At 71.1% G+C, this 166,508-nt stretch carries 110 protein-coding genes, 9 pseudogenes and 2 riboswitches; of the genes and pseudogenes, 49 read left to right on the top strand and 70 right to left on the bottom strand.

Annotated elements, in window-relative coordinates:
• Positions 1-91: 91 nt before the first annotated feature.
• The 4 genes and pseudogenes from ABT123_RS20745 to ABT123_RS20730 form a co-directional block, all read right to left on the bottom strand.
• Positions 92-304, bottom strand: coding sequence for a hypothetical protein (locus ABT123_RS20745; protein ID WP_351316539.1), 213 nt, complete (start codon positions 302-304; stop codon positions 92-94).
• A gap of 84 nt (positions 305-388) precedes the next feature.
• Positions 389-769: pseudogene (locus ABT123_RS20740) on the bottom strand (MFS transporter); the annotation flags it as partial.
• A gap of 294 nt (positions 770-1,063) precedes the next feature.
• Positions 1,064-2,461, bottom strand: a complete 1,398-nt coding sequence (locus ABT123_RS20735; protein WP_351316536.1) for a phospholipase D-like domain-containing protein — start codon at positions 2,459-2,461, stop codon at positions 1,064-1,066.
• Positions 2,454-5,933 (bottom strand): AAA domain-containing protein, encoded by a 3,480-nt coding sequence (locus ABT123_RS20730; protein ID WP_351316533.1) that lies wholly within the window; start codon positions 5,931-5,933, stop codon positions 2,454-2,456. The genes ABT123_RS20735 and ABT123_RS20730 overlap by 8 nt, the downstream gene beginning before the upstream one ends.
• A gap of 319 nt (positions 5,934-6,252) precedes the next feature.
• On the opposite strand from ABT123_RS20730, the pseudogene ABT123_RS20725 reads away from it, so the two are divergent.
• Together ABT123_RS20725 and ABT123_RS20720 are read left to right on the top strand one after the other, a co-directional pair.
• Positions 6,253-6,741: pseudogene (locus tag ABT123_RS20725) on the top strand (GNAT family N-acetyltransferase).
• A gap of 50 nt (positions 6,742-6,791) precedes the next feature.
• Complete coding sequence (locus ABT123_RS20720) at positions 6,792-7,529, top strand: TIGR02391 family protein (protein ID WP_351316531.1); 738 nt, start codon at positions 6,792-6,794, stop codon at positions 7,527-7,529.
• A gap of 22 nt (positions 7,530-7,551) precedes the next feature.
• Here ABT123_RS20720 and ABT123_RS20715 read toward each other — a convergent pair.
• The 3 genes and pseudogenes from ABT123_RS20715 to ABT123_RS20705 form a co-directional block, all read right to left on the bottom strand.
• Positions 7,552-8,066, bottom strand: a pseudogene (locus ABT123_RS20715) (pyridine nucleotide-disulfide oxidoreductase); the annotation flags it as partial.
• Between the two features lie 15 nt (positions 8,067-8,081).
• Complete coding sequence (locus ABT123_RS20710) at positions 8,082-8,468, bottom strand: hypothetical protein (RefSeq protein ID WP_351316528.1); 387 nt, start codon at positions 8,466-8,468, stop codon at positions 8,082-8,084.
• 96 nt (positions 8,469-8,564) lie between these two features.
• Positions 8,565-9,362, bottom strand: a complete 798-nt coding sequence (locus ABT123_RS20705; protein WP_351316525.1) for a hypothetical protein — start codon at positions 9,360-9,362, stop codon at positions 8,565-8,567.
• A gap of 459 nt (positions 9,363-9,821) precedes the next feature.
• Here ABT123_RS20705 and ABT123_RS20700 point away from each other — a divergent pair, with 459 nt between their 5' ends.
• The gene (locus tag ABT123_RS20700; RefSeq protein WP_351316523.1) at positions 9,822-10,961 is read left to right on the top strand and encodes a competence protein CoiA family protein; all 1,140 of its coding nucleotides are present in this window, start codon (positions 9,822-9,824) and stop codon (positions 10,959-10,961) included.
• Between the two features lie 350 nt (positions 10,962-11,311).
• On the top strand, positions 11,312-12,121 hold the full coding sequence (locus tag ABT123_RS20695) for a TIGR02452 family protein (protein ID WP_351316520.1): 810 nt from the start codon (positions 11,312-11,314) through the stop codon (positions 12,119-12,121).
• A 126-nt stretch (positions 12,122-12,247) separates the two neighbouring features.
• Here ABT123_RS20695 and ABT123_RS20690 read toward each other — a convergent pair whose 3' ends face one another.
• A complete protein-coding gene (locus ABT123_RS20690; RefSeq protein ID WP_351316517.1) occupies positions 12,248-13,147 on the bottom strand; it encodes an HNH endonuclease in 900 nt (299 codons plus the stop codon).
• 1,056 nt (positions 13,148-14,203) lie between these two features.
• Here ABT123_RS20690 and ABT123_RS20685 point away from each other — a divergent pair.
• Both ABT123_RS20685 and ABT123_RS20680 read left to right on the top strand, forming a co-directional pair.
• Positions 14,204-15,253 (top strand): hypothetical protein, encoded by a 1,050-nt coding sequence (locus ABT123_RS20685; protein ID WP_351316514.1) that lies wholly within the window; start codon positions 14,204-14,206, stop codon positions 15,251-15,253.
• 23 nt (positions 15,254-15,276) lie between these two features.
• Positions 15,277-15,852: a hypothetical protein gene (locus tag ABT123_RS20680; protein WP_351316511.1), complete on the top strand. Its 576-nt coding sequence runs from the start codon at positions 15,277-15,279 to the stop codon at positions 15,850-15,852.
• Here the strand turns inward: ABT123_RS20680 and ABT123_RS20675 are convergent.
• From ABT123_RS20675 to ABT123_RS20650, 6 genes and pseudogenes are all read right to left on the bottom strand, one after another.
• Positions 15,782-16,624 (bottom strand): PE-PGRS family protein, encoded by an 843-nt coding sequence (locus tag ABT123_RS20675; protein ID WP_351316508.1) that lies wholly within the window; start codon positions 16,622-16,624, stop codon positions 15,782-15,784. The two genes, ABT123_RS20680 and ABT123_RS20675, sit on opposite strands and share 71 nt — an antisense overlap.
• Before the next feature lie 62 nt (positions 16,625-16,686).
• Positions 16,687-16,992 (bottom strand): restriction endonuclease, encoded by a 306-nt coding sequence (locus ABT123_RS20670; RefSeq protein ID WP_351316505.1) that lies wholly within the window; start codon positions 16,990-16,992, stop codon positions 16,687-16,689.
• 55 nt (positions 16,993-17,047) lie between these two features.
• A complete protein-coding gene (locus ABT123_RS20665; protein ID WP_351316502.1) occupies positions 17,048-17,848 on the bottom strand; it encodes a hypothetical protein in 801 nt (266 codons plus the stop codon).
• Positions 17,849-18,003: 155 nt separating this feature from the next.
• Complete coding sequence (locus ABT123_RS20660) at positions 18,004-18,267, bottom strand: hypothetical protein (RefSeq protein ID WP_351316499.1); 264 nt, start codon at positions 18,265-18,267, stop codon at positions 18,004-18,006.
• A gap of 643 nt (positions 18,268-18,910) precedes the next feature.
• Positions 18,911-24,148 (bottom strand): sacsin N-terminal ATP-binding-like domain-containing protein, encoded by a 5,238-nt coding sequence (locus tag ABT123_RS20655; RefSeq protein ID WP_351316496.1) that lies wholly within the window; start codon positions 24,146-24,148, stop codon positions 18,911-18,913.
• Between the two features lie 909 nt (positions 24,149-25,057).
• Positions 25,058-25,253: pseudogene (locus ABT123_RS20650) on the bottom strand (hypothetical protein); the annotation flags it as partial.
• A 103-nt stretch (positions 25,254-25,356) separates the two neighbouring features.
• Between ABT123_RS20650 and ABT123_RS20645 the strand changes: the two are divergent.
• The 3 genes from ABT123_RS20645 to ABT123_RS20635 all read left to right on the top strand — a co-directional run bounded on the left by ABT123_RS20645 (position 25,357) and on the right by ABT123_RS20635 (position 31,059).
• Positions 25,357-25,635: an FAD-dependent oxidoreductase gene (locus ABT123_RS20645; RefSeq protein ID WP_351316493.1), complete on the top strand. Its 279-nt coding sequence runs from the start codon at positions 25,357-25,359 to the stop codon at positions 25,633-25,635.
• Positions 25,636-25,747: 112 nt separating this feature from the next.
• Positions 25,748-30,394, top strand: coding sequence for a phage tail protein (locus tag ABT123_RS20640; protein ID WP_351316491.1), 4,647 nt, complete (start codon positions 25,748-25,750; stop codon positions 30,392-30,394).
• The gene (locus ABT123_RS20635; protein ID WP_351316488.1) at positions 30,391-31,059 is read left to right on the top strand and encodes a hypothetical protein; all 669 of its coding nucleotides are present in this window, start codon (positions 30,391-30,393) and stop codon (positions 31,057-31,059) included. Before ABT123_RS20640 ends, ABT123_RS20635 begins: the two co-directional genes overlap by 4 nt.
• On the opposite strand, the gene ABT123_RS20630 is transcribed toward ABT123_RS20635, so the two are convergent.
• The 21 genes from ABT123_RS20630 to ABT123_RS20530 form a co-directional block, all read right to left on the bottom strand.
• Complete coding sequence (locus ABT123_RS20630) at positions 31,047-31,313, bottom strand: hypothetical protein (protein WP_351316485.1); 267 nt, start codon at positions 31,311-31,313, stop codon at positions 31,047-31,049. The two genes, ABT123_RS20635 and ABT123_RS20630, sit on opposite strands and share 13 nt — an antisense overlap.
• A gap of 7 nt (positions 31,314-31,320) precedes the next feature.
• Positions 31,321-33,471 carry an ATP-binding protein gene (locus tag ABT123_RS20625; protein ID WP_351316547.1) on the bottom strand — a complete coding sequence of 717 codons (2,151 nt, stop codon included), beginning with the start codon at positions 33,469-33,471 and terminating at the stop codon, positions 31,321-31,323.
• 5 nt (positions 33,472-33,476) lie between these two features.
• On the bottom strand, positions 33,477-35,270 hold the full coding sequence (locus ABT123_RS20620; protein ID WP_351316482.1) for a hypothetical protein: 1,794 nt from the start codon (positions 35,268-35,270) through the stop codon (positions 33,477-33,479).
• Complete coding sequence (locus ABT123_RS20615; RefSeq protein ID WP_351316480.1) at positions 35,267-35,803, bottom strand: hypothetical protein; 537 nt, start codon at positions 35,801-35,803, stop codon at positions 35,267-35,269. Before ABT123_RS20615 ends, ABT123_RS20620 begins: the two co-directional genes overlap by 4 nt.
• A gap of 2 nt (positions 35,804-35,805) precedes the next feature.
• Positions 35,806-36,945 (bottom strand): hypothetical protein, encoded by a 1,140-nt coding sequence (locus tag ABT123_RS20610; RefSeq protein WP_351316478.1) that lies wholly within the window; start codon positions 36,943-36,945, stop codon positions 35,806-35,808.
• On the bottom strand, positions 36,942-38,993 hold the full coding sequence (locus ABT123_RS20605; protein WP_351316476.1) for a hypothetical protein: 2,052 nt from the start codon (positions 38,991-38,993) through the stop codon (positions 36,942-36,944). The genes ABT123_RS20610 and ABT123_RS20605 overlap by 4 nt, the downstream gene beginning before the upstream one ends.
• 2 nt (positions 38,994-38,995) lie before the next feature.
• The gene (locus tag ABT123_RS20600; protein WP_351316473.1) at positions 38,996-40,234 is read right to left on the bottom strand and encodes a hypothetical protein; all 1,239 of its coding nucleotides are present in this window, start codon (positions 40,232-40,234) and stop codon (positions 38,996-38,998) included.
• A gap of 12 nt (positions 40,235-40,246) precedes the next feature.
• Positions 40,247-42,262: a phage tail protein gene (locus ABT123_RS20595; RefSeq protein ID WP_351316471.1), complete on the bottom strand. Its 2,016-nt coding sequence runs from the start codon at positions 42,260-42,262 to the stop codon at positions 40,247-40,249.
• Entirely contained in the window at positions 42,259-44,298 is a 2,040-nt protein-coding gene (locus ABT123_RS20590; RefSeq protein WP_351316468.1) for a putative baseplate assembly protein, read from the bottom strand. The genes ABT123_RS20595 and ABT123_RS20590 overlap by 4 nt, the downstream gene beginning before the upstream one ends.
• On the bottom strand, positions 44,295-46,244 hold the full coding sequence (locus ABT123_RS20585) for a putative baseplate assembly protein (RefSeq protein ID WP_351316465.1): 1,950 nt from the start codon (positions 46,242-46,244) through the stop codon (positions 44,295-44,297). The genes ABT123_RS20590 and ABT123_RS20585 overlap by 4 nt, the downstream gene beginning before the upstream one ends.
• Entirely contained in the window at positions 46,241-46,663 is a 423-nt protein-coding gene (locus tag ABT123_RS20580) for a GPW/gp25 family protein (protein ID WP_351316462.1), read from the bottom strand. Before ABT123_RS20580 ends, ABT123_RS20585 begins: the two co-directional genes overlap by 4 nt.
• Positions 46,660-47,361, bottom strand: coding sequence for a phage baseplate assembly protein V (locus tag ABT123_RS20575; protein ID WP_351316459.1), 702 nt, complete (start codon positions 47,359-47,361; stop codon positions 46,660-46,662). The genes ABT123_RS20580 and ABT123_RS20575 overlap by 4 nt, the downstream gene beginning before the upstream one ends.
• Positions 47,358-48,539, bottom strand: a complete 1,182-nt coding sequence (locus tag ABT123_RS20570) for a phage late control D family protein (protein WP_351316456.1) — start codon at positions 48,537-48,539, stop codon at positions 47,358-47,360. The genes ABT123_RS20575 and ABT123_RS20570 overlap by 4 nt, the downstream gene beginning before the upstream one ends.
• 10 nt (positions 48,540-48,549) lie before the next feature.
• Complete coding sequence (locus ABT123_RS20565; RefSeq protein ID WP_351316453.1) at positions 48,550-49,221, bottom strand: CIS tube protein; 672 nt, start codon at positions 49,219-49,221, stop codon at positions 48,550-48,552.
• Between the two features lie 2 nt (positions 49,222-49,223).
• Positions 49,224-49,403, bottom strand: a complete 180-nt coding sequence (locus tag ABT123_RS20560; protein ID WP_351316450.1) for a putative phage tail protein — start codon at positions 49,401-49,403, stop codon at positions 49,224-49,226.
• A gap of 5 nt (positions 49,404-49,408) precedes the next feature.
• Positions 49,409-49,927, bottom strand: coding sequence for a phage tail protein (locus tag ABT123_RS20555; RefSeq protein WP_351316447.1), 519 nt, complete (start codon positions 49,925-49,927; stop codon positions 49,409-49,411).
• The gene (locus ABT123_RS20550; protein WP_351316444.1) at positions 49,924-51,447 is read right to left on the bottom strand and encodes a phage tail sheath subtilisin-like domain-containing protein; all 1,524 of its coding nucleotides are present in this window, start codon (positions 51,445-51,447) and stop codon (positions 49,924-49,926) included. Before ABT123_RS20550 ends, ABT123_RS20555 begins: the two co-directional genes overlap by 4 nt.
• 1 nt (position 51,448) lies before the next feature.
• A complete protein-coding gene (locus tag ABT123_RS20545; protein WP_351316441.1) occupies positions 51,449-51,904 on the bottom strand; it encodes a phage tail protein in 456 nt (151 codons plus the stop codon).
• A gap of 70 nt (positions 51,905-51,974) precedes the next feature.
• Positions 51,975-54,239 carry a phage tail sheath C-terminal domain-containing protein gene (locus ABT123_RS20540; protein ID WP_351316438.1) on the bottom strand — a complete coding sequence of 755 codons (2,265 nt, stop codon included), beginning with the start codon at positions 54,237-54,239 and terminating at the stop codon, positions 51,975-51,977.
• 11 nt (positions 54,240-54,250) lie between these two features.
• Positions 54,251-54,982 carry a carboxypeptidase-like regulatory domain-containing protein gene (locus ABT123_RS20535; protein ID WP_351316435.1) on the bottom strand — a complete coding sequence of 244 codons (732 nt, stop codon included), beginning with the start codon at positions 54,980-54,982 and terminating at the stop codon, positions 54,251-54,253.
• On the bottom strand, positions 54,979-55,557 hold the full coding sequence (locus ABT123_RS20530; RefSeq protein WP_351316432.1) for a Pvc16 family protein: 579 nt from the start codon (positions 55,555-55,557) through the stop codon (positions 54,979-54,981). Before ABT123_RS20530 ends, ABT123_RS20535 begins: the two co-directional genes overlap by 4 nt.
• A gap of 188 nt (positions 55,558-55,745) precedes the next feature.
• Between ABT123_RS20530 and ABT123_RS20525 the strand changes: the two genes are divergently transcribed.
• From ABT123_RS20525 to ABT123_RS20510, 4 genes are all read left to right on the top strand, one after another.
• Complete coding sequence (locus ABT123_RS20525) at positions 55,746-55,943, top strand: hypothetical protein (protein WP_351316429.1); 198 nt, start codon at positions 55,746-55,748, stop codon at positions 55,941-55,943.
• Positions 55,944-56,088: 145 nt separating this feature from the next.
• The gene (locus tag ABT123_RS20520; RefSeq protein ID WP_351316426.1) at positions 56,089-56,844 is read left to right on the top strand and encodes an AfsR/SARP family transcriptional regulator; all 756 of its coding nucleotides are present in this window, start codon (positions 56,089-56,091) and stop codon (positions 56,842-56,844) included.
• 105 nt (positions 56,845-56,949) lie between these two features.
• Positions 56,950-58,152, top strand: coding sequence for a peptidoglycan-binding protein LysM (locus ABT123_RS20515; protein ID WP_351316423.1), 1,203 nt, complete (start codon positions 56,950-56,952; stop codon positions 58,150-58,152).
• 210 nt (positions 58,153-58,362) lie between these two features.
• Positions 58,363-58,626, top strand: a complete 264-nt coding sequence (locus ABT123_RS20510; protein WP_351316420.1) for a hypothetical protein — start codon at positions 58,363-58,365, stop codon at positions 58,624-58,626.
• Between the two features lie 183 nt (positions 58,627-58,809).
• Here the strand turns inward: ABT123_RS20510 and ABT123_RS20505 are convergent.
• A pseudogene (locus tag ABT123_RS20505) lies at positions 58,810-59,133 on the bottom strand (MFS transporter); the annotation flags it as partial.
• A gap of 61 nt (positions 59,134-59,194) precedes the next feature.
• On the opposite strand from ABT123_RS20505, the pseudogene ABT123_RS20500 reads away from it, so the two are divergent.
• The 4 genes and pseudogenes from ABT123_RS20500 to ABT123_RS20485 all read left to right on the top strand — a co-directional run bounded on the left by ABT123_RS20500 (position 59,195) and on the right by ABT123_RS20485 (position 64,958).
• A pseudogene (locus ABT123_RS20500) lies at positions 59,195-60,209 on the top strand (winged helix-turn-helix domain-containing protein).
• A 428-nt stretch (positions 60,210-60,637) separates the two neighbouring features.
• Positions 60,638-61,114 (top strand): YybH family protein, encoded by a 477-nt coding sequence (locus ABT123_RS20495; RefSeq protein ID WP_351316418.1) that lies wholly within the window; start codon positions 60,638-60,640, stop codon positions 61,112-61,114.
• Positions 61,115-61,224: 110 nt separating this feature from the next.
• Positions 61,225-63,267 carry a hydantoinase/oxoprolinase family protein gene (locus ABT123_RS20490; RefSeq protein WP_351316415.1) on the top strand — a complete coding sequence of 681 codons (2,043 nt, stop codon included), beginning with the start codon at positions 61,225-61,227 and terminating at the stop codon, positions 63,265-63,267.
• Positions 63,264-64,958 carry a hydantoinase B/oxoprolinase family protein gene (locus ABT123_RS20485; RefSeq protein ID WP_351316412.1) on the top strand — a complete coding sequence of 565 codons (1,695 nt, stop codon included), beginning with the start codon at positions 63,264-63,266 and terminating at the stop codon, positions 64,956-64,958. Before ABT123_RS20490 ends, ABT123_RS20485 begins: the two co-directional genes overlap by 4 nt.
• A 105-nt stretch (positions 64,959-65,063) precedes the next feature.
• Here ABT123_RS20485 and ABT123_RS20480 read toward each other — a convergent pair whose 3' ends face one another.
• Genes ABT123_RS20480 through ABT123_RS20465 form a run of 4 tightly spaced genes read right to left on the bottom strand, consistent with a single transcriptional unit; the run spans position 65,064 to position 70,474 of the window.
• The gene (locus ABT123_RS20480) at positions 65,064-66,596 is read right to left on the bottom strand and encodes a PucR family transcriptional regulator (RefSeq protein ID WP_351316409.1); all 1,533 of its coding nucleotides are present in this window, start codon (positions 66,594-66,596) and stop codon (positions 65,064-65,066) included.
• Positions 66,593-67,735: a DUF917 domain-containing protein gene (locus ABT123_RS20475; protein WP_351316406.1), complete on the bottom strand. Its 1,143-nt coding sequence runs from the start codon at positions 67,733-67,735 to the stop codon at positions 66,593-66,595. Before ABT123_RS20475 ends, ABT123_RS20480 begins: the two co-directional genes overlap by 4 nt.
• A 16-nt stretch (positions 67,736-67,751) precedes the next feature.
• Entirely contained in the window at positions 67,752-69,086 is a 1,335-nt protein-coding gene (locus ABT123_RS20470; RefSeq protein ID WP_351316403.1) for a hydantoinase/oxoprolinase family protein, read from the bottom strand.
• A gap of 38 nt (positions 69,087-69,124) precedes the next feature.
• Positions 69,125-70,474 carry an MFS transporter gene (locus tag ABT123_RS20465; protein WP_351316400.1) on the bottom strand — a complete coding sequence of 450 codons (1,350 nt, stop codon included), beginning with the start codon at positions 70,472-70,474 and terminating at the stop codon, positions 69,125-69,127.
• A 401-nt stretch (positions 70,475-70,875) separates the two neighbouring features.
• On the opposite strand from ABT123_RS20465, the gene ABT123_RS20460 reads away from it, so the two are divergent.
• The 4 genes from ABT123_RS20460 to ABT123_RS20445 are packed head-to-tail and all read left to right on the top strand — an operon-like array spanning position 70,876 to position 90,124.
• Positions 70,876-74,061 carry a hypothetical protein gene (locus ABT123_RS20460; RefSeq protein WP_351316397.1) on the top strand — a complete coding sequence of 1,062 codons (3,186 nt, stop codon included), beginning with the start codon at positions 70,876-70,878 and terminating at the stop codon, positions 74,059-74,061.
• A complete protein-coding gene (locus ABT123_RS20455; protein WP_351316394.1) occupies positions 74,061-77,588 on the top strand; it encodes a hypothetical protein in 3,528 nt (1,175 codons plus the stop codon). The genes ABT123_RS20460 and ABT123_RS20455 overlap by 1 nt, the downstream gene beginning before the upstream one ends.
• 47 nt (positions 77,589-77,635) lie before the next feature.
• Complete coding sequence (locus tag ABT123_RS20450; RefSeq protein ID WP_351316391.1) at positions 77,636-78,772, top strand: MBL fold metallo-hydrolase; 1,137 nt, start codon at positions 77,636-77,638, stop codon at positions 78,770-78,772.
• Between the two features lie 9 nt (positions 78,773-78,781).
• Complete coding sequence (locus tag ABT123_RS20445) at positions 78,782-90,124, top strand: LysM peptidoglycan-binding domain-containing protein (protein ID WP_351316388.1); 11,343 nt, start codon at positions 78,782-78,784, stop codon at positions 90,122-90,124.
• A gap of 16 nt (positions 90,125-90,140) precedes the next feature.
• Here the strand turns inward: ABT123_RS20445 and ABT123_RS20440 are convergent, their stop codons facing one another.
• Together ABT123_RS20440 and ABT123_RS20435 are read right to left on the bottom strand one after the other, a co-directional pair.
• On the bottom strand, positions 90,141-91,109 hold the full coding sequence (locus ABT123_RS20440) for an MASE1 domain-containing protein (RefSeq protein ID WP_502971002.1): 969 nt from the start codon (positions 91,107-91,109) through the stop codon (positions 90,141-90,143).
• Between the two features lie 69 nt (positions 91,110-91,178).
• Positions 91,179-92,009: a PP2C family protein-serine/threonine phosphatase gene (locus ABT123_RS20435; RefSeq protein ID WP_351316382.1), complete on the bottom strand. Its 831-nt coding sequence runs from the start codon at positions 92,007-92,009 to the stop codon at positions 91,179-91,181.
• 252 nt (positions 92,010-92,261) lie between these two features.
• On the opposite strand from ABT123_RS20435, the gene ABT123_RS20430 reads away from it, so the two are divergent.
• Complete coding sequence (locus ABT123_RS20430) at positions 92,262-92,717, top strand: YbhB/YbcL family Raf kinase inhibitor-like protein (RefSeq protein ID WP_351316379.1); 456 nt, start codon at positions 92,262-92,264, stop codon at positions 92,715-92,717.
• Here ABT123_RS20430 and ABT123_RS20425 read toward each other — a convergent pair.
• Entirely contained in the window at positions 92,714-95,569 is a 2,856-nt protein-coding gene (locus ABT123_RS20425) for a peroxidase family protein (RefSeq protein ID WP_351316376.1), read from the bottom strand. The genes ABT123_RS20430 and ABT123_RS20425 overlap by 4 nt on opposite strands.
• 114 nt (positions 95,570-95,683) lie before the next feature.
• Here ABT123_RS20425 and ABT123_RS20420 point away from each other — a divergent pair, with 114 nt between their 5' ends.
• Positions 95,684-97,402 carry a thiamine pyrophosphate-binding protein gene (locus ABT123_RS20420; RefSeq protein ID WP_351316373.1) on the top strand — a complete coding sequence of 573 codons (1,719 nt, stop codon included), beginning with the start codon at positions 95,684-95,686 and terminating at the stop codon, positions 97,400-97,402.
• Positions 97,403-97,413: 11 nt separating this feature from the next.
• On the top strand, positions 97,414-98,814 hold the full coding sequence (locus tag ABT123_RS20415; RefSeq protein ID WP_351316370.1) for a hypothetical protein: 1,401 nt from the start codon (positions 97,414-97,416) through the stop codon (positions 98,812-98,814).
• Positions 98,815-98,822: 8 nt separating this feature from the next.
• Here ABT123_RS20415 and ABT123_RS20410 read toward each other — a convergent pair whose 3' ends face one another.
• Positions 98,823-99,641 carry a DUF5995 family protein gene (locus ABT123_RS20410; RefSeq protein WP_351316367.1) on the bottom strand — a complete coding sequence of 273 codons (819 nt, stop codon included), beginning with the start codon at positions 99,639-99,641 and terminating at the stop codon, positions 98,823-98,825.
• Positions 99,638-100,225: a hypothetical protein gene (locus ABT123_RS20405; RefSeq protein WP_351316364.1), complete on the bottom strand. Its 588-nt coding sequence runs from the start codon at positions 100,223-100,225 to the stop codon at positions 99,638-99,640. Before ABT123_RS20405 ends, ABT123_RS20410 begins: the two co-directional genes overlap by 4 nt.
• A gap of 110 nt (positions 100,226-100,335) precedes the next feature.
• Between ABT123_RS20405 and ABT123_RS20400 the strand changes: the two genes are divergently transcribed.
• The 9 genes and pseudogenes from ABT123_RS20400 to ABT123_RS20360 all read left to right on the top strand — a co-directional run bounded on the left by ABT123_RS20400 (position 100,336) and on the right by ABT123_RS20360 (position 112,156).
• Entirely contained in the window at positions 100,336-103,080 is a 2,745-nt protein-coding gene (locus tag ABT123_RS20400; RefSeq protein WP_351316361.1) for a SpoIIE family protein phosphatase, read from the top strand.
• Between the two features lie 243 nt (positions 103,081-103,323).
• A pseudogene (locus ABT123_RS20395) lies at positions 103,324-104,130 on the top strand (ABC transporter substrate-binding protein); the annotation flags it as partial.
• 309 nt (positions 104,131-104,439) lie between these two features.
• Positions 104,440-104,751 carry a DUF1876 domain-containing protein gene (locus ABT123_RS20390; protein WP_351316358.1) on the top strand — a complete coding sequence of 104 codons (312 nt, stop codon included), beginning with the start codon at positions 104,440-104,442 and terminating at the stop codon, positions 104,749-104,751.
• 111 nt (positions 104,752-104,862) lie between these two features.
• Complete coding sequence (locus ABT123_RS20385) at positions 104,863-106,107, top strand: hypothetical protein (protein WP_351316356.1); 1,245 nt, start codon at positions 104,863-104,865, stop codon at positions 106,105-106,107.
• On the top strand, positions 106,104-107,714 hold the full coding sequence (locus ABT123_RS20380; protein WP_351316353.1) for a substrate-binding domain-containing protein: 1,611 nt from the start codon (positions 106,104-106,106) through the stop codon (positions 107,712-107,714). The genes ABT123_RS20385 and ABT123_RS20380 overlap by 4 nt, the downstream gene beginning before the upstream one ends.
• A complete protein-coding gene (locus ABT123_RS20375; RefSeq protein ID WP_351316350.1) occupies positions 107,698-108,462 on the top strand; it encodes a hypothetical protein in 765 nt (254 codons plus the stop codon). Before ABT123_RS20380 ends, ABT123_RS20375 begins: the two co-directional genes overlap by 17 nt.
• A gap of 348 nt (positions 108,463-108,810) precedes the next feature.
• On the top strand, positions 108,811-109,062 hold the full coding sequence (locus ABT123_RS20370; protein ID WP_351316347.1) for a hypothetical protein: 252 nt from the start codon (positions 108,811-108,813) through the stop codon (positions 109,060-109,062).
• 71 nt (positions 109,063-109,133) lie between these two features.
• Positions 109,134-109,940: an HlyD family efflux transporter periplasmic adaptor subunit gene (locus ABT123_RS20365; RefSeq protein ID WP_351316344.1), complete on the top strand. Its 807-nt coding sequence runs from the start codon at positions 109,134-109,136 to the stop codon at positions 109,938-109,940.
• A gap of 98 nt (positions 109,941-110,038) precedes the next feature.
• A complete protein-coding gene (locus ABT123_RS20360; protein ID WP_502971001.1) occupies positions 110,039-112,156 on the top strand; it encodes an NHLP family bacteriocin export ABC transporter peptidase/permease/ATPase subunit in 2,118 nt (705 codons plus the stop codon).
• A 34-nt stretch (positions 112,157-112,190) separates the two neighbouring features.
• Here ABT123_RS20360 and ABT123_RS20355 read toward each other — a convergent pair whose 3' ends face one another.
• On the bottom strand, positions 112,191-113,417 hold the full coding sequence (locus ABT123_RS20355; RefSeq protein WP_351316338.1) for an RNA-guided endonuclease InsQ/TnpB family protein: 1,227 nt from the start codon (positions 113,415-113,417) through the stop codon (positions 112,191-112,193).
• A 143-nt stretch (positions 113,418-113,560) separates the two neighbouring features.
• On the opposite strand from ABT123_RS20355, the gene ABT123_RS20350 reads away from it, so the two are divergent.
• On the top strand, positions 113,561-116,446 hold the full coding sequence (locus ABT123_RS20350; RefSeq protein ID WP_351316335.1) for an NHLP bacteriocin export ABC transporter permease/ATPase subunit: 2,886 nt from the start codon (positions 113,561-113,563) through the stop codon (positions 116,444-116,446).
• Positions 116,447-116,519: 73 nt separating this feature from the next.
• On the opposite strand, the gene ABT123_RS20345 is transcribed toward ABT123_RS20350, so the two are convergent.
• Complete coding sequence (locus tag ABT123_RS20345) at positions 116,520-117,965, bottom strand: glyceraldehyde-3-phosphate dehydrogenase (protein WP_351316332.1); 1,446 nt, start codon at positions 117,963-117,965, stop codon at positions 116,520-116,522.
• Positions 117,966-118,245: 280 nt separating this feature from the next.
• On the opposite strand from ABT123_RS20345, the pseudogene ABT123_RS20340 reads away from it, so the two are divergent.
• Positions 118,246-118,535, top strand: a pseudogene (locus tag ABT123_RS20340) (DUF4430 domain-containing protein); the annotation flags it as partial.
• A 53-nt stretch (positions 118,536-118,588) separates the two neighbouring features.
• Here ABT123_RS20340 and metE read toward each other — a convergent pair.
• The 4 genes from metE to aceA form a co-directional block, all read right to left on the bottom strand.
• Complete coding sequence (gene metE / locus ABT123_RS20335) at positions 118,589-120,934, bottom strand: 5-methyltetrahydropteroyltriglutamate--homocysteine S-methyltransferase (RefSeq protein WP_351316330.1); 2,346 nt, start codon at positions 120,932-120,934, stop codon at positions 118,589-118,591.
• 149 nt (positions 120,935-121,083) lie between these two features.
• A riboswitch (cobalamin riboswitch) is annotated at positions 121,084-121,303 on the bottom strand.
• A 178-nt stretch (positions 121,304-121,481) separates the two neighbouring features.
• Positions 121,482-122,381: a 3-hydroxybutyryl-CoA dehydrogenase gene (locus tag ABT123_RS20330; RefSeq protein ID WP_351316327.1), complete on the bottom strand. Its 900-nt coding sequence runs from the start codon at positions 122,379-122,381 to the stop codon at positions 121,482-121,484.
• Positions 122,378-123,976, bottom strand: a complete 1,599-nt coding sequence (aceB, locus tag ABT123_RS20325) for a malate synthase A (RefSeq protein WP_351316324.1) — start codon at positions 123,974-123,976, stop codon at positions 122,378-122,380. Before aceB ends, ABT123_RS20330 begins: the two co-directional genes overlap by 4 nt.
• Before the next feature lie 75 nt (positions 123,977-124,051).
• Positions 124,052-125,341 (bottom strand): isocitrate lyase, encoded by a 1,290-nt coding sequence (gene aceA, locus ABT123_RS20320; protein ID WP_351316322.1) that lies wholly within the window; start codon positions 125,339-125,341, stop codon positions 124,052-124,054.
• Positions 125,342-125,725: 384 nt separating this feature from the next.
• Here aceA and ABT123_RS20315 point away from each other — a divergent pair, with 384 nt between their 5' ends.
• The 6 genes from ABT123_RS20315 (at position 125,726) to ABT123_RS20290 (ending at position 132,864) form a co-directional block, all read left to right on the top strand.
• A complete protein-coding gene (locus ABT123_RS20315) occupies positions 125,726-127,141 on the top strand; it encodes a short-chain fatty acyl-CoA regulator family protein (RefSeq protein ID WP_351316319.1) in 1,416 nt (471 codons plus the stop codon).
• Between the two features lie 38 nt (positions 127,142-127,179).
• Positions 127,180-127,292, top strand: a riboswitch (cobalamin riboswitch).
• A 188-nt stretch (positions 127,293-127,480) separates the two neighbouring features.
• Positions 127,481-128,980 (top strand): CoA-acylating methylmalonate-semialdehyde dehydrogenase, encoded by a 1,500-nt coding sequence (locus ABT123_RS20310; protein ID WP_351316316.1) that lies wholly within the window; start codon positions 127,481-127,483, stop codon positions 128,978-128,980.
• On the top strand, positions 128,977-130,131 hold the full coding sequence (locus tag ABT123_RS20305) for an acyl-CoA dehydrogenase family protein (RefSeq protein WP_351316313.1): 1,155 nt from the start codon (positions 128,977-128,979) through the stop codon (positions 130,129-130,131). The genes ABT123_RS20310 and ABT123_RS20305 overlap by 4 nt, the downstream gene beginning before the upstream one ends.
• Positions 130,128-131,195, top strand: coding sequence for an enoyl-CoA hydratase/isomerase family protein (locus ABT123_RS20300; protein ID WP_351316311.1), 1,068 nt, complete (start codon positions 130,128-130,130; stop codon positions 131,193-131,195). Before ABT123_RS20305 ends, ABT123_RS20300 begins: the two co-directional genes overlap by 4 nt.
• Positions 131,192-132,094: a 3-hydroxyisobutyrate dehydrogenase gene (gene mmsB / locus ABT123_RS20295; RefSeq protein WP_351316308.1), complete on the top strand. Its 903-nt coding sequence runs from the start codon at positions 131,192-131,194 to the stop codon at positions 132,092-132,094. Before ABT123_RS20300 ends, mmsB begins: the two co-directional genes overlap by 4 nt.
• Positions 132,091-132,864, top strand: a complete 774-nt coding sequence (locus ABT123_RS20290; RefSeq protein ID WP_351316305.1) for an enoyl-CoA hydratase — start codon at positions 132,091-132,093, stop codon at positions 132,862-132,864. Before mmsB ends, ABT123_RS20290 begins: the two co-directional genes overlap by 4 nt.
• 47 nt (positions 132,865-132,911) lie before the next feature.
• Here ABT123_RS20290 and ABT123_RS20285 read toward each other — a convergent pair whose 3' ends face one another.
• Genes ABT123_RS20285 through ABT123_RS20275 form a run of 3 tightly spaced genes read right to left on the bottom strand, consistent with a single transcriptional unit; the run spans position 132,912 to position 135,336 of the window.
• Positions 132,912-133,448 carry a hypothetical protein gene (locus ABT123_RS20285; RefSeq protein ID WP_351316302.1) on the bottom strand — a complete coding sequence of 179 codons (537 nt, stop codon included), beginning with the start codon at positions 133,446-133,448 and terminating at the stop codon, positions 132,912-132,914.
• 20 nt (positions 133,449-133,468) lie between these two features.
• Positions 133,469-134,587 carry a sensor histidine kinase gene (locus ABT123_RS20280; RefSeq protein WP_351316299.1) on the bottom strand — a complete coding sequence of 373 codons (1,119 nt, stop codon included), beginning with the start codon at positions 134,585-134,587 and terminating at the stop codon, positions 133,469-133,471.
• Positions 134,584-135,336 carry a response regulator transcription factor gene (locus ABT123_RS20275; RefSeq protein ID WP_351316298.1) on the bottom strand — a complete coding sequence of 251 codons (753 nt, stop codon included), beginning with the start codon at positions 135,334-135,336 and terminating at the stop codon, positions 134,584-134,586. The genes ABT123_RS20280 and ABT123_RS20275 overlap by 4 nt, the downstream gene beginning before the upstream one ends.
• Before the next feature lie 149 nt (positions 135,337-135,485).
• Here ABT123_RS20275 and ABT123_RS20270 point away from each other — a divergent pair, with 149 nt between their 5' ends.
• Entirely contained in the window at positions 135,486-137,999 is a 2,514-nt protein-coding gene (locus ABT123_RS20270) for a SpoIIE family protein phosphatase (RefSeq protein ID WP_351316296.1), read from the top strand.
• A gap of 7 nt (positions 138,000-138,006) precedes the next feature.
• On the opposite strand, the gene ABT123_RS20265 is transcribed toward ABT123_RS20270, so the two are convergent.
• Genes ABT123_RS20265 through ABT123_RS20255 form a run of 3 tightly spaced genes read right to left on the bottom strand, consistent with a single transcriptional unit; the run spans position 138,007 to position 140,935 of the window.
• Positions 138,007-139,194 (bottom strand): anhydro-N-acetylmuramic acid kinase, encoded by a 1,188-nt coding sequence (locus ABT123_RS20265; RefSeq protein ID WP_351316294.1) that lies wholly within the window; start codon positions 139,192-139,194, stop codon positions 138,007-138,009.
• Positions 139,191-140,492: an MFS transporter gene (locus ABT123_RS20260; protein ID WP_351316291.1), complete on the bottom strand. Its 1,302-nt coding sequence runs from the start codon at positions 140,490-140,492 to the stop codon at positions 139,191-139,193. Before ABT123_RS20260 ends, ABT123_RS20265 begins: the two co-directional genes overlap by 4 nt.
• Positions 140,489-140,935, bottom strand: a complete 447-nt coding sequence (locus ABT123_RS20255) for an SRPBCC family protein (RefSeq protein WP_351316288.1) — start codon at positions 140,933-140,935, stop codon at positions 140,489-140,491. Before ABT123_RS20255 ends, ABT123_RS20260 begins: the two co-directional genes overlap by 4 nt.
• 140 nt (positions 140,936-141,075) lie before the next feature.
• On the opposite strand from ABT123_RS20255, the gene ABT123_RS20250 reads away from it, so the two are divergent.
• A complete protein-coding gene (locus tag ABT123_RS20250; protein ID WP_351316285.1) occupies positions 141,076-142,536 on the top strand; it encodes a hypothetical protein in 1,461 nt (486 codons plus the stop codon).
• Between the two features lie 31 nt (positions 142,537-142,567).
• On the opposite strand, the gene ABT123_RS20245 is transcribed toward ABT123_RS20250, so the two are convergent.
• Positions 142,568-143,323: a ricin-type beta-trefoil lectin domain protein gene (locus ABT123_RS20245; protein WP_351316282.1), complete on the bottom strand. Its 756-nt coding sequence runs from the start codon at positions 143,321-143,323 to the stop codon at positions 142,568-142,570.
• A 178-nt stretch (positions 143,324-143,501) separates the two neighbouring features.
• Here ABT123_RS20245 and ABT123_RS20240 point away from each other — a divergent pair, with 178 nt between their 5' ends.
• Positions 143,502-145,343, top strand: coding sequence for a hypothetical protein (locus ABT123_RS20240; protein WP_351316280.1), 1,842 nt, complete (start codon positions 143,502-143,504; stop codon positions 145,341-145,343).
• 43 nt (positions 145,344-145,386) lie between these two features.
• Here ABT123_RS20240 and ABT123_RS20235 read toward each other — a convergent pair whose 3' ends face one another.
• A complete protein-coding gene (locus ABT123_RS20235) occupies positions 145,387-146,688 on the bottom strand; it encodes a cellulase family glycosylhydrolase (protein ID WP_502971000.1) in 1,302 nt (433 codons plus the stop codon).
• A 438-nt stretch (positions 146,689-147,126) separates the two neighbouring features.
• Here ABT123_RS20235 and ABT123_RS20230 point away from each other — a divergent pair, with 438 nt between their 5' ends.
• A complete protein-coding gene (locus ABT123_RS20230; RefSeq protein WP_351316275.1) occupies positions 147,127-148,386 on the top strand; it encodes a serine hydrolase domain-containing protein in 1,260 nt (419 codons plus the stop codon).
• 61 nt (positions 148,387-148,447) lie between these two features.
• Here the strand turns inward: ABT123_RS20230 and ABT123_RS20225 are convergent, their stop codons facing one another.
• A complete protein-coding gene (locus tag ABT123_RS20225) occupies positions 148,448-150,241 on the bottom strand; it encodes a VanW family protein (RefSeq protein ID WP_351316271.1) in 1,794 nt (597 codons plus the stop codon).
• A gap of 278 nt (positions 150,242-150,519) precedes the next feature.
• On the opposite strand from ABT123_RS20225, the gene ABT123_RS20220 reads away from it, so the two are divergent.
• From ABT123_RS20220 to ABT123_RS20205, 4 genes are all read left to right on the top strand, one after another.
• Positions 150,520-151,881 carry an FAD-dependent oxidoreductase gene (locus ABT123_RS20220; protein WP_351316268.1) on the top strand — a complete coding sequence of 454 codons (1,362 nt, stop codon included), beginning with the start codon at positions 150,520-150,522 and terminating at the stop codon, positions 151,879-151,881.
• 116 nt (positions 151,882-151,997) lie between these two features.
• A complete protein-coding gene (locus ABT123_RS20215) occupies positions 151,998-152,801 on the top strand; it encodes a hypothetical protein (RefSeq protein WP_351316265.1) in 804 nt (267 codons plus the stop codon).
• A 228-nt stretch (positions 152,802-153,029) separates the two neighbouring features.
• Positions 153,030-153,746, top strand: coding sequence for a cyclodityrosine synthase (locus ABT123_RS20210; RefSeq protein ID WP_351316262.1), 717 nt, complete (start codon positions 153,030-153,032; stop codon positions 153,744-153,746).
• A complete protein-coding gene (locus ABT123_RS20205) occupies positions 153,736-154,932 on the top strand; it encodes a cytochrome P450 (RefSeq protein WP_351316259.1) in 1,197 nt (398 codons plus the stop codon). Before ABT123_RS20210 ends, ABT123_RS20205 begins: the two co-directional genes overlap by 11 nt.
• 16 nt (positions 154,933-154,948) lie before the next feature.
• Here ABT123_RS20205 and ABT123_RS20200 read toward each other — a convergent pair whose 3' ends face one another.
• From ABT123_RS20200 to ABT123_RS20155, 10 genes and pseudogenes are all read right to left on the bottom strand, one after another.
• Positions 154,949-155,362: a PaaI family thioesterase gene (locus ABT123_RS20200; protein ID WP_351316256.1), complete on the bottom strand. Its 414-nt coding sequence runs from the start codon at positions 155,360-155,362 to the stop codon at positions 154,949-154,951.
• Between the two features lie 43 nt (positions 155,363-155,405).
• The gene (locus ABT123_RS20195) at positions 155,406-157,439 is read right to left on the bottom strand and encodes an FAD-dependent oxidoreductase (protein WP_351316253.1); all 2,034 of its coding nucleotides are present in this window, start codon (positions 157,437-157,439) and stop codon (positions 155,406-155,408) included.
• Between the two features lie 126 nt (positions 157,440-157,565).
• Positions 157,566-159,008, bottom strand: a complete 1,443-nt coding sequence (locus ABT123_RS20190; protein ID WP_351316250.1) for an outer membrane protein assembly factor BamB family protein — start codon at positions 159,006-159,008, stop codon at positions 157,566-157,568.
• Positions 159,005-159,670: a hypothetical protein gene (locus tag ABT123_RS20185; RefSeq protein ID WP_351316247.1), complete on the bottom strand. Its 666-nt coding sequence runs from the start codon at positions 159,668-159,670 to the stop codon at positions 159,005-159,007. Before ABT123_RS20185 ends, ABT123_RS20190 begins: the two co-directional genes overlap by 4 nt.
• A 78-nt stretch (positions 159,671-159,748) precedes the next feature.
• A complete protein-coding gene (locus ABT123_RS20180) occupies positions 159,749-162,769 on the bottom strand; it encodes an alpha-mannosidase (RefSeq protein ID WP_351316244.1) in 3,021 nt (1,006 codons plus the stop codon).
• Between the two features lie 34 nt (positions 162,770-162,803).
• Entirely contained in the window at positions 162,804-163,619 is an 816-nt protein-coding gene (locus ABT123_RS20175; protein WP_351316241.1) for a carbohydrate ABC transporter permease, read from the bottom strand.
• 8 nt (positions 163,620-163,627) lie between these two features.
• Positions 163,628-164,449, bottom strand: a complete 822-nt coding sequence (locus ABT123_RS20170; protein WP_351316542.1) for a carbohydrate ABC transporter permease — start codon at positions 164,447-164,449, stop codon at positions 163,628-163,630.
• Between the two features lie 68 nt (positions 164,450-164,517).
• A complete protein-coding gene (locus ABT123_RS20165) occupies positions 164,518-165,849 on the bottom strand; it encodes an ABC transporter substrate-binding protein (RefSeq protein WP_351316238.1) in 1,332 nt (443 codons plus the stop codon).
• A 110-nt stretch (positions 165,850-165,959) separates the two neighbouring features.
• The gene (locus tag ABT123_RS20160) at positions 165,960-166,325 is read right to left on the bottom strand and encodes a hypothetical protein (RefSeq protein WP_351316235.1); all 366 of its coding nucleotides are present in this window, start codon (positions 166,323-166,325) and stop codon (positions 165,960-165,962) included.
• 68 nt (positions 166,326-166,393) lie between these two features.
• Positions 166,394-166,508: pseudogene (locus tag ABT123_RS20155) on the bottom strand (uroporphyrinogen-III synthase); the annotation flags it as partial.

Genomic DNA, 166,508 nt, shown 5'->3' with positions numbered 1-166,508 from the left:
CTCACCCGACAGGATCAACTCGGCCTTCGGCCGCCCAGTACGCGCCACAGGCCAAGCCTACACATCTGAACGGAATTCCTGACTCAGAAGACTAGAGGCTATGCGGTGAGTTTGGCGGGCAGGACAGCTTCTTCGGTTTTTTCTCGGTCGAGTGGAGGCGGGCCTTAGCGAGGAGTACGCGGCCCATGTAGCGGCGGGCTTCGGTCCATGCGCCGTGCCGGGCGGACGCACCGGCCTGGCGGCGGGCGGTGTCGTGATTGACGCCCAGCAAGCGCACGGCCTGGCTCAAGGTGTAGTGCGGCATGTGCCGTTGTCCTTCGCTGTCCGCCGCGGACAAGAAGTCCCCCGTGTCGGGGGCACCCGCCTGTGGTGTCCCAGGGTGTCGATCTCAGCTCTTGCCGGCGCAGATTGTCACCCCGCCCTCGGGGTGGCGCGTGCGGGCTCCGAGGGCCGTGACGGCAGCGGTGACCGCCAGCGCGGCAAGCAGGGCGAACAGGGTGGGGTAGCCGCCGAGGGGGCCGGCCAGGAGGGCCCCGGTGAAGGGAGCGAGGGCGGCGGCTGCGTGGGCGGGTGCTCCGAGGAGGCCGGAGAACCGACCGTAGTGGGTGATGCCCCAGCGGTCGGTGACGGCGGTGGCCTGCAGCAGGGTGAGGTTCCCTCGGATCACCCCGGCGAGGACGGAGACGGCGACGGCGACGAGTAGGGCGTAGGGCCTGCCGCAGTCGAGAGCCGCGGTGGTGAGGGCGCCGAGGGCGATCAGGGTGACGGTGTTCTCTGGGCCAGGGAGACGGTCCGGCCGTCTCAGAACTGCACGATCCGGCTGATCGTGCTGAAGGACGACGGGTCAGCCACTGCCCGGCAGAGCGTGCTGAACATCTTCCACCGCCTCGGCACGACCGGCGAGGGGGTTGAGCAGTCCATATGGTGGCCCTGGATTTCCCGCCTGACCTGCCGCGGATCCGCGCGCTCTTGGAACACGGTGAAGCAAAGGAGTGGTGGCACTGGGATGGGGCTGTGTCACCGCCGCTTGGGAAGCCGCTGCTCAAGCCGGCACAACGCTCCCCTACTGACGTTGCTGTCCGATCAGATCGAGGTAGCGCTGGTACTTGGCGTCCGCGTGCTTCTTGTCGTGAATAAGGCTGCCCTCCTCCATACGATAGGTGCGGCTGCGGTCACCCTTGAAGGACAGCCAGTTGAAGCTCGTGGTCACCCACACGTCGTCGAAGACCATAACCTTGGCATGTGTGCTCTTGAGGCGCGCGAACTCGAACTTGTCGGGGTAACGTGCGGCAAGATTCTCGAGCCGACGAATGGCGATCGGATCCGACTTCGTGTCGTTCTCCTCGTAGCCGTAGGCGATGTTGACCTTGACCCCGCGGTTGAGACGGGTCTCGAGCTTACTGAGGAACTCCGTGGTGATAATCGCCTTCTTAATCCACGGCGAGATAATCAGGATCCGGGTCCGAGCCTGGGTTAGTGCCTCGTCGAGGATGTCAGGGTGCTCGAATACGCCGATCGCCCGGATCTTCGGCTCTACCAGTGAGGATTCAGAGATCGCATCGGGCAGCGTGCCCGATGCGCTGAGCTGCACCGCAGCTCGCTCAGCACGCTGCTGGGTGACTTCGGCGAGAGGGACACGAACCTGTTCGAGCTCGGGCTCGAGGATCTGCCGTTCGGGCGCGGGCTCCACGGTAATACCGAGTGCCTTTGCCCCGCCGGCCGCGATCAGTGCAAGCTCGTGCGCGTGACTGAGTTCGCCGTCGACGACGACGCCCAGTTCAATGTCGGTGCGGTCGGGGCTCGCGTAGACGAGGATCTTGGCCGGCAGCACCCTTCTGGCTTTGGCCTGTGTGATGCCTCTCACCTGGAGGACTTCACGATCACTGTTGCCGCGTTCCCTCAGCAGGGCATTGATGTCTGCAGCCGAGATGTCGCCCGCTTCGACCGGACCACTCTTAGCCGTGGGCAGGAGAAGCATCCCGTGTTCGTCGGCCTGCCCTCGGGGAACAACAGTGTGCCGGTCATACGGTCTGGCCTTCCATAGAAGCTGATCGTAAACAAGTGGTTGCTCAACGCGTACGGGGGTGATGGCGGCCAGTTCCCGAGCGGTCTGCTCTCCCCTCCCTGTCAGGCGCAAGTTCCTATTGGCGGGGTCCGCTCCCGGTCGGGGCAACGCGTAGGTGAGGTAGTCGTCCGAGAAGTGCTGAGCCACGGCCTGGGTGACCATGCGCTCGGGTACGCCCAGGAGACCGGTGATGACCTGCTCGGTGGTGACCTTGTTGTTGACCAGGCGCAGGACGAACTCGTCGAGCAAGGGCAGCTTCTTCCGGTCCTGCGCGAGAACATCAGCAGTGATGAGGGCGACGGGCAGGGCGGCGTCAACGATGGCTACGAGTTCTAGACCGGACCGGGCGTCGTTGAAGCGGACTGCGAGGAGGCTGTCGGGACTGAAGTCAGGCATCGCGGATCTCGCACTCCTCGGGATGGTTGCCCATGTAGTCAAGTACGTCGCGCAGAGCGCCGGGCGTACTGCGGCAGAACGCGGCGTCGCCGACGATGGTGAGCCCAAATCGGGCGCGGGATAGAGCCACGTTGATGCGCCGCCAGTATGGCTGGCCGAGGAAACCAAACTCGGAGCGGGCGTTGCTTCGGGTGACCGAGAAGACCGCGAGATCACATTCGCGGCCTTGAACAGCATCGACGGAAAGGACTTCAGCAGTGAGGTGTTTGAGCTTGGCCGAGGCCAGGCGACGGTTCAGGTCTTCGACCTGGCGGCCGTAGGGTGCGATGACCAGGACATCGAGTGTGCGGCCAGCGGGGACCTTGATGACGCCCTTGGCGATGGCATGGTCGATGACTTCCAGGCGGCGGATGGCCAGCTGGGCCTCCGTGCGGTTGGAGATGCTGGTCTGGGTGGCACTGCGCTCAGACTCACGGCGGTCGGCCAGCTTCGAGGTGTCAAGCCACATGACGGGCTTACCAATGACCTCGTAGCCAGCCAGAGTGTGGTCGTTGAGAGAGATGAGCTTCTTGTCGTAGAAGCAAGTGGAGATCATCTTCCCGATGGCCGGCGTCATGCGGTACTGCTCAAGCAGCATGTGCCTGACCGGGGCCTCGGTGTTGCGGATGAGGTACTCGAAGAGCGTGGTGGTGACCAGTTCGGGGATGAGCTGGTGGTCGGCCATGATCTTGGGATTACGCAGCAGGTCCTCATCGACTGGGGGAAGCTGTGCGGTGTCTCCGACCAATACCCATCGCTTGGCCTTGGCCAGGGGCACGAGGGCTTCGGTTGCAGTGGCCTTGGATGCTTCGTCGAAGATGCACAGGTCGAATTCCAAGTCGCGGGCGGCAGGGTGACCGAGGAAGCCCAGCGCGGTGCCAGCGACGACCTGGCGCGTGCGCAGGAATGCCGTGATCAGGTTCTGGTCGGTTCCGATGCGTTGGAGCCATTCGCCCTGGAGGCGGAGCAGCCGCATGAGTTCCTGGCCAGGGCCTGAGGTACCGAGAAGCGCTTCGACCGCGTCACGCGCGTCGGCGGTGCTGAGGTCTTCGCGCAGGGTCAGCTCTCCGGCGAGCATGCGCTGAGCTTCGGCAAAGAGCTCGTGGCGCTGTTCGATGAGCTGGTCACGACGGGCTCGTACGGTGACGACTTCCTCACCGAGTTCACGGGCGGAGGTGGTGCGGTCGGGGGCTGGCTGACTGGCGAGTTCTTCCAGCTTGCGGGTGACGTGGTCGAGGTTGGCAGCGACGGAGGCCAGTTCCTCCAGCATGAGTGCGGCTTTGAGGTGTCGTCCTTCCAGGCGGTTGCGAGACGCGATGCCGTCCAAGTAGCGCTCGGCCCGGGTACGGACCTGCTGGGTCCAGCGTTTGACTTGCCTGTCGAGGAGAAGTGGCTGCACGCTGGCGGCGACACGCGGGTCGTCGGGGCGGCCGAGGCGGACCAACCCTTCGATGCCTGCGTCTGCGATGCGGCGCAGGGCATTGTCGATGGCAATGTGGGTCTGGCTAACGATGAGGATGCGGGCGTGGTGATCACGCTTGAGGGTCTGTTCGACGATCTCCGCGATGACAGTCGTCTTTCCTGTTCCCGGAGGGCCTTCGACCAGGAGCATGTCCTGACTGCCCAGCGCATGGGCAACGACTTCACGCTTGCTCTTATCGAGGTCGGTACGGGACCAACGCGTAACCTCGGCAGGCGGCCGGACCTCAATGGTGGCGGGGTTGTCGATGATCTCACGCAAGGCCGGGTTCGCAGTCTGCCCTGCAGAGACGTTGGTCAGGGCCTCGCGCTGCCGGTTCAGGGCGCTCTGACTGGGGCCGAGGAAAGGCAACAGGACGCCTCGGCCGGGAAGGACGGTATCCGGGCGTCGGAAGCGGATAGCGAGAGTGTCATCGGTCTGGGCGGTAACCTCGCCGCGATCGAAAGGCCGGGTGTAGGAGTTGGGGGCGACCGACCATTCCTCGCCAACCAGGGTGGCGGTAGTGGGCATGGTCAGGTGGAAAACCCGAGTGCGGCCGCTGCTGGTGACGCGCTCGTAGTCGATGTTCTGTCGGCCATCTGCCGCGACTTCTTCGCGGGCTTCGAGCAGTCGGCGCCAGCCGTCGAATAGGTCGCCGAGGTGCTGGTCCCTGCTGGCCTTGGCGGCTTCCTCGCGATGGGCGAGATGTTCGTCGAGGCGGTCAAGGAGGAGGGTCAGACCGTCATAGGCGGGATCTTCGCCGGGGTCGTCGAATGTCCAGGTGAGGACCGGGCCGATCGGCACGGACCGCTCACGCCGCTTGGCCATCCATTCCTCCCCTCTGGCATCGGCCGCGACGATCACGCATCGGTCGCGCTGGTGCTCGTCCTCGACGAGCCGGAGGAACCAGGAACGCCCGAAGATGCGCAAGGTGGCCTTGTCGATCTCGTCTGTCTTCGGGTTGTGTCCGTAGTCGGCGTGGACGGCGCCGGCCAGATCGGCGAGAACCGCGGACTTGGCTAGGTCCCAGTCTGGATCCGTGCCGGCGGGAACCTCGCTAAGGAGCTCTGCCGCACGGCGGGTCAGTTTGAGCCATACGAAGTTGCTCTGGCGGGCCTGCTGGTTGCTGCAGGCCTGCTCAGCTTCGAGTAGGCGTTGTTCGAGTACGGCGGCGTTCGCGGGACGCCTCTTGGGGTCGAAGTCGATGCAGGACTGCAGGATCGAGCGGACCTCGGTGTCCAGATCCAGCTCAGCCAAGACCTCGGCAAGGTCCGGATAGTCGCCCGCCTTGCCACCGGATAGAACCTGGATGGCTAGGACACCGTATCCGTAGACGTCCCGGACGTAGGGGATCGCGTCTTCCTGCTCGGGCGGCGCATAAAGGTTCGAGCGAAACTCCGCCACCGTCTCGTCGGTTACAGCGGATGCCTTGGACCGGATCTTAGCGATACCGAAGTCGGCCAGCTTGGGCGTGCCATCCTCCGTCAGCAGGACGTTGCCTGGCTTGAGGTCCCGGTGCTCGATCTTCTGCGAGTGCGCATAGGCCAAAGCTGCCGCGAGAGGCTTGCCGATACGGGCGAAGAACGATGTCCAACCGATGGGCCTGCCGAGAGCCATGTCGTCCTTGAGGCTACGATCAACCCATTCCAGCGCGATGAAGTACCGGCCGAGGTCGGAATCCCAGCCCGAGTCGAGCATCCGGACAATGTTCGGATGCTTCAGCGCCTTCAGGGAGCTGGTCTCGCGCTCCAGGAAGATCTGAATGACCTCGTCATCACGCTGCTTAAGCAGCTTGACAGCAGCGTAGTCTCCAGAGGCGCCACTGGTGTCGACCGCCTTGCGGACCTCAGACAGACCGCCTGGTCGCGGATCCTGAGGGAGCAACAAAAAACGATGATTGATCATCTGCTGTGCCCCCACGCCCTGCTCCTTGCTCAGCACCGCTGCCGGTGCGTCCCACCCCAGACGGATCATCCTGCCAGCTGCTTCCCTTTTCACGCAGGGACTTGGGCAGAGAAGTGCTGGTCATTCTGAACACCCGCCCCGATGTCCCCGTCTCGCACGAGGCGCGGGCGCAGTGGCCACGGACTGAGCGGCTGGCGTCCTGCGGGAGGCATGTCGCCGCCTCTGCTGGAGGTGCTGCAGGGGCCTGGCGACAGCCGGCTCAAGCGGTGCAACCACACCATGCAAGACCCCTCTCCCGGCCGGAGTCCCCCGCCACTGCGGCGGCGCCTCCCTCGCCCACCTGGCGCTGGCGTTCGTCGGCCTCGAGTGGCAGCGCCGCGAAGGCGGTGTGATCAGCGTGCGGATCGAGTCGCTCCTGCCCGAGCACACCGAAGAAGTGCTGGGCATCTACCAGGCGGGGATCGACGAGGGCAACGCCACCTTCGAGACGCAGGCGCCGGAGTGGGCCGCGTTCGACAAGGCCCAGCTGCCCGGCCACCGCTTCGTCGCCCTCGACGACGCTGGCGTTGTGCTGGGGTGGGTCGCGGTCTCCGACCGGTGTGCGTACGCGGGCGTGGTCGAGCACTCCGTCTACGTCCACCCCGACGCCCACGGCCAGGCTGTCGCCCGCGCCCTCCTGGACGCGCTGATCAGCTCTACCGAGGAGGCCGGGATCTGAACGATCCAGTCCGGCACCTTCCCCGAGAACACCGCCAGCCTCGCCATCCACGAGCGGGTCGGCTTCCGGATCACCGGCACGCGGGAACGGATCGGTCGGCACCGCGGCGTCTGGCGCGATGTGATCCTTTTGGAGCGCCGCAGTTCAGTCGCGGGCTGACCGGCCCGCTCTCGGTTTCGGTGTCGGCGTGCGGGTGCACACTGCCCTGCATGAGTATCGACATCGCGTGGGCCCGCGCCGAGCTGGACCGCTTCCTAGAACTGACCGAGCTGCGCCCCCTGGACCACTCGCCCGGCGACATCATCGTCTTCTCGACGAGGAAGATCACCAGGGCCGCCGAGAAGGACATCGTCGCCAGCGCCCACGTGGTCGAACAGATCCTGGACCGGATGCTGCCCCGATGGCGGGACGAGGTGCCCCGCAACGACCGGGTCAACCGCTGGTACCAGCACCGGGAAGCCGCTCAGCGGGCCGTCGTCGTCCTGGACCGAGATGCCGAGATACGTCAGCGGCTCGGTGATGACGCCCCGCAGGTGAGTGCCGCCGCGCTGCACCCCTGGGTTTGGGAACGTGCGCGTCCCCTGTGGCAGGGCGGCCACTTCCGCGAAGCAGTCACAGCGGCAGCGCGGAAGGTCAACGCGGAAACGCAGAACAAGCTCGGCCGCAAGGACGTCAGCGAGACCAACCTGTTCAAGCAGGCCTTCTCCCAGGACCTTCCTAAGCCCGGCCAGCCACGGCTCCGGCTCAGAGAAGATGACGGCGGCGACACCTACCGCAACGTGCACCGCGGTGCGATGGCCTTCGCCGAGGGCTGCTACGCAGCCATCCGCAACCCCAACAGCCACGAGGACGAGCTGCCTGAACTGCCCGAGCAAGAGGCCTTGGAGCAACTGGCCGCCTTCAGCGTGCTGGCCCGCTGGGTCGACAACGCCACCGTGATCACTTGATCTTCGCCCGAGGCACGCCGCATCACGCGAGGAAGGAGGCGATCTCCCGGTCGGTATCTCGGGCTGGGCGGCCGACGCCGATGAGGGTGGCGGAGGCGGGGCCGGTCCAGTCGCCGTAGCCCAGCAGGTGCAGGCGTTCGTCGGCGGCGCGGCTGCCGTCCATCGCGATATGACCGCGGGTGCCGCGCAGCCGCAGGGTGGCAAACGGAGCGAGGGCGGGCCGAAAGCCAGTGCACCAGATGACCACGTCCGCTTCGGCGCGAGTGCCGTCGGCCCATTCGATCCGGTCGGCGTGAGGCGGGTGAACATGGGCGTAGGGGTGAGCAGTCCAGCGTCGCGGGCGGCGCGTACGGGGGGATGGCGACGATGTCGCCGAGGGAGGCGACGCCCCCTGTGTCGGCGCGGCCGACGTCCAGGGCGCGGCGGCGGGCGGTCGCCGCGTCGAAGAGGGCGCGGCCGTCGATGTCGTCGGCGAGGTAACGCGGCGGGCGCTGGGTCGCCGGCGTGGGCGAGGTCGGCGGCGATCTGGGCGCCGGACCCGAAGGCCTAGAATCAGGCGCCGTCGCCAGGCGCCGATGGACCACCTCGCGTGTTGAAGGACCGGAGGGCAGTCTGGACGTTGCGGAAATCGTCTCGCATGGCATGCATGACGTCGGGTGCGCCGTCAGGGAGTTCTCGCCCCAGCTCTCCGTAAACGGCCGCGGACTCGACCAGTCGCGAGCGATGGCGACGCAGATAGCGGGCGGAAATGCCGAAGGGAGTGCCGTAGCGGGCTTCCCACACAGCAACCGCATAGGTGATGGGGGCCTGAGCCTGTTCGGTCTTGCGGTTCCTGAGCCAGAGGCGTGCGGTGGCCCAGGCGACCGGCAGCCGGTATGAGGTGAAGATCACGAGGAGGACACTGGCCGTCTTGTACGGCTGCGTGTTGGTAGCGGGCACTGGGTTCTCCTGGCGAAGCCTAGAAGGGTGGCTGAACGGTACTCAGGGGCGGTGTGGGAGCAGCGGGCATCGCCCTCTCCGGGAGTGGCAGGCTCGTCACGACGAATTGATTGAGGAGTCGTCGCGGTCCATGAAGATGATCTGGCTCCGCTTGGAGGCATCAAGGACATTGGCCAGCCAGTTCCTTGCAGCCTTTGTGATCTCTCCGCCTGCCACGATGAAAGCGTGGTCGACCAGCACTCGCCGGTTGGTCTCGGGGTCGAAAATCTCGTGGGCGAGCATCATGAGGGCCTGTTGATGAATCTCGGCGATGTTGGCGTTGCCCGCGCGCGACTTGCCCATCGCGTCCAGCTTTCCGCGTTTTACCTGGATGCCGAAGTACAGGAAGTGCTGGGTCGGCAGGGTGTAGCGCATCCAGATGTCCTTGCCGTATTCCAGCGCCTTGTCCCGGTGGCCGGCCGCCGTGATGCGGTGGAACCCCAGTTGCCGGAACATCGGCAGCAGCACTTGTTCGATGAGTTCGTCCTCGCTACACGTATCCAGGAAGGCGGCGAGGGCCGAGCGTCGCTGCATCTCTGCGGTGCTGAGAGGCCGGTGCGGGTTCTTGGCTAGTACGGAGACGGTGTTCGTCCCGACGTGCCTCAGGTAGCAGTGCTTGTCCTCTCCGTAGAAGGCTTCGAAACCTTCCCGCATCAGAGCATCGTTCAGCTGCCGCAAGGCATTGGGCCTGTCGAGCCCTTCGTTCAACGCGTCCGCCGGGTTCATGAGGTGATCGATCACCTTGCAGAAGGACTCCGGCGGGTGCGCCGGCCCCTCGTGCGGCTCGGCCAGCAGTTGTTCCAGCACCTCGGCCACCCACCGGTGCCGTGTCGAACCGTCGTGCTGCCAGTCCATGTCCAACTCACCAAAGAACTCGGTGATGTACGAACTGGACCTGTACGGAAAGTACTTCGGCGGCTCGCCACCAGCGGGATCCGACGACCCGAGATTCCCGCAGATGAGATCTCCCAGCGACTCGAGCGTCCGCCTTCTGAACCTCACAGCACCCCTCCCACCCCATACAGGGCCCGTCCCGCAAGTGCGGCAGACCATCATTCTGCCCGCTGCCACCGACACCCCGGTGCTCGTCCTCGCACTCTGATCGTCACGTTTGCCCGCGGGGGTGGGCTGTCCGGTACCTCGACCGATGGGACGCGGTGACGCGGCCCACCCTGCCCTCGCCGCACTCAACCTCGCCCGTGCGCAGGGCCAGCTGGAGACAGGCCAGAGGCTCCTCGACTCGTCGGTTGTCAGTGGCCCCTGTCACGATCGAAGCGGCGGCCCATCGCGGCCGCGTGGCGAGCGGAGGTCAGCATGCCCAACCGGTACGTGCGACTCGCAGGGTTCGACCAACGACTGGATCTGACGAAACCAGACCTCGGAGTGGCCGGCGGCGCAGCCCTGCTCGAACAGCTACTCAGGGACCGTCGGTTGCCCGTACCGCTCCGCGGCCTCACGTGCGCGGAGGTATGCGAAGGGCGGGGCTTCGTCGAGCCGATGTCGGTGTACCGGCGGCTGGGCAAGGTCGTCGCTGCCCACATGCGAAGCGACGCCGAGGACCGGCACTACGGCGGCGGAGAGTCTGACGAGCACAAGGCGTACAAGGACCGGGCGGTCCGGGCCGCGGAGGAAGGCGGGCACACTGCCGTCCAGGAACGATCGAGCAAGGACGGCGCAGTCCGCAGCGACGTCCTGATCCGTGGGGCGGACGGGGTACTCCTCGGGTTCGAGTCACAACTGTCCCCGCGTAACCCGCGTGAGATTCAGGCACGGGACGTGGCGGCCCGACGGGTGGGCGTCATTGACGCATGGCAGACGGACAGCCAGGACATGGCGCGGGACACGACGGTTCCGTGGTTGCGTACGGACCGGGTTCCAATCGAACTGATCATGAAGCAGGACTCCCCCATCCCTTTCCGCGGTGGCATTCGACGCATCGAGCTCGCCAAGTGCGACGAGCGGTTTCCGGGGCCGTGCCCGAAGAAGCGGACAGGGAAGTGTGGAGGCTGGCATCCGACCACGCGACCTGCGGAACGCCCCTTCGACGAGTTCATTCGAGATGCCGCCTCGGGGCTTTACGTGCGAGCGGTCGTCAAGGTGAAGCGGACGGCGTTCGAGTTCTGGACCCCCACTGACGATCACACTACGTACCTCGACGCGACATCAGGCGAACCGCCCGCCGTCATGCCGAAGCAACGGCAGGTCCGGCTCCCCATGGAGGACGGCGACCCCACGTGCCGCGTCCGGCCCCCGGCCCCGCCGGCCCACGAGACCGCGCCGCTCCCCTACATCCCGGCACCCCGCTCGCCAGCGTCCGTCCCGAGCACGACGCCTGCGGTGACGGGGGCACTGCCGATCGCCTACCGGGGCAAGTGCGGGGCAGGAGTACAGCCATGCGGGGCGCCCGCGCGTTTCTATCCCGCCGGATGGCTTTGCGACAGCCACCGGCCGTAGCGGATGGGACGGGCCGCCCACGGAAGCGCCCCCTACTCCCAATCCCTCCCACGACTTCCCGCTCCTGGCCGACCCCTGCTGCCCGGGCCAGCGGGACCAAGAAGCTCGGGTTCCTCTAGAGAAGGAAGCCCCCTACAGGAAAGGGGCGTCGCCTTCCTCGGGCAACGCCCGCCACTGCCGCAGAAGGCGATCGACGGCAACGGTGGGTGTGCTTCGAGGACTTTGGGGGGCGCTCCTCCCGGACTCGTCATAGGCCAAGACGTGGACGCCTCGCCGTGATCTGCGAGGCCGCAATCTCACCTCGCAAAAATAGTCACCCTAACAATAATCCCTCGCTACCATCGCCCTCCATGAGCAACCGTCTGAGGAACCTCGCCACCGAGAACGAGCACGTTGCGACCACCGGCGTCTACACCACCTCCACCGGCGCCCGGGTCTCCATCGGCTCCGCTCTCGAAGCCGCCCGCTCCGGGACCGTCTCCTACTCCCCCGCCTTCACTCCTGCGCCCACCGGACCCTTCACCGGTGAGGTCGAGGTGACCGACGAGGACAGCATGCACGCCACCCGCCGCCTCACCGACGAGGGCGTCGAGCACCTCGCCGTCCTCAACTTCGCCTCGGCCCGCAACCCGGGTGGCGGGTACCTGCGCGGGGCCAAGGCCCAAGAGGAGGACCTCTGCCGCACCGCCCTCCTCTACCAGTGCCTACTTGAGGCCCCCGACTACTACGCAGCCCATCGGACGTCCGCCGACCTGAACTACAGCCACCGGGTGATCTTCTCTCCGCACGTACCGGTGATCCGCGATGGTTCCCGCGCTCTGCTCGACCAGCCGTACCAGGTCTCCTTCCTGACCTCCCCTGCGCCCAACGCCGGCCAGCTGGCGCTGCACTCGCCGGGTGAGGAGGTCAACGTCAAGGGCACCCTCACCGAACGCGCCCGCCGTGTCCTCGGCGTGGCCGCCAACCACGGGGTGCGCGAGCTCGTCCTCGGCGCGTGGGGCTGCGGCGTGTTCGGCAACGACCCGGCCGAGGTGGCGGACGCGTTCGCCGAAGCCCTCGACACCCACGGTGCCCCGTTCGTCCGCATCACCTTCGCTGTCTGGGACCGTTCGGCCGACTCCCCAAATCGCGCCGCCTTCCGAGCCAGGTTCGCCGGTTGACGACGTTCCGCGTCACCGGGATCGGAGAGCACGCCGGCCGGCGCACCGGCATCGCCCGTGGCGAGACGGGGCAGCCGGACATGGTGGCGGAGCCATCGTCAAGGTGCCTGCCATCGCACCTCCGTCTCAGTCCAAGAGAGCGCCGCCACGCTCATCGCCGGTCCAGCGCCGACGATGGTGGCGCACGAACTCGAGGTCGATGAAGTGCCATCGGTGGAGCCGGATCCGCTCCCCGAGCCGGCCCGTCACGGTGTCGACGACCCTGAGGTCGTCGGTCAGAATCCGTGCGCCCGCGTCGAAGAGGACATGACAGTTCGGACAGAGACACAGCAGGTTCTCGACCACGTCGGGGCCGTCGTCCTCCCGCGCCCGGATGTGGGCGGCTTCGCTGTACCGATGCCGAGGTGAGGGCAGTACCAACACAGCCGCGCACATCTGGCACTGATCCTGGTACCACTCCTTGAGCTTGCGCACGCTGCTGCTGCCGGTCGCCTGCTGCTGTCCGCGGCGGCCACTACCTCGTAGCCGCGAGGAACTGTGTTCAGGTTGGACCGGGCGGATCGGCGCCGCTCGCCCTTCCTCCGGCTCGATGTCGGAAAGCGTCTCGTCCAGGTCCTTGATGAACTGCTCCACCGCGCTGCGGTCCATCGCGGCGAGTTCTGCAGTGTCCAGGACGGCACGGCGGGTCAGCGACCAGGCGGACTCCACGTGGGCACTGTGGATGGCGGTGCGTTCGGTGGTGGCGAGAGTTCCCGCGATGCGGGAGACGTGATCGCCGATCCGGACGAAGAAGTCGGCGTGCCGCTCGGGAAGGTCTTCCCAATGATGTACGGCCGTGCGGATCATGTGCCACTGTCGGCGCGCACGGCGCGTGTAGGTCAGTTCGGGCCGGGTGTTGAAGGCCCAGCCGTATGCCGCTGCCAGCTCGTGGCGCCAGCTGCCCGGCTCCGGGTCCGTGCACCGGGCAGGCGCTGAGCGGCGGGAGAAGTGCAGGAGGCGCGAGTACGTGGCCGCGTCGGTCGCCAAGAAACCGCGCCACTCCCGCGCAGACACCTCCCACAGTGACCCGAACTGAGGTCCGGGTCTGCCCGACCGGTAGCGTCCAACTCCGCGGGTCGGCAGACTGTGCCGGCCGTCCCACGCCTGCCGTATGGGCCCTTCTAACGACATGCTGATACTGGAGCCCCCACGACGTGGTATGAACGGTGAACCCGTCAGGAGGAAGCTGGGAGCACCGACACCGGCCCTCTCGGCACGCCGGGTTGCGTGGCAGGCCGCACCCAGCAGTCTGCGGTTCGTCACATCGTGGTGGAATGCCAAAGGAGCCGACTCGCTGAGAAGCTGGCGAAGGAGACCATGCAGCGAATCGTCCTCGGTACCTTCCCGCCGCACCACAGACGCCCATACCGTCACCGGGGCGCTCGGCCAAGAAGCGATCGAGACCGCAGGGGCCACGGCCGCAGACCACCAGCTGACCGCCGCCATGTAGAGGTCTGCCGGATGGACTCCTACAGAGCCCGCTTCAGTCTGCGCCATATCCCCCAGCGGCCCCCCGGAAGAGGGTTTCGTTCTCCGTCACAGCCCCGCCCCCATCTCGGCTCCGCTCCGCGGCGCTTGTCGTACAGCTGCGGATTCTCCCTCACACCTCTGACACGGCCGGCAGCTGGTGTCAGCGAGAGAAGCGTCGTCGAGACCGCTCCCCTGCTGCCGAGGCGCAGCCCGAGTGCGCGCCCGCCAGACCAAGATCCGGACCATTTCCCGACCAGCTCCCACCCGAGAGCTGCATGAAGCGCCGTTCTCCCTGGTCAGTGCGGGTGTGACTGCTGTACCGCCAGCCGACCAAGAACCTGCTGCGGTCAGCAGTCCAAGATCCAGGTCTCATGCGCGGTGCGAAGATCGGCTTCTCCCACTGCCGTTGCCGAGGTCAGCAACGGCGGGACCTCATCCACGAAGACTCCTGCCAAAAGGCCGCCGCCGTCAGCGGGGTGGGGAGTCACGATGATGATGACCACCTTGCGGTGACTGGTATCTGGGCTGCCACACGACTTGAATCGGCATGAGGAGAGACGGTACGACGATCACATGCACCGTTGGACGCCGCTCAACGATCGCCAGCTTGCCCTCCTCACACGCATCGGAGAGGGCACTGAACCCGTCACCTCTGACTTCCCGGACCTCGCCCGCACCGCACGGGTCCTGAAAGAGCGGGGCCTCATCACCATGCCGCAGGAAGGTGGGCGGTGGAAGGCGGAGATCGTCGAGGCGGGGCGGTTCTACCTCCAGCATGGCCATCACCCAGACCGGCCCGAACCCACGCCACGGAGGACCCGTACAACGGCGGCCGCCACTGCACCCCAAGAGTCTGAGCCTCCGGATCCCGAGACTCCAGCGGAAAGGAAACCTCGTGCTCCGCGTGTGCCCAAGGCTCGGCAGCCCTCCTCTGCGGAGATCGGGGCGGCCTTGATCGCGGAGGTGCAGCAGGCCGGACACTTCCTGCGCATCCCAGATCCGGGTGAGGCGGAGCGGGCTCGGTACCGGCGGGCCTTCGATGCCGCAAGGCAGTGCCCTCCTGCCGGGTACCACCTGAAGTACACCGGGCGGGCCAAGGGCGACATCTGCTTCGGGCTGCTCCGGGTGAGCGGCGAGGATGACACCGAGTGGAACCGCATCCGGCTCGCGCGTAGCCGGACTCTGACCGACATCGACGATGTGATCGCCGCAGTCGAGAAGGACCACAGCGCCTTCGAGGTCTCGGAAGAGGTATTCCCCCGGATTCTGTCTCTGATCCGGTTGTTTGCCGAGCGCGCCTTCACCCTCCATGGCGATATCACTGTCTCCAGGAAGCGCAAGCAGCCAAGGCCGCTGCTCACCGTCCATGGCATCACGTACGAGATTAGCTTCCGTGAGCGGCAGCGGCAGGTCCGATACGTGCCCAAGCAGCCGGGCCAGCGTACGTATGACTGGCAACGGGTGACGCCCTCGCACCGGTTCGAGCCCTCAGGGGAGCTCGAGTTGCGCCTCGGCATCAAGACGGAGTGGGCCGACACCGAGGGGAAGCGGCTGGAAGACCAGATCGATGCGGTCTTCAAGGTGCTGAAGGCGCGTGCGCAGGAGCAGGAGCGGGCCAGCTGAAGTACGAGGCGGAACAGCGCCGCATGCGGGAGGAACGCGAAGCGGAGCAGCGTCGGCTGCAGCAGGAGCGGGCGAGGCAGGAAGCCGAGCGCCAACGGCTGGAAGCGGAGAAGCAGCGGCGGCGTCAGGAGAAGTGGGAGGCCGCGGTCAGCGTGGCTTCGATCAAGGCGGTGGACGCGACGCGGGCCGAGACGTTCGGGACGGCTCTGGACCAGTGGCGAGCCGCCGGTGAGATGCGGGCCTTCTGCGACGCGCTGGACGAGGCCGCTGACCAGGCGGATGACCCTGTCGAGGCAGAGAGCCTTCGGGAGTGGTCGGCCTGGGGGCGGTCAGAGGCAAACCGGCTCGATCCCGTCCTGGGCCGCAAAGGGCTCCGCGGGCGGAACTTCCACGCGGAGCCGACGGGTGACCAGCTTCGTCCGTTCCTCGACGGCTGGCACCCGCATCGTCCCGAGAAGGAGAAACCGCCGGCGAAGCCCGCCCCGGCCCAGCCGGAGGTACGGCCGGAGCCGGAGCGCTCGCGGGCGCTCAGCGACGAACGTCTGGACCAAGGCTGGAGATATGGACGCCCAGGTCGCGCTCAATGGTGGAGGCGATGACGCCGTGGCCCCGGTCGCGGAGCGCCTTCACGGCGCGCTCGACCAGTTCGCCGAGTCGTAGCACTTCCTCCCTCAGGGCCACCAGTTCGTCGTGGCGCTCGGCCTTCTCCTGTCCGCACCACTCTCGCACCGTGCGCAGGGCTTCCTTCTCCGCGTCCAGCTTTCGGTCGTCCCGGCGCTGGTAGCCGTACCAGGAAGCTCGGTCACGTTCCTCTTCCATGGCTCGTTGACGCTGGTCGACCTCCGGGAGGATCTCGTCGGCCATCCGCTGGGCGACCTGGCGTGCGATCCGCTCGGTGATCGGCCAGCCCGCCAGGGAGCAGCCGTGGCGGTCCTCGTGGAGCATCGGGTCGTCGCGCAGTCTGGCAGCGTCCATGCCAACGAGTGGCGCGGTCTCGTCGAGGCGCCCGAGCTCCAGGACACCCGCGTCGGCCACCGCCTTACGCAGGCGTAGCCGGCCCTTGGGTCGGACGAGGCCGAGGATCATCCGGGCCGCCTCGAATTCGGCGCTTCCCCGCGCTGCCCTCGATGCCTCGGCCAGGGCCAGCTCCGCCGCGTCGTCCGCCCGGAAGGAGTCCACGTCAGCCCAGAGGACGAGCAGACAGTTGGGGGTCACCCATTCCTGGAGGCCGGCTGCGTCACCCTCCAAGAAGCGCACATGGACGCTCCCGGATCTGCCGGCGCCGCCCACTCGGACGATCTCCACTCGGCGTAGTGCACCACCCAGTTCCTTCGGCCTTGCTCGATAGGCCCAGTGCTCACCGATCTCCATGGGTCCATTGAGCCAGTCCGACGACTCCTGGAGGCCGTCAACCGCAGAATCCGGGTCTCCGGCTATCCGTACGTGTTCTTCCGGCGGGCGCGATGCTGGCGGTCTCCCTGTCCGGAGCCGTTGACAGAGGCGAGAGCGGACCGTGCGACGCCGTTGTTCCACAGGCCGAGGTGGTCGCGATGGACGGCCAAGACGCCGTTCTGCACCGCGCAACGCTCAGCAAGATCGCTGAAGTACGTGGTGCTCACGAAGATCGCCACGTCGGCGCCGAAGTGCACTTGGGAGCCAAGGAGGTTGCGGACCTCGCTGTTGGAGATCTTCCGCTTCGGGCGGCCCCATTCCGCGTTCGTCAGATCCCCACGGCCCATGCCAACAGCCTGACCCCAACACCCCGCCCACGTCAGGAGATCCGAGAAACATCGCCTAGACCCGGTCGTACCTGAGAGTCGTCTCGCCGAGCCCGGGGGCCATGCTGCCTATGAGCTGACGAGCGAAGTCCTCCAGGATCGATGGGTTGGTAGCGAGGAACTCCATGACCCGCTCAGATCGCTGCTCAGGCGAAAGCTCTTTCAGTTCCTGCTGCCATGCCAGGGTGGCAGCACCGCCATCCTCGACCTCGGCATTCATGATGAGTCTCCAGAGCGCCTGCTGGGCGTCCTCACGAGCCAGCCAGGTCATGAACATCTGCTGGAACTGCCCGCTCGTCACAGTGGCCTTCGGGCCGCTGGGCGCGGTGGCCGCATCCTGGGAAAGCGCGTCAGCCGCAACCCCCTGAACAGCAACATGAGGTGACGTCGTGCCCCCGGCCCGCAAGGCCTTCTTCTGGGCTCTGCGGGCCTGCTGCTTCAGCACCAAGCCTTCGCGCTTCGCAACGAGGACCGGCACGGCCTGGGTGTGCCACCAATGCGCAACGAGAGGTTTCGCGACTTCTACGAGACCATCGATGACCTGGACCGCGATGTTAACTACGGCCTGTTGTCCGGGGGTGAGCTGAGGACGCTGATCCTCCACGTACTCGGTGACGTAGACGATCTCGGGCTTGTCTGTGAAACCTGACTCCTTGTCGGCCTTCAGGCGGATCTCGACGTGCTCCGGCCCCTTGTCGCTCGTCTTGGGAGTGAACCCACGACTCCAGCCTTCACTCTTCCGCGAGTCGGCGAGGCGCTCACCCCTGGGGATGCGAACAACTGCGTCGACCTCCTCGTACTCCTGGTCCTCGGCCATGCGTCCTCGGCATTGCTCGGGTGCTCCTCGGCGCTCGGTCGACGAGGAAGTCGCGATAGTAGAAACTTACCCATAACCGTAGCTGTAGCGTCCGACGATTCGACAGGTTCGGCGAGCATCACATCAGCCGCCACAGAGCCGCAGGTCCAAGGTCGTCACCAGTCCCCTTGCCGGATCCGCTCGTCGGACACGATCCCGTAGACGTACCGCCCAGAACGTTCGGGGCATCGTGGAATCTCCGACGGCCCCGCGATCGGCCATGCCTCCAGCGCTGACCTGATCTCGTGCCACTGCACGTTGCGCCGGCTCTCGACGATGACCAGGGTGTAGCGGTTGGTCCGGTAGATGAAGGGCTTGCCGGTCTTCGTGTAAAAGACATCGCCCTGGTGCTCCTCGATCCGAGGCCTCGCCGTATCCATGTTGGGACCAACCGGCACCGGCTCGGGCGGAGGTGTCGGCCGCACTGGATGCCCTGCCCACCGGAGCCGTTCCTCCGGCGTTGGCTCCCGGCTACTCCGATGCCAGGATGCACTCCCTCGCACGGTGGTCGAGGTCACGGCCAGCTCTGTTCCGTCCGGCAGCACCCCACGGCCAGGCTCTCGGTAAGGCTCCACAATCGTGATGTCACGCCGCTCATAGCCGAGCCTGCTGGCAACTGACTCCAGGGTCCCCATCTGAGTGTTCCCGACGTACGACCACTGGTCCTCGCTCGCATCGTCCGAGAACTCCACGACGCCAACAAGGTAGACCCCGTCCTCGTTCGGGTCGCCGAAGAGCTGCCGCAAGCGGTCGGGTCCAAAGTCACCCGTCATCTATCCGTCCACCCCTGCATCGGCGCTATCAGATTCTCCGTCGATCAACGCGATCACAGTCTCCTTGGCTTGCGGCTGAGTCGTGTGCTGTGCCATCCGTGACCCGATCACGGCCACCCTGCTGAGCACCTCGGCGGCTGCCTCGAGTGTGGTTGAGGGCCGCAGCACGAAGCGCGCCAACTCGACCTCACCGCTGAGCTTGGCCTGCCCCTCGCCATAGCCATTGCCGAGGAAGGCTGGAGCGCCGAGCCTACCCCTTCTCGAGAGGTGAGCACTGATAGCGCAATCCTCGGCTCACGATCTTGAACCGGTCGCGGCCCTGCGCGGAGAAGGGGTTCGGCAGCTCGAAGACCTTGCGGTTCTCGGGGGCGAGCGCGGAGGTGATCAACAGGATGCGGTAGCGGTTGCCGCGGGCGTGGTGGCGGGCCGCATCCACCTCGGACGGTGCGAGCTCGAACTCGACCCGGTCGGCGATCGGTTCGCTCAGCGCCTTCACCTCGTAGAACCGGGTGGTGTCGCGGCACTTCACCTCGAAGTCGTACCCCAGCGAATCGGACGCGTCGCGGTCTCCGTTGACGACAGCCGCGTATCCGGACCTCCAGTACACGTCCGCGTACCGACGTTGGAGCCATGCGCGCGCCGCTACTTCTCCGACCAGGCCGATGGCCGAACGCTGGTCCTCGTTGGTCTGATTCATCTTCGCCACGACGATGCGCTGCTTGGGCACGGCCGTTCCCGCACGTGGCCGGGGTACGTCTTGTACGGCGTCCAGGCGCACCCTGCCGCTCTGGGCGAGGAAGGATTCGCCGACCGTGCGCGCCGCGATGTCCGCGATGGCGGAGAGCTGGTCGCGTCCCACGCCGACTTCGGCGTCCCCGATGGTGATGGTGCGTGCCACGGGGCCGCCGGTACCGCTGGAGCCAGAGGACAGGCGCTTCGGCGTCCGCGCCAAGTCGTCAGAAGTCAGGCTGAGTTGTACGAGATCCGCAGTCCGCGGCATGCCGTCGGGCCACCCCACCGCGCGCTCCACCGCATCGATCAGCCGGCGCTGGCCCAACTCCACCAGATCGCTCAACCCGGACTTGTCAACGCAGTTCTTGGACTCCAGGAGGACAGCGCCGTGCCAGCCGCTCGGAGGTTCGACGCCCTGCTTGCGGCACCAGGCCTCCACCCGGGGAAGCAGGTCCTTCACCAGGCTGTCGATCGCGGAGGCGTTGCGTTCACGGAGCAAGTCGACGGGCGGGAGGGTTCCCGGCCGGTCGAGGTCGTCGTCGGCTCCGTGCTCGCGCAGCCACTCCCCCACCCTGGCGCGCATCGCCTCCGGGGGCGGGGTCATGAAGCGGGGCAGCCAGTCCGGGTCGGGCCGCAGGTCGTGCAGGCCCCGGGCCGCCGCGTACGTAGTGCAGTCGCCGCCCTCATCGGCAACGGCCGCGTAGCGCTCGCGGAGCCGGTCGAGGATCGCGTCGGCGTGAGCACGCGCGAAGTCGCCGAAGGCCTGCTCGTGGACGTCGGGGTAGGAGTACGGCGAGTATCCGGGGCCGAGCGTGACCAGTGCCGCGTTGAACTCCGTGAAGTCGAGACGCAGTTCGTCGCGCAGTTCGGCGGGCGTCGTGGAGGAGCGGGCGAGGGCCACCAGAGCCTCCGACGAGACGGGCAGGTCCGGTGCGCACCGGTCGATGACCGCCTGGAGTTCGGACTCGTTTACCGCACGGGCCAGGAGGTTCTCCGACTCCTCGTCCCAGTCGCCGGTGGTGGCGCAGGCCAGGACGGGACGGATCAGCCGTACGGCGTCCTGTACGTCGCCGGTGAGGTGGCGCCTGATCTCGGTGACCTTGGCCTCGGTCGTGTCCAGGGCCTGGGCCAGGGAACCGTCGTCGATGTGGCCGGGCATGTGGCCGCCGAAGAGCCGCTCCAGTTTCACCAGGACGAGTTCGAGCGCGTCCTGCAGCCATGGGCGGTTCAGGAGCTGTGCGATGGCCGGCGTCGCCGCCTGGAGTTCGTCCCAGCCTTCCTCACTCCTCCAGACCACCACGGTGGGGTGGTCGTCGTCGGGCAGTGGCAGGGCCCGGGTCGTCGACGGAGGTTCGGCCGGTGCGCCCGCGATGGCGATCTCCACCTCGGCGGCGTGCACGACGCGGATGGTGCGGAGCCGTTCGAGCGCGGCACGGACGCCGCGTTCACTGCGCCGGATGAACGCCCCGGACTTCAGCTCCATGGCGAGGGCGACGACGGTGACCAGCCATTCCCCGCGTTCGACGAGTGCGGTGGCCGCTCCGTCCGGCGTGATCGGGGAGCCGTCCCGGTGCCGGACCTGGACATGGGTGGCGGACGTGCGTTCCACCCGGAGCCCGTTCGCCTCGGCCAGTCGGACGATGGCCTCCCCGGAATCGGCCGGGGCGACCAGTACGGGGTGACCCGCCAGCTCGATGAGCGCTTCCTTGAGAGGGTCCTCCTGGTCGCGTACGTAGACGGTGGTTCCCCCGCCGGAGGCGGGCGCCGTCAGGGCGCCGAGCGTGTTGGCGCGGCTGACGGCCAGCCGGATCTCCTCTCCGGGCGCCCAGGGCCAGACTCCCGTCTGTGCGATCTGCGACCAGGCCCGCTCGTAGTGCCGTTTGAAGGAGACGCTGAGGTACTCGGGGACCTCCCCATTGTCCAGCGTGCCCCCGAGTTGCAGCACGACCGCCCCGGCGTGCTGCGGGTCGTCCCATCGGCGCAGACCCAGGTGGAGGAGGCGGTCGGCGACGGCCCTGTCGGCTAGCAGCCGCCGGATCGTCAGGGGCAGGGCGGGGACGAAGGCGGGCAGTTCGCCGTCGGTGCTGAACCACGCCTGGCCGGGCGTGACGAAGAAGGGTCCGTCTGCTTCCTCCACGGGGAGCCACGCCAGGCCCCGGAGGAAGGAGGCGAACGGCGTCGGCCAGACGTGTTCGTCCTTGAAGTTGTACGCGGGCCTGTGCACGGTGAAGGTGAGCACCTTGCCGTCCCAGGTGCGGAGCCCGTGGAGGAGCAGTTCTGCGAACTCACGCCGAGCCGTTCTGGGCAGTGCCGCGACCTCTTCCCCTCCCGCGAGGTGGGCCGGTGCTCGATTGAACTCGTATGGTGTCCAGGGGTGGGCGAACTTTGTCCACCCTCTCTGGACGTCCGCGGTCCAGGCGGCGGCCACCTGGTCCCCGAGTCCGAAGCGTACAGCGAGGCCGGCCGGATGCAGGTCGTTGCCGTAAGTGGGTTTCAGCCGGCCGCCGACGTGGGCCGGGCGCAGCCCGTCGCACACTCCCAGTGCCGAGAGGAACTCGACGTAGGCGGGCCTGTCGCGGACGGGTGTGGGCCAGTTGTCCGGTCCGCTGATCCAGCCATCTCGCTGAGCGGCGATCGCGGCGGGCACCCCTGCCCCGCCTTCGGCGAGGAACCGGTCCAGCCTCCGTGCCCCCTCGGTGCCCCAGGCGGGTGAGAAGGAGCATCGTGCCGCCCTGCCCCAGCCGTCGGTCGTCAGCGGCACGCGGAAGGGGATGCGGGGCAGGCGGCCCCGCTGGGTCCGGGTGAGGGTCGGGTACTGCCGGAAGGCGAAGACGAGGGCGTCGCGGCCGAGGGCCTCGGTGGGCCGGCCGGCGAGCAGCTCCTCCAGCGCGTCGAAGACCCGGTCGAGTTCGTACGCGCGCACGAGCCGGTGGCGCTGAAGGAAGTCGCGCCCCTGGGGGTCCCAGACGATCGCCGGGTGGGTGAAGGCGATGCGGCGGCGCAGCGCCTTGAGGTCACCGGGGACCCGGGTGACGGAGTCGGCGTCGGGGTCGGGGTGGAGGAAGACGGTTCCGTCGTTCTGCTGCGACCCGGCGGCGCCGCCGAGGGTTCTCCTCAGCCGCAGGCTCTGGTCGAGGATGATGCGGCGGCCGCGCAGCGCTTCCTGGTCCCTCGCGAACGCATGCGCGACATCACCGTAGAAGGCGCCCCACAGGGGGCCATCCGCGGTCTCGTCCTCGCGGGGCAGCGTGGCGGCCACACGTTCGACCCATTCGGCCGACAGTTGTGCCGGTGCGCGGAGCGAGGCGGTAAGGACGGCTCTGCACAGCTTGTCGAGTCGCGCGTGGCGGACGGAGCCGACGGACGAAGCGAGCAGCGGAGCTCCTGCGCGGGCGAGGGCGTCGGTGGTCAGTACCCGCCAGGGGCGTTTCCCTTCGGGCCACGCGTAGGAGTCCTGCAGTGAGCCCCAGGTCTCCGTGCCGTGCAGCGGGACGATCGGTTCGGTGCCGAGTCTGCCGTCGAGAGCGGCGTTCAGCCGGTTCGGTACGTCCCAGCTGACGAGGTCGGCAACGAGATCGGCGGCCACCGGGCGCGGTGATTCCGAGCGGATGCGCCGGCTCAGGTCCACGACCAGGTGTGCGACGTGGTCGAGGAGGTGATCGTTGAGGGCCACCGACTCGCTGATGTCGAGCCGCGCCAGTTTCGTGAAGAAGGGGGCGTGGACGTGCCCGGGGAAGGGAGACCGGGCAGCGGCGGCCATGGGGAGGAACGTGTACATACGGCCGTGCGCGAGCGGGGTGTCCAGCCTCAGGGCCACCGCCACCCATGCCTCGGAGTTCCAGTTCTCCCAGGCGGCATCGATCTCCCGGGCCCGTACGCTGCGTCGGATCGCCTCGCTCAGGGCGCCGGCCTCCACAGTGCGGCGCGCCAGCAGATAGCGGCCGGCGTCAGCGAGATCGACCTCCGTCACCCAGTCGCTCTCTCGGGCGAGGACGAGGTCGGAGGCATGCTCGGTACGGGACAGGACCCGCGTGAACCCGTCAGGGGATTCGCCGCGCACCTCCACGAGGAGTGCGGCCACCCGGTCGAGGAAGAGCAGGAGCGGCGCGTCACCGTTCGCCATCCCGCTCATCTGCGCCACGGCGAGTCCCCAGGCGTGAGGGTCCCGCAGCGGGAGCCGTACGACGGTGGAGAATCCGTCCTCGGCCAGTTCCTTGAGTACGGGGTCCGTGGCCTCGGCCGGCACGGGCAGCGCGAGGGGGGAGATGTCCCGGACTACGCGGGCCGCTAGCTCGGAATCCTCCACGAGGGCGTGTACGTCGTCGGGTCGCGCGAACCGGAAGCAGTAGCCGTCGAACACCGGGGAGTCGGCCGAGGTCTTGGAGTAGATCTCCGGCCAGTCAGTCAGCTGCAGCACGCTGCGGAAACCGAGCCCCTTGTTGCCGATGCCTTCGCCCGCCGCCTTGCTCGACAGAGCCACCTCGGTAATGGCGCGGAAGTTGTTCTCGTCGAAGGCCGCGCCCTCGTTGGCGACGTAGAGGACGCCGCCGCCCTCCTCGGGGACCGCGAGGACGGAGATGCGTCCCGGGTGGTCGCCGCCGAGTGCGTCGTGCCCGTTCTGGACGAGTTCGAGTACGGTGCGGCCCTCGTACTCCTGGGCGGTGTCCTCGCTGACGGACTTCAGGCTCTCCGCGAATCGCCATTCCTCACCGGCGTGCCGGTAGATCTCGATCCGCCGTCGGGTCAGGGCGGTCACGGTGTCCCGGAATGCGCTGCCGACGGTGTCGTACGTCGATGTGATGGCCGTTCCCCTCGTCCCACGAACGCTCGCCGCACGGCGCCTACCGGGCGGTGAGCCCTGTCGCGCCATCAAACCGGATCAGCGATCACATCGTCCGAGGATTCCGCATTCTGGCCCACGGGCCGGCAGGGGGCAGAGGGCAGAGGGCAGAGGGCAGAGGGCAGAGGGCAGAGGGCAGAGGGCAGAGGGCAGAGGGCAGAGGGCAGAGGGCAGAGCCAACGGTCGACTACCGAGTAGGACCCGCAAGGGCCCCTCCGTCCGGGGGTTCCTGCCTTGGATGCGTGAGCGAACGTTCCGGCCCAGTGCTGCCTGGATGCACGGATGACTGCACCCGTGTCGCTGGCGAGGACGGCCGGACTCGGCCTCAACGACGTGGGGTCCACGTGACAGAAGCCGCCACGGCATGCCGACCCGCTACCTGCGCCAGCAACATGCGCAACGGCCGGCGGCTGTGGTTCCGTGATCTGCCCCAGGGGCTGATGCTGACCGCTTGCTGACCAAAGCCCCGCTGCCGGGCCTCTGACCTGCGGAAACGTCCAGATGTCAGATGTGGGACTTGAACATGGTGCGAAGCACGGAGAAACTCCCGATCTGTCTGCTCCCTGCCTGCTCATTGCAGGTCAAGGGCGGAGTCCGCAGCGTACAGCGATTCGCATGTCCGGTCAGCTCTCCGCAGGTGTTGCAGCGCTCACGCTGACCAATCACTGAGTGCCGGACAGCCAGGCGTCGAGGGTGGCGGCGGTCTCGAACGCGAGGGACTCCGGGATGCTTCCGGAACCACCGCAGGAGGGAAATAGGTCGGTTTCTGTCCCGATCCGGGTTGTCGGCTGCGCCACAACCGGCCGATAAGTTACCTGTGAGTCGCTCGCGTACGAGCGGGTCCTGGCCGTCGGCGAGGCGGGCCTGGTCGGCCACGCCGACCGGGACCTCGCGGTCGCCCCGCCCAGGGGCGTCCACTCGGCGTCGGCGACCGAGGGCCCGTGGCGCGGGGCGAAGAGGCAGGGCGGGCGGCCTCCGGCAGGGGCTCGCCCTCCTGGCGGGCCACCAGCCGGTCCGTTGAACGAGGTGAAGGGGGGCCCAGCTCTTCGCCCGCCCCGGCACCAAGGTCACCGTGGTCGAGGCCTGGACCCGTTCGCTCCCTTCGAAGAGCCCGGATCTCCGCCGTGATCGAACTGGCGCTCCCGGACGAGGGCATCACCGTCCAGACCGGTGCCGCCCTCACCTCCGTACGCACGGAGAACCGCGCCAGGATCGCCGCCCTACGAAGCCACGTGGGCGAGGAGGTCGAGCTGCGCGCCTCCCACCTGCTGATCGCCACCGGCCGCCGCCCCGTCACTGCTGCTCTCGGCCTCGACACGGTCGGAGTGAAGACCGGGATACGCGGCGAGGTGGTCGTCGACGACTACCAACGCACCACAACCATGGCGTACGGCGACGCTTGAGGGGATATGGAGGTGACGAACTCGTCACGCCCTTGTTGGCACACTGCGTCGGGTGTCCCTAGGGCACCGAGCTCCTGTCACCACCGACATGCCGTGGGAGGGATTCCGTCCGATGCCTGCGCCGAAGGCTCTCGCGGTGCGGCCGACGGTGTCGACGGCGGTATCCGCGCCGACGAAGCAGCAGCCTGAGGCAACCAGTTCCTCGCACTACCCGACGGCCCCGTCCAACGCGGCGATGACGGCCGCCTTGGTGGGCGCAGGCGGCACGGTGACGGGTGCACCCTTCGTGGGCGGAACGTCGACGGGCCCGCCCTTCCCTGGGCGGCTCGCGCGCGCCGCCCAGGACATGGTCGGCAACGGCGCCATCGCGACGGCCGGCCGCGGCGAAGCGGGTGCCGCCCCGGCCGCACCCGCCGTCGCAGCGCCGGCGCAGGACGCGCCGGCGGTGAAGGCCCGGTCGGGCCCCGATGCGGATCCGAAGTTCGCCTCGCTGAAGAAGGACGTACGGCACAAGAAGCAGGCGTTGGCCGCCTCGCATCCGCCGCCGCGTACCGAGGCGGTGGCGGCGCAGGACGCTGCGCTGCCTCCCAAAGACGACGAGGTCGCGCAGGGCAAGACCGCGAACGCGGAGAAAATGAACGAGGCCAAGCCGAAGGAATTCGACAAGGACGCGTTCATCAGAGCGGTCGAGAAGGCGATCGCGGACAAGGCACCGAAGAACCTCGACGAGGCGGACAAATTCGCCGGCTCCGGCAAGGCGGACGAGGTCCGCGCGGAGGTGCACGGCAGGGTCGGCGAGGGAAAGTCGGATTCCGCCGAGCAGATCGCCACGACGACCGCCGCTGCGCCGGACACGTCGGCGGCCGTGCCCAAGAAGGTCGTGCCGATGAGCGCGGACCGGCCTCCCGGCACGCCGGGCGCGCCGAACCCCGCGCAGGCCGTACCGGACAAGCTTCCCCCGTCGGCCACCGATCTGTCCGCCGGGCCGGCCGAGGTCAACCAGCACATGGCCGACGCCCAGGTCACCGAACCGCAGCTGCAGAAGTCCAACGAGCCGACGTTCGCCAAGGCGCTGGGCGAGAAGAAGGCCGCCGAGCGGCACTCCGAGACCGCCCCGGGCGCGATGCGCAAGCACGAGGCGAGCGAACTGCGGGCCTCCACCGCGCAGGCCCGGCGCCTTGGGGTGGCGGCGATGGGTGCGATGGCCGCCCAGCGGGTGCGCACCGGGCAGCAGGTCGACACGGGCAAGACCGGTGCGAAGAGTCGGGACGAGGAGAAGCGGGCCCAGGTCACGGCGGTCCTCCAGGGCGTCTTCGACACGATGAAGAAGGACGTCGAGGCGGTCCTCGAAGGCCTCGACAAGCTCGTGGACGACCAGTTCAGCCGGGGTGAGAAGGCGGCCCGGGACGCGTTCACCGCCGAACACAAGCGGAAGATGGACGAGTACAAGGACCGCCGGTACTCGGGCGCGAGGGGCAGACTGCGCTGGGTGCGGGACAAGTTCGCCGGGCTGCCCGCCGAGGCCGACAAGATCTTCGAGGAGGCCCGCGACAACTATGTACGCCGGATGCGCCAGGTGATCTCCGAGGTCGCCGACACCATCGGCGCGGAGCTGAACCGGGCCAAACGCCGCATCGCACAAGGCCGGACCGAGCTCCAGGCCGCGGTGCGGAGGCTCCCGGCCGACCTGCGCGCCATCGGCCAGGAAGCCGCGGCCGGATTCAGCGACAAGTTCGACGAACTCACCCAGTCCGTCGACGACAAGGGCACCCAGCTCGTCGACACCCTCGCCACCAAGTACACCGAGGCGCTCAAGTCCGTCGACGACGAGATCGCCGCGGAGAAGGAGAAGAACAAGGGCCTGGTGGCCAAGGCCGTGGCCGCGGTCAAGGCCGTGATCAACACCATCCTGGAACTGAAGCGGCTGCTGCTGTCGGTCCTCGCCAAGGCCGCCTCGGCCGTGATGCTGATCCTTAAGGACCCGATCGGCTTCCTGCGCAACCTCGTCTCCGCCGTCGGCGCCGGCCTGCGGCAGTTCCTTCAGAACATCGGCCGCCACCTGCAACAGGGCATCATGTCCTGGCTGTTGGGCAAGACGGCCGAGGCGGGCATCGAGATCCCCGCGAAGTTCGACACCCAGGGCGTCGTGAAAATGCTCGCCGGCCTGCTGGGGCTGACCTGGCAGAACATCCGCGCCCGGATCACCCGCAAGGTGCCGAACATGGAACCGGCGGTCGCCGCTGCCGAGACCTCGGTGCCGCTGGTCTCCGAGGTCCGCAAGCGCGGCGTCCTCGGCATGTGGGAGGACCTCAAGACGCGCGTGGGCGACCTGCGCAAGGACCTGCTGGACAAGGTCATCGCCTACGTCACCCCCACGATCGTGACCGCCGGGATCATGTGGGTGATCTCGCTGCTCAACCCTGCGTCCGCGTTCGTCCGGGCGGTGAAGCTGATCATCGACATCGTGCGGTTCATCGTCACCCAGGCACGCCAGATCTTCGAGTTCGTCAACGCCGTGCTCGACGCGGTCATCGCGATCGCGCGGGGCGGCAGCGGCGGTGTACCGGGCCTGATCGAACGCGCCCTGGCCCGCTCCATCCCCGTCCTGCTCGGCTTCCTCGCCGCCCTCCTCGGCGTCGGGGGCATCGCCTCCCGTGTCAAGCAGATCGTCCAGGCGATGTCCAAGCCGGTCGACCGGGCGGTGGACTGGGTGATCGACAAGATCGTCGGCCTGGTGAAGAAGCTGTGGGCCAAGATCAAGTCGAAGTTCGACAAGAAGAAGCCCAAGCCGAAGCCGAAGCCACGCCCGGAGCGCGAGCAACCAGGCAGGCCGCGCAGGCGCCGCCCGGACCGGCGGCGACGCCCGGACCGGCGCAGGCCGCAGCGGAAGGACAGGCGCGACCGCAGGAAGAAGCGTCCCGACAAGCGGTCCGAGGCGGACAAGAGGCGCGCACTCGACGCCGCCGTGCGCGACGCGACGCGCCTGCTCCACGAGGAGTCGGCCACAGTCAAGTCCGTACGGCGCGGGCTCGCGGCCATCAAGCGGCGGCACCGTCTCACGCGGATCCAGCTCAAGAAGGTGGCCGAGGACAAGTACCGCATCAGGGTGTCCATCAACCCGGAGGCGGAGACCCCGGTCGAGGACCTGGGGGACAAGTTCCCCTACAAGATCGGCCCGGCCGAGGGGCACTTCAAGATGAGGAAGCACGGGAAGGTGGTAGACCAGCTCAACCCGATCAAGGCAATCCCCATGGCGGGGAGCGACCCCCGGACCGGCTTCGTCATCAACCTGGCGGCCATCCCGGGCGAGGTGAAGAAGAATCCGGGCATGGCCGCCCGGTATCTCCACGACGCGTGGAAGCACCCTGAGACCAAGCATTTCGGACCGGTGAGCACCGCCGTCGTGATAGGCGTCAACACGTTCGAGCACCTGGACCAGAAGAACGACAGCAGGGTCCTCAACGAGGCCATCGACACCGTCAAGCGGCCCGTCAAGCTCATCATGGCGGTGTTCGGCTTCATCTGGACGCCCAAGTGGCTCCACAACGACGGCCATGAGGTCCTCTTGGCGGAGGTGCGCAAGAAGTACCGGGACCTGACGGACGGCGAGAAGCGGATCGCCGAGAACCACGAGAAGGGCCTGCGCGACAAGGACGCCCTCCCCTACGGTCTCTTCCGCGAACAGGTGACGAACTCCTCGTACACCCGCGAGGCGGCGGCCATCCTGTCGCACGCAAACGACCAGGTCCACATCCTGGGCCAGGACGCCGACACCGGAGTCGCGGTCTCCCAGACAACGGGTGTCCTTGCCGCGTACAAGCAGATCCTGGACGCGATGGGGAGCCATCCGCAGATCACGATCGGCGGCTACCACTTCAAGGGCTTCGACTGGAGCCCGGAGGGCGACCAGCGCCCCAAGCAGCTCACGCTGCTCGCCAACGGGCTGGACCGGGCGATTCGGGTCGCCATCGCCAGGCGGTTCCCGCAGATGCTCTACCCGACCGAGCCGAACATGCTCGTCAAGGCGTGGGACCGCCACCGGCCGGACGGCCTCTTCCAGAACAGCCGTATCCACGCCCTGCGCCAGATCCAGGGCGGGCTCTACGGAATCGGCAGTGCGGAAGGACGCCAGCTGCGGATCCAGTTCATGGAGGTCTTCGGCGAGCAGTTGCCCGTCGCCTACGCCCCTGAGGCATCCACCACCACGAGCCCGGAGCCGGGCGACGAGGACCGTGGCCTGACCGTACGGCCTTCGGGCGTCCACCTGGCCGACCAAGGCCTCATGCGGGCCAAGGGCGGTGAGCTGAAGGCGATTCGCGTCGCGCACCGGATGTACGCGCTCATCATCCAGTCGCAGTCCTACGCCAGTGCCCGGACCCTGGCCCGGGAGTTCTTCTATGCCAATCCCGGGATGCTGCCCAATCTCCGGGGAAAACTGGAGAAGCGCGTCTTCGTCCATGTCGAGGACATCGCCATGCTCATGGCCGACAACCCCAGGCTGAGCGTGAGCAGCGACGCCGTCCAGGCGCATCTGCGGCGGCTCGAAGAAGCCATCGACCGGCTCGTCCGCGGCGCGGAGCAGCAGAACGACCAGCACACCGAGCGCACCAAGGAGGCCGTCCAGAGGGCTCACGCGGTGACGGAGAAGATCGTCAGGGCGCTGACCGCGCCCCAGATGCGCCAGTTCTGGGAAGGTATCCGTACTGCCTTGGACAAGGCGATGAGGGACGCACCGCGAAGCGGAGGAGAGTCGCAGTGAAACCGGAGACGGTAGACGGGCTGCGCGAGGAGGCGTCGCGCGGCGACTACGGGTCGATGGCACGACTGGCGCGCGCACTGTATGGGTGCGGGCTGGGGCCGCGCGAGGTGGTGCGCGAGTGCTACGGAGTCGACTTTCCCGAGGAGTTCTTCGCCCTCGTCGACGCCGGGCCGTGGGTGCGGTATCTCCTGGTGTACTTCACCAATCAGCCCTGGCAGCTGGCCGTACCGCCCGAACGGGGCGGCCCGGCCGAAGGTCCCGACGAGATGGCCGACACCGAACTGCTGATCCTGGCCCGCGACCCGGACCTGATGCCGCTGTTCCAGATCCCGGCGTACGCTCCCGGCGAGGACGACCGCGTCGTCTGCTACCGGCTTGCGGAGCTGCGGGCGGGCCGCCCCACGCTCTACTGCCTGGACGTGACGGACTACCCCGGCATCGAAGTCCGTGACACGGAGGCGGTGCGCTGCGGAGAGTCCATGCTCACAGTTCTGGAGGACGCGCACGCCGACGACCTCCGCCGGCTTGAAGAGGAAGCCCGGCTGCCGTCGAACCGGGGCGCCGGGTCGGTCGACCGCTCCGAGGTGGACCAGGCGAGCGAATCTCTCGAACTGGTGAGGGAGTTGGCTAGGAAGCTGGCCGGGCCTCAGGCTCAGGAGGGCTGAACAGCCCGCGGCTTCGGTGCCACTGCCATGGCCGTGGGCGGGATGGGACTCGCCTGAGCCGCCGCGCCCGCCACCGCCGCATTGCCCACCTGGTTCTGGCCCGCCACGAGGAGGCGCTCGAAGGCAGTCGGGGGTTTCGCCGGCGCCGTGGCCGGCCGGGTCTGGCGGGTCGCCGTCGCCGTCTCCTGGGCCCTCGCGGGTGGGACCGGGGCCACCAGGCGGTGGAGGGAGAGCGGGGGTTCGGTGGGCAGCATCGGTGTCTCACCCCTGGGATCCGGTGTCATCGAGCAGATGGTGATGGGGACCGAGTTCGCCCGGGCGGAGCAGCCGGGCCTCGCGTTGGAACTGGCGGGCCACGCCGCGGACGACGTGCCGCATGTCGATCGTAGCGCTGCCGCCGTCGGCCGCGGCGAGTGCGGCGGTGCGGGCTGCCGCGTTGATTGCGGCGCCCGTCATGTCCAGGCGGGCCAGGACGTCCAGGTCCACGTCGGCGGCGAGCGGGGCCTCCGGGGGGAAGGCCAGGCGCCAGAGTCTGCGCCGCTCCGCCGTGGTCGGGCGGGGGAAGTGGACGACGAAGTGGAAGCGCCGGGTGAACGCCGGGTCGATGTTGTCCTTGAGGTTGCTGGTCAGGATCACCAGGCCGTCGCTGGCCTCCAGGCGCTGGAGCAGATAGCCGACTTCGAGGTTGGCGTAGCGGTCGGTGCCGTGTTTGACCTCACCGCGCTTGCCGAACAACGAGTCGGCCTCGTCGAAGAGCAGTACCGCGTGGCTCTCCTCGGCCTGCCGGAACGCGGCCTCCAGGTTCTTCTCCGTCTCCCCCACCCATTTGGAGACGATCTGGGCGAGGTCCACCTTGAGCAGCTCCAGGCCGAGCATGCCGGTGACGATCTCGGCGGACATGGTCTTGCCGGTGCCGGGTTCGCCGGTGAAGAGCGCCTTGACTCCGCCGTGCGCCGAGCGGCGTGCGAAACCCCAGGTCTCGGCGATCCGGGGCCAGGCACGGGAGGCCGAGGCGATCTCCAGGATCTGGTTCAGCTGGACCTCGGGCAGGACCAGGTCGTCCACGGTGCGCCGGGGCACGATCGAGCGCACCGCGCTGCCGCCGCGTCCCCGGATGACGGTGGCGATGGCGGGCTCAACGTGGTCCGCGACCGGCTCCGGGTGCCCATTGCCCGCCAGGCGCGCCCCGGCCCCGGCCACCGACGCCACGGCGCGCAGTTCGCCGCCGCTCATCCGGTAACGGACGGCGAGGTCTTCGAGGAGCGTGCCGTTCAGGTCCGGAAGCGCGGCCGACCACATCGTCCGGCGATCGCCCAACCCCGGTGTGGGAAGCGTGAGTTCGGCGTAGCCGCGGGCGGCGAGCAGTCCCGCCGGCCGCCAGGGTTTCAGGCCGGTCAGGCACACCGGGGCCCGCGAGCGGAGCAGGGCGCCGGACAGCGCGTCGGCCTGCTGTCGGTGCGCCTCGCCGTACAGGTCGTCGGTGGGGACCCACAGCAACGCACCCAGTGCGGCGGCCGTCCGCAAGTCGGCTTCGGGATCGGCTGCCAGGCACCTCAGCGGTGTTCCCGCCGCGCGGGCGAGGGCTTGGACGGCATCGAGCTGGCCGTCGGGCGGAGTGCCCCACAGCCCGGCCAGGTCGATGTCTCCCGACCGCAGCGCGCGGCCCAGCCGGGTGAGCCGGTCCGAAGCCAGATACGGGGGCAGGACCCGTGGCTCCGGCTGTACAACCTCGCCGGGGTCGTGGCCGAGCAGCCCTACGTCCGTGCCCCAGCCCAGCAGGAAGTCCAGTACTCCGGGGCCCAGGACCAGTTCCTGGGCGAGCTCAAGGGCGGACTCTCCGTAGGTGCGCAGCAGGCCGTAGCGGCGCAGCGCCCCGGCCGGTCCGAGCGCGCGGCGCAGCGCGAGGCGGGCGGCCGCGCTTGGCTCCCCCGCCGTGCCCTGCGGCTCATCGGCGCGAACTCCGGCCAACGCCCCGACCGTTACCAGTAGTTCCACGCTCGGCAGCCGCCGGTTCAGGTTGTCCACGATGTACGCGTAGATCCGCTCGTAGCCGCGGTCCAGTTCGGGCGCGGCCACCAGGAGCAGGGCGTCCTGTTCGGCGCGGGTCAGGCCGAACCTGGTGGAGAGCGCGTCCAGCGGCAGGGTCTGGCCTTCGGCCGACGCGCCCCGCCTCAGATCCCGTTCGGCTTCCGGCTCGGGCCGCTGGAGTACGTACGGCCCAGCCATCGCGTCGGTGAAGGCGCGCACCTCGCCGAGCAGCACCTCGACCTGTTCGTCGGTCACACAGTACGGCGCGAGGTCCGGCCGGGTGAGCCGGGCCGCGATCCGCGCCTGCCGCTCGACGGCGGCGCGCAGCGCCCGGTGGACGTCCGTGAGGCGGATCCGCAGGTGTTCCAGCGCCGGTTCGCCCATGTGGCTCACCCTCCCGAGAATGTCAGGGTCCGCCCGCCGAGCCAGACCACGTCGCGCACGTCGGTGAGCAGCCCGCCGCGCAGCAGGTCCGCGTGGCGCCGTCCCATCGGGACCCGCACCCGGACGGCGGCGGGCTCGAACCGGACGGTGGCCTCCAGGTCGGCGAAGCGGCTCAGGGCCAGCAGCGGATCGGGGGGCTCCCGATCGCGCCAGAGCGTCCAGGCGATCGTGGACAGGCCCAGGGTGGCGGCCAGTGTGACGGTGCGCTCCAGCCGGCCGTCCTGTGCGAGCGGCACTGCCCGGCGCTCGGTCACCAGAGCGGTGACCAAGCCTGCGAACCGGTCGGCGTGGACGGGCAGTTCAGTGGCCAGGCGCGGGTCCGACCACGGGGACGCCGTGCCTGTCCACAGGGGCGTACGCCAGGGCAGCCGCACCACCGGATCGCCGCGCAGCGGCCGTACGCCGGTCAGGAACGGCACTCCCGCCGCGTCCAGTTCGCGCAGGGAGCCGGGGGGCAGGGGGCCGGCGCAGACCAGCACGGGTGGCTGCCCGCAGGCCTGCCAGTACGGCAGCAGCGCCGCGACGTCCGCCGCCCAGGCGATCGGGAACATGCCCTGGGCGTCGACGAGGAGGAGCGTGTCGTCGGCCCCGGTGAGCAGGAGCGGGTCGGCGGGGTCGTGGCCGCGGCACACCGAGAGCGCCAGGACGCCGTCGAGCACCGGGAGCGCGGGGCGTACGACGCGGGCGAACGCGGCCAGCCGCTCCTCGGGGACGGGTGGTTCGAGCCCGGCGAAGGCGGCAGCCGCCTCGCTGTCCTGTTCGCCGCGGCGCCAGCCGCGCGCGGTCACGCTCAGGACCTTGTACGCCAGGGCCGCGGCGAACAGCGGTGCCTCCTCGGCCAGTTCGACGCCGGCCAGGGCAGGGCCGACCGCATCGAGGTACCCGATGCGTGCCAGGGGTCCGGCGAGCAGGAACGGCAGCACGGAGGCCACGCGTACCTCTTCGGTGGCGCGGGCCGCGACGGCGCCGCCCGCCGGCGGAGCGGAGCGGACGGTGCCGGCTCCGGCCGCCTGCGGAGCCGGTTCCTCGACGGCCTGGTCGTGCCCGCCCGCCAGGGACCGCGCCAGCCGTGCCACCTCTTCGTAGTCCGCCGACGTCACGTACGCGGCGAGCAGCCCGGGCAGGGCCGCGGCGCCGGTGCCCGCCGGCTCGGTGCGCAGAGGCTCGGGCAGCAGCTCGGACAGCCTTCCGGGGCGGGCGCGCCGGGCGAGTTCCGTGAGCAGCCGGGCGGCTGCGTCGTCGTCGGCGCCGAGCAGGGCGAGCGCGTACACCTGGAGCGACTCGTCGGGCAACAGCGCGAGCAGTGCGTCGAGTTCGCCCCGCTCGGCGAGCTCGCCGAAGAGCGCGGCGGCCTCCGGCTCGTCCCACTCACTCGCCGTCGCGGCGAAGGAGTCCTCGAACGACACCGCGTCGCTGGGCGCGTCGCCGGGGACCTCCACCATCGAGACCGGCGCGAAGTGGACCTCGGTGGGCGCGGTGGCCCGGCCGGGCCACCCGGGCCCGCCCGGCCGGACGGTGACGGTCACCGGTTCGGTGATCTCCACATCCGGGCCGTCGCCCGTCAGCTGCTGCCCGAAGTGGTCCGCCAGCAACTCCGGCAGCGTGTCGATCACCTGCTGCACCAGGCCGCGCGGATCCGGTCCCCAGCTCCACCCACCGCGCCGGACCACCGTCACCGTGCACCGGCGCACCGTGACCTCCCCGGCCTCCCCGGCTGTCCGTGCGGTGGGCGTGGTCACGTCACCACCACCTTCTCCAGGCGGCCCGCCCAGCCGGCCACGAGCACCAGGACGCCGTGCGCGCTGCCCGCTTCGAGGGTCACCGGCAGTTTCACCTGGGTCTGCTGGGCGGGGATCTCCCCGGCAAGCACCCGGGTGTCCTGGTCGTCGGAGACCAGGGCGACCACCTTGGCGGGCCGGGCCGCCGCGACCTGCACGGTGACGGTGAGCCCGTCCGTCGCCAGCGCGATGCTGTCGCTGCCGGTCCACGTGGCCAGGCGCAGCAGCGTGGGTTTGGGCTTGCCCTCGGGGGTCAGCTCGACCCCGAACGCCAACGGGTCGGCGAGGGCGGCCGGTTCGTCGTCCACGGCCGCCACGGCGAGCTCCCTGGCCTTCAGCGGAAGGGTCGCGGTGCGGCCCCCGCCGAGCAGGACGCGCATCGGTAGCGCGCGTCCGACGAGCGCTGCCACATCGGGCGGGGCGCCGGCGCCGGTCAGCGCCAGCGCGCCCACGACATGGCCGGTGTCGGCCACGTACACCACGGAAAGAGCCATCGTCAGGTACCGCCGTTCGTTGCCGCGACCGTTGCCAGGATGAGGAAATCGACGGCCCCGGGCCGTTCGACGACCGCGGCCGGGCTGGCCAAGGGGTCGTACAGACGTGTCCGGCACCTGACCCGACGGTCGCCGTCGACGGCCGCCTCCACCGTGCTGACCAGCATGGAGTCCGTGGCGGGAGGCGGTGTGCGCGGTGTCAGCTGCACATGGATCACCACCTGGCCGTCGGCGACCTGTTCCGCGGTGATGCCGGAGGGCAGCGGCAGCAGCATCCCGTCGGTGGCGGTGCCGGACGTCACCAGGGTGCTGCCGGCCGGCATCCGGCCGCTGAAGCTTCCTTCGATGGCGAGATTGCCGTTGGCCGCGACGGTCATGAGCGGGGCGACCCTGCCGCTGCCCTGGTACAGGCCGAAGACCAGGCTCGGCTGGTCGCCGCCGGACAGCACGAGCGCGGGCTTGCCCTCCTGGACCGCCGGGCCCGTCCGCAGGGTCAGCGAGCCCGACCGGGCCGCGACGGTGTCCGCGCGCACCCCGGCGAAGCGCACCCCGACTCCGCGCGCCGCCGTCTCCACGCCGCTGAAGTGGCCGTCCGTCCATCGGACGTAGCCGAGCAGGACGAGCCAGCGGACGGGCGGATCGGCCGGCGGGGCGCCGGTCGCGGGCGGGCGCTGCTCCTCGACCAGCCGCTCGTCGCCGAGGCGCCCGAAGAGGATCTGGTACGCCTCCTCCACGCGCGTCCGGGTGGCGCCACCGGTGCACGAGACGGGCCCGGGTGCCTTGGCCGGTTCCCGGTCGGCCGCGGTGAGGAAAACCGGGTAGGGCTCGTCCGTCGGCTGGTCCGCGCCGTTGACCTCGTCGAAGTCGCTCTCGCGCAGCACGACCGGCTCAGTGAGGACCACCTCGCGGCCGGTGCCGTCGACGGCGATTCCCGGCGCCACGCTCACTCCGACGTGGCGGGCGTTGGTCAGCGGGTCGGTGCGGGGCTCGGTGACGAGGCCGAGCCCTTCGGCGATGCCCCACTCGTGCAGGTGCCGCGCGTGCCGGACGGCCAGGCCGCGTGCGTAGTCCACGGTGGCCGACAGGTCCGCGGCGGCCAGTACCTGGCCCTCGTGGAAAGTGGGGCGCAGGGGACCCGTCATGGCGTCTCCCCGGACTTCCGGCTACGGGAGGAGCGGGTGCGCGTGGCCGCGGGCTTGGCCGGCTCGTCCTGGTCGGACGGCTCACCCGACGCCTCACCCGGCACCTCGCCCGAGTCCCCGGCCCGTGCCTGGTCGTGCGCCTGGTCGTGCGCCTGGTCGGGTGCTCCTTCGAGCTCCGCGAGGCGGGAACCGAGCCGTTCGGGCACTTGCTCCCGCAGCCTGCCCACCTGGGTCTGGGCACTGCCCAGTTGGGTGCGCAGCCCCTCCAGCATGGCTGTCAGATCCGCGACTTGTGTCCGCAGGACCGCCAACTCGTGCATGCTGTCGGTCACTTCGCTCGGGGTCGTGTAGACCTGCTCGTGCAGCGCCTTGGGCGGTGTCTCGCCGGGTGCGGGGGTGAGGAGCAGTGACAGCATCTCCTCCAGGTCCCCCGTGCGCGGCCAGTCGCCGAGCAGCCCTTCGACGTACGGCCGTCCCACTTCGCCCTCCGGCGGGAGCGTCAGCTTCTGGTGCCGCGGCGGGGATCCGCAGCACACCCGCTCGGCCAGTTCCCGCAGCCGGTAGAGCTTGGGCAGCCACTCGCCGTACGCCGATCCGCCCGGCAGCACCTGCTCCCGGGTGGCCGAGCAGACCCGTACGACATCGCAGCCGTCCAGCTCCAGGTGCGCGAGCAGGACGTCGGTGTCGGTGGAGTCGCCGCAGGGCGGGTTGAGCGTGGCGCACGCCGCGTCGGTCAGGAAGCGCCGCAGCGCGACGGTCAGGGCCGCCGCCGCTTCGGCGATCTGCTGCACCTCGGCGATGGTCGCCTTCTCCACGCTGTCCGGGGGCGGGACCGGCAGCAGCGGCGGTACGTCGACGGCGGCGACCTCCGCCCGCAGCCGGCAGTCGCCGACTTCACCCACCTGGTCCAGGCGGCACAGCAGCCACTCCCGGATCAGGCTGAGGTCCGCCCGGAACTCCACCCGCAGCGCGTGGCTCAGCGGTGTGCCCTGGGCCACCATGCGCACCTCCAGTGGCGCGTCGGCGTCGCCCCGTTCCGGTAGGACCCGGGCCGCCGTCTCGGTGACAACCGCGCGGGCGAGTGTACGGCGCAGCGGGTCGGGCCACACCGCTTCCATGTCGGTGCCGCCGAGCCGGGCACAGGCCGTACCCAGGACGCCGCGGGCCTCCTGGACCGTGGCGAGGTCCGGGTACTCCCTCTTGAGCTGTTCCTGCCCGGCCGGGTCGTAGGTGTCGAACCGGGCCACGCCACTGGCAAGGGCGCGGACGTGCTCGGTCATCTCGCGGGCCGCCGGCGGTGGCGGCGGCCCCTCGCCGCCCGCGTTCTCGCGCAGCCAGGCCAGGGATGTGGCGTACCGCTTGGCGTCGGCGGCGTCGAACCGGAACGTCCGGCCCGTGCCGACCGCGGCGGTGAACAGGGCGTCGAGGTAGTAACCGAGCCGCCGGTCACGGGTGCGTGCCCGGTCGGCCCGTGCGAGGTCCCCGATGCTGGCGAGCAGCTGGGTGCCGGGGTTGTGGCGGTGGTCCTCGACGTCGTCGCACTTGACGACGAAGCGGAACCCCTCCTGTATCCGGGAGGGCACACAGCCCGGCGAGGGGCAGGGTTCCTCCGTGGCGTACGGCGCCACCGGCTCGACAGGGAGCTCCTGGTAGCGCACGTAGAGCCCGTAGCGGCGCCCGCCTTCGTCGTCGCAGTCCTCCTTGCAGTCCACACCGAGGGCGCTGATCCGCTGTTCCTGCACCAAGGCCCGTACGTCGACCTGTTCGGTGCAGGGCACCACGATGTCGTTGCCGGCGCAGTCGAGCGCGTGCCCGGGGTGCACCGCCACGGTTCCGCCGCCGCAGGGGGCGCAGGTGACGCCGAGGCCGCAGACGACACCCGGCCCGTACAGGGAGCGGTTGTGCAGTCTGCCCTTCGCGGTCGTGTAGTCGACCAGCAGGCTGAGGTCGTCCTCGGTCAGGAGCTGGCCCGCGAAGAAGCGCGGGCGGACGAAAGCGGAGGTCCTGGTGGCGTCGCCACCGCATCCGCATCCGCAGTCTGTTGACATGATCAGCGCTCCTTCACGAAGAACCAGCTCTCGAAGACGTCCCCGCCCGCACCGGTGCCGGACGTCCAGGGACCGATGCCCGACGGTGGGAGGTCGCACCCTCCGTGGGCCACGGACGAGCCCGTGTCGGCGTCGATGGTCGGTACGCGTCCGCCGACGTGAGTGCCGTCGACCGGGCGGCAGCAGCGGTCCAGGATGAACGCGGAGCGGACGGTGACCATGACGCGGTCGCCGTCCTGGAGCGTCTCGCGCGTGGTCTGGCGGTACCGGAACTGCTGCGTGAACTCCCCGCAGTCGGCGTCCGGTTCGGCGAACGTGCCGCCCATGTACCAGGTGGAGGCGTTGCGGCCGCTGCCGCCCTCGATCACCTGGAGCTCCACCACTCCGGGTTGCAGCGAGTCGGTGCGCACATCGGCGGAGAACCGCACTGCCAGCCCGGCGTCCTCGTCCTGGGTGCCGAGGAGCGCCTTGGCCTCGTCGATGGTGTAGGTGTGTCCGTGGATCCAGTTGATCCCGGTGATCACCGTGGGCACGTACCGGCCGAAGGGGCGGCGCACGTTCATGTGGATCTGGTCCCGGCGTACCGGCTCGTGCCAGTCCACGCAGTCGATCCGGGCCAGCCACAGCACCTTGTGCTCGCACGGGGAGCAGCAGGTGTCACAGCGCTCGTCCACCGGAGGTTCGCACCCGGTGACGCAGATCTGGTAGCACTCCTCCGTCCAGCCGAACTCGCAGTCGGAGGTGTCCGCGCAGGCGTCGTTGTACACGGCGCGGGTGGGCTCGACTGGCCGCTCGGCGTACCGGATGCCGACCCAGACCGTGTCGGTGTCCCGCTCGTCGGGGGGCAGCGCCTTCCACAGGTCGATCACGCAGCTGCCCCGCACCACGACCTCGTTGCCGTCACAGTCCACGGCGAGGCCTGGGCTGATCCTCACCTTGGCCCTGCGCCGGGTGTGCTCCGGTGCTGTGCTCTCCTCGGCCGGCGCGGACTCGTCGGTCGCCGTCGCGTGCGCGTCGCCGCCGGGCGGACAGTCGTCGTCCCTCGGCGCCGGCTCCACGAACAGACCGCACACCACGCCGTAGCCGAGCAGGCGGCGCATGCGCAGCTTCAACTTCTCGCGGTGGTATTCCTGTTCACGCTGGAAGTCCCTGGCACCCAGCATCTGGCCGTGGAAGTAGCGCAGCCTGCGCAGCGGCGGCGCGTCGAACTGCCCCGTGGTTGGTTTCCCTGTTTCCGTCATCGCCCCGTCCTCTCAAGAAACTTGTGTATGCACACCGACGGCGGAGACGACTCCCACGCCCACCCCTCGGCGCATTCCTCCGGGTCCCGGCCTGAGCACCCCGTCGCGGTTCAGCCGCAGCGGGCTGCCGCCCCCCAGCACGGGTGGGGGCAGCGGGACGAACGCCGTGTCCACGCCGACCGTGGACCGGGAGCCGACCACGAAGCCGGCACCGCCGGTCCGTACCGACCCCACCGTGTGCGCGGGCGCCTGCCGCTCCACCAGCCGCCGCAGCGCCTGTGTGTCCGCCGATCCGGCGGGCAGGAGCACCCGGAACCGGTGGGCGTGCGCGGTGAGCGGATCGCCGTCCGGATCTCCGAACGCGCGCAGCGGCGCCGCGCCCAAAGCCGAGCCGCCGACCCGGAAGCGACTCGCCGAGCGGCCGAACAGCCGTACGGCGCCCAGCCCCTGGCTCTGCCCGGGATCCGGTCCGGTCGCCGGTCCCAGCCCCGATCCCGGTGCGGGACCGGCGCAGCCGACCGCCCCGCGCAGCTGCGCCCAACGGCGGTCCGTCGCCAGCTCGTCGATGACCGGGGTCACCCCGAACACGATGCGCACCGCCTCCCGCAGCGCCCACGGCGTGCCCCGGCGCCGGTACAGTTCCGGGGCCGCGGCCAGCAGCGCGCGCCGGGTACGCGCGTCCCAGCCCGCCTCGAACGACAGGCCCAGCAGTCCGGCGAGCCATGGCAGCACACGATCGGGGACCCCGCCCGGGTCGAGGAGGGCCGGATACCGTTCGATGACCCGGTCGAGCTCGGCGAACGTGGCGTCGAACAGCGACAGGAAGCGCTCGGTGAAATCGTCGGCCACGGGGTCCTGGCGGAAGGCCGGCGGCAGCAGGTCGGCGCTGGTGGCCCGGGGGAAGTCCAGCCGGATCCGGTGCACGACCGGGGTGGCGGCGCCGTCGCCCGACAGCCGTAGTCTCAGCCGCAGGAAGCGGCCGGGCGGCTGGTCGACGAGGAAGTCCCCGACTCCCGGAGCGGCTGCCTGCCAGTCGCTCTCCTCGTAGCGGCCGTCCTCGGTCACTACGATCTCGGCGCGGACCGCCGTACCGGCCGGCAGGTCGGCGTCGATGCGCACGCGGTGCCAGCGGCAGCGCGAGATACCGCTGTCGATCACGGTGGTGAGGTACGAGCCGCCGGTCACGTACACGTCGGCCGGCCCCGGCTCGGTGTCCCGGGGCAGGCCCCGCCACGTGTAGGAGTGGGTCTCCGGCCCGTCCGCGCCCTTGTCGCACAAGGAGAAGCCGTCCTCGTCCACCGCGGCGAGCGCGGACGGCGGCAGGGCCTCGGCCAGTTCGTCCACGGTCGCGGCGCGGAAGGGGCGGCCGTGACCGCCCTTGTGGATCCTCAGCCGGGCCCCGTCGTCGGTGAGCAGCCATACCGTCCGCTCCGGTCCGGCGCGCAACCCGATGATCTCGCCCCGGACGCCGGTGCGCAGCACCCCACGGAAGCCGCCCGTCGAGTCGAACCGGCGCAGTTGAGTGCTGCCCTGACAGGCAATCAGGATTTCGTCGCCGGGAGCGAGCGCGGCCCACCGGGGCTGTCGCACCGGGATCACCCCGGTGAGCTGGGCGCCCTCGCAGCGCCACACGAGCACCCGGTCGGACTCCACCACGGCCAGCCGGTGGCCGCGCGCGGCGACCGAGACCGGCTCGCGCAGCGGGGCCGGGTCGCAGTCGGGCGGCCATACCGGCGTGAAGGCGCCGGTGCACACATCGCGGCGCAGCAGCCGCCGCTCCTGGGGAACGAGCAGGTACCAGGCGCACGGATCGCACCCCGGCGCGAGGCGCGGGTCGGGGAACCACGGCAGCAGTTGGGCCCTGGTGGGGCCTTCCGGCGCGGCGCCGCGGTAGGCGAGCCGGATCCCCGCCGGGTCGTCGAATCCCACGATGCCGCCCGTGCCCGGCTCGCTCCCGGCGCGGGTCTCGTCCCAGCCGACGTACGCGTCGAGAAGGCGGAAGGTGGCGGGGTGTGGTGTGCACGTCATGGCCGGACTCCTACCGGGATCAGCAGCGGTTGCTCCGGCCAGACCAGGTCGTGGGGCCCGATCGCATGGTCGGTGCAGGGCGGCAGCCGGACTCCGTCGACGGTGAGCGAGAGCCGGGACACGGCCTGGACCCCGTCGACCGCAAGGAGGCGCCGGACCAGTGAGGTGTGCCGCAGCGCGCCGCCGAACGGCCAGCCCGCGCCGTCCTCCCCGCCGCGCAGCGGGTCCAGATAGGTGCGCACCGCGTCGCCCGCCCTGGCCAGGACCACGGCGCGGTCGAGGTCCGGGTCGAAGGCGACCCATGACTCGACGGCGACGCGGCGGTACGGCGCGGGCGCCGCGACCACCGTGACCCCGGCGGGGGCCGCCTCGCGGGTCAGGAAGTCGGCGACAGCCCGCAGCGTCGCGGCGGTGGGGACCGGCGGCTCTCCGCTGTCGTCGCCCGGCGGCACGACGAGGACCCCCACAACGCCGGGGATCGGCGCTCCGGCGAAGTCCGGGTGATGGCCGGGCACGCCGCGGGCGCGGGCCACCGACGCGCCGGGCGCGCGGGTGGCCAGCAGGCCGTAGTCTGCCGGTGCCACGGCCCGCCCTCGGGCGCGCAGTTCGCCGACCCCCCGGCGCATCGCGTCGGCGTCCGGCTCGGCATCCGCACCTCCCGAGGCCGGGAAGGGGTTGTTGACGCCGATGACGTACGGCAGGGCGGTCACCACGGTGTTGACGGCGCCCGCGCGCACGGCTCCGGCGCTGCCGCCGCCGACGCGGTAGCGGACGGCGCGAACGTTGCGGAAGCCGGGTGGTACGGCCGCGCCGTGGACGCCGTCGCCGAAGGTCACCTCGCCGCTCTCGTGGTCGACGGTGAAGACCCGGTCGTCGGCGCCGTAGGCGGCCAGGCTCTCCACCTCCCGCCAGCGGGAGGCGGAACCGGCCGTGGTGCCGAACACGTCGGCGCCGGGATCGTCGTCGACCTCGATGACCGCGGATCCCGCGAGCACCGGCATCTGACTGAGCGTCAAGCGCCGTCGGCCGCCCGCTCCGGTGTCCTGGATCGGCTGCAGCGGCTCGTCCCTGATCGTGCGGGCCGCCGTGGCAGCGACCGTGTTCAGCCGCAGCCCGGACAGCACCGGAGCCGGTCCGTCGAAGGCGCCGTGCGCGATCCGCAGGCGCAGCCAGCGCAGCGGGGGCCTCGGCCGGGCGCCGGGCGGGCTGCCCGGCGCCCATGAGCGCGGGACCCGCAGCTCGACGGTGCCGCTCGCCCGGAACCCGGCCGTGGAGTCGCGCACCAGCTCGGCGGGAACGAGCCGGTTGCCGTCCAGTACGTCCCAGCGCAGCAGCGGCGCGGGGGGCAGCGGCATGGGCGACAGGCCGCCTGAGTCCGCGGGCGCGGGCGGGGCGGCGGCGACCACGAAGCCCAGCGAGAGCCGCGGGTAGGGGGCGGCGGTCCCGGTGAGCCCGATCCACAGGCCGTTGCCGGGCTCCGGGTCCCGGCCGAACGGCGCGAACGGAGCGCTGGGCCCCGCCGGTCCGGGCGGCAGGGTCTCCAGCGTCCCGCCCTCCTGTACGGCCAGGGCGGCGAGGGCGGCCGGGGTCGCGTACAGGTCCTGGTCCGTCTCGTACACCACCTGGCCCGCCGGGCCGGACGCCGCGCTCTGGAACCCGGCCGGTACGAGGACGGAGGCCCCGTCCGGCGGGTTCACGGTGAACTCCAGGAGGGCGGCCGCCGCCCCGGCGGGGCGCCGTCGCACCCCCGCCGTCGCCAGGTGTTCAGCCAGCACCTTCTCCGGCAGCCGGTTGACGCGCGTGAGCACGGGTTCGGCCTGGGTGCCGAAGAGGCGGACCAGCGCGACACCGGCGTCCTGGCGGTCGGGGTCGGTCCAGTCCGGGGTGTAGCCCGCGATCCGGCCGCGTACGCCGGCCCGGACCGCCTCCCGGGTCGCGTCGGTCAGCTCCGGCTGGGCGCCGGTCGGTCCCGGGCCCGGAACGACCCGTCCCTCCTCCTCGCGCGCGGCCTTCTCCCACCACACCTCGCCGGTCATGCCAGCCCCTCCCCCGGTTCGACGGCGGGCACGATCCGGGTGCGGACCGCCCGCAGGACGGGTAGTTCACCGGGCCCGAGCGGCACCTCCCGGCAGTCCTCGTCCGGGGCGGCCCCGTCGAGGCCGATCGCCACGGCGGACACGTCCGCGAGGTCCCCCAGCGCGCGCTGCGCGGCGCGCAGCAGCGCCGAGGGGCTCAGCCGCTGCCCGAACGGCCAGCCGTCCCCGTCGTCGCCTCCCACCAGCGGGTCGAGGAAGCGGCGCAGCGCCTCGGTGAGCACGGCGGACACCCGGGCGCGGTCGGCGGGGTCGCCCGACAGGTCGGCGCGCAGCGCCACGTCGCGGTAGCGGGGCGCGCGGACGAACACCTCGGAGGTGAGCAGCCGCGCCTGCTCCAGTCGGGCGGCGACCGCGCACAGCATGCCCGGGTCGGGGTGCGGCGCGGCGACGAAGTCCTCGCGGGCCAGGTCGTCCCGGGGCACCACCGGGACTATGTGCACGGTCACCGCGGCGGGTACCGGGGAGCACGGGAAGCCGGGGTGCTCGCCCAGGGAGGCGTGGGCGCGGCCGACGGAGACGCCCGGTGTCGTACGGGCGAGGGTCACGAAGTCGTCCGCGGTGACCGCCCGGGTCGCCTCGCCCAGGGAGGCCGCGGCGCGCTGCCGTGCCTCGGCCACGGTCTCCGGATCGGCGCCGCCCTCGGCGCGTACGAGGCTGGCGGCGGACACGGCCCCGTACCGCGCCGGAAGGGCCGCGGCGGGAAGCCAGTTCGCGGTCATGCCGCCGTTGCCGTCCCGGCCGCCGCCTACGGCGTAGTCGACGCTGGCGTCGCGGCCCGGCCGGGGGATGCGGCCGGTGAGTCCGTCGCCGAACACCAGCGCGCCCTCGGCCCGGTCGAGCACGAAGATCCGGTCGGCCGGCCCGCCGAAGGCGAAGTCCGGCACCGGCCGCCACTCCTCCCCCGCGAACCGCAGCCTCGCCTCCAGGAGCCGGTCCATGGCTGCCGGCAGCACGAGGTGCTGGCCGGGCAGCTTGAGCCAGGCGTCGATCTGCTCCTGGAGTTCGCCACCGCTCGCGGTGCGCCACTGACGGTGGTGCGCGGCGGACACGTTGACGGCGAGCTGGAGCAGGCGCGGCGGCGCGGCGTGGGTCGCGGCCGGAGTGGACACGAGGATCCCGCAGTCTTCGCTGGTCCAGCCGGCGGGCGGGTGCAGCCGGACGACTCCGGAGCGCCTGAGCCCGGCCGTGCCGTCCTCGACCTTCTCGAACGGGCCGCGGACGTCGGTGCCCGGCCGGAACCAGGACCAGGTCAGCTCGGCGGGGGGCGGCACGTCGGTGACCGCCCGGGGCAGCCATGACGGCGCGGACGCGGCGGGCGCGTCCAGCTCGAACAGCAGGCTGAGCGGGCCGGGCGCGGGGTGCGCTCCGGTGAGCGGCAGGGTGAACCGGGCCTGTGCGGGAGCCCCGTCGCCGGCCAGCAGCGGGACTCCCCGGCGGGCCGGCAGGTCGGCCGTACGGTCGCGGTCGGTCCATACGGTGACCTCCGCGCCCTCGGCGAGCGGGAAGACGGCCACGTCGTCGTCGAGGGTGAAGACGACCTGCCCCGCCGGGTCACGGGTGAGCACCGTCCCGGCAGGGATGACCGGGACGGCGGTGCCCGCCTGCCGGGCCGCGATGCGCAGCACGGTGGCCGCTGACCGGGCGGGGCCCGGGGGTTCGAGGCCGAGCAGCCGCAGCACGGCGACCACGAGCGCGTCCGGCACTTGGTCCAGCCAGTACAGCCGCTGTTCGAGGAGGTAGGCGAAGAGTTCGAGGAGGGTGACGCCGGGGTCGGCGGGCGCGTGCAGGGTCCAGATGCCGTCCGACTCGGCGGGTATCCGGCGGCGGATGGCCGCCATCATGTCGGCCCAGGTGAGGTCGTCCAGCTTGGGCGCGGGCAGGGTCATGAGATCCTCCGCGTGGGGCCGGAGAGCCCCGTGAGCCCGGCGTAGAACGGGAACACCAGGTTTGCCTTGGTGTTGCTGCGCCGGATGCGGTAGACCACCGAGACGGTGATCCGCGACTCGTCCGCCGGGTCGGCCTCCGCGCGGACCTCGTCGAGCTCCACCCTCGGCTCATGGGCGCGGACGGCGGCGGCGATCGAGTTCTCCAGGTCGCGCAGGTTCTGTACGCTGCCTGGCGCGAAGACCAACTCGTGGGCCCGCGTGCCGAATTCTGGACGCATGACCCGCTCGCCCGTGCCGGTGAGCAGCAGCGCCCGCAAACAGTGTTCGATGCTCTCCTCGCCGACGGCGTATCCCAGCCGCCCGGACGCGTCGGGCCGTATCGGGAACCGGAAGCCGGTGCCGAGGAACTCCTCGCTCATGCCGTCCTCGCCTTCTTGGCCAGTACGGCGGGGGTGAGCGGCGGGGTGGGCGGGCCGGTGGGCCCGGCGGCGGACGGGTGGGTGTGGGTGTTGAACGCCTGGAGCAGCGCGTTGCCGAGCACGAGGGGTTCAGTGGCGCCGCCGCCGAGGTCGATGGAGGGAGAATCGACGGTCACCTTCGGCGCCTTGAGTGTGATCTCCCCCTGCGCGGTCACGGTCACGCTGCCGCCCTCGGCGGCGGTGATCCGGATCGCCTTGCCCTGGTCGTCCAGCTCCACCACGTGTCCGGCGGCCGACTTGATCCGCACGGCGGCCGTGGACTGCGAGTCGTCGAGGAGCACCTCGTGCCCGTGCCTGGTCCGGATCGTCTTCTGGTCGCGGCCCTCTGTCCGGGCGGTCGGCGGCTTGTCCTTGCCGTTGTAGAGGCCGCCGAGCACGATCGGGAACCGCATGTCCCCGTGGACGAAGGCAACGAGCACCTCGTCGCCCTTCTCGGGTACGAACACGGTGCCGTAGCCGTGGCCGGCGTACAGCTGGCTGACGCGGATCCAGTCGGTCACCGTGACGTCGTCGAACCACGGGAACTTCAGCTTGACCCGGCCCTCGTCGTCGCCCTCGTTCTCCACAACGAGCGCTTCGACGACGCCGTAGTACCGCTTGTCTGTGCTGCGGGCCCGCGGTGTGGTCCTGGTGGTCACTGGTCCCCCTGGTGGATCCGCCGTCCGGTGAACTGGGTGAAGAACCCACCGGTGTTGAGCGTGTGCTCGACCCGTTTGACGAAGTACATGCCGGAGAACCGGCGCCCGAGGCCGTGGATCTCCAGGTTGTCGCCGGGTCGCAGCTCGGGCAGTCCCGCCACCTTGCCGGTGGCGGTGATGAACTCGTAGGCACGCTCCCGCAGCAGGCTGATCGCCAGTTCGCGGGCCTCCTGGTCACTGCCGACCGGCGCGTCCACCAGCACCTCCTGGCGGCCCTGCAATGTGGATTCGGCGACCTGCGGCCCGCTCTGCCCGTCGGCGGTGTTCTGCCCGGCCGGCAGGTTCTCCGCGGTCGCGGTGAAGGCGATGGCCTGTTTGGTCCGGGGGTCCCAGCCGCGCACGGTGACCTTGCTGACCTGCTGGGACACCGTCAGGGTCGGGGTGAACTCCATCAGGTTGGGGATCAGCCCCTCGGGCTGGGCGCTGGGGCCGGTGGACAGCCCCGGCGCGTACGCCAGCCGGTACACCCGGATGGGGCGGCCGTCGCGGCCGTCGGTCGGTTTGATGAAGTAGAGCGTTTCCTCGCCGGTCCTGGGGTCCGGCAGGATGTAGCAGTCGAAGTCCAGCCGCTTGGCCCGCTCCAGCAGGAAGGTCGCGTCGTCCTGGTTCTTCTGCACCACCCGCTCGTGCGTCGGCCCCTCCCGGGTGACCTCGACCCGGAGGTGGTTTCGCTGGGCGATCTGCTCGGCGATCCGCCAGTCGGGCAGATTGCGGTAGATCTTGGTCTCATTCTCGGTGGGCTTGCGGTCCTTGAGCCGCAACAGCCCGTCCACTCCGCTGACCTGGACGGTGGGGGACGCGCTCTCGCTGAACTTCGGGCTGAGCGTGGAGATGGTCCCGGTGGCGACGGTGAGCAGCTTGTCGGCGTAGCCGAGCCGTACCGACACCCGGCCGCCAAGCCGGAAGCTCGGCGAGTCGCTGTGCTTGAACCGCAGGTTGGCGTCGTCCCAGTTGTTGAGGGTCAGGTCGAAGCCGGACATCTCGTCGATGTCGCGGTTCACCTTGATGTCGATGATGTCGTTCTTGGTGGACGGGTCCATCTCCAGGCCCTCGATCCGTACTTCGAACTCGGGCGCGTACCGGTCGGGTGAGGCCACCTCGGGCGTGGGAGTGCTCATCGCGCCCTCCTCACGGCAGCCTGGGCACGGCCAGCACCCGGCCCGGCCGCAGGTCCCGTGGATCGGTGATGCCGTTGGCGCGCGCCAGTTCCCGCCAGGCGTCGGGCCGCCGGTACAGGGCGCTGGAGATGGAGCTGAGCGTGTCGCCGCGGCGCACCACATAGCTCTTCTCCACCGTGGGCGAGGAGCGCGGTGTCTCGGCGACCTGGAGTGCGGCCGGGCGGAACTCCTTGAGCGAGAGGTCCAGCATGGCCCGCAGCGGCACACCGTCGGGCCGGAACAGCTGGTAGTTGACGTCCAGCTTCTCCACGACACCGGTGAAGACCTCTTCGTCCCACACGAACCGCACGACCGGCGGCGCGTGTTCGCGGCCGTCGGGCCGCAGCAGGTTGCGCAGGGCGTTGACGTACGCCTTCCGTACGTTCTCCAGGGTGTCCGAGGTGTCGACGAGCGCCTGGACGGTGAGGGTCTCGGTGCCGCCGCGCACGTACTGCAGCGGCGGGGTCTCCAGGCCCGGGATGGTGATCTCGGCGAAGGTGTTCGACTTGCTCAGCTTGTAGTCGGTGGGGTTGAACCGCAGCGGGATCCGTCGCTGCCTCTCGTCGGCGATGACCGGGCGGACGATCTCCAGGCGGGCCTGAGCGGCGCCCTGCCGGGCGAAGGAGACGGGCGTCACGCTCACGATCAACCCTCCCCGTCGCCGAAGCGGCGCTCGGCCTCGGTGTGCTTGGCACGGGCGCACACGTCCTCGTACAGCTTCGACCAGGCCTGGATGTGCTGGTTGAACAGGCGGGTGAACACGGCACCGTCGTCGCCGTCCACCTGGAGCCGTACCTCCAGATGGTGAATGGTCACCTTCGGCACGTCGGTCACCTCCCTTGGTTCGGTCGCGGCAAGGCGCTCGCCGCGTTGTCCTGAAGGACTTTGGTCAGTCCCTCGTGGGCGATCTCCAGCGACTCGACGGCGATCGCGTTCTGCTCGGCGTGCAGGTCCGGGCCGGTCCACTTGGCGGCCAGCCCGCCGTGGAAGGCCCACGCCGCGCCGGGTGCCCCATCCGGGCCGAGCACGATCACCGCGCCGTCGCGTCGGGCGCCCAGCGAGTCGGCGAGCCCGGCCTGGTACCAGGCCCACAGGCCCGGTCCGCGCACCACGCCGGCCTTGAGGGTGATCCGGCTCCACGAGTGGCGCACCGGCAACTGGTGCACCGAGTCGTTGCGACCGCCCTCCGGATAACCGGTCACCTCCAGCTGCGCTCCGAGACCGGCGACTTCCTGGAACGCGCCGGATGCGACCAGCGGCAGCAGCAACGCCTGCGCGGATGGCAGATACGCGTCGCCGGGGTCAAGAGTGACCAGGAATCGGTACTTCGGCAGCGGATCCTGGTTCATGCCTCGATCACCTCCAGGCCTCGGTCCTGGCCGAGTACGAGACGCAGCCGGATGAACTCCATCGGGACGGCCGGGGCGACCTCGATCTCGCACACGAGCTGCCCCGGATCCTGCTCGGGCGGGTTGTTGGTGTCGTCGCACACCACCCGGAACGCCTGCTCGGCCCGCGCCCCGGCGAGCGCCCCGGCCCGGAAGGCGGAAAGCAGCACCGAGGTGATCGCCCTCACCAACGTCAGCCGCAGTTCTGATGAGTTGACGTCGAACACCAGCGGAGCCGCGACCCTCCGGATGGCTCGCACCAGGAGGTGCACCAGGCGGCGGTGCGCGATGTGGCGGGTGCGGGGTTCGGCGGAGAGGGTGCGCCCGCCCCACACGATCAGCCCCCGCCCGCGGGTGCACCGCACCAGGTCGACACCCGCCTCGAAGAGCCGCGCCTGCTGCGGTTCGGGGAACTCGTCCGCCAGGTCGACCGCCTCCAGGATCACGGCGTTGGCCGGCGTGTGGTGCGCTCCACGCTCGCCGTCGAGGCGGGCGATGACGCCCAGGACGTGCCCGGAGGCGGGGACGGTGCGCAGCCCGTGCCCGTCCGGGGTGCGCAGCGCCGGGTGGTAGACGGCAGCGCAGCCGAGGAGCCGGCTGTCGCCCGTCGCCGCGAGCGACCCCACCCAGTCGACCGCCTCGTCCGCCGAGGCCAGCCGGGGCGGCACGTCCAGGACGGCCAGCCGGTCGTGCGACGCATCGACGCTCCGCAGCAGTTCGAGCACCACGGCCGTGTGCGCGCTGCCTGCCAGGTCGGTGCCGAGGTCGGGCATCGCCACCAGCGCCGGTTCCGGGAGTTCGGCCTGAACGGCCACGGCGTCCTCGTACTCGCCGCGGGTGGGCACGGAGTCGGTGCCGCCCGCGAGCGTCAGGTTCCACGACAGCGAGATCGGGCCTGGCCGCCCGGGCGGCGGCGGGGGCCCGTCCGGGACCAGCCGGATGAGGCGGGACTCGGTCAGCCGCTCGACCAGCTCGGCGAGCGGCAGGCCGGGGAACGACTCGGGAACCTCGCCGGGCACGGTGACCTGAACGCTCACGGTGGGTGGCCCGGCGACCGTGCTGGCCTGGTAACGGATCGCGATGTGCCCGCCGTTGGCCCAGGTGCCCGGGCTGGTGGCGACCACCTGGTAGCGCGCCCGGGGAAATCCGCTGGTGTCTCCGACCGTCCACCGGGCCCGGGCGGTGGCGGCCGGCCCGGATACGCGGAGCACCCAGGCCGTGCGGCCGCCGTTCTCGAAGAAGCCCCGCAGGGCGTACGGGGTGGCGAAGGCGCCGTCCAGGGTGTCCCCCCTGCTCGAAGAGCTCGGGGGAGGCCCGAAGGCGCCCACGACGTCGTTCCAGCTCTCCACCCGCACCGGGGCACCGACCGGGCCCCGGCGGAGCCGGCCGAGGAACGCCGCCACGTCCGTGCGCAGCGGCTCCGCCTCGGAGCCGCGCGGTGCGAACGTCAGGGACACGCCGGGAAGCGCTTCACTGGTCATGTCAGGCGTCGATCTCCAGCTTCTCGACCGCGAGGACGAGGGTCTCCATGGCGATCTCGTTCTTGGTGGCGCTCAAGGTCGGGCCGGTGTACTTGGTCGGCCAGCCGCGGTCGAAGTTCCAGCGCATGGCCTCCTGGCGGTTCTCGTCGAGGAGCACGATCGAACCGGAGGTGCGCCGTACCTTGCCGTTGAGCGCCTCGACCACCCAGTTCCAGAAGCCGACATGGCCGGTGACGCCGCGCTTGAAGGTGAGGTTGGTGTACTTCTTGAGCCCCGGGATCTTGCGGACGGTGATGTCCTCACTCCCGTTGCGGTACTCGATCGGCGGGATCTCCAGCTCAAGGCCGCTGACCTCGGTGAAGGACCCGCTCACCGCGACACCGTCGTCGCTGACGTTGGTCACGATGATCTGGAAGTTATAGGACGCGTACGGATCGTCCCTGGTCACGGGCGGCATGGCGGCCCCTCCTCAGGCTCGGTGTTCCTCGGTGGTCCTCGGTGGTCCTTGGGGTTGCCCGGTCGGGTGCTCAGGCGAGCTGGGTCTCTCGGGTCTTCTGCTGGATCCGGAAGATCACGAACTCCGCGGGGAAGACCGGCGCGACGCCGATGACGCAGATGAGGCGGCCGTTGGCCAGGTCGTCCTCGGTCATCGTGGTGCGGTCGCAGGCCACGAAGAACGCCTCGTCGGCTGTCGTGCCGGCGAGCGCGCCGCTGCGCCAGACCGTGGTGAGGAAGTTGGTGACCGTCTGACGGACCAGGGCCCACAGCGACTCGTCGTTGGGCTCGAAGACCACCCACTGGGTGCCCTCGTCGATCGACTCTTCCAGGTAGAGGAAGAGCCTCCGGACATTGACGTACTTCCACGAGCTGTCCGAGGACAGCGTGCGCGCGCCCCACACCCGGTGGCCGAGGCCGGGGAAGAACCGCAGCGCGTTGATCCCCTTGGGGTTCAGCAGGTCTTGATGACGCTTGGTGATGTCCTGGGCGAACCCGTCGGTCTTCCGGATGCCCCGGACGACCACGTTGGCGGGTGCCTTGTGCACGCCCCGCTCCGCGTCCACCCGGGCGTAGATCCCGGCCATGTGGCCCGACGGCGGCACCTCGACATCGCGGTTGGTGGACGGGTCGCGGGTGACCAGCCACGGGTAGTACAGCGCCGCGTACTTGGTGTCGAACGGCTCGCGGAACGCCTGGATCCCCTCGATGTCGAGGCCGTCGCGGGGGTCGAGGATCGCGAACCGGTCCTTGAGCAGCTCGCAGTGGGTGATCAGGCTCGACTCGACCGTGCCCGACCACATGCCGGGCACCGCGCAGACGGCGACCTCGTCGATGTCCTCCAACGCGACGATGCCGGTGCGCCGCCCGCTGCCGCCGTCGGTGCCGACGAAGTCGGCCACGCTCAGGGACTCGTACGCGTCATCGCCGTCCGCCAGCGTCAGCCAGGAGCTGCTCGCCGGCACCGGGAACTTCGTGGGGTCGGTGGACAGTCCCGGCAACGCGGTGGCCCGTACCAGCTGCGACCGGTCGGCCAGGGCGGTCACCAGGTTCGACGGGGTGTCGCCGGAGAGCCGAAGACCCGGGAAGGTCTCCGTGACCGTGGTGCCGCCGGAGCCGGTGAACCGGGTGCTGACCTCGGCCTCGATCAGGTGGATCCGGTCGGTCTCGAAGAACGTCCCCGGTACGTCGCGGTCGAAGGTGACGGCGTCGCCGGCGACCGTCTCAACGTTGACGGCGGTCAGCGTGGTGCCGTCGTCGAGTTGGACGACCGCTCCCCCGTACAGCCTGCTCGCGCCGCCGACCCGGAGGGTCCGCCCCGCCGCGATGTTGCCCCGGCGCACCCGGCGCACCGTGAGTCCGGCCTCCCACTGCGGGTGGGTGGTGCCTGCCGGGAAGGTCAGGGTGACCTTCCCGTCCGCGGGCTGACTCGCCTGGACCTTGAACCGGCCGGAGCCGATCTGGGCCCAGACATCGGCCGGCAGTTCGTCGGGGTCGAGCCCGGACACCGCGGCCACCTCGACCGTCTCGCTGTCGGCGGCCGCGTCCGCGAGGAGCCGCGTGATGAACAGCGGGCCCTCCTGCGGGTCGGGCAGCACCGGCAGCGCGGCGCCGACCATCGGCTGGACCCGGACCTGGACACCGCCGCCCCACGCGCCGGGGCTGACGGCGGACAGCCGCAGCGTCTGCTCGGCGCCGCGCGCCCCGACCTGGACGTAGTCGCCCCGGGCGGTCCTGACCTCGGCGGGCAGGGCGCCGGCCAGCGTCACGCGACGCGTGGTCATGTCGTAGCCGGAGACCGCGGCAGTGTGGATGGCCTGCTGGTCGTCACCGCGGAAGATCTGGATCTGCTGTCCCACGCCGCTGAAGCCGATCAGGTGGCCCAGTTGCAGGGTGGTCGCGCCGCGCGCCGCGTCCGCGGTGATCCGGCTCACCAGACCCTGGCCGAGGACGCCCGAGGCGGGCTTCGCCTGTGCGCTGGCGACCCGCTTGATGTAGAGACGCTGGCCGCCGTTGTCGAAGAAGCCCTTGACTGCCAGCGGGAACAGCCACCAACGGCCGCCTTCGGAGTGGTTGTTCGCCCACGCGTCCCGCACGGACGCTTCCGGCTCGGGCAGGAAGCCGCCGAACGTGTTCTGGAACTCCAGGAAGTTCGTGACCAGTTTGGGCTTGCCGGTGTACGGACCGCGCGCGGTGACCCCGACCATCCCGGCGGTGCTGGTGCTCACCCCCGCGATCGGCCGCGGCCCCGCGTCGATCTCCTCGACATAGACCCCGGGGCTGAGATATTCGGCCATGAATGGGCTCCTCACTGCTCACGGATCTCGATGACGTGCTGACGCTCTGCGTCCTGGGGCAAGTGCACGAACAGCGACCCGGTCCGGCCCGGCCGCTCGGTGGCCTTCAGTCGGAATGTCTCCTCGACCGCGTGCTCGGCGGCCTTCTCCCCCTCCCACCGCAGGGAGAGCCGGAAGGCCCCCCGGGCGTCGGAGAGAGTGCGTTCGTGCCACGGTGTCCGGTCCTGGCTCGTCAGCCCCCCGGCCTCGATGAGCGCGTTCGCCACAGGCGCCCCGGTGGCGGCGTCGAGCACGACACCGTGGACCGTGCGCGTACCGGGCGGGTAGGGAAAAGCGACCCCCGGCAGCAGCCGGACCAGCCTCGGGGAGGCCAGGGCGGTGGGCGGGTGGGTGTCGTCGTACGGGTGGACCAGGAACTCGACGCCGACCAGGTCGGCCGAGAACGGCAGACCGTCGGCCGGGTACAGCGGCTGGTAGCCGACCGCTGCGAAACGGGCCCGGTGGCGCTCCGGCCGGGCCGCCCACGGCTCTGCCCGCCTGCCGAGTCCGGGAAAGGCGATGGACCCGCTGGGGGTGAGCACCGCCCTGTCGTCCGACGGCAGCCAGCCCCCGCTCGCCTCGTCGAACCGATCCAGGCGGACCTCCACGCCCGCGGCGCGCACCCGCCGTGCGTAGTCGTCGAACGGCACCAGCCAGACGGAGCTGTAGAGCGTCGACCGGGCCAGGGGCAGGAAGGCGCTCATGGCGTCGCCGTCCCCTCGATGGTCCGGCTCCGCACCGGCCGCACCGCCGTCTGCACGGCCGAGTCCAGGTTGACGACGCGGACCTCGTAGTTCAGCGAGAGCCGGTACGGCTTCTGGATCGCGTACCAGACCCAGGACTTCTGATCGAGGGTCAGCGGCGTCAAGGTGAGGTGCAGCGAATCGGTGCTGCCCGCCAGGCCGCCGGACAATCGTGCGCCATCCAGGATCGCGTCGTCGTAGAAGGTCTGCATAGCGCGCCCGAGCATCCGGTGCTGGGTCGCCTGGTCGCCGCCCCAGGGAGTGATCAGATACCGCAGCAGCAGGGCCATCGGCGGCTTGCGGGTGGTCAGGGGCTCGGGCGGCTGGGAGCGCACCGGAGGCCGGTTGCGCGACGTGGGATCCTCGGCGATCTCGTAGAGGAACACGGTGAGTTTGGGGGGCGGTGTCTGCACCGTCTCGGAGAGGTCGTTCAGTTCCGCAATCGGCGGTTCCACCTGGCTCAACCCGCGCAGGGCCTGCGTCAGAGTGCTCACGATGATCGACGAGACATCGGCGATCACACCGAAGTCACCCATTCCAAGCCCCTCCCCCGAACCGGCGCGTGCCGTCCACGTATGCCGAGAGCATGCAGACCCCCCTGTGATCCGTCCGCGACTCACCCGTCACATCGGCGTCACGGGTGCGTCCTCGCCTCGCGCCACGACGTCACGGGACACGGATTGACGACGCCGGGGTGACACCCGTCCGGGACACTTGCTCTCTCATGGAGACCCCCTCAACGCGGTCCGGCGTCCTCGTGCTCCGAGTGTGGCTGGAAGGCGGCAGGTCGGACGGCTTCCGCGCGCGCATCATCGCGACCGTCGACGGAGAGCAGAAACCCCCCGCGGCGGCGAGCAGGACGGTCGACGTCCTCCAGGCGGTGCGGACGTGGCTCGACGACCTGCTGGAACGGGACGGGTGACGTTTCGGTGACGTTCCATTGATTCCCCATCAACGCCCGTCGCGCTATTGGTCGATCCTGCAGACATAACTTGCGCGTAACATGGCTTCGGCAATTCACGATCCGAAATAAGATCACCCAGCCGACATCGGTACCGGGGGCGTCGATGAACGGACAAACACATCTCATTACTTTGAGGCTGCTGAAGGGCTTCACACTCGCGGTTGGCCACACGCGCCTTCCGGTTTCCTCTAGCACACAACGACTCCTCGCGTTCCTGGCTTTACAGGATGTGCCGCGATCCCGCACATATGTGGCGGGGGTCCTCTGGCCGGACGTCACAGCGTCACGCGCCAACGCGAACCTGAGGTCGGCCCTGTGGCGGGCGACCCGCCTGGGCCATCCCGTCATCGACGCGTCCACGCGCGAACTGGCCCTCTCCAGGAACATAGCCGTAGATCTGCACGACGCTGTTGCACACGCACACCGGCTCCTCGACAGCGCGCGCCCGTGCGACGACATCCTCACCATGCAGACGCTGGCGAACTTGTCGGCGGACCTCCTTCCGGAATGGCCGGAAAATGACTGGATGCTGATCGAGCAGGAGCAATACCATCAGCTGCGACTTTATGCCTTGGAAGCAATGACCGAGCGGCTGACACTAGCGCGTCGCTATGGTGAAGCCGTTGCCGCCGGACTCGCGGCCGTACGCACCGAGCCGTTGCGGGAAAGTGCCCATCGCGTGCTCGTGAAGGCACATTTGGCGGCCGGCAATAGGGCTGCGGCATTGTGCCAATACGAACAATGCCGCCGCATCCTGCGGGAAGAATTGGGACTGGAGCCCTCCTCCTCGCTGGGAGACCTCGTGCCACTGCGCGCCGAGCACAGCGGGCGGTCGCGGCTTCAGTCCACCCGCACCTAGAGCGGATGCGGACGCGGCAGCGACTGCCCCCAGCGCCTGTCCACCCACCCCGCGCCGCGCGGACAGATCGATGCACATCCAACCCCACTCCCGACCAGGAGCGCCATGACCACCTACCACGCTGCCGTCCTTCACCCCGACCGGTCCGTCACCTACTGCGGCGAGGTGAGCCAGGCGCACGTCGACGAGGCGCGCGCCATCGCCGCCGTCGAGACGACGCCCTGCTCGGCCGTCGAACACCCGCGCCGCCCCGGCTCGGTCTTCGTGCTGCGCGAAGACGGTGACCTGGACTTGTACGAGCCGGTGGACGCCAAGCCCTTCGTCATCCGCGACCCGGACACGGAGCCTCGTACCGGCGTCGGCGCACTCACCACCGACGAACCGGCCGTCGCCGACGTGCTGGCGAGCGGCGCTGGCGGCACCATATGGATCCCCGGCGTGATCCGGCTCGGCGACGGCGTCATCGGCGGGGCGATGGACACCCCCGGCAATCCGCCCCGGGTCGTCCACCACACCACCGAGTCCCCGGCCGGCGGCAGGTACCTGGAATCCATCGGGTCGTACCTGCTGAACGTGGCCGCCGAGCCGCAGCTCATCTACTGCCCGGTGACCGACCGAGTCGGCCAGTTCGGACCGCTGGACAAGAGCGGCCGGGCCCTGCGCAACGACGGCGCCCGGCGGACGAACCGCGAGGGCAGGGTCTGCATCCAGATCGAGGTCCTCGGCCGGGCCCATCAGCCCTGGACCACCGGCTGGGATCCGGCGCAGAAGCCGGGCTGGCAGAAGATCCTGGCCGCGGCCCGCTCCTGGGGCGTGCCGGACGAGTTCCCGGCCGGACCGCCGGCGCCTTACCCGGGGCCGGACAAGCCCCGCTCGCGGTCCGTCTGGCAGTCCAGGGGCGGCTACTTCGGGCACGTCGATGTCCCGGGCAACGACCACGGCGATCCGGGGGCGATCGACACCGCCAAGGTCCTGCACAAAGGCCACACCACCGATCCGAAGCCGACCAAGCCCAAGGTCAGCGTCGCCCATCTGGTCGCTGCCGCGAAGAAGGACGGGCCGGCCCCGGACGGACACACCACCTACCCGACCGAGGTCCGCATCGTCGAGAGCGCCCTTGTCGCCGAGGGTCTCCTCGAACGCCGGTACGCCGACGGTTCCTTCGGCACCAAGACGGTGTCCGCGTACGCAGCCTGGCAGCGCAGCAAGGCCGGCGGCTCCTACGTCGGCAACGCCGCCGACGGCATCCCCGGCATCGCCTCGCTGCGGCGTCTGGGCGCTCGGCACGGCTTCACCGCAACCGCCTGAGCAGGGTCTGGGACCGGCACGACGGCTGATGCTCCGTTTCCAGTCCCCGCCACGCCATGCCCCTGAAACAGCGAGAAGGCCACACGGCCGCCGACCGCTCGCGTGCGCGGGCAGCCAGCGGCCTGCGCGGTTACGGCGCCATCTCGCACGCCCTGGACAGCTCTTCGGCACGCTCCCGGTCAGGCAGGCCCGCTCCAGGATCAGCTGGCCGTGGACAACGAGCACAAGCAGCTGCCCGTCGGCGAGGAGGAGGTCGAGGTCGCGGCTCCGCTCCTCGCCGAAGACCGGGGAGACGGCGTACCCGCGGCGTTCGGTGGGAACCAGGCCGGCGGCCACCGCGGAAGCCGCCCCGAGGAACACGCCGTGGACGGTTCCGGTGAACGCCCGGGCTGCCAGAAGCATCCCGAAGGCGGTGGCCGCGAGCACGTTGCCGGCGATGCACGCGGCCAAGACCAGGCAGAGCAGTCGGCGTAGGCCCAGCCTGACGGTCGGCGCCGTCAGGACCGGGCCGCCGAAGGCGATGCCGAGCGCATGCGCGGTGACCAGCAGTCACGCTGTGCTGGGCAGCGGCGGGGGCGGTCAGCTCGTCGCGCGCCACGGCATCGCCCAGCTCGACCTGTGGGGCATCCACCTCGCCCGTACCCGCATGCTGAGCCCCAGCAGCACGACGAACAGCGCCCAGACCGGCAGCCCGGGGATCGCCTGCAGGGCCGTACCCGCACCGAAGAGCAGGCTGAGGACCGTCATCGCGGCGCGGGGCGGCAGCCGGTCCGCCCCGGACAGCACCGTGGCGGCCCCGACCATCTGGGCGAGTGCGGGGCCGAACATGGCAAGGGAGGACAGCAGCGCCGAGCCCGTCTGCCTGAACACCAGGATGCCCAGGGCCAGTCCGCTCATCGTCTGTGCCGCGGTCTGCCCGGCGGACGCGAGGAAGAGCGGGGTGAATTCCCTGGTGCGGAACGGTTCGCCATACGTACGCATGGCGGCGAGTCTCTCCGACGTGATCGACTGATCGTTAGACTTTCGCGGGCAGGCGAAACCAATGAGCTGGTGGCAGGTCGACGCGGACACCCTCGCCGGGGGTCGGTTCGTCACCTCTCCGCTGGCCGAGGCCCTCGCCCCCCCCTGAAGACCTGCACCACGGCAGCGCAGCCCACGCCGGCGAGCGCCAGTGGCTCGACGACCACATCTGCGGCTACCGGGAACGCCTGCGTGGCGACCCGGTCACGGCCGCCCTGGTCGGGGCCGCGCTGGGCCGACGATGGAACGCGACGTTCCTAACCCCGACGCCCCTGGGCGGCGGCGGCCGTATGTTCGCCGAGGAGTTGGAGCAGGTACGCAGCACTCCGCCCGCCGCCGTCCTCGCCGACCTGGCGGAGTCGTCGAACGGCCCGCTGCCGCCGCTGCTGCGCCGCGACGACCTGGCCCAGCGGGCCGCGGACCTGCTGGATTGGGTGTGGACCCAAGCCCTCCGGCCCTCCTGGCCGCGCCGCAGGCGGATCATCGAGGCCGACATCGTCGCCCGCACCGCCCGGCTCGGCCTGCACGGCTGGGCCACCGCCCTGAACGAGATGCGCCCGGGCATGCGCTGGCTCGGGGACGACCGCCTGCAGATCACCGCCTGCGACAGCCCTCCGATGCAACTCTCCGGGGTGGAGCTGATGTTCGTCCCGGTCACCCTGAACCAGAGCTGGGTCTGCTGGGACGTCCCGCCAGTCGAAAGCCGGCCCTCGCGCCTCGCCCGCCGCTACGCGGTCGTTTACCCGTGCTCGGGGGTGCTCGTCGACGACGACCGCCGCCTGGCGCCGAAGGCCCTGGCTGCTCTGTTGGGCCCCGCCCGGGCCGAACTCCTCACCCTGCTCAACACCCCGAAGAGCACCACCCAGCTGGTAGCCCTCACCGGCCTGCCCTTGGGCTCGGTGGGCCGGCACCTGCGCATCCTGCGCAAGGCCCACCTGGCCCAGCGCCGACGCGCCGGCCGTTCAGTCCTCTACTACCGCACTGCGGCAGACCCGGTCCTCGTGGGAGCACAGCACTCCGGACCCGGCGGCCTCTGACGGCCGGCGTCCGGATCGGCCGTCTCCGAGGTCTCTGCGGCACTGGACGCGACGCAGGCAGGGCCGCCGGATCAGCCGCCGGGCCGGAGGTCAGTACCGAACGGAACGGGGTCCGGTCTCATGCTGAGCGTTTGCTGACCTGGGCCCGGCCATCACGGCTCTGACCTGCACAGGTGCCCAAATGTCAGACTTTGGACTTGAACATGGTGCGAAGCATGAAGAAACTCCCGGATTGTCTGCTCCCTGCCTGCTTCACGCAGGTCAAGGGCGGTCTCCGGAGCCTACAACGATTCGCGCCCATCAACGCGCCCTGAAGGGCGCATGGGTGCGCACCATGAGCTCCTGGCCTGGGTGTGTAGGTTGGCTGCCCGCCGCTGCCCCGCTCCGAGGCGCGAGCTCTCTCCCGCGCAGCTCCAGGAGGCCCCGTCATGCCCGCATTCCCCTCGTCCCCCGTCGGAGCCCGCCCCGGCGTGGCCCCGGAGACAGCAGCCGCTGTGTGGCAGGTGATCACCACCATGTACGGGGCCTACTCGGCCGGGGACCGCGCGCGGATCGATGCCTGTCTGGACCCGGAGGCGACCGTGTGGGATTCCGGGACTGCCGGGCTGCTCTTCGGGAAGCCGGACCTGGACCGGGTGCGCGAGGAACGCCCGCCCGCTGGTGAGGGGCCGGTGGAGACCGGGCTGGAGCCGTACGGGCAGGTCGTGGACGTCTTCGGTGACATCGCGGTGCTGCGTTTCTGGCTGCGGGTGGACTTCGCACCCGACCCGTCGGCCGGTGAGCTGCGCCCCGAGCTGGTTCGCAACACCGCGGTCCTGCGGCAGGGTGCCGACGCGGGGTGGCGCATCGTCCACCTGCACGAGGACGTGCAGCAGCCGGGCGGTGTTCCCGTCGGCGATCACTGAACCAGGCGCGGCGCACTGTGGCGGCCCGCCACCCGTGCGCCGCGCACAGCCTTCCCCGGAAGCCTCGGGCTAGCGTCCTCGGCGATCCCCTGAGAAAGCCGGGAGGCGCAATGACATACCGGGTGGCCATGGACATCGGTGGAACCTTCACCGATGTCGTCGCCTATGACGAACACAGCGGTACCTACTTCGCGGCCAAGGCTCCCACCACCCCGGGCGACCTGGCCGAGGGAGTCTTCGCCTCGCTGGGCCGGGCGGTGGACTCGCCCGGCGACATCTCCTTCTTCGTTCACGGCACCACGCAGGGCCTCAACGCCCTGCTGGAGCGCAAGGGCGCCCGCGTCCTGCTGCTCACGTCGGCCGGGATGCGGGATGTCTACCACATCGCCCGCGGCAACCGGGACCGGATGTTCGACCTGCACTACCGCAAGCCGGAGCCGCTGGTAGAGCGCCGCGACACGATGGAGGCGGGCGGCCGTTTCGACTGGCGCGGCATCGAGCTCGAACCCCTCGACGAGGACGCCGTACGGGCTGCCGCCCGACGCGCGAAGGACGAGGGCTTCGACGCGGTCGCCGTCTCGTTCCTCTTCTCGTACCTCAATCCGGACCACGAGCTGCTGGCCGGGAAGATCCTGGAGCAGGAGCTCGGCGAGGATGTCGTCGTGGTGCTGTCGCACCAGGTGGCGGGCGAGTGGCGCGAGTACGAGCGGACGTCCTCGGCCGTCCTGGAGGCGTACACGGGCCCTGTGGTGCGCCGCTATCTGGGCCGGATCGAGGGGCGGTTCGCGGAGCACGGCCTGACCGTCCCGGTCCAGGTGATGCAGTCCTCGGGCGGCATCGTGAACGCCGCCTATGCCCGCCGCCACCCCTTGCAGACCCTGCTGTCCGGGCCGGTCGGCGGCACCATGGGCGGCGCGGCGGCTGCGGGCCTGCTGGGTCGGCGCAACGCGATCTGCGTGGACATGGGCGGCACCTCCTTCGATGTGTCGCTGGTCCTCGACGGCCGCCCCGACGTCTCCAACGAGGGCTCGGCGGACGGCTTCCCGGTCCTGATGCCGCTGGTCAACCTGCAGACCATCGGCGCCGGCGGCGGCTCCCTCGCCTATGCCGAAGCCGGGGGCCTGCGCGTGGGCCCGGAGTCCGCCGGAGCCGTCCCCGGCCCGGCCTGCTACGGGCGCGGCGGTACCCAAGCCACCGTGACCGACGCCAACGCGGTGCTCGGACGCGTCGACCCGGACTGGTTCGCCGGCGGCCACATGACGCTCGACGTGGCCGCGGCCCAGCAGGCCGTCGCCGCTCTCGCCGGTGAGCTCGGTCTGGAGCCGGTGGACCTGGCGAGCGGGATCTGCGATGTCGCCAACGCCAAGATGGCCCAGGCGATCCGTACGCTCACCGTCGAACACGGCCTGGAGCCCGGCGAGTTCGTCCTGCTGGCGTTCGGCGGCGCGGGCCCGATGCACGCCGTGGAGATCGCCCGCGAACTCGGCATCGGCGAGGTCGTCGTGCCGCGCTTCCCCGGCGCGTTCTCCGCCTGGGGCATGCTCGGCACCGAGGTCCGCCGCGACCTCACCCGCCAGTTCTTCACCCTGGCTGCCGACCTGGACGGCGCAGCCATGGCCCGGGCGCTGGCCGGCCAGGAGGCCGAAGCCCTGGCCGAACTCGCCCAGCAAGGCGTCCCCGTGGAACGGCAGCGGGTCGAACACGTCGTCGACATGCGGTACGAGGGCCAGGACTACACCCTCGCCGTGCCGCTGCTCGCCGCCACCGAACCGGCCGGCGAGGACTTCCTCGCCACCGCCGCCGAGCGCTTCGCCACCCTCCACGAACGCCGCTACGGGCACGCCACACCCGAGGCGCCCGTCGAATTCGTCACCCTGCGCAGCACCGCGCTCGGCGCGCTGCCCGAGGCCTCACCCGTGCCGTACGCCGCCGACGAGACCGCCTCCGACACCGTCCGGCAGCGGCCGGTCGTATTCGGCGGCCGGTCGCACGACACCACCGTTCTGCGCCGCGAGCGGCTCGCACCCGGGCAGCGCATCGACGGTCCCGCGGTCATCGTGGAGGCCACTTCCACCACCGTCGTCCCCCCGGACTCGTCGGTCACCGTCGACGAGAACGGCTTCCTCGTCATCAAGGTTGGAGCCACGGCATGACCGACACCGGCAGCCGGGTCGTCGACCCGGTCACCACCGAGATCATCCGCTGCGCGCTGCTGCAGGCCGCGGAGGACATGAACACCACCCTCATCCGGTCCTCCTACACGCCCACCATCTACGAGGCGAAGGACTGCGCGGTCGCCCTCCTCGACCGGGACCACAACGTGCTCGGCCAGTCCTCGGGCCTGCCGATCTTCCTGGGCAACCTGGAGGTGTGCACCCGGGCCACCGAGGAGACGTACGGCGCGGACGTCTGGAAGCCCGGCGACGTATGGGTCCTCAACGACTCCTACATCGGCGGCACCCACCTCAACGACGTCACCGTCTACGCGCCGATCTTCACCGAGGACGCCGCCGGCGGTGAGCTGATCGGCTTCGCCGCGTCCCGTGCGCACTGGATCGACATGGGCTCCAAGGACCCCGGCGGTTCGATGGACTCCACCTCGATCTACCAGGAGGGCCTGCGGATGGGCCCGCTGAAGATCTATGAGGGCGGCGAACCCTGCGAGCAGGCGCACTCGTTGATCGCCCGCAATGTCCGCTTCCCGCAACCCACCCTCGGGGACATGCGCGCCCAGGTGGCCTGCGCCCGTACCGGCGCGAGGCGGTTCGCCGAGATCGTCCGCCGCTGGGGCCTGCAGACTGTCCTCGCCGCGCGGGACGCCATCTTCGCGCAGACCGAGCGGCTGGAGCGGGAGCAGATCGCCGCCATTCCCGACGGTGTCTACGAGGCGACCGGCTACCTGGACAACGACGGCATCGACCTGCGCACCCCGCTCCACGTCACCGTACGCGTCGAGATCGACGGCGACCGGATGACCATGGACGTCACCGACTGCGCCGACCAGGCCGGCGGGCCCGTCAACTGCGGTGCGGCGCAGACCGTCGCCGCCTGCCGGGTCGGCTACAAACTGCTGGTCAGCGGCGATGTCCCGCTCAACGGCGGTTCCTTCCGGCCGCTGAAGGTGGTCACCCGGCCGGGCACGATGCTCGCCGCCGTCGAGCCGGCGGCGTGCCAGTACTACTACTCCCACCTCGGGCTGGTCATCGACCTCGTGGTCAAGGCGCTGGCGCCCGCGGTGCCCGCGCGAGCCGCCGCCGCCAGCTACGGCGACTCGATGATCGTGCAGTTCACCGGGACAGACCCGCGCAACGGCAGGCTCTTCGTCTCTCAGGAGGCGACGGTCGGCGGCTGGGGCGCCTGGCAGACCGATGACGGCGAGTCCTGCCTGATCAACAACGTCAACGGCTCCCTGCGGGACATGCCCGTCGAGGTGCTGGAGACGCTGTTCCCCGTACGAGTCACCGAGTACTCGATCCGTACCGACTCCGGTGGGGCGGGCCGCACCCGCGGCGGCAACGGCGTGGTGCGCCAGTACACCTTCGAGGCCGACCAGAACCTGTCGCTGTGGTGGGAGCGTTCCGTGACCCCCGCGTGGGGTGTCTTCGGCGGCGGCACCGGCGCGGCACCCCGCGTCGTCCTCAACCCTGGCCCGGACGGCGAGCGCGAACTGCTCAAGGTGAACGCGCTGGCAGTGCGCCGGGGCGATGTGCTGCGCTGCGAGAGCGGCGGGGGCGGCGGTTTCGGTCCCGTCGCGGAGCGCCCCGCCGAGGCGGTACGGGAAGACCTCCGGCAGGGCCTGCTGAGCCGTGGGCGGGCAGCGTCCGCCTACGGCGTGGAGGCCTGACGCCCCACCGCTCCGACTCCACCCTGAACCGGGCCCGGTTGCCGAATCCCCCACGCGGCGACCGGGCCCTCCCCACGTGGGGCTGCGTTCATCGCCGCTTCCCCCTCAGGACTCGGCCAGCAGGACGCGGCAGGCCAGGTGCAGAGGGAGGCGCTGGGCGGGGTCCTCGGGGTCGAAGCCGAGCGAGCGGATGCGCTCCAGGCGCGCCGCGACCGTGTTCCGGTGGACACCGAGGATCTCCGCCGCCGCCGATGGGGCGGCGCCCTGGTCCAGGACGACCGCCAGCGTACGGAGCAGCGTCCCGTCCCGGTCCGCGGCGAGCAGTGGGCCCAGCACGACCTCGGCGGGCCGCCGCAGTGCCTTCGTGGGCAACGCGGACAGCAGTTGGGCGGGCCCCATACGGTCGGCGCGGACCACCGACCCGGGTACCGCGGCGACCGCCGCAGCGGCCCTGGCGTCGGCGAGCGCCACGCCCAGCGTGCCGGTGCCGCCGGCCGGGCCGGCCACTCCCCCGGCGAGCGGCAGCTGGTCACCGATCGCCCGGAGGGCCGTACGCAGCTGTGCCTCGCCCTGCCGCAGCCACACCTCCGGGTCCGGGGCCGGGCTGCCGACTGCCGCGGAACGCCATGACACCCAGCAGTCCTCGTACGCGATGAGCGGTCCGCCGATGCCGTACCTGGCCCAGAGCGCACGCAGCGCGGGTCCCGGTGCGGGCCCGGTGCCGGCCTCCGCGACGACGGCCGGTCGCAGGGCGAACGCGATCAGGGGCCCGGCCAGCGGCCAGCCGAGCGCCGCGGCCTCGGCCCGGACGTGGGCACGGGCCTGTTCGTCCTCGTCCTCGGCCACGTCCACGTCCTCGGAGGGATGCGTCAGCTGGTGCAGCAGCAACTCGCTGCGGCGGTCCAGCTGTTCCTCCGCGAGGCGGCGGGTGGCGGCCCATGCAGTCAGCGGGGGTACCGCCAGCCGCAGCACTGCTTCGACGGTCGACGCCCAACCCGCCTCCTTCGACCGGGAGTCGGCTACGAGAACCGCGAGCGGGTGTCCGTCGGGCCCCGGCACGTCCAGCCGCACCGGGTGCGCGGAGTCGAGTGCGGCCCGCCGCCCGGCCAGCATCCCGCCCACCGGATCGGTGAGGGCCAGGGATGTCGAGGGCAGCGCCGCGTGCAGCGCGGCCAGTACGCGCTCGACGTGCGGGCCGGCGGCGGCGAGGCGCTGAGCGGCGTCGGCCAGCAGCGCGGTCCGGCCGGCATCCGGCCGGGACACCGCGGAGGCGATCCGTACGGCCCCCTCCAGCGCGTCGCCGCCGATCAGCAGCAGAGGAACGCCGAGGCGGTCCGCGAGTGCGCCCGGCGGATGGACGACCGCCGCCGTCTCGGGTACGACCACGCAGGCAGCCGCCTGCTCCCAGGCCTTGCGCAGGGCCATCTCCACGATCCATCCCGACCGGGCGAGCGCCTCGGTGAGGACGACCGCAGTATGCGGACGCAGGTCGTCGAGCGCTTCACGCCGGTCCACGATGCGCACGTCCAGGACCTGGGTGTCGCGTCCCGTGCTGCCGAGTATGCGTACGCCGGGCAACGGGCCGTACTGCACCAGCTCCGCGACGGTCATGGGTGCGGGCAGGTCAGGACGTCTCACCACCGGGTCTCCTCGGGTCGTTCCGCGTCCGGAGGTTTCGCCTGCCGCGCATCCGGGTCCTGGTCCGGGTTCGGGCTCAGCAGGATGAGCCCACCAGCAGCCGCCAGTCGGCAGCCCTGCGGGGTGTGCCAGGCGGGTGCGGCGGGGATCACGACGATCTCCACCTCGATGCCGGGCATGGCACGTTCAACGTCCAGCACCCGCTGGTCGGCTGCCGACAGCATCAGGATCTGGTCCGGCGCAGCCGCGGCCGGCGCGCCGTCGGCGAGGACCAGCAGTACCTCGTTGTGTGCCTCCAGGCGGAACCGTCTGTGCAAGCCCTCGGTCTCGGAGACGACCACGCTGGTCGGCCGGGACGGCAGCGCCGTGCCCCCGGCGGTGTCCGGTTCCGGCGTCGCGGTGTGCTCCACGGCGGTGATCCGCCCGATGCCCAGTCGACGGGGCCGCGGCTGCCACAGCGCGAAGGGGTCACCGTGCGTCGGCCGCCCCGCCGCCAGGGCCCGGCTCACGGTGCCGGGAACCACGGCCGCCGTCAGTCGTTCGCCGTCCATGGCGTAGCAGGCGGCGACCGCCCAGCCTCCGGCCGCGAGGACCAGCGGCCGTACGAGCCCCTCCACGCGGCTGCCGGCCGCCTCCACAACGACCACGTCCCCGGCCGGCGTGGCCAGGGCGACCGGGGCGACATCGATCCCGGCGATGGTGAACGTGGTCTGTTCCAGCAGTGGGAGCACTCGTCCGCAGCCGTCCCCGTCCACCAACGGCAGCCCGCAGGACGCCGCTGTGACGACTGCGAGCAGGGCGTTCTCGGCCGCGGTGTTGAGCGGCACGACGGCGTCCGCCGCCCTGCCCAGGCGGCGCTCCAGTGCCCGGACCGCCCGGCGCGGCTCCTCGCCCGTGGGCAGCTGCTCGGCGAGCGCGGCCGAAGAGCCGAGCAGGCTGACCGTGACGCACATCTGCCCGGAGCCCAGGTCGCCGGGGCGGACCAGCGGCACCGGCCCGTACGCTGCGATGGCTGCCCGTGCCCAGTCGAGGCTCGCCCGGTACGAGGAATGCTCGGCGCCCGCTGCGAGCACCAGCGCCCCCTTGGCGAGCTCCTCCAGCCGTGCGGCGTCCAGCGCGGTCTCCTCCCCGGGCGTCATGTGCGGCGGCCCCGGGTCATGACGGGATTCCCGAGGGGGATCCGACGGCGCGGACGCGGAGGCGGTGAACGCCCTCGGGCAGGTAGGACACGGGGGTGTGGGCGGCGAACGCGACGCGGGCGGTGGCCGGGGCGGCACCGGCGGCGACGACCCGGGCCAGGGCCTGGTCACGGGCGAGCCCGAGCAGCCGGTCGAGTTCGGCACGGCCCCCGGCCACGGCGACCTGATCGACTTCGGCGACGATGTCCGAGCGGGCGGCTCCGTAGGCCGCGGCGGCGATGGCAGCCGCCGGATCCTGGGCTCGGACGGGCACCAGCCCGCAGTCGCCGCCCGCCGCGAGGAGCACGCCGCCGGGGGTCCGTCGCCGGACCCTGGCCACCAGGTCGGCGACCTGCTCGGCGCCGCTCCGGACGAGGTCGGCGCGGGGCAGTGCGTCGGTGCGGATCCGGGCCAGGTCCAGGTCGACGCCGCCGAGCCCGGGGCCGGCGTCGGAGCGTTCCACTTCGCCGTCGGTGACGCTCGCGCACCGGAATTCCGCGGCCCCGGCGTCGACGACCACGGCGCGGTCCGCCCCGGCCGCGAGCGCGGCGCCCCGCACGGCGCTCGCCGTGGTGGAGGCGATGGCGAGGACCGGGTAGTGGCGGAAGTAGGCGGCGGATACCAGTCCGCCGGTGTTGCGGGCCAGGTGCAGCGGCGCCCGGACACCACCGGCGCGCAGCGCGCGTTCAGCCGTATCGCTCGCGCGTGCCGCCCACGGCCGCAGGGCGGCGTTGAGGACGGCGGTGTTTTCGCGTTCCCGCAGCCCCGACCGCCCGAGCTCGTGCGACAAGGTGATCTCCGCGCCGGGCACGGCTTCGGCGATGACCTCGGCGGCGGCAAGCTCCGGGTCGGGGCGGGTCAGCGCGCCGGCCGCCGCGACCGAGAAGGCTGTGACGCCGTCGTCGGCGGCCCGCTGCGCGAAGTCCGCGACGGCTGCCCGGTCGAGCGGGGCCAGTTGCCGCCCGGTGAGCGCGGATCCGCCCGGGACGACCGCGTGGAGCGGCCCTACCTCGCGGGCGGCCTGCGCAGGCCAGCCCGCGAGCGGCCCGAGGGACGGATGGCTGGGCGGGGCGATCCGCAATGCGGCTACCGGTCGCAGCCGCGGCGGACGGCGCTCCAGGTCTGTGGTGAGGCCGACGGCGTCCACCTCACCGGTCCGATCCCCGGGCAGCGCGGCGAGCACCGCGCGCAGACTCTCACCGAGGCCGGGAACGCTGTCCACCACCGCGCGCGCCACCGTCTGACCGCCCGGCCCGACCAGCACGGCGACGGTGGTGACGCGTCCCACGTCCACTCCCAGCCTCACCCGCATGATCCTGCCACCATCTGCCCCTATATATCACTTATGCATCACTCCAGATCGCGGCCCTCGGTCTCCGGCAGCGGCACGGCCACGACCAGCGCCACCACCAGGAACGCGGTGATGAACAGCACGGTGGAGGAGAACCCGGTGGCACGCGCCAGCAGGTACCCGACGGCCGACGGTGCGACCGAAGTGGAGATCAGCTGAGCCGCGGTGGCCCAGGAGTATCCGGTGGCGCGCAGTGCGGTCGGGTAGAACTCGCCGTTCCAGGTGTTCCAGACACCCCACGCGCCGAGGCTGAAGAACGACAGGGCGAAGTTGGCGGCGTACAGCTGGGTGAGGCTGCCGGAGTAGGCGAACAGCACGCCGCTGACCGCGGCGGCGGCCACGTACGGCAGGAAGACCTTCTTGCGACCGAAGCGCCCGGTCAGGTAGGAGGCCGAGACGTAGCCGGGGATCATGAAGAGGGCGCTCAGTGCCACGAAGCCGAGGCTGCTGGACATGCTCAGCCCCTTCTCCATGAGCAGCGTGGGCAGCCAGGTCTGCAGGCCCCAGTAGCCCCAGTTGAAGGCGAAGTTCACGATCAGCATGAGCACGGTGATGCGCAGCAGTCGGCCGCGCAGCAGGGCGAGCGGGTTGCCGGCCCGCTCGGGCTCGACCACGGCGAAGCGGGTGCCTTCGGGGACCTCGGCGCCGAGCTTCAGGAGAACCGCCCGGGCTTCGGCGTGCCGGCCGCGGGCGGCCAGCCAGTATGGCGACTCGGGCACCCAGGCCCGGATCGCGAACACCCACAGGGCCGCCAGCGCGCTGGCCACGGCCACGACGTGCCAGCCCATTCCGGACAGCGCCTGGGTCGCTCCCACGGCGGCGAGCACGCCGATGGGCCAGCCGATCGACAGGTAGACGGCGGCCCTGCCGCGCAGCCCGACCGGGAGCAGCTCGAGGAAGTAGGGGAAGGTGACGGTGTAAATGCCGGCCAGGGCCATCCCCGAGAGCACTCGGGTGACCATCAACGTGGTGAAGTTCGGCGAGAAGGCACTGGCCAGCGCCACGGCACCGTACGAACCGAGGCTCCACAAGCACACGGCCCGGCGTCCGATGCGATCGGCGACCGGCCCCCAGACGAGCGCGCCGGGGATCATGCCGAGCGCCACGGCCGACAGCACCCACCCGATCTGTCCGGTGTCGAGGGCGAACGCGTCGCCGAGGTCGGCGGAGACGTAGACAAGAGCGAGCTGCTCCCACGACTCGATGACGAAAGCCATGAACAACGCGAGGGCGATCAGCGCGTGGGCCCTCCCGAACGGCATGCGTTCGAAGTAGGCACCCACGGGCTGCGGACCGCCGGCCCCGTCCGGGACTCCGGCGGTTCCGGACTGTACTGAGACTGCGCTCATCGGCTGCCCTCCTGGCACTGGTACCGACACGCACACCATCGGGTTCGGTGTGAATGCGAGGCACCATAAACAGGCCACCACGGCCGGAACCATGCTGCGAGCACAGCCGACCCGGTGGCGAGTGTGCCCGGCGCACAGACATCAACCTGCCGCTGCTCCGGCTGAGCGGAGTGCGGAGCCAGTTGTACGACACGGCGTGCTCTCGCGGCGGTCTGAATTCGTCTGGCTGCTACAACGATCTCCGGGCCGGATCTCAGACGATGCCGCCAAGGGCGCTGTGCGGGTCGGGACTCCTGGTCGCGATCCGCAGCCGGTGAGTGCGTGCTGCCGGCATGGGCACACTCGTCGGCACGTGGAGGCGGTTCATGGGTGGACCAGGCGGCGCACAACCAGATCCGCCCGTGATCAGGCGGGTGCGGTACGACGGCGACGTCCTGACCGTCTCCTGGAGCGGGCCCGGACGGCCGAATCCCGTGCCGGCGTACGTGGTGCAGGTACTGAACGGCCCCCACACGGTCGCAGAGGCCTGGGCCGGGGCGGCGACCAATGCCGCACTGCCGCTCGCTGTGGCCCCTGGTCAGGCCTACCAGGCCCGAATCGGGATGTTCATCGGCAATTCGGGGCCGGAGCTCTCGCCGGAGGTCGCGATCGTCACCGACACCGTCGCGGTCGAGCGTGCCGAGGCGGACCCGGTGACCGGCGCCCTGACGCTGTCCTGGAAGGCCGCGGACAGCGAGGAGTTCCTGGTCCGGCTCGTGGTCAATGGTGCCACGCCGGTCCCGGACGTCCCGGTCGCCGGCGGATCCTTCGTCGTCAGGCAGCCGCCACCGGCGGGCTCCACCGTGGCGGCCACTCTCGCCCGGGTCCGGACCGGCGAGGACGTGGTGTCCATCGGCCCGCACGGCCCCGGGTTCGCGGCGCCGACCGAGCGGCCCGGACTTCTCGCCGTCGAGTTCGATGCCGGTCTGCTCTCGGTGGCCTGGGCCGCCGTCCCCACCGCGGACGCCTACTGGGTCAGCGTGCTCAACGACGACGGGGTGTTCCTCCCGGCCGCCGAGGTGCACGCGCCCGCGACGACGCTCGCGCTGGAGCCCGGCCTCGTCGACGGTGGCACGTATCGCGTCGTCGTCCAAGCCGTCGACAAGGCGGGCTCCGGGCCGCCGTCGGCACCCCTCCAGATCCGGCGCACGCCGCCGGGCGTCACGCGGGTGACATCGGACGCCGCGACGGTCTCGATCGATGTGGTGCCGCCGGACTTCGCACCCACCGCGTACGACGCCGTGCTGTTCCGCGACGGCGTGCCGGTCCGCCGGGAGACCGTGAGCCCCGCGCCGACCCTGTCGCTCGCCGTTCCCGGGCCGCTGCCGCGCGGCGCGGCGTACGCGGTGTCGGTGCGCGGGCGGGCCGGGCGGTCGATCGGCCCGACGGCGACGGCCCCGGCCGTGCCGGCCACGCCGGCCGTCGCGTCGGTGGTCTGCGACGCGGACCTCGTCGTGACCGCGACGGCCGGCGAGCTGCCCGAGGGTGTGCCGATCGAGGCGGTGCTGTACGTCGACGGAGTTCTGGGCACGCCTCAGCGGGTGGGCCCGGATGGCACCGCCGTGTTCACCGTGCCGGTCGGCGACGTCGTCGCCGTCGCCGTCCGCGGTGTCGACGGTGTGGCGACCGGTCCGTGGTCCGTGCCGCTCCCGGTGCCCACCAGGCCGGCTGATTTCACCCTCGTCCGCGCCGACGGCGACCGGGTCGCCCTGGCCTGGAGCGGGCCGGAGGACGGGACGTTCCGCGTCACCGTCGGCGCCACCACCCTCCTGACACGGGGCCAGTCCGCCGACCTGCCGCTCACCGCCGGCCTGGCCACGGTCGCCCGGGTCGCCGGCGTCGCGAGGGGACCGGTGGCGTCTGTCGACCTGGTCACAGCCGGTCCACAGCTCACCGGCGTGGCCGTCGGCGCCGGCCGGCGTGTGACGCTGGCGTGTACGCCACCGAAGTCGCCGCCGCTGACCGGCGTGCGGCCCGTGGCGCGCTGGGACGGCACCGAGATCGAGCTTGAGGACCAGCCGGTCACCGGCGATCCGATCGTCCTGACGCTGCCCGACGACATCCCCAACACCGCCACGCTCGCCCTGCGGGGACTGGCCGACGTCGCCGTCGGCCCACCCGGCGGTGCCGCCGCGCTGCTCACCGTCGCACCGACCGGCGTCAGGGTGGCATACGACGGCGCCGACCTGCGCGTGTCCTGGGAGGCGCTGCCCTCACCGCTCGTGGACGGGTACCGGGTCAGCACGGTCGTCGGCAAGACCCTGACCACGCTCGGCGACACGGCGACGGCCTCGGGCAGCTGGCCGGTGGAGATCGAGGACACCTCCACCACGGTCGTCGTACAGGCGCTCGCGTCGGTGGCGGTCGGGGCACCGTCGGAGCCCGTCCCGGTGTTCACCGAGGCACTGTTCGTCGGCCCTTCGTACATCGCGCCGCAGGTCGGTCCGGCGCTGACGGCGGCCGACATCACGCTCGGACTGCCAGAGCTGTTCCTGACCCGGCAGGTCGACGACATCGAGCTGCCGCTCGGCTTCGTCCTGACGCCGACCGACCCCGGGCCGTACCGGTACACCTTGCTGATCCCGGCGACCAGCCCCGTGTGGAACTTCACCGACCGCCCCGACGTGATCGCCAAGTGGGCCGCGCTGCTCGCCCAGCTGCAGCCGTTCGGCATCACCCCGTACGGGGTCGCGGCGCTCACCGAGGCGGTGTCCCGGTCGATGCCACAGACGTTCGACGAAACGCTGTACTTCGCCTACGGACTGCGGTTCGACCGCGGCTGCTTCGACCTGCGCCCGGGCATCGTGATGCGCGTCGAGTACGAGGGCTACCAGATCGCGCCGGGCGCCCAGGGCAACCCGTTGTCCGGGTTCGTCACGGCCGGCGTCGCCGACTACGAGGTGGCTTCCTACGACAACTCGGGCACCTGGACCAACGGCCTGGACGCCTTCCTCGCCGGGCTCGCTCGGCAGAACGGCGTCGACGTGCCGAATCCCTCGGGGCCGCCCACGGGGCAAGGGCAGCTGTACGGCAGCGCGGGCGTGTTCGACCTGTTCGCGAAGGCACTGCGGCTGCCGTACGCGCGGCTGGTCTACCCGAGGACGCTGCTGCCGACGACCACCCCGGGGTCGATGTGGCCCCAGCAGAACGCCGTCCTGCTGGCGGCCACCACGCTTGGTGCGCTGGACGCGGCCACCGAGAACGTCCGCCGGCAGGACCCGCCCGGTGGCGGCGTCGCCGCGGCCTACCTGCGCGGTCGCGCGACGGTCCGCGCGATGGTGCGGATCAGCGTGAACGGCGCATCCCGGCTGGTGCCGGTGGGGACGACGCTCGGCAACGTGCTCGCGAGCGGGGGCCGAAGGCCGTCGGCCGTCCCCGTGCCGCTGAGCGGTGTGACGATGCACCGGCCGCGTACGGCGGCGGCTCCGGCCGACGGGCCGGCCGGCGACTGGCTGGTCGTCCCGGGCTGGCAGCCGCGCGACCCGGCCGTGCTCGACCTGCCGCTGCTGCACGGTGACCGTCTCGATCTCGCCACGGGACTCGGCTGATGACCGAGCCCACGTTCACCCGTGCCGGGGACACCCCGCTCTACTGGGCGGATCCGGCGGACCGCGTGGCGGCCTTCCTCGCCTCCGACCCGGGAGCGCTCGGCGACCGGCCGACGCTGACCCGGACGTGGGCGGACAGCCGTGGTGCGTACGTCTTCCTCGGAATGCCGGCCACGGACTCGACGGTGTTCCTGGCGGACTTGCGGACCTGGCTCGACCACTACGCGCCCCAGGGCCCGCCGCGCTTCCTCTGGGTCGCGGACCCGGCGGCGGCGCCGACCGCGTGGGTGACGACCGCGCTGCCCGCCCGGGAAGGCCCGGACGGCACCTGGGTGGTGGACGGGGCAACCTTCCAGCTTGCGGACTACCGACTCGCGTTGGCCGGGGGCGGAGTGGTCGCTCCCGCGGACACGGCGGCGGGCTGGGGCTTCGCCGTCGCCGACGGGGCCGACTGGTCCGCCGTCACGCTGTACTCGCCGACGGCCCGGTTCCCCGCTCGGCGCACGACCACGCTGCTGTGCATGGCGGCGGGGCACACCGGTGCGTGGCGGTTCGTCATCCACGCACCGGCCGGCAGCGGGGACGCGTTCGCCGGGCTCGGGGCCGGGCTGCGCTTCTTCACCCCCGGGGATGAGGGCGTCGTCAAGAACATCCGGTTCGGCGTCGTACGCCAACCGGAGGACGAGGGCCTGGAGTTCCATACCCAGATCGATCCGCTGAGGCCGCTGGACGGTGAGCGCACCTCCCTGGGCTTCTTCGCGTGCGCGACGGGCGCGGGCGATCCGCCGGCGCTGCCTTCGGGGTACGCCACGGTACTCGGCCACGGCGTGGACCTCCGTCCACTCAAGGCCGGAACGAGCACGGCGAACCCGGCCCGGCTGGTGTTCGGCCTCGCGCCGTACCTCTCCGACGAGAAGGGGAACGTCGGCTACTACCTTGTCCCGGACGGGCCGTTCGCCGTCGAAGCCGCGACCGCGGGGTCTCGTGTCATCTGCGGCATGTCCGGTCTGGAATACCTCGGCCTGCCCGACGAGGGCTGCACGCTGGCGTTCCTGCCCGGGCAGCCGGCCTACGCACCGCTCGGCCCGGACCGGACCGGCGCCGACTCGCTCACTGCGCACGGGACGACGTCATGGGTGTCGGTCGGGCAGGCCGCGGACGCCGGCGTCGTCACGTACTACAGCCAGCCGGAGGACGCGCCGCTGTACACGGCCGGCGAGGCGGCCTCGGCGGGCGGGGTCGACCTGCTGGACTTCTGCGAGGTGCCGGCCGCGACCGCGCCCCGGACTCCTTTCCCCATGGCGCCGTTCCACGGGCTCGCCGACGACGCGGTTCCCGACGCGGCCTCCGTCGAGCAACTGGCGATCGCACCGACCCGCCGCGCGGTGCTGTTGCCCGGCGAAGACGGCGAGGACGGCAAAGGGGCGCCAGACGCCGAGCCGACCGTGGCCGTGACGCCGCAGGGGCTGGCCGTCGGACTGGCACCCGACTTCAGCTGGAGCTGGCTCGGCATCGGCCACGACGGCGGCGCGGCGGCGAAGCCGGACCTGCGTTTCACCACGGTCACCGGCCGGTTCCGGAAGGCGATGCAGACCAACAACCTCTTCCTGGTCCTCGGCAATCCGGAGGAGTTCAACGATTTCGGCTCGGTCGCGTACGAGCTCGCCACGGCGACGCTCGACGTCATCGCCACCATCCCCGTGGACCACGGCGGCGTGCCCACGAGTGTCCTCAGCGCGGTACGCGGCGCGATGCACGACACCGCGTACGACACCCGAACCGCGTTCATCGCCGCACTGGTTGACGCGTGTCCCGGGATCACCGAGGAGGAGCAGCTCGTTTTCCTGCGCTACGGCGGCCGACTGACGCCGGTCGCCGGGGGCTGGCCGTTCCGGCTCTCCCCGGACAGCTGGCGGGAGTCGACGTACCTCATCGTCAAGTTCGTTCTGGGACGCTGCATCGCCGACCTGGTGGCGGACGTGTCGACCTGGGCCTGGCCCGAGGCCGCTTCCCGTACCGGCCGGCCGGCGGACGCCCGGAAGGCGATCCGCGATGTCATCGAGGCGGCGCAGAACGCGCCGTCCGGGTCGCCCTACGCGTCGTTCCTGCAGGTCGTCCAGGACCCGAACTGGACGGGTGTGCTGGCCCTTTCGGCGGAGGTCCCGCTGGACGAGCTGCCGGACGAGCTCCAGGTGCTCGCGGCCGGGATCGACCCGGCGCAGTTCGCAGCACACCACTTCGGATTGTCGCTCACCCCGTACCGGCGCGCGGACGGGCAGCTGGTCTTCGAACGCTCGGCGATGTTCGGGCTGATCGACTACCAGAACCCCGAGGACCAGTACTTCAGCGAGAACGTCCACTACGCCTTCCGCGTCCTGCAGTTGACGGTCGGCGTGCGCAACTCCGTCGTCACGACGTTCACCAGCAAGGCCGAACTGCTCGTCAACCGCCTGTTCGGCGCGCCCGCCAGGCTGCTGCCGACCACGCACGGGAACAACATCATCCTGGACGGCGCGCTCCAGCGGCAGCAGCTGCCCGACGGCACGACGCACGACACGTACGTGTTCTCGATGGCCGGGCAGAACACCTTCCAGCTCGACGGACTCGTGCTGCAGAGTGCGGAGTTGCTGTCGACGCAGCTGGTCACGGCGAAGGCGTCGGACCCCGGGTCGGGCAAGGCGACCGTCGACGCCGTCTTCCGGCTGGCGGGCAACCTGCGGTTCCAGGAGCCGGAGAGGTTCGACCCGTTCTGCTGGGGCGTGGACTCGGCCGGAAAGGACGGCTACCTCCGCTTCGGCGGCCTGGCGATCGCCATGTCGTTCGACCTCGGCGATCCGGCCGGGACCACCAGGTTCACGCTGAAGGACGGCAACCTCTCGTTCGACCAGGCGAACAGCAGGGCGCGCGCGCAGTCGCTGGTCGCCCGCTTCCCCATCCGGCTGAACGGACTCATCGCCACACCCGATCCACAGCTCGCGGCGGGCGCCCCGCCACCGCCGCAGACACCTGCCGACATGGGCTATGTCGCGGTCACCGCGCCGCTCGACCAGTCGACGCTCACCCAGCCGTGGTACGGGCTGGACTACACCGTGGACCTCGGCTCGCTCGGCGCGCTCGCCGGGAGCAAGGCGTTCGCCGTCCAGGTGCTCGTCGCGTGGAGCCCGGGCACGGCCGACACCGAGCCTGGGATCTACCTGGGTGTGCGGCTGCCGGGGGCCGATGGGCTGCTCGGGGTCAACCTGCCGCTGCAGGGCGTGGTGACGATGGGCTTCAAGTCGGTGGAGTTCCTGGTCGCCGAGGAGCCGGAGCTGCCGCGGACGTACACGTTGCGGCTGCGGGACTTCGCACTGCGGCTGCTGGGGCTGGCGTTCCCGCCCGGGCACAACGACGTGATCCTGTTCGGCAACCCGGACCAGGGCGGCGCCTCGAAGGTGGGCTGGTACATGGCGTACGCGTCGGCCACCGACCCGAAGCGCCTGCCGCCACCGCCGGTCCGGGCAGTGCTGCGTTCCGGCAGAGGGGACTGATCGTGCCGAGTCTGACACTGGTGAAACTGCTGTGGTGCGGTCAGGGCATGACCACCCTCGTCGAGATCTACGACGACGGTGTCGAGAAGGATGCGGCCGACTATCTCGCGCTGATCGACTGTGGTGGCAGCCCGACCTACGGGAAGGATGCCATCAACCACATCAAGGACAAAGTCGCGAAGAGGACGACGACGCCCAATAAGATGCTCGATCTGGTCGTCATCTCGCACCAGGACGACGACCACAACGGTCTGCTCGGCGAATTGGGCAAAGAACTCAAGACGATCGACGCCCGCGTGGGTAGCGTGCACATCGGCGGGCTCTCCTGGATCAAAGGCAACCAGGATACGGTGACCAAATTCCTCACGGCCGTGAAGTACTCTGCGACTACAGTCACTTTCAGTGCTCCGGAACAGAGCAACTATCCTGGCGGGGGCGTCGCTCCCACACATTTCGCCGTGCACAAGGACGTGAAATTTCGTCTCCTGGTCTCGAATCTGGACGTCCCCGGCGCGACGCCCGACATTGTGAGGAACGGGTCGTCCGCGGTGGTGGTCGTGGACAACGGGATCAACACGGTCGTGCTTCCCGGCGACGCAACATTCCAGACGATGCACGCGATCAACACGAAACTGGGAGGGGCGCAGTTGACGCCCCAGGTCCTGGCGCTCGAGATCCCGCACCATGGCGCGCTGCGCACGGCGGTCGAGAACTATACCGCCAAGGGCAAGGCCAAGACGGACTTCACCTGGACGATCGTCGAGGATTTCGCCACCAAGGTGATGAAGCCGAAGAAAGTGGCGGCGAGCGCCGGCCCATGGAATACCGACAATCACCCGGTGAAGGAGGTGATCGACGTGTTCGTCGGGACGACTGAAGCCGCCTCCCCGCACACCTATGTGGCCTTCGTCTTCTTCCAGAAAAAGACCATGGTCCAGTGGGACACCTTCACGATCAGTCTCGCGGTGAATACCACCATCCAGAAGCTGAATGTAAAACAGAAGAAGAGAAAGCGCGATGCGCCGCTCCCGGCGGCGGGCACCGATTTCGTTGTCGGTGACATCGTGTACCGGCTCACGGGTGCTCTGGGCCTGCGGCCGGAGGAGATGGTGGAATTCCGCCCGGTCAGGACGTTCAGGATGCACGGGCCGGATGAGGACGTCGTCCAGGCTCCGGAACCCTAGGCAGGCCACATGTCACTCGACGGCATCTACGAGGCGTTTCGAAACGCCGCATCGTCCGGCCGGCTCCGCGGGGACGCGCCCGCCGGGCTCGCCGGTCTGCTGGGTTCGCTCGGCGCCGACCAGCTCGAGGTCCGTGGTGGCCAGGTGTCCATGGGGCCGGACAGTGTCCGGCTGACGGCCACCACGGAGTATCTCAACACTCCGTGGACCATGCGGCTCACCGGGACTCCGCAGTCCGGGACCGACGTGGCGGCCCTGAGGCTCGAGCTCGGCAGCACGACGGCGACCACGACATGGACGTTCGAGGGTGCGTTCGGCGAACTGCCAGGCAGCCGTCGGCCCGCCAAGGGCACCACCGGCGGACTGTCCCTCGGGGACAGCGTGCTCGGCCCGCTCGTCCTGGAGCAGCCCGCGGTCACGGCCACGAACCTACCGGCCGGCGCGCAACCGCGGCTGTCCGGCTCCCTGCTGATGCGCGGCAGTGTCTCGGTGCCCGGCAGCGACATCCTCGCCGGGTACGCCGCCTTCCTGGGCGACCGGCTCTACGTCGACGGTTCCGTGACGTTCCCGGCCGACGCGCCACCGGTCCTCGAACTGCGTGCCGTCGCACCGGGTGTGCGCCTCCAACTCGCCCAGCTGGACGTCTCCGCGGTCGGTCTGATGCTGACCACGGACTTCCCGGACCCGTACCCGCTGCCCGCTGCGGGGGCGCGCCGCTCGGCGGTCCTGTTGTTCGCCGACGTCACCTTGCCGACCGAGCCGGAGGAGATCGTCACCATCAGCGGTCCGCTGGTCTTCGGGGACTACGTCTGGCCGCTGTCCATCGATTTCGCCACCCCGCTCGGGCTGGAACAGGGAATCCAGGCGCTGATCGCGATGACCGGCGCGGAGGGCACGGACTTCACGCTGCCCAGTGGCATCGCGCCGATCGACGTGTTCGGCCTGAAGGGCCTCGGCTTCGGCATCGTGCCCGCTTCCGGCAACCCCGGCCCTGGCCCCGGTGCCGGCGCCGGTGCCGGCCTGTCGTCCACCACGGTTCGCATCGAGTCGAAGGAGCCGTGGGACCCACCGGTGCCCTTCCTGACCATCGAGCAGGTCGGCACCAGCTGGGTGTTCAGCTTCGATCCGGCCGGCCCGACGCTGGTCACCGGTGCGGTCTTCGGAACGATGCGGTTCGGCGAGAAGAACCGCTCCTCGCTGGGCGCCGCGGGGCCGTACGCCGTGGCGGCGGAACGTGGCAGCCTGACGGGAGCCGGCCTGGACGACATCGTGGTGGCCGTCCAACTGACGCTGCCCGAACTGGCGTTCACGGCGACCACCAAGGAGCCGTTCGACATCCCGATCTCGGAGGTGTTCCGCGCCTTCTTCGGCGGTGACGGACCGCCCGTGGGCGCCCCTCTGACCTGCGATTCACTGAACGTGTACGCCTCGCTGCTGCGCCACGAGTACTCCGCCGCGCTGGCCGTCAGTGGCGACTGGCCCATCACGGCCGGCAACGTCACCCTTGCGCTGATCGGGTTGCAGATGCAGGTCCAGGTGTCGCAGAACAGCGTCTCCGGCCTGATGGTCGGCAAGGGCGAGATCGCGGTTCCGGACGCTGCGCCGATCACGCTGCTGGCCCAGGCGGAGTACCCGGGCGACGGTGCCTGGGTCTTCAGTGCCATGATGGCCGGCGCCGTCGACCTCCCGCGTCTGGTCTACGGCCTGCTGGGCCAGGAGCCGCCCCCGTGGGTGAACGAGATCGCGATCGAACTCGCCGACCTCGGCGTCCGGTTCAGCACGGCACCCGGCTACCCGTACACCGCCTCCGGCACCCTTCGGGTGACGGTCGGCGAGACGCTGCTCGGCATGTCCTTGCGGCTGCTGCTGACTGCCGACATCGAGCGCAGCCTGCGCGCCACGCCCGCTGACGAGCACCTGGCGATCGCCCTTCGCGGCACCCCGCTGGTGGACCCGCTGACGGTGCTGACCGGAAGCCTGTCCGGATCCTTCGCTCTCAACAAGCTGGAGATCACCGCCTCGGTGTCGGTCACCGACGCGGGCAAGGACTACACCTTCCAAGTCGCGTACGGTGAGCTCTCCTTGAGCGCGGTGACGTCCTGGACCGGCGAGGGGACCGATCGACACCGGATCCTCACCCTCCGCCTCACCGGCACGCTCGGCGAGCTGGTCACGTCCCTCGTCTCGCTGGCCAACCCGAACGCGACGTTCCGGCTCGACCCGCCCTGGGACTTCCTGGGCAGCATCGACCTCACCGGTCTGCAGCTGACCATCGACCCGACCAAGCAGACGGTCGCCGTCAAGCACGACCTGAAGCTGGACCTCGGATTCGTCAAGATCCGTTCCGTCGGCCTGAGTTACGACCGATCGGCCGGAAGCCCCGCGGTGAACATCGCGCTCGACGCCCAACTGCTCGGGGACAGCGCCGCCAAGCCACTGACATGGGATCCGGTCACCCAGGCACCACCCCAACCCGCCGGCCAGGGACAGAAGCTGTTCTCGCTGCGCTACCTGGGCCTGGGGCAGCACGTCTCGCCGAAGAACCTCACCCGGTACACCAACATCTCCGCCGTGGTCGACGCGATGGTCGCGGCGATGCGACCGGTCAGTCCCGCAGCCGGCAAGCCGCCGATCAACCCGGCGACGATGGTGTTCGACGCATCCAGCCAGTGGCTGTTCGGCATCGATGCCACCTTCATGGACACGGTCGCGGTCAAGCTGGTGATGCACGACCCGGACCTGTACGGCATCCTGCTGGCGCTGAGCGGTCCGCGGGCCGGCTCGCTCGCCGGGCTGAGCTTCGAGCTGCTGTACAAGAAGGTCACCGACGACATCGGGGTCTTCCACGCCCGGCTCCAGATCCCCGATGCCTATCGGCAGTTGCAGTTCGGCGCGGTGTCCGTGACACTCGGTGTGATCACCGTGGACATCTTCACCAACGGCAACTTCCGGATCGACCTCGGATTCCCGGCAGACCGCGACTTCACCAACTCGTTCGCGATCGAGGCCGGCATCTTCAACGGCCGGGGCGGCATCTACTTCGGCGTGCTGAACGGCGCCACCTCCAGCCGGGTTCCGCGCATCACCAACGGGACGTTCAGCCCGGTCCTCGAACTCGGTGTCGGCCTGTCGATCGGCGTCGGACGCACCTTCCAACGCGGCCCGCTCCAGGCCGACATGTACGTCAACCTCGTAGTGATCTTCGAGGGCGTGCTGGCGTGGTTCCACCCGGACGAGGACGGCGGGAGCACCGAGCTCTACTACGCGTGCCGGGGCACCGTCGGCATCGTCGGCCGGCTGTACGCGACGGTCGATTTCAAGGTCGTCCGGCTCGACCTCAACCTGCAGATCTCCGCGATGGCGACCGTCGAACTGGCCGCGCACCGGGCGACCGTCGTGGCGCTGAAGCTCGCGGTGCGGGCCAGCGCCAGCGTGAAGATCCTGTTCATCACGGTCTCGTTCTCGTTCTCGCTGACTCTGGAGACCTCGTTCACGATCGGCTCCGACAGCACGCCGCCGTGGCGGCTCGCCCCCGGCGTCGCTCGCCGCGGCCTCACGGCCCGCAGAGCACGCGCCGCGTACGCGGCAGGGGAGCAGCCTCCGTACCGGCTGCACTTCGACCCCGACGTACACGTCTTCCCCGACGGCCGGCCGCGGACCGCGGACCTCACGCTCGTCCCCGCCTACACCATCGCCAACGTCCCGGTCGACTGGACCGGCCGGACGCCGCCGCCGAACGATGAGCCCGACTACCGCCTCGTCGTCATGCTGCTCGCCGACAACGCCGTCCCGGTGGACTCGGTCACCATCGCCCACACCGAGCGGCCCGACGTGTCGCGCAACCCGCGCGCGGACACCGCCGCCGACACGTCGTTCAACCGGCTCGCCGACGGCCTGCTGCGCTGGTCCCTCGACGCGCTCGGCGTCTCCTCGCCGACCGTCACGCTCGACGAACTGCTGGAACTGGTCGAGCAGTTGGCTCTGGTCGAGGCCGAGAACGACGGTTTCACCTGGACCAACATCCAGGGTTTCCTCACCCACAACATCCACCTCCGCATCAGCGGCACGCCGGCGGGTGACACGGCCGACGACGTCTCCGGGACGCCGTTCCCGATGATCCCGGTCCTGAAGTGGACCTCCACCGGCCTGCCCGACCCGGCCGACCGGGACCGCGACTTCGCGACCTACCGGCAGATCGACGCGACGTACGAGGCCGAGGCGATCGCGTACTTCGCCGAGCTCGACCCGGTCCCGCCGCGCGACCGCGCCCCCTCCCCCGACGTGGCGGACGAGCCCGGCGAGTCCATGGCGACGTTCGTGCTGCGCGACTACCTGCGCATGGTCGCCCGCGCCACCGCGCAGGCCGCCGTGAACCTGCTGACCGCGTTCCCCCACGAGGTGAAGAAAGAGGATTCGCTCCACTCCATCGCGGCGGGCTTCGGGACGGCCACCACGCCGTACGAGGTCGCCGCCCGGGACACCGCCGACCACCTCGCCTCGTCCCTCGGCGTCTCGGCGGCCGAGCTGCTGGCACTGAACCCCGGCCTGCCGGACCGGCTCACCGCCGCGCAGGCCGGCGACACGCTCACGGTCACGCTCGGCGTCACGGCGCAGTCGATCGCCGTCGCGAACCCCGACTGGCCCGTCGCCGCCGACGCCCCGGTCACCCTGGGCACGCTGCCGGTGCAGCTCGGCGCGGGCCAGACGCTCGGTCAGCTGGCCCACGCCTACCAGGCCGACCCGACCGCGCTGCTCGACCACCTGCGCGACGCCACCCCGCTGCTGCGCGCCGGCGCGACCGTGCCGCTGCCCGGGTTCGTACACGCCGGGCTGTCCGTCGACGACACCGCGGCGGTCTTCTACGTCCGGCTCGGGTTGACGCGGCCGAACGAGGTGCCGCTCGCCGACTGGTACCAGCAGGCCATCGACCGGCTGAACGGCGACCCGGCGCAGCCGCTGCCCCCGACCCTCAAGGTGCCCGCCGCCTACCAGAGCACCACCACCATCACCTGGACCACCCTGCCGGGCGACACCGTCCTCGATGTCGCCGCGTACGCCGCGCTGATCCAGAACCTCGTGCCCGGCACGCCGTTCGCCGACTGGCTGGAAGCGGTCCGCACGGCGAACGAGCCGGTGGACCCGGAGGGCGTCCGCCTTCCGGCCGACGCCGCGGCCGTGGTCCTGCCGGGCGACACGCTCCGCTCGCTCCAAGGCCGGCTCCTGCTGCCCACGGATCGGTTCGACACCTACGCCGCCGCCGCGGACGCGCTCGTACCGCTGGTCACCGTCGAGGTGCCGGGCGCGCTCGGCACGACGGCCTCCGGCCTCACCCTGCTGACACTGGCCCAGCGGTACGGGCTCGGGCTTGCCGACCTCGCCGAGCGGATGGCCTTCGACACGGGCGTGCTGGCAGCCCAGCCCAAGCGGCTGCTCACCGTGCCCGACGTACCCGTGATGGCCGTGGACGAGCTCATCGCCGCGATGCACGACGGCCCGGCCATGTCCACCGTGAGCGGCCAGGTCGCGCGGTTCGCGCTGGGCGGGTTGCGCCTGCCCGCGCCGGTCCGGGTCGACGGCGAGTACCACGCCACCGGGCCGATGACCGGTGGCCACGAGCTGATCGGCCAGCAGGTCACCGGCCCGCCGCCACCCCCGGCCGGGGCCGAGGACCCGGTCGTGACCATCACCGTCGACAAGGCTGTGCCCGCCGACTGGCTCACCTTCGCCGACTCGGCCGTACAGGACGGCGTGATCCGGATCGACGCTGCCGAGGCCGACAGCGCGGTCATCTCGATCACCGCCGCCGACCTGCGGGACAAGTACCCGGCGACCGGGCTGGTGCCCGTCGTCGAGAGCCCGCTCGCGGCCCTGCCGCTTGCGCACGAGATCGGTGCGCGCCACGCCGTCACGCAGGTGATCCCGTGGCAGACGACCACCACCGTCCGACTGCCCGCCGAGCCCTCCGGCCCGCCCTCGCTGTGGCGGCTGCCGAACGACCTGATCGCGTGCGCCGGGTCCGACCGCAGCGGCTCGGAGTTCCTGCTGGAGCAGACGACGCCACAGACCGGCGCGGACGCCCGCTACACGGAGCTCGGCTGCTACGCGTGGGCGACGCTGGTCTCGTTCACCGTCCGTCGCGTTCCAGGCCTCGCGGGGACGGTCGAGGTGCTCGGCGCGGACACCGCCGACCGGCAGCGGATCGCGCAGGTCCTGGAGTACCTGCGGAGCATCCCCGGGAAGCCGGCGACCGGTGCCTTCCCGCCGGCGCCGCCCGCCGAGCAGTTGCTGCTCACCCTGCTCTGGCAGCTGCCGCCGTCGCCCGGCCTCGGCCCGGGTCTGACCTCGGCACCGCTCGTTGCCGACCGGACCTTCATCGTCCAGACGAACCTGTCCACCGAGACGCACAGCGGTCCCACGGCCGAAAGCGCCACCTCAGGGCGGCATTTCGCGGCCATCGCCGATGGCGAGCGGTTCCTGACGCTGCTGTGGGAGTGCAGCGTCGTGGGCGGTGGCGGCTACTGGATGCAGTACCGCGGCGAGGTGCCCGACTCGATCTTCGACCAGGACGGGCTCGCCCAGTTGTCGCTGCTGGTCCAGCTCTCGTCGCAGTCCGGTGCCGCACCGGACCGGCACCTGTTCGCCTTCACCAACGTCGCGGTGGTCGGCGACGGGGTGGATCCGGCGTCGGTGGCGCTGGCCGCGCGTGCGGTGAACCCGCCCGAGCTGCGGCCCGTCGCCTCGGTCGATCCCGGTCAGGCCGGGTTCACCGCGCGGTTTGCCAACCCGCTGGCCGACGACACCCCACAGGGCCGGCTGCGCCGTCTGTACGGGCTGCTCGGTTTCCAGCTGGACCCGACGACGGACTTCCGCGGCAGCGGCGAGGGCCGGGCGGTGTCACCGAAGCCGGCGGACGGTACGGACGAACTTGGGTTCCTGGTGGCGAGCGAAGCCGCCGAAGAGGTCTGGGACCTGACCCGGATCGTCGACATCAGCCGGTTCGCCGTGCGGCACGCCCCGGCCGTGCCCACGGCACCGCCCCCCGAGGGCAACCCGTACGCCGGCATCACCGCGGGCGCGGAAAGCCAGGTCTCGGTGTGGTTCGAGGACGTGTTCGGCAACCGGTCGGGCAGTCCGGACAAGACCCCCGTGCCGGTCCGCTACACCGACCCGGTCATCGGCGTCGGCGCCTGGCCGTCGACCACACTCCGCTACACCGTCGAGCCGTCCGGCGTCCTGGCGGACCTCGCCGTCGACGTCGACCTCCAGGCCGTCGCCTACCAGCCGGGCGCGGCCGACCCTGGCAGCGCAGCCGCCGACACGGCGAGGCGCGACCGGGACCGCCTGGTGCCGGTCTACTACCAGGTCATCCAGCCCGACGTCCGGGCCGCGCTGCTCACCTCGCTCCAGCAGAAGCCCGGATCGGAGCCCACCCCGCTCCTGGTCGACGTCGCCGTGCTGACCCGGTACGTCATCGGTGCCCACGCACTGCTCGGCTCCCTCGCGGCGATCGCTTCCGCCCCCGCCGCCGACACCACGACCCTCGACGGCCTCTGCGCCACCTACGGCGTCGGCTTCGACGAGCTGGGCACGGCGAACGCGGACACGGCCATCGGCGCCATGCTCGACGCCGGTGAACTCGCGGTACCGGTGAGCGCGGCGTTCCGCAACCAGGACACGATCGCCGGGGTGTGCGCCACGGTCGACCCCTCGCTCGACCCGGTACAGGTGCTGCTCGACGAGGACAACACCGTGCTGCCGCTCAAGCCGTCCGTCGAGCTCGCCACCCCGCCGCGCGAGGCGGTGGTGCCGCCCGACTCGCCGCCGGCGAATGAGCTCGCGGCGGCGCTGCGCTGCACCCTCAGGACGCTCGTGACGGCCAATCAGGACAGCCCGGGACTGCTCACCCCGGGGTTCGTCTTCGACTGCAACGGTGTCAAGGTCCAGGTCTCGTTCGACCGGCCGGCCAGCGAGGCGACGCTGGCGGGCGTCGAGTCGGCGTTCCGGGACCTCGGTGTCCCGTTCGACGCCGCGCAGGTGGTGTCGCTGAACGGGGAGAACCCGGGCATGTTCCGTGCGGGCGCCTCCCTGGAGGTCACCGGATACCTCGTCGAGAGCGGCGACACCCTGCGCGACAACCGGGCAGGCCTCACACCCGGCCGGCTCGCGCCGCTGAACACCACGACCATCGACCTCTTCGCCCCGGGCACCCCGGTGTTCCTCACCACGACGCCGACGCCCGTGCCGACGGGCGACACGCTCGGACACTTCGCCGCCGTCAACGCCACCACACCCGGCGCGCTGTTCCGGCACAACGGCTCCGTCGCCCTCTCGGCCGGCTCTCCCCCGGTCGTGCCCGGGATGTGGGCGTGGCCTTCGGACCCCGACGCCCTGCGGGTGCCGTACACCGTGCGCCAGGGCGACTCGCTCGACGGCATCGCCGCACACTTCCCCGGTGCCGGCCTGGTCGAGGTCAACGCCGGGATGCCGGAAACCCTCGTGTCCGGCGTCACCATCACGGTCGGCGGCGAGTCGGTGACGACGGCGGCTCCCACCTCGTTCGCCGAGGTCTGCGCGCTGTTCAGCCCGCCGGTCGGCCTCGCCGCACTCGCTGCGGCGATCGGCGGGCGAACCGACGTGCTCGCGACCGGAGCGCTGCTGGTCTGTCCGCCCGGCGTGCTCCCCGCGCAGTCCGCAGCGGTCGGAGTGACACCGCAAGAAGCCGCGCAGCCGTTCGGCGTCACTGCGGTCGCACTGCTCGCCGCGAACGCCGGCACACCGGGCCTGCTGCTGCCAGGGCAGGTGCTGCGCGGACAGCAGCCGGGCACGGACGGCACCGCGCCCACCGAGACCACCGCGGCCTGCGACACGCTGACCGCCGTCGTCGCGAGGTTCCGTCGCCGCGGCGTGACGACCGGCATCGAGGCGATCGTCGCGGCGAACGCCGACACCGGATTCCTGCGACCCGGCGCGCGCGTGGTCGTCCCGCCGGCCACCGCCCGCCTCACCGGCCGGGTCGGCGAGTCGGCCCCGGACGGCGTCCAGTGGTCGTTCCCCGAGCCCGTCTTCCCGGTCACCGTGGCGCTGGACCTCTTCCGCGAACCCACACTGGTCGACCCGGCACTCGCCGCGACCGCGACGCGCGAGGCGACCGCCGTCCCCGCCGGCCGCAGCACCGACCCCGCCCAGAACGATGCGCTCACCCTGGCGGCCTTCGCCGAGCAGGTCCAGCGCGCGGTGCCGGCCCTGCGGCTGGCCACGGCGCCCGGCCGGACGTCCGGCACCGATGTCTGGGCAGTCGTCTTCGACACCGGTGGCATCGAGAGCGTCAGCATCGAGCCCCCGCTCGAGGTCGCCGGCACCAGGCAGCCGCGCACCTTCGCGATCCGCCCGCTCACCACCACCCTCATCGCACGGCAGCACGTGTACACCCCCGGGTTCGACGTCCGGACGGGGCTGCTGACCGAGGGGCAGACCCGCGACTACCAGGGCGTCGACCTCGAGGTCTGGGCGCAGGGGTTCCTCGCGGACGTGGAGCTGCTGCTGTCGGCCGCGTACGTCCAAGGTGCGTACGAGCTGGGCCGGGGCGCGCTCGACGACATCATCGGCGTCAAGAAGACACTCGCCGGGGCTGTCGCGGCGGGCCTGGACTACGTGCTAGCCGGGGAGGCGCCGGACGCCGGAACCGATCCCAAGCGCGCGGCGGCTGTCGAACGGCTGCGCCAGGAGCTGCTCGTCTCGCTGACCCGCGGCTACGCGACCTCGGCCGTGGTCCAGTACGACACCAGCGCGGCGTCCCCGTGGACCGAGCAGTACGCGCGGCTTTCCGGCAATCCGGTCGTCGACTACCGGAAGGTCCCCGCACACCTGCGGACCGCGACGGTGTCGAACGGCAAGGTCCCGCTCGCGGACGGCGACTCGCAGATCAATTTCCTGATCACCGTCCCCGACGTGGCCGCGCACGCCGCACTCGACCTCACCCTCGACTTCGGCGGCGTCGAGCTCGAGTTCGGGATCGCGCGGGAGGTCGAAGGGTACGACCGGTCCGACTGGCTCACCTTCATCGCGCCGCTCGCCTCCGGCTCACCGCCCGCCCTGGACTTCGACCTCGGGGCTCCGCGCGTGCCGATCCCGCTGCGCGCGTACCCGCCGATGCCGATCCTGCTCGACCAGCACGCCGACGTCCCCACCTCCGCCGCCGGGCTCAGCGACGCACTGTACTGGCAGTACCGGTGCTCGGTGCAGCATCAATCGGCCGAGCAGGACACCGTCGAGCTCCAGGTCACGTACAACCAGCCGCCCGGTACGCCCGCCGTCGCACCGGCAGACGAATTGTTCGGTGCCCTGGCGCAGTACAGCGCGGTCTCCGCTCCGCTGCTCGGCCTGCTCGCCGGGCTGCCCGACTGGGAGGCTGCCGACCCCGACAAGCGCACCGCCATGACGAACGCGCTGGGCACGTACCGGACGCTCGCCGACGCTGTCGCGCAGGCATGGACCGCGCGCTGGACAGATGATCCCGCGCCCGTACCGGTGGTCCCCCTCGCGGCCGGCGGGCCTGTTCCGGACGTCTATCGGTACGCGCTCGGTCTCGGCGCCGAGAACGGCTGGTACACAACGCTGCGGCTGACCCTCACCGTGGGATCCGGCCCTGGTGGGGCGGGCTGGCCGGAGAAGATCGTGTGCGTCACGGCGGCCGGTGAGCGCCACGAGCTCACGCCGTGCGATCCCGTGGCGTGCGGGTGCGCCGACGCCGGCCACTGCCGGTGCTACGCGTTTCCGCTGCAGGCGGTCGAGGCCTTCACACTGCTCACCTTCGAGCTCACCTTCCCGCGCGTCCACATCGCCGCGTACCAGAGTGCGTCGGCCAGTGCCCGGGTCACCCGCAACGCGCGACTTCTCGGCGAGGGCTGGCCGGACACCGCACCGTCCTTCGTCTACCGGACGCCGGAGGTCGGCCACCCCCAGCCGGTCGTGCCGTTCATCGACATCACCGGCGCCATCGCCATCGGCCCCTGGGATCCGCCCGACCACGATCCGCTCGCGCCGATGTTCGACGCCGTCTTCGACGGCGACCCGTCCGACCGGACGATCGCGATCGGCGCGCGGTACGCGTACACCCTCGTCGCCGGCGAGCCGCCGGTGTCGGCACTGCTGCCGGTCGTGCAGTCGACCGTGGGCGCGTACGACACGGCGACCGTCCCGACGCTCACACGGGCACTCGTCGAGTGGAGCGAGCGCGAGCAGCCCGCGACGGAGGGCGGGGCCTGGGCCTTCCGGGTCAGCCTCTACTCCTCCGTCGACCCGTCACTTCAACGGCCGGTGTTGCAGCTCAAGCACCTGTCGTCCGAGCTCTGAGTTCGCATGTTCGGGGTTATGGCGGTGGGTGCTTCTCTGGGGGGTACTCGTACGAGTCGGGCCGCGGCTCCATCTGGGACACCACCTCCGCAAGCCGCGCGCAGACCCGTTTGATCTCTTCATGCGTTCTGTCGCGCTCGGTGATGACGGCCGCGAGAAGGAGAGCCGTCAGCGCGGTCGTGCCGTTGAAGGCCTGGAGCGTGACCATGTTGGCAAAGACGTCCTCGCCGACGAACGGGCCTTGGTCGCCGGCGGCAGCCAGAATCGCCAGCGTCGACACGGCCAGGGCACACGGCGCTGCGCCGGCCAGCCGGAAGCGGAAGGCCGCCCACATCAAGAACGGCGAGACGAGGAAGAGCAGGTTCGATCCGGGCGTGCGGGTCGCCAAGAGCGTGGCGAGGACTGTGCCGAGCGCCAGCGCCACCGCCTCGATCCATCGGCCGGGCCCGGCCCGGGACGGCCACCGGGCCGTGCGCAGCACGAGCAGGAAGGGTGTGACGACAAGGATTCCCATCGCGTCACCGGTCCACCACACCGACCATGTCGGCCAGAAGTGGCTCGCATCCAGCGCTCCGGAGAGGACCAGGACACCGCTGCCGATGGTTGAACTGATCAACATTCCGGCGAGCGCGCCGAGGAAGACCAGCGCCAATACGTCCCGGAGGCGGTCCAGCTCGTTCCTGAACCCGGCTCTGCGCAGCATCAGACAGGCACAGACCGGCGCCAGCGTGTTGCCCACGGTGATGGCCAGTACGGCGATCAACGACGGCCCGAGGGACACATTGACCAGGAACGCGCCCAGTGCGATGCCCGGCCAGACACGCATCCCCATCATGAGCAGCGCGGCCAGCGCGACGCCGGTCGGCGGCCACAGGGGGGTGACCTGGTCACGCACCAGCTGCTGGGCAAGGCCGACCTGGGCGGCCCCGTAGTAGACGGCGGCGACGGCAAGGATGCGCAGAGAGGTGGACCCGAGACGACCCATCTCTGCGCTGCGCACGACAGCAGTCTGTACTCAGATCCCGCCACCGGCGACCCCAGCGACACCCGTCGGTCAGGCGGGCTCCTGCGGTCCGTCGTAGCGGACGACGAGAACCGCGGCATCATCGCGGTGTCCGGTCAGGTCGGCCACTTTGACGACGGCGGAGGCCAGCACGTCGGGATCGGCGTCGAACCCCGCGCGCACCAGTTTGACCACCTCGGCCAGACCGGACTCCATCGGGTAGTGCGGGCCCTCCACCACCCCGTCGGTGAGCAGCACGAGCACCCCTGCCTCGGTCAGACGCCGGTGGGTCACCGGATACCGCTCACCCGGCACGATGCCGAGCGGCGGCCCGCCGCGGTCGAGTGCGATGCCATGACGGCCTCCGGCCGTGGCCCAGACCATCGGGACATGGCCGGCCCTGGAGACCGTCAGATCGCGGCTGACCGGGTCGAAACGAAGGAAACAGCACGTCGCGAAGAGGCCACACCCCATGGCGATCAGCAGATTGTTGGCGCGGCCCAGTACCTCTCGGGGGTCACTCGTCGTCTGCGCGAGGGCGCGCAGGCTGGTACGCACCTGCCCCATGAAGGCAATGGCCTCCACATCGTGACCCTGCACATCGCCGACCGTGAGCCCCAGTGACCCGTCGTGCATGACGAAGGCGTCGTACCAGTCACCGCCCACCTCCAGACCGCCGCGCGACGGCGCGTACCTGGCGGCCAGATGCAGCCCGGGCAACTCCGGCAGCGCGGGTGGGAGCATATGCCGCTGCAAGGCCACGGCCAGCTCGGCCCGGGCCCGCTGGTACTCCATCCGTTCCAGGGCCTGATCGACGAGCTGCCCGAGAGCGACCAGAAGTTCCTGCACACTGTCGGGCGGCTCGGGACGGTGTCCGCGCATCACGGCTCCTGGCTCTCCCGCGGCCTCCTCACCTCACCCTAGCCGCTGCTGCCACGTGCCTCCACAGGGGTGAACCAGCTGGACCGCGGGCCGGGTGCGGTTGTGGGCGGGCCTGGGCCGCACACGCCCCTGCCGCGCGCGGCAGGGGCGACGACCCCACCTTCCGCGTGGCCGCGGACAGGGATCGGCCGGTCGGGTTGATCCGGGGAACGGGGCGGTACGGGGGCGGCAGGGGCGGGTAGGGCGGCGGCCATGAGCGGAATTCGGCTGACCAGCTCCGCCTTCGCCGACCACGCGGAGATCCCCCGCCGGTACAGCGGCGAGGGGGAGGATCTCTCGCCGCCCCTGACCTGGACGGCCGCACCCACAGGGACGGTGGAGCTGCTGATCCTGTGCGATGACCCGGACGCGCCCGGCGGCGCCTTCCTGCACTGGCTGGTCACGGGTATCGATCCGTGGACCGGCGGGGTGGAGGAGGGCCGGGAGCCGCACGGCGGGCGGTCCTGGCCGAACGGGTTCGGGCGGGTGGGCTGGGGCGGGCCGATGCCGCCGACCGGGCACGGGCCGCACCGCTATTTCTTCCGTCTGTACGCGCTGTCGCACCCCGCCCGGCTGAGCGACCGGCCCAGCGTGGAGGCGGTGCACAGCGCCGTGCAGGGCACGGTGCTCGCGACCGGCACCCTCATGGGCACCTACCAGCGGCTCTAGGAGCCTGCGGCTCCCTTCGCCGTGGCCAGTCGCCACGGTGCGAACGCGCTGCCCGTGCGGGGCAGGAGGCCCGCCAGCTCCGGGCAGTGCCGTGCCACCACACTGGTCATGCCGTTGCGTTCGATCCAGTCGAGCCCCAAGGGGGTGTACACCTCGGGCCTGTAATCGACCGTGAGGAAACGGTCGCTCTGCAGGCGGCGGGTCGCCATCAGGATGAAGATGCGGAAGGCGGTGTCGCTGAAGCCGAAGCCCTGGGGCGGGTTCTCGGCGAAGAGACCGACCATGGTGTCGATCTGATCGACATCGCGGTAGACCTCCTTCAGGCGTGCCACCGTCTCCGCATCGGAGGACACGTCCTCGAACCGCCGCACGCGCGGCTTGCGCAGACCGGCCCGGAAGTCGTTGTAGCGCGGTACCCCGCGGCGCCGGGTTCGCACCAGGTCGACCACGGACAGGTCGATGATCTCGCCGTCCCGCTCGAACGCCTGCAGGGCCCGGGGGTAGTTGTGCAGAGTGATCGCGCCTGGATGGGCGATGCCCAGTGAGTACAGCGAATTGGCCAGGCCGGTCTTACGCATGAGGGGTTCCGCAGCGGCGCCCTGGACGTCGTTGAAGCCGAGGGTGTGCAGGGGCCGGCCCAGCCGGTGGTCCACGATCTCGTAGTCGTCGGGGAGCAGCGGGTGCATGCGGTAGACGGTGACAAAGTCCTCGGTGAGCGAGTACGGGGCGGCATGGTGATCCGGCAGGGTCTGGGGGATGCCGGTCAGCGAGTGCGCCTCGAAGAGCCACAGGCCCAGCTGTTCGAGCCATTTCTTCGGCGGCCCCTGCCAGTTGGTCTTCAGCCCGATGTCGATCACTTCGGTGGCGAGGATCGCGGGAGTCCACTCCACGGTGTGGATCTTCGCGATCAGAGCCGAGACGATCAGTCGCGCCGTGTGGTGGACACGGTCCTCGTCCAGCCTCGGGTACTCCTGTCGCAACGCCTCGCACACGGTGTTGTGCTCGCGGACGAAGAGGGTCTGGATGGTGCTGAGGCCGTACCACCAGCTCTCCGCGAAGCCGGTGAGCGGGAGGCCGTCCGGCCCGATCGGCAGGTGGCCGTCCTCCAGGCGCAGTGCGGCACCGCCGCCCGGCTCGCGCAGCGACATCGCGGTGGCCTTGTCGCCGCCGTAGATTTCGGAGCCGTCCCACCAGTGGGAGGCCACGTTGCCGAAGAGGATCGGCGGACCCTTGCCGTCGGCCGGGGCCAGCCCCTCGTTCTCGGCGAAGCGCATGACCTTCTCGGGCCGTCCGCCCGGCGTGTTCTGCCATGTGACACCGGGAGGGAGGGGTACCTCGACGGTCTTCGTGCCGAAGGGGTAGCGCTTGTGGTTGACCCAGTCGTGCACCTGGAACTGGATCCAGGCGGCGGCCAGGATGTTGAGGGAGCGTGCCGGGATGAAGGCGTCGCGGTGCAGCAGTTCCCTGCTGACGGTGACCGGGTTGGGGACGTCGAACAGCTCTGGTTGGTAGACGGGCGCGAGGTTGCGGCCGAAGGCGGATCCGACGGCGCCCATCCTCGGTGCGGACAGGTCGTTGTAGGTGCCGTCGTAGCTTCGCGCGAGCAGCATGGTGTCGTCGATCGGCTCGGGTACGGGTTGGGCCCGGGGCGGGGCCTCGCGGACTTCGGTGTCGATCAGGTTGTTCTGGCGCAGCTTCTGCCGGAAGGCCATGAGGTTGAGCAGGCCGAGGCGGGTGGGCAGCCGGTGCCAGGGGACGATTCGGTTGAGGCCGTGGAAGGCGGCGCGCAGCGGCACGCCCAGTACGGCGTTGCGTCGGGGCTCGACGGTGGCGAACCGGTGGCCGAGGCGGTGGGCGCTGCTGGCCTCGTAGGCGACCTTGCGTGCGCGGTTGAGGTTTCCGAGGGGCCGGAACTCCTCCGTGGTGTTCCAGGGGTTGAAGGCGAGCAGATCGACCCGTGCGGCTGAGGCGCGGGCCTCGGCGGAGGTGATGTCCTGGCGCGGGATGGTCAGCGTCGCCACCTGTACGAGTGGGGTGTCCGCCTCCTTCCATTCGGCCGCGCCGTCCTCGACGGGTGTGCGGCGGGCATCCAGGTAGCGCTGGACGTACAGGTGGAAGACCACGTCCGCCGTCTTCAGGCGCTGTGCCAGCTCGTGGTTCAGGTAGTCGGGGTCGGTGCCGGAGGGGGCGGGGGCCGGCGGAGTGCCGTCGGCGGGGCCCAGCTGATAGCGCACCGGCCCTGCGTCACCCCACAGGATGGCGCCGCGGCTCCAGTACGTCTCCAGCGCCAGACTGTGCGCGGTGCGGCTGGTACCTGCGCGCACGTTGCGCCGCATGCGCGCGGCGGTGGACCATCCGACCGCGAGCGGCAGGGTGACGAACAGCGCGAGGGCTTTGCGCGGTGTGGAGTCGGCGCCTGCCATGGCCTTCGCGAATTCGACGAACTCGCGTGCGTTGCGCGCATGCGAGACCGGAAAGCTCGTCATGAGCAGGTCGTGCGTCTCGTCGGGCCCGGCCGCGATGCGCAGGGCCGCTCCGCGCAGATCGGGGGCGTGGTCGGACTGCCGGGAGCCGTTCGCATTGGAGAGCCGTACGGTGACGGGGTACTCGGCGCCGGGTTCGGCGAAGCCGGTCCGCAGGTCGGGTGGCAGGTCGTCGGCAAAGGTCAGCCGCGCGTTCTCGGCGCCGAGAACGGCCTTGGCGTGGAACGTCCGCGCGATGTCGGCGGCGCCACTGCGCTTTCTGGACTTGAGCTGGACCCGCATGAGCTCGGTGGCGAGCCGCTCGAAGATGAGCCGTTCCGCCTCCGGGGTGCCGCCCACGTAGCGCTCGTACTGCCTGGTCTCGACCATGTGAGCAACTCTGACTCGGTGATACGGCCGCGTCGCGCGGAACACAGCAGACGGGTGCAAACTGTTTCCGGAAGGCGTCATTCGCCCATACGGGGGGACGTCTGGGGAACGCCGATGAGGGTTTACGAAGCCATAGTCAAAGGGCTGGAAGGCCTCGGAGTACGGGCCGCCTTCGGTGGTGCCGGAGAAAACGCCGCCGGCCTGATGGTGGCGCTGAAGCATTCGCAGCAGATCCGGCCGGTCATGACGCGGAATGAGCAGGCCGCGTCCTTTATGGCGTGCGGTTATGCGATGTACACGAACCAATTGGGCTTCTGCTTCGCAACGGCCGGGCCCGGTGCCTTCAACCTGTTCTCCGGACTGGCCGTGGCGATGTCCGACTCCTACCCCGTGCTGGCGGTTTCGGGATACGCCTCACGGGAATGGCAGGGATGGGGTTCGCTCAACGAAACCTCGGGCATGAACCGCACCCCCGACTCCCGGGCCATGTTCGCGGCCACGACGAAGAAGTCCTTCCTGCTCACCGACGCCGCCGACACCTGCGATGTGCTCGAGGAGGCCGTCAACATCGCCTTCGAGGGCAGGCCGGGGCCGGTGCACATCCACGTGCCCGAGGACCTCACCCACCGCGGGGTCGAGGTGACGAACTTCCGGCCCCTCCGGCTGGACGTCAAACCGGTCGTCCCGGATCCGGCCCGCGTGGAGGAGATCGCGTCGATGCTGGCCGACGCCCTCACCCGGCGCAAGCGCATCGTGGCCCTCGTCGGATTCGGGGCGATCCGCAGCGGAGCGGGAGCGGAGGTCCGGCAATTCATCGAAAGGTTCCGGATTCCCCTGCTCACCACATTGGACGGCAAGGGCATCGTGTCCGAGGGCCACCCGCTCTCGGTGGGCGTCTTCGCGGACAGCGGACACTCCAGCGCGTGGAAGGCATTCCGTGAGGCCGACGTCGTGCTGTGCGTCGGCAACTCCCTGAATCAGCACGCCACGTTCAATTACCGCGAAGACCTCTTCGAGGACAAGGTGCTTGTCCATGTGAACATCTCCGAGGCCGAGTTCGGCAAGGCCTACCGGCCCGACCATGCGCTGCACTCGGATGCGCGCCTCGGGGTGGCTGCCCTCCACGAAGCACTGGAGAAGAGGATCGGCGAGGCCCCGGCGGTCGACGTGGCCGGCCGGGACTACGAGGCCCGGCCCATCACGCACCAGACAGGGAAGATCCATCCGGGGGAGCTGGCTCAGTCGATCGGCCGGATGCTGCCCCCGCAGGGTGTGCTGCTCGCCGACGCGGGCGCACATCTCGCCTGGCTCGGTTACTACGTCGAGCTGGAGGAGGGCCAGAACTTCCGCAAGGCCGGCTCGTTCGGACCGATGGCCGGCCACATCAACGGCGCCATCGGCCTGAAGGTCGCGCATCCGGAACGGACCGTCGTCGTCGGCTGCGGTGACGGGTGCTACTCGCTGTCCGGTTTCGAGCTGATGACCGCCGTCGAGAACGACATCCCGGTCATCTGGATCATCTTCGACGACCAGGAATTCAAGCTGATCAAACTCTTCCAGCTCGTCACCTACGGAGAGACCGCGCTTGTCGAGTTCCAGAACCCCGACTTCGCCGCGTACGCGCAGGCGTGCGGCGCCGATGGCTACCGCGTCGAGACGCTGGACGAGTTCGAGAAGGCGTTCCGCGAAGCGCTCGCCTCCGGCCGGCCCTCCCTCATTGACGCCAGGATCACGCGCTGGGCCGTCCCCCACTACAGCCCCTCCCCCGACGGTGTGATCGCCGGCCTCGTCGAGGCCATCGAGGCACGCTTGCGCAACGGACAGGGAGCGTGAAGGGACAGCAGATGAACGACGCGCGGAACAGCGACAGCCGTGCCGGGTTCGAGGCCCTGGTGAACCGTCCGCTGCTCACGTCGATCTGGCGTCGCCGCACCCACCGGGTCAGCCGCGGCAGCTCGGTCGAGGCCGGTTCCCTGAGCTGGGCCTCCACCGAACCGCGCGTCCCGCTGACCGAGCTCGAAGAGGCCATCCTGATCGCCATGACGGGCTGCTCCGGCCTCACCATGCCGGACCGCCCCTTCGCCGACCCACGCGACGGCAAGCCCATCATGGCCAAACCGAACCTCCACATGGCCGGCCGCACCGCGGGCAGTCCCGACAACGCCCAGGGCACGCACTTCTTCCTGATCAACGACACCGGCACCTATTTCCTGCGCAGACTGCCCCCTCCGCCCGAAGGCTCCGAGGGCGGGGCGGCGGCGTTCGACGCGGAGACCCTCTGCTCGCGTGCCGCCGAGGCGAAGGTGCAGCTGCTCGACCACCGCATCGACGTGCCGGAAGGCAAGCGGGACTTCCCCGCCTACCTCGACTCGAACCGGTTCCTGTCGAACCTCCCGGGCACCACCATCCTCTTGCCGGTGGTGGACCTGTCACGGCAGTACATCAACGGGCTGATGTACCTGCTGACTCAGCCCGAGGGGGCACGGCCGGCGATCGTCGACGACCGGAATCTCTACCGCTCGGCGGGCGTGGGCAAATGGGTCAAATCGGGATTCCTGAACAAGGACATCAAGCTGCCGCTGGGTTTCATCTGGGCCATGCGTACGCAGATCGAGGCCGATCTGTTGCTCCAGAACCTCATGCTCACCGCCGACGCCATGGGTCTCGGAGCCTGGATCCACGCCTCGATCGCCCCGTCGATCCTGCTGGGGGACCCGAAGTTCCGTCCCACCTACGGTCCCATGCTCGATTTCGACTGGACCACCCCGCGCTGGAGGCCGGCGGACCTCCTGCGTTGGCATGTGCCGCTCCCGCGCTACTCGACCCTGCGGGCGACCACGGTCGGCCTGCGGCACAACGGTGAGCACCTGATCAAGGCCATGTGTCCGCCCAACTACGGCAGCATGGCCGAGGCGGTCGACGCCGTCGTGGCGGGCAAGTTCGGGCCGGCAGGCATCTACGCCGACACAGGGCTGTTCGCGCGTATCTACCGGGGCGAGTTCGGCAGCCAGTACCTGCACCAGGCCAGCGACTATTCCGCCGACGTCATCGCCTGTACGCGGGACATCTGCACCTACATCTACAAGACCCACGGGCGGTTCCCCGCACACTGCGACACGATCCACGTACCGGGCGTGTGGCTGCAGGCCCATCACATCGAGAACGGCTACTACGAACGGTACTTCCGCGACGGGTTGACCGAGGCCCACCGGACGCACGACCAATACTGGCACGGAGCTGCCTAGCGTCCGGCTCAGCCGGGCCACCGCCGACGGGAAGGGACCAAGGCCCGCAGGACCCGGAAGGCGTACCGGCGTCTCCAGTCGTCCGGGGAGCGGAACTCGGCGATGAACGCGGCCGTGGACCTGCTGATGGAACCCATCGCCCCGGCACTCGCAGCCGGATCCAGCAGCCTGTCGCAGTTGAACCAGGCCAGACCCCGGGCGACCCGGATCCCGTAGTTGGTGAAGAGTTCGTCGTCACGGGTGAACCAGCGGTCCAGCGAACGGAGCCGACGGCAGTAGCGGGTGGCGATCTCGTCCTGGACCCCGTCGATGGAGCGGGCCAGAAGCTCGTTCATGCGGTGGAAGTCGGCGACGCGGTGGTGGACGTCCCCGTGCACGGCCAGGGCCCGCAGCGCCAGCGGCAGGTCGTAGGACATGTGCGCCATCATGGAGAAGAGCACCTCCTCCAAGACGTAGGAGTGCCGCACGGTCGAGGCGGCGTAGACGTCCCGCCACGGTTGCGGGACGGTCTCCGGAAGGTCGGCGGAGTGGATTTCGCCGCCGGGGCGGGCATCGGGGGCGGGGCCCTGCCAGGTGTCGATGGCGTCCATCGCCGTGAAGTAGGCCGCGGCGAGGGAGACGGACAGGTCGGCGACCCACTCGGGCGCCCTGAACGGCGGGTTGTTCGTACGCAGGCCCGCGGCGAGGTCGGAGGTGAGCCGGAAGTAGGCGTAGGCGAACACCGCGCGGTGGTCCCGCAGAGCGTCGTACCGGTGGACACGGGCGGCGAGCTCCTCGGCGACCCCGGCGACCTTCTCGGCGGCAACGGCAGCGGCGTCCCCCGTCATGAAACCCGACGGGCGGTCTCCGTGGCCTTCGCCCAGTCGCACACGAGTTCCCCCATCAGGCTCTGCCGGTCGGCTGCCACCTGGTATGTCGCCGTCCAGGGGCTGCCCAGCACCGGCAGGTGGTAGACGGACTCCATGCCGGAGGGCCGGATCTCCGCCGGGTAGGTGAACTTCCGCGCCAGGATGCGCGGCACGGGGGTGTACTGCTCGTTCGCCTCTACGGTGACGCCTCTGCCGTCGGGGGCGAGCACATAGCGCTCCTTCATCAGGTACAGGGTCACGCCGAACTTGGAGATCCTGACCACGTTGTCGGCCACACCGAAGGCGCCCGCGGACGGGTTGGCCACGATCGTCGACTCCAGCCGGGCCGCGCCGGTCAGCCGCTGGGTGAGGGCCATCGCGACGACGAGCGCCCGGTTCAGCAGCCCGATGCCGGCGGTGTTCCGGAAGCGGTCCCAGGAGGTCACCCGAAAGGTGAACTCCCCGTGCCAGGTCCCGGCCCCCACGTCGAAGTAGTAGATGTGACTGGGGGCATCCGAGCGGGACGGGGTACTGGACGGGGTGCTGCCGACATTGTTCGTCACCCTGCGTAGTCTACCCAGCGGGTGTGCGCACGGAACGTAACCGGCGGGCGTGTCCCTCCGCCACGGTCGCTCCCCGCTGCAGACGGCCCGGGGAGGTTGGAAGATGGAGTATGAGCGCTTTGCCCCCCAAGGGCTGGGCGGCGCGTCGGCCGCAGCGGTTGTCCTCTCTGCTGAGCGTGCGCAGCGTGGCCGGCGAGGTGTTCCTCCTCCAGCTGGCCGTCGTGGTGCTTCTCGTCGCCGCCGCGGTGGTGGCGCTCGTGGTGCAGGCCCGGAGCGCCGGCATGCTGGACGCCCGGAACCGTACGCTCGCCGCCGCCGGAACCTTCGCGAATTCTCCGGGAATCGACGCGGCCCTGCGCAGCCCCGATCCGAGCGCGGTGCTCCAGCCGAGCGCCGAGGCAGCCCGGAAGATCGCCGGGGTCGACGGCATCAATGTGTACTCCCTCGACGGGGTCACCCTCACCCACAGCAACCCGGAGCAGATCGGGAAGCACGTCGTCGGCCCCTTCTCCAAGGCGGCAGCGGGCAAATCCTTCACCGAGACCTTCGAAGGGTCCCTGGGGCGGTCCGTGGTCTCGGTGGTCCCGGTCAAGGCCGCCGACGGCTCGGTCATCGCCATCGTCTCTTCCCCGGTCACGGTCGAGAACGTCCAGAGCATGGTGAACCGGCAGCTGCCGGTCGTCCTCGGCACCGCAGCCGGGGTGCTCGCCCTGTCCGCGGGCGGGACGGCTCTGGTGAGCCGCCGGCTGCTGCGCCGGACCCATGGCCTGGGACCGGCCGAGATGACGCGGATGTACGAGCACCACGACGCGGTGCTGCACGCGGTGCGGGAGGGCGTACTGATCGTGGGCGCCGGCGGACGGCTGCTGCTGGCCAATGACGAGGCGCGGCGGCTGCTGGATCTGCCGGCGGACGCGGAAGGGCGCCCCGTCACGGATCTGGGGCTGGAGGAGGGGATCGCCGAGCCGATCGCATCGGGCCGTTCCGCGACCGACGAGCTGCACATGGCGGCGGACCGGCTGCTGGCGGTGAACATCCGGCCCACCGACCCCTACGGGCAGGCCGGGACCGTCGTCACCCTGCGGGACACCACCGAGCTGCGGGCACTCACCGGCCGGGCCGAGGTGGCCCGGGAGCGGCTGAAGCTGCTCTACGACGCGGGGGTGCACGTCGGAACGACGCTGGACGTGGAGCGCACCGCCGGGGAGCTGGCGGAGGTGGTGGTCCCGAGGTTCGCCGACATCGCCACGGTCGACCTGCTGGACCCGGTGCTGCGCGGCGAGGAGCCGCCCGAGCCGGGCACCGAAATGCGCCGCACCGCCGCCGTGGGCCTTCGGGGCGACCCCGGGCTCTACCCCGTCGGCGAGCTGATCCGGTTCGTGCCCACCAGTCCCATGGCGATCGGGGTGGCCGGCGGCCATGCGGTCCTGGAGACGGACCTCACCGCCACCCACGACTGGCGGGCCCAGGACCAGGCCCGCGCCCGGCTCATGCTGGACCACGGCCTCCACTCCTTCATCGCCGTCCCCCTGCGGGCCCGCGGCGTGCTGCTGGGGATGGTCGGATACTGGCGAGTACAGCCCTCCCCGCCCTTCGAGGACGAGGACGTGTCCTTCGCCGAGGAGCTGACCGCCCGGGCCGCGCTGTCCATCGACAATGCCCGCCGCTTCACCCGCGAGCACACCATGGCCGTCACCCTGCAGCGGAGCCTGCTGCCCCGCGGCGTGCCGGAGCAGTCCGCCGTCGAGGTGGCCCACCGCTATCTGCCCGCCCAGGCCGGGGTGGGCGGTGACTGGTTCGATGTCATCCCGCTGCCCGGCGCCCGGGTGGCCCTGGTGGTCGGCGATGTCGTCGGCCATGGTCTGCACGCTGCCGCCACCATGGGCCGGCTGCGCACCGCCGTGCACAACTTCTCCACCCTCGACCTGCCCCCGGACGAGCTCCTGAGCCATCTGGACGAGCTGGTCGCCCACATCGACACCGACGAGGGCACCGGCGACCAGGAGTGGCTGGGGATCACCGGCGCCACCTGCCTGTGCGCCGTCTACGACTCGGTCTCCGGGCAGGTGACCGCCGCCACCGCCGGCCATCCGGGCCCCGCGGTCGTCCACCCGGACGGCACGGTGTCCTTCCCCGAGCTGCCGGTCTCGCCACCGCTGGGCCTGGGCGCGGGCATGCCCATGGAGACCGCGACGCTGACCCTGCCCGAGGGCGCCCTGCTGGCGCTCTTCACCGACGGGCTGATCGAGAGCCGCGAGCGCGACCTGGACGCGGGCCTGGCGGTGCTGGGCGCCGCCCTGGCCGGGCCGGCCCGTACCCCGGAGGAAACCTGCGCCGCGGTGATCGACGCGATGCTGCCCACCGGGCACAACGACGACATCGCGCTGCTGGTGGCCCGCACCCGCCGGCTGGACCCCGCGCGGATCGCCGAGTGGGAGGTGCCCGCCGATCCGGCGGCGGTGTCCCCGGTGCGCAACGCCTGCGCCCGCCGGCTGGCGGACTGGGGCTTGGAGGACATCGGCTTCACCACGGAACTCATCCTCAGCGAACTGCTGACCAATGCGATCCGCTACGGAACCGAACCCATCGGGGTACGGCTCCTGTACGACCGCAGCCTGATCCTGGAGGTCTCCGACGGGTCCAGCACCTCCCCGCACCCGCGCCGGGCCGAGGCCACCGACGAGGGAGGCCGCGGTCTGTTCCTCGTCGCCCAGTTCGCCGAGCGCTGGGGCACCCGCTACACCGCCCGCGGAAAGATCATCTGGAGCGAGCAGGCCCTCCAGGCCAAGGCCGCCCCGGCCGGGGAGGACCTGGGGGCGGCGCTGCTCGCCGCCTGGGACGACGAGGCGTTCTGAGCACGCGCCGGGACCGTGCCGGGACTGCGCCGGCGAGGCTGCCGCACGTACGCTGGGCACGATCGGTAGATATCCGCCCGTTATGGAGCCTTTGTGGCCGCACCAGCCGCACCCCGTCTCCGGACAGCCGCCGTCGCCGCCCTCCTGGCCCTCACGGCGGTGCCCCTCGGTGCCTGCGGAGACCCGCCGGACGCCACGCCCAGGCCGCCCGCGGTGGCCACCTCCGCCACGGACGCGGGCGGCATGGCAGCCCTGACGGCGGCGGCGAAGAAGGAGGGCGCGCTCAACACGATCGCGCTCCCGAGGGACTGGGCCAACTACGGTGAGCTGATCGACGGCTTCGAGAAGAAGTACGGGATCAAGGTCGCGGTGGAGAACCCGGAGGGCACCAGCCAGGACGAGGTCAATGCCCTGAAGGAGCACCGGAAAGACGGCCGGGCCCCCGATGTGATCGACGTGGGGGGCTCGTTCGCGCAGTCCGCGGCACGGCAGGGCCTGCTCGCCCCGTACAAGGTCGCCGCGTACGACAAGATCCCCAAGCAGCAGAAGGACGGGCAGGCCCGCTGGTTCAACAACTACGGCGGCTACATCTCGATCGGCTGCGACGCCAAGCGCGTCAAGACCTGCCCCAAGACCTTCGCCGACCTGCGCAAGCCCGAGTACAAGGGCAAGGTCGCCCTCAACGGCAACCCCACCAACTCCGGCTCCGCCTTCGCCGGGGTGTATGCGGCGGCCCTGGCGAACGGGGGCTCCTTCGACGACATCCAGCCCGGTATCGACTTCTTCGCCGAGCTCAGCAAGAACGGCAACTTCATCCCGGTCGAGTCCACCCCGGCCACGATCGAGAAGGGGCAGACCCCGATCAGCATCGACTGGGACTTCCTCAACCTCGGATACGCCGACGAGTTCCGGAAGAAGGGCGCGGACGTGGACTGGCGCACCGCCATCCCCTTCGACGGCAGCTTCGCCCAGTACTACGCGCAGGGGGTGAACAAGGACGCCCCGCACCCCGCGGCGGCACGCCTGTGGCAGGAGTACCTCTTCAGCCCGGAGGGTCAGAACGCCCGGCTCGGCGCGTTCGCGCGCCCCGTCCTCATGGACGCCATGAGGAAGGACGGCACCCTCGACACGGCCGCCGCCGCGAAACTGCCGACGGTGGAGGGCACGCCGACGTTTCCGACGGAGGCGCAGATGGAGAGGGCGAAGGAGGCCGTCAACCGGGACTGGGCCGAGGCCGTCCCGGGCTGATCCCGGGCTGATCCCGGGCTGAGCGCCGGGGGCGGGCGGTGCGGGCTGCGCATGCCGCCGCACTGAGGGATCCTGGAGACAGCGCAGTACCGGGGTGTGAGGAGGCATGCCATGACACACGCCGAGGAGTGGAAGGTGGGCGTCTACCTGATCGAGGAGGGCGGTACGACCAAGGCCCGGGCAGTCCTCGACAACGGCAAGTCGATGATGGTCGGCCGCGGTACGGCGCACTGCAATCCGCAGGACGTGGAGGTCCCCGCGATCGGTGACGAGCTCGCCGCGAGCCGGGCGATGCGCGACCTCGCCGGCCAGCTGATGCGCGCCGCCGACCGGGATCTGGCCGCGGTGGGCGCCGCACCCCCCGCGCCGCGCACCGGTTACGGATGGCCGGAAGACTCCGCCCCGGGACCCAACTCTCCCTAGTTTCCCGGAAGTTGTTAACCCGGGATTTGCCGTTCCGGGTGTGAATGGTCAACCGGGCGGTGGATGCTGCCCCCTCAGGGGTGAAATCGCGCGGATTGCTGGGGGGCATGCGTGGTTGTCGGGGAGAGACCTGTCGTCGAGGAACCGCGCCTGGCCGTCCGGCGCCGGTCGTCCGGCTTGTGGTCGCGGCGGGGCCTGCTGCTGTTCTTCCTGCCCGCGCTGGCCACCGTACTGACGGGCCTCGCCACGCTGGCCGTGTCGGGCAATCTGCTGCTGCCCTTCGACAGCGTCGTCGTCCTCGAAGGCAAGATGGCTTCCAAGCGGGACTTCTTCGAGGACGAGAAGGTCCAGCGGATCCTGCTGAAGCACCGCATCAAGGTCCACATCACCAGCACGGGCTCGCGCGAGGTGGCCCTGCGGGACATCGCCGCCTTCGACTTCGTCTTCCCCTCCGGCCAGCCGGCCGGCGATCTGATCACCGGGATGCGCGCGGCGGCCGGCCAGTACGCCAAGGTCCACCGCCCGTTCGTGAGCCCCATCGTGCTCGCGACCTACCGGGAGTACGCCGAGACCCTGCACGAGGCCGGCATCGCCACCCCGCTGCCCTCCGGGGGCCCGGACCAGCCGCTCTACTACTCGCTGGACATGCAGCAGTTCCTCGGCAACATCGACAAGGGACGGCGCTGGAACGACCTCGGGATCCAGCGGCACGGGATCTCCAACGCCAACCGGATCGTCGCCCAGAGCCCTGACGTGTGCAGCTCCAACTCGGCCGGGACCTATCTGGCGCTGGTCTCCTTCACCTGGCGCGGCAGCGGTCCCGACGTGCCCTCCACCGCGCAGGGGGCGAGCAGCCGCGCGCAGTCCGTCAAGCACCTCATGGAGCAGGGGCTGCCCGCCGCCGACGTGTTCAGGACGTACATCTCGCCGGAGGGCAAGGGGATCGCCCCGGTGGTCGTGGCGTACGAGCACCAGTACCTCACCTATCAGGTCCGGTACCGCGCCGAGTCCGCGCGGCTCGATGCGGAGCGGGTCCTGCTGTACCCCTCCAGCCAGTTCGTGACCCAGCCCCAGTTCATCGCCCTGAACGGCAGGGGCGAGCGGCTCGGCGAACTCCTGACCACTGACCCCGAGTTGCGCCGGCGTGCGATGGAGCTGGGGTTCCGGATCCTGGACCCGGCCGGCGAGGTGGCCGGCGACCAGCTGTCGGAGTTCCTGACCGAGCGGAGGATCCCGGTGCCGGCCCTGCGGAGTGACAACACCCGCTCGCCCATGCCCCGGATCCGCTATCTGGAGCAGATGATCTCCACGGTCGGCGACTGCCCGCCCGCCCAGCTCCCGGACGGGGCGCCGTGACGGCGCGCAGGACCCCCGGCCGGCGCCGCCGCCGCGCTCTGGCCGCGCTCACCCTGGCCTGCCTGTGGGTGCTGGCGACGTTCACCGCCTGCTCCCCGGGCAGGGACGAGCCGGTGACCCTGCGGGTGCTCGCGGGCTCCGAACTCGCCGACATGGAGCCCCTCTTCGACGACCTGCGCCGCGAGACCGGCATCACGCTGACGATGGAGTACCGGGGCACCGTCGAGGCCGCCGCCTCCCTGGCCTCCGGCCGCTACCGGCACGACCTGGCCTGGCTCTCCTCCTCCCGCCCCTTCCAGCTCCTGCTGAAGGAGAGCGGACGCCTGGCGGACAGCCCGCTGTCGACAAGCACCATGCGCTCCCCCGTCGTCGTCGGCCTGAAGCCCGAGGCGGCGCAGCGGCTGCGGCGGGCGGCCCCCGACGGGCAGCTGTCCTGGGCGGACCTGGCGGACGCCGCGGCGGCCGGCACGCTGAAGTACGCCATGGCCGACCCCCGCAGGTCGAACAGCGGACTCGCCGCGCTGGTGGGCGTCGCGACGGCCGCCGCGGGCACCGGCGGCGCGCTGCGCCCGGAGGACGTCTCCTGCGACCGGCTGCGCGGCTTCTTCTCCGGGCACGCGCTGACCGAGGACTCCTCCGGCCGCCTGGCCGACGCGTACGCACGGGGCGAGGCCGGCCTCGACGCGCTGATCACGTACGAATCCGAGCTGCTCGCCCTCAACCGCGCGGGCACCCTGCGCACTCCCCTGGAGATCGTCTACCCGAAGGACGGCATCGTGCTGTCCGACTACCCGCTGATGCTGCTCGACCCGGCCAAACGGGACGCGTACGACCGGCTGACGTCCTGGCTCCGGAGCGAACCGGTACAGCAGAAGATCATGGAACGAACGCTGCGCCGGCCGGTCGACCCCGACATCACCCGCATACCCAGTCTGCGCGCCCCGCTCGGCAACGCCCTGTACTTCCCGGACAGCCAGGCGGTCGTCGACCGGCTGCTGGCCGACTACGGCAGCGCGCGGAGCGGCCGTCCGGCGCGGGTGATCTTCCTGCTCGACTTCTCCACCTCCATGCGCGGCGAGCGGATCGCGAACCTCCGCGCGACGATGGCCGGGCTCAGCGGCGCGGACGACTCCAGCTCCGGCAAGTTCACCCGGTTCCACCAGGGCGAGACCCTCACGGTGCTGCGCTTCGGCGGCCGGGTACTGGACGAGCGGAGCGTGACGTACACGGGAGCGCCCGATCTGGACCGGCTGCGCGGCTTCGTCGCCGAGGACGGCTTCGACCCGGGCACCGCCGTCTGGTCGGCCCTCGACCACGCCTACCGGACGGCGGCCGACGCCGTGGCGAAGGACTCCGGGCAACGCGTCTCCATCGTGCTCATGACGGACGGGGAGAACAACGCCGGGATCAGCCTCGACACCTTCCTCGCCCGGTACGCCGCCCTGCCGCCGGCCGCCCGCGCGGTCCGCACGTACACCGTCCGGTACGGCGAGGCCGACCCGCAGGAGCTCGACCGGGCCGCCCGGGCCACCGGCGGGCACATGGCCGATGCCACCGGGCAGTCCCTTCTCAAGGCCTTCAAGGAGATCCGTGGGTGTCACGAGTGAAGCGTGGTGGGCCGTCTGGTGGCCCTGGATGGTGCTGTGGGCGGCCACCGGGGTGGGCCTCGCGGCGCTCGGGACGGTGGCGCTGCTGCAACTGGTCCGCGCCCGGCGGGCCGCCGTCCAGGACATCACGGACGGCATCTGCTTCTACCTGCACGACAGCACGGTCATGGACCACTACCAGATGCGGCGCTACACGGCCGCCCTGCGCAAGGAGGTCGAACAGCGCACCAGTGACAGCAAGGACGGCACCGTCCGCGCGAAGGTCTTCGGGGTCGGCGCGGACGGCAGCCGCAGGGAGAACACCGAAATCGTCAGCCGCTATCTGGAGGTCGCGGAACCGATCTCGGTGATCGGCGTGATCATGAAGGTCCTGGAGGAGAAGCGGGTCATCGTCCATGTCGACCTCCCGAGCCAGACCGTCGCCCGCAGCACCGCGCTGCTGCGGACGGCCGCCGACGCGCAGGGCTCCGTCCGGCTGCGCGACATCGAGGGCTTCGTCCTGATCCGGGGCCGGTTCCGCACGACGGGCGACGGCCCGGCGGGGGACGGCTCCACCGTCTTCCTCGCCCCGTACGGAGACCCGGCCGACCCCTCCCGTGGCCCCCGCGTCCGGGTCACCTGCGCCACGGAGGGCCTGCGCAACCAGGTCCCCCAGGGCACCTTCTCGGCCCGCTGCCTGGGCAAGGTCGAGGAATGGAACCCGGAGGAAGGGGTCCTGGAGGTCGAGGCGATGGCGATCTTCCGCTGAGACACCGGCCGCGCCTGCCGGAAACCTCCACATCGTGCAGGTGACCGCGCCGCGCCCCCTTCCCGGCTCCTCGATTCCCTGACCGGCCCCCTCCGCTTGTGGAGGTTTTGTCCCGGTGGGTTCCGTCGGCACAGCAGGCTGCCCGTATCTGTTACTCGATCTTGCGGAGACGCTGTCGGCATTCGGTGAAATTGACTGCACGCCTGCCGTCCCGGTTACACAACCGCCCTTAATGCAGCGTCAATGCAATTGGCAGGGCCACCCGTTCGCGTGCTTTCATCGTGCCCGCTGCGGCAGCTTCCCCCCACATCCCCCCAACTCCCCCCCCATAAATGAAGGGTGCGCATCATGCGTGACAACCTCGAGACCCGTGAGATCGCCGACGCTGAGCTGGACGCCGTTTCCGGTGGTCTCGTGAGCATCTCCGGCGGCCTCGTCGGCGCCGTGACCAGCGACGTCACCGGCGTCCTGGGCACCGTCGGCTCGCTCCAGACCGTCCAGGGCGTGCAGGGCCTGGCCGGCTCCGTCCCCGGCCTGGCCTCGGGCATCACCGGTGTTTCGGTCAACACCGCCGCCATCACCGGTTTCGCCGGTCTCTAAGTGAAAAGACCGTGAGCCCCGGGACTTTCCCGTCCCGGGGTTCACGGCCCCTCTGCGCCGAGGAATGATCCGTGCAGTTCCGCCAAAAGGCTCTGTCCAAACTGGAGTCTCCCGAAGAACTCGATGTGCCCGTGCGCCTCGCGCGCCCGCAGGGCCGTCTCGTCCTCGCCGTCACCGCCGTGGTGATGGCAGCCGCGAGTTTCTGGGCCCTCACCGGCACGGTGTCCTCCACACTGAGCGTGCCCGGCATCCTCACCCGTGCCGAGGGCAGCTATCTGCTGCAGAGTCCGGTCGCCGGGCAGGTGACCGGCCTCCTCGTCGAGGAGGGCCGCCCGGTGTCCCCCGGTACGCCCGTCCTCACCGTCCGAACCGCCCAGGGCGACCAGCCCGTGCGCGCGGTGGCCGGCGGCCGGGTGACCACTCTCATCGCCCGGGTGGGCGCGGTCGTCACGGCCGGCGCGGACGTGGCGGTCGTGGAGCGCGTCACCGATCCCGACGAGCCGCTGGTGGCCGTGCTCTACGCGGCGGGCGGCAGCGCCTCGGTGATCCGGGTGGGCGCCTCCGTCGACCTGAGCCTCCCGTCCGTCCCCCGGCAGCAGTTCGGCGTACTGCGCGGCCGGGTCAAGGCCGTGGGCCGCGCGCCCCAGACGCAGGCGCAGATCGGCGGTTTCCTCGGCGACTCGGGGCTCGCCGCGCAGTTCTCCCGGCAGGGCAACCCGGTCGCGGTGCTCGTGCAGCTGGAGCCCTCCGCCGCCACCGAGTCCGGCTACGCCTGGTCCTCCGCGGACGGGCCCCCGTACGCCATCGAGTCCGGGACGCCGGTCGCCGGCGCCGTACGCCTCTCCGCACAGCGGCCCGTCGACTGGCTGCTGCCGTGACCGCGCGCCAGGCCGCCGGAGGCCGCCGCCGCGCAACCCGCCGGCCCGTCCCCGGGGGCCGGCGGCCCCGGACCGTACGCACGCCGACCGTGCTCCAGATGGAGGCGGTGGAGTGCGGCGCCGCGGCCCTGGCCATGGTGCTCGGCCACTACGCCCGCTTCGTCCCGCTGGAGGAGCTGCGCATCGCCTGCGGCGTCTCCCGGGACGGCTCCCGCGCCAGCAACCTCCTCAAGGCGGCACGCGGTTACGGCCTCCAGGCCAAGGGCATGCAGATGGACCTGGCCGCGCTCGCCGAGGTCAGCGCCCCGGCCATCCTGTTCTGGGAGTTCAACCACTACGTCGTCTACGACGGCATGGGCCGCCGCTTCGGCCGCCGGGGCGTGTACATCAACGACCCGGGCAAGGGCCGCCGGTTCGTGCCCATGGACGAGTTCGACACCAGTTTCACCGGCATCGTGCTCACCTTCGAGCCCGGCGCGGGCTTCCGCCGCAGCGGGCGCAAGCCGGGTGTCCTGGGCGGTATACCGGCCCGCCTGCGCGGCACTTCGGGCACCATGGCTGCCGCCGTGATCTCCAGCCTGCTGCTGGTGGTCGTCGGCGCGTCGGTGCCCGCGCTGAGCCGGACGTACATCGACATGTTCCTCATCGGGCAGCAGACGTCCCTGCTCGGCGTGGTCTTCGCGGCGATGGCGACCGCCCTGGTGCTCACCGCCACCCTCACCTGGCTGCAGCAGGCCAATCTGCTGCGCGGGCGCATCATCTCCTCCACCCTCGGCAGCGCCCGGTTCCTGCGGCACCTGCTCAGGCTGCCCGTCGGCTTCTACGCCCAGCGCAACCCGGCCGATCTGGTGCAGCGGCTGCGGTCGAACGACGCGGTCGCCGAGACCCTCGCCCGCGATCTGGCCGCCGCGGGCGTGGATGCCGTCGTGGTCGTGCTCTACGCCGTGCTGCTGTGGACGTACGACCCGCAGCTCACCGTCGTCGGCGTGGCGGTGGCCCTGCTCAATGTGGTGGCCATGCGGATCGCGATCCGGGTGCGGGCCACCGGCACCCGGAAGCTGCGCGCCGAGAGCGCCCGGCTGACGAACACCTCCTACAGCGGGCTGACCCTCATCGAGACCATGAAGGCGACCGGCGGGGAGAACGGTTTCTTCCGCCGCTGGGCCGGACAGCACGCGGTCACCCTGGATGTGCAGCAGCGGCTCGGGGTGCCCGGCGCCTGGCTGGCGATCGTCGCACCCACCCTGGCCGCGCTCAACAGTTCGCTGATCCTGATGATCGGCGGCCTGCGGGCGGTGGAGGGGCACCTGTCGGTGGGTCTCCTCGTCGCCTTCCAGGCCCTGGTGACCAGCTTCACCGCGCCGATCAGCCGGCTCAACGGCGTCGCCGGACGGATCCAGGACTTCGCGGCCGACGTCGCCCGGCTCAAGGACGTCGAGAACTTCCCCGTCGACCCGGTCCACGCGCGCCGCGAGCCCGCCGCCGGCGCCCGCCGCCTCACCGGCCATGTGGAGCTGGAGGGCATCACCTTCGGCTACAGCCCGCTGGACCCCCCGCTGCTCAAGGACTTCTCGCTCACGGTCGGCCCCGGGCAGCAGGTCGCGCTGGTCGGCGGTTCCGGCAGCGGCAAGTCCACCGTCTCCCGGCTGATCGCCGGGCTCTACACGCCCTGGGAGGGCACCGTCCGCATCGACGGAATGCGGTGGGCGGACATCCCGCGCGGGGCGCTGGCCGCCTCCGTCTCCTTCGTGGACCAGGACGTGTTCCTGTTCGAGGGCACCGTCCGCGACAACGTGGCGCTGTGGGACCCCTCCGTCCCGGACGAGGCAGTGCTCACGGCACTCGAGGACGCCGCCGTCCTCGATGTGGTCTCCCGCCGTCCCGGGGGCATCCACAGCCGCGTCGAGCAGGACGGCCGGAACTTCTCCGGCGGCCAGCGCCAGCGCCTGGAGATCGCCCGGGCGCTGGTGCGCCGCCCCAGCGTCATGGTGCTCGACGAGGTCACCAGCGCCCTGGACGCGGTGACCGAGCGGGTGGTCATCGACAACCTGCGACGCCGCGGCTGTGCCTGCGTGGTCATCGCCCACCGGCTCAGCACCGTGCGCGACAGCGACGAGATCCTCGTCCTGGACCGGGGCACGGTCGTGGAACGCGGTCCGCACGAGTACCTGGTGGCCGCGGGCGGCCGGTACGCCGAACTGGTCAGGGAGTACTGAGTTGAAACCTCCCCGTCCTAAAGGACGGGGATTCCTAGCTCACTTCGCCTGACCCCTGGCAGGGGGCGGGTCTTACAAGATCAGCACTAGCCGGGTTGAGACCAGCCCGGACGAGCATCACGCGGGCGGAGTTCTTGTCTCGTGGCGAGACGGCTCCACACGTAGTGCACGTATACGTACGTTCGGAAAGGGGGAGTGCGTGCTTGGTTCTCGCTCCGCAGTGCGCGCAGTCCATGGTGGTGTGCGCGGGGTGGACAAGGTGCACGGTCCGGCCGTGCTTTCGGGCCTGCTCGATCAGGGCCGTCTTGGTAGCGGTGATCGCGGCGTCGGCTGCCTTGCGGGCCATGGTGGACTTGGCGAGGAAACGCGGCCGGAAGTCCTCCACGGCGAGGTGGTCGAAGTCCCGGACGATGGTCTTGGCCCACTTGCGGCCGGTGTCCTGCCGCTGACGGGCGATCTTCTTCGACACCTTCGCCGCAGCCTTCCGAGCCTTGCGGTAGCCGGCAGTGTCAGGCCGGTTCCTGGGCGTCCGGCGCCGGGCCATCATCCGCTGATGGCGGGCCAGCTCCCAGGCTGCCGTCTTCCCGTGCCCGGCGTGCGGCAGGTCGTGCAGGTCGGAAGTGGTGGTGGCGGTCTCCTTCACGCCCCAGTCCACTCCGATCACACGGCCGGTCTGCGGCAGCGGCACGGTCTCAGTGACCGCAACGAACGACGCGTACCAGTGCCCGAGGCTGTCCCGGTACACACGCACGCTCGTCGGATCGGACGGCAGGTCTCTCGACCACACCATCGTCAGGACGATGCCGCCCGCCAGGTGCAGACGCCCGTCCTTGAGGGAGAACCCGCGCCGCGTGTAGTTCAGCGACGGCAGGGCTTCCCGCTTGCGCTTGATGCGGGGCATCCCGGCCCGCTGCCGCATCGGCAGCTTTGCCTTGATGTCCTTGATCGCCTTCGAACGGGACTTCGCGAAGTCCCGGATGATCTGCTGTTGAGGAACCGAAGCGCCCTCCCGCAGCCATCCCATCGACCGGCGTGCCTCGGTCAGCATCTTGTCGAGCTGCGCCGGACCGCACGTGATCTTCTGCTCGGCGCCCTGGTTGAGCTTGTGGACGTTGCGGGACATGGCCACGCACTCGTTCCACACCCAGCGACACCGCGCCCACTCGCCTTCGAGCTGTGCGAGAGCGGTGGACGACACACGCAGCCGGAAGGTGTACCGGGCATGCCCGGCCACGTCGTCGGCCAGCGGAGTCGTCGTCATGATCGCAACCTAACAGTCCCCACTGACAACGGAAGAGAGTGCAGGTCAGACCAGATGTGCTGGGAACTCCGCCGCTTCGCGGCTCCGGTCCAAGGACACACACCTCCCCGGCCTGAAGACCGGGGAGGAATGGGAGAAATCAGGTGAGCACGGTCGGCACGGCGGGCACCGGGGTGGTGTCCCCGGACCCGGTGGTCGCGGCCCTGGGCGGGCTGGGCGCTCCGGTCGACTGCACGGGCCTGCGCAGCATCTCCCTGGAGGGTCCCTCCGTACTGTGGCTCCTCGTCCAGGGCGAATTGGACCTGTTCGCCGTGGACGCGGCGCAGCTCGGGCAGTGGCACTTCCTGGGCCGGCTGGAGGCGGGCACGCTGCTGCTGGGCCCTGCCGAGGGGCCCGAGCACACCCTGGTGGGCCGGCCGTCGCGGGGGTGCCTGCTGCGCCGCATCGAGCTGCGGGAGTCGGCGGGCCCGTGGCACCCGGGGCAGTGGTACGCCGATCAGGGCGGGTACCCGGGCGCGGGTGACGGGTACCTGAGCCCCCTGGAGGCGGCCTTCGCGCGTGGTGTGGGCCGCGGCCTGCGGGTGCTGTACGAGGCGCCGCTCGGCGGCAGTCCCGGGCACGGGGCCGATGAAGACATCGTGTGGATGCAGATCGCCCCCGGCAGCGTGCAGTACGGCGCCGCCTACGAGGCGGCGATGGCCGGCGCCCTGCTCGTCGACCCGGCGATGTGGCAGGGCATGGTCGAGCAGCAGTACCGGCTGCGGTACGCCCTGGACCGCTGGATCGAGCAGCGCGAGCGCGCCCACGAGGACCGGACGGCGGCCGGTGTCGAGGCCGGCCGGGCCGCCCGTACCGAGGCGAACCGGGTGCTGGCGGCCTCCATCGGCCGCTCCGGCACACCTGCCGTGCACCGCGGCGCGAGCGCCGACGCGACCCTCGCCGTGTGCCGCCTGGTCGCCGCCGAAGCGGGCATCACCCTGTCCTCCGCATCGGCCGAGGCAGGTGCCGGCGCCGGCTCCGAGCGGACGGACCCCGTCGAACGCATCGCGCTCGCCTCACGGTTCCGGACCCGCCCGGTCGGTCTCGGCGGGCGCTGGTGGCGGGAGAACAGCGGGCCCCTGGTGGGCCGGCGCGCCTCGGACGGGTCGCCGGTCGCCCTGCTCTGGCGGCGCGGCGGCTATGTGGCGGTGGACCCGGCCACCGGCCGGCGCGAGCGGATCGGCGAGAGCGGCGGGGCCGGCAAGGCCGCCAAGGCCGGCAGGGCCGACGCGGCCGGCTTTGAACCGCGGGCCGTGATGTTCTACCGCCCGCTGCCCGAGGGTCCGCTGGGCCTGCTCCCGCTGCTGCGGTTCAGCGTGCGGGGCACCCGCACGGAGCTGCGCAGCCTGCTCCTGGGCGGGCTGGTGGCGGTGGTCCTGGGCGCGCTGGTGCCGGTGGCCACCGGCAAGGTGCTCGGTCAGTACGTACCGCAGGCCGAGACCGGCCTGATCGTGCAGACCGCGGTCGCGCTCCTCGCGACCGCGGTGGTCTCGGCGGTCTTCATGCTGTGGCAGAACGTCTCCCTCCTGCGTATGGAGGGCCGCATCGAGGCCACGCTGCAGCCCGCGGTGTGGGACCGGCTGCTGAGGCTGCCGACGACCTTTTTCACCGGCCGGTCGACGGGGCAGCTGGCCAATGCGGCCATGGGCATCAGCGCGATCCGCCGCATGCTGTCCGGCATCGGAGCGGTCTGCGTCCAGGCGGGCACGGTCGGCACCATGAACCTGGTCCTGCTGTTCGCCTACAACGCGCGGCTGGCGGTCGTGGCGGTCGTCATGCTGCTCGTCGTCGCGGCGCTCTTCCTGGGGCTGGGGCTGTGGCAGCTGCGCTACCAGCGCCGGCTGGTCAAGCTCGACAACCGGCTCGACAACCAGGCCTTCCAGACCCTGCGCGGGCTGCCGAAACTACGGGTCGCGGCGGCCGAGAGCTTCGCCTACGCCGCCTGGGCGCGGGAGTTCGCCCGGACCCGTACGCTGCACCAGCGCGCCGGCCGGATCCAGAACCTCCTCGCGGTGCTCAACGCGGTCTGCCTTCCGCTGTGCACGCTGGTGATGTTCATGCTGCTGGCCGGGCCGGCCCGCGGCACCATGTCCGCCGGTGCGTTCCTCACCTTCAGCACCGCCGTGACGCTCCTGCTGTCCTCGGTCACACAGGTGACGGGCGCGCTGCTGTCGGCGGCTGCCGTGCTGCCGGTGTTCGAGGAAGTCGCGCCGATCCTGCGGGCGGCGCCCGAGGTGCGCGGCGCCGCTGCCGCACCGGGTGTGCTGGGCGGGGCCGTCGAGGCGCGGCAGCTGTCGTACCGCTACACCGAGGACGGGCCGCTGGTCCTCGACGAGGTCGACTTCCGGGTGCGGCCCGGGGAGTTCGTCGCGATCGTGGGGGCCAGCGGCTGCGGGAAGTCGACCCTGCTGCGGCTGCTCATCGGCTTCGACAAGCCGTCCGCCGGCAGCGTGCTGTACGACGGCCAGGACCTGGCAGCCCTCGACCAGGCGGCCGTACGCCGCCAGTGCGGGGTCGTGCTGCAGCACGCCCGGCCCTTCACCGGCTCGATCCTGGACTGCATCCGCGGCGCCGAGTCCTTCTCGCTGGAGGAGGTGTGGGAGGCCGTCGCGATGGCGGGCCTGGCCGAGGACATCAAGGCCATGCCCATGGGCCTGCACACCATGCTGTCCGACGGCGGGGGCACCGTCTCGGGCGGTCAGCGCCAGCGGCTCATGATCGCCCAGGCGCTGGTGCGCAGGCCTCGGGTGCTGTTCTTCGACGAGGCCACCAGCGCGCTGGACAACGAGGCGCAGCGGGTGGTCATCGAATCCACCCGGGCCCTGCGGGCCACCCGCATCGTGATCGCCCACCGGCTGTCCACGATCATGGACGCGGACCGTGTGATCGCGATGGCGGACGGGCGGATCGTCCAGCAGGGCCCGCCCGCCGAGCTGCTCGCGGACGCCTCCGGCCTGTTCCACGGCCTGGTCCGCCGCCAGCTGCGCTGACCCGGACGTTGTCCGGAACGCCGAAGGGCGGCGGTGGGACGTGCCGTCCCACTGCCGCCCTGTCGGTACGGGATCAGACCGCCGGGACCGGGTAGGTCGGGTACTCCACCCCGGAGACGTGCTGGACGACCCGGATGACCTGGCACGAGTAGCCGAACTCGTTGTCGTACCAGAGGTAGAGGATCGCGTTGTCGCCGTCGACCTTGGTGGCGCCGGCGTCGACGATCGAGGCGTGGCGCGAGCCGACGAAGTCCATGGAGACGGCGTCGGGGGCGGTGGTGAAGTCGATCTGGCGCTTCAGCGGCGAGTGCAGCGAGACGTCGCGGAGGTAGTCGAGGACCTCTTCGCGGGTGGTCTCGCGGCCCAGGCGCAGGCTCAGGATCGCGATCGAGACGTCCGGGACGGGGACGCGGATCGAGCTGCCGGTGATCGGCGCCTTGAGCTCGGGCAGGGCCTTGGCGACGGCGGAGGCGGCACCGGTCTCGGTGATGACCATGTTCAGCGGCGCGGAGCGGCCACGGCGGTCGGCCTTGTGGTAGTTGTCCAGCAGGTTCTGGTCGTTGGTGAACGAGTGGACGGTCTCCACGTGACCGCGCAGCACGCCGTACTCGTCGTCCATCGCCTTCAGCGGCGGGACGATCGCGTTGGTGGTGCAGGAGGCGCAGGACAGGATGCGCTCGTCCGGCTTCACCGTGTCGTGGTTGACGCCGTGCACGATGTTCGGGACGTCGCCCTTGCCCGGGGCGGTCAGGACGACCTTGTCGATGCCGGGACGCAGGTGCTTCGAGAGCCCCTCGCGGTCGCGCCACTTGCCCGTGTTGTCGATGAGGATGGCGTCCTTGATGCCGTACGCCGTGTAGTCGACCTCGGAGGGGTCGTTGGCGTAGATCACCTTGATCGCGTTGCCGTTGGCGATGATCGTGCTGTTCGCCTCGTCCACGGTGATGGTGCCCTGGAACTGGCCGTGGATGGAGTCGCGGCGCAGCAGCGAGGCGCGCTTGACCAGGTCCTGCTCGCCGCCGCCGCGGACGACGATGGCGCGGAGGCGCAGACCGTTGCCGGAGCCGGCCTTCTCGATGAGCAGGCGGGCGACCAGGCGGCCGATGCGGCCGAAGCCGTAGAGGACGACATCGCGGCCCTCGCGGCACTCGATCTTGTTGGCACCCGTGGCGCCGGCGACGGCCTCGGCGGTGAACTGTTCGACGGAAAGACCGCGGTCATCGGTCTTGTACGTGGCGGCGAGCATGCCGATGTCGATCTGGGACGGGCCGAGGTCCAGCGCGGTGAGGGCCTGCAGGAACGGCAGGGTCTCGGTGACCGAGAGCTCCTCGCCGTCGATCTGGCGGGCGAACCGGTGGGTTTTGAGGATGCTCACCACGGATTTGTTCACCAGGGCGCGGCTGTGGAGGAGGACCGTGACGTCCCGCTCCCGGTGAAGCTTCCCGATGATCGGGATCATCGACTCCGCGATCTCCTCGCGGTTCTTCCAGTTGGTGAACGAGTCGTCATTGACAGTCACAGGTTTATCTTTCGAGCTAGGCGGCGCTCATATGCTAACCCCTCGCTCCTTTGATCATTCAAGCGGTACCTCTTGAGCGAGCAATCGTGACCTTCTGTGACGGTTTGAGCACCTTCCCCAGCCATCCTTCAGGTCATACGATTCATGCCACAACCGAATGGCTGCGTGACTGGGGGAAGCCGGTGGGAATCCGGCGCTGACCTGCAACCGTGGTATGCCCGGGGGCGGTCGGGGCGTCGGCGCACGACCCCGACTCCGCCTCCTGCCAGAAGGGCACCTCATGCGCCAGACCGTCGCCCGCCGAGCCGTTGTCACCGCCGCCGCTCTCGGGCTCGTCCTCGCCACCGCGCCGGCCGCCGCCCAGGCCACGAGGTCACCACCGCGACCGGCGGCACGCACAAGTGCGACGGCACCAACGGCGGCGCGAACCCGACTGCCGTTCCCACCCCGACCGCTGCCCTCGACGACGCCGCGCGCAGAAACTACTTCGACTGGGACGGCACCTGGTACGCGTCCTTCGACGACTTCTCCGTCGACACCATCAAGCAGGTCAGCGGCGGCGGCTCGGCCAGGAGCGGGATCGGGCCGGAACGGTCGCGGTGACCGTTCCGGCCCGGGCGGGATCAGGCGTTGCCGGCCGCCGTCTCCGCGCGCACCTGCACGGCCGCCGCGACGAGGTTCTCCAGGGAGGCCCGCGTCTCGGGCCAGCCGCGGGTCTTCAGCCCGCAGTCGGGGTTGACCCAGAGCCGTTCGGCGGGAATCGCCTCACGGCCCTTGCGCAGCAGGGCCGCGGCCTCCTCGGTGGACGGGATGCGCGGGGAGTGGATGTCCCAGACGCCGGGGCCGACCTCCCGCGGATAGCCGGCGCCGGCCAGTTCGTCGGCCACCTGCATATGGGAGCGGGCCGCCTCCAGGCTGATGACATCGGCGTCGAGGTCGTCGATGGCCTGCACGATGTCGCCGAACTCGGCGTAGCACATGTGGGTGTGGATCTGGGTGTCCGGCCGGATGCCGCTGGTGGTCAGCCGGAAGGACTCGGTGGCCCAGGCCAGGTAGTCCGCATGGCCGGCGGCCCGCAGCGGGAGGGTTTCCCTCAGGGCCGGCTCGTCCACCTGGATCACCGAAGTACCGGCCGCCTCCAGGTCGCCCACCTCGTCGCGCAGGGCGAGGGCGACCTGCCGGGCGGTCTCGCCGAGCGGCTGGTCGTCCCGTACGAAGGACCAGGCGAGCATGGTCACCGGACCGGTCAGCATGCCCTTGACCGGCTTGGCGGTCTGCGCCTGGGCATAGGTCGTCCAGCGCACCGTCATCGGCTCCGGGCGGGAGATGTCCCCGGCCAGGACGGGCGGGCGGACGTACCGGGTGCCGTAGGACTGGACCCAGCCGTGCTGGGTGGCGAGGTAGCCGGTCAGCTGCTCGGCGAAGTACTGGACCATGTCGTTGCGTTCGGGCTCGCCGTGCACCAGGACGTCGATGCCGGCCTTCTCCTGGAAGGCGAGGACCTCGCGGATCTCGGCCTCGATCCGCTGCTCGTACGCGGCGCCGTCGATCCGGCCGGCCCGCAGGTCGGCCCGGGCGGTGCGGAGTTCGGAGGTCTGCGGGAAGGAGCCGATGGTCGTGGTGGGCAGCAGCGGAAGCCGCAGGTGGGCGCGCTGGGCGGCGGCCCGCTCCGGGTACGGCTGGGAGCGGCGGCCGTCGGCGTCGGTGATGGCCGCGGTCCGGGCGCGGACGGCCGGGTCGCGGGTGAGGGAGGAGTGGGCGCGGGAGGCCAGGTCGGCCCGGTTGGCGGCCAGTTCGGCCGCGATGGCGCCGGTGCCCCGGGCCAGGCCGCGGGCCAGGGTGGTGATCTCGGCGGTCTTCTGGCGGGCGAAGGCGAGCCAGCGGCGGACCTGTGTGTCGAGGTCGCGCTCGGCCCCGGCGTCCAGCGGTACGTGCAGCAGGGAGCAGGAGGCGGCGACGTCGACCCGGTCCGCGAGGCCGAGGAGGGTGGCGAGGGTGGCGAGGGACTTCTCGTAGTCGTTGAGCCAGATGTTGCGGCCGTTGACCACACCGGCGACCAGCCGCTTGCCGGGGATGCCTCCGATGGCGGCGAGGTCGGCCAGGTTGCCGGCGGCGGCCTCGGTGAAGTCGAGGGCGAGGCCGTCGACGGGCGCCTTGGCCAGCACCGGCAGGGCCTCGCCCAGCCGGTCGAAGTACGAGGCCACCAGCAGCTTGGGCCGGTCGGTGAGCGCGCCGAGTTCGCGGTAGGCGCGGGCCACGGCGTTCAGTTCGGCCGGGGTGCGGTCCTGGACCAGGGCGGGCTCGTCGAGCTGGACCCACTCGGCGCCGGCGGCGCGGAGCTCGGCCAGCACCTGTGCGTAGACGGGCAGCAGCCGGTCCAGCAGGGTCAGCGGGACGAAGTCGTCGGCGACCCCGGGCGCGGGCTTGGCGAGCAGCAGGTAGGTGACGGGGCCGACCAGGACCGGCCGGGCGGTGTGCCCGAGCGCGAGGGCTTCCTTCAGCTCGGCGACCTGCTTGGCGGGGTCGGCGGTGAAGGCGGTGTCGGGGCCGAGTTCGGGGACCAGGTAGTGGTAGTTGGTGTCGAACCACTTGGTCATCTCCAGCGGCGCCACGTCCTGGGTGCCGCGGGCCATGGCGAAGTAGCCGTCGAGGGCGTCGGCCTCGACGGCGGCGCGGTGCCGTGCCGGGATGGCGCCGACCATGACGCTGGTGTCGAGGACGTGGTCGTAGTACGAGAAGTCGCCGGTGGGCAGCTCGTGCAGGCCGGCCTCGGCCAGCTGCTGCCAGGTGTCGCGGCGCAGGCCGGCCGCGGTCTCTCTGAGGGCCTCGGCGGTGACGCGGCCCTTCCAGTAGCCCTCGACGGCCTTCTTCAGCTCCCGGTTCTGGCCTTGGCGGGGGTAGCCGTACACGGTGGCCTGGGCTCCCGTGGCTGCGGACGTGGTGGTCACGGAACTCTCCTTCGCGAGCATGTCTCCATGGACCCGGCGACGGGTCGGGGGCGCGAAAGGGGTGACCGACCGGACGGAGCCACGGGCGCGTCCGGATGGGTACGCGCGGGTGTCCGCCTGATCTGCACGCCGACCCGCCCACGAGGTCACCGGGATTCCGCACACGGCTGGGCGTGTGCGGGCAACGGGCAGGTCTTCGGACTCGCGGGCACGTCTCGTCGTGGACGAGGCTCCTACTGGCCGTCGCTTCCCAGACCCGGCCGGGTCCAGTGCGTATGACGGCGGTCGTTCCCGCTCACCGCTGCGGGGCAGTCCCGGATTCCCACCGGGTTCCCTCTTACGACGCATCCCGCCTGGCGGACGGGGCGAACCAGCTGCACCGGCCAGCCTAGAGGCCGGTTCCGCCGAGGGGATAGCGCAGTTCACATTCCGGACGGTGATCTGAGACACGCGAACGCGTGAACGCGCGAACGCCCACGGCAGAACGCGGAGCGGCTCACCAGGCCGCTCCGCGTTCTGCTCCGCCGACCGGGACCCTCATGCCCGGGTCGGCGCCTGCCGGGGCCCCTCAGCCCTGGCGGTACTGGTGGAACCCGCGCCCGGTCTTCCGGCCCAGCAGCCCGGCCTGCACCATGCGGCTGAGCAGCGGCGGCGGGGCGTACAGCGGCTCCTTGAACTCCTCGTAGAGGGCTGCGGCGATGGCGGCGACGGTGTCCAGGCCGATCAGGTCGGCCAGTTTGAGCGGGCCCATGGGGTGGGCGCAGCCCTGTTCCATGCCGGCGTCGATGTCGGCGGCGGTGGCGAAGCCGGATTCCGCCATCCGGACGGCCGACAGGAGATAGGGGATCAGCAGGGAGTTGACGACGAACCCGGCGCGGTCCTGGGAGCGGATCGCGGTCTTGCCCAGGGTGTCGCGGGCGAAGGCCTCGACGGCCGCGGCGGTCTCCGCCGAGGTGTGCAGGGAGGTCACCACCTCCACCAGCGGCAGCACGGGCACGGGGTTGAAGAAGTGCAGGCCGACCACCCGGTCCGCGCGGAGGGTGGCCATGCCCAGCCGCATGACGGGAAGGGCGGAGGTGTTGGTGGCGAGGACGGCCGACGGATCCTCCACGATCTTGTCGAGGGCGGTGAACACCTCCGCCTTGGCCTCGGGGTTCTCGGTCACGGCCTCGATCACGAGCTGCCGGTCGGCGAGGTCCTCCAGGTCTCCGGTGAACACCAGCCGGGCCAGGGCGTCCTCGGCCGAGAGCCGGTCGAGCTTGCCGCGCTGGACGGCGCGTTCCAGGGATACGGCGACGCGTTCGCGGGCAGCCCGGGCCGCGGTGGCGTCGGCTTCGGCCACCACCGTGTCCAGGCCGGCCCGGGCGCAGACCTCGGCGATGCCGGCGCCCATCTGGCCCCCGCCGACGATCCCGATGCGCTGGAAGCGGGTGGTCCGGGTCCGGGTGGTCCCGCTGCGGGCGGTCATGACGGCACCGGCGCGGTGGCGCGGCGGACCAGGTGGCGGGTGTAGGCCTCGGGGGTGAAGAAGGCGGGCAGCTCCGGGGCGAGGGCGGTACGGACGAACACCTCTCGGGCCTCCGCGGCCAGGGCGGCGGGGTCCTCGGCGGCCAGGGCCGCGCACTCCGCGTCGAGCAGGCGGGTCACGGTGGCGTGGTCCACGCTGCCGTGGCGGAGCCACTGCCAGATCTGGACCCGGGCGATCTCCGCGGTGGCCGCGTCCTCCATCAGCCCGTACAAGGCAACCGCTCCGCTGCCGCGCAGCCACGCATCGAAGTAGCGCAGGGCGACGGCGACGTTGGCGCGGATGCCCTCGTCGGTCGGCGGGGCGACGGTCCGGCGGACCGAGAGCAGGTCGGCGGCCGTGACCTCGACATCGCCGCGGGTGCGGTCCAGCTGGTTCGGCCGGTCTCCCAGGACGCCGTCGAAGACCTCGCGGCAGAGCGGCACGAGTCCGGGGTGGGCGACCCAGGAGCCGTCGAAGCCGTCCTCGGCCTCGCGTTCCTTGTCGAGGCGGACCTTGGCGAGGGCTGCGGCGTTGGCCTCGGCGTCCCGGCTGGGCACATGGGCGGCCATGCCGCCGATGGCGTGGGCGCCGCGCTGGTGGCAGGTGCGGACCAGGAGTTCGGTGTAGGCCCGCATGAAGGGGGCGGTCATGGTGACCTTGGCCCGGTCGGGCAGCCGGAAGTCGGTGCGGTGGCCGAAGGTCTTGATGAGGCTGAAGAGGTAGTCCCAGCGGCCGGCGTTGAGGCCGGCGCTGTGCTCGCGCAGCTCGTGGAGGATCTCCTCCATTTCGAAGGCGGCGGTAATCGTCTCGATGAGGACGGTGGCCCGGATGGTGCCGCGGGGGATGCCGAGCAGCTCCTGGGCGAGCACGAACACGTCGTTCCACAGCCGGGCTTCGTACCGGTTCTCCAGCTTGGGGAGGTAGAAGTACGGGCCGGATCCGGCGTCGATCTGGCGCTGCGCGCAGTGGAAGAAGTACAGGCCGAAGTCGACGAGGGAGGCGGGCACGGGGCGCCCGTCGATCTCCAGGTGCTCTTCGGTGAGGTGCCAGCCGCGCGGGCGGACCGTGATGGTCGCCAGCTGCTCGCCGAGGCGGTATTCCTTGCCCTCGGGGGTGGTGAAGTCGATGCGCCGGTCGATGGCGTCGCTGAGGTTGAGCTGGCCGTCGATGACGTTGGCCCAGGTCGGGGCGGTGGCGTCCTCGAAGTCGGCCATCCAGACCTTGGCGCCGGAGTTGAGGGCGTTGACGGTCATCCGGCGTTCGGGGGGTCCGGTGATCTCCACGCGGCGGTCGGTGAGGCCGGGGGCCGGCGGGGCGACGCGCCAGTCGGGGTCCTCGCGGATCGCGCGGGTGGCGAGCGGGAAGCCGAGCGGGGTGCCGTGGGCGAGGTGGCCGGAACGGCGGCGGCGCTCCTTGAGGAGTTCCAGGCGGCGGTCCGCGAACGCGGCGTCGAGCCGGCCGATGAACTCCAGGGCCTGGGGCGTCAGGATCTCCTCGTGGCGCTCACCCGGTGCGCCGAGAACCCGGACGCTGCTGGTCAGGGGAGGGAGGGACATGCGGTTCTCCTCAGCGGGGGCGGGTGCCCGACGGGGACGTCCGTCGGGCACCGGGTAACCGGGTACCGGCGGGTTTTAGTGGAACTGCTCTTCCTCGGTGGAGCCGGAGAGCGCGGTGGTCGAGGAGGCCGGGTTGACGGCGGTGGAGACGAGGTCGAAGTAGCCGGTGCCGACCTCGCGCTGGTGCTTGACCGCGGTGAACCCCTGGGCCTGGGCGGCGAACTCGCGCTCCTGGAGGTCGACATAGGCGGTCATGCCCTGCTCGGCGTAGCCGCGGGCGAGGTCGAACATGCCGTGGTTGAGGGAGTGGAAGCCGGCCAGGGTGATGAACTGGAACTTGTAGCCCATCGCGCCGAGTTCGCGCTGGAACTTGGCGATCTGGTCGTCGTCCAGGGCCGCCTTCCAGTTGAAGGACGGGGAGCAGTTGTAGGCGAGCATCTGGTCCGGGTACTGCGCGTGCATCGCCTCGGCGAACTCGCGGGCCTGGGCGAGGTCCGGGGTGCCGGTCTCCACCCAGATCAGGTCGGCGTGCGGGGCGTAGGCGAGGCCGCGGGCGATGACCGGGGCCATGCCGTTCTGCACCCGGTAGAAGCCCTCGGCGGTGCGCTCGCCGGTGGTGAACTGCGCGTCGCGCTCGTCGACGTCGCTGGTGAGGAGGTTCGCGGCGAGGGCGTCGGTGCGGGCGATGATCAGGGTGGGGGTGTCCGCGATGTCGGCCGCGAGGCGGGCGGCGTTGAGGGTGCGGATGTGCTGCGAGGTGGGGACGAGGACCTTGCCGCCGAGGTGGCCGCACTTCTTCTCGGAGGCGAGCTGGTCCTCGTAGTGGATGCCGGCCGCACCCGCCGCGATCATGGCCTTGGTCAGCTCGAAGGCGTTGAGCGGGCCGCCGAAGCCGGCCTCGGCGTCGGCGACGATCGGCGCCAGCCAGTCCGTCGTGTCGGTGCCGCCCTCGGCGGTGGCGATCTGGTCGGCGCGCAGCAGGGCGTTGTTGATCCGGCGCACCACCTGCGGGACCGAGTTCACCGGGTACAGGCTCTGGTCGGGGTAGGTGTGGCCGGCCTGGTTGGCGTCGGCGGCCACCTGCCAGCCGGACAGGTAGATCGCCTGGAGTCCGGCCCGGACCTGCTGGACGGCCTGGCCGCCGGTCAGGGCGCCGAGGGCATGGATGTAGTCCTGCTCGTGCAGCTGGCGCCACAGGCGCTCGGCGCCGCGCCGGGCCAGGGTGTGCTCCTCGCGGACGCTGCCGGACAGCCGCACCACCTCCTCGGCGCCGTAGGTCCGCTCGATGCCGGCCCAGCGCGGGTCGGTCGCCCAGCGCTGCGCCAGCTCCGCTGCCGCCGCCTTCGTCGTCTCGGTCTGCGCCATGTCCGTCTCCCTGCGTGCTTGTCAACCGTGCGAATGCCATTGCGAAGGTGATGTCACTGAGTGACATCACCTGGGAGCGGCCTGCCCGACACCCGGCGAGGTGGAGCTGAGCAATGTGCCCGGAAGGGCCGGATGGCAGGAATGACGGGAATCGCCAGGGCGACGTCAGGGCGGATGTCGTCCTCTGTCCTGCGCTCCGGCCGTGTCCGGCGGGCCGCAGTACGACTCTGGCAGTGGCACCCAGTGCCATCAAGCATGGCGCCATGCCAAGTTCTGCGCATCTTGTGCCGCAGAATTGCCAATCTTGCGAAGGGTGCGCTCCGGGCGTCCGCCGCCTAGACTCACCCCCTACTCGCCCCGCCTACTCATCGGTAGGAGTCCAGCTTGAGCAAGACCTACGCGGGTGCCCGCCTGCGCCGGCTGCGCGAGGAGCGCGGGATCAGCCAGGCCCAGCTGGCCCGGATGCTGGAGATCTCCCCCAGCTACCTGAACCAGATGGAGCACGACTCCCGGCCGCTGACCGTGCCCGTGCTGCTGCGGCTCACCGAGACCTTCGGCGTGGACCCCGGCTTCTTCGCGCAGCGCGACAGCGCCCGGGCGGTGGCCGACCTGCGCGAGGCCCTGGCGGACGACATCACCGCCGGCCGGGTCTCCCCCGCCGACCTGGCCGAACTCGTCCAGCGGCTGCCCGCCGTCGCCGCCGTCCTGCTCGACCTGGGGCGGCGCAACCTCGCCCTGGCGGAGCGGTTCGCCGAGGCCGCGGAGGGGCGCGGCGGTCCGGCCGGGCCGGGCGCCGGGCCGCGCCCGCCGCACGAGGAGATCCGCGAGTTCTTCTACCGCCGGCAGAACTATCTGCACGAGACCGACCTGGCCGCCGGCCGGCTGGCGGCCGAGATCGGGGTCCGGCCCGGCGCGGTGCTCGCCGCCCTCTCGGCCCGGCTCACCGAACGCCACCGCGTCCACCTGTCGGCCGGCGCCGACAGCCTGCACCGCTACGATCCCGCGCGCCGCACCCTGCACCTGTCCGCCCGGCTCCGCCCCGGCCAGCAGGCCTTCCGGATGGCCACCCAGCTCGCCCTCCTGGAACACGGCGCCGCCCTGTCCGCGCTGGCCTCCGAGGACTTCGAGGAGGGGTCGGCCGCCTGGTCGCTGGCCCGGATCGGGATCGCCAACTACTTCGCCGCCGCACTGATCCTGCCGTACGAGCCCTTCCACGCCGCCGCCGAAGCGGCCCGGTACGACATCGAGCTGCTCACCGACCACTTCGGCCTCGGCTACGAGACCATCTGCCACCGGCTCAGCACCCTCCAGCGCCCTCGGCACCGCGGGGTGCCCTTCTCCTTCGTACGGGTCGACCGGGCGGGGAACATGTCCAAGCGGCAGTCCGCGACGGGCTTCCACTTCTCCCGCGCGGGCGGCACCTGCCCGCTCTGGAACGTCTACGAGGCGTTCGCCTCCCCCGGACGCATCCACGTCCAGGTCGCCGCCATGCCCGACGGGCAGCGCTTCCTGTGGACCGCCCGGACCGTCACCCGGCACCGCGGCGGCTGGAGCGAGCCCGGCAAGACCTTCGCCATCGGCCTCGGCTGCGAGATCCGGCACGCCGCCCGGCTGGTCTACTCCGACGGCCTCGACCTGGACAACACCGCGGCGGCCACCCCGATCGGCATGGGCTGCCGCATCTGCGAACGCCTGGAATGCCCGCAACGGGCCGCACCCCCGCTCGGCCGCCCCCTCGCCATCGACGAACACCGCAGCACCTTCGTGCCATACCCGGTGGCCGTGCCTCCGCCGCCGTGAAGCCGGGGGTGGACTTACTAGGACGTCCAACTATATGTTCGTGGCACAAGGTCCGCGGTGCAGGGAAGCCGGTGTGAATCCGGCACGGTCCCGCCACTGTGAACGGGGTGTCCCCCGGAAGTCAGATACCGGCCGCGGAATGTTCTGTGTTGTTGTCCACGAGGATGGAGCAGACACGCATGGCACCGGTCCGTATCCACGACCTCGGTGATCCGGCGGAGCGCGCGCACCCGTTCGCACGCTCGTAGTCCCACGGCCTTCCCCGCGGCGCGCCCCACCCGGCGCGACCGCCGGTCTGCCGCGCCATCCCCGGATCCAACCTGACGAGAGCAGGCACCCATGGTCCGTGAACTCACCCATTTCATCGGCGGCAAGCACACCACCGGAACCTCCGGGCTCTTCGCCGACGTGTTCGACCCCAACACCGGCGACGTCCAGGCCCGCGTCCCGCTCGCCGGGCGCGCCGACACCGAGGCCGCCATCGCCAACGCCGAGGAGGCGCAGGCGGATTGGGGCCAGTGGAACCCGCAGCGCCGCGCCCGGGTGCTGCTGCGCTTCCTCCAGCTGGTCGAGGGCGAGCGCGATGCGCTGGCCCGGCTGCTGTCCGCCGAGCACGGCAAGACCGTGGCCGACGCGCACGGCGACATCCAGCGCGGCCTGGAGGTGGTGGAGTTCGCCGCCGGTATCCCGCACCTGCTCAAGGGCGAGTTCACCGACAACGCCGGCACCGGGATCGACGTGCACTCGCTGCGCAGCCCGCTGGGCGTGGTCGCCGGGATCACCCCGTTCAACTTCCCGGCCATGATCCCGCTGTGGAAGGCCGCCCCGGCCCTGGCCTGCGGCAACGCCTTTATCCTCAAGCCCTCGGAGCGTGATCCCTCGGTGCCGCTGCGGCTCGCCGAGCTCTTCCTGGAGGCAGGTCTGCCGCCCGGTGTGCTCAATGTGGTCAACGGCGGCAAGGAAGCGGTCGACACCCTGCTGGAGGACCCGCGGGTGCAGGCCCTCGGCTTCGTCGGCTCCACCCCGATCGCCGCGCACATCTATGCCACCGCCGCCGCCCACGGCAAGCGCGCCCAGTGCTTCGGCGGCGCCAAGAACCACATGATCGTGATGCCGGACGCCGACCTCGACCAGGCCGTGGACGCGCTGATCGGCGCCGGATACGGCTCCGCCGGAGAGCGCTGCATGGCGATCTCGGTGGCCGTGCCGGTCGGCGAGGAAACCGCCGACGCCCTGGTGGCACGCCTGAAGGACCGTATCGCCACCCTGCGCATCGGCCGCTCCGACGACCCGGACGCCGACTTCGGCCCGCTGGTCGGCCGCGACGCGCTCGACCGGGTGAACCGGTACGTCGGCATCGGCGCCACCGAGGGCGCCGAACTCGTCGTGGACGGGCGCGGGTTCACCCTCCCCGGACACGAGAACGGCTACTTCGCCGGGGCCTCGCTCTTCGACCGCGTCTCCCCGCAGATGCGGATCTACCGCGAGGAGATCTTCGGCCCGGTGCTGTGCGTCGTACGGGCCGCCGACTACGAGGAGGCGCTGCGGCTGCCGAGCGAGCACCCGTACGGCAACGGCGTGTCGATCTTCACCCGGGACGGGGACACCGCCCGGGACTTCACACGCCGGGTCAACACCGGCATGGTCGGCGTCAACGTCCCGATCCCGGTCCCGGTGGCCTACCACACCTTCGGCGGCTGGAAGCGGTCCGGCTTCGGCGACCTGAACCAGCACGGGCCGGACGCGATCCGCTTCTACACCCGGACCAAGACCGTCACCTCGCGCTGGCCCTCCGGGGTCAAGGAGGGCGCGAGCTTCACCATCCCCACGATGGGATGAGCCCGGTGACCACGACCCTCACCCCCGACCAGCTCGCCCTGGCCGAGGCCACCCTGGACTTCGCGCAGGAGCAGCTCGCCCCGTACGCCCTCGACTGGGACCGGGACAAGCACTTCCCGCTGGACGTCATCCGCCGGGCGGCACAGCTCGGCCTCGGCGGGGTGTACGTCGGCGAGGAGCACGGCGGATCCGGCCTGGGCCGCGCCGACGGGGTCCTCGTCTTCGAGGCCCTCGCCACCGGCTGCCCCTCCATCGCCGGCTACCTCTCCATCCACAACATGGTCGGCTGGATGATCGACCGGTACGGGAACCCGGCCCAGCGGGCCCGCTGGCTGCCGGACCTGTGCACGGCACGATCCCTCGCCAGCTACTGCCTGACCGAGCCGGGCGCCGGCTCCGATGCCGCCGGCCTGCAGACCCGGGCCGAACGCACCGCCGACGGCTACCTCCTGACCGGGGTGAAGCAGTTCATCTCAGGTGCGGGCGCCTCGGATGTGTACGTGGTGATGGCGCGCACCGGGGCGGCGGGCCCCGGCGGGATCTCCGCGTTCATCGTCGAACGCGGCGACCCGGGAGTCTCCTTCGGCCCCAACGAGCGGAAGATGGGCTGGAACGCGCAGCCCACCCGGCAGGTGGTCCTCGACGGCGTGCACATCCCCGCCGACCGGCGGCTCGGCGCCGAGGGCGACGGTTTCCGCATCGCCATGAACGGCCTCAACGGCGGCCGGCTCGGTATCGCCGCCTGCTCCCTGGGCGGCGCACAGAGCGCGCTGGACCGCAGCCTGGCCTACCTGGCCGACCGGCAGGCCTTCGGGGGGCGGCTGCTCGACACGCAGGCGCTGCAGTTCCGGCTCGCGGACATGGCCACCGAGCTGGCCGCGGCCCGGGCGCTGGTCCGGCAGGCCGCGGACGCGCTGGACCGGGGCGACCCGCTGGCGCCGCATCTGTGCGCGATGGCCAAGCGGTTCGCCACCGACACCGGGTACGCGGTCGCCGACCGCGCCCTGCAACTGCACGGCGGCTACGGCTACCTCAGCGAGTACGGCATCGAGAAGATCGTCCGCGACCTGCGGGTGCATCAGATCCTGGAAGGAACCAACGAGATCATGCGCGTCATCGTCGCCCGCGGACTCACGGAGCCCCTGCGATGAGCCCCGACCACGTGCTCGTCCGCACCGAGGGACACGCCGGGTACCTGACCCTCAACCGGCCCAAAGCCCTCAACGCCCTGTCCCACGCCATGGTGCTCCGCATCGACGAGGCGCTCACCGCCTGGGAGCACGACCCGGCCGTCGAGACCGTCGTCATCTCCGGAGCCGGGGAGCGCGGCCTGTGCGCGGGCGGCGACATCCGCTCGATTTACGAGGACGCGCGCACCGGCGGCACCGCCTCGGCGGACTTCTGGCGCGACGAGTACCGGCTCAACGCCCGGATCGCCCGCTACCCGAAGCCGTACGTGGCGCTGATGGACGGCATCGTGATGGGCGGCGGGGTCGGGATCTCCGCCCACGGCACCGTGCGGATCGTCACCGACCGCTCCCGGATCGCCATGCCCGAGACCGGCATCGGCTTCGTCCCCGACGTGGGCGGCACCTACCTGCTGTCGCTCGCCCCCGGGGAACTGGGCACCCACCTCGCGCTGACCGGCACCGCCGTCGGGGCGGCGGACGCCCTGCTGTGCGGGCTCGCCGACCACCATGTGCCCGCGGCCCAGCTGCCCGAACTGGCCGCCGCCCTGGCCCACACCTCCGTACACGAGGCCCTCGCCCGGTACGTCCGGGAGCCCGCGCCGGGCGGGCTGGCCGACGCCCGGGAGTGGATCGACCCCTGTTACGCGGCGGACAGTGTGGAGGAGATCCTGCGCCGGCTCCTCGGCACCGGCATCCCGGCCGCCGAGGAGGCCGCCGCCACCCTGGCCGCCAAGTCGCCGACCGCGCTCAAGGTCACCCTGGCCGCGCTGCGCCGGGCCCGGCGGCTCGGCCCGCTGGAGCGGGTCCTGGAGCAGGAGTACCGCGTCTCCTGTGCGGCGCTGTCCTCCCCCGACCTGGTCGAGGGCATCCGCGCCCAGGTCATCGACAAGGACCGCAGCCCGAAGTGGTCCCCGTCCTCCCTCGCCGAGGTCGGCGAGGCCGAGGTGGACCGCTTCTTCGCCCCGCTCGGCGCGCGCGAACTGCGCCTCGCCGCAACCGACTTCCCCCAGGAGGTGCCCTGGTGAGTGCCACCGTCGCGTTCATCGGGCTCGGCCGCATGGGCGGCCCGATGGCCGCCAACCTCGTCAAGGCCGGGCACCGCGTCCTCGGCTTCGACCTCGTCCCCGCCCTGTCGGCCGCCGCAGCCGCCACCGGCGTGGAGCCCGCCGCATCGGCCTCCGCAGCCGCCGGCGCGGCGGACGTGGTGATCACCATGCTGCCGGCCGGCGCGCAGGTGCTCGCCCTCTACCGGGAGCAGGGGCTGCTCGCCGCCGCCCGGCCGGGCACCCTGTTCATCGACTGCTCCACCATCGACGTGGCCGACGCCCGTACGGCGCACGAGGCGGCCGTGGCCGCCGGGCACCGGGCACTGGACGCACCCGTGTCCGGCGGGGTGGTGGGCGCCGAGGCCGGCACGCTCACCTTCATGGCGGGCGGCGGGGCCGAGGAGTTCGCCGTGGCGCAGCCGTTGCTCGCCGCGATGGGCAAGAAGGTCGTGCACTGCGGGTCGGCGGGCGCCGGCCAGGCCGCGAAGATCTGCAACAACATGATCCTCGCGGTGTCGATGATCGGGGTCAGCGAAGCCTTCGTGCTCGCCGAGAGCCTCGGCCTGGACCACCAGGCGCTCTTCGACGTGGCCTCCACCGCCTCCGGGCAGTGCTGGGCGCTGACCGTCAACTGCCCGGTCCCCGGGCCGGTTCCGACGAGCCCCGCGAACCGCGACTACCGGCCCGGTTTCGCCGCGCCGCTCATGGCCAAGGACCTGGGTCTGGCCGCCGACGCGCTGCGAGCCGGCGGGGTCGAGGCTCCGCTCGGCCTCAAGGCCGCCGAAATGTACGCCGCATTCGCCGAAGGGGAGGGCGCCGGGCTGGACTTCTCCGCGATCGTCCGAACCCTGCGACCGCAGAACGGAACACCCGCATGACGTACGAGACCATCCTGCTGGAACGCAAGGGCCGGGTGGCGGTGCTCACCCTCAACCGGCCGCAGGCCCTCAACGCCCTCAACCTCCAGGTCATGACGGAGGTGGTGGCCGCCGCGGAGGAACTGGACCGGGATCCGGAGGTCGGCTGCATCGTGCTGACCGGCTCGGCCAAGGCCTTCGCCGCGGGCGCCGACATCAAGGAGATGCGGCCCCAGAGCTATATGGACATGTACCTCTCCGACTGGTTCACCGCCTGGGACCGCCTCGGGCAGGTCCGTACGCCCACCGTCGCCGCGGTCTCCGGGTACGCGCTCGGCGGCGGCTGCGAACTGGCCATGCTCTGCGACATCCTGCTCGCGGCCGACACCGCGAAGTTCGGGCAGCCCGAGATCAAGCTCGGGGTCATTCCCGGCATCGGCGGCTCCCAGCGGCTCACCCGCGCCGTCGGCAAGGCCAAGGCCATGGAACTGTGCCTGACCGGGCGCACCATGGGCGCCGAGGAGGCCGAGCGCGCCGGGCTGGTTTCCCGGATCGTCCCGGCCGAGGAGCTCCTCGCCGAGGCCCTGTCGGTGGCCGAGACCGTGGCCGGGATGTCGAAGCCGGTCGCGATGATGGCCAAGGAGTCCGTGAACCGGGCCTTCGAGACCACCCTGGCCGAGGGCGTCCGGTTCGAACGCCGGCTGTTCCATGCGGTGTTCGCCACCGCGGACCAGAAGGAGGGCATGTCCGCCTTCGTGGACAAGCGTCCCCCGCGGTTCGTCCACGGCTGAGGCCCGGCAGGGGCCCGCGGCACGCTGAAGGAGACCGAGCAGACCCGTCAGCCGATGGACGCTGCGAAGGCCGCCAGGGTGGTGAAGTCCTCGTTCCGCAGGCCGATCCGTGGATTGACGTGATGGAGCAGGGCGGATCCGCGGTGGCGGGCAGCCACATGTGTGTGATCGGCGTCGCCCTGCTCGTCGTCCACCCAGGCGAACGGCCGGCCGTCTGTGTACTCCAGCAACGGATCCGACTTCCAGTGGACGCCGTCGGGGCGCTCGTTGAGCAGGGCGCTGCCGAAGTCGACGAACGGCAGCTCGGGCAGACCGAGTACGGGTCCGATCCATGTGTTCGCGGTGTTCATCCAGGCCGTGGCCCAGCAGATCTCATACCCGAGAGACAGCAGCGCCCGCCCGTGATCGGGGTTGAGCCACACCCGCAGTGGCTGCGTCCGGTCCCGCAGTCCCCCGTGCTCCCACGCCGGGTCGCCCTCCCGTGGGACGCGGAGGGTGGTGTAGCCCTCGGGGCGCCGCTGGGCTTTCGCCGCATACGGATTGAGGGGTCCGTCGACGTCGAGGAACAGCAGCGGCCGGCTCATGGCACCGAAGCCTATCCGGGTCAGCCGGCCATGGCCGGCAAAGGCAGGGTCACCTCGAAGCGGCACCCGCCGGGGACGTTGTGGACCGCCGCGCGGCCCGCGTGGGCCTCGACGATGCCGCGGACGATGGCGAGGCCGAGGCCCGCGCCGGCCGGTGGGGTGCGGGCGGCGCTGCCGCGCCAGCCGGTGTCGAAGACCCGGGGCAGGTCCTCGTCCGGGATTCCGCCGCAGCCGTCCGTCACCGACAGCACCACCGCGTCGGCGCGGCATTCGGCGTCCACCGCGACCCTCCCGTCGGCGGGCGTGTGGCGGATCGCGTTGACCAGGAGGTTGGCCAGGACCCTCGTCATCTCCTTGGCGTCGACCTCCACCGGCACCGGCTCGATCGCCCCGCCGACCAGCCGTACGCCGTGTTCGTCGGCAAGCGGATGCGCCCCGCAGAGGGCGTCGTCCACCAGGTCGTGGACCGACATCCGGGCCGGGGTGAGGGTCAGGGCGCCGGCGTGGATGCGGGAGAGTTCGAAGAGGTCGCCGACCATGGTGTTCATGCGTTCGACCTCGGTGCGGATCTGCCGGTGGTAGCGGCCCGGGTCGTCGGACACGCCGTCCTCCAGCGCCTCCGACATGGCGCGCAGCCCGGCGAGCGGGGTGCGCAGATCGTGGGAGATCCACGCGACCAGCTCGCGGCGCGAGGTCTCCAGGGCCCGCTCCCGTTCCCGGGAGTCGGCGAGCCTGGCGCTGGTGGCGGCCAGTTCCCGGGTGAGGGCGGCCAGTTCGGCGGTGGCCGGCACGACCGGGGCCGCGAAGGCCCCGTCGTCGCCGAAGTCACGTGCCGCGCGGGTGAGTTCGCGACTGCGGGCCACCACCCAGCGGCCCAGCAGCAGCGCAGTGGCCAGGGAGACGACGGCGGCCATGGCCACCACGAGGGTGACGACGGTCAGGTCGTGGGAGGAGAGAAACATCGCCTCGGCCACCGCGAGGGTGCCGGCCATCATGGCCGTCACGGTCACGGCCGCCACCACGGCAAGGGCGACCGCGACCGAGCGGTGCCGCAGCAGGCGCAGCACCAGGGCGCCGAGCAGTCCGGCGGCGGCGGCCCCGCCCAGGGCGAACGCGGCGATCAGCAGCAGGTCGTTCATGCGGCATCCACCATCCCTGCGTCGAAGCGGTAGCCGACGCCCCACACGGTCTGGATGAGCTGCGGCTGTGCGGGATCGTCCTCGATCTTCGCCCGCAGTCTGCGGACGTGGACGGTGACGGTGGAGAGGTCGCCGAAGTCCCAGCCCCAGACCTCCTGCATCAGGTCCTCCCGGCGGTGGGCCCGGCCGGGGTGCGCGAGGAAGTGCGCGAGCAGGTCGAACTCGCGCAGGGTGAGGGCGAGTTCGCGGCCATTACGGGTGGCACGGCGGGTTGCCGGATCCACGATCAGGCCCGCTCCGCACAGCACCCGCGACGGCGACTCCACCGGCGCCGCGGCCGTCGCCTGCGCCGGCGATGCGGCCGGGCCGCCGTGGCTGCGGCGGAGTACGGACTCCACCCGCAGGACGAGCTCGCGCGGGCTGAACGGCTTGGTGACGTAGTCGTCCGCGCCCAGCTCCAGCCCGGCGATCCGGTCGTCCTCGTCGCCGCGCGCGGTCAGCATGACCACCGGCACCGGGGCAATGGCGCGCAGCCTCCGGCACACCTCCAGTCCGTCCAGTCCCGGCAGCATCAGGTCGAGCACCACCAGGTCGGGCCACCGGCGCTCGGCATGGCCGAGGGCGGTGGGGCCGTCGGGTGCGTGGTCCACGGCGAAGCCGGCGCGTTCCAGGTAGCCGGTGACGACCTCGGCGACGGTCGGATCGTCTTCGACGACCAGCACGTGCCGGGCGGGGATTTCCTTGCTCATGCGGCCCAGCTTCGCATCCGGGCCACCGGGTCGGTCAACGTCCCCCGGGCTGCGCGGGAGGTAGATCGAAGAGACAATTGCAGCGGGGCCCGGCGCGCCCGGAATCCTCCGTGCCGTGGCTGCCTCGGACGGAGAAGTAGGGCGGAGTGATGCGCGACCCCCTGTTCCTGGCCCCTTCCGGAGCCTTCACCGAACCCGGCGACGAAAGCTACGCGCTGCTGGACGTGCACGGTGTGGTCATCGGCCTCAGTCCCGGGGCGGAGATCCTGCTCGGCCGGGCGGCGGAGGAGGTCGAGGGGCAGCGGGCGGCCGATCTGCTGTACACGCGGTCGGACGCCGGCGGGCTGGTGGGGCGGTGCAGTGCGGATGCGGTGGTCGAGCTGGGGCACGCCGTCCTGCGGCACCGCAGCGGCGAGCCCGTCGAGGTCACCCTGCAGGTGCGGCCCCTGCTCAGCACGGGCGGCGACCGGCTGTGGCTGGTCCAGGCCATGGACGCGGCCGGCACCCGGCGCCGGGAGCTGGGCTACGCCCTACTCAGGGGGCTGTTCACGGAATCCCCGATGGTGATCGACGTCTTCGACACCCAGCTGCGGTTCCTGGCCCAGAACGAGGCGCAGCGCCGTACCGGCACGTTCGGGGACGTCCCTTTCGCGGGCCGCACCATGGCGGAGGTGGCCCCGCCCGGTCTGCTGGACCTGGCGGCGTTCGAGGCGCGCCAGCGGCAGGTCCTGGAGACCGGCGAGGCCCTGATCGCGACCGAGGTGCGCGGGCGTACCCCGGGTGATCAGGGGCGTGAGCGCGTCTGGTCGGAGTCGATCCTGCCGCTGCGCAGCCCGTCCGGGGAGCTGATCGCGCTGGCGCACGCGGTGGTCGATGCCACCGACCGGGTCCGGGCGCAGGACCGGCTGGCGCTGGTCAACGACGCGAGTACCCGCATCGGGACCACGCTGCACGTGCTGCGGACCGCGCAGGAGCTGGTGGATGTGGCGGTTCCGCAGTTCACCGACCATGCGTACGTCAACCTGCTCGACCCGGTGTTCGGCGGCGAGGAGCCCACCGCCGGCCCGGCGGCCGAATCCGTTGCGCTGCGCCGGGCGGCGAGTTCGGTCGCGGTGGCGGCCCGGAGCGAGGCGATGGTCCCCATGGGCGAGGTCGATGTGCTCGCCTCGGCCCCGGGATCGCCCTCCCGGATCGCGCTGGCGGGCGGTGAGCCGCGGCTGATGACGGGGGCGGAGCTGGTCACCGAGTTCGCGGCGGCGGACCCGGGCCGGGCCGCTCTGGTGGCGGAGTTCGGGGTGCACTCCTGGCTGCTGGTTCCCATGTTCGCGCGGGGGGCGGCGCTCGGCACGGCCGTGTTCGTCCGCACCGGCAGCTCGCACCCCTTCGAACCCGACGATGTCATGCTGGCCGAGGAGTTCGTGGCGCGGGCCGCCGTCTGCATCGACAACGCGAGCCGGTACACCCGCGAGCGCACCACCGCCCTGGCCCTCCAACGCAGCCTGCTGCCCCAGCAGTTGCCGACGCTCGGCGCAGTGGAGGCCGCGGCGCGCTATGCGCCCGCCAGCGGTCACGCCGTGCTGGGGGGCGCCTGGTACGACGTGATCCCGCTGTCGGGGGCCCGGGTGGCGCTGGTGGTGGGGGACGTGGTCGGGCACGGCCTGCACTCGGCGGTGACCATGGGCCGGCTGCGGACCGCCGTACGGACCCTCGCGGATCTCGACCTCGCACCCGAGGAATTGCTCAGCCGGCTGGACGACCAGGTCAACCGGTTCCACGACGAACACGGCCAGGGGCTCACGGGTGCGGGGGCGGCCGGTACGACCTGCCTGTACGCGGTCTTCGATCCGGTCACCCGGCACTGCGGGCTGGCCCGGGCCGGCCATCCGCCGCCCGCCCGGGTGTCGCCGGACGGGACGGTGGAACTGCTCGAACTGCCCGACGGGCCGGCCCTCGGACGGGCCGCACTGCCCTTCGAGAGCGGCGCGGCGACGCTGGCCGACGGGGATCTGCTCGTGCTGTACACCGAGGGTCTGGTGCAGGCGCAGGACCAGAGCAGCGAGACCGGGCGCGACCGGCTGTGTGCGGCACTGTCCGGGCTCCGGATCGGCCCGGCCGGCCTGGAGGCCGGCTGCGACCATCTGATGACCGGGCTGCTGCCGGCCCGTCAGCACGATGATGCGGCCCTGCTGATGGTGCGCGTCCACGGGTTGGATCCGGACCATCACGCCACCTGGGACCTGGAGTGCGTACCGGAGGAGGTGGCCCGGGCCCGGTCCCTCGCCACCCGCCAGCTGGCCGTCTGGGGCCTGGAGGCGCTGGAGTTCAACACGGAGCTGGTGGTGAGCGAGCTCGTCACCAACGCCGTCCGGTACGGCAGTCCACCGGTCCGGCTGCGGATGATCCGCGATCAGGAGCTGATCTGCGAGGTCTCGGACGGCAGCAGCACCTCCCCGCACGTCCGGCGCGCGCTGGAGACGGACGAGGGCGGGCGGGGCCTGTTCATGGTCGCCCAGCTCACCCAGCTGTGGGGCACCCGCTACCACGACCGGGGCAAGACGATCTGGGCCGAGCAGTCCTTCCCTGGTACGGGAGCGGGGCCGGAGGGGCAACCGGCCCCGCCGGTTCTGCCGAGCTTCGAGGAGCTGTGGAACGCCACCGACTGAGCCGGCGTCAGGCTGCGGGGCCGGGGCCCACCACGAGGGTGTCCGGCGGACCGGCCGCCGGGGGCTCGGGCAGGCGCAGGGCGGTGTGGCCGGGAGTGATCGAGCCGAGGATGCGCGGCCCGGCGGCACCGGTGCAGCCGGGTGCGCTGCCCGGGAGGCCGTGCAGGGTGAGGAAGCCCAGCACCGCGAAGGCGTAGGCCTCCTTGGCGGCGGCGGGCAGGCCCAGCGCGTCCGAGGTGTGCAGGGCGGTGGCGGGTCCGAGTTCCGTACGGAGCATGTCCATCAGGACGGGGTTGCGGGTGCCGCCGCCGGAGGCGATGACCTCGGTGGCGCGCAGCGGGCGCAGCGCGTCCGCGACCGTGCGGGCCGTGAGGAGGGTCAGGGTGGCGAGCAGGTCCGGTGCCGGGAGGGGGTCGAAGGGGGCGAGGGCGGTGTGCAGGTGGCGGTGGTGGAAGAGTTCCTTGCCGGTGGTCTTGGGTGCGGGCAGCGCGTAGTACGGCTCGGCGAGGAGGCGGGCCAGCAGGGGTTCGTGGACGGTGCCGGCGGCGGCGAGTGCGCCGTCGGCGTCGTGGTCGAGCCGCCCGTCGGTGAGCTCCCGTACGGCGGCGTCGAGCAGGGCGTTGCCCGGTCCGGTGTCGAAGGCCACCGGGTCGCCGGCCGGGGGCAGCACGGTGAGGTTGGCGATGCCGCCGATGTTGAGTGCGGCCGGGGTGCCGGGCCGGCCGCGCAGCCACATCCGGTCGATCAGGCTCACCAGGGGTGCGCCCTGGCCGCCGGCGGTGATGTCCCGGGGCCGGAAGCCGGCGACCACGGGCCGGCCGGTGGCCTCGGCGATCCAGGCGGGTTCGCCGATCTGGAGGGTGCCGTGGACCCGGCCGCGGTCGGCCCAGTGGTAGACGGTCTGGCCGTGCGAGGCGAACAGCCCGGCCCGGCCGCCGCAGAGTTCGCGGTCGGCGCGCAGCGCGACCCGGGCGAAGGCCTGGCCGATACGGGTGTCCAGGCGGCACACCTCCGCGAGGGTGGTCGCGGCCGGGGGGAGGGCCGCGACCAGGGCCGCGGTCAGCTCGGCGTCGTACGGTTCGCCGACCATGCCGAGCGGGGTGAGGTGCAGGGTGCGCCCCTCCACGGTCAGGTCGGCTGCGGCGGCGTCGATGGCGTCGCAGGAGGTTCCGGACATCAGGCCGACGACTCTCATTGCAGGGGCCTCCGGTGGTCGTCGGGGTGCAGGGTGAGCAGGGCGGGAATGCTCAGGGCGCAGGCGCAGGCGGCGTAGAGGGCGGGCACGTCGGGGTTGCCGGTGCGGCGGACGAGTTCGGTGACGAGGAGGCCTGCGCAGCCGGCGAACACGGCGTTGGAGAGGGCGTACGCGGTGGCCAGGCCGGAGCAGCGGACGGCGGTCGGGAACATCTCGGCGAGCATGGCCGGGCCGGGGCCGGCGAGCAGGCCGACGACCGCGCCGGCCAGCAGCAGGGCGGCGGCCTTGGCGGGGGTGCCGGCGGCCGGGTCCCGGAGCAGGTGCAGGAGCGGCAGGGCGAGCAGGACGACGAGGCCGGCACCGCAGAGCATGACCGCCCGGCGGCCGATCCGGTCGCTGAGCGCACCGGCGGGCAGGATCGTGGCGGCGAAGCCCAGGTTGGCGAGCACGGTGGCGATCAGGGCCTGCCGGAAGGAGGCGTGCAGGGTGACCTGAAGGTAGGAGGGCAGCACCACGAGAAAGGTGTACCCGGCGGCGGACCACCCCATGATCCTCCCGATCCCGAGGAGGAGGGTACGAACGGTGGTCCCCGGTACCGGGGCGGCGGTGGGCTTCGGCTGGTGGAACGCCGGGGTTTCCGGGAGGGTGAGGCGGAGGTGGAGGGCGGTCAGGCCGAGGGGGAGGGTCAGGAGGAACGGGATCCGCCATCCCCAGTCGTACAGGGCGGCCTCGGTGAGGACGGTGGCCGAAGCGGCGGCCACGGCGGCGCCCGCGAGCAGGCCGAGGGCGACGGTGAAGGACTGCCAGGCGCCGTACCGGCCCCGCCGGCCCGGGGGTGCGCATTCGGTCATCAGGCTGACGGCGCCGCCGAACTCCCCGCCCGCGGAGAGCCCCTGGAGGGCGCGCAGCGCGGTCAGCATCCATGGCGCCGCCGCCCCGGCCGTGGCGTAGGTGGGCAGCAGCCCGATCAGGGTGGTGGAGAGGGTCATGAGGCCGACGACGAGCAGGAGCACCGGCCGCCGCCCGACCCGGTCGCCCAGCCGGCCGAAGAGCACGGCGCCGACCGGCCGGAAGAAGAAGGCCACCGCGAACGCGGCGTACGTCCCGGCCAGCGCCTCGGCCCGACCGCCGCCGCCGCCGTCGGCCGGGGTGAAGAACAGGTCGGCGATGACGGTGGCGAAGTAGCCGTAGACCCCGAACTCGTACCACTCGACGAAGTTGCCGACCGATCCGGCGACCAGCGCCCGCCGGGGCGGCACGGAAGCCGGCGGCGCGGGGCGGAGCGCGGGCTGGGTCACGAGGCTTCGACGGCCGCCTTGATCCGGGCGCCGAACGCGGGGGCGTCCCTGCGGGCGGCGGCGAGTGCCAGGCCGACGAGGAGTTTGCCGATGCCGTGGCCTTCGAGCAGGTTGTGGATCCGGACCCGGGTCCGGTCGCCGGGGAGCGGCTCCAGGTCGTAGCCGCCCTCGGTGGCCGTCACCAGGTTCTTGGACACCTCGGCCCAGCGGATCAGCCGGGGCGGCTCGAGGGCGGTGATGCGGAACTCCCGGCGGGTCGTCATGCCGGCGTCCTTCACGGTGCTCCGGAAGACGGTGCCGACCGCCGTCGGGCCGGCCGGGGTCTTCTCGATCCGCTGCACCCGCGGGCTGAACTCGGGGTCGTTGCGGCCGTCGGCCAGGTACTCGAACACCTCCTCGACCGGCCGGTCGATCTCGACGGTCGCCTCGAACTGCCCTGCCATGCCCGCTCCTCGCTGCCGGGGCAGTGCCCTGCCCGGGTGCAGGATGCCAGACCCCGGCGTCCGGGCCCGGGAGGGTCTGCTAGTCTCGCGCGCCGCCCGGCCTGGGCGGTACGGAGCTCGGGAACACGGGGATGGTACGGATGGACGGGGTGGGGGCCCTGGATTCGCTCGGGGCGGTCGCGGAGGAGGCCGCGGAGCTGCTCGGTAGCGGCGGTCACAGTGTGGTGGCGTACGAGGGGATGCTCGAGGCACTGGTCCGGTGGTGCGGCCGGGACCGGGCGGGGCTCGGCGCGGCGCTGCGGCCGGTCATGGAGCCGTACGGCCACTTCCGGCCCCGGTCGCAGGCGGGGCGGCGGCTGCTCACCGTGATGCGCAGTGCCACGGAACTCGTCGTGCCGGAGCCGCCCGCGGGGGACGGCCGCGGGCGGTGGCTGGAGACCTGCCAGCACGAGGCGGTGAGGCTGGTCCTGAACAGCCGGGTCGAAGAGCTGTGCGAGCGGCTGCGGCACGGGGGCGCGCCGCCGATGCTGCTGGCCACGGCAAGCCGGGAGAGCGGGGCGCTGGACCCGTACGACCTGGTCATGCGCCTGACCGAGTACGAGCAGGCCGGGGTCCGGCCGGGGCCCGCCGATCTGGGGCAGGCGCTGCTGCGCTGCGGCGGCGGTCCGGCCGATCCCGATGTGGTGCGTGCGGCGGAGCAGTTGACCCTGCCGGAGGGGGCCCGGGTGGCCGCGTGGCTGCGGGCGGGCGGGCTGCCACAGCCGGGGTGGTCCCGGGAGCAGGAGCCCGGGGCACCGGAACGGCCGAGCCGGCGGCGCGGGGCCCGGGTGGGGCGGCGGGTGCTGGTGGGTACCGGAGCGCTGGAGGGTCGCGGTGAGTTCCCCCGGACGTTCTGGCCGTTGTTCCGCCCGTTCGAACCGCTGATCGGCTGCAACCACCTGCTGCTCGACCACCGGGAGCGGCATGCGGCGGCTGCGCTGCCCTGGCATCCGGAGATCGTGGCGGCGCGGCTGCTGACCGAGGTCGCGGCAGCCGCCGACCAGGGCGGCGAGGGCGGGCCGGAGTTCCTGCCCGCCCTCGCCGGCAGCGCGGGCCCGCCCGGGCCGGCCGTCCACCTGGCGCTGGCCTACGGCCTGGCCTCGGCCCACGCCGGTGACCGGGAGGCGGCGGTACGGGCGGTGCTGCACCTGGCGGCCCGCGGCCGGCTGGACGGGGAACTGCTGGGCCGGGAGATGGCCCAACTGGCGCTGCTCGGCACCGTCAAGGTGCCGGTGGTGACCGCTTCGCTGGCCGCGGCGGCCGGCCCGCCCGGAGCCCCGGACGGCTCGGGCGGCCCCGGCGCCCCGGGCGGCCTCGGCGCAGGCGGGGCCGCGGCCGTGTGGCCGGTACTGGCCGCGGCCCTGCCGCCGCTGCTGGCGGCGCTGCGGACGGGCACCCTCGGCCGGGTCCCGCCGGCCCTGCTGGACCTGGCCGCGGACTGCGCCCGGCACAGCGCGGCCCGCGGCCCGATCGCCGAGGTCACCGCCCTTGCGCAGCGCCCCGGTTCGGCGCAGTCGGTACGCGCGGCCCGCCGCCTGCGGGACCAGCTGGCCGGAGGCTGACGGCGGCGGGCCGAGCACAGTGCGGTCTGGGTCAGGTGCCCAGAGCCGAGCCGATCCACTGCTGGTTGGTGTGGGTGGGGGTGCAGTCCCAGATGCCGACGCGGGCGCCGTTGCCGGTGGCCCAGCCCAGCGCGTCCAGGCACTTGCCGGAGTGGACGCTGCGCAGCAGGCCGCCGGGGAGCTGCTCCCACTTCTGGTTCAGGCCCTGGTGGCAGGAGTTCAGGCCGATGTGCGAGCCGTTCTCGGTCTTGCCGTACTGCACGTCCATGCACCGGCCGAGGGCGCGGACCGTGCCGTCGCTCTCGAGCTTCCAGGCCTGCGCGTCGCTGCCGTTGCAGCTGTAGATCTGGATGGGCGTGCCGTCGGTCCGCCCAGCGCCCTTGACGTCGAGACACTTGCCGGAGTGGACGCCGACGATCTGTCCGGAGCCGGCGGGCGGCGCCGGCACGCAGTAGATCTCCACGGCCACCTGGTAGTAGCCGTTTCCGCCGATGGGCATCGCGTGCGGGCCGGCGGAGCGCGCGCACCGGGAGGTCTGGTAGCCCTCCGCGATGGCCTGGCTGTAGGCGCTGTCCCAGGAGCCCTGGGTGGCGATGTTGAGGGGGCCGTAGCCGTGGCCGACGAAGTACTTGGCGGCGGTGGGCTCGGCGGTGGCCGCGGCCGGGGCCGTGACCGCCGTGACCGCCGCGGGCGCGGCTGCGGGGGCGGCCGTGGCCTGGCCGGCGAAGAGGGTGGCGGCGGCGAGGAGGGTGGCGGCTGCCGTCGGCAGCCATCGGGCCAGCTTCACGAGGGGTCCTCTCAGGGAGTCACAGGAACGGGAAGGGTGGAACCGCCGGGCCCGCGGTGTGTCCGACCCTAGCCACGGAACCCGCCCGCGAAGTCTCACCGGAGTATCAACTCAAGCCGTCGAACGGCCTGTTCCGGCCGTGACGAGAAGTGATCGCGCTGGGTATCGTCCCGGGTCCGTGGAGAGCACCGACGATCTCGCCCGTCTGCGGGCTGCCCTGGCCGCGCCCGGCCTGGTGAACCTGACCGGCGCGCTGGGGCTGGGAAAGAGCCGGCTGGCCCGGCGCCTGCCCGTGTCCGACGCCGTCGACCCGGGCGCGGCCGGGAGTCCTGCGGCGCTGGTGGCGCAGGCCGCCCGGCCGGCCGGCCTGCTGCTGGTCGACGGGGTGGACGGCCCGGCGCAACGGGCGGCATTGGCCGCAGCCCTGCGGGACGCTCCGGTGCGCCGCCCGGTGCTGCTGGTCAGTCGGCTGCCGCTGCGGGCGGCTGCCGGGTGGAGCGAGCTCGGCCCGGCCACCGTCACGATCGGGCCCCGGCCCGCGGACGCGGTCGAGGCACAGGCCCGGGCTGCGGGTGTCACCGATCCGCCGGCACTGGCCCTGGTGCTGCGGCTGGCCGGCGGGGTGCCCCTGCTGGCGGAGCTGGCCTGTCTGGCCCTGCACGCCGGGATCGATCCGGAGGTGCCGGGCGCGGTCGCCGACCGGATGGCGGACGAGGTGCTGGACCGGCTGGGGCGGGAGCGGCCGGGACGGCACTGGCGGCACGCGCTGCGCCTGCTGGCGACCGTACGGGCGGGTGACGAGCAGCTGCTGCCGGGCGGCCCCGGGCTGTTCTCCGCGCTGGCCGGGCTGAGCCTGGTCCGGCACCACCGGCTGGGGCTGGTGGTCCGGGAGCCGTACCGCAGCCTGTTCGAGCTGGCCTACCAGTGGCGGCGTCCGCAGGCGCATGCGCAGGTACGCGTCCGGGCCGCCGACTACCGCCGGGAGCTGCTGGCCGGGTCCACGGCGGGGCCCGAGGAGCGGGCCGGGCTGGTGGAGGAGGGGCTGTTCCTGACCGGTGAGCCGCTGCTGCGCGGCACCCTGTTCCCGCCCGCGGAACCGGAGGCGCGGATCGGCCCGGCGCGGCCGGCGGAGGCCGAGGACATCGGCCGGCTGATGCACGAATGGGCGGTGCGCGGCGGATTCGACGTACGGCGCTCCGCGCGGATCACCGAGCGCTGGCTGGCGGACGATCCGGGCTCGTTCCGGCTGGCGCGGGACCGCGAGGGCAGGCCGGTGGGGCTGGCCGCGCTGGTGCCCGTCGCTGCGGGCACGGAGGGCGGGATCGAGCCGCTGCTGCAGCAGCACGCGGCCGGCCTGGTGGCCGGGGGCCGGCCGGGCGGGCTGTTCCTCGGCGCGGCGTACGGCACGGATCCGGTGGTGCACGCGCAGATCCTGCGGCACATCCTGGGGCAGGCGGTGGAGGCCGGGCACCTGGTGGTCTCCACGGCCAGCCCGGAGTACCAGGCGCTGCTGCGGACCCTGAGCTTCCGGCCGCACGGCGGGATCCGCGACGACGTCTACCGGTGCGGGCGCCGGCCGGAGGTCTACAGCCATGGCTTCGACGCGGCCGAACTGCCGGTGTGGATGCGGGCGCTGGCTCCGGGGGCGTCCGGCGGGCCGTTCGGGGAGCTGGACCCGGCCGCCCTGGTGGCGTGGGCGCTGACCAGGCTCGGCGATACCGCGGCGCTGGCGGAGAGCCCGCTGCTGGCGGCCTGCCCCGGGTTCGGCTCACCGGAGGGGCTGCGCGGGTGGCTGCGGGGCATCGTCCTGGAGCTGGTGGACGCGGAGGACCGGGCGGATGCCGAGGCGGGCTCCATCCTCCAGGCCTACTACCTGGGGCGGGCCCGGACCCACCACCAGGTGGCCCGGCGGCTGCACCTGAGCCGGGCCACCTACTTCCGCCGGCTGCGGCGGGGGCTGTCGCTGGTGGCGGGGCGACTGCCGGGAGCCGTCGCCCCGCCTGCACCGCCCGGGCGGTGACCGCCTCCGCCGGGCCGGGCTCGGGCCGGCGGAGGCAGCCGGGTCAGCCGGTGGGGAAGGCGTCGGGGGTACGGATGCGGTCGCGGATCCAGACGCCGGCCGGCTTCAGCGGGGCGGTGCCGGTCCACGGGCCGTTGGCGTTGCAGGTGCCGCCCTTGAAGACCGCTCCGGAGCGGTGGTCGTCGGAGAAGTTCCAGTTGACCCAGCTGATCTTCTTGGCGGCCATCAGGTCGAGGTACTTCTGCGTCATGGTGAAGTCGTTGGCCCCTTCGCCGGCGTAGTTCTGGGTGCCGAACTCGGTGACGAACACGGGGATCCGGTCGGCGGCCCGGGTGAGCGCGGCCAGGTACTCCTCGCGGTGCGAGGCGGCGTAGAAGTGGAAGGTGTAGAGGACGTTGGCGGCGTTCACCTGGTTGTTGACGACCTCGCTCTCATTGGCTCCTTCGGAGACTCCGAACGAGGACCAGGCGCGGGTGCCGACCAGGACGGGGGCGTTGGAGTCGATGCCGCGGATCACCGGGATGATCTTCTCGGCGTAGCTCTTGACGGTGGACCAGCCCACGCCGCTGGGCTCGTTGGCCACCTCGTAGAAGATGTTGTTCTTGTCCTTGTGGCGGTTGGCGATCGCGGTGAAGAAGGTCTTGGCGCGCGCCAGGTTGTAGTTCGGGTCCCCCGGGTCGAGCATGTGCCAGTCGACGATGACGTACATGCCGCGGGCGGTGGCCGCTTCGATGAGGGAGTGGGCGAGGTTGGTGAACTTCTGCGGGTCGGTCTCGTAGCCGTCCTCCTGCACGTAGGTGGAGACGCGCAGCACGTCGGCGTTCCAGTCCTTGGCGAGGGCGTCCAGCGAACCGCCGGTCAGGCACTGGGCGTACCACTGGGTGCCGTGGGTACTCATGCCGCGCAGCTGGACCGGTTTGCCGTACCGGTTGCAGAGTTTGGTGCCGCAGACGGTCAGCTGGCCGTTGACGGCGACGGGGGTGGTGCCCGGCTGGGGCGGGGTGGTGGCGGAGTCGACGGTGAGGTGGTCGACATTGGGGCCGCCGGCCGCGGTGGTGGCGGTGGCCCGGATGGTGTTGGGGCCGGCCTTGAGGGATGCGGTGACGCCGGTGGTGGCCCAGGAGGTCCAGGAGCCGGTGCTGTTGAACGCCTTGCCGGCGGCGACGGTGCTGCCGTTGACGGTGATCGTCATCGGCCGGTTGGCGGTGCTGCCGTTGGCGTGGCGCAGGGTGAGCGTGGCATTGCCCGCGGCGGCTGCATTGACCGTCCACTCGACGTAACTGCCGGTGGTGTTGTCGTAGTTGACGAAGCCGCTGCCGGTGTAGCCGGAGTGGTTGGACTCCACCAGGCCCTGGGAGACGGTGGCGGCTTCGGCCTCGTGGACGGTGGCCGCGGCGGGGGCGGCGGCCGGGGCCGCGGCGGCGGCGGGGGAAGTCTCGGCGAGGCCGACGAGCAGGGTGCCGAGGAGAGTTCCGGCGACGGCGAGGGCCGGCAGCCGGAGGCGTGGGGGTATCACGATGTCTCCATCCCGTGAGTGAGTGACACGTGATCGTAAGGAAACTTTCCTAACGACAGGAATGGAATAGCAGCGTCCGACGGTCCGCCACAAGACCGTCGACGTCACCCTGTTGATGCCGAACCGGGTGAACCCGTCGCGGCGGGGAACCGGGCGGGGCCGCCAGGCGACATGATCCGTGGGGCCCGGGCGTGCAGCCGCCCGGGCCCGCGGTCGAGGACCGCGCACGCTCCGGCTGCCCGCCACCGAACGAGTCGAGGAAGAAACGTGCCCCTGTCGCCGCAACGACACCTGGCCGTCAGTGCCACCCTGCTCACCGCCCTGGTGGCCGGTCTCGCACCGGCCGCCACCGCCCACGCCGCGCCCGCGGCACCCGCCACCGCTCCCGCCGCGGCTCCTTCGCCCGCGCCCGATCTCGAGGGCGTGGACCGGGCGTTGCGCGACGCGATGGCCCAGGGAGCACCGGGCGCGATGGCCCGGCTCACCGGCCCCGGCTGGGTCCAGTCGCGTACGGAGGGCGTCCGGGACCGCACCTCGGGCGCCGCCATGGACACCAAGGCCCGGTTCCGGATCGGCAGCGTCACCAAGACGTTCTCCTCCGTGGTGCTGCTCCAGCTGGTGGACGAGGGCAAGCTGGAGCTCGACGCCCCGGTGAACCGGTACCTGCCCGGACTGCTGCCCGACGACCGGATCACGGTGCGCCATCTGCTGAGCCACCGCAGTGGGCTGGCGGACTACACCGAGGCGATGTTCGAGCACACCGTGCCCGGGTTCGAAGCGGTACGGAACCGGGTGTTCAGCCACCAGGAGCTGGTGGACCTCTCGTTGAAGGAGCCGCGGACGACCGAGCCCGGGGCCGCGTACAAGTACTCGAACACCAACTTCGTGGTGGTCGGGATGCTCATCGAGAAGCTGACCGGCCGTCCGGTGGCCAAGGAGTACGACCGCCGCATCATCAAGCGGCTCGGGCTGCGGAACACCTCGTACGTCCACCCCGATACGCGCATCAAGGGGCTGCACGTGCGCGGTTACCTGCACCCCGACGAGGCCGGCGCGCCGCTGGTGGACTCCACCGAGCAGACCGTGTCCTGGGCGCAGTCCGCCGGGGCGATGATCTCGAACCCGGCCGATCTGAACACCTTTATGTCCGCGCTGCTCCGGGGCCGGCTGCTGTCGCCGCGGATGCTGGAGGCCATGACCACGGTGACCCCCACGGACGCCACCAACACCCGTTTCTACGGGCTGGGTCTGCGCCGCTACTACCTGTCCTGCGGCACCTCGGTCTACGGTCACACCGGGACCGTGCAGGGCTTCTACACCTACGCCTTCACCACCCGGGACGGCCGGCGCAGCCTGGCCGCGCTGGCGAACACCTCGAACCGGGGCGTGGCCAACACGGCGCTCGGCGGGACGCTGGAGGCGGCGTTCTGCGGCAAGAAGCCGGCCGCGGCGGGCGGCAAGGCCACGGCCGCGGCCCGCGGCTTCGCGGTGGCCCCGGCGGAGGCGGACCTGCCGGAGCGCGGCTGACACCCCCTGAGCATGCCGCGGTCGCCCCCGTGACGGGGGCGACCGCGGCGCGCCGTACCGGCTACGCCGCTGGCGGCGTGCTCGGGGACGCGGGCTTCGGCGCGGGCTTCGGCGTGCCCGCCGGAGCCGGAGCCGGTGCGTCGGCCGGCGTGCAGGTGACCTCGTCGCGCGGGGTGTAGTGGGTGGTGAAGTTCTCGCGCTTCACCTCGCGGCCGTCCTGCCGGAAGATCCGGCCGACGGTGACGTCGAAGCCCTCCAGCGGCGTCTGAACCTCGCACTTGGGCAGGACTCCGGTGCGCTTGCCGGGCTCCTTGATCTGGGTGCGCGGCCCCAGGGTCGCCTCGATGTCGTACTTCTTCGTGCCGAGCAGACGGATCGTCACCGAGTTGTCGTCGGCCTCGGCCTGAACGTACAGGGCGTGGCCGGAATCGTTCAGCCAGCGCAGGTCGAGGGTGCCCCAGGCGACGGTGGCCTCCCGGCCTTCGGGGTAGCGCTCGATGTAGAAGGAGTGGGCGCCGTACTCGACGGGCTTCACACCTGCGAAGAACATCGCGTTGAACATGGTGGTGGCCACGGCCGAGACGCCGCCGCCGGCGGACTTGGTGTACTGGCCGTCGTTGATCATGATGCCGTCGACGAAGCCGTTCTCCTTGGTGCGTTCGCCCACCGTGCGGTTGAAGCTCCATTCCTCCCCGGGGAGAACGACCGAGCCGTTCATGAGTTCCGCGGCACGGCCGATGTTGGTGATGCGGTAGGGGGCCGCGGGGAAGTTGACGGTGAAGGAGGAGACCTTCTCCCGGATGCCGAGCTCCGCTGCGGATTCCTTGGTGATCCGGGGCTGGACGGCCTCGGTGGCGACCGCTCCGGTGCGGCCCGCCCCGGTGCCGGTCAGCAGGGGCCGGACGGCGTCGCCGAGGGCCTTCGCGCTGACCTTGGCGCCCGTGCGGGACTCGGAGACGACCTGCACCCGGCCGGCGGCGTCGACCCCGAGCCGTGCGTCCCGCGGGCTCGGGAGGGCCTGCTCCAGCGGGCGGGCGACGGCGGGGTCGGCGCGCAGGCCCTTGGCGTCCAGGACCGGAACGAGGCGGTTGCCCTCGGCCTTCATCTCCAGATGGCCGTCGAGTACGGCGGGCCCGATCGGGATGCGCTGGCCGGCCACGGTGACGGTGACCGGGCCGGACATCGCCGGCTCGGCGAACTCCTTCATGGCGCGCGCGGTCTCCGCTGCGCCGATCTTCGGCGGGGTCTGCTGCACCGGCAGCACCACGGGCGCGGCATCGGCCCGGAAGTAGGCCTCGCGGAGGGCGGTCAGGGCCTGGTCCTGGTTCGGGGCCAGACGGATGCCGGTGACCGGCTGCACGGCCTTGGCGCGGCCCTTCTCGAAGGATATGGACCCGTCGCGGACCTTCTGCTCGGTGGCGGCGGCAATGCCGTCCAGGGCGGCCCGGGCCTTGTTCTCGTCCATCCGGATCACCGGCTCGACCGCGCGCTCGGAGGAGCTGAACATACGGCCGAGGACGGCGCCCGGGCCGGATCCCACGCTGCCGGCGCTCTTGACGGTGGCGGCAGTGTCCAGGGTGAGGCCGAGGGCGGCGGCGTCGGCCTTCTCGGTGCGGTCGCCGATCTTCATGACCACGGGGGCCGCGAAGGCGGGTCCGAGCCGGCGGTCGAGTTCCGCCTGCGCCTCGGCCCGGCTCATGCCGCCGATGTCCACTCCGCGGACCTTGGTGCCCTCGGCGACCTGTCCGCCGGTCAGCAGCAGGCCGGTGAGGTAGACGCCGCCCAGACTCAGGGCCAGGGTGCCGCCGGCGACGGGCAGGACAGCCCGGCGCCTGTGGATGCGTATGCGTGCCATGTGTCGTGTCTCTCCCTGGGGCGCCGACCGGTCGGATGGCGCGGGCCGACCGAGCGGCCAGGTATGCACCAGTTCACCCAGAATGATTCACCAAAATGGGCGAAATGGGCGAGAAATGTAATGGCCGTCACGACAGATGACAGGTGAGACATCAGGGGGCCTTGGGTGTCCCATAAGTCCAACTTATGGGGTCATAACATCGAGCCGGGTACCGAGTTAGGCTCGCCTAAGTTTAAGGTGATCGTTCGCCCACGCCGTCGCTCGAAGGGAACCCTGTCATGCCCCGCCCCCTCCGGGTAGCCATCGTCGGAGCCGGCCCCGCCGGCATCTACGCCGCCGATGCGCTCCTGAAGTCCGAGGCTGCCGCCGACCCCGGCGTGTCCATAGACCTCTTCGAGAGGATGCCCGCGCCCTTCGGGCTGATCCGGTACGGCGTCGCCCCCGACCACCCGCGGATCAAGGGCATCATCACCGCCCTGCACCAGGTCCTCGACAAGCCCCAGGTGCGGCTCTTCGGCAACGTCGACTACCCGAACGACATCAGCCTCGACGAGCTCCACGAGTTCTACGACGCGGTGATCTTCTCGACCGGTGCCAGCGCCGACCGCGACCTGAAGATCCCCGGCGCCGAGCTCGACGGCTCGTACGGCGCGGCCGATTTCGTCTCCTGGTACGACGGCCACCCGGACGTGCCGCGGACCTGGCCCCTGGAGGCGGAGAAGGTCGCCGTCCTCGGCGTCGGCAACGTCGCCCTCGATGTGGCCCGCATCCTCGCGAAGACCGCGGACGAGCTGCTGCCGACCGAGATCCCGCCGAACGTGTACGAGGGTCTGCAGGCCAACCGGGCCAAGGAGATCCACGTTTTCGGCCGCCGCGGCCCGGCCCAGGCCAAGTTCAGCCCGATGGAGCTGCGGGAGCTGGACCACTCCCCCACCATCGAGGTCATCGTCAACCCCGAGGACATCGACTACGACGCCGGGTCGATCGACACCCGCCGCTCCAACAAGCAGGCCGACATGGTGGCCAAGACCCTGGAGAACTGGGCGATCCGCGACATCGGCGACCGGCCGCACAAGCTCTTCCTGCACTTCTTCGAGTCCCCGTCCGAGATCCTCGGTGAGGACGGCCGGGTGACCGGACTGCGCACCGAGCGCACCCAGCTGGACGGCACCGGGAACGTCACGGGCACGGGCGAGTTCCAGGACTGGGACGTCCAGGCGGTCTACCGGGCGGTGGGCTACCTGTCCGAGGAGCTGCCCAAGCTGCCCTGGGACGTCGATTCCGGCACGGTCCCGGACGAGGGCGGCCGGGTGGTCGAAGCCGGCGGGCACCTGGCGTCCACGTACGTCACGGGCTGGATCCGGCGCGGCCCGATCGGCCTGATCGGCCACACCAAGGGCGATGCGAACGAGACGGTGGCGAACCTGCTCGACGACCACGCGCACGGCCGCCTGCGCGTCCCGGCCGCCCCGGCGCCGGAGGCCGTCGACGCCTTCCTCGCCGAGCGCGGCGTCCGCCACACCACCTGGGAGGGCTGGTACCGGCTGGACGAGGCCGAGAAGGCCCTGGGCGAGCCGCAGGGCCGCGAGCGCGTGAAGATCGTCGAGCGCGAGGAGATGCTCAGGGCGAGCGGCGCGTAACCGCGCGCCCGCGCCATCGGCATCGCCCCACCTCGGAAGGGCCCGCCCCCACCCGCCTGCGCGGACGGGGGCGGGCCCTTTTGCGCACCCCCGGGCCGGCGCGGACAATCCGGAGCATGAGCTCCCAGGCGATCGCCTACCAGGGCGACACCCCGGTGGCGGCCCGGCAGGAACAGCTCGATGCCTGGATTGTCCAGTCCACGGGACAGGGCGGGTACGCCACCGAGGGCCCCTGCCCGGCCTGCGGCCACCGCACCGCGGAGGCGGTGTCGCCGCAGGCTCCGGTCGAAGCGGAATCCACGGCCGACGCGCTCCCGCCGGAGCGGCGCACCACCCGCCTGTTCCGCTGCGCCTGCCCGGTGGACCATCCGGGCCGGCCGCCGGCCGCCACGACCGGCTGCGGGCGCTGGTGGCTGGCGGCGGTCGAGCCCCGGGGCGACGGCTGGCACCTGTCCGCGCAGGTCGATCCGCTGGTCGGCCGGGCCGCCGCGGAACTGTCCGCAGCCGCCGCGGTCGAACTGTCCTCCGCCCGCGCCGTGGCCGAGAAGTGGCTGCCGGGGCTCGCCGCCCTGTACGGGCTCTTCGCCATCGCCGGCACGGTGGCCGGCAAGGACACGGTGGCGGGCCTGACCGCCGGGGCCCGGGTGGCCGTCTTCGTGGTCTTCGCGGTCGGCACCCTGCTGGCCGCACTCTCCATCGGGGCCGGGTACCGGGCCGCATTCGGCTGGCTGCGCGTCGGCAAGGGCGAGGACGTCGGGACGGACGAGAAGCTGCTCGCCTGGTACCAGGCGAAGCGGAACCGGGCGGTCGGCTCCATTGGCTCGCGGCTGCGGACCGCCCTCGTCGCCGCCCTCGGCTCGCTGGTCTGTCTGATCGTCGCGCTGGGCATCGTCTGGCTCGGCCCGGCCGGCACCCCGTAGACACTCCGCATGGATATGTGCAGATGCAAACATCTGCCGGTCGACCGGGGTTCCACTCCTCGTTGGACCGCATCTCGGGAACATGGCCACAGCAGCCAAGTCACTTCTCACGAGACGGCGTTGACACGCTCCGTATCCGGTCGTTAACTTCACGGCGTCGTCGCCACACCAGGAGCACGAGGCTCCATCGGGACTCGCGACGCGGAGGACATTCTCCAGTTGACGACGTTGACCACAGCGACAGCCACGGCAACGGAACTCTTCAGAGTCCAGCCCTACACCCTTCACTGCCAGGTCATCCACGATCAGGGCGATCACGCCCTGATCGGCATCTCCCCCGGGAACAGCTACTTTTCGGCCCAGCGCGTGCTGGACCTCGGCCGCTGGGGGGCCGAAAACTTCCGCGAGGTCGACATCCTCTACACCGACCTCCACGTAGCCGAGATGTACGAGGCCTTCGGGTACGACGCGGTCGACGCCCAGCGCAAGGCGGTCAAGAACCTGCGCGGCGTCCGCGCCAAGGTCAACAATGCCGCGACCGCCCTCGATCCGGGCGACGGCCGGATCCGGGCCAGGACGCTGTCCGAGTTCACCGAGAACGCGGCGTACCGGGAGATCCATGCCCGGATCCTGCAACTCCTCGACTCCGACCCGGAGTTCCGCGAGGTCTGCGAGGGACTCGCGACGTACTTCCTGTCCACCAAGTCGGACGGGACGCCCAGTACGCAACGGCAGCGCGAGGTCTGTCTGAAGTACATCTGCGCCGAGGCACCGCTCTTCCTGGACACCCCGGCCATCTTCGGGGTCCCGTCCTCACTCAACTGCTACCACCAGCTCCTGCCGATGGCCGAGCTGCTCTACTCCCGAGGTGCGGGGCTGCGCGCCTCCCGCAACCAGGGCCACGCCATCATCACGCCCACCGAAGGAGCACCCGATGTCCGTTGAGACGCTGCCCGAGACGCTGATCGACTTTCCGTTCGACTGGCGCGGCGACCGGCTTCCCGCGGAGGTCGAGGCCCTGCGCTCCGAACCGGTCAAGAAGGTCCGTACGATCGCGGGCGACGAGGCCTGGCTGGTGTCCTCCCATCCCCTGTGCAAGCAGGTGCTGGACGATCCGAGGTTCAGCCTGAAGGACACCTCGGCACCCGGGGTGCCGCGGCAGTACGCGCTGACGATCCCGCCCGAGGTCGTCAACAACATGGGCAACATCACCGGGGCGGGCCTGCGCAAGGCGGTGCTGAAGGCCATCAACCCCAAATCCGAGGGGCTGCTGGAGTGGATGCAGGCGCACGCCGCCGAGCTCGTCGACGGCATCGTCGCCACGGGCGCGCCGGCCGATCTGCGGGCAGCGTTCACCAACCCGTACTCGGAGGCCCTGCACTGCCGGGTCCTCGGCATCCCCTTCGAGGACGCGCCGAAGCTGGCGGCCAGCCTGGACATCGCGTTCATGAACTCCGCCTGCCCGATCACCGGCGCCAAGCTCAACTGGGACCGGGACATGGCCTACATGGTGGAGCGGCTGGACGATCCGGCCACCACGGGGCTGATGGCCGAGCTCGCCGCGCTGCGCGAGGACCCGGAGTACGCGCACCTGACCGACGAGATGCTCGCGACGGTCGGCGTCACCTTCTTCGGCGCCGGCGTGATCTCCACCATGGGCTTCCTGACCATGGCGGTGTTCGCCCTGATGCAGCACCCGGAGCTGCAGGCCGAACTGCTGGCGGACCGGTCGAAGATACCGGCGGCCGTGGACGAGCTGCTGCGGATCAACCTGTCGATCGCCGACGGACTGCCGCGGCTGGCCACGGAGGACCTGCAGCTCGGCGATGTCCTGGTGAAGCAGGGCGAGCTGGTGCTGGTCCTGGTCGAGGGCGCCAACTTCGACCCGGAGGTGTTCGAGAACCCGCACAAGGTGGACCTGGCGCGCCCCAACAACGCGGCGCACCTGTCCTTCGGCGGCGGCGGGCACTACTGCCCGGCCACCGCGCTCGGCAAGAAGCACGCCGAGATCGCGCTGGAGACGCTGCTCGACCGGATGCCGGAGCTGCGGCTCGCGGTGCCGGTGGACCAGCTGGTGTGGCGGACCCGCTTCATGAAGCGGATTCCGGAGCGTCTCCCGGTGATGTGGTGACCGGTGCGGTGATCCGTCAGCCCAGCAGGGCGTAGACGGTGGAGGCCTTCGCGGCCGGCTCCTCGGCGCCGTCCGCGGTCATGGTGATGTCCGCGAAGGCCATCCGCTTGCCCAGCTTGGTGATGCGTACGTCGATCAGCAGATCGGCGCCGACGACCGGGCGCTGGAAGCTGGTCGACTGCTGCACGGTGGTCATCGGCCCGTACCCGCCGCGCGCCGCCGAGATCGCGACGACCGTCGCGGTGTCGGCGGCGGCCATCATGGCCTGCCCGGACAGCCCGCCGCCGTCCCGGGCGAGCCGGTCGGACCAGGGCAGCCGGAGTACAGCGTGCCGGGGGCCGGTCTCCTGAACGGTCAGGCCGAGGTCCAGCACCCAGGGGGCGAAGTGGTCGGCGAGGATCTTGTCGGCGTCTGCCGGAGCGAGGGTCACCCGCCGATTGTGGCGGCCCGGGCCGGGCCGCCACAACACCGCGTCAGAAGCCGGCCGCCAGCTCCGTGCCCTGCTTGATGGCCCGCTTGGCGTCCAGTTCGGCAGCCACGTCCGCGCCGCCGATCAGGTGCGCCTCGACGCCGGCCGCGCGGAGTGCCTCGTACAGGTCGCGGCGCGGTTCCTGGCCGGTGCACAGGACCACAGTGTCGGCGGGGACCAGCTGCGGAGTCCCGTCCACGGTGATGTGCAGGCCCTGGTCGTCGATCCGGTCGTAGCCGGCGCCGGCCACGGTGGTGACCCCGCGGTGCTTGATCTCCGCGCGGTGGATCCAGCCGGTGGTGGTGCCGAGTCCGGCGCCGACCTTGGTGGTCTTGCGCTGGAGCAGGTGGACGGTGCGCGGGGTCGCGGGGCGTTCGGGCGCGGTGAGGCCGCCCGGTCCGGCGTACGAGGTGTCCACGCCCCAGTGGCGGAAGTACACTTCGGGGTCCTGGGCGGCGCCCTCGCCGCTGTCGGTGAGGTATTCGGCCACGTCGAAGCCGATGCCGCCGGCCCCGAGGATGGCCACCCGCCCGCCGACCGGGGCACCGTCGCGCAGTACGTCGAGGTAGCTGACGACGGACGGGTGGTCGATCCCCTCGATGGCGGGGATGCGCGGGGTGACGCCGGTGGCGACGACCACCTCGTCGTAGCCGTCGAGGGCGGCGACGTCGGCGCGGGTGTTCAGCCGGACCTCGATGCCGAGGGCGGTCAGCCGGTTGCCGAAGTAGCGGATGGTCTCCGCGAACTCCTCCTTGCCGGGGATGCGGCGGGCAATGTCGAGCTGGCCGCCGATCCGGTCCGAGGCCTCGAAGAGGGTGACGGTGTGGCCGCGTTCGGCGGCGGACACGGCACAGGACAGGCCGGCCGGTCCGGCGCCGACGATCGCGATCCGCTTCTTCCGCTGGGTCGGCAGCAGGACGAGTTCGGTCTCATGGCAGGCCCGCGGGTTGACCAGGCAGCTGGTGATCTTGCCGCTGAAGGTGTGGTCCAGGCAGGCCTGGTTGCAGCCGATGCAGGTGTTGATGGTGTCGGCGGCGCCGGCCTTGGCCTTGTTGACAAAGTCGGCATCCGCCAGGAAGGGGCGAGCCAGGGAGACCAGGTCGGCCCGGCCTTCGGCGAGCAGCTGCTCGGCGACTTCGGGGGTGTTGATGCGGTTGCTGGTGACCAGTGGGACGCTCACCGCGCCCATCAGCTTCTTCGTGACCCAGGTGTAGGCGCCGCGCGGGACGGAGGTGGCGATGGTGGGGATGCGGGCCTCGTGCCAGCCGATGCCGGTGTTGATGATGGTGGCGCCGGCCGCCTCGATCTCCTTGGCGAGGTGGACCACCTCGTCGAAGGTGGAGCCGCCGGGGATGAGGTCCAGCATGGAGAGCCGGTAGATCAGGATGAACTCGGGGCCGAGCGCCTGGCGGGTGCGCCGGACGATCTCGAGCGGGAAGCGGACCCGGTTCTCGTACGAGCCGCCCCAGCGGTCGGTGCGCCGGTTGGTGGCGGCGGCGATGAACTCGTTGATCAGGTAGCCCTCGGAGCCCATGATCTCGACGCCGTCGTAGCCGGCGGTGCGGGCGAGGCGGGCGGCGCGGACGAAGTCCTCGACGGCCTGCTCGACCTCGTCGTCGCTGAGCTCGTTCGGGACGAACGGGCTGATGGGGGCCTGCAGGGCGGTCGGGGCGACCAGGTCCTTGTGATAGGCGTACCGGCCGAAGTGGAGGATCTGCATCGCGATCTTCCCGCCCTCGGCGTGCACGGCGTCCGTGATGACGCGGTGCTCGGCGGCCTCCTCCTCGGTGGTGAGGCGGGAGCCGCCCTCGAAGGGGCGCCCGGCGTCGTTGGGGGCGATGCCGCCGGTGACGATGAGGCCGGCGCCGCCGCGGGCCCGCTCGGCATAGAAGGCGGCAAGCCGCTCGAAGCCGCCCGCGTGCTCCTCCAGGCCGGTGTGCATCGACCCCATGATCACGCGGTTCGGCAGGGTGGTGAAGCCGAGGTCCAGGGGGCTCAGCAGGTGGGGGTACTGGCTCTGGGGGCTCTGCGGGCTCATGGGGGGCGCCTCCTCGCGCGAATGTGATGACCCCGTTGTAAGGGAGCACCCCCCGCTTATGCAACTAGGTGCATAACCCTGTGTCGCAGTTCACGCGCGGCGGAAGGGGCGGGTGGAGGGGTGCGATCAGGGCACCGGGCGCCCGCGCAGGGGTTCGCCGGTACGGCGGTCGAATACGTCGAGGCGATCGGAGCCGTGCCGTCGGAGCACGGCTCCGTCGAACACAACCTCCTGCAAGGCCTGGGCACGGAGCCCGTATCCCTTTCCGTCCAGTTCCCGGCTCCAGAGGAAGGTGCCGCGCCGGATGTCCACGACGTACAGCATGGAACGAGCCGGATCCGTGTGGTCCGCGAAGGCCGCCGACTCCCCGTCCACGGTCAGGAGCACGGGCTGGTACGCGGGTACTTCGAACGTGACCTCCCGTTTGCCGGTGCGCGCGTCCACCGCGAGGAACCCGGACCGCGGAGCCGCGTCCGGGCTGGTGGTCGAGTTCACGCCGGGCGGGTCCATGACCGAGAGCCTGAGGAGCAGCGTCTCCCGCGACGCGCCCAGGTCCAGAACCTTCGTGTCCAGGCGGTGGGGGCGGGTCCAGAGGGTACGCCCGTCCGCCGTGTCAATGGTGACCAGCTGGTTCTCGGAAACCAGATGCAGGCTGCTCCCGGAGAGCACCGGGGCGCCCTGGGCAGCCAGCGGGAAGGTGCGGCCCCAGACCTTCTCCCCCGTGTCCGCGCGGATGCGGAACACTGCCACTGTGAACCCGTCCCCGGGCTCCACATCGTCTTCGAGGCGCCAGTCGAAGATGATGACCGAGTCCTCCAGGGCCATCACCGGCTTGCCGTGGACCTCCCCGCTGACGACATCGTGACGCCATCGCTCCTTGCCGGTCAGGGCATCGATACCGGCGACCTCCTTCCAGCCCTTCTCGGCCGTGATCACCGTCCCCCGGTGGACGAGGACCTCGCGGAAGTCCCGGCCGCCGACCCGCCACGTGGGTTCCCCGGTGTCCGGGTCCACACCGTGGAGGTCGGAGAGGTCCTCCGAATCCTCGAAGGCCTCCAGGAACACGACACGGCGGCCGTCACTGTAGAACCTTCCCGGGGGATACGTGCGACGCCACTCCTCCTTGCCCGTGGCGGTGTCCACTCCGACGGCCTCGCCCGATCTGACCACGATCCGGTCCAGCGCCAGGACCGGTTCCTCCTCGTCCCCGATCGGCTTCTGTTCCTCCGGCGGGAGCGTGGGCGCGCCGGGGGCCCTGACGACCCGTCGCCACCGCTCCGCGCCGGTGCGGTCGTCGATGGCGCGAAGGATTCCATCGCGGTCCATGCAGTACAGCAGGATCGAGTGGTGCAAGGGCACCGTCGACCCCTCGGGGCGGATCACCGGCCAGCCGGTCGCCTTCGGGACTGCGGTGGCCGGCCGGGTCGGGCTCGGGGTGTCGACCGGCTCGAGAACCTTCAGGTCGTCTCCACCGTCGGCAGTGCCCTGCCAGACGCGCCAGACCCCGAGCCCGCCCAGCGCGGCCAGGCCCGCCAGAAGGATGCGTCGCCGGCTGGGCGGTTCTCTCATGTGAGCCCCCGCAGGACGGGCGACAGTGCGTCCGCCTTGCCCCGGTGGCCTGCCGCGAACTCCACCAGGGCGGGCCGCCGACAGAAGTAGAGGTCTTCCCAATCGGGCGGATCGAGCAGGGTGAACTCACCCTTCACCGGCAGGAACCGGCCCGAATCCGCCTCCCTGAGCTCGACGGACACCCGGAGGAGCCGCCCCATCCGGTCCGACCCCAGGGCGATGGCGAGCCGGTCCCCCCGCCGGGGCTCGACCTCGAAACGCACCGGGACGACGGCCTTCGTGCCGGGGGTGACGGTGGGCGGCAGCCGGTACGTGTAGTTCCCGGTGATCTCCAGATTGCCGCCCACCGCCTTGCAGGGCGCCAGCTCGCGCACCTCCTTGAAGGTGATCCGGGCCTCGGAGACGATGGCGGGCAGCTCACCGTTGTTCTTCACCGAAACGGCGATGGCTGCCGACGGTGTCTTCAACTCGGAGAGCTTGCCGGTCATCGGGTCGGTCGACGCGATGACCACGGTCACCGCGTCGGCGTCCCGGACCACGAATCCCACCTTGGGCTTGGCCGCCCAGGGGTTGGGGACCCAGCCCACGAGCACGCCGATGACCGTCACGACGACGGCCAGAACGACTCCTTCCAGGAGTCGTCTGGCCGCCGGCCGCCGCATGATCTCGCGGATCCGGGATCGCCGGACCGTTCCCTGTGGTGCATCCCCCGAGGTCTCCATAGGAAGGTCAACTGTGCATCAAACGGCGGTAGTTGAACAGACGCCGACACCGAGGCGGAGGGTGAGGATCTGGAAGGGGCGGAGGGTCAGCTCGAGGGGGGTGGGGGTCAGGGGGCGTTCCAGGAGGTCCGACTCGGTGGCGGTGGTGACCGGGAAGGACGGGGTGAGTACCGCCCGGGCCCGGCCGCCCAGGGACTCGTAGAGGCGGACGATCACGTCGCCGCTGCGGTCCTCGGCCAGTTTCACCGCCTCGACCACCACCGCCGGATTGTCCACCGCCAGCAGCGGGGCGACCGGGCCGGTGCCCGGCACGGTGCGTTCGGGCAGGTTGATCCAGTGGCCCTCGCGGACCGCGTCGCCGACCGTGGCGCCGGGGACGAGGGAGTAGCGGAGGGTGTGGCGGCCCTGGTCGGTCTCCGGGTCCGGGTAGCGGGGGGCGCGCAGCAGGGACAGCCGGACCGTGGTGGTCTGGCCGCCGTCCGGCCGGATGTCGCGGGTCACGTCGTGGCCGTACGTGGAGTCGTTGACCAGGGCGACCCCCCAGCCGGGCTCCTCCGCGTGGATCCAGCGGTGTGCGCAGATCTCGAACTTGGCGGCCTCCCACGAGGTGTTGGTGTGGGTGGGCCGGTAGACGTGCCCGAACTGGGTTTCGGAGGCGGTGCGTTCGGCCTTCACGTCCAGCGGGAATGCCGCCTTGAGGAACTTCTCCGTCTCGTGCCAGTCGACCTCGGTGGTGAAGTCGACCGTCCTGGCGCCGGCCCGGAGGGTGATGGACTGGACGACCGTCGAGCCGTCGCCGAAGCCGCGGACCGCGGTGACCGTGGCCGCCTCGGGGCCGGCCCCGGTCAGCTCCAGGCTGTCGAGGGCCACCAGGTCGGTGACCCGGTTCCGGTAGAAGGCGTCGACGTCCCAGGCGTCCCACATGTTCGGGAAGTCGGGGTGGAGCTGGAGGAGGTTGGCCGCCCCGCCGGGGGCGAGGGTCTCGCGCGCCGCTTCGAGGTCGTAGGCGGAGATGAGCAGGCCGCGGGCGTCGATCTCGATCCGCAGCTGCCCGTTGTCGAGGACGTGGCCGCCGCCGTCCCGGGCCGCCACCGTCACCGGGGTGGCAGCCGCCTCCGGTACGGCCGCGCCGCCCGCCGGGATGCCGCGGCGCGGGTGCGGCGCACCGTTGAAGACCAGCTCGGTGGTGCCCTCGCCGGCCAGCGCGGTCTGCGCGGTGGCGATGACCTCCGCCAGCTCGGCCTGCACCCGCGCATAGGTCTCCCGGGCCTCGCGGTGCACCCAGGCGATGGAGGATCCGGGCAGGATGTCGTGGAACTGGTGGAGGAGGACCGTCTTCCAGATCCGTTCCAGGTCCTGGTACGGATACGGGAAGCCGGGCACCCGGACGGCCGCGGTGGCCGACCACAGCTCCGCCTCGCGCAGCAGGGACTCACTGCGCCGGTTGCCCTGCTTGGTCTTGGCCTGCGAGGTGTAGGTGCCGCGGTGCAGTTCCAGGTACAGCTCGCCGGCCCAGACCGGGGCGTCCGGGTACTCGGCGTGCGCCTTCGCGAAGAAGGCGTCGGGCCGCTCGATCTCCACCCGCGGGGAGCCTTCCAGGTTGCGCTGCCGCCGGGCCCGGGCCAGGTGCTCGCGGGTGGGGCCGCCCCCGCCGTCACCCCAGCCGAAGGGTGCGAGGGAACGTGAACCGCGGCCCTTCTCACGGTAGTTGCGGGCAGCGTGCGCCAGCTGGCCGGGGCCGAGGTCGGAGTTGTAGGTGTCGACGGGCGGGAAGTGGGTGAAGACCCGGGTGCCGTCGATGCCCTCCCACCAGAAGGTGTGGTGCGGGAAGGTGTTGACCTGGGACCAGGAGATCTTCTGGGTGAGGAAACAGCTGGAGCCGGCGAGTTTGACGATCTGCGGCAGCGCGGCGGTGTAGCCGAAGGAGTCGGGGAGCCAGACCTCGCGGGGCTCGATGCCGAACTCGTCCATGAAGAACTTCTTGCCGTACAGGAACTGACGGACCATCGCCTCACCGCCGACCATATTGGTGTCGGACTCCACCCACATGCCGCCGACCGGCACGAACTGCCCGTCGGCGATCTTCTTCTTGATCCGCTCGAAGAGTTCGGGCCGGTGCTGCTTCATCCAGTCGAGCTGCTGCGCCTGGGACATCGCGAAGACGAACTCGGGGTGTGCGTCCATCAGGTTCACCATGTTGGAGGTGGTCCGCGACACCTTGCGGACGGTCTCGCGCAGCGGCCACAGCCAGGCCGAGTCGATGTGCGCGTGGCCGACCGCGCTGATCCGGTGCGCGGAGGCGCCCGCCGGGGCGGCCAGCACCCCGGCCAGCCGGTCCCGGGCGGCTGCCGCCGTGCCCGGTACGTCGTCCAGGTCGACGGCGTCCAGCGCCCGGTCCAGGGCGCGCAGGATCTCGTACCGGCGGGCGTCGGTGCCGGTGAGCTGCATCATCAGCTCGTAGAGGACGTCGAGGTCCTGGACGAGTTCCCAGACCTCGGTCTCCAAGACGGTGAGGTCCATCCGGGCGAGCCGGTAGAGGGGCTGGTCCCCGCAGGTCCCCCGGTCGCCTTCGTAGGTGGCGGAGTGGTCGACCAGGACGGGGTTGGCGGCGGCCTCCAGGTACCACTCGATGCCCTCGCCGCCCTCGGCGGCGTCGGCCACCCGCACCCAGTCGTTGTACGGGTTCAGGGCCTTGATCTCGCTGCCGTCGGCGCGGTGGACCAGGCCCTCGCACTGGAAGCCGGGCATCATCCGGTCGAAGCCGAGGTCGAGGACGGCCTCGACGGTCCGGCCGGCCCATTCGGCCGGGACGGTGCCGGTGAGCCGGAACCAGCTGGTGCCCCAGGCCGGACCCCACATCTCGCCGGCCGCACAGGGCCGGTAGGGGGCGGCCAGCCCCTCGGCCACGGACACCGGCTCGCCGGGAGCGTCCCAGCGCTCGACGGCGAGGGGGACCGCGCGGGAGCGGACGGCGGGCCTGATGCGTTCTGCCAGGACACGGCGGAGGCGGTGTTCGGTGATGCGGTGGTCGTCGTGCATGACGGCTGCTCCCCGTGGAGGTCGGATGTGGAGGTCAGAGTTTGACGGCGCCTTCGCCGACGCCCTTGAAGAAGAAACGCTGGAGGACGAAGAAAAGGAGCATCATTGGCAGCAGCGCGGCCATGGCGCCGGCCGCGATGAGCCGCTGGTCGTTGACGGTGGTGGCGCCGGCCAGGGTCTTCAGGCCCAGCTGGAGGGTGTAGTGGTCGCTGTCGGTGAGGACCAGCAGCGGCCAGAGGAAGTCGTCCCAGGCGCCCATGAAGCTGGTGATGCAGACGACGGCCAGCGAGCCCTTGGCCGCCGGGAGGAACACCCGGGTGAAGCGGGTCCACTCGCCGGCCCCGTCCAGCAGGGCCGCTTCCTCAAGCTCCTGGGGGACGGCGAGGAAGGCCGCCCGCATGATCATGATGTTGAGGACGGAGACCGCTCCGGGCAGCCAGACCCCGATGAGGGTGTCGACCAGGCCCATCCCTCGGACGGTGAGGAACATCGAGATCATCACCGATTCGAAGGGGAACATCAGGGTGGCGACCAGGACGGTGAACACCGCCTTGCGGCCCTTCCACCCGGTCCGGGAGAGGGCGTAGCCGCCCATGGCCGCGAACAGCAGGTTCGAGGTGACGGCGAGCGCCGCGACGATGAGCGTATTGCCGGCGTACTGGAGCAGCGGGAAGGACTCGGCGACCCGGACGTAGTTGTCGAGGGTGGGCTCGGCGGGCAGCACCCCGTCGTACACGTTCTCGGTGCGGCCCCGGAGGGAGGTCAGGAACTGCCAGGCGATCGGGCCGAGCATGACCACGAGCACCAGCAGCAGGGTCAGGTACCGGCCGGCCAACCCGATCCGCCCCATTCCTCGCCTCACTCCTCGTCTCCCTTCGAGAGACGGTGGCCCAGCAGGCTGAAGACCAGGGTCAGGAGGAACAGCAGGAGGGAGATGGCGGCGGCGTAGCCGGTCTCCCCGGCGAAGCCGAGGCCCACCTGCCGGATGAGGAAGGGCAGGGTGCGGGCGCCGCCGCCGGGGCCGCCCTGCTCGCCGCCGAGGATGTAGATCTCGGTGAACACCCGGAGGGCGGAGATCGCCGAGAGGGTGCCCACCAGCAGCATCATCGGCTTCACCTGGGGCACGGTGATGCTGAAGAAACGGCGGACCGGGCCGGCGCCGTCGAGGGCGGCGGCCTCGTGCAGGGAGGCGGGCACGTTCCCGAGGGCGGCCAGGTAGAAGACCATGTAGTAGCCCAGGCCCTTCCATACGGTCACCAGCATGGCGGAGACCAGCAGCATGGTGCTGTCGGTCAGGAACGGGACCGGCTCGGAGATCAGGTCGAGCTTCCGGAAGACCGTGTTCACCAGCCCGTCGCTGCGCAGCACCCACTGCCAGATCAGGCCGACGACCACGGCGGAGGCGATGACCGGGGTGTAGAAGGCGGAACGGAAGAACCCGATGCCGGGGACCTTCGCCTGGACGAGGACGGCGAGGGCCAGCGGCAGCAGCACCAGGGCCGGTACGACGACAGCCAGGTACAGGACGCTGTTGCCGGTCGCGGTCCAGAAGTCCGGGTCGTCGAAGGCCCGGGCGTAGTTGTCGAAGCCGACGAAGTGGCCGCCCCGCAGGATCCGGGCGTCGGTGAAGGACAGGATGACGGTGTTGACGAACGGCCACAGCGAGAACAGCACCACCATCACCAGGCCGGGGGCGAGGAACAGGTAGGGCGCCCACCGGACACGCGAAACCCGCCGGATGCGCCGGATCACCGCTTCGCCGCGTCGGCCAGGAGCCGGTTGGCCGCCTCCTGGGCCTTGCGGACCGCCGTCTTCGCGTCCTGCTCCCCCTTGACGGCCTTCTGCATCTCGCGGACCACTGCGTCGCCGACCTGGTTGGTCCACTGGACGGGGGTATTGGCGTCCAGGGCCGCGGTCTTGAGCTGTTCCGCGCCGATCGCGCGGGCCAGGGTCTCGGCGTCCGTGCCGTCGCCCCGGTCGGCGAAGTACGGGTCGGCCAGGCCCGCGGCATTGGACGGGTAGATGGTGGCCTGCTTCGAGAACGCCACCTGGTTGGGGCCGTTGGTGACCCATTTGGCGAACTCGGTGGCCGCGTCCAGATGCTTGGTGTCCTTGCGGATGCCGAGGCACTGGGCGTAGATCCCGATGTGGCCGAGGGTGCCGGTGACGGCTCCGGCGACCTGGGTCCGGTCGTAGACCTGCGGGGCGTTCCGCTTGATGTCCTTGACGAAGCCCGGGGAGCCCGGCCCGAAGACGATCTTGCCGCTGCCGTAGAGCTGGTTGACGTCGTCCGCCTTCGTCAGCGACTCCTTGGGCATGGCCCCCATCGCGTACAGCTTCTTCATCCGTTCGACCCAGGCGACGGCCCGGTCGGTGTCGAAGGTGAAGGCGTCCTGCCGCTCGTTCAGGATCGGGATGCCCATCTTCTGCCAGTCCCCGGGCAGCCGGCCCTTGGGGTCGGCCATGAAGGCGGAGAAGCGTCCGCCGGATTCCCGGGCGATCTGCTCGGCGTAGTCGAAGAACTCGTCGACGCTGGTGGGCGGTTTGCCGGCATCCAGGCCGGCCTTGCGGAACAGGTCCTTGTTGTACGTGAGGATCTCGGGGGTCACGTACCAGGGGTAGGCGTACACGCCCGCGCCCTTGCCGGGAAGCCGGAACTGCTCCCAGGCGCCCGGTACGTAGTCCCGGGCGAGGGCGCCGTCCAGCCGGGCGACGTCGGCGAGCATGCCGCGGTCGCCGAGCAGCTGGAAGGAGTCGGTGGAGAGGTTGACCACGTCCGGGAGGGCGCCTGCCTGGGCGTCGGCGACCAGCTTCTCGTTGTAGCCGTCGCCCGGCACGTCCTCCCATCTGACCTTGACCTGGGGGTACTTCTGCTCGAAGGCGTCGATGACGCCCTGGACGTAGCCCGTGAAGGCGGGCTTGAGCTGAAGGGTGCGGAAGGTGATCTCACCGGCCACCTTGCCGGTGCGCTCCGCCTCCTGCACCGCTGCCGGGCCGCCGACCCCGCATGCGGAGAGGGCGGCCAGCAGGCCGGCCGTCCCCGCGGCGAGGGTCGTGCGGATCACCTGCGAACGCGTCATCGGTGTCGCCTCCCGGTGGTCCCCGGCGACTCCGCCGGAGAGCTGCGCCCACGGTCGCCAGAACCCGGGACCCCGTCAACGAGGCCCGGGTGGCGGTGGCTGGGATTGCGCTACTGCATCCGGTACTGGACCTTCTCGGCAAGCGTGCCGTTCCGGTAGCAGAAGCGGAACACGGTCTCCTCGCCTACCTTGCTGTCGGCGCTGGACATGAACCAGGAGCACTGGGTGCCCTCGGGCTGGGCCGGGCCGCCTTCCTTGAGCGCCGACTTCAGGAAGGTCTCCCCGGACGGGAGTTTGCCGCGGACCTCGGCCTCGGGCCGGCCGACCTGCACCGCCTCGTAGACGGAGGGGTCGACCATGGTCTTGTCGGCGGCGTCGAGGACCTTGCTGAACCCGAAGACCACTGCGGCGATCAGTCCGATCCCCACCACCAGTGCCACCCCAGCGCCGATCAGGCACCCCTTGCGCGCAGCCACGTCCTCATCCCTCCGGTCGATCAGCCCGGCACCTCACCGGACAGGTCGACCTTGGCAAACGGAAGGGGCCGGATGCCGTCCTCCAAAGCCTCGCCGATCCCCCACCCGTCGGCCGCCTCGATCCAGCCGCGGAACCCGATGGCGGTGGTGGCCACGACCATGTCCGGTGCGCAGCCGATGAGT

The sequence above is a fragment of the Streptomyces sp. NPDC002054 genome (genome assembly GCF_040296685.1).
In the GTDB taxonomy this organism is placed as follows: domain Bacteria; phylum Actinomycetota; class Actinomycetes; order Streptomycetales; family Streptomycetaceae; genus Streptomyces.
Note: the sequence above shows the minus strand (reverse complement) of the source record. Positions and strands in the feature narration are given on the sequence as shown.

Coding starts and splice junctions, on each gene's coding strand:
- ABT123_RS20215 (WP_351316265.1), top strand. CDS start 151,998: ATGAGCTCCCAGGCGATCGCCTACCAGGGCGACACCCCGGTGGCGGCC.
- aceA (WP_351316322.1), bottom strand. CDS start 125,341: ATGGCGCAGACCGAGACGACGAAGGCGGCGGCAGCGGAGCTGGCGCAG.
- ABT123_RS20555 (WP_351316447.1), bottom strand. CDS start 49,927: ATGAACCAGGATCCGCTGCCGAAGTACCGATTCCTGGTCACTCTTGAC.
- ABT123_RS20420 (WP_351316373.1), top strand. CDS start 95,684: ATGAGGGTTTACGAAGCCATAGTCAAAGGGCTGGAAGGCCTCGGAGTA.
- ABT123_RS20305 (WP_351316313.1), top strand. CDS start 128,977: ATGAGCCCGGTGACCACGACCCTCACCCCCGACCAGCTCGCCCTGGCC.
- ABT123_RS20535 (WP_351316435.1), bottom strand. CDS start 54,982: ATGAGCGCCTTCCTGCCCCTGGCCCGGTCGACGCTCTACAGCTCCGTC.
- ABT123_RS20485 (WP_351316412.1), top strand. CDS start 63,264: ATGACCGACACCGGCAGCCGGGTCGTCGACCCGGTCACCACCGAGATC.
- ABT123_RS20705 (WP_351316525.1), bottom strand. CDS start 9,362: ATGGACTGGCAGCACGACGGTTCGACACGGCACCGGTGGGTGGCCGAG.
- ABT123_RS20640 (WP_351316491.1), top strand. CDS start 25,748: ATGCCTGCGCCGAAGGCTCTCGCGGTGCGGCCGACGGTGTCGACGGCG.
- ABT123_RS20180 (WP_351316244.1), bottom strand. CDS start 162,769: ATGCACGACGACCACCGCATCACCGAACACCGCCTCCGCCGTGTCCTG.
- ABT123_RS20285 (WP_351316302.1), bottom strand. CDS start 133,448: ATGAGCCGGCCGCTGCTGTTCCTCGACGTCGACGGACCCCTCAATCCG.
- ABT123_RS20195 (WP_351316253.1), bottom strand. CDS start 157,439: ATGAGCCCGCAGAGCCCCCAGAGCCAGTACCCCCACCTGCTGAGCCCC.
- ABT123_RS20730 (WP_351316533.1), bottom strand. CDS start 5,933: ATGATCCGTCTGGGGTGGGACGCACCGGCAGCGGTGCTGAGCAAGGAG.
- ABT123_RS20275 (WP_351316298.1), bottom strand. CDS start 135,336: ATGAGCAAGGAAATCCCCGCCCGGCACGTGCTGGTCGTCGAAGACGAT.
- ABT123_RS20540 (WP_351316438.1), bottom strand. CDS start 54,239: ATGGCCGAATATCTCAGCCCCGGGGTCTATGTCGAGGAGATCGACGCG.
- ABT123_RS20430 (WP_351316379.1), top strand. CDS start 92,262: ATGAGCGGAATTCGGCTGACCAGCTCCGCCTTCGCCGACCACGCGGAG.
- ABT123_RS20470 (WP_351316403.1), bottom strand. CDS start 69,086: ATGCGGGTGAGGCTGGGAGTGGACGTGGGACGCGTCACCACCGTCGCC.
- ABT123_RS20265 (WP_351316294.1), bottom strand. CDS start 139,194: ATGAGAGTCGTCGGCCTGATGTCCGGAACCTCCTGCGACGCCATCGAC.
- ABT123_RS20530 (WP_351316432.1), bottom strand. CDS start 55,557: ATGGGTGACTTCGGTGTGATCGCCGATGTCTCGTCGATCATCGTGAGC.
- ABT123_RS20745 (WP_351316539.1), bottom strand. CDS start 304: ATGCCGCACTACACCTTGAGCCAGGCCGTGCGCTTGCTGGGCGTCAAT.
- ABT123_RS20600 (WP_351316473.1), bottom strand. CDS start 40,234: ATGACGGAAACAGGGAAACCAACCACGGGGCAGTTCGACGCGCCGCCG.
- ABT123_RS20520 (WP_351316426.1), top strand. CDS start 56,089: ATGAACGGACAAACACATCTCATTACTTTGAGGCTGCTGAAGGGCTTC.
- ABT123_RS20495 (WP_351316418.1), top strand. CDS start 60,638: ATGCCCGCATTCCCCTCGTCCCCCGTCGGAGCCCGCCCCGGCGTGGCC.
- ABT123_RS20390 (WP_351316358.1), top strand. CDS start 104,440: ATGACACACGCCGAGGAGTGGAAGGTGGGCGTCTACCTGATCGAGGAG.
- ABT123_RS20590 (WP_351316468.1), bottom strand. CDS start 44,298: ATGACCGGCGAGGTGTGGTGGGAGAAGGCCGCGCGCGAGGAGGAGGGA.
- ABT123_RS20465 (WP_351316400.1), bottom strand. CDS start 70,474: ATGAGCGCAGTCTCAGTACAGTCCGGAACCGCCGGAGTCCCGGACGGG.
- ABT123_RS20700 (WP_351316523.1), top strand. CDS start 9,822: ATGCCCAACCGGTACGTGCGACTCGCAGGGTTCGACCAACGACTGGAT.
- ABT123_RS20290 (WP_351316305.1), top strand. CDS start 132,091: ATGACGTACGAGACCATCCTGCTGGAACGCAAGGGCCGGGTGGCGGTG.
- ABT123_RS20665 (WP_351316502.1), bottom strand. CDS start 17,848: ATGGCCGAGGACCAGGAGTACGAGGAGGTCGACGCAGTTGTTCGCATC.
- ABT123_RS20695 (WP_351316520.1), top strand. CDS start 11,312: ATGAGCAACCGTCTGAGGAACCTCGCCACCGAGAACGAGCACGTTGCG.
- ABT123_RS20225 (WP_351316271.1), bottom strand. CDS start 150,241: ATGGCACGCATACGCATCCACAGGCGCCGGGCTGTCCTGCCCGTCGCC.
- ABT123_RS20190 (WP_351316250.1), bottom strand. CDS start 159,008: ATGAGAGAACCGCCCAGCCGGCGACGCATCCTTCTGGCGGGCCTGGCC.
- ABT123_RS20185 (WP_351316247.1), bottom strand. CDS start 159,670: ATGCGGCGGCCGGCGGCCAGACGACTCCTGGAAGGAGTCGTTCTGGCC.
- aceB (WP_351316324.1), bottom strand. CDS start 123,976: ATGTCCCTCCCTCCCCTGACCAGCAGCGTCCGGGTTCTCGGCGCACCG.
- ABT123_RS20625 (WP_351316547.1), bottom strand. CDS start 33,471: ATGGGCGAACCGGCGCTGGAACACCTGCGGATCCGCCTCACGGACGTC.
- ABT123_RS20410 (WP_351316367.1), bottom strand. CDS start 99,641: ATGACGGGGGACGCCGCTGCCGTTGCCGCCGAGAAGGTCGCCGGGGTC.
- ABT123_RS20170 (WP_351316542.1), bottom strand. CDS start 164,449: ATGGTGGTGCTGTTCTCGCTGTGGCCGTTCGTCAACACCGTCATCCTG.
- ABT123_RS20220 (WP_351316268.1), top strand. CDS start 150,520: ATGCCCCGCCCCCTCCGGGTAGCCATCGTCGGAGCCGGCCCCGCCGGC.
- ABT123_RS20425 (WP_351316376.1), bottom strand. CDS start 95,569: ATGGTCGAGACCAGGCAGTACGAGCGCTACGTGGGCGGCACCCCGGAG.
- ABT123_RS20630 (WP_351316485.1), bottom strand. CDS start 31,313: ATGCTGCCCACCGAACCCCCGCTCTCCCTCCACCGCCTGGTGGCCCCG.
- ABT123_RS20545 (WP_351316441.1), bottom strand. CDS start 51,904: ATGCCGCCCGTGACCAGGGACGATCCGTACGCGTCCTATAACTTCCAG.
- ABT123_RS20440 (WP_502971002.1), bottom strand. CDS start 91,109: ATGGGTCGTCTCGGGTCCACCTCTCTGCGCATCCTTGCCGTCGCCGCC.
- ABT123_RS20400 (WP_351316361.1), top strand. CDS start 100,336: ATGAGCGCTTTGCCCCCCAAGGGCTGGGCGGCGCGTCGGCCGCAGCGG.
- ABT123_RS20515 (WP_351316423.1), top strand. CDS start 56,950: ATGACCACCTACCACGCTGCCGTCCTTCACCCCGACCGGTCCGTCACC.
- ABT123_RS20680 (WP_351316511.1), top strand. CDS start 15,277: ATGCGGGAGGAACGCGAAGCGGAGCAGCGTCGGCTGCAGCAGGAGCGG.
- ABT123_RS20255 (WP_351316288.1), bottom strand. CDS start 140,935: ATGGCAGGGCAGTTCGAGGCGACCGTCGAGATCGACCGGCCGGTCGAG.
- ABT123_RS20435 (WP_351316382.1), bottom strand. CDS start 92,009: ATGCGCGGACACCGTCCCGAGCCGCCCGACAGTGTGCAGGAACTTCTG.
- ABT123_RS20310 (WP_351316316.1), top strand. CDS start 127,481: ATGGTCCGTGAACTCACCCATTTCATCGGCGGCAAGCACACCACCGGA.
- ABT123_RS20595 (WP_351316471.1), bottom strand. CDS start 42,262: ATGACGTGCACACCACACCCCGCCACCTTCCGCCTTCTCGACGCGTAC.
- ABT123_RS20660 (WP_351316499.1), bottom strand. CDS start 18,267: ATGGATACGGCGAGGCCTCGGATCGAGGAGCACCAGGGCGATGTCTTT.
- ABT123_RS20570 (WP_351316456.1), bottom strand. CDS start 48,539: ATGAGCACTCCCACGCCCGAGGTGGCCTCACCCGACCGGTACGCGCCC.
- ABT123_RS20250 (WP_351316285.1), top strand. CDS start 141,076: ATGGACGGGGTGGGGGCCCTGGATTCGCTCGGGGCGGTCGCGGAGGAG.
- ABT123_RS20685 (WP_351316514.1), top strand. CDS start 14,204: ATGCACCGTTGGACGCCGCTCAACGATCGCCAGCTTGCCCTCCTCACA.
- ABT123_RS20280 (WP_351316299.1), bottom strand. CDS start 134,587: ATGAACGACCTGCTGCTGATCGCCGCGTTCGCCCTGGGCGGGGCCGCC.
- ABT123_RS20605 (WP_351316476.1), bottom strand. CDS start 38,993: ATGTCAACAGACTGCGGATGCGGATGCGGTGGCGACGCCACCAGGACC.
- ABT123_RS20165 (WP_351316238.1), bottom strand. CDS start 165,849: ATGACGCGTTCGCAGGTGATCCGCACGACCCTCGCCGCGGGGACGGCC.
- metE (WP_351316330.1), bottom strand. CDS start 120,934: ATGCTCGCGAAGGAGAGTTCCGTGACCACCACGTCCGCAGCCACGGGA.
- ABT123_RS20450 (WP_351316391.1), top strand. CDS start 77,636: ATGACCACCCTCGTCGAGATCTACGACGACGGTGTCGAGAAGGATGCG.
- ABT123_RS20175 (WP_351316241.1), bottom strand. CDS start 163,619: ATGGGGCGGATCGGGTTGGCCGGCCGGTACCTGACCCTGCTGCTGGTG.
- ABT123_RS20330 (WP_351316327.1), bottom strand. CDS start 122,381: ATGACCGCCCGCAGCGGGACCACCCGGACCCGGACCACCCGCTTCCAG.
- ABT123_RS20300 (WP_351316311.1), top strand. CDS start 130,128: ATGAGCCCCGACCACGTGCTCGTCCGCACCGAGGGACACGCCGGGTAC.
- ABT123_RS20445 (WP_351316388.1), top strand. CDS start 78,782: ATGTCACTCGACGGCATCTACGAGGCGTTTCGAAACGCCGCATCGTCC.
- ABT123_RS20525 (WP_351316429.1), top strand. CDS start 55,746: ATGGAGACCCCCTCAACGCGGTCCGGCGTCCTCGTGCTCCGAGTGTGG.
- ABT123_RS20370 (WP_351316347.1), top strand. CDS start 108,811: ATGCGTGACAACCTCGAGACCCGTGAGATCGCCGACGCTGAGCTGGAC.
- ABT123_RS20360 (WP_502971001.1), top strand. CDS start 110,039: ATGGAGGCGGTGGAGTGCGGCGCCGCGGCCCTGGCCATGGTGCTCGGC.
- ABT123_RS20355 (WP_351316338.1), bottom strand. CDS start 113,417: ATGACGACGACTCCGCTGGCCGACGACGTGGCCGGGCATGCCCGGTAC.
- ABT123_RS20675 (WP_351316508.1), bottom strand. CDS start 16,624: ATGGAGATCGGTGAGCACTGGGCCTATCGAGCAAGGCCGAAGGAACTG.
- ABT123_RS20490 (WP_351316415.1), top strand. CDS start 61,225: ATGACATACCGGGTGGCCATGGACATCGGTGGAACCTTCACCGATGTC.
- ABT123_RS20670 (WP_351316505.1), bottom strand. CDS start 16,992: ATGGGCCGTGGGGATCTGACGAACGCGGAATGGGGCCGCCCGAAGCGG.
- ABT123_RS20550 (WP_351316444.1), bottom strand. CDS start 51,447: ATGACCAGTGAAGCGCTTCCCGGCGTGTCCCTGACGTTCGCACCGCGC.
- ABT123_RS20455 (WP_351316394.1), top strand. CDS start 74,061: ATGACCGAGCCCACGTTCACCCGTGCCGGGGACACCCCGCTCTACTGG.
- ABT123_RS20615 (WP_351316480.1), bottom strand. CDS start 35,803: ATGGCTCTTTCCGTGGTGTACGTGGCCGACACCGGCCATGTCGTGGGC.
- ABT123_RS20415 (WP_351316370.1), top strand. CDS start 97,414: ATGAACGACGCGCGGAACAGCGACAGCCGTGCCGGGTTCGAGGCCCTG.
- ABT123_RS20585 (WP_351316465.1), bottom strand. CDS start 46,244: ATGACCCTGCCCGCGCCCAAGCTGGACGACCTCACCTGGGCCGACATG.
- ABT123_RS20475 (WP_351316406.1), bottom strand. CDS start 67,735: ATGACGCCCGGGGAGGAGACCGCGCTGGACGCCGCACGGCTGGAGGAG.
- ABT123_RS20735 (WP_351316536.1), bottom strand. CDS start 2,461: ATGCCTGACTTCAGTCCCGACAGCCTCCTCGCAGTCCGCTTCAACGAC.
- ABT123_RS20610 (WP_351316478.1), bottom strand. CDS start 36,945: ATGACGGGTCCCCTGCGCCCCACTTTCCACGAGGGCCAGGTACTGGCC.
- ABT123_RS20205 (WP_351316259.1), top strand. CDS start 153,736: ATGTCCGTTGAGACGCTGCCCGAGACGCTGATCGACTTTCCGTTCGAC.
- ABT123_RS20580 (WP_351316462.1), bottom strand. CDS start 46,663: ATGAGCGAGGAGTTCCTCGGCACCGGCTTCCGGTTCCCGATACGGCCC.
- ABT123_RS20720 (WP_351316531.1), top strand. CDS start 6,792: ATGAGTATCGACATCGCGTGGGCCCGCGCCGAGCTGGACCGCTTCCTA.
- ABT123_RS20270 (WP_351316296.1), top strand. CDS start 135,486: ATGCGCGACCCCCTGTTCCTGGCCCCTTCCGGAGCCTTCACCGAACCC.